The organism is Kribbella sp. NPDC051770 (assembly GCF_040681455.1).
In the GTDB taxonomy this organism is placed as follows: Bacteria; Actinomycetota; Actinomycetes; order Propionibacteriales; family Kribbellaceae; genus Kribbella.
Window position 1 is genome coordinate 1141316 of the sequence record NZ_JBFAYT010000001.1, and the last position, 224921, is coordinate 1366236.

Genomic DNA, 224921 nt, shown 5'->3' on the forward strand with positions numbered 1-224921 from the left:
CCGCGAACCGCACGGTCCCCGCGTCCGGCTTGTGCAACCGCGCCATCGCCCGCAGCAGCGTCGACTTCCCACTCCCGTTCGGCCCCACCAACGCAGTCACCGCCGCCGGCACGATCCCGAGCCCGGCCTCGTCCACCACCAACCGCCCGTGGTACCCCAGCCGCAACCCGGCGCCCGTCAGCCCCACCGACTCTCGCATGGCCGCAGGATAGCCTTACCTAACCACCCATGTCAGCTTCGCGGACGGTGACTGTTCCCTCACAAGCTCACAGTCTGGCAGCCAGCCGAGTGCCTTGTTCTATTGCGCGTTTTGCGTCCAGCTCGGCGGCCACGTCGGCGCCGCCGATGGTGTGGATCGACGGGTGGGCGAGTGCTGCGAGGTCGTTCACGGACTCCTGGCCGGCGCAGAGGACGATGGTGTCGACGGACAGCGTGCGGGGGTTCTCGTGGTTCTTGCCGAAGGTGATGTGCAGCCCGGCGTCGTCGATGCGCTCGTAGTTGACGGCGCGCAGTTGGGTGATCTGCTTGTTCTTCAGCGCGGCTCGGTGGACCCAGCCGGTGGTCTTGCCGAGGCCGGTGCCGATCTTGCTGGGCTTGCGCTGGAGCAGGTAGACCTCACGCTCGGAGGCCTCGGGTGTGGGGGTGATCAGGCCGGCGCGGTCCTCGACCGGGTCGCCGACGCCCCACTCGGCGCGCCAGGCGGCGAGGTCGAGGGTGGGTGAGTGCGGGGTGGTCAAGTACTCCGTGACGTCGACGCCGATGCCGCCGGCGCCGATGACGGCTACCGACTGGCCGGCGGGACGCTTGCCGCGGATCAGGTCGGCGTACGTGATGACCTTGGGGTGGTCGATGCCGGGGATCGTGGGGATACGCGGGGTGACACCGGTGGCCAGGACGATCTCGTCGAAGCCCGCGAGGTCGTCCGCGGTGGCTCGGTGGTTGAGGTGGAGTTTGACGCCGGTGAGGTCCAAGCGGCGGCGGTAGTAGCGGATCGTTTCGGCGAACTCCTCCTTGCCCGGGATCTGCCGGGCGATGCCGAACTGGCCGCCGATCTCGGCGTCGGCCTCGAAGAGCTCGACGCTGTGGCCGCGCTCAGCCGCGGTGACGGCCGCCGACAGGCCCGCGGGGCCGGCGCCGACCACCGCGACCTTCTTCGTACGCCGGGTCGGCAGCAGCACCAGTTCGGTCTCGCGGGCGGCGCGCGGGTTGACCATGCAGCTGGCCGGCTTCTTCGCGAAGACGTGGTCGAGGCAGGCCTGGTTGCAGGCGATGCAGACGTTGATCTCGTCGGCGCGCGATTCCGTTGCCTTGAGCACCCAGTCGGGGTCGGCCAGGAACGGACGGGCCAGGCTGACCAGGTCGGCGTCGCCGCGGGCCAGGACCTCCTCGGCGACCTGCGGCAGGTTGATCCGGTTCGACGTGACGACCGGGATCGTGACGTGCGGCCGGAAGGCGGCGGTGACGGAGGTGAACGCGGCACGCGGCACCGACGTGACGATGGTCGGGACGCGCGCCTCGTGCCAACCGATGCCGGTGTTGATGATCGACGCGCCGGCCGCTTCGATCTCCTTGCCCAGGGCCACCACCTCGTCCCAGGTCTGCCCGCCCTCGACGAGATCGGCCATCGACAGCCGGAAGACGATCAGGAACGCAGGGCCGACCCGCTCGCGGGTCCGGCGGACGATCTCGACGGCGAGCCGGCGGCGGTTCTCCGGCGTACCGCCCCACCGGTCCGTACGCCGGTTGGTGCGCTCGGCGAGGAACTGGTTGATGAAGTACCCCTCGGAGCCCATGATCTCGACGCCGTCGTACCCGGCCTCCTGCGCGAGCGCCGCGCAGCGCACGTACGCGCTGATCTGTCGCTCGACGCCGCGATCGCTCAGCGCGCGCGGTTTGAACGGGTTGATCGGCGCCTTCAAACCCGACGCCGAGACGCTGAACGGGTGGTACGCGTACCGCCCGGCGTGCAGGATCTGGAGCGCGATCCGCCCGCCCTCGGCGTGCACGGCGTCGGTCACCACGCGATGCTTGCGCGCCTGGCGGCGGGACGTCAGCCGCGAGCCGAACGGGGTCAGCCAACCGGTCCGGTTCGGCGCGTAGCCGCCGGTGACGATCAGGCCGGCGCCGCCGCGGGCGCGCTCGGCGAAGTACGCGGCGAGCTTCGGCAGGTCGCGGGCCCGGTCCTCGAGCCCGGTGTGCATCGAGCCCATGATCACCCGGTTCGGCAGCGTGACCTGACCGACCTCGAGAGGTTCCAGAAGGTGTGGGTAGCTCATCGGGGGCCTTCCTCTCGCAGGGCTTCCAGGACCTCGTCGCACCAGTCGGTGAACGACTGCTCGGCGCGCACCCCACCGCGCAGCACGAGGTACTGGTGCAGTTCCCGCCCCGCCAGCTTCGACGGCTTCGGGAAGTCGCGGCGTTCGATCGCCTGGTACGCCGCCAGCCGCGCGGCGTGCTCGTCGCGGTGCCGCGCGACCTCACGCCGTACGGCGGTCACGTCGCCCAGCGACGCGCCGCGCAGTTTCACGCCGAGCTCGTCGCGCAGCATCGTCGGCTCGACCGGCTCGGCCAGCCAGCGGGCCAGCTCGTCGCTGCCCGGGGCAGCGACCCGGTAGACCTTCTTGTCCGGCCGCCCGTCCTGGGCGACGTCGGTGTGGGTGACCCAGCCGGCCTCTTCCATCCGCTTCAGCACCCGGTAGATCTGCTGGTGCGTGGCCGCCCAGAAGAACCCGATCGACTTGTCGAACCGGCGGGCCAGCTCGTACCCCGATCCCTCCCGCTCGCTGAGCGAGACCAGCAACGCGTGCTCCAGCGCCACCACGACCACCTCCAGGACGAGCAGCGTACCTATGCAACCAGTTGCACTGCACCTGATTGCAGCACAGATCACAGCGACGGAACACCGGATGCGAAAGAATGGTTGTTGCAACTGATTGCTGTTTTCGAGCCGAAGGACTAGCTGATGGACCACGCCCACCCGACCCGGACCACACTGCCCGGGATCGGCACCCGCTACGACCTCGTCACCGGGGGCGGCAAGCACGTGTCGATCGTCGTCCACGAGGACGGCCGGCGGTTCCTGGGCTTCCACGACCCCGACGACGACGACAACTGCACGAACTCGGTCCCGCTGGACCCGGCCGAGGCCGGCGCGCTGGCCCAGCTGCTGGTCCCGACGCCGATCGACCCGCTGCGCAACGACCTCGAGATCGACCTGGTCACCGAGCAGATCCCGATCACCGGGCGGTCGCCGTACTCGGGCCGGACGCTCGGTGACACCCAGGCCCGGACCCGGACCGGTGCCTCGATCGTCGCGGTGCTGCGGCGCACCGGCGCGACGCCGTCGCCGACGCCGGACTTCCGGTTCACCGTCGGCGACACGCTGGTCGTGGTCGGCACCCGTGAAGGTGTGGACGCCGTCGCCGACCTGATCTCGGGAGGCTGACGTGCACGACATGACGATGCTGCTGATCGAGCTGGGCGCGGTGATCCTCGCCCTCGGCATCCTCGGCCGGATCGCCGGCCGGTTCGGCTTCTCGCCGATCCCGCTCTACCTGCTGGCCGGGCTGGCCTTCGGTCACGGCGGGCTGCTGCCGCTCGACGCCAGCGAGGAGTTCGTTGCCACCGGCGCCGAGATCGGCGTGATCCTGCTGCTCTTGCTGCTCGGCCTGGAGTACACGGCGGCCGATCTGGTCAGCACGCTGAAGACGCAGTACTTGTCCGGCGTCGTCGACTTCGTCCTGAACGCGCTGCCCGGTGCGGCGGTCGCGCTGATGCTCGGCTGGGGTCCGGTCGCGGCGGTCGCGCTGGCCGGGGTCACCTGGATCTCGTCGTCGGGGGTGATCGCGAAGGTCGTCGGGGATCTCGGTCGGTTGGGTAACCGCGAGACGCCCGTGATCCTCGGGATCCTCGTCCTCGAGGACCTGTCGATGGCGGTCTACCTGCCGATCCTGACCGCGCTGCTGGCCGGCGTCGGCCTGGCCGGCGGCAGCATCACGCTGCTGATCTCGCTCGGCACGGTGAGCATCGTGCTGTTCGTCGCGCTGCGGTACGGGCGGATGATCAGCCGCGCGGTCTCCTCGGACAACCCGGAGATGCTGCTGCTCGTCGTACTGGGTCTGACGCTGCTCGTCGCGGGGATCGCGGCGAAGCTGCAGGTCTCGGCGGCGGTCGGCGCGTTCCTGGTCGGCATCGCGCTGTCGGGCGAGGTCGCGCACGGCGCGCGGAACCTGCTGAGCCCGCTGCGGGATCTGTTCGCGGCCGTGTTCTTCGTGTTCTTCGGGCTGAGCACGGACCCGCGCGACATCCCGCCGGTGATCGGCGTCGCGCTGGCGCTGGCGGTGTTCACCGGGCTGACGAAGATCCTCACCGGCTGGTACGCCGCGCGGCGCGCGGGGATCAAGCCCGCGGGACGATGGCGGGCCGGTGGGACGTTGGTCGCGCGGGGTGAGTTCTCGATCGTGATCGCGGGGCTGGCGGTTGGTGTCGAGCCGCGGTTGGGGCCGCTGGCGACGGCGTACGTGCTGATTTTGGTGATCCTCGGGCCGATCGCGGCGCGGTACACGGAGCCGGTGGCGAAGAAGCTGTCAGGGCTGCGGAAGCCGCCCGCGGCGGCGCTCCCCGCGGGTGGGCCCGCGGAGGAGCGCCTGGACGACCCGGCGAACACGGGAAGCTGAACACCCACCACCCACTAACCCTCCGCCGCGACCGTCGCCCACGCTCAGCACCGGCCGATCGGGGCGCTCGCGAGGAGGTTAGTGGGTGGTGGGCGTCCGGTGATTCGCCCGCCGCCCGATCTCAGCCAGCTCGACGGTCTCCCGAATCCGCCGCGCCCGCGTCTCCGGCCGCTTCGCGAGCGCGACCCACTCCAGGATCAACCGCCGCGACGACGGCGGAAACGCCCGGAAATGCTTGTCTGCCTCAGCGTTCCCGTCGAGCTCCCGCCGCAGATCCCCCGGCACGATCAACTCCTGCGCCTCCGCCAGCACATCCCAAACCCCGCTCGCCTTGGCCCGCTCCACCACCGCCATCCCCGCCGGCGCCATCAACCCCTCCGCCGCCAGCCGCGCGACCCGCTCCCGGTTCACCTTGCTCCACGTACTCCGCACGCTCCGCGGCGTGAAGCACTGGTACGTCGTCACCGCGTCCCGCCGCACGGTCTTGCTGTCCACCCACCCGAAACACAACGCCTGCTCAACCGCCGCGAGGTAATCCACCACACCGCCGCCCCCACGCCCCACCACCAGCCAGACCGCCCGCTCAACCTCCCCGTGCGCTTCCAGCCAAGCCCGCCACTCCCCGACCCCAGCAAGCCGCACAGCAACCTCGTCCGAAACCTCCGCCGCGTTCTCCATGCCCTCACTCTCACCCAGATAAGTGCTCACCCACTGAGCACTTTCTTCAGAAGAGGGCGTCGCCGCGTTCGAGGTCGAGGAGTTGTTGTTTGCGGGGGAGGCCGCCGCCGTAGCCGGTGAGGCTGCCGGAGGAGCCGATGACTCGGTGGCAGGGGACGATGATGCTGATCGGGTTCTTGCCGTTGGCCAGGCCTACGGCTCGGGAGGCGGCCAAGGGTTTGCCCAGGGTCAGGGCCAGTTCGCCGTACGTTGTGGTTTGGCCGTAGGGGATGTCGAGGAGGGCGGTCCAGACCTCTTGCTGGAAAGGGGTTCCGGCCGGGGCGAGGGGGACGTCGAAGGTGGTGCGGGTGCCGGTGAAGTACTCGGTGAGCTGCTCAGCCACGGACGGGAGGATCGTGTCGTCGCGGGTGCCGAAGGTTTCCACCGGTGGCTGGTGGCGGTGCTGTTCCATGTAGAGGCCGACCAGCTCGCCGGCGGCGGAGCCGACGAGGGTGAGGTGGCCGATCGGGCTGTCGAGTACGGCGTACGGCATCAGGGGCGGCCGATGCGGTAGAGGACGTGGCGCTGGAGGCGGTGGCCGTCCGGGAGGCGGGGGTGGTCGAAGTCGCCGGGTTCGTCGTGGGTCATGCCGATGCGTTGCATGACGCGCTGGGACGGGAGGTTGGTGGTGGCGGTGAAGGAGACGATCTCGTCCAGGCCCGCGGAGCCGAAGCCGTGGGCGAGGGCGGCGCGGGCGCCCTCGGTGGCGTAGCCGTTGCCCCAGGCATCTTTCGAGAGGCGCCAGCCGATCTCGACGGCGGGCATGAAGTGGGCGTCGAAGCTCGGCCGGGACAGGCCGATGAAGCCGATGAACCGGCCGGTCTCGCGGACCTCCGCGGCCCACAGGCCGAAGCCCCACTCGTCCATCTGCCGGGTCATCCGGTCGACCATCGCGTAGCTGTCCTCGGGCGCCATCGTGGCCGGGAAGTGCTCCATCACCGCCGGGTCCGCGTTCAGCGCCGCGAACGGTTCCTTGTCGGCGTCGGTCCAGCCCCGCAGCAGCAGGCGTTCGGTCGAAAGCTCGGTCATCTCACTCCGTCGGGATCGTGTTGATGGCGTGGTCGCCGGTCGCCCACAGGTACTGCACGGCGTACGCGCGCCACGGCCGCCAGGCCCGGGCGTGCTCGGTCAGCGGTTTGGGGGCCTCGGGCAACCCGAGGTCGCGGGCGGCGTACCGGATGCCGAGATCGCTGGCCACGAACGCGTCCGGGTCGCCGAGCGCGCGCATCGCGATCGACTCCACCGTCCACGGGCCGATCCCGGGCAGCTCGGCGAGCTGCGCGCGGGCCCGGTCCCAGTCGCTGCCCGCGCCGAGGTCGATCTCGCCGGCCGCCAGGGTCGCGACCAGCGTCGTCAGCGTCGTACGCCGGGACTTCGGGAACGCCAGCTGCTCCGGGTCGAGCCCGGCCAGCGCGTCCATCGTCGGGAACAGATGCGTCAGCCCACCAGCCGGATCCTCGACCGGTACGCCGTACGCCTGCACGAGGCGCCCCGCGTGCGTCCGCGCGGCGGCCGTCGACACCTGCTGCCCGAGCACAGCCCGAACCGCGAACTCGTTCCCGTCGACCGTCCGCGGCACCCGCCGCCCCGGCGCCTTCGCGATCAGCGGCGCCAGCACCGGGTCCTCGGCGAGCAGCTCGTCGACGGCGACCGGGTCGGCGTCCAGGTCGAGCATCCGGCGGCAGCGGCTGATCGCGATCGCGAGGTCGCGCTGGTCGGTCAGCGACAGCTGGCAGGCGATGTGGTCGGGCATCGGGCGCAGCGCGACGACGCCGTGCCCGTGCGGGAGCCGGAGCGTGCGGCGGTAGGCGCCGTCGTACCACTCCTCCACCCCCGGTACGCCGGTGGCGATCAGGTGGCCGAACAGGTTGTCCGGCGTGAGCGGCGCGCGGAACGGCAGCCGCAGCGAGATCGTGCCCGGAGCGGCCGGGTGCGCGCCGCGCTTGGCCCGGCCGCGCAGCTCGCTCGGCGACAGCGCGAAGACCTCCTGGACGGTCTCGTTGAACGTGCGCACGCTGGAGAAGCCGGACGCGAACGCGACGTCGGCCATCTGCAGGTCGCTGGTCTCGATCAGCATCCGCGCGGTCTGCGCGCGCTGCGCCCTGGCCAGCGCCAGCGGGCCGGCGCCGAGCTCGGCCTGGAGCTGGCGCTGCACCTGGCGGACGCTGTACCCGAGCTGGGTCGCGAGACCCGGTACGCCGTCGCGGTCGACGACTCCGTCGCTGATCAGCCGCATCGCGCGAGCGACCAGGTCGGCGCGGTCGTTCCACTCCGGGGAGCCCGGGCTCGCGTCCGGGCGGCAGCGCTTGCAGGCGCGGAAGCCGGCCTGCTGGGCCGCGGCGGCGCTCGGGTAGAAGCGCATGTTCTCCACCTTCGGCGGGACCACCGGGCAGCTCGGACGGCAGTAGATCTTGGTGGTCAGCACCGCGGTGAAGAACCAGCCGTCGAACCGCGCGTCCTTGGACTGGACCGCTCGCACGCACCGCTCGACACACTCGTACACGCAGACCAGCATCGCGGCCGGCGCCGACAGTTTCTAGCGGTTTTGCGCCATCGAGGTTCGGCGGTTTTGCGACGTCAGGTCCTGGTGCCGTTTCCTCGCCAGCCCTGGACCGGGGCCGGACGGTGAAGTGGAGGTCGTAACCGAACCACGATGGAAGGACTTTCGCATGAACGACCTGACCGGCAAGCGGGCCCTGGTGACCGGCGGCAGCCGCGGGATCGGCGCCGCCACCGCGGTCGCCCTGGCCGAGGCCGGCGCCGATGTGGCGATCACCTACCGGGAGGCGGGCGACGAGGCCGCGACCGTGGTGAAGCAGATCGAGGCGACCGGGCGGCGGGGCTTCGCGTTCCAGGCCGATCTGGCCGACGCGGCGGCGGTCGAGGAGACGGTGGCACGCGCGGCCGACGCGCTCGGCGGGCTCGACGTGTTCGTCAACAACGCGGGAGTCGGTACGAGCGGGATGATCGGGGAGGTCGCACTGGAGGAGATCGACCGGGTGATCGCGGTCAACGTGCGCGGGGCGTACGTCGCGGCGCAGGCGGCTGCTCGGCGGGTTGCCGACGGGGGTCGGTTGATCCACATCGGGAGCTGCGTCGGGGAGCGGAACGCCGGGCCGGGGATGTCGCTGTACGCGCTGAGCAAGTCGGCGCTGGTCGGGATGAACAAGGGGCTGGCGCGCGATCTCGGGGCTCGCGGGGTCACGTCGAACGTCGTACAGCCTGGTCCGACGGACACCGAGATGAACCCGGCCGACGGTCCGTACGCCGACGCGCAGCGCGGGTTCCTCGCGCTGGGGCGCTACGGGGCTCCGGAGGAGGTCGCGGCGGCGGTGACGTACTTGGCGAGCCCAGCCGCGGCGTTCGTCACCGGCACCGAGGTGACGGTGGACGGCGGGCACTCCGCCTGAGCCGCGCGGCCCAGGGACTCCGCCCGACCCGCGCGGCGGAGCCGGCGGTCCGCTGCCAGCTCCGCCGCGGCGCTCCTGACACCCAGTGGTCAGTACCTTGGCCGGATGAAGTTCTCGGTGACGTTCGGGGCAGCCGGCGCCGGGCGGGATCCGCGAGGTTTGGCGGATCTCGCCCGGCTTGCCGAGGAGTCCGGGTGGGACGGGGTGTTCCTGGAGGACTACCTCGTGTACCAGGGCGACGCGTCGCTGCCGGCGTACGATCCGTGGGTTTGTCTGGCGGCGATGGCCTGCGCGACCTCGCGGGTGAAGCTCGGGACGACAGTGACTCCGCTTCCCCGGCGACACCCGTGGAAGGTTGCTGCGGAGGCTGTTGCGCTCGATCAACTCTCGGACGGGCGGATGATTCTCGGGGCGGGGATCGGCGATCCGCAGGATCCGTTCATGCCGTCGGTGAGTTCTCGGGTGCTGGCCGAGATGCTCGACGAAAGCCTGCAGGTGATCGACGCGCTGTGGAGCGGCGAAGTCGTGCACCACGACGGCGTGCATTACCAGCTGGACGGCGTACGGCTGGCCGCTCGGCCGGTGCAGCGGCCGCGGATTCCGGTGTGGGTCGGGGGGAATCTGCTCGTACCGGCCGTACGGCGAAGGATCCTGCGCTGGGACGGGTCGTGCGCGTACAAAGGGCCTACCACGGCGTCGTTGCCGATCCTGCCGTCGGATGTCGCGGCGCTGCGGGCCGAGCGTGGGGACGGTTTCGACATCAAGGTGAGCGGGGGCGACCCGGAGGCGTTCGCCGCGGCGGGCGCGACGTGGTGGGGGCGGTGGATCGGGCCGGGCTCAGCCGAGGAGGCCGAGCGGATCGTGCGCGCGGGACCGCCACGATGGTGAGCGGAGCGCAGGCGGGCGTCCTCCACGTCCACCGTGGCTAGATCAGATCCGCGCGAGCGTGCTGGATCTGCCGGCCGCTGAAGGTGAGATCGAAGATCCCGTTGGTCTGCCCGCCCGGGAAGCTGCCGGTGAACGCGACCTCGACGTGCAGCACATCGCCGCGCTGCTCGGTGCCGACCAGCTCGGTCCGGGTGTCGTACCCGATGAAGTACGACTGGTAGTACTCGCCGATCCGGTCGCGGCCCTCGTACACCTCGCCGACCGACGGGTCGTCGAGTACGGCGTCCTCGGTGAAGTAGGCCAGGAACTCGCTCGCATCATGGGCGTTGGCCGCGGCGATCCACTCGGCCAGGATCTCGCTCGACATCTCGTACTTCCCTCCGGCTGCTTGCTCTCGGCATCGACTCTGCCGGGGCCCGGGCGGGCGTTCCAGGGTGCGGTACTCCCTGGTTGGCGGAGAGTGACGAGCCGGCCAGCCGTTGACAAGGCCGCTGGGGCGGGTGAGACTGCGGGGAGATTTTAACGTTCAAACCCGTGGCTGGTGAGGGGGCGGCGATGGCTACGCTCAAGCAGGTGGCGGCACACGCCGACGTGTCGGTGCAGACCGTGTCGAACGCGCTGAACGCTCCGCACCGGCTGCGGCCGGACACGCTCGAGCGGGTGACGCGGTCGATCGAGCTGCTCAACTACCGGCCCAATCGTAACGCGCGCAGCCTCCGAACGAGCGCGGTCGAGCTGATCGGGTACTGCGTCCCGAGCTGGCAGGGCGGGCAGGCGCACCTGGTGATGGACCAGTTCCTGCACGCGTTGTGCGCGGCGGCGGAGACGACCGGGCGGCACATCCTGTTGTTCACGGCACCGGCCGGGGCGGACGGGATGTCGGTGTACGAGGACCTGCACGCGCGGCGGCTGGTCGACGGGTTCGTGCTGTCGCAGACCGAGACGCACGACCCGCGGCACGGCTGGCTCAAGGAGCAGCGGATCCCGTTCGTGTCGTTCGGGCGGGTCTGGAAGGAGTCGACGCAGCCCGGCCCGTACGTCGACGTCGACGGCGCCGGCGGGTGCGCGATGGCGACCCGGCACCTGTACGACGGTGGGCGGCGCCGGATCGGCTTCCTCGGCTGGCCGCGGACGTCGGGGCTCGCGGAGGACCGGCTCGGTGGGTGGCGGGAGACCTGCGTCGAGCTCGGGCTGCCGGTGGACGGGCTCGCCGTGCACTGCGTCGAGGACACCTTCGACGAGGGCGCGCGGGGAGCCGCTTCGTTGCTCGACGCATCGGAACCGGTCGACGCGATCGTTGCCCTGAGCGACGTACTGGCGCTGGGCGCGCTGCGGGAGCTGAACCGGCGTGGGCTCGCCGCCGGGACCGATGTCGCGCTGACCGGTTTCGACGACTCGCCGCTGGCGTCGGTGGTGTCGCCCGCGCTGACGTCGGTCCGGCAGCCGATCGACCTGATCGCCAGCGAACTCATCACGATCCTGACCGGTCCGGCCGACTCCGAGGTCCCGGCCGAACGCCTGCTGCAACCCGAACTGATCGTCAGGGGCAGCTCAGCCCCCGGCTGATACGCGGCACCCGCCGCGCGAGAAGGAGGAACCCGTCATGACACCCCGCCCGACCACCTCCCGACCACCAGGCCGCCGCCGCCCCCGCACGGCAGCCGCCGGACTGATCGCCGCAGCCCTGCTCACAGGGGTGGCGACGCAAGCATCCGGCGCCCCACCCGGCTCCGCGCCCTCCGCGGTGCGCGCGGAGAGCGTACTGATGGGAGGGGGCGCAGAACTTTCTGAAAGCACGAGGCTTTCTGATCGGCGGTCGCTGGTCGTCGGGGACCGGGCCTACACCATGGGCGACGAGAGCGGGCTCTACCCCGCCACCGGCTGGCACACGCGCGGAGAGATGGGCGGCTTCTGGTCGCAGCCCATCAAGCTGCTCGACGGCGTCTGGTTCGGGGTGGACGGGAGCTGGCTCGGGAAGCAGGTACCGGCGACCAAGTACACCAGCGGCTACGGCTACCAGCGGATCGACTACGGGAACGGGATCCAGCGGACGGACTTCGTGCCGGACGGAGTCCGGGCGACACTGGTCGGACTGAGTTTCAGCAGCACGACGAACAAAACGGTCAAGCTGGATCTGGATGCTCATTCCGAGCTGATGCCGGCCTATCCCTGGGGTGGGACCACACCCAACGCCGGCCAGGCCAACCTCCAGGACACCGGCTCGTACGCCGGCGGCGCGCTCCGCTTCCGTGATCAGGGCACCTCACCGATCCCGAACGCGACGAAGCACGACTACAACGCACTCGTCGGATCGCAGCTCCGCCCGACCAACCACGCACTCGGCGCCAACCACCGCGGCCCGCAGGACCCCGCCGTCGTCTGCCCGATGGACGGCACTCCCCCGGCGCGCTGTGACGACTCCGCGATCGGCAAGGGCACCGGCGGGCGACTCTCGTACGACGTGAAGCTGAAGGCGGGCCAGAAGACCACCGTCTGGTTCGCCGTCGCGGGCTCCGACGCGGGCAAGGCGAGCGCAGAGCGCGAGTACCGGAAGGCGATCAGCAACCCGGAGAAGTTGCTCAAGGCAAAGATCGACGACCGGGCCGGGATCGCCGGCCGGTCCAAGGTCAGTCTCCCCGGCGACCAGCTCCTGCAGCAGAGCGTCGAGTGGAGCAAGCAGAACCTCGCCGACTCGGTCCAGGAAGCGCACAACCTGCAGATCCGCGACGTCAACGAAGGCAAGGACTACCCGGTCCCGGCCGGGACCGTCGACAGCGCGCGCTGGTTCGGCGCCGGCTTCCCGGACTACCCGTGGATCTTCGCCACCGACGGCGAGTACACGTCGTACGCCGCGGTCGCCGCGGGCCAGTTCGACACCGTGAAGGCGCACCTGAAGGCCCTGCAGGAGATCAGCGACCTGCTGAACGACGGCAGCGGCAAGGTGGCGCACGAGATCGTGCCGACCGGTGACGTGTACTTCGGCTCGAACCAGAGCGCGGGCAACACCGACGAGACGGTCAAGTTCCCGAGCATCGTCGCGCTGCTGTGGCGCTGGACCGGCGACGACCGGTTCCGTGACCAGCTGTACGACTTCAGCGTGCGCAACCTGAAGTACGCGTACCGCGAGCTCGACCAGGACAACGACGGCTGGCTCGAAGGCCTGGCCAACGTCGAGCGCAGCGGTATGGGCGCCGAGAAGCTGGACAGCACGGTCTACCTGGCGCGCGGCCTGCGCGACCTCGCCGACCTGGCCGCCTCCAAGCGCGACAAGCCGACGCAGCAGTGGGCGACGGCCAAGGCCGACGACCTGGAGAAGCGCTTCGAGTCCCAGTGGTGGGTCCAGCAGGCGTTCGGGTACGCCGATTCGGTCGACGACCCGGCGGACCCGGCGAACGACAACAAGCCGATCTTCCAGCGGCACTGGACCGGCGTCACGCCGATGGAAGCGATGCTCACCCGCCCGGGTCAGCTGGATGCGCCGCTCGCCTCCATCAACCATGCCAAGATCGCCCTCGACCAGCGCGAGAAGCCTTGCTACACAGGCGAGTTCGGCCTGTTCCACACCGGCACCGGCCCGACCGCCGACCCCGGCGGCAACCCGGGCGCGACCTGCGACAACATCGTGTCGGCGGTGAAGAGCGAGCGCGCGATCTTCTCGCTGAACACCTCGATCATGGCCGTTGCGGAAGGCAACTTCGGGCGGCTCGGCCAGAACCAGCAGCAGGTCTACACCACCGGCAACGCGCGCATCCAGCTCGACCCGAAGGTCTGGGAGACGCCGGGAGCGATGCCGGAGATCGCGCCGTCACCGGACGCCCCGGCGAACATCGACCGGCCGTTCACCGACCGCTCGATGGCGCTCCAGGCGTGGGGGGCGTACGGCGTCCTGTGGCCGGTCGTGCACCAGCAGCTCGGGGTCGATCCGGACCTCGGTCACGGCAAGCTGGCCGTCGTACCGCAGATCCCCGGCGGCCAGCAGAAGGTGGCCGGCAGCAACATCAAGGTCGGTCGCGGTGCGGTCGACGTGTCGGCAACCCTTGAAAACAAGGAGCTCCGGACCACGGTCAGGACCAGCGGCGTGCGCGCGGACGTCACGGTCGGTGCGGTCCTGCCCGCCGGCGCGAAGGTCGCCAGGGTGTCCGTCGACGGGAAGAGCACGAAGTACCAGCTGGTGACGACGAGTCGCGGGACCGAGGTGCGGGTCGCCGCGCACGGCTCGTCCACCAACCTGCGGATCACCCTGCACTGACAAAAAGCTGGGCCCCTCGGAGTATGAGTCAGAGGGGCCCAGCACAGCTGAAGGGACAGTGACGTCTCCAGCTTCCCGAAGCAGGCCGTTGCGCCCGGCAGACCCCGTCACCGGTCTACCTCGGTGGGGATCCCCACCGCAAGGGGGCTCGGTTTCCGTTCGACCCGCCGTCCCGAATGGAACAGCGTGTCGTCTGTTCTACCGCCGGGGACCGGTGGCACACAACCCTTTCCGGAAAGGTCATGCGTGTCGTCCACAGTGTGTGCCCGGCCGTCCACAGAAACCGTTGCGGTTATGCACACCCCCTGTGCATAAGTCACTCCCAGCGGAAGAAGCGGGCGGCCGCTGCGACACTCGCGACCACGGCGACGATCAGTGCGACCAGGCTGACCGTTCCCGGCCACTGGCCGGACCACGCGTCCTGCATGCTGGTCATCCCAGCACCCATCGGCGTCACGTCACGCAGCCAGCGGATCGACTCCGGCATCAGGTCGCCCGGCGTCCAGACGCCGGCGAAGAACATGCTCGGGAAGAGCAGCAGGTTGCCGACGATGCTGGCCGCCTTCGCGGTCGGAACCAGTCCGGCGATCAACAGTCCGATGCTCAACTGAGCGGCCGAGTAGAGCAGCGCGGCGACCACGAAGGGCAGCGGCGCGCTGGGCAGCGCGGCGTCGAAGAAGATCGCGCCGGCTCCGAGGATCAGCACGATCACCAGCAGCGCGGCGACCAGGTGCAGCAGCAGCTGCGCGACCAACATCTTGGCCGGCTTGACCGGCGTCGTCGACATCCGCCGCAGCACGCCCTTCTCGCGGTAGCCGGCCAGGACCATCGGCAGCGTTGCGAAACCGAGCAGTCCGATTCCGATCCCGATCGCCATCGTGGGCAGGAAGCTGACCGGGATGCCGTCGCTCGGTGCCGAGTCGTCGCCGACCAGCGAGAAGATCGTCAGCAGCGCCAGCGGCAGCAGGAAGACGAAGAACAGGGTGGCCGGTTCGCGGACGAACAGCTTGGTCTCGATCTTGGTCAGGGTCAGGGTCTGGCTCATCGGTTCGCTCCTTCGAAGTTCCGGCCGGCCAGCAGCAGGAAGGCGTCGTCCAGGGTGGTCTGCTCGGTGTGCAGGTCGAGCGGGGCGAGGCCGCGGGCGGCCAGCTCGGTGACCACCGCGACCAGCACGTCGTCGTTGCCGGTGACAACGATCCGGTCGTGCTCGGTGGTCACCGTCCGGACCGCGGGCAGCTCGGCCAGTACGGCGTGGTCGGTGAGCGGCGCGGCCAGCCGGAAGCTGATCCGCTGCTCGGACCGGGCCGCGTCGACCAGCCCGGCCGGGGTGTCCAGCGCGACCACGCGGCCGCCGTCGATGATGGCGATCCGGTCGCAGAGGTGCTCGGCCTCCTCCATGAAGTGGGTGACCAGGATGATCGTCACGCCGCTGTCGCGGATCTTGCGGACCAGCCCCCAGGTGTCGCGCCGCGCCTGCGGGTCGAGCCCGGTGGTGAGCTCGTCGAGGATCGCGACCTTCGGGTTGCCGATCAGCGCCAGCGCGATCGACAACCGCTGCTTCTGGCCACCGGACAGCTTGCCGAACGCGGTGTTCTGCACCTTGGTCAGCCCGAGCTCGTCCAGCAGCTCGGCGGGCTTGCGCGGCGCCGGGTAGAACGACGCGTACAGCTCGAGCGCCTCCCGAGCCTTGATCTTGTCGGGCAGCTCGCTCGACTGCAGCTGTACGCCGACCAGCGACGTGATCTGGCCGCGATGTGTGCGCGGGTCCAGACCGGCCACCGTCACGGTGCCGCCGTCGGGGGTGCGCAGCCCGGCGATCGACTCGACCGTCGTGGTCTTGCCGGCGCCGTTCGGGCCGAGGATGCCGAAGATCTCACCGGTACGGACGCTCAGCGAGACGTCGTCGACGGCGACGGTCGCGCCGTAGGTCTTGCGCAGGTTGCGGACGACCACCAGGTCGTCGCCGGAGTTTTCGGGCATGGCGAAGCCTTCTCTCGTGCAGGAGTGGGAAAAGAACGAAGGGGTGGAGGGATCAGCCCTTGGTCGGCCGGACGCCGAGCGGGCGGATCATCAGGTAGCCGAAGTACAGCCCGAGGGCGCTGACCACCAGCACGCCCGGGACCGCGAGGGCCAGCGGTGGACGGTGGTACCCGGTGGTGGCGATCGCCTCGGCGAGCCACTGCGCGACCAGCAGGAACTCCGCCGCGGCGGCCGGCAGCAACGTCACCGGCAGCATCAGCAGGCCCTTCCAGGCACCGAAGCGCAGGAAGCTGATGCCGACCAGCCAGCCGGCCACTTCGTGCGAGAGGACGAGCAGGAAGAACTCGGTGAAGATCAGTCCGGCCTGCGACGTCTTGGTGAACAGGTGCGGGTTGGCCAGGGCCTGCGTCCAGCCCTGGGAGGCGTAGATGACGTGCTCGACCTGGTAGACCAGCACCCACAGCAGCGCGGTGCTCGCCGCCGCTCCGACCAGGAAGGTGCTCGCCGCCAGCGAGAACATCCGCCGGGTGATGCCGAGCGAGATCATCAGCGTGAAGAACGCCGGCCCGACGGTGATGCCGATCGCGAGCGAGAAGTACTTCGGCGACTGGGTGCCGTAGTCCCAGATCGAGTGGTCGTTGCCGTTGCTGAACATCTGGATCACGATGCCGACGAGCAGGAACCCGACGATCATCACGACCCAGTAGCCGCCGAGCATCTGGCTCATCCCGACGACGATCGCGCGCAGTACGCGCTGGAACCGCCGGCTGGACGTCACATTGTTCGGAAGGGTGGCGGTGCTCATCGTGCGGCCTCCTTCGACAGCGACGGCGCGGTCAGGTGGACGAACAGGTCCTGCAGCCCGACCGGCCCGACCTCGAGCCCGGCCGACCGCGCCTTGGCCAGCAGGGCGTCGTCGAGATCACCGAGCACGGTGACCGACTTCGTCCCGCCGAGCCGCTGCTCGGCCACTACGGCGAGACCCGCGGTCAGCTCGTCGACCGCGGCCGCCGGTCCGACCAGCGAGGCACCGCGGCCGCGGAGCGTGTCGACCGGAGCCTGGGTGACGAGCCGGCCGTTGTCCAGGATGACGACCTCCTCGAGCAGCGCGCTCACCTCGCTGACCAGGTGCGTGGACAGCAGGATCGTGCGCGGCACCTCGGCGTAGTCGGCGAGCAGGACGTCGTAGAACAGCTCCCGGGACGGAACGTCCATGCCCAGGTAGGTCTCGTCGAAGATCGTCAGCGGCGCGCGGCTGGCCAGCCCGAGCACGACGCCGAGCGCCGAGCGCTTGCCCCGGGACAGCTTCTGCGCCTTCTTGTTGGTCGGCACCTCGAACTTGTCGAGCAGCTCGCCGGCCAGCTCGGCGTCCCAGTACGGGCGCAGCGTCGCGGCGAAGTCCAGGACCCGCTTGACCGGCACCTGGTCGGACACGTCGCCGGACTCGCGGATCAGGCAGACCCGGCTCGTCACAACGGCGTCCTCGTACGGCGTACGCGCGTCGCCGAGGTCGCCGCCACTGAGCAGCACCCGGCCCTCGTCGGGCCGGCGGAACCCGGCCAGCAGCGCGGCGAGCGTGCTCTTGCCGGACCCGTTCCGGCCGAGCAGGCCGTGGATCTTGCCCGGCGCGAGCCGGAGGTCGAGGCCGTCGACGGCGGGGACGCCGCCGAACCGGACGGTGAGGTTCTCGGTCCGCACTTCCAGGGCGTTCACTGCTCCTCCTTCTGGATGTGCTGGACGATCTCGGTCAGCGGGACGCCGATCGCCTTCGCCTCGGCGATCATCGGGTCGACGACGTCGGAGAAGAACGCCTCCCGGCGGCCACCGCGGAGCAGGTCGCGGGCGTTCGGGCTGACGAACATCCCGATCCCGCGCCGCTTGTAGAGCACGCCCTCGTCGACCAGCTGGGCGAAGCCCTTGGCCGCGGTGGCGGGGTTGATCCGGTAGAAGGCGGCGTACTGGTTGGTCGACATGACCTGCTCGTCCTCGGCGAGGGCACCCGTGACGATGTCGTTCTTGATCTGGTCCGCGATCTGGAGGTAGATCGGGCTGCGGTCGTCGAACATGCTCGGTTCCCCTCCGTTTCGTGGGTCGTCAGGGTATCGCGGTTCGTAGGTTCATTACTTGACTAATGAACCGTAGCACCGACGAACCCCCTTCCGTCAACCCCGGACCCGCCACCTACCCCGCGGAGTTGGCCGCCGCGTTCTGCTGCTGGACCGCCTTGCGCAGCGCCGGCCCGACCGGACCGACCCGGATCGTCAGCTGCGCGATCCGGTCCTTGTACTGCTTGCGCTGCTCCTTCGACAGCACCGGCTTCAGCTCTCCCGCCGAGGCCAGTACGACGAGCGCCGCGTCCCGCAGATCGACCCGAGTGACCAGCCGGGCCGGCCGGAGCGTGTCGGTCGCGGCCTGCAGCAGCTGGCGGCGTACCAGCGGTTGGCGCAGAGTGATCCGCTCGGCCGGGAAGACCAGCAGGCGGCGGTAGTGCTCGACCCTGATCAGGCGGGTCCGCTCGAGCTCGTCCCGGACCGCCGGTACGGCGGTGCGGGCGTGCCGCTCGACCCAGTACTTCCAGCGCTTGCGGCCGCCGGCCTCGACCTCGGCGAAGACCTGCTCGCCGAGCGGGGACCGGGCCGGGATCTGGGTGCCGACGGCAACGACCCGGTCGTCCTGGTCGGACAGCTTCCCGTCCAGCTGGAGCTCGGTCAGCGCGGCCGCGCGGAGCATCAGACCGAGCCGGGACCGGTTGGAGAGTTTGCCGGTCATGGGATCGAGGGCGAGCAGGTAGAGCCGCTCGGGCAGACCGTCCGGCAACTTGTAGCCAGAGGCAACCTTCTTGGGCTGGCGTTCGAGACGGGCGTTCATGACTCCTCCTTGCGAGGGCGGCCCGGGCCGCGCATCTTGCCGACCTCCCCGGGCAGCCGGCCGGCGTCGGCCAGGGCACGCCGGAGCAGGAACTCGATCTGGGCGTTGGTGCTGCGCAGCTCGTCGGAGGCCCAGCGAGCCAGCGCGTCGTGCACCACAGGATCCAGCCGGAGCAGGATCTTCTTGCGTTCGGTCGGCATCGGGCTACTGGTACAGGGTGCCGGTGTTCACCACGGGCTGGGCGTCCCGGTCACCGCAGAGCACCACCAGCAGGTTGCTGACCATGGTCGCCTTGCGCTCCTCGTCCAGGTCCACCACGTTGTGCTCGGACAGCCGGTCCAGCGCCAGCTCGACCATGCCGACCGCGCCCTCGACGATCCGCTGCCGGGCCGCCACCACCGCGCCGGCCTGCTGGCGGCGCAGCATCGCCTGGGCGATCTCCGGCGCGTAGGCCAGGTGGGTGATCCGGGACTCGATCACGTGCACGCCGGCCGCCTGCACCCGGGCCGCGATCTCGGCCGACAGCGTCTCGGTGATCTCGTCGGTGCTGTCCCGCAGCGACATCCCGCCCTCGTCGGTGTGCACGTCGTACGGGTAGGAGTTGGCGATGTGCCGGACCGCGGTCTCGGTCTGGATCGCGACGAACTCGACGAAGTCGTCCACCTCGAACATCGCCTGCGCGGTGTCCTCGACCTGCCAGACCACCACCGCGGCGATCTCGATCGGGTTGCCGTCGGCGTCGTTGACCTTGGCCACCGCCGTGTCGTGGTTCCGGATCCGGGTCGAGACCGGCGCCCGGACCGAGATCGGGTTCACCCAGCGCAGCCCGTCGGTGCGGATCGTCCCGGCGTACCGGCCGAGGATCTGCAGCACCCGGGCCCGGCCCGGCGACACCGGCGTCAGACCCACCGCCAGGATCGCCCCGGCCAGGAACAGCACCGCCGCGAGCACCGCCAGCGCGACCTGCTCCTGCGCGACTCCCACGATCAGCAGCACCACCGCCGCGATCACCAGCGCCAGCGAGCCACCCAGGAACGGCCACCCGTTCAGGTCCCCCGCCGACCGCTCGGTCACCTTCGGCTTCGGCATCTCCACCATCACGTCGACATCAGCCATCGTCGTACTCCCTCCGAGATCAGATGTCCCGAAGGTAGCATAGTGATATCACTTTTTGGAAGCGGTCAGATCGGGCAGGCCAGGGCGGTGAGGGCTCGCTGCCAGTCGTCGGCAGCCGAGGCGGGGAGCGGGTCGATCGGGCCGTCGTGCCAGGCGTGCACCGGGCGGATGCCGTGCAGCGCGTTCAGGAGCCAGAGCTCGTCGACCTCGGCGAGCTCCTCCGGGCGGCGGGCGGACTCGACGACCTCGACCCCGCGGGTCTCGGCCAGCTCGCGCAGCAGGGCAGCGGTCACCGAGGGAAGGAAAGCGCGGCCCGACTGCGGGAAGTGCAGCACGTCGCCCTCCCACCAGGCCAGCGCCGAGTACGCCGCCTCGACGGCGATGCCTTCGTGGTCCATCAGCAGGATCTCGTCCGCGCCGCAGTCGGCGGCCGCCTCGGCTTTCAGGGCGCCCAGGGCCTCCAGGTCGGGTCCCTTCACGCGGGGCTGCGTGCGCGGGTCGGGCCCGCTGTGGACGGCGACCCGGATCCGGCCGCCCTGCGGAGGAGCCGGGCGCAACTGGACGGACAGGCCCGACTGGTTCAGCTCGAAGCGCGGGAACCACCGGCCGAAGCCGGGGAAGCGGCCGACCTGGTCGGAGAAGTACGTCGCGGCCTCCGGCTCCCCCGCGACGGCGCACGACCCGGCGAACCGCTCGCGGTGCCGATCCAGCCCGCGGACCTTCCCGGTGTCGACGAGAAACGAATCGGCGACCAGTACGGCGTTCATCCCGACCTTCCCAGCGTTGCGGCGGCTTTCAGCACCATCTCGTCGTACTCGGCGACCGGGTCCGAGTCGAGCACGATCGCTCCCCCGGCGCCGATCACCGTCTCGTGCGGGGTCAGGACGGCGGTCCGGATCACCACGCTCAGGTCGGCCCGGCCGTCCACGGTCAGGTAGCCGAGCGCACCGGAGTACACGCCCCGCGCGCTCGACTCGAGCCCGTCGAGGATCTCCATCGTGCGGATCTTCGGCGCCCCGGTCATCGATCCCGGCGGGAAGCAGGCCTTCGCCGCGGCGACCGCGTCGACCCCGGCGCGCAGCTTGCCGCGGACCGTGGTGACCAGCTGGTGCACGGTTTGGTAGCTCTCGACAACCATCAGCTGCGGGACCTGGACGCTGCCGGGTTCGCTGACCCGGCCGAGGTCGTTGCGGATCAGGTCGACGATCATCAGGTTCTCGGCGCGGGTCTTCTCGTCCTCGGCCAGTTCCTTCGCGACCAGCTTGTCCTGCGCCGGGTCGGCCGACCGCGGCGCGGTGCCCTTGATCGGCCGGCACTCGGCCCAGCCGTCGCGGTCGACGGCCAGGAAGCGTTCCGGTGACGAGCTGGCGATCGCGAGGTCGCCGTACCGGAGGAAGGCCGAGTAGGGCGCCGGGTTGCTCGCGCGCTGCCAGAGGTAGAAGTCGAGCGGTTCCGGGACCGGTGGCAGGCGAACGCGGTTGGTCAGGCAGACCTCGTAGGTGTCACCGGCCTCGAGCGCGCGCATGCAGGCGTCGATCCCGGCCAGGTACGTCGTACGGTCCTGCTCGAGGTGCTGCTCGACGTCGAGCAGCGAGACGGCGGGTGGGTCGACCCAGCCCATCCACCAGGAGGCGGTCGTCTCCGCGGCCGTGTCGAGCCAGCGGGCGGCGTCGGGGTCGCCGGGGGCGTGCACGGCGACCAGGTACGAGCGGTCGCGGTCGTGGTCGATGACGACGAAGCGGTTGGCCCAGATCCACAGCGCGTCCGGAGTCGCGGCTTCGTGGACGGCGGCGCCGCCGGTCAGGGCCTTGAGCTCGTAGCCGAAGTAGCCGACGTACCCGCCGTTGAAGAGGTCGGCGAGCTCAGGCGGTCCGTCCGTACGCCGGGCCGCGAGGCGCTCCTGGAGCTCGGCGAAGGCGTCGCCGTCGGCCGCGTCGCCGACGATCACCTCGGCGTCCGGGCCGGTACTCGTCCCGAGCACGGAGATCCGCCGCTGCGACCGGTCGGTGAGGCTGCCGTCGAGCCAGAACGCCACCGGCTCGGCAGCGAACAGCTCCCGGTAGACCGACTCGCCACCGAGCGCGCGGTCGACCGAGCGAACGGACCAGATCAGAGCAGGCACAGCAGAACGGTACCTACTGCGCCGGTCGCCGCGACCCCGGTCTCGCCACCGAGGCTGCGAGAGTGCCGGCCGTCGTCAGTTCAGTGCGAGCTTCGTGCGCATCGCGGTGATCCGGCGGATCGGGATCGCCACCTCGAGACCGTCGCGGTCATGGGCGCGCTGGGCGAGCCAGGCGGCGGCGTGCTCGCGCCGTTTGGCCGACGTACCGGGCAGGTAGAGCGCGCCGACCATCCGCCGCGCGTCGTCGATGCTGCGGACCGTGTACGCGTACCGCTCGCGCTGGCTCTCCATCACGATGAAGCCGGCCTCGCGCAGCTGCTCCTTCAGCCCGGTGATCTCCCCACCGGCCGGGAACTGCGGCCGCGAGCGCAGCCGCGTGGTGAGTCCCGTCAGCGTCCGCAGATCACCGCGCCGCAGCGGCCGGACGGCCGGGATCGTTGCCGCGAGCACTCCTCCGCGCCGCAGCACCCGCGCCGCCTCAGCCAGTACGTCGGGCAGCGGCTGCAGCACCATCAGGCCCATCGAGCACGTGACGACGTCGAACGCCTCGTTCGCGAAAGGCAGGTGCAGCGCATCGGCCTGCACCTTCGGCCCGGGAGCGCCGTCGAGCTGGACAGCGTTGCTGTCGACACCGACCACCCAGCGCCCGTACAGCTCTCGCGCGACCGGACCGTTGCCACACGCGAGGTCGAGCACCCGCTTGGCCTCGCCGGAGACGGCACGGACGAGCCAGCGGTACGGCGTGTGGTCGCCCGCTACCGCCCGGGACAGCAGGGCTTCGGTACTGCCCGGGGTCGCGGAGTGGAACTCCCGCAGGTACCCGGGCCAGTCGATCTGGTTCTCTGACATCGCGGACAGACGTTACCCCGTGGCCACTGCCCGTACATCATCGAGCGCAGGCAGTGGCCACTTTCTTGACGCGGAACTGATTCAGACCAGGGACACGAAGATGTGGCCGGCCGTCTCGTCGCTGATCACGCCGCCGGCGTCGCGGCTGCCGACCAGGACGCCCTCGGCGTCGAGCATCGAGTCGACCTCGCGGCCGGGCAGCGCGCCGGCCTTGCGGAGCACCGACATCGCGAAGTCGTCGGTCTGCACCGGCTCGGCGATCCGCCGGACCAGCACCCGGACGGTGCTCCCGGTGGCCTGGTCGAGCACCTTGTCGAGCGGCTCGACCCCGTCGCGGAACTCGCCGATCGGCGTCGCCTGGCTCTCCTTCTGCAGCTCCTCCAGGCCCGGGATCGGGTTGCCGTACGGCGACTCGGTCGGGTTGTCGAGGATCTGCATCAGCCGGAGCTCGACGGCATCGCTCATCACGTGCTCCCAGCGGCAGGCCTCGGCGTGCACGTCCTCCCACTCCAGGCCGATCACGTCGACCAGCAGCCGCTCGGCCAGCCGGTGCTTGCGCATCACCCGGGTGGCCTGCATCCGGCCGACGTCGGTGAGCTCCAGGTGCCGGTCGCCCTCGACCGTGACCAGCCCGTCGCGCTCCATCCGGGCCACCGTCTGGCTGACCGTCGGGCCGGACTGGTGCAGCCGCTCGGCAATCCGCGCGCGCAGGGGCAGGATGCCCTCTTCTTCCAGTTCGTAGATGGTCCGCAGGTACATCTCGGTGGTATCGATCAGCTCGCTCACGACAACCATTCTCGCCCATGCAGGCAAGCCGCACCGAATCGGCGGACCGATCCGGTCGTTGATCGTTCAAGCGCACTTGAAAAGTTGTTCATCCGCAAGACTGGCAGCGATGAGCGCTCTGATGTGGTTCCGACGTGATCTCCGGCTGGCGGACAACCCGGCCCTGCTCGACGCTGTGGCCGCGGGGGACGGCCAGGTCTGCGGCCTGTTCGTGCTCGACCCCGCGCTGTGGGACGCCGCCGGCGACCCACGCCGCGACCATCTGATCAGCTCGCTGAAGCGGCTGCGGGACGCGATGGACGGCAAGCTCGTCGTCCGTCGCGGCGACCCGGCGACAGTCGTTCCGGAGCTGGCCACCGAGCTCGGGGTCGAGAGCGTCCACGTCGCCGCCGACTTCGGCCCGTACGGCGGCCGCCGCGACGAAGCGGTCGAGAAGGCGCTCGACTGCCCGCTGGTCGCCACCGGTTCGCCGTACGCCGTGGCGCCGGGTCGGGTGCTGAACGGGTCGGGCCGGTCGTACCAGGTGTTCACGCCGTACTTCCGGGCCTGGCTCGACCACGGCTGGCGGCAGCCGGCCGACGCGCCCGGCAAGGTGGAGTGGATCGGCAAGCGCAGCGACGCGCTGCCCGAGGCCGCGGACGTCGAGGACGCCGGCGAGGCCGCGGCCCGCGAGCACTGGCAGGACTGGCTGGAGACCGTCGCGGCGTACGACGACGAGCGCGACCGCCCCGACCTGGACAGCACGTCGCGGATGTCGGTGCCGCTGAAGTACGGCGAGATCCACCCGCGGACCATGCTCGCCGACCTGGCCCGCCTGCGCAGCAAGGGCGCCGAGGCGTACCGGCGCGAGCTGGCCTGGCGCGAGTTCTGCGCCGACCTGCTCGCGCGCAACCCGGAAGCGGCCTGGAAGCCGCTGCGTCCGGAGTTCGAGAAGATGGCCTACGACGAACCCGGCGACGACTTCACCGCCTGGTGCGAGGGCCGGACCGGCTACCCGATCGTCGACGCCGGGATGCGCCAGCTCGCCGAGAGCGGCTTCATGCACAACCGGGTCCGGATGGTCGTCGCGTCGTTCCTGGTCAAGGACCTGCACATCCACTGGAAGTACGGCGCGCGCTGGTTCATGCGCCGGCTGCGCGACGGCGACCTGGCGTCGAACAGCCTGAACTGGCAGTGGGTCGCGGGCTGCGGCGCGGACGCGTCGCCGTACTTCCGGATCTTCAACCCGACCACCCAGGGCAAGAAGTTCGACCCCGACGGCAGCTACGTGCGGCGCTGGATCCCCGAGCTGGCCGAGGTCCAGGGCAAGGCCGTGCACGAGCCGTGGCTGCTGGACGACGACCTCGGCTACCCGGAGCCGATCGTCGACCACGCCGAGGCCCGGCAGGAGTCGCTGCGCCGCTACGACGCGATCAAGTAACCCGCCGGGGCCTTGACCGCGGGCTCCCGTCTGACCCTATAGTGCTAGGTAACTAGATAAATGGGGTGACAGATGATCGAGTTCCATCTGGACGGGCGGTCGGGGGTCTCGCCGTACCAGCAGGTCGTGCAGCAGGTCCGGAACGCGCTGCGGCTCGGGCTGCTCCGCGAGGGTGACCAGCTGCCGACCGTGAAGGACGTCGTCGCGACGCTCGCGATCAACCCGAACACGGTGCTGAAGGCCTACCGCGAGCTGGAGCACGAAGGACTGGTGGCGGCCCGGCCGGGCCGCGGCACCTTCGTGACCCGGACGCTGACCGACCACAGCCTGGCCGCGCACGGGCCGCTGCGCCACGAGCTGCAGCGATGGTTGTCGAAGGCCCGCAAGGCGGGGCTGGACGACGAGAGCATCGAGGCGTTGTTCAAGGCCACGTTTCGGTCCGCCGCTCAGGAGGACATAGCGTGAGCGCCGTCCTGAGCGCCCAGGGACTGGGCAAACGCTACGGGCGCCGCTGGGCGCTCACCGACTGCGACCTGGAGGTCCCGGCCGGCCACGTCGTCGGCCTGGTCGGACCGAACGGCGCGGGCAAGAGCACGCTGCTGAACATGACGGTCGGGATGCTCACCCCGACCACCGGCACGGTCGAGGTCCTCGGCGCACCCGCCGGGACCCAGCAGGCCGAGGTCGGGTACGTCGCGCAGGACACCCCGACGTACGCCCGGCTGTCGGTCGCCGACCACCTCAAGCTCGGCGCGCACCTCAACCCGCGCTGGGACGACTCGATCGCCCAGGCGCGGATCCAGGCCCTCGGGCTCGACCCGCAGCAGCGGGCCGGCCGGCTCTCGGGCGGTCAGCGCGCGCAGCTCGCGCTCACCCTCGGGATCGCGAAACGGCCCGAGCTGCTGATCCTCGACGAGCCCGTCGCCGCGCTCGACCCGCTGGCCCGGCGCGAGTTCCTGCAGGACCTGATGGAGGCCGTCGCCGAGCAGGAGCTGAGCGTCGTCCTGTCCTCGCACCTGGTCTCCGACGTCGAACGCTCCTGCGACTACCTGGTCGTCCTGGTCGACTCCCGGGTGCAGATCAGCGGCGAGATCGACACCCTGCTGGCCACGCACTACCGGCTCACCGGCCCGCGCCGCGACGAGAAGTCGATGCCGCGGCACCAGCACGTGCTGTCGGTCAGCCACACCGACCGGCAGTCGACGTACCTGATCCGGACCGACGAGCCGATTCTCGACCCGGCCTGGACGGTCTCGCAGCTCACGCTCGAGGACATCGTGCTGGCCTACATGGGCCGGTCGACCAGCCGGCCGTCCGCGCGACCCGTTCTGGAGGTGCAGCGATGATCTGGCTGACCTGGCGGCAGTTCCGCCTGCAGGCGCTGGTGGTCGCCGGCGCTGTCGTTGCCCTCGGCATCTTCTTGGCCGTGACCGGGCCGGGATTGCTCGACAAGTACCAGCTGCAGCCCGACGACTTCCTGAAGCAGATCCAGTTCGAGCGGATCAACCAGTACCTGTACGTCGCCGGGCAGGCGCTCGTGTACGCCACTCCCGCGGTGATCGGCGCGTTCTGGGGCGCGCCACTGATCGCCCGCGAGCTCGAGGCCGGCACGCACCGGCTGGTCTGGAACCAGAGCATCACCCGGACCCGCTGGCTGGTCACCAAACTGGCCGTCACCGGGCTCGGCGCGATGGTCGTCACCGGGCTGCTCAGCCTCGCGGTGACCTGGTGGTCCGATCCGATCGACGACGCGATCGGCTCCGGCCAGGCGGCCGGCGTCTACAACGTCCCCCGGCTGCTGCCCGCGGTCTTCGGCGCGCGAGGGGTCGTGCCGATCGGCTACGCGGCGTTCGCCTTCGCGCTCGGCGTCGCCGTCGGGCTCGTCGTACGGCGCAGTGTGGTCGCGATCGCGATCACACTGGCCGCGGTGATCGCGCTCCAGATCGTGTCGCCGCTGCTGATCCGGCCGCACCTGATGGCGCCGGTCGAGACGACCCTCGTCGTCACCACCGAGAACATGCGCGGGCTGCAGCTGTCCGGGCCGGAGGTGAACCCGACCGTGATGCGGGTCGAGGCGAAGATCCCGGGCGAGGGCAACTGGAAGCTGTCCGAGCACACGGTGAACTCCGCCGGGCAGGAGCAGAAGACGCTGCCGCCGTACCTCGCCGAGTGCGGGCCGCCCGGTCCGAACGCGACGCAGGAGGAACTGAAGAACCGGCAGCCGATGAGCGCGTGCTTCGCACGCCTCGCCGACGACGGGTACCGGCAGCAGATCAGCTACCACCCGGCGAGTCACTTCTGGGGACTGCAGTGGCGGGAGGCCGGGCTGTTCCTGGTGCTGGCGCTCGGGCTGGTGGGGTTCAGCTTCTGGCGGATCCGGCGCGACCTGACCTGAGCGCTGCCCTCAGGATCAGAGCCGTCACCAGTACGGCGGCCGCCGCGATCGCTGAGCTGAGCGGGAGGGTGAAGGCGAGGGCGATGCAACCCAGCAGGCCGAGCACACTGACGGCCCGGGGCCAGCGGCGCTGGTCCCGGGGCTGGGTGAACGCGGCGGCGTTCGCCACGGCGTAGTACAGGAGGACGCCGAAGGACGAGAAGCCGATCGCGGTGCGGAGGTCGGTGGTGAGGACGAGGGCGCTGACGATCACCGCGAGGGTGACCTCGGCGCGGTGCGGGACGTGGAAGCGGGGGTGGACGGCCGCGAGAGTCTTCGGCAGGTCGCCCTCGCGGGCCATCGCGAGGGTGGTGCGGCCGATGCCGGCGATCAGCGCGAGCAGGGCACCGAGGCTGGCCAGCGCCGCGCCGATGCGGACGACGGGGACGGCCCAGGCAGCGTCCACCGCGGTGACCGCCGTCGCCAGCGGGGCGGCCGACGCAGCGAGGCCGGGCGCACCGACGGCCCGGAGCAGAGCCAGACCGATCACCAAGTAGATGCCCATGGCAATCACCAGGGCGATCGAGACCGCCCGGGGGATGGTCCGGGCCGGATCGCGGACTTCTTCACCCATCGTCGCGATCCGCGCGTACCCGGCGAAGGCGAAGAAGAGCAGCCCGGCTGCTTGCAGGACGCCGTAGACGCTGGTGCCTGCCGGGTACAAGCTCGGGAGGTCGTGGCCGCTGGATGATCGCAGGAGCAGGACGAGGACGAGCGCCAGAACGATCAGCGAACAGGTCACGAGGATGCGGGTGAGGCGCGCGGTGCGGGTGATGCCGCGGTAGTTGACCGCCGCGAGGGCGACCACCGCGAGGAGCGCGACACCGCGGCGGAGCCAGCCGGGGTCGGGGATCACGTAGGTGGCGAAGGTGAGCGCCATCGCGGCGCAGGAGGCGGTCTTGCCGATCACGAAGGCCGAGCCGGCGAGGAATCCTGCGGTTGGGGAAAGCCGCTCGCGGCCGTAGACGTAAGCGCCGCCGGAGACCGGGTAGACGGCTGCGAGCTGAGCCGATGACGCGGCGTTGCAGTAGGCAACAACCGCGGCGATCACGAGGCCCGCGAGGAGCGCGTCCCCAGCCGCTCGGGCGGCCGGGGCCCAGACAGCGAAGACACCGGCGCCGACCATCGACCCGAGGCCGATCACGACAGCATCGGTGACCCCCAGCCCACGGACCAGCCCCGGCTGTGTCATCGCTGCCTGCTCACACCGCTTTCAGAATCGTCAGCAGGCGGGCGACCTCGGCGCCTACCGCCGTACGGGCGGGCCCCAGGTACTTCCTGGTGTCCACCAGCTTGGGCTGGTCGGCGAGGATCTCGCGGACCACGCCGGTGAAAACGTTGTTCAGGTGGGTCGCGATGTTGACCTTCGTCATCCCGGCCTCGACCGCGCGGGTCAGGTCCTCGTCGGCGACGCCTGACGATCCGTGCAGCACCAGCGGTACCGGTACGGCGTCGCGCAGCTCGCCGATCAGCGTGAAGTCCAGCTCGGCGGTGCGCTCGGTCATCGCGTGCGACGAGCCGACGGCGACGGCCAGAGCGTCGACGCCGGTCGCCTGAGCGAACGCGAGCGCCTCGTCCGGCCGGGTCCGGGCGCCCGGCGCGTGCACGCCGTCCTTGCCGCCGACCTCACCGATCTCCGCCTCGACGAACACTCCGTGCTCGTGGCAGAACGCGGTCACCTCGCTGGTCGCCGCGACGTTGTCGGCGTACTCGAGCTTGGAGGCGTCGAACATCACCGACGTGAACCCGAGCGACACCGCCTCGGTGACCAGGTCGCGGTCCATCGCGTGGTCGAGGTGCACGACCACCGGCACGCTCGACGCCGACGCGGCCGCCAGCGTCGCGACACCGATCGGCTTCAGCGCGCCGTGGTACTTCACGGCGTTCTCGCTGATCTGCAGGATCACCGGCGCGCCGACCTGCTCGGCGCCGGCGATCAGCGCGGTCGCGTGCTCCAGCTGGATCACGTTGAACGCGCCGACTCCCCGGCCGGCCTGCGCTGCGGCCAGGACGACCTCGGCTCCGGACACCAACGGCATGAGCTTCTCCTATCGGACGACGACCCGCGGCTGCCACCGCCGGTACGCCGCGAGATCGATGTCACCGGCAACAGGGGTGAGAACGGCGGCGGCCGACGCGGCCACCGCGGACTTGAGCACCAGCGGCCAGTCGGGCTGGGCCGACTCGGCGATCGCGGCGGCGACGACGGCGGTGCACGCATCCCCGGCACCAGTGGGGTTTCCGGCCACCCGCTCGACCGGGTCCGCGCGCCAGACCCCACCGCGGCTCGCGGCGACCATGCCGCGCGGGCCGTCGGTGATCACGGCCGCGGTCGCGCCGAAGTCGACCAGGCGCCGGGCGCCGTCCTCGACGGTCATCTCGTCACCGAGCGCCTCGCGCAGCTCAGCCGCGTTCGACCGTACGACGGCACCCGCCTCGGCCGCGGCGAGCAGCGCCTGCCCGCCGGTGTCGATGACGGTCCGTACGTCGCGCTGCCAGGCGAGCGTCGCCAGTTCGGAGTACGCGTTCGGCGGCAAACCGGGCGGCAGGCTGCCGGAGCACGCGAGCACGCCGAGCCGCTGCCACGGCATCCGCTCGGTCAGCGCCCGCCACTCGTCGGCGGCGACCGCCGGCCCGGTCTCGTTGAAGATCGTCGCGTCGCCGTCGACACCGTTGACAATGGCAACGGTCCGCCGGGTCTCACCCTTGATCGGCGTGAGCAGCGAGGTGAGTCCGGCGTCGAACAGCTCCTCGGCGACCTGCTCACCGGTGACCCCGCCGACGAACCCGAGCACGAGCACCTGGTGCCCGAGCGTCGCGGCGACCCGGGCGACGTTGACTCCCTTGCCCCCGGCCCGCACCCGGACCTCGCCGACCCGGTGGCTGCCGCCGACCACGAGCTCGTCGACGGCGTACGTGACGTCGAGGGCCAGGTTGAGGGTGACGGTCCCGATCATCCGCGGTCGAGCCACTCGCCGGCCCGCATCACCTTCTGCACGGTGTAGTCGTCGTCGAGCACCACCAGGTCGGCGCGCTTGCCGGTCTCGATGCCGCCGACGTTGTACCAGCCGAACGCCTCGGCGGGCGTCGTCGAGGCCATCCGGGACGCGTCGACCAGCGAGACGCCCGCGTTGACAGCGTTGCGGTAGGCAACATCCATCGTCAGCGTGCTGCCGGCGATCGAGTGCGTGCCGTGGGCCAGCGTCGCGAGCCCGTCCTTCACGTCGACCTCGAGGCTGCCCAGCTTGTACCGCCCGTTCGGCATCCCGGTGGCGACCATCGCGTCGGTGATCAGCGCGATCCGGTTCACCCCGGCGGCCGCCAGCGCGACGCGGACCACCTGCGGGTCCAGGTGCATGCCGTCGTTGATCACCTCGAGCAGCAGCCGCGGGTCGTTCAGCGCGGCACCGACCGGACCGGGGTCGCGGTGGTGGAACGGCCGCATCCCGTTGAACAGGTGGGTGGCGACCGTCGCCCCGGCGTCCGCCCCGGCGATCATCTGCTCGTACGTCGCGTCGGTGTGCCCGAGCGCGGCCACCACGCCGGCGTCGACGACCTGCCGGATCGCGTCCAGCCCGTGCTCCAGCTCCGGCGCGATCGTCACCATCTTGACCGCGTCGCTGAGCACCTTGGCGACGTCACCCTCGACCGGGTCACGCAGCAGCGTCGGCTCGTGCGCGCCGCAGCGCGCCGCGGACAGGAACGGGCCCTCCAGGTGGACACCCGCGATCACGCCGTCGGTGACCAGGTCGGCCAGGCACGCGGTCTGCGACACCAGCTCGTCGAGCGGTCCCGTGACCAGGCTCGCCATCGTCGTCGTGGTCCCGTGCTTGGCGTGGAAGGCCGCGACCTTCCGCGCCTCCTCCGGGTCCGTGGTCGAGTACGTCGCCCCGCCGCCGCCGTGGGTGTGGATGTCGACGAACCCCGGGATCACCGTGGTGTCGCCGAGGTCCTGCGGCCGCTGTCCGTCGGCCGGCATCCCCTCGGAGCGCCGGCCGAAGGCGAGAATGTCGCCGTCCTCGACCTGGAGCCACGCGCTCTCCAGCACGTCGTCCGGCGTCACCAGCCGACCCACCCGGTACGTCGTCATGCGCTCCGCTCTCCGCTCTCGTCGACAGTGCTCGCTTCCGTGCTCGCCCCTTCGGCGCCGAGCACCCGGTCCCAGGCCAGCAGCGCGGCGCCGAGGCAGCCGGCTTCCTCGCCGAGCTCGGCGGCGACGATCTCCGGCTCGCGCTGGAACGTCAGCCGCTCGTGCAGCCCCGCCCGCAGCGGCGCCAGCAGCGTGTCCCCCGCGCCGACCAGCCCGCCGCCGATCGCGATCCGCGTCGGCGCGATCAGCGTCGTGTAGAGCACCAGCGCGTCGACCAGAGCCGCCAGCGCCTCCTGCCACACGATCGCGGCGTCGGCGTCGCCTTCGGCCAGCAGCTCCAGCACCTCACGGGCTCCGTCGACCTCACGACCCGTCCGTACGCCGTACCGGCGCGCGAGGGCGGCCGCCGAGGCGACCGTCTCCAGACAGCCGTACTGGCCGCAGGCGCAGAGCTCGGCGGCCTCGCCGTGCACGAACCGGGTGTGGCCGAGCTCACCGGCGTACCCGTCGCCGCTGACCAGGGAGCCGTCGACGATCATCGCGGCGGCGATCCCCGTACCGAGCGGCAGGAAGAGTGAGTTCGTGGTGCCCCGCAGAGCGCCTCCGCGCAGCTCGGCGTAGCCGCCGGCGCGGACGTCGTGGGCCAGGACCACCTGTCGGTCGGTACCGACCGCGGCCTGGATCGCGGCCCGGACCGGCGTGTTCACCCAGAGCAGGTTCTCGGCGCTGACCGTGCCCTGCTCGGCGTTGATGATGCCCGGCACCACCACCCCGACCGCACGGACCCGGTGACCGTCGGCCGCGGCCTTCTGGCCCAGCTCGACGACGGTCTCCAGCAGCGCGTCGAGCACCGCCCGGCCACCGCCTTCGGCGTCTCCCAGCGCACGAGGCGTCGGCCTGGTCTCGCGGTGCAGCACGGCACCGTCGGCCGCGACCAGGCCGCACTTCATCCGGGTTCCACCGAGATCGACGGCAACCACGACTTCACAGGGCTCCACGGAGCGCCATTATGCAGCGTTACCCAGGGGTTCGAACATCCGTGAGCAGTTGATGGACAGTTCTCACCAGACCAGTGGACCAGCTGGCCCGCCGCTGCGCGGACGACGACGGGCCCCTCGGTTGCGCTGCGTGGTCTCAGGCGCGCAGCCCGCGATCGAAAGCGGCCACCAGGAAGGCGATCAGGTTCTCGGCCAGTCTGCTGGCGTCGTCGACGTCCTCGGTGCCCGGGGCCCGCGACAGCGCCTGCGACTGGTGCAGCGCGAGCAGACCGAGCATGTTGACGTAGCCGAACGCAACGGACTCCGGCGCCGCTCTCGGCAGCGCCTGCTGCAGCGCGGCCAGGTAACGGGCCTCGACCGGGTCCGCCTCGGCGGCGTACAGCTCCCGGATCCGGCGGCTCGGGTCGAACGCGACCCGGCCGATGAACCGGGCAACGATCGCGCCCCGCTCCCCCCGGCGCAGCACGAGATCCAGACCCGGTTCGATGAACGCCCTGATCAGCTCCTCGGCGGTCGGTTGCCCGGACGCCTCCAACTGGTCGAGCCGGCGCCGCCGCTCGGTGTTGACCGGTGCCATCGCGCGCGCGACCGCGGCGCGCAGCAGTGCTTCCTTCGAGCCGAAGTGGTAGTTGACCGCCGCAATGTTCGCCGCTGCCGCGACCGTGATCGCGCGCAGCGAGGTCCCTTCGTAGCCGCCCTCGCCGAACCGCTGCTCGGCGATGTTGAGCAGCCGCTCCCGGGTCGATTCCACGGGTGGTGTTTCCACAGAGTTCTCCTTCCCCCCGGCCACCGCTCGCGCAGGCACCCCACCTGCTCACGCGCCGTAGCCTGCAGTCAGCATAGTTCAAACGGACGTTTGAATGAGAGTGGTCGGAGCAGTAAATCTGTGGGAACGCGGGAAAACCCTTCACTTTGCAGATTCCGAGCCTGGTTTCGGGCAGTTCCGGGACCTGTCGTCCCACCCGGTGGACAGTTGGTTAGGGTCGGTGGGCATGACGACGCGCGAGGTGCTGCGGATCAGGCGACGCTTCCGGGGGCCGGAACGATCGGCCAACGGCGGCTACACCGCGGGCCTGGTCGGCACCCGGCTCGGCGCGACCGGCGACGCCGTCCCACAGGTCACGCTCCGGATGCCGCCGCCGCTGCGGACCGACCTCGAGCTGACCACCAGCGACGGCAACGCCGTACTGCGCGCACCCGGCGAGACCGTGGTCGCTCTGGCCGAGCCGGTGTCCACTGACGTGCTCGGCGACGCGGTGATCGACCCGGTCCAGTACGACGAAGCGCGCGCCGCCGAGTCGGCGTACCGAGGTCTGCGGAATCACCCCTTCCCCGGCTGCTACGCCTGCGGCCCGGAGAACGACCACGGCCTGCACCTGCGTCCCGGGCTGCTCGGAGACGGCCGGACCGCCTGCACCTGGACACCTGCTCCCGCGCTGGCCGAGTCGGGCGACCTGGTCGACCCGGTACACCTCTGGGCCGCGCTGGACTGCCCCGGCGGCTGGAGCATCGACCTGGACGGCCGGCCGTCGGTGCTCGGCCGGATGACCGCCTGCATCGACGCCCGCCCGCAGCTCGGCGAGCCCTGCGTGATCATGGGCCGCAAACTCGGCGAGGACGGCCGCAAGACCTTCACCGCCACCACCCTGTACGACTCCGACGGCCGGATCGTCGCCCGCGCGAAGCACACCTGGATCCTGGTCGACCCGGCGCTGTTCAACTAGTCGTCAGCACGAAGGTCGGCGAGACCTGCCAGCTCAGCGGGCGGCCGCCGTACGTGAAGGACGGGACCAGGAACCGGTACGCATACGAGCCGCGCTGTGTCGCGGCGAACGTGTAGTCGGCCCAGCCGCTCTTCAGGTCGACCCACTTCAGGTCCCGCCAGGCTGCGCCGTCCCAGCGCTGCAGCGTGGTCCGCAGGTTCACGGCCGGGCTGACGGAGATCCGTGCCCGCGCGGGCTGCCCGTAGGTGACCGTCGGGTCGGCGAACGAGGCGAGCACCTTCGGCCGGGTCAGCGTCGTCGCCGCCGGACCGATCGCTCCCAGGGAGAAGTTGTTGCCGGCGAACCGGTCGGGCACCGCGACGCGGTACTGCCTGGTCCCCCACGCCACCGGCGCGAACCGGAACGACCCGCTGTCGTAGGTCAGGGTCGAGCCCACGGCGTACCAGGATGAGGCCGCGTTCGCCCGCGCCTGCAGGACGACCGTCCGCGGGATGTCGCCGATCGGCGTCGTCCCGCAGCTCTCCGGGACGCAGGAGCGGCCCATCCGGTCGAAGCGGCCGGCGATCACGGTCGGTTGTCCGTACGTCGTAGCCGCCGGTATCGCGGCCGGACCGAGTCGCCCGCTGTAGAACTCGGTCCACAGCGTTTCGGGCTGGCGCGGCCACTCGTTGGTGTCCCGGGTGGCGACGGTGAACGGGGGCGGCCCCGGCGCCCGGAACGTGGCCGTGGCCGCGGCTCCGGTCGGGGCCACCAGGGCCCAGGCGGTGATCGGCGTCGGGCGCACCAGCACCTGGTAGTTGTGCGGAGCGTTCGGCAGGTCGAGCGGATCACCCGGGTTCTGGTCCGCCGGCTTCGGCGCGGAGTGCCAGCGCATCGTGTACGTGCCGTTGACGGCGACGACGTCGTCGATCACCGGGACCGGCTTCGGCATCGCGTCGAAGGGATCCGACGACACCAGGGCAGCGGTGTTGACGCCCGCGTCGGTAATGCCGAAGACGTTCATCCGGACCACCGGGGATGCGTAGAACTCCGACACCGGGATGTCCACCTGGTTCGGGTCGGCCGTCCTGAGTTCCCGGCCGTCACCGGCGGTCCACGGATACTCCGGGAAGATCCGGTTGCCGGTCGGTTCGCTCTCCTCCCAGGTCACCCGGACGTGGGTGTGCGCGGCGCTGGACCACGCGACCTTCACGTCGCTGATCACGATCCCGGCCGCGTGGGCCGGGCTCACCAGTCCCAGTGCCGCGACCAGTCCGGCCGCCACTGTCAGCGCGACTCCTCGCACAGGACCCACCTCCCACGGATTACCGGTTACGAACTAGATGCAGGTGGGCACGCAGAAGTTACCGATCGGCGGTGCGGGCGGGTGATATGCAGGGACGCATGAAGACGACGGATTACGACCTGATCGTGCTGGGTGCCGGAGCGGTCGGCGAGAACGTGGCGGACCGGGCGGTGCAGGGTGGGCTGACGGTCGCGGTGGTCGAGAGCGAGCTGGTCGGCGGCGAGTGCTCGTACTGGGCCTGCATGCCGTCGAAGGCGTTGCTGCGGCCGGGGCAGGTGCTGCGGGCCGCGCAGCACGTCGGCGGTGCGGCCGCGGCGGTGACCGGGAAGCTCGACGTCCAGGCGGTGCTCGACCGGCGGAACTCCTTCGCGAGCAACTGGGACGACGCCGGACAGGTCAAGTGGGTCGAGGGCGCCGGCATCACGCTGGTCCGCGGTCACGCCCGGCTCAGCGGCGTCAAGGAGGTCACGGTGACCGGCCCGGACGGCGGGACGACGGTGCTGACGGCCCGGCACGCGGTGCTGATCTCGACCGGGTCCGACCCGGTGGTGCCGGACATCGACGGCCTGCACGAGTCCGATCCGTGGGCCAGCCGCGAGGTGACCAGCGCGAAGTCCGTCCCGGACCGGATGGTGATCATCGGCGGCGGCACGGTCGCGGTCGAGATGGCGACGGCGTACGCCGGGTTCGGTACCGAGGTGACGGTGATCGCGCGCGGTCAGCTGCTGTCGTCGCTGGAGCCGTTCGCGGGCGAGATGGTCGGCGACGCGCTGCGCGAGCTGGGGGCGACGGTACTGACGCAGACCGGGACCACTCGGGTACGGCGTACGGACGGAACCGTGTACGTCGAGACCGCGGACGGCAAGACCATCGAGGCCGACGAGATCGTCGTCGCGACCGGGCGGCAGCCGCGGACCGGCGACATCGGGCTGGAGGCCGTCGGGCTGACGCCGGGCGAGTGGCTGCCGACCGACGACACGATGCTGGTCGACGGGTTCGACTGGCTGTACGCCGCGGGCGACGTGACGAACCGCGCGCTGTTCACCCACCAGGGCAAGTACCAGGCCCGCGCGGCCGGCGACGTGATCGCGGCCCGGGCCAACGGCAAGCCGGTGTCGGACAAGCCGTGGGGCACGCACGTCGCGACCGCCGACCACGAGGCCGTGCCGCAGGTGACGTTCACCGACCCGGAGGTCGCGTCGGTCGGGCACACCGAGAAGTCCGCGCGCGAGGCGGGCTACACCACCCGCACCGTCGACTACGAGATCGGCAACGTGTCGGGCGCGGCCGTGCGGCAGGACGGGTACCAGGGCAAGGCTCGGATGATCGTCGACGAGGACCGCAAGGTGGTGCTCGGGGTCACGTTCGTCGGGCCGGAGGTCAGCGACCTGCTGCAGGCCGCGACGTTCGCGGTGGTCGGCGAGATCCCGCTCGACCGGCTGTGGCACGCGGTCCCGGCGTACCCGACGGTGAACGAGATCTGGCTGCGGCTGCTGGAGACCTACGGGCGGCCGTAGCTAGCGGGTCCGGGCCGCGTGGGCGCGGACCTTGGCGCGGTTGCCGCAGGTCGCCATCGAGCACCAGCGGCGGCGGCCGCGCGCGTCGAGGAACAGCCAGCCGCACGCGTCACCCGGGCAACGGCGTACGTGGGCGCGGTGCTGGCCGGTGAGCAGGTCGGCGCTCAGCAGGGCCAGGTGATCGAGCGGGAGGTTGAGGTCCTCCGGGAGGTCCCAGTTCGCGCTGAGGCCGTGCAGCGTCGGCATCGGGAGCAGCCGGCGGTGCGCGCTGGCGCGCGCGATCACCCGCTCCACCGCGGCGAACGAGGACGTCGCGGTGGAGTCGGTCAGTACGTCGTACAGGTCGGCCCGGAACTCCAGCGCCGCCTCGAACCGCCGGGCCGCGTCGGTCGGGCGGCCGGCGGCCTGCTCGATCAGCCGGAACACCCCGGCGTCGGAGAGCAGGCCGACGTACCCCGTCCAGATCACCAGCGTCTCGAAACTGGTCAGCCAGTCCGTCCGGGCCGGACCGCGGTCGGTCCAGTCCGAACGGGTGTTGAGGAAGTCCAGGACGGGGTCCGCGCCGACCGGTTTGGGCAGCACGACGCCCTGGACGAGCTCGAGGTGGGACGGCAGCGCGGACATCGGGTCAGCGCGGCGTCTGCGTCGGGGTCGGCACCGGGATGCTGACGTTGCCGTTCTGCGGGATCACCATGAACTGGATCTTGCCCGACTCGATCGCCGACTTCAGCAGGTAGCCGTTCGAGCCGAGCAGCTGGACCTGCTGCTTGACCGACTGCAGCTCGACGTTGACCTGCTGGTTCTTCTGCTCCTGGGCCTGCTTGGCCAGCTCGGCGCGCTGCTTGGCCTCAAGACCGTCGATGATGCCCTTGTCCAGCGGCGTCGGCTTCTGGATCGTGAACGACAGCTCGCCGCAGGCGTTGTTCCCGGTGTACGACGGCCCGCAGAAGTAGTCGCCGCCGACAGCGGCCGGCAGCAGCCGGGTGAACTCCTTGGCCGCCGCGGTCTGGAAGGCGGACTTCTTCGCCTCGTTGTTGTACAGCTCGGCCCAGTTGTAGTTGGTGCCGACGGCGGCCAGCGCGCGGTCGATCTGCGGCCGGAAGTAGGACTGGAGCATGTCGTTCCAGCCACGGTCCTCGTAGGCCTCGGTCTTCAGCCCGATCCGCTCGTGGAACGACTGCAGCACCGCCTCCTGGCGGTTCAGCGTGAAGTAGACCTGGACCCGAACCCCGAGCCGGACGTTGTCCTTGCTGACGACGGTGACCTCGTCGGCGTTGTCGGTGTCCGCGCCGGCACCGCCGATGATGTACGAGCGCTGGTCGATCGGGTAGCTGTAGACCGTGTCACCGGGCCCGATCAGCTGGTTGGTCGCGCCCGGCGGGATCACCGACTTGAACTTCTTGTCCTCGACCACTCCGCCGCCGTAGTGCAGGCCGATCTTGTTCGCGTCGGTGTCGGCGAAGTTGAACAGGTTGGCCAGCACGATGATCAGCAGCACCAGGACGATCCCGCCGCCGACCAGCTTGCCGGCGACACCGCCCTTCTTCGTGACCGTGGTGGTCCCCAGCTTGGCCATCAACTGTCGAGCTCCTTGCGTTCGGTCAGCCGCCGGATGTCGGCGAGCGTCAGGTCTGCGGTCACCGCGACGTCACGCGGGACCGACGGGTGGGAGCTGAGCGTACGCAGGCCCTGCTCCGCGGCCGCGACCGCCTTCTCCAGCGCCCGGACCTCCTGCACCAGCGCCTTGGTCTCGCCGGTCAGCTCGATCACGGAACGCTCCGCGAGGGCGGCCCGGCGGTACGACGCCCACGCGAACCACGCCGTTGCGACGAGCAGGATCAGTACGGGGAGTCCGAGCCGGAAGACCATGGGCTCATGGGATCACGAAAACTGGTTGAACGGCGCTCTTTCGCGACGTAGGTTCTGAGTACACGCGAAGGGAGGTGGTCCTTGCATGATGTGCAACCGGACTCGTGAGGTGGCGGCGGTCTGACCGTCAACCACTAGCAGCACGTGGGCTATGTGGTCAGGCAATTCAACGCCTGCCACCGGACCCGCAGACAGCCAGGAAAGTCCGCCTGGCCCAGTGTTCGGCCACCCGGTCGTGTCTCTGGAAGCGTCTGCGGGTCTTTTTTCATTGCGCTGCAGGCGGGCAGTCCAGACCCAGCGCTTCGCCGATCTCGCGCAGCTGCGCGTCGAAGTACGCGGCCGCGTCCTCCAGCGCCCAGTGCAGCTGGCCGAAGACCTCCATGCAGATCAGGCCGTACAGCCGGGTCCAGTAGGTCAGCGACAGGTAGACCGCGCCCGGCGGCATCCCCTCGAAGAACTCCGACTTCTGGGTCAGCTGCGCGACCAGCTCCGGGCCGAGGAACTCCTCCGGCGGGCTCGGGAACGGCTGCTGCCGGTACACCTTCGCGACCAGGTCCTTGAACACCGCCCCGAAGCGCATCGCCGCCTGATGGCTCGGGGTCAGCTCGTGATCGACCGCCTCGGGGTTCGGCACCGGCGCCCCGAACAGCAGGCCGAACTCGGCCGGGTGCTTCAGCGCCCAGGTCCGCAGGCCCCCGGCCACCAGGAACAGCTGCTCGCCGAGATCCGTGCTGGCGTCGCGCTCGGCGATCAGGTACGCCGTCAGCTCGTCGTACAGGTCGGCGATGACGGCGGCGATCAGGTCCTCGTGGCTCGCGAAGTACCGGTAGAGGGCCGGCGCGCTGAGGCCCAGCTCGCGGGCGACCGCGCGCAGCCCGACCGCGCTCGCGCCACCCGCGACCAGCAGCTTGCGCGCGGCCGCCTTGATCTCGGCGACCGTCTCCGCGCGCTGGCGGTCCCGTCTCGTTTCCACGCTCAGCTCCCTTGACAACTGAGTGAACACCGTTAACAGTTAACGGTGTTCACGTCGGTGATCACTGTTCAATGTACGCCCTCGGGAGGGGTTCTGTGTTCGAGACGCTCGGTAGGTTCACGTATCGGCGCCGCCGCCTGGTCCTCGCGCTGACCGGGGTGTTCGTGGTCGCCGCGCTGGTCTGGGGCACCGGGGTCTTCGGGTCGCTGGCCAACGGCGGGTTCGAGGCGCCGAACACGGAGGCGGCGCGGGCGGTCCGGACGATCGAGCAGACGGTCGGGCGGACCGGGACCGATGTGATCGTGCTGTACCGCGGGTCGACTTCTGTTGCCGATCCGGCCTACCGAGCAGCCGTAGAGGGTCATCTCGACGGGCTGCCTCGTTCCGAGGTGGTCAGCAGTGCGACGTACTGGTCCACCCGATCACCGGCTTTCGTTGCCGAGGACAAGCGGACGTCGTACGCCGTACTGACGCTGGCCGGAGCCGACCCCGAGGAACGGCTTGCGTCGTTCCACAAGATCGCTGACGCGGTGCGAGCGGCGCCGGCCGGGCTGGACGTCCAGGTCGGCGGCGAGGTCGCGGTCTTCGACGAGGTGAACACCCAGACCGAGCACGACATCGTCCAGGCCGAGACCATCTCGCTGCCGATCGTGCTGGTGCTGCTCGTCGTGGTCTTCGGCGGACTCGTCGCGGCGAGCCTGCCGCTGTTCGTCGGCGGGCTGTCGATCCTCGGCGCGTTCGTGGTGCTGCGGGCGCTCAGCCTGATCACCGACGTGTCGGTGTTCTCGATCAACATCGTGACGATGATCGGCTTCGGGCTGGCGATCGACTACGCGCTGTTCGTGGTGACCCGGTTCCGCGAGCAGCTCGCGGCCGGTGACGACGTCGAGGCCGCGCTGGTCCGCACGATGGCCACGGCCGGGCGGACGGTCGCGTTCTCCGGCGTGACCGTGGGCGTGGCGATCTCGAGCCTGGTGCTGTTCCCGGTGATGTTCCTGCGCTCGATGGCGTACGGCGGCGCGGCCGCTGTGGCGGTGGCGATGGTTGCCGCGCTCACCGCGTTGCCGGCGCTGCTCGGCGTGCTCGGGCATCGGGTGAACAAGCTGCGGCTGCCGGTCTTCCGCCGTTACGGCCGGGAGTCGGATCACGGCGCCTGGTACCGGCTCGCGCAGAGCGTGATGCGGCGGCCGGTCCGGTACGTCGTGGTGCTGGTGCCGTTGATGCTGGTGCTCGGGATCCCTTTCCTGCAAGCGCAACTGGGCGGTGTGGATCATCGGGCGCTGCCGGACGGAGCGTCGAGTCGTGAGGTGACGGAGACCTTGCAGCGAGACTTCGCGGGGGCTGGTGGGTCCGACGTGCTGGTGGCGGTGCGGTTCGCTTCGCCGCCGGCTGATGCAGCTGCGTCACTTGCTGGGTACGTGTCCTCGTTGCAGCAGGTCGGTGCGGTGGAGAGCGTTCGGGTCGGCGGGTACGCGGACGGGGTCGCGTCGGTGGTCGTGCACACGCACTACACCGCGCAGGAACTGCCGGCGCGCGACGTCGTCCACGGGGTTCGTGCTGTCACCGCGCCGCCGGGGACGACGGTCGAGGTGGGCGGCGAGACCGCCTCGCTGATCGACCTGCTCGACGTACTGGCCGAACGGGCGCCGTGGATGGCCGGGTTCATCGTGCTGATCACGTTCGTGCTGCTGTTCGTTGCCTTCGGCTCCTTGGTGCTGCCGGCCAAGGCGTTGCTGATGAACGTGCTGTCGCTGTCCGCGTCGTTCGGGGCGATGGTCTGGATCTTCCAGGACGGCAACCTGTCCGGGCTGCTCGACTTCACCCCCGCGGGCTTCCTGGACGCGACGAACCCGGTGCTGCTGTTCGCCGTCCTGTTCGGGCTGTCGATGGACTACGAGGTGTTCCTGCTCAGCCGGATCCGCGAGGAGTACGACCGCACCGGCGAGAACACGCAGGCCGTCGCGCTCGGGCTGCAGCGGACCGGCGGGATCATCACGAGCGCCGCGCTGCTGCTGATCATCGTGGTCGCGGCGTTCGCGACGTCGGGGATCGTGTTCGTGAAGATGATCGGCGTGGGGCTGGTGATCGCGATCCTGCTCGACGCGACCGTCGTACGGGCGTTGCTGGTGCCCGCGACGATGCGGCTGCTGGGACGCGCGAACTGGTGGGCGCCCGCGCCGCTGGCGCGGTGGTGGAGACGGCACGGGTTCCGTGAAGAAGCCTCTGATCCGAAGGTCATGGCTGGAGCCGGAGCAGCTCCCAAGTAGTTCCCTTCCGCTGGTAGGCCAGGCGGTCGTGCAGGCGACCGGTTCGGCCCTGCCAGAACTCGAACCGGGTCGGCTCGATCCGGTACCCACCCCAGAAGTACGGCGTCGCGATCTCCGTCCCCTCCGGCCACTGCCGCTCGTACGACGCGTACTGCAGGTCCAGCTCCTCCCGCGACTCCACCGGCTGCGACTGCTGCGACGCCCACGCCCCCAGCTGCGAGCCCCGCGGCCGGCTGGCGAAGTACGCGTCGACCTCCTCCTCGGGCAGCTTGCCGGCAGTCCCCTCCACGCGCACCTGCCGCTCCATCGCGTGCCACGGGAAGACCAGCGCGCAGGCCGGGTTCGCCGCGAGATCACCGCCCTTGCGCGACTGCTGGTTGGTGTAGAACACGAAACCGCGCTCGTCCAGCCCCTTCAGCAGCACGGTCCGCGCCGACGGCCGGTGGTCGGCGTCGACCGTGGCGAGCACCATCGCGTTCGGCTCGGCCAGCCCGGCCTCGGTGGCCTGGGCCAGCCAGAGCCCGAACTGCTGGAACGGGTCGGGGTCCACCTGGTCCTCGAGCAGTTCACCGAGGCCGTAGGTCTGCCGCATCTGTGCTAGGTCCACACCGCTGAGACTAGTGCGGGCGGTCCTGGGAGCCGGGGAAGGTCTGGCCGGGGTGCTGCTGGCCTGGGTGCTGTCCCGGGTGGTACTGGCCGGGCTGGTACTGGCCGGGCTGGTACTGGCTGGGCGGCTGCTGACCGGGGTGGTACTGGCCTGGTTGGAGCCCGGGCCGCGCCTGGGGGTCCCGGTAGGCGAGCGGCATTGGCGGCTTGGCATCCACCACCATCCGCCGCACTCCGGTGATCAGCAGCAGGATCCCGACGATCACCAGCATGCCGTCGATCAGCAACAAGCCGCCGCCACCGCGGGACTCCCGACCCGGCAGCTCGAACAGCTTGATCAGGTCCACCGCCGTCCTGAGCGGCAGTACCTGCACGGCGATCCCGGCGACCGTCATCAGCAGCCCCGTCCCGGCCATCACTCCGGACCCGAACGAGCGGATCGACATCAGGCCGCCCATCACCAGGCCGATGGCGACCAGCGCCAGCAGCCAGGGCAGCGTCTCGGACTGAGCGTCCTCGAACCGCTGCAGCCGCCGGATGTACAGCTCGTTCCCGGCGTACGAACCGAGAGTCACCGTCAGCCAGCCGAGCAGGACCCCGGCCACGACACCGATCACTGCCTTCCCAGTCATCTTTCGAGCCTAAGCGCCGAACCGGTCACAGATCTGTCCGTGCGGCGAGGCGGCGAACTATGCTGCCGGAGCGCCTACCAAGACAAGGGAGTCACAGGCTGATGTCAGATCCGAAGACCGAAGTCCAGCACGGCCTCGAGGGCGTCGTCGCGTTCGACACTCAGATCGCCGAGCCGGACAAGGAAGGTTCGGCGCTGCGCTACCGCGGCGTCGACATCGAGGATCTGGTCGGCCGGGTGCCGTTCGAGAACGTCTGGGGCCTGCTGGTCGACGGCGCGTTCACGCCCGGCCTGCCGCCGGCCGAGCCGTTCCCGCTGCCGGTGCACACCGGCGACGTGCGGGTCGACGTACAGTCGGCGCTGGCGATGCTCGCTCCCGCCTGGGGCCTGCGGCCGCTGTACGACATCGACGACGTCCAGGCCCGCGACGACCTGTCCCGCGCCGCGGTGATGGCGCTGTCGTACGTCGCCCAGGCGGCCCGCGGCATCGGCCAGCCGATGGTCCCGCAGCGCGAGGTCGACAAGGCCACCACGATCACCGAACGCTTCATGATCCGCTGGCGCGGCGAACCCGACCCCAAGCACGTCAAGGCCGTCGACGCCTACTGGACGTCCGCCGCCGAGCACGGCATGAACGCCTCGACCTTCACCGCCCGCGTGATCGCCTCCACCGGCGCCGACGTGGCCGCCGCCCTGTCGGGCGCCGTCGGCGCGATGTCCGGCCCCCTCCACGGCGGCGCCCCCGCGCGCGTCCTGACGATGATCGAAGGCGTCGAGAAGAGCGGCGACGCCCGCGCCTACGTCAAGGGCCTGCTGGACGAAGGCGAACGCCTGATGGGCTTCGGCCACCGCGTCTACCGCGCCGAGGACCCGCGCGCCCGCGTCCTCCGCCGCACCGCGCGGGAGCTCGACGCCCCGCGCTACGAGGTCGCCGAGGCGCTGGAGCAGGCCGCACTGACCGAACTCCGCGAACGCCGCCCGGACCGCGTCCTGGAAACCAACGTCGAGTTCTGGGCCGCGATCGTGCTGGACTTCGCGGAGGTGCCTCCGCACATGTTCACGTCGATGTTCACGTGCGCTCGCACGGCGGGTTGGAGCGCGCATGTGCTGGAGCAGAAGCGCACTGGGCGGTTGATTCGCCCTTCGGCGATCTACTCCGGCCCTGCTACTCGCCCGGCAACATCCATCGAGGGCTGGAACGACAGCTGGTCCTGATGTGGATAACTTCCACCGGCTCGAACGTCCGCTTGTAAACTCAACAAGGAAAGAACAGGCGGCGGGCACTGACGAGGTTCCAGCTCTCAAGTCTTAAGTTCATCGCACCGGTCGGTCGTCGCTCGGCGATCGGCCGGTGCGTTGTTTGTACTGGCGGCTGAAGTACGGCACGTCCGTGTAGCCCAGCGCCGCGGCTGTCTGCGTCACCGTCATCCCGCTCTCGGTCAGCAGCTGGTGCGCCCGGTCGATCCGCGCCTGGATCAGGAACTGCGCCGGCGTGCTCCCCTGGTGCGCCAGGAACCTGCGCGTGAACTGCGCCCGCGACAGCGCCGCGTGCTGCGCCATCTCCCCCACCGACCAGTCGCGCCCGGGATCCTGCCGGATCGCCTGCGCGACCTCGTCGACGACCTGGTCCCCCGCCGTGCGGCCTTTGTCGTGGGCGGCTTCCCACACCATCGCGAGTAGTTGCTCCAGGCAAAGTTCCGCCTGCCTGAGGCCGAGCGCGTCCTGCCGTCGGTACGCCGAGTCCGCGGCCTTCGCGAGCGCACCGAGCAGCACGCGGTCCTGCACCTCGCCCCACCGAGATGCTGGTACGACGTCCGCCGTACGCCAAGCGGGCGATTCCTCGCGTGCTCGCCCATTCCCCGTCCGGTCCTCGCGGGTCTCCGGCTCGAAGTGCATCCCGAAGACCAGCAACCGCCGCTTCGGATCGTGCCCCGCCGTCGGCGCGTCGCCCGGCGCGAACACCGCGCACGTCCCCGGCGTCAGCTCCTTCACCCGCCCGTCGAGCTCCAACCGGCCGATCCCCTCCAGGACGCACCACAGCAGGTGGTCGCCGAGCGCGGGCGACACCCACGTCCAGCTCGGTTCGCAGCGCCAGAAGGTCGGCGGCGAGAGCAGCCGTACGCGATTCACCAGCCCGATCGGATGCGTCAAAGGTTCAACCTCTTGCGTCGTTCGTGCATCGCCGTTCGCGTTGCCAGCTTTCAGACTAGACGTACCAGAGGAGGCAGGGATGAGCGTTTCGTTCAAGGACGAGTTCGACCGCGACGGGTACACGCTGGCGCGCGGGCTCTTCGGCACCGCCGAGGTCGAGCAGCTGCGCGAGCACTACATGGTGCTCCGCAAGCGCGACCGCTACGCCAACGACCTCGTCGGCGTCGAGGCCGGCAGCCGCGACCCGCTGAAGCGGTACCCGCGGATGGCGCAGATGCACCGCTGGGACGAGCTGTCGCTGCAGTGGATGATCGACGACCGCCTCGACCAGGTGATGACCGCGATCCTCGGGCGGTCGCCGTACGCCGTACAGACGATGCTCTACTTCAAGCCCCCGGGCTCCCGCGGCCAGGCGCTGCACCAGGACAACTTCTACCTGAAGGCCGAGCCGGGCACCTGCGTCGCCGCCTGGATGGCGCTCGACCGCGTCGACGTCGCGAACGGCTGCCTGCAGGTCGTCCCCGGCAGCCACCGCTGGCCGATCCTGTGCACCGAGAAGGCCGACACCAAGGTCAGCTTCACCGACATCACCGTCCCGCTGCCCGCGCCGGACGCCGCCGTACCGGTGGAGATGGAGCCGGGCGACGTGCTGTTCTTCCACGGCGCGCTGGTCCACGGCAGCGCGCCGAACGTCACCGAGGACCGTTTCCGGCGCGCGCTGATCGGCCACTACATCCAGGGCGAGGCCGAGCAGGTCGCCGAGTACTACCACCCGGTACTCCGGATGGACGGTACGACGCTCGACCTCGGCGTCTCGGTCGGCGGCGGCGCGTGCGGCGAGTGGGTGGACACGGAGAACGGCCCGGTCGCCGTGCTCACGGGGACGGAGTCGACCACCCGCAAGCACGAGTAGCCCACGCGGGCGCCGCGCAGGCGGCAGCTGCCTGCGGCGACCGGCTCAGGGCCGGAGGCGCTTCTCCTGGTCGCGCTCGTGCCGCAGGTACAGCCCGGCGGCCGTCGACACGCTGGTGAACAGCCACGCGGCAACACCGGCGTCGTCGGCCACCCCGATGATCGGCAGCAGCTCAGGCAGTACGTCGATCGGCGACACCAGGTACAGCACCGCGAACCCCCACAGCGCCATCCGGCTCGTCGGCAGCCCCGGGTACTCCCCGCGGCGCGCAGCCCGGATCAACCGCGGCAGCGCCTTCGCCCGCTCGAACACGTCCCCCACCGGCTCCGGCTCACCACGCTCACGCCTGCGGCGGCGTACGACCTGCTTCCGCCACAGCCCCAGCCCGACAGCTGCCGCGCCCAGCACCAGCAGCACAACCCCGAGCCCCACCGCCGGCACCCCGGCAACATCCCCGTCCCTGAAGACGAGCGTCACCAGCCCGATCAACGCCAGCAGCCCACCGAAGAACACCATCCACCAACTCTAGGGCGCAACCCGCGCACACACCGCCGCCGCGCGCGGGCCGCGCCGCCGCTCCTCGCGCGCGCCGCGCCGCGGGGGCGAGCCGTGGTCGCTGGACGCCGCCGCAGTCGGGTCCGTGCGCTGGACGCGCACTGTGCGGGTGTCGTGCGCTGGATGCGCCCTGCGCGGGTCGTCAGGCGGCGCCGGGCGAACTTTCCGCCGCTCGCGCCAAGCGCTGCCGGACCGCGGTGATGTGCGTGTCCCGCGACACCGGCCCACCGAACCGCAGCCGGTCGTACCCCGTGAACTCAGGCTCCAGCGCGTCCAGCTCGTCCACGTACGCCGCCAGCTCCACTGGGTCGCTCGTCCGGTCGATGGCCTGAAGCAGCTCGGTCTTGCGCTGGATGGTCACCGGCGTCACCGAGTGCAGGCAGACGTACTGCCCGCTCAGGTACGCCTCCCACTCCTCGTCAGCCGTCGCAGGATCTGCCCACTGGCCCACGAACCACTCGCGCACGTTGTCGAGCCCGACCTCGGCGACCGGTGCGAACAGGTCCGCCGGCACCATCTCGGCGCCGTCCGAGCGCAGGTAGCTCGGGATCGGCAGGCGCCCGGCCAGCATCCAGTCGCGCACCTCCTCCACCTCGTACCCGGTCTCCGAGCACAGCTCGCCCAGCTCCCGGTACTGACGGTTGACGTAGGCGTCGTCCGCCGCCGTCATCGGGTGCTCGCCGTTGATCTCCAGGTACCGCCGCCGTACCGCCTCTTGTCCCATACCGGCACGCTAAGGCCGGGTCGTTTCGGCGTACGCCGAACTGTCGGTGTCCGCGATCTGGGGCCGGTGGAGAGGTGTGTCGGGCGTGTGGAAGACTGGAGAGTGCTGACAGCGTCGTCGGCGAGGAAACAGCCAGACGACGAAGGGACACCGCTGGTGACCAGCGACATTGTCATTCCCGCAGAGCTCAAGCCCGCTGACGGCCGGTTCGGCGCCGGGCCGTCGAAGGTCCGCCCCGAGGCTGTCGCCGCGCTGGCGACCGAGGGCGCGAAGCTGCTCGGCACCTCGCACCGGCAGGCGCCGGTGAAGAACCTGGTCAAGCGCGTGCAGGACGGCGTCGCGGACCTGTTCAACCTGCCCGACGGGTACCAGGTGGTGCTCGGCAACGGCGGGTCGACCGCGTTCTGGGACATCGCGACGTTCGCGCTGATCCGGGAGAAGAGCCAGCACCTGAGCTTCGGTGAGTTCTCCTCGAAGTTCGCGAAGGCCGCGCAGCAGGCGCCGCACCTGGGTGAGCCGACGGTGGTCAAGGCCGACCCGGGCACCCGTCCGGTCGCGGTCGCCGAGGCCGGCGTCGACCTGTACGCCTGGCCGCACAACGAGACCTCCACCGGCGTGATGGCGCCGGTCAAGCGTGTCGCCGGCGCCGACGAGGGCGCGCTGGTCGCCATCGACGCGACCTCCGGCGCGGGCGGTCTGCCGGTCGACCTGAACGAGGTCGACGCCTACTACTTCGCGCCGCAGAAGTGCTTCGCCTCCGACGGCGGCCTGTGGATCGCGATCCTGTCCCCGGCCGCGCTGGCCCGGGTCGAGGAGATCACCGCGAGCGGCCGCTGGATCCCGGCGTTCCTGGATCTGGCGACCGCGATCGACAACTCCAGCAAGAACCAGACCTACAACACGCCGTCGCTGTCCACGCTGTTCCTGATGGCCGAGCAGACCGACTGGATCAACAGCCAGGGCGGCCTGGAGTGGAGCGTCGCGCGCACCACCGACTCCAGCAACCGGCTGTACACCTGGGCCGAGAAGTCCGACTACGCGACGCCGTACGTCGAGGACGCCGAGGCCCGCTCGCTGGTGATCGGCACCATCGACCTGGACGACTCGATCGACGCCGCCGCGGTCGCCAAGACGCTGCGCGCCAACGGCATCGTCGACACCGAGCCGTACCGCAAGCTCGGCCGCAACCAGCTCCGGGTCGCGATGTTCCCGGCCGTCGACCCCGACGACGTCGAGAAGCTCACCCAGGCGATCGACTTCACCGTCGACGCGCTGCGCTGAGCCTGGTACTGCGGGAGCCCCGGCCGGTCCGGCCGGGGCCTCTCAGGCGCCCGCGAGGTACGAGGTGACGATCGTGATCGCCACGGCCAGGATCAAGGTGTTGAAGAAGAACGCCAGTACGCCGTGGAACAGCACCTGCCGCCGCATCCGGCGGCCGGTCACGGTGACGTCGGTGGTCCCGAAGGTCGTCCCCACCGCGACCGCGAAGTACGCGAAGTCGACCACCGCCGGGTCGCCCTCCGCGCCTGGGAACTCCAGACCGCCCTCCTCGGCGTACAGGCTCGAGCAGGCGATCGCGAACCCGATCTGCAGCGTCAGCCAGCAGCTCAGCACCGCGAACACGCAGATCGCGACGACCAGGTTCGGCGGCGCCCCGAGCTCCCGGGCGTTCGGCATCGCGATCACGGTCGCCACCAGCGCCACCACCGCGGCCCCCTGCGAGACCTGCTCCGGCGGCGACACCAGCAGCCGGTCGGTCAACCGCCGCCGCCGCGACCCCAGCGCCATCGCGCGCACCTCGGCCGGGCCGAGCTTGCGGTAGGCCAGCCAGGTCAACGTCAGGTACCCGACGGCGTAGAAGTCCCAGGCCGCCAGCATCTTCACCACCAGCTCGCCCGGTACGAGCGCGCACAGCACGCCCAACGGCATCGCCAGCAACTGTCGCGCCGCCTCCCGGCTCCACCACCTCATGACGCGCCATCGTAGAGACCCCGCGGTCCGGCCTGTCCCCGGATCGCGACGAAACCGCAGGGTTCGAGGGCCCTGCAGCATCGGAGCACGTGCTTAGACTGATCGGGTTGGGACCGTCCGGAGCTGACCTGGAAGGACCACGCCGTGACGAACCCGGGCTTTCGCGACGAGCTGGACACCGAGCACCACGAGCGGGTCGGTGACCGGTGGGCCGGCGGACTGCCCGCGCAGTACGGCGTCGCGCCGCGGGTGCGGATCGGGCGGAGCAGGTGGTTCAACCTGCTCTGGCTGCTGCCGATCGGCGGCGTGCTGCTGATCGCGGGAGTCGCGATCGCGCAGGGGCTGCGCGGCACCACCGGCGTACAGGCGTTCATCGAGCGGCATCCCGGTGCGGCGCCTCAGGCAGCCGGTACGCCGGTGGGCATCCCGGCGTGGCTCGGCTGGCAGCACTTCCTGAACCTGTTCCTGATGATCTTCATCATCCGGTCCGGCCTGTCGATCCTCGCCGACCACCCGCGGCTGTACTGGTCGAAGCACTCCACCCCCGGCTCGGAGTGGTACCGGATGAACCGGCCGGTGCCCGACGACCCGGCGTACACGGCGAAGGCGGACTCGCTCACGTTGCCCGACCACGTCGGGCTGCCCGGGCGGCGGCACTCGATCGGCCTCGCGCGGTGGTGGCACCTCGGGATCGACGTGTTGTGGCTGCTGAACGGGGTCGTGTTATTCGTGCTGCTGTTCGCGACCGGGCAGTGGCGGCGGATCGTGCCGACCGGCTGGGAGATCTTCCCCGGCGCGGTGTCGGTGGGCATCCAGTACCTGTCGCTCGACTGGCCGCTGGAGAACGGATGGAACGGCTACAACAGCCTCCAGCTGCTCTCGTACTTCCTGACCGTCTTCGTCGCGGCGCCGCTCGCGCTGCTGACCGGGCTCGGGATGTCGCCGGCGCTGTCGACGCGCTTCCACCGGCTCAGCTCGGTGCTCAGCATCCAGCTGGCGCGGTCGCTGCACTTCCTGGTGATGGTCTGGTTCGTGTTCTTCGTGGTCGTGCACGTGACACTGGTCTTCACGACCGGTGCCCTGCGCAACCTCAACCACATGTACGCCGCCCAAGACAGCGGCTCCTGGCTCGGCTTCGGGATCTTCGCGGCGTCGATGGTCGTGGTGATCGTCGCGTGGGTCGCCGCGACGCCGGCCACCTACCGCCATCCGCGGCTCGTACGCCGGATCGGCTTCGCGCTGATCGGGCCGGCGCAGCGGCTGTTCGAGCACATCGACTCCGAGCCCGGCCGGTACACCGACGCCGACATCTCGCCGTACTTCTGGGCCAACGGGCGGCTGCCGGACACTCCGGAGTACTCGGCGTTGCAGGCCGGGGATTTCCGCGACTATCGCCTGCAGGTGTACGGGATGGTCGAGAACCCGGTCGCGCTCAGCCTCGACGACCTGCGCGCGATGGCCGGGCACGAGCAGATCACCCAGCACTTCTGCATCCAGGGCTGGTCGGGCGTCGCGAAGTGGGGCGGGGTCTCGATGCAGACGGTGCTGGACGTGGTGAAGCCCGTCCCGGAGGCGCGGTGGGTCGTCTTCTACTCGTTCGCCCAGGGGTCGGAGGAGGGGATCTACTACGACGTCCAGCCGATCGAGCAGATGAGCTACCACCTGACGATGCTCGCCCTGGACATGAACGGCGCCCCGCTGCCCTTCCACCACGGCGCACCCGTGCGGCTGCGCAACGAGACCCAGCACGGTTTCAAGATGGTCAAGTGGATCAAGGGCATCGAGTTCGTCGCGGATCTGGAGGAGGTCGGCGGCGGTCTGGGCGGCTACAACAACGACCACGAGTTCTTCGGTTACCGGCAGAGCATCTGAGCGCGGGGGTGGTGAGGTGGCTGGTGGGAGCGTTGTGCGGTCGCTGAGTGAATCCGTGCGGGCGCTGGGTGGGTCCGTGCGGATCGGCGTACGGGAATGGCCGCCGGCTGCGTTCTCGGTGGTGATGGGGTCGGGGATCACGTCGACCGCGCTCGAGCGGGCCGGGGCCGGCGGGTGGTCCATTCCGCCGCTGGTGGTGGCGCTGGCCAGTTTCGTACTGCTGCTGGGGGTCGCGGTCGCGCGGCTGGTGGTGATGCCGGGTGCGGTGGTGAGCAGCTTCAAGAAGCCGCCGCAGGCGTTCGGGTACTTCACGGTCGTGGCCGCCGCGAGCGTTCTCGCCGTACGGCTGAAGTCGGCCGGGCTCGACACCGTCGCGGTCGTCTTCGCCGGCTTCGCGGTGGTGGTCGGCGTCGTCGCGCTGTACGTCGTACCGGCTGCGCTCGTCGTACGGTCTGGCACGCGGGCAGACGAGCCGGGCCCGGACGGGAGCTGGCTGCTCTGGGTGGTGGCGCTGGAGTCACTCTGCCTGGTCGTCTGCACGGTCGACCTCAACCTCCCAGCCGTCGCCGCCGTCGCCTTCGGCCTGTGGAGCAGCGGAGTGCTCCTCTACCTCATCCTCGCAGCGCTGGTCCTGAGCCGGCTCCTCACGAGACCGATGACCAGCGACTCGCTGCTCCCGAGCTACTGGATCCTCAGCGGGGCAACGGCAATCTCCTCCCTGGCCGCGATCCGCCTGCTCGACGTACGCCCCGAGTCCACCTTCGTCGAAGACCTCCGCCCCACCATCACCGGCGCCGCCTTCGCCCTCTGGGCCTTCGGCACCTGGTGGATCCCACTGCTCGTGGCGCTCGGAGCATGGCGGTACGCCGCCGGGCACTACCGCGCGCGGTACGAGCTCGGTCTGTGGAACATCGTGTTCCCGCTGGGCATGTTCAGCACCGCGTCGATCGCTCTGGGGGACCTGGTCGCTCTCCCATCTGTCACCTACCTGGGCAAGCTGGTCGCCGAGCTGGCGGGCGTGTGCTGGGCGCTCACGCTCGGCGCGCTGCTGGTGAGGTCGGGTCGCGGGGACCGCTCCACAAGATCGCGGTGAGGCAGCCGGAGCTGACTGCCGACCGACAGCAACCGCCTCCCCCGCCCGCCGGTGTCGACCGCGGCTGCAGCTACGCGGGCGGCCGGAGCCGATCGTCCACCAGCAGCAAGTGGCCCCTTCCCCGCCCGGCCGGAGTTGACTGCGGCGACGGAAGGGCGGGTCCGTCCGTCGAGCTGACGGACGGTCTCCGGGGCGAGCGCCGGGGCTGACCGCGGCGGTGAGAACGGCGTCTGTGCTGGTCACGGTGGCGGATGGCGCGAGCCGACGTACCGGCGGCGAGAGTCCGGGGTGGGATGCCGCGGGTGCGGTAGGCGCGGGTGCGGTAGGCGCGGGTGTGTCAGTCGAGCTGGCGGATTGTGCGGGCCGGGGTGCCGGCGGCGAGGGTTCGGGGTGGGACGTCGCGGGTGACGACGGCGCCGGCGGCTACTACGGCGTCGGCGCCGATGGTGACTCCTTGGAGGATGATCGCGGAGGCGCCGATCCAGGCGTTCGGGCCGACCCGGATCGGGGCCGCGGTGATGCCGGAGCGGCGTTGGTCGGGGGCGACCGGGTGGCCGGAGGTGATCAGGCTGACGTTCGGGCCGAGCATCACGTGGTCGCCGAGCTCGATCCCGCCGACGTCGTTGAAACGGCAGCCCTGGTTGACGAACACGTGCCGGCCGACCCGCACGTTGACGCCGTGATCGGAGTAGACCGGCGGGATCAGCCGGAACGTGTCGTCGACGGCGCGCCCTGTCAGCTCGCTCCAGGCGGCGCGGATCGCCGGCTGGTCGTCGTACGGGACGGTGTTGAGCTGCTCGGTGAGCCGGATCGCGCGCGCGACACGCTCCCCGAAGCCGGGTGGGATCGGGAGGATTTCCATACCGAGCAGCCAATCAACCGGTCGATCGGGCCGCAAACAACCAGACACGCAGGCCGGTACAACGCGCGGTTGTCCACGCCCAGCCTCGGCGGCGGCTCGCGCCTGCACTTGCCCGAGGCTCGGGCCTGGCCTCGGCGACCGCCTTGCGGGGTTGGTCCCGGCGGGCACCTTGCACCCGCGCTTGCCCGGGCGGCCTCGGCGCCGCCTCACGTGGCCAGCCTCGGCGCCGCCTTGCGAGGCCGATCTCGGCGGCCGCCTTGCGCCTGCACGATTGCCGAATGGACACCGGAGGCGGCGGCCGCTGCTCCAGCGGTGCGTTCCTGTCCGGCTGGTATGGGCTGGTCTTCGGCGAGGTCGCCCTGGAACTCCCGCCGAGGTGATCCGGCGGATCGCCGGTGAGTTCGCGTCGGCTGGCCGGCTCGGCGTTCGTCGGCCGGTTGATCTCCCGGCTTGCTGGTTGCGCGGCGGATGCTCGGGATGGACTCCTTCGGTGGTTGGCGTACGCCGGTGTGGCTGCGCTCCAACGCCGTCGGGATTCACATCGGCCCCGTCGTACAGTGCCGGGGTGGATCTCGGGGCGGTGCGGACGTTCGTGGTGGCGACCGAGGCGGGGCAGTTTCAGGCGGCGGCTGACGAGCTCGGGGTGACTCAGCAGGCCGTGTCCAAGCGGATCGCCGCGCTGGAGCGGCAGCTCGGGGTGTTGTTGTTCGACCGGTCTCCGCGAGGTGCGCGGCTCAGTGCTGACGGGAAGGCGTTTCTGCCGTATGCGCAGGAGTTGCTTCGGGCGGCGGAGAGGGCGGAGGCGGCTGTTCTTGGCGGTCGTCGGCCGTTGCGGATCGATGTTCTGAATCGGAGGACCGCGCCCGCTACGGCGCTGCTCGCCTTCCATCAGGAGCATCCGGCGATCGAGCTGGACGTCGTGACGCTGCCGGATGCATCCGCGGAGGCTGCTGTCGCCGCGGTGGCTGACGGGAGCGTCGACGCGACCTTCCGGTCCTTGCGGGAACCGGCTGCGGCGGTCGGTTCGCCGTTGCGGGCGGAGCGGGTGATCGACGACCTGCACCAGTTGCTGGTCGGCCCACGGCATCCGCTGGCGTCAGTTGGGCGGCTCACGCTCGCGGAGCTCGCGTCGTACCCGATCTGGATGCCGGGACTGCAGGGCGGCACCGAGTGGGGTGCGTACTACGCGCAGCTCGCGGCGGAGTTCGGCCTGCGGATCGACACCGCGGGACCCAGCTTCGGCGTCGAGGTGATGCTCGAACGACTCGCGGGGTCCGCTGGGCTCGCGACGTTCGTCGGTACAGGGTCGCGGTACCTGTGGCCGGAGGCGTACGACCTGCGGCGGATCGACATCGTCGACCCGACACCGGTCTACCCGCACTCGATCGTCTGGCGCGAGGACAACCGGCACCCCGGGCTGATCGCGTTCGTGGAGCATCTGCGTGCGATTCGCGCGATCCCTGCTGGACGCGAGACCTGGCTGCCCCGGTCGACCTGACGGGCGCTCCACGTGCGGCGTCGGCGTCGGTACGCCCGGCCGGACGGTGCGGGTGGGAGCAGGTGCGGTCTGGTTGCGCGGGGTGTGGGCAGGCGCGTGTCGGTGTGGGTGCGAGCCGGGTGCCGGCGCGAGGTGGTGGCGCGGCGCGGGCGCTGGGTGTTGGTGCGCGGCGGGCGCTGGGTGTTGGTGCGCGCGGGCGCTGGGTGTTGGTGCGCGGGCGACGGTCCGGGCCCGAGGTGCGCGCCGCCGCAGGTCGGCGCGAGGTGGGCCGGATGTTGGCGAGAGGTGCTCGCGCGGGTGCGAGGGCTCGGAGTACAGGCCGGGTGCCGGCGAGGTGTGCACGCGGGTACGCGGGGTGCGGATGCACGGGTGCGCGGGGTGCGGATGCACGGGGCGCGGGGTGCGGACGCACGGGGCGCCGGCGCGAGGTGCGCTCCGGCGTGGGTGCGCCGAGTGCAAGTGGGCGCAGGCACGAGCGGGTGGATTGCGGGTGCGCGCGGTGCGCGTTGGCGCGGGCGCGGTGCAGAGCGCGGGCGATGTACAGGGTGCTGGCGCGGGAGCGCGGTGTTTGAGGTGCAGGCGCGGGAGCGCGGTGTTTGAAGGTGCAAGCGCGGGAGCGCGGTGCGGGCGGGCTCGGCGAGGACGCGGGCGGCTGCGGGTGCCGGTGCTGGCGGGCGGGCGAGGCAGTGGCCGGTGCGATGTGGTCCGGGCGCGGCGCGGACGTGGACTCGGGAGGGTGCGATGCGGCCCGGACGCGGGCACGGGGCGGCGGGGGATGTGGTCACCGCTCGGGTGCGTGAGCAGCGCGCGGGGCACGGTGCGAGTGCGGGCGCGGTGCTGCGCGGGTGCAGGCGGCGTCGGCGTGGGCGCGAGGTGCGATGCGGCGGTGAGCGCGGGTAGGCGGGCGCAGTGCGGTGAGACCGGCTGCGTGCGTGGTTGTGGCGTAGGCACGTGGGTGCGGCGTAGGTGCGTGGGTGCGGCACGGTGAGGCCGCTGGGTGCGCGGGTGCGGTGCGCGAACGTGGGGCGGCGCGGGTGCGCAGGGGGCGGCACGTGGGTGCGGCATGGTGCGGGTACGCGGGGCGGCGCGGATGCGGGGTACGCAGTGCTGCGCGGACGTGGGGTGCGCGGGGTGGCACGGGTCTGCGGTGCGGGTACGCAGTGCTGCACGGACGCGGGTACGCAGTGCTGCACGGACGCGGGTGCGCGGTGCGGCGCGGGTTTGCGGTGCGGGTGCGCAGTGCGATGTGGGGTGCGAGCTTGAGCGCGCCGGTCAGATGGCTCGGCGGCGGCCGTGGGGGTCTGGTGGGGGTTGGCCGGTGAGGCGGGCGTTTTCGGCCATGCGGTCTAGGCGTTCTCGGCGGCCTGGGGGGAACGTCAAGAAAGTGATGAGGATGGCGAAGAGGGCTGCGCCGATGAGGATCCAGCGGAGGTTGTGGGACTTCTTGGGGGTGCTGGAGTCGGTGGGGTCGGCGGCTTGGGGTTGGGTGGGTTTGGGGGTGGTGGGGGTTGCGGCTGGTTTGCGGGTGGGGACGGCGATCTCGTAGATCGCGGAGGACTTGTTGCCGATCAGGAGGGCGTTGCCGGAGTCGCTGAGGGCGATGGAGTCGCCTTGGGCGGTGGGGGTGGCGGTGCGGGCGATGACGTTGGGCTCGTCAGACCACTCGACGGTGGCGATGTCCGTCTGGCTGCGGAGGACTGCTTGGCTGCCGTCGGGGAGGAAGATGCCGTCGGTGACGCCGGCGGGGGCGTCGGCGATCTTGGTGAGCTCGTTGGTGCCTTCGATCGACGGTTCCTCGGGGGCGGCGTAGATGCCGGCCTTGCCGGAGGTGACCTTGGTGACGATGAACAGGCGGCGCGACTCGGGGTCGATCAGCAGGGTCTCGGCGTCGTGCGGGCCGTCGGGGTACTCGAAGTCGTAGCGGTGGAACTTGACCGCCTCGACGTCCTCGAGGTTGCTCGGCTCGGGGAAGGTGAAGATCTCGACCATGTCGCGGCTCTTCTTGTTGTCGCCGATGTCGGCGACGTAGATCGTGCCGCCCTTGTCGACCGCGATCGCCTCGACGTCCTTCACCGGAGGCTTCAGGCCGAGCACCGCCTGGACCTTGCCGGCGTTGTCGATGCCGACCACCTCGGCGGAGCCGCCGGAGTCGTTGACGGTCCACCAGACGCCTTCGTAGTTCTGGCTGCGGGCCAGGCCTGAAGACTGGTCGACCCGGTCGTCGCGGATGGTGAAGCGCTTCTTCGGAGCCGGCGGCGGATCAGCCTGCCGGGCGGAGGGGACGAAGCCCGAGGCACCGGCGGGAAGCGCCGAGGCGGATCCCGTGGGGAGAGCGGTGCCGGTCAGGGTGAGGACGGTGGCTGCCGTTGCGGTCAGAAACGTGCGGAGCGCGCTCACGACACCGCCTTGCGGTCGGGGTGCTGGATCAGGGTGGCGAGTCGCGGCGTGACCTGCCAGGCCGTGACCAGCTCCTCGTACTCGGCGCGGATCTCGGGGCCCGCGGTCGCTCCGGTTCGAGCGGCGCGCAGGAGGAGGTTGCGGGGCGTGTGCTCACTGTCCACGAACTGCACCACCTCCACCCGGTAGCCGACCTGTCGGAGCAGCGCCGCACGCAACGAGTCCGTCAGCATGTCGGCGAGCCGCTCCCGAACGATGCCATATCTCGTCAACGCACCGTACGGCGCCGGTGGTACGACGCTCTTGAGCTGCTTTTGGATGTCGTGGTGGCAGCAAGGTGCCGCGAGCACCAGCGGCGCCTCCCAGCCGACCGCCCGCGCGAGCGCGTCGTCGGTCGCCGTGTCGCAGGCGTGCAGCGCCAGGACGACGTCCGGCCGGACCTCCAGCTGCGCCTCCGCGATGGTCGCGTCGACGAACCGCAGGTGGTCCTGCCAGCCGAGCGCCGCGACCCGCTGGGTGTTGCGGGCCCGGGCCGCCGGGTTGTGGTCGATCCCGGTCATCCGCACGTCGTGCCCGGCGGCCGTGAGCAGGTGGTACGCCGCGAGCGTCAGGTACGCGTTGCCGCAGCCGAGGTCGACCACCTGCAACGGCCGGCCGGTCGCGATCCGGCCTGCCGCGACCGCCTCGTCGAGGGCCGGCGCGAGCAGCTTGCAGAACTCCTCGATCTGCTTGTACTTCGACTGCCGCGACGGCTTCACCCGGCCGTGGTGGTCGCTGATCCCGAGCTCGACCAGGAACGGCGCGGCCGGGTCGAGCAGCCGCTGCTTGGTCCGGTCGTGGTCGGTCCACTGCTCGCGCGACTCCTGCTCGCGGTGCAGCAGCAGCTTGCCCTTCTTGGTGCAGCGCATCCGCAGCGTCTCGGCGGTCGTCTCGACGTGCCAGTTCCCGTACGGCGCGCGCAGCAGCTCGTCGATCACCGCCTCGGCCTCCGCACTCCCGGCCGGGGCGTTGCGGGTGTGCGACTGGCGCTCGTCGAACTCCATGACCTGCAGGTGCCGGCCCGCCTTGAGGTCGACGTACCGCAGCTCGACGCGGTGGTACGCCGGGGCGTCGGCACCGCGACGGCGCCCCGATCCGATCGCCCGGACCAGGGTCTCCCGGCCGAGCAGGGCACCCCGGATCGCGCCCAGCGGACCGGACGCGCCGTCCGTGCCGCCCGGGTCCATGTCCGGGGTCGAGACCGGCTCCAGCTCGGTACGCATCGGGCCATTGTCTCCGACCTCCTCCTCGAGTCACAAAAGGGTCTCGTTCAGCCGCTGTCCGGGGTGTCGCCGGTCAGCTGATCTTCTCGTCCTCGCCGATCAGCCCGAGCGCTCTCAGCCGGGTGATGATCCCGCCCTGCTGGCGGCCGAGGGCGCTGCACAGCTCGTCCAGGGACGCCTTCTCGTTCCACATCGTCCGGAGCAGTTCCTCCTGCTCCCCGGTCCAGACGGTGAAGGCGTTCGGGTGCGCCTTGCGGGCCGCCTCGATCCGGCGCGTCATCGACCGGGTCGCGATCGGCTCCAGCGACCGGATCCGGGCCTGCCGGTGCCGCCCGACCTCCTCACCGTCGCGCCAGAACACGACGACGCCGTCGTCGAAGGTCATCAGGTCGGCCGGGACGTCGCAGTAGTCGGAGTCCTCGAGCATCACTCGCAGCATGGGTCTTACCTCCAGGTGTTGGGTGCTGTCGTGAACAAGGTGCCGCGATCCCGGCCGCAACCAGGAGACGACTTCAGAACCTGTGGACAACCAAACCGCAAAGAAGTTTTGCAAAACCTCTTTGCAAACTGTCTTTGCAGTCCTACGCTCAGACCATGAGTGAGAACCACATTCAGCTCGAAGGCCGGATCCTGCGCGCACTGTCGCACCCGATGCGCAACCGGATCGTCGGCCTGCTGCGCATCCACGGTCCGCAGACCGCCACCACGCTGGCCGGGCGCCTCGGCGTCAACACCGGCGCCACCAGCTACCACCTGCGCCAGCTCGCCGAGGCCGGTCTGGTCGAGGACGACGACAGCCGCGGCAACGCACGCGACCGGTGGTGGAAGGCCTCGCACATGGGGACCGAGTTCGACGCCGCCGCGCTGCTGCAGACCGAGCCCGAGCTGACCATGGGCTTCCTGCACGGCATCGGCCAGACGTACGCCGAGAACATGTTCCGCGCGATCAACAGCTGGCAGACCCTCGACCCGGAGTGGCGCGAGGCGACGATGCTGTCCGACTGGGCGTTCCACCTCACGCCGGAGCAGGCCAAGGCGCTGAACGAGGACCTGATGGCCGTGTTCGAGAAGTACCGGACCGACCTGACCCAGCCCGCCCCCGAGGGCACGGAGAAGGTCAGCGTCCAGATCCAGACCTTCCCGTGGGAGCAGGAATGAGCACCCAGCAGAAGGCGCCGCTGATCGCGTTCCTGGCCGCGAACGTGATCTCGATCTGCGGCACCCGGCTGAGCGCGATCGCGATCCCCTGGTTCGTGCTGATGACGACCGGCTCGCCGTTCAAGACCGGCCTGGTCGCCCTCGCCGAGATGCTGCCGCTCGTACTCTGCAAGGCCGCCGGCGGACCGCTGATCGACCGGCTCGGCGCGAAGCGGATCAGCGTGACCGCCGACGCGGCCAGCATGTTCGTGGTCGCACTGATCCCGCTGCTGCACTCCCTCGACCTGCTGAGCTTCCCCGGCCTCCTCGTCGTCGTAGCCATCGCCGGAGCGCTCCGCGGTCCAGGCGACGCAGCCAAGGGCACGCTCGTCCCCGACATCGCCACCGCGGCGAAGGTCCCGCTGGAGCGGGTCACCGGGCTGGAGAGCACCACCGAACGCCTGGCCGGCCTGATTGCATTCGGCCTCGCAGGTGCACTCATCGCGCTCGTCGGCGAGGTGAACGCCCTGTGGATCGACGCCGCCTCGTTCGGCCTCTGCGCGCTGCTGATCAAGCGCTGGATCCCCACGCTACACAACCACAAACAAGACGACGCCGAGGAAGGCACCTACCGTCAGCAGCTCCACGAAGGCTGGACCTTCCTCCGCAGCGACCGCCTCCTGCTCTCCCTCGTGATCATGATCGCCATCACCAACCTGTTCGACATGGCCTGGAGCGCGGTCATGCTGCCGGTCTGGATCAGGGACAACGGCTTCGGCCCGCCGGAGATCAGCCTCGTCCTGGTCTCGTTCAGCGTGATGGCCACGCTGTTCGCGGCCCTGGCCTCGGCAATCGGCGACAAGCTCCCGCGGATGCTCGTCTTCACCGCCGCGTTCCTGATCTGCGGCGCACCACGCTTCGTCGTGATGGCGTTCGACTCACCACTGTGGACGCTCGTCGTCGTCGCGGCGACCGCCGGAGTCGGCGCGGGCTTCATCAACCCCGTGCTCGGCGCGCTGTTCATCGAGCGGATCCCCCGCCCGCTGCTCGGCCGGGTCAACTCGCTCGGCGACGCGATGGCCTGGATCGGCGTACCGCTGGGCGGTGTCGTGGCCGGCGCGATGATCGCCACGATCGGAATGACACCCGCGCTCCTGGCCTCCGGAGCGATCTACTTCCTGGCCACGATGTCCCCGCTCGCCTTCGGACGCAACGAGAACTGGGGCGGCAGACAACCTAGGCGGCGTCGTTCGGATCCTCAGGAAACAACGGACCATCAGGTGGCAGCTGCTTCGCCGCAATGACCGCAGCGGTCGGCTCGGCCTCGCGCCGCAGCCGATCGCGCTCCGCCCCCAGCAGACCGAGCAGCACCAGGTCGAGCAGCATCCCGCCCACCGCCGCGAACTGCGTCCCGGCGAACTGAAAGACCTGCGTCACCAGCAACGACACCAGTACGGCGAGCTCGAACAACCGCACCGCCCGCGCCCGATCACCGGCCCGCAACCGCAGCGCCCCTCGCACCGTGAAGGTCGCCGACAGCACGCTCCCCGCGGCAACGCCCAGCACCGGGAAGTCGGTCAGCAACTGCCCACGGTCGAAGCGGATCCCAGCAGCGATCGCCGGCGCTCCCAGCGCCTGCACCACCAGTACGCCGACAGCAACGGTCGGCGCGAGCGGATGCGTGGCCAGCCGGTCGAACCCTCGCCGCACCGCACGCCAGGCCGCGTCGACCGGCGCCGCCAGCTCCACCTCGTCCGGCTCCACAGCGCCAAGCAGCGCACGCGTTTCGCGCCGCCCGCGCACCTCCGGCCCGACCTGCCGCAGCTGCTCCGACGCCTGCGCCAGCCGACGCCGTGACAGCCCACCGGCGACTCCCTCGACCGCGAAGTCGACCACGTTCGCCAGTTGCTCGCGCGGATCGATCGGCCGCCGCGTCGTCACGAACCGGCTGCCGAGCACGATCAGCACGAACACGACATACACGATCGCGGCCGTCGGTTGGTAGAAGTAGTTGTTGTCCGAGGTGACGAACTTGCCGACCTCGTCGATGAACAGGCCGAAGCCGACGCCGCCGATCAGCGCCGCGGCCGGGCGCACCACCGGGCCGACGTACGCGAGCAGGAGCACGATGCTGACCAGCATCAGCAGGCCGCCGGGCAGGACGTGCGCGATGTGCAGCCCTTTGCCGCCGATCTGCGGGTAGCCGCTCAGCTGCAGGATCAGCCGGGTGATCAGCACCGTCGCCACCCCGGACACCACGAAGGTGGTCAGGTGCTCGCCGCTGCGGACGTTGCGGACGAGTCCCGCTCTCATCAGGTACGGCGACCGCGGTGTGCTCGTCATCTGCCGGAGGTTACCGCGCACCGGCCGCCGGCCCTGATCCACGCTTGTGAATACGAATGCACTGACCTCTTGCGCATCCCCGCGAGCCGTCTTAGCCTCTCGCCTAGTGGAAGTCTGATTTCACTTGGTGAGAACCCCCGGAGTTTTGTCCTGCCTTCTTCCGGCCGGTTTCTACACCGATGAAGAAGGAGGCCCGATGAGCACGAGTACCGAGATCTCCGCTCCGGCCGGCCGCGACCCGACGGTCGAGATCCCCACGCCACCCGCCCCGGCGAAGCCGCGCCGACGGACCGACCGGGTCGCGTACCTGTTCCTGCTGCCGTGGTTCGTCGGGCTGCTGCTGCTCACCGCCGGGCCGCTGCTCGGCTCGCTGTACCTGTCGTTCACCAAGTTCAACCTGCTCCAGCCGCCCGAGTGGAACGGCTTCGGCAACTACCTGAAGATGTTCACCGACGACCCGCGCTACCTGCAGTCGTTGAAGGTCACCTTCATCTACGTCGCGCTGACCGTCCCGCTGCAGCTCGGGTTCGCGCTGGCGGTCGCTGTCCTGCTGAACCGCCCGCTGCGCGGCATGGCCTGGTACCGGTCCATCTACTACATCCCCTCCCTGCTCGGCGGCAGCGTCGCGATCGCGGTGATCTGGGGCCAGCTCTTCGACGACGACGGTGTGCTGAACGCCTTCCTGGCGTTCTTCGGGGTCGCCGGACGGAGCTGGATCTCCAACCCCGACACCGCGCTCTACACCCTGGTGCTGCTGAACATCTGGCAGTTCGGCTCGCCGATGGTGATCTTCCTGGCCGGCCTGAAACAGATCCCCCAGGAGCTGTACGACGCGGCGTCGGTCGACGGCGCGAGCGCCTGGCGCCGCTTCCGGTCGGTCACCGTGCCGCTGCTGACGCCGATCATCTTCTTCAACGTCGTGCTGCAGATCATCCAGGCCTTCCAGGCCTTCACCCCCGCGTACGTCGTCAGCGGCGGCAGCGGCGGCCCGTCGGACTCCACCCTCTTCTACACGCTTTACCTGTACCAGCAGGGATTCACGAACCTCAACATGGGCTACGCCTGCGCGATGGCCTGGGTGCTGCTGCTGATCATCGCCACCTTCACGCTGATCAACTTCGGCCTCGCCCGCCGCTGGGTCTACTACGAGGACCGCTGATGAGCACACTCCAGCAAGCTCCCGTACGCCGCCGCTGGCTGGTCCACCTCGGACTGGTCGCCGGTGCGCTGGTGATGATCTACCCGCTGCTGTGGATGGTCGGCGGCTCGTTCAAGGACGAGACCGACATCTTCTCCCAGCTGAACCCGTTCCCGTCCTCGCTCGACCCGCGCAACTACGTCAGCGGCTGGACGGCCACCGATCCGACCTTCACCCGCTTCTACCTGAACTCGATGCTCATCGCGGCGCTGGCCGTGGCCGGCAACGTGATCGCCTGCACGCTGACGGCGTACGCGTTCGCCCGGCTGGAGTTCCGCGGCAAGAAGGTGTTCTTCGCGGTGATGCTCGGCTCGATCATGCTGCCGGCGCACGCGCTGCTGATCCCGCAGTACGTGCTGTTCTTCAACCTGGGCTGGGTCAACACCTACCTCCCGCTGGTGGTGCCGAAGTTCCTGGCCACCGACGCGTTCTTCATCTTCCTGATGGTCCAGTTCATCCGGACCATCCCGCGCACCCTGGACGAGGCCGCGATGATCGACGGCTGCGGCAAGGTCCGGATCTTCAGCCGCATCATCCTGCCGCTGACCGGTCCGGTGCTGATCACCACGATGATCTTCACCTTCATCTGGACCTACAACGACTTCTTCGCCCAGCTGATCTACCTGTCCTACCCCAGCAGCGAGACCGTGCCCGTCGCCCTGCGCCGGTTCGTCGACGCGACCGGCGACTCGTCGTACGGGCAGCTGCTGGCCATGTCGGTGCTGTCGCTGGTGCCGACCTTCGTCGTCTTCCTTCTCGCCCAGCGCCGCATCGTCGAGGGCATCGCCACGACCGGCCTGAAGGGCTAGCCCGAAAGGAACCCCGCCATGACCACAGACTTCAGCCGAAGGCGTTTCCTGCAGGCCGGACTCGCGGCCGGCCTGCTCGGACCGGTGCTGTCGGCCTGCAACCTCGACCCCGCGGCCAAGGAGGCCAAGGAGTCGGTCCGGTTCAGCAGCTACGGCGACCCGACCAAGCTCGGCCTGCGCGGCAAGCTCGCCGACCAGTACACCTCCAGCCACCCGAACGTGAAGATGGTCTTCGAGGGCACCGCCACCGCGGAGTACTGGGACAAGCTGGCCACCCAGATGGCCGGCGGCAACGCGCCCGACGTGATCAACATCGACATCGCCCGGATCGGCCAGTACGGCGCGGCCGGTGCCCTGCAGTCGCTGCAGAAGTACATCCCGGACACCATCGACGCGACTCCGTTCGACAAGAACCTGCTCAGCCAGGGCCAGCTCAAGGGCGAGCAGTTCGGTATCCCGGTCGCGATGGGCGCCTACAGCATGGGGTACGACGTGACCGTGCTCGACCAGCTCGGTCTGGCGCACCCGCAGGAGACCTGGACCTGGGACGACTACGCCAAGCTGGCCAACGAGGTCCGGCAGAAGTCGGGCAAGAAGATCTACGGCTCGGAGGACCCGAGCGGTGACGCCACGTCGCTGCAGATCTTCCTGCGGAGCAAGGGCGAGGAGCTGTACAAGGACGGCACGCTCGCGTTCACCGAGGACACACTGACCGAGTGGTTCGAGTACTGGGCCGCGCTGCGTTCCAGCGGCGGAACCATCCCGGCCGACATCGCCGCCCAGGCCGTGTACGGCGACTGGCCGACGCTGCCGCTGGTCAAGAAGCAGGCGGCGCTCGGCCACATCCACACGCCGAACCTCAAGGGCGGCTTCCAGGACCTGACCGACCACACCATCGACATCACCCTGCCGCCGCGCTACACCAAGGACGGCAAGTGCGGAACGTTCCCGGCGCCCAGCAGCTACCTGTCGCTGAACGCCAAGAGCCAGCGCGCGGACGACGCCGCCGCATTCATCAACTGGTTCACCAACGGCGAGGAGGCCGCGAAGACGCTGCGGCTGATCAGCGGGCCGCCGGCCTCGGCCACCGGTCGTGACGTCCTGCTGAAGGGCAGCGACCTGTCGGCCAGCGAGAAGCAGGTGCTCGCGTACACCGACCTGGCGCTGAAGAACGCCTTCGCTCCCCCGCAGGCCAGTCCGGCCGCGTCCACCGCGGTCGGCGACCTGCTGCTGAAGACCAGTCAGGACATCGCGTTCAACAAGATCTCGATCAAGCAGGGCGTGCCGAAGTTCGTGGCCGACGCCCGCAAGACCCTCGACGGCAAGTAGGAGCCGCATGCCTGTCACCAGGAACGAAACCAACCCTGTCACCTCCGGCCCGGTCGTCAGCTGGGCCACCGAGCAACTCGACCAGACCCAGACCGCCGCCACGATCAGGCTCGCGACACCCGACGAGTTCCCCGGCGCGGACCTCGCGGCCGTGCCCGAGGCGTACGCCGTACTGCGCGACGGTGCCGAGATCGTTGTCGTGAGCAACGACGAGATCGGCTTCCGGTGCGCGCTGCTGGAGCTGGCCGACCGCGCCGCCGCCGGCGACGACCTGGCCGGTACGACGCCGTTCGCGGAGCAGCCCGCGGTCCCGGTCCGCGGTGTGGTCCGGTCGTTCTCCAGCGTGGACGAGGACCTGTCCTGGTTCCACGACCGGCAGTTCTGGACCGAGTACCTGACCTGGCTGGCCGCCTGCCGGTTCAACCGGTTCCACCTCGCACTCGGCATGCAGTACAACTACGGCGCCGACCGGCACGGCGCGACCGACAACTACCTGTGCTTCGTCTACCCGTTCCTCTTCGACGTCGACGGGTACGACGTCAGCGTGGGCGGGATCAGCGAGCCCGAGCGGCAGCGCAACCTGGCGACGCTGCGGTTCGTCGCGGCCGAGAGCAAGCGCCGCGGGCTGAAGTTCCAGCTCGGCCTGTGGAACCACGCCTACGACTACGGCCGCGACTCCGTGCACCGGTTCCCGGTCCACGGCGTCGGGCCGGACAACCACGCGGCGTACAGCAAGGCCGGGATCGCGAAGCTGCTGGCCGAGGTGCCGGACATCGACGGGCTGACCTTCCGGGTGCACTACGAGGGCGGGATCCCGGACGCGCAGCACGAGATCTTCTGGCGGGCCGTCTTCGAGGGCGCGAACTCGGCCGGGCGGCCGCTGGAGATCGACATGCACGCCAAGGGTGTCGACCAGGCACTGCTGGACGCGGTCGACCTGCCGAACCTGTCCCCGGTGCTGTCCGCGAAGTACTGGGCCGAGCACGTCGGGCTGCCGTACCACCAGGCGTCGATCCGGGCCCGGGAGACGGCCAAGCCGATCCCGGCCGGGCACGAGATGAAGGGGATCACCGAGTTCTCCCGCCGGTTCACCCGGTACGGGTACGGCGACTTCCTGCGCGAGGACCGGACGGTCGACCTGATGTTCCGAATCTGGCCGGGGACGCAGAAGCTGTTGCTGTGGGGCGATCCCGCGATCGCTGCCGGGTACGGGCGGCTGGCCACGTTCGGTGGCTCGCGGGGTGTCGACCTGTGCGAGCCGCTGTTCTTCAAGGGTCGCCACGGAAGTGGCCACCAGGGCGGACGCGATCCGTACGTCCGCGACGACCTGCGGCTGCCCGGCAACCGGGAGTGGACCAAGTACCGCTACAGCTACCTGCTGTGGGGTCGGCTGCAGTACAACCCCGACGCGGCGCCCGAGACCTGGCAGCGCCACCTGCGGGCGACGTACGGCGAGGCGGCGGCGGAGGTGGAGAGCGCGTTGAGCTCGCTGAGCCGCATCCTGCCGCTGGTGACCGTGGTGCACGGGGTCGGCGGGTCGAACAACGGCTACTGGCCGGAGGTCTACCTGAACCTGCCGATCTCCTCCCGGCTGCACTCGCAGCACTACGCCGGGGACACCGACGCCCCGGCCAACTGGGGTGGCGTCAGCCCGTTCGACCCGACGACGTTCTACGGCATCGATGAGTACGTCGCGGCTCGGGCCGCCGGCACCGTCTCCGCGAAGTACACGCCGCTGGAGGTCGCCGCCTGGATCGAGCAGCTCACTGCTGATGGTGAGAAGGCGCTGGAGCGAGCTGAGCAGGTAGCGGACCGGACGGACGCGCAGGTACGGCGTACGGTCATCGACGCGGAGGTGCTGGTCCGGCTGGGCCGGTTCTTCGCCGGGAAGTTCCAGGCGGCGGTCGACTACTCCAGCTACCGGGCGACTGGTGAGGTGGAGTCGCTGAAGGCAGCGCTGAACCGCTACCGAGTGGCACGGGACGCGTACGCCGAGATCCCGGCACTGGTCGAGGGGGTCTACCAGCGGGATCTGCGGTTCGGTATCGAGGCGTCGGAGCACGGGCACTGGGCGGACCGGGTGCCGGACATCGACGCGGACCTGGCTGCGCTCACTGCGGAACTGGACGAAGCAGCAGGCACTGAGGCGCGCTCCTCGCTACCGCCTGTCGTGGCTCGGCCGGAGACGACCGGCGTCGAGCACGTCGTACCCGAGGCGTTCGAGCGGGGGCAGGCGCTGGTGCTGACGCTGGAGGCTCCCGGAGTGACCGGTGCGACGCTGCACTACCGGCACGTGGACCAGTCGGAGGCGTGGCAGGAGACGCCGATGGAGGCGGCCGGGGAGACGTTCACCGGTACGGTCCCGGCTGAGTACACCGCGTCGACGTACCCGCTGATGTACTTCTTCAGCCTCCGGTACGAGGACGGCGGACAGGCGCTGCACCCGGGCCTGGCCGAGGACCTGTCGAGCCAGCCGTACCACGTGCTGCGCTCCGGCAAGGTCAGCGAATGAGCGCGGCCACCACCACGATGGCGACAAGGGCCAGCAGTACGACAGAGGTGACGAGCCGTCGGGTCCGGGGGTCCACCGGCTCAGGCTAGTAGATGACCCCCGGGCGGCGTGACCAGCGGGTCGGGCCGGTGCACCCCACGCGGCCGGTAGCCGAGGGGCTCCGCGGTACCGAGGTAGTCGGCGAGCAGCCAGATGATGGCCAGCCACATCTCGGTGCCCTGGAGCCCCGGCACCGACCGGTCGTCGCTGCCGTCCGGCGCGAAGGCGAAGCCCTCGCCGTCGACCCAGCGGGTCAGGATGCCGTTGAGCATCTCCGCCGCCCAGCGCTCACCCTCGGCACGGCCGTACGCCGTCTGCTGGCCGGCCAGCCAGAGCGGGTGGATGACGTCGAGCACGTTGCAGGCGTTGTAGCCGTCGCCGGAGAAGACCGCGCGGTCCTGAGCATGGGTGAGCACGGTCCGGATCGCCTGCTCGGGGTACGGCAGCGGGAGGCCGAACTGGGCGTAGGTGCCGCGGGTGAGGCGGTAGAAGCCGTTGACGACCTGGAGCCAGCCGTCGTCGGGGTGGTGGTTGCCCCAGGCGCCGGTCGCCGGGTCGGCGCGGGTGGTCAGCCAGCCGAAGGTGGTGAAGAAGGCGTCGCCGGGGTTTTCGCCGTGGTCGTGGAGGTTGCGGGCCATCGCGGTGCCGAGGGCGTCCAGGCCGTTGCCGGCGCTCCAGGCGTTTCTTGCCCAGGGCAACGCGTCGAGGCGTTGGGTGAGATCGGAAGGGAGGGCGATCTGGTGCTCGAAGCTGCTGCCGAGGAGCTGGAGGGCGTAGCCGACGCAGAGGATGTGGTAGCTGGCCGGGCCTTCGAGGACGTCGAGGCCGGTGAAATCGGGCTTGTCGTCGGCGGCGAGGTCGCCGGGGGCGACCAGGCCGGTCGCCGGGTCCTGGCGGGAGCGGAGGCGGCGGATCAGGTCGTCGGCGGTGTGGCCCTCCGGCGTACGGCGGAGGAGCAGGTCGGAGATCTCGATCGCGTCACACCAGGGGCGGATCGCGGGGTCGGCGGGGACGCCGGGGCGGTCGATGAAGCGGGTGCCGTCGGAGCAGCGCGAGAGAACGTCGCCGACCTGGTCGCGAGCGCGAGAGGCAAAAGCAGAGAGTTTCTCAGAGGAGATGGCAGGAGTTCTTGCCGGGTGACGGCGGTCTCGGATGACTTTTGCTGGGTTGCCTGCGGCTACCGACCACGCCGGCACGTCCTTGGTGACGACCGCACCGGCTCCGATGATCGAGTGCGGGCCGATCGTGACGCCGTCCAGGACGATCGCGTTCGAGCCGATCCAGACGTCGTCGCCGACGGTGATACCGCGGGCGGTGTGCGGCTGGCGGAAGATCGGCTGGTCGGTGCGCTCGCTGCCGTGGTTGAACGCCAGCAGCGACGCGTGGGCGCCGATCCGGACGCCGTCGCCGATCGCGATCTTGCCGCGGACCACGGCGTACGGGTTGACGGTGGAGTCGGCGCCGATGCTGATCTCGCCGGTGATGTAGCTGCTCGCGGCCAGGTACGACCGCTCCCCCATGCGGAGTTCGTCACAGTAGACGGCGGCCGTCGGAGCGACGTACACGTCGGCCGCCAGCTCGACCCGGCCGGTCAGCTGCTGCTGGTGTTCGGCCTGCTCGGCCCGCTGCTGCGCGGACGCGCGACCGGCGTACTCCCAGGGCAGGAAGTCCATGCGCTCAACCATGGGATAACGCTATCCACAACGCGCGGCCGCCGCCGTACGACGGCCTGTCGGTGAGACGCGCTGCTACTCTCCCCGACATGCGGGGCGGGAGACTCAGATGACCTTGGACAGCGATCAGACCGCCGGTGACAGCCCGGCGGGCGGTGCCGTTCGCCCGGGCCGCCGCGTCACGATCAGCGATCTGGCCCGGCGCCTGGACATCTCCAAGGCGTCGGTCTCGTACGCGCTGAACGGCCGGTCCGGGGTCAGCGAGGAGACCCGGCGCCGGGTGCTCGAGCTGGCCGAGGAGCTCGGCTTCCACCCGAACTCGGCCGCCGTCGCGCTGTCCGCGAGCCGGACCCGGACGATCGGCATCGTGATCGCCCGCGACCCCGAGCTGATCTCCACCGAAGCGTTCTACATGCGCACACTGGTCGGCATCGAGCAGTACCTGAACGAGGTCGACTCCTCGTTGCTGCTGCGGCTCACCGGTGAGCACGGCGAGGACCTGGACGTGCTGCGGCGCTGGAGCCGGCAGGGCCGGGTGGACGGGTTCATCCTGTTCGACGAGCACCACGACGACCCGCGGATCACGCTGCTCAAGGAGCTGGGCGTGCCGGGTGTCGTGGTCAGCTCCAACGCGCCCGACGACGGCGTCGGCCGGCTGATCAGCTCACCGGAGGAGACCGTGGTGCTGCTGCTCGACCACCTGGTCGAGCTGGGTCACCGCGACATTGCCCACGTCAGCGGGCCGTTCCACTTCGTGCACGAGCAGCTCCGCGTGCAGCTGCTCCAGGAGCACGCCGTACGCCGTGGCATCCGCGTGCGGCACTACGAGGGCAGCTACCGGTACGAGGACGGCGCCGACATCACCCGGCAGGTGCTGACCGACAGCGACCGGCCGACCGCGCTGGTGCTCGGCAACGACCTGATGGCCGTGGCGGCGCTGCGGGTGGCCACCGAGCTCGGCACCGTCGTACCGGACGAGCTGTCGATCGTGGCCTGGGACGACTCGCCGCTGTGCGAGCTGGCCCGGCCGGGGATCACCGCGGTCGACCAACAGACGATGGAGCGTGGCCGCGCGGCCGCCGACCTGCTGTTCAGGATCGCCGCCGGCGACTCCGAGCTGCATGTGGAGGCTCCCGGCGGGGTACTGCGGACCCGCGAGTCGAGCGCGCGGGCGCCGCGCTAGTCCGGAATTGCAACACCGCTGCAACCACAACCTGCGCACTCGTGCGCGAAGCTGCGGATAACCCGCAGCCGGTTCCGTTCTGGTCACGGAGCAGTAACGAACGCGACCCGACTGAACCGGTTAGGGTTTACCAACTTAACCGGTTAGGCCACTATGGCCGGACCAGCCTCCGCTCTCCTGCCGGAGGCTCGATGGGACGAGGGAGTCCGACGTGAGACTGCGTTCGCTTGTAGCCGCAGTAGCGGTGTCCGCCCTGGGAATCAGCCTGGCCGCCTGTGGTGGCAGCGACTCCGGTGATTCCTCCGGCGGTGGTGGCGGCGACGCCACGCTGACCTACTGGGCCAGCAACCAGGGCACCAGCCTGGACAACGACAAGCAGGTCCTGACCCCGGTGCTGGAGAAGTTCACCCAGGAGACCGGTGTGAAGGTCAACCTGGAGGTGATCGGCTGGAACGACCTGCAGACCCGGATCCAGACCGCGATCACCTCCGGCCAGGCGCCCGACGTGGTCAACATCGGCAACACCTGGGCCGCCTCGCTGCAGGCGACCGACGCGTTCCTGCCGTTCGACGGCGACGCGATGACCGCGATCGGTGGCAAGGACAAGTTCGTGCCGACGGCTCTGGCGACCGGCGGCAAGGAAGGCACCGACCCGACGTCGGTCCCGCTCTACGGTCTGGCCTACGGCCTGTACTACAACAAGGCGATGTTCGCCGCGGCCGGCCTGCAGCCGCCGAAGACCTGGGAGGAGATGGTCAGCGCCGCGCAGAAGCTGACCGTCCCGGCCAAGAAGCAGTGGGGCATGGCGCTGGCCGCCGGCAGCTACACCGAGAACGTGCACTTCGCGTTCATCAACGCCGCGCAGAACAAGGCCGACTGGTTCGACGCCGACGGCAAGCCGACCTTCACCGGTGACGGCAACGTCCAGGGCGTGCTGCGCTACCTCGACCTGATGCAGAAGGACAAGGTCGCCAACCCGGCCAACGCGCAGTACGACAACGGCACCAAGTCGGTCAACGACTTCGCGACCAAGAAGGTCGCGATGGTGATCAACCAGAACAACGCCGACTCCTCGATCGTCGCCAACGGCATGAAGGCCGGCGAGTACGGCGTCGTGCCGTTCCCGTCGCCGAGCGGTGGCGAGCAGGTCGCCAGCCACGTGGCCGGGATCAACCTGTCGATCTTCAAGAACACCAAGAACAAGGACGCGGCGCTGAAGTTCGTCAAGTACATGACGGACGCGCAGACCCAGACGACGCTGGGCAAGCCGTTCAGCTCGCTGCCGGTGCTGAAGGACGCCAAGCCGGTGTTCACCACGGACGCGGCCGAGGCGGCCACGTTCCAGGACGTCTACAACACCAAGTCCAAGCCGCTGCCGCTGGTGCCGGCCGAGGACCAGTTCGAGTCGACCGTGGGCAAGGCGATGAACGCCATGTTCGCCAAGATCGCGACCGGTGGGACGGTGTCGGCCGACGACGTGAAGGCCGCTCTGCAGACCGCCCAGGACCAGGTGGCCGCGAGCAGCTGACGTAGCGACCAGTGGCCCGGGCGATCTCGTCCGGGCCACTGCCCACGTCAGCCGACCCCTTCCAGAACAGGAGACGAGACCCAGGATGTCCGTCGCCACACAACCACGCGGACTCGAGCGCCGGCCCGGCCTCAACCGGTGGCTTCCGTACCTGCTGCTGGCGCCCGCGGTGCTGGCCGAACTGCTGATCCACATCATCCCGATGATCGTCGGGATCTGGATGAGCTTCGTGAAACTGACCAAGTTCTTCATCGCGAACTGGTCCGCCGCCCCGAGCGCCGGGCTCGGCAACTACAAGGTCGCCCTCGACTTCAACAACGCCGTCGGTGAGGGCCTGCTGAAGTCGTTCGGCGTCACGGTCGTCTTCTCGCTCGTCACCGTCGCGCTGTCCTGGCTGCTCGGGATGGCCGCCGCGGTCGCGCTGCAGCCGCCGTTCCGCGGCCGCGGGCTGCTCCGGACGATGTTCCTGGTGCCGTACGCGCTGCCGGCGTACGCCGGGATCCTGACCTGGAACTTCATGCTCCAGCGCGACACCGGCGCCGTGAACCACGTGCTCGAGCAGCTGCACCTCAGCGACGGCACGACGTTCTGGCTGATCGGCGGCAACGCGCTGGTCTCGCTGATCGTGGTCGCGACCTGGAAGCTGTGGACGTTCGCGTTCCTCACGCTGATGGCCGGGCTGCAGAGCATCCCCGGCGACCTGTACGAGGCCGCGTCGGTCGACGGCGCCGGCAACATCCGGCAGTGGCGCAACATCACCCTGCCGTCGCTGCGGCCGGTGAACCTGGTGCTCGTGCTGGTGCTGTTCCTGTGGACGTTCAGCGACTTCAACACGCCGTACGTGCTGTTCGGTACGGCGCAGCCGCCTGCCGGTGACCTGATCACGTTCCACATCTACAACGCGTCGTTCCTGACCTGGAACTTCGGGACCGGGGCCGCGATGTCGGTGCTGCTGCTGATCTTCCTGATGATCGTCACCGGCATCTACCTGTTCGTCACCGGAAGGAGGTCGCGCCGTGCGTGAGACCCAGGGCTTCAAGATCTACCGCGGTGTCGTGCTGGTCGTGCTCGGCCTGTTCGTGCTGGTGCCGCTGTACGTGATGATCACGTCGTCGCTGAAACCGCTGAAGGACGTCCAGGGCGCGTTCACCTGGTGGCCGTCGAACCTGACCTTCGCACCGTTCATCGACATGTGGAAGACGGTGCCGCTGGCCCGGTACTTCGTGAACTCGACGATCGTGTCGGTGGCCGCGACGGCGTTCTCGGTGGTGCTGGCGATCCTGGCCGCGTTCGCGGTGTCGCGGTTCAAGTTCCGCGGCCGGACGGTGTTCACCACCACGGTGCTGTCGACGCAGATGTTCCCGGGCGTGCTGTTCCTGCTGCCGCTGTTCCTGATCTTCGTGAACATCAACAACGGGCTCGGCGTCCAGCTGGTCGGGACGCGGCTCGGGCTGATCATCACCTACCTGACGTTCAGCCTGCCGTTCTCGATCTGGATGCTGGCCGGGTACTTCGACAGCATCCCGCGCGAGCTCGACGAGGCGGCGATGGTCGACGGGTGCGGGCCGATGGGCGCGCTCTGGCGCGTCGTGCTGCCGGCGGCCCGGCCGGGCGTGATCGCGGTGGCGATCTACTCGTTCATGACCGCCTGGGGAGAAGTGCTGTTCGCGTCGGTGATGACCACCGAGGCGAACCGGACGTTGTCGGTCGGTCTGCGGCAGTACTCGACGCAGACCAACATCTACTGGAACCAGATCATGGCTGCCGCTCTCGTGGTCAGCATCCCCGTCGTGATCGGCTTCCTGCTCGCCCAGCGGCACTTCGTCGCCGGCGTCACCGCGGGTGCGGTGAAGTAGTCCGTACGTCGTTGCGCCCGGCCCCTTTAACGGGTGCCGGGCGCAACGTTTTTACTCGAACGCCGACGCGGCGTAGATCGTGACCGACGTCGAGAAGCTGGAGCTGGCGCGCGCTCCGCGGCCGACCGTCGCTCCGCTGTAGCCGTGGATCGAGAGCCGGAAGACGCCGTACCGGGCCTCCTTGACCGCGCTCGGGCCGCCGTTGGGCTGGCCGGCGTGCTGGTTGGTGAAGGCCGTGATCTGCTGCCGGACCCCGGCGTCGTGAACGGCCAGGCCGAGGACGCCGGGCAGACCGGCCTTCAGCGTCGCGAACGCCTGTCCCGGTCCCTGCGGGAACTCCCCCTTGCCGGTGGCGCGGCCGCCGACGTCGACGCTCTCGACGAAACCCTTGTTGGAGTACGCGCGGTCGATCCCGATCTCGAGGTTGCCCTTGTCGCACTCGATGCCGAGGACGCGGTCCTCCTTGCAGGTGTAGCCCTTGGACTTGAGCGTGTTCACGAGTCCGGTGACCGTCACACCGGGGAAGCAGCCCTTGCAGGCCGGCGGCCCGCTCGGGCTCGGCTTGGCGCTGGGGCTGTCGGCGGCCGTCGGGCTGCCGCTCGGCACCGACGGCGACTCGTCGACCGGCCGGGTCGTGGCCGGTCCGGGGACCGCGTCCGCGGGGTCGTCGTCACGGCCGCCGATCAGGACGAACGCGGTGCCGATCACGGCGAGCACGCCGACGATGCCGACCACGATCAGCCCGGCGCGGGACTTCCGGGCCGGCGGGGGCGGCGGCGCGGGGTAGCCGCCGTACTGGGGTCCGTAGTTGTTGGCCACGGCACGGACTCTAGGGTCGGGCCGGTTCATTTGCGTCCTGCTGCAAAGGTCGGCGCGTCGAGTTCCTGCCACGGCAGGTTGGTTGCTGCAGGCATCGGCGTACGGTGGACGGTGGGAGCGACCACGGGAGGACGACGCGATGAGCGTGCTGGACGGGATTCTGGACGGTGTCCGCGAGGACCTGGCCGAGCGGCAGCGGCAGGTGCCGCTGACCGAGCTGAAGGCGCGGGTCGCCGACCTGCCGCCGGCGCTCGACCCGCTGCCGGGGTTCCGGGCCGACGGGGTCTCGATCATCGCGGAGGTCAAGCGCAAGAGCCCGAGCAAGGGCGAGCTGGCCGGCATCCCCGACCCGGCGGGCCTCGCGGCCCGGTACGCCGACGGCGGTGCCGCGGCGATCAGCGTGCTGACCGAGCAGCGCCGGTTCGGCGGGTCGCTGGCCGACCTGACCGCGGGTCCGCGCGCGGGTCGACGTACCGGTGCTGCGCAAGGACTTCATCGTCGAGGAGTACCAGCTGTGGGAGGCGCGCGCGTTCGGCGCCGACCTCGCGCTGCTGATGGTGGTCTCGCTGGACGACACCCTGCTCGGCGACCTGATCGGGCTGGCCGGCGAGCTCGGGCTGACGCCGCTGGTCGAGTCGCACTCCCTGGATGAGCTGGAACGCGCCACTGCCACCGGCGCTCAGGTGCTCGGCGTCAACGCCCGCGACCTGACCACACTGCAGGTCGACCGCGCCGTGTTCCAGAAGCTCGCGCCGCACATCCCCGCCGACCGGGTGAAGGTCGCCGAGTCCGGCGTCGCCGGGCCGGAGGACGTCGCGGAGTACCGGGAGTGGGGCGCGGACGTCGTACTGGTCGGTGAGGCCCTGGTGAAGTCCGGCGACCCCGCCGACGCCGTACGGAAGTTCCGCTCTAGCTGAAGAGCTTCTCGCCCCAGAACGACCCGGCCGGTACGCCGCCGGGGCAGGCGAAGATGCCGGAGCCGACGTGGCGGATGTACTCGTTCATCACGTCGGAGCGGGCCAGCTGGTTCTGGATCGGGATGAACTGCTTGCGCGGATCACGCTGGTAGGCCAGGAAGAACAGCCCGGCGTCCAGGCGGCCGAGACCGTCCGAGCCGTCGACGAAGTTGTAGCCGCGGCGGAGCAGCTCGGCGCCGTTGTTGAACTGCGGGTGCGCGAGCCGGATGTGCGCGTCGGTGGCGACCTTCGGCTCGCCGTCGGCGGTCTTCGCGGTGAAGTCGATCGCGTCGAACTCGTCGGACTTGCCGAGCGGGGCGCCGGTGCCCTTGCCGCGGCCGACGATCGTCTCCTGCTCGCTGAGCGGCGTCCGGTCCCAGGTCTCGATCGTCATCCGGATCCGGCGCGAGACCAGGTACGAGCCGCCGACCATCCACTCCGGGCCGTCCCCGGGCTGCACCCAGAGCTGCTCCTCGAGCTTCGCGGTGTCCTCGAGCTTGAGGTTGTTGGTGCCGTCCTTGAAGCCGAACAGGTTGCGCGGCGTGGTCTGCGCGCGCGACGTCGACGACGTGCGGCCGAACCCGAGCTGGGAGTAGCGGACGGCCGTCGTACCGAAGCCGATCCGGGCCAGGTTGCGGATCGCGTGCACTGCGACCTGCGGGTCGTCCGAGCAGGCCTGTACGGCGATGTCGCCGCCGCTGCGGGCCGGGTCGAGGTTGTCGCCGATGAAGTGCGGGAGATCGACCAGGGCCTGCGGGCGCTTGGCCTTGAGGCCGAACCGGTCGTTGCCCTTGGCATCTTGGAAGAAGCTCGGGCCGAAACCGATGGTCAGCGTGAGCCGCGCCGGCGGCAGGCCGACCGCCTCACCGGTGTCCTCCGGCGGCGCCTCGGCCGGGCCGTTCACCGCGCCGTACTGGCCGATGTCGCGGCCCGCGGTGATCAGCGCGGCCGCGGCCGTCCACTCCTTGAGGAGCGCGATGACGGCGTCGCGCTTGTCGGTGGTGACGTCGAAGGTCGCGAAGTGCAGCCGGTCCTGGGCGGGGGTGACGATGCCGGCCTGGTGCTTGCCGTAGAACTCCACCGGGCCGGTGGTGTCGGCGGCGTGCGACTCCTCGTTGCTCACCACTGAATGAGCCGCGTACCCGGCGACTCCGGTGGCGACGGCGGCTCCCGCCGCGCCGAACAGGCCGCGGCGGGAGATGCCCTTCTTCGGCTCACTCATTTCTTGGCGATGACCCCGGCGACCTTGCTGACCGGCTCGGCCAGCGCGTCGACCACGGTGGCCAGGGCCTTCCGCTCGTCGGCGGTCGGCTGGTACGGCTTGAAGCCGTCGCCCACGCGGTACTTGTCGACGGCCGCGAAGACCGCCTTGAAGTTCGTGTCCAGCGTGGTCACCAGCGCGGCGTCGCGCTGCTGCAGGGCCGGGCGGAGCGCCTGGATCGCGGCCTGCGAACCCTCGACGTTGGCCTGGAAGTCCCACAGGTCGGTGTGCGAGTAGCGGTCCTCCTCACCGGTGATCTTGCCGGTGGCGACCTCGTCCAGCAGCTCCTTGGCGCCGTTGGCCAGCTGCAGCGGGTTCAGCTGCACGGTCTTGGCCTTGGCGACGACCGTCTTCACGTCGACGAGCAGCTGGTCGGCGTACTTGGCCATGCCGGCGGTGGAGTTCTTCTCCCACAGCGCCTGCTCGATCCGGTGGTACCCGGTCCACTCGGTGCCCGGCTCGACGTCGTTGACGCGGGCGTCGATCTTCGGGTCCAGGTCGCCGAACGACTCCGCGACCGGCTCGATCCGCTCCCAGTAGGTGCGCGAGACCGGGAACAGCGCCTTGGCCTTGGCGACGTCGCCGGCCTTGACCGCGGTGACGAAGTCGGTGGTCTTCTCCTCCAGCGCGACGGCCTGGGAGTTGACGTAGCGCTGGTAGCTGACGGTGGCGTCCTTGAGCGCGGTGTCGGTGTCGACCTGCGCGGCCGCGTCACCGGTGACGGTCAGGTCGCCGCGGATGCCGTCGCCGATCATGCCCGGCTTGCAGACCGCCTGGTACTTGCCGGTGGGCAGCTCGACGATCAGGTCGCGCTTCAGGCCCGGGCCGATGTTCTCGACCTCGCCCATCACCCGGTCGCCCTCGGCGTACACGTAGAACTCGGTGACCTTGCTGCCGCCGTTGGAGACCGAGAACGTGCTGGTCCCGGACTTCACGTCGCGGCGGCTCAGCTCGCAGCCGTCGTCGGAAGCCTTCACCGCGACCGGCCCGGTGGCGTCGCCGGGCGCGGCGGCCGGGGTGTCCTCGGCACAACCGGTGAGGGCGGCCAGCAGCAGTACGGCGCCGGCTGCGAGGCCTCGGCGGGTGGTCGTGTTCATGCGCGTTCCTTGTCGACGGACGGGTGGTGAGGTTCAGGCTTGGGCGGGGACCGCGGGCGGCGCCGGCGTCTGCTTGACCGGGCGGAGGTACAGCACCAGCACCGGGACCAGGTAGACCAGCCAGGCGGTCAGCTCGATCACGGTCGGGGACGGGTTGAAGTTGAAGATCCCCTTCAGCACCACGCCGTACCAGCTGTCCGGCGGGATCACGTGGGAGATGTCGAAGGCGAGCGTCTGCAGGCCGGGCAGGATGCCGGCCTCCTGCAGGTCGTGGAAGCCGTACGCGAAGATGCCGGCCGCGACCAGGATCAGCAGCGCGCCGGTCCAGTTGAAGAAGACGCCGAGGTTGATCTTGATCGCGCCGCGGTAGATCGCGAAGCCGAGGCCGACCGCGGTGGCCAGACCGAGCAGGACGCCGACGAACGGCGTCGCGGTGGTCGCGGTGGCGGCCGAGGCGTAGACGATGAACGCGGTCTCGATGCCCTCGCGGAAGACCGCCAGGAAGGCGAGCACGACGACCGCCGCCGGGCCGACCTCGAGGGCCGCGCCCATCCGCTCGCGCAGCTCGCGGGCGATGCTGCGCGACGCCTTGCGCATCCAGAAGATCATCCAGGTGACGAAGCCGACCGCGACGATCGACATCACGCCGCCGATGGTCTCCTGGGTGGTGAAGGACTTGGCGGTCAGCGAGGTGATGAACTGCAGCAGCGCCCAGCCGGCGACCGCGACGGCGACCGCCGCGGCCACACCGGCCCAGACCAGCTTGAGCCGGTCCTTGTGCCCCGACTTGACCAGGAAGGTGGCCAGGATGCTGACTACCAGGGATGCCTCCAGTCCCTCACGCAGTCCGATGAGGTAGTTGGCGAGCATGGCGGTACTCCTGGAGCTTAGGTATGTCTAACCTTCGGAAGGCTAACCTAAGAAATCCCATTCGCCTACTGTGTCGTACGCCGCACCGTGGCTCGGCCCCTCACCGAGACGCGACGAGATCAGCCGCAGACTCTCCGCGGTCCAGGCGGGCCCCTGGTACTCGTCGAAGATCCGCACCCACCGCACCACGTCCACGGGCTGGCGCGTTCTCGCCAGCGTCAGGTGCGGCGTGAACTTCCGCCCGTCCACGGTCACACCGGCCTTGTTCGCCGCCGACCGCGTCGTCATCGCCAGGTGCTTGAGCGAATCGCTCCCGTCCTCGACCCCCGTCCACAGCACCCGCGCGTTCGGTACGCCGGGAAACGCCCCCGACCCCCGCAACCGCAGGTCGAACGGCTTCTGCCGCTTCGCGGCCCGCTCGAGCCCCTCCCCCAGATCATCGGTCTTCCACTCCGGCACTTCACCCAGGAACGCGAGGGTGATGTGCCAGGTCTCGTCACTCGCCCACCGAACATCCTCGTCAGGATGCGCCCGACGAGGCTCCACGAACTCACTCAGATGCTCAACAACCTCCACCGGCGGCACAACAGCCACGAACAATCGCATAGGTGGAAGCCTACGGGCAGCGCACTGCTGTGGTTGTGCAATTCGCCGGGCAAGTAGGCAGCCCGGGCAGCGATGACACCGTATCCGCTGCGCCGAATCTGTCGGGCCGGCAGACCGCGGCTTTCTTGGAATGCAGACGTTTGCATGACCCGGAGGAGCGGTTGAACCGCTGTCATGAGGTCTGGTCAACCGAGCCCCTGTCCGCCATTCTGCCTACGGGGAGGGGGAAGAAATGGTCACGCTGGAAGGTGGCATCGAAGGTGTGCTGGGCCTGTTCGCCGTGCTCGCACTGATCGCGATCGTTGGAGTCGGTCTCTTCTGGGGCCTGAGTTTTCTGGCACCGGTATTCGGCGCAATCTTTGGATACGTCATGGGCGCGGGGGTGCTGGTGACTTTGATCGGGGCCGGCGGGCACTGGCTCGCGGTTGGCCTGACAGGGCTCGGTCTCATCGTTGGAGGCCTGCTGATGTGGATGGTCGCAGAGATGTTCGGCGAGACGTAGGCCACTGCGCGGATCACCTCCGCTGAGGGTGGCGGACGATCCGTAGAACCGACTGAGCGACGTCCTGCCACCTCACGTGCGGCGTACTGCCAGAAGTCATGGAGTCGGGCCGGTGGGAGCTGACTGTCGGCGGCCACCTGGGTGAGCAGGATCGCGGTGGTGTCGGTGGCGGGGTAGATGTGGGCGGAGTATGAGTTCCTCGGCGGCAATGCAGGCGTTTGCATCAACTGAAGTGCGGCTGGACCACAGTAATGAGTTCTGGCCAACCGAAGGCCTGTCGGCGATTCTGCCTTTGGGGAGGGAAAATGGTTGCACTGGAAGGTGGTACCGAGGGTGTCCTAGGTCTGTTAGCCGTGCTAACGATTGGCGCAGTTGTCGGACTCGGCTTCTTCGTGGGCCTGAGCTATCTCGCGCCCGTATTCGGCGCAATCTTCGGATTCGTGATGGGCGGGGGCGTGCTCGTGACGCTGGTCGGGGCTGCTGCGCACTGGTCAGCCGTGACCATCACAGGCTTCGGCATGATCGCTGGAGGTCTGCTGATGTGGATCGTTGGTGAGGTCTTCGGCGAGATGTAGGCAGCTACGCGAACGCCTCGGGCCCCGAGAACGGACGGGCGATCCGTGAGAGCCGGGCCGACCGACAGTCCTCACATCTCCCGCGCGACGTGATGCCAGAACGAATTCAGGTAGGTGGCGGGGACTGGGCTGTCCATGGCGACCTGGGTGAGGAGGATTGTTGTGGTGTTGGTTGTGGGGATGACGTGGGCGGCGGTGCCGGTGCCGCCGACCCAGCCGTAGCGGCCGGTGGGGTCGACTGAGCCGCCGTAGCCCCAGCCCTGGTCCTGGTCGAGGAAGAGATCGGCGGTACGGCGGGTGGCCGGGGTGGTGTGGTCGGTGAGCATTTGGTGGATGGCGTGTTCGGAGAGCAGGCGGTGGCCGGATGGGGTGGTGCCGTTGGCCAGGAGCATGTGGGTGAAGTTGAGGTAGTCGGCGGCTGTGCCGGTGAGGCCGCCGGAGGGTAGGGGGAATGGCGATGGGGTGGACCACTGGCCGGTGGGTGGGTCGGCTAGTTCCAGGCCTGACTCGGTGTTGCGGTAGTACGACGTGAAGCGGGTGAGCTTTTCGGGTGCGACTACGAAGGCTGTGTCGACCATCTGAAGCGGGTCCAGGAGGCGGGTGGCCAGGAAGTCGGCGTACGGGTGGCCGGAGGCTCGGGTGACGAGGATGCCTTGCAGGGTGGAGCAGGTGTCGTAGAGCCAGGCTTCGCCGGGGTGGTGGAGAAGGGGGATGCGAGACAGGGCCGCGATCCAGTCGTCTTCGGGGAGGAAGGACTGGATCTCCCGGCCGTCCTTCTGGACTTCGAAGAGGGCTTGGACGGCGGGGAGCGAGAAGTCCGAGGGGAAGCCGTAGCCGGCTTGCGAGGTGAGCAGGTCCTCGACGGTGATCGGGCGGTTGGCCGGTACGACGTCGTCGACGGGGCTGGACGGCGTACGGACGACCATCGGGTCGGCCAGCTCGGGGAGCCACTCGGCGACGGGAGCGTCGAGGGTGAGGGTGCCGTCGTCGACGAGCAGCATCACGGCGGTGGCGGTGAGCGGCTTGGTGAGCGAGGCGATGCGGAAGATCGCGTCCTCGGTCATCGGGGCTCCGGACGCGAGGTCCATCGCGCCGACGGCGGCCCGGTCGAGGATCTGGTCACCGCGGGCGATCAGGGCGACAGCGCCGGGGATCGCGCCGGAGTCGACGTGCTGGGAGAGCAGCTGCTGCAGATCACTCATCGCACCACTCAAGCACCAGGGCGGGGCACACTGAAGTATGGACGAGCGGAAGTTGCCTTCGCCGTGTGTGGTGGTGCTGGTGGGGCCGGGGGCTTCGGGGAAGTCGACGTGGGCCGCGGAGCGGTTCGCGGCCGAGCTCGTGGTGTCCAGCGACCGGTTGCGGGCATTGGTGGGCGCCGGGGAGGACGATCTCGCGGCCAGTGCTGACGCGTTCGCGCTGCTGGAGCAGGTCGTGCGGCAGCGGATCGGGCGGCGGTTGACGACCGTGATCGACACGCTCGGGATGGATCGGGAGCGGCGGCTCGGGTGGCTGGCGCTGGCTCGGGAGTACGGCGTGCCGTGCGTGGCGGTGGCGTTCGACACGCCGGCGGCCGAGTGCCGGCGGCGGAACCGGGAGCGGGTGAAGCGGATTCCGGCCGATGCGCTGACGGCGCAGTTGAAGAGCTGGAGCGTGGCCAAGAAGGAGCTTCCCGAGGATGGGTTCGACGAGGTCCTGCAAGCGGAGGTAGGGGTTCGGGTAGTGCCTGAGGTGTTTGCTCAGGCGCAAAGTCAGCAGATCGAAGCGCCGCGTGGACTGCGGTTCGGGCTGCAGATCTCCAGCTACACGCACAAGGGCGGGCGCAAGACCACCGGCGAATGGATCCGGCAGCTCGGCGTACGGGCCGAGGCCGCCGGGTTCGACGCGATCTACGTGATGGACCACTTCCGCCAGATCCCGCAGGTCGGGCGCGCCTGGGAGGACTTCCTGGAGAGCTGGACGACGCTCGCCTACCTCGCGGCCTGCACCGAGCGGGTCCGGCTCGGGACGCTGGTCAGCGGGATCACCTACCGCAACGTCGCGCACCTCGGGAAGATCGTCGCGACGCTCGACGTGCTGAGCGGCGGGCGGGCGGTCTGCGGTGTCGGGCTCGGGTGGTTCGAGGCGGAGCACAAGGCGTACGGGTGGGAGTTCCCGCCGGTCAGCGAGCGGTACGCGTTGCTGGAGGATGCGGTGCAGCTGCTCCCGGCGATGTGGGGAGCGGGCAACAAACCCTTCAGGGGCAAGGTTCTCGATGTCCCCGACACGACGTGCTACCCGCGGCCGTTGCAGGAGCACGTCCCGGTGCTGGTCGGTGGGAGCGGGTTGCGGACGCTGCGGCTGGCCGCCCGGTACGCCGACGCGGCGAACGTGTTCGGCACCGCGGAGCAGGTGCGCGCGAAGGCGGCGTACTTGAAGGAGCGGCGGCGGCAGATCGAGCTGACGCACCTGTCGACGACGCTGATCGGGCGGGACCAGCGCGAGGTCGATGCCCTGGTCAACCAACTGCGGTCGCGGAACCAGGATCCGGCGAAGTACGCCGCGGCGGTGAACGCGGGGACGGTCGCCGATCAGGTGAGCCGCTTCCGCGCGCTGGCCGAGGCCGGAGCCGCCGAGGTGATGTTCAGCCTGCCCGACCTGGACGACGACCTGAGCCCGCTCGACACCGCCGGCGAGGTGATCGCAGCCTTCAGCTCTTCTGCTCCAGTGGCAGGTTGAGCAGCGCGTTCTCGATCAGCTCCGGCAGCGCCGGATGGATCCAGTACTGCCCGCGCGCCATGCTGGCAGCGTCCAGACCGAAGCTCATCGCCTGGATCAGCGGCTGCAGGATCGAGCTCGCCTGCGGGCCGATGATGTGTGCCCCGAGCAACAACCCGGTCTTCGGGTCGGCGAGCAGCTTGGCGAAGCCCGTCGTGTTCTCCATCGCCCACCCGTACGCGATCCCCGCGTAGTCGGCGCGGCCCACGACGTACGAGACGCCCTGCTCGACGGCCTCCTCCTCGGTCAGCCCGACCGACGCGACCTGCGGCGACCCGAAGACCGCCGACGGGACGTAGCGGTGGTCGGACTCGATCCGCGCGTCAGGGTTCAGCAGGTTGTGCTGGACGACGCGGGCCTCGTGGTTGGCGACGTGCTTGAGCTGGTACTTCGAGGACAGGTCGCCGAGCGCGTAGATCCCGTCGACGACGGTCTGCTGGTACGCGTCGACGACGACCCGCTCGTCCTCGTCGACGGTGACGCCGGTCGCGGGCAGGTCGAGCAGGTCGGAGTTCGGCCGACGGCCGATCGCGATCAGCACCTCGTCGACCACGATCTCGTCGCGGCCGCCCGGGCTGAGCGTCTCCAGCCCGATCGCGCCGTCGTCGAGCCGGCGGGCGCTGACCGTGTCGTGGTTCAGCCGGACGTCGTACGCCGCGGAGGCGAGCTCGGTGTACCGGGTCGCGATCTCGGTGTCCTCGTGGCGCAGCAGCAGCCCGGAGCGCGCGACCAGCGTCACCTCGACGCCGAGCGAGCTGAACACGTGCGCGAACTCGGCCGCGACGAACCCGCTGCCGATGATCCCGAGCCGGGCCGGCAGCTCGCCGAGCCGCATCACCGTGTCGGACGTGTGGTACCCGACCTCGGCCAGGCCGGGCACGAAGGGGATGTTCGGCCGGCTCCCGGCGGCCAGCACGAACCGGTCGGCGGTGATCACCCGGACCGAGCCGTCCGGCGCGGTCACCGACAGCTCCTTGACGCCGGTGTAGCGCCCGGTGCCGTGGTACACGGTGACGTTCGCGTTGTCGGCGTGGTGCTCGCGGTACTCCTGACCGCCGGCCGCGATCGGGTCGATCCGGCCGAAGACCCGGTCCCGGATCTCCGGCCAGCGGACGCCGGTCAGCTCCTCGTCGACGCCGAAGCGCGAGCTGTACGACGGGGTCTTGGCCAGGTCGGCGGTGTGCACGAACATCTTGGTCGGGATGCAGCCGACGTTCAGGCAGGTGCCGCCGAAGACACCGCGCTCGACGATCGCCGTCTTCAGGTCCGCGAACCGCGGGTCGAGGATCGAGTTCCCGGAGCCGGTGCCGACGATCACCAAGTCGTAATGAGTCACAGCCTCATTGTGGCTGAAGGCTCAAGCGACCCTGGGGTTGGTCTCCACTGTCGCCTTGTCGGCGAGCAGCTCGGTCTGCGGCAGCACCTCGAGCCGCGGCCTGGGCAGCAGCCGGGGCCGGATCGCCAGACCGCGGCGCCGGGAGAAGTAGATCACCGAGGCGGTGGTCCCGATCACGGTCAGCGCGCCGCCGACGATCAGCGACCAGCGGGCGCCGAACTCCTGCCCGACCCAGCCGATGAACGGCGAACCGATCGGCGTCCCGCCCATCAGGACGGTCATGTACAGCGCCATCACCCGGCCGCGCATGGTCGGCTCGATGCTCAGCTGCATGGTCGCGTTGGCCGCGGTCAGCATCGTCAGCGAGGCGAACCCGACCAGCGGCAGCACCGCCGCGTACGTGAAGTAGTTCGGCATCAGGCCGCTGACCACGACGGCGATGCCGAAGACCAGCGCGGAGCCGATCACCAGCCGGGCCCGGACCCGGACCCGCCGGGCGGCCAGCAGCGCGCCGGCCAGCGAACCGATCGCCAGCACCGAACCGAGGATGCCGAACTCCCCCGCGCCCTTGCCGAACGCCTGGGTGGCCATCAGCGCCGAGGTGAGCTGGAAGTTCAGCCCGAAGGTCCCGGCGAAGAACACCGCGACCAGCACCATCATCAGGTCCGGCCGCCGCCACAGGTAGCGCATGCCGTCGCGGATCATGCCCTTCTCGCGGGCGGCCGGCTTCGGCGAGTGCAGCTCGCCGACCCGCATCATCCGCAGCGAGATGATCACCGCCGCGTAGGTGAAGCCGTTGATCATGATCACCGGGCCGGTACCGATCCAGTGGATCAGCAGACCGGCCAGCGCCGGGCCGAGCAGCCGGGCGGCGTTGAAGGAGGCCGAGTTCAGCCCGACGGCGTTGGCCAGCTCGTCGCGGCCGACCATCTCGACCACGAAGGCCTGCCGGGTCGGCGCGTCGAACGCCGTCCCGACGCCGAACAGCAGGGCGAGCAGGTAGACGTGCCACGCCTCGACCACGCCGGTCACGGTGAGCGTGCCGAGCACCAGCGCCACGGCGCCCATGAAGAACTGGGTGACGGTCAGGACGAGGCGCTTGGGGAAGCGGTCGGCCACCAGCCCGGCGTACGGGCCGAAGAGCAGGGCGGGCAGGAACTGCAGGCCGGTGACGATGCCGAGCGCCGTCCCGGAGTGGGTCAGCTCCAGGACCAGCCAGTCCTGGGCCACGCGCTGCATCCAGGTGCCGACGTTGGAGACGATGGCACCGGTGGCGTACAGGCGGAAGTTACGGACCCGGAAGGCCCGGAAGGTGGGGCTCACGAGCCCGCCAGTCGTTCGAGTACAGGGGCTGCCTTACGCAGGATGTCGCGCTCCTCGGGGGTCAGTTTCTTCAGCTTGGTCTGCAGCCACTCGTCGCGGCGCCGGCGGTTGGCGCGCAGCAGGTCGTGCGCGGCGGCGGTCAGCTCGACGACGATCTGGCGCTTGTCGGTGGGGTGCGGGCGGCGGACCACCAGGCCCGCCTCCTCCATGTTGGACACGATCCGCGTCATCGACGGCGGCTTGACCTGCTCGTGCGCCGCCAGCTCACCGACGGTCATCGCGTCGTGCTTGCCGAGCGCACCGAGGACGCCGAGCTGGTTCGCGGTCAGGTCGTGCCCGTCCTCGCGCTGCCGCCGGATCTGCCGGGACAGCCGCAGGGTGGACGACCGCAACGCGCTGGCCAGCCCCACGTCGCTCTTCACCTGCTGGGCGACGATCTCGGGCATGTCGTTAGCATAACTCATTACCTTTGCTAACGAAAAAGAGTTGCTGGGCATTCCACGGAGTGGTCCGGGGGTGCCGGTAGGGTGAGCCGCCATGGGGACACCGGTCGAGCTGGCGAGGTACGAGCAACGGTTCCGGCGGGCCGGGCTGCCGCTGTTCATCGAGGACTTCTCGCCGACCCACGACATCTTCGCCCGGGCCACCCCGGTGCTGGCCCTGGTCTTCCTGGCCGAGGTGCTCGGTGCGATCGAGCTGACCTGGCACTGGTGGGAGAACGCGCTGGCCGTGCTCGGCGGCCTGGCCGTCCTGGTGGGCGGCTTCGGCCTGCTGAACCGGCTGCGCGACCGCCCGTTCTGGTCGTTCCCGACCCGCTTCGGCACCCCCGAGCTGGCCGTGTTCGTGCTGCTGCCGGCGCTGCTCCCGGTGATGTCGCACTTCCAGTGGAAGCAGTTCTTCGGCGTAGCGGCGAGCAACCTGGTGCTGATCGGTCTCGTGTACGTCGTGGTCGGCTACGGCCTGATCGGGACCACGGTCTGGGGCGTACGCCGGCTCGCCGGCGAGCTGGCGAACTCGCTGGCCAGCCTGATCCGGGCGCTGCCGCTGCTGCTCGTGTTCTCGCTGGTGCTGTTCGTGAACACCGAGATGTGGCAGGTCTTCGCGGGGATGCCGATCGCGTTCATCGTGCTCTCGGCGATCGCGTTCGCGCTGCTCAGCGACCTGTTCCTGGTGCTGCGGCTGCCCCAGGAGCTGGACCGGATCGAGCGCGACGCCGGCTCCGGCCCACCGCTGCGCCGGATCCAGCGGCTGAACCTGAGCATCAGCCTGGTGGTCCGCCAGTGGATGCAGGTCCTGGTGGTCAGCGCCGGCGTCGGCGCCTTCTTCGTTGCTTTCGGCATGCTCGCGATCAGCGCGAAGATCTACGGCGAGTGGGGTGTCGGCACCGGCTCCTGGTCCTACACCTTCGACTTGCTCGGCCACCCGGTCCTGATCAGCGCCGCCCTGGTGAAGGTCGCGATCGGCATCGCGAACTTCACCGGGCTCTACTACTCCATCTCACTGATGACGGACGCCACCTACCGCGCCGAGTTCCTCGACAACGTCACCGACGAGCTCCGCGAGCTGTTCACGGCCCGGACGGAGTACCTGAAGCTGCGCTCCCGAGTGCTTCCCGAAGGAAGTTGAGCTGGTGGCGCATCAGGCCCTCGGCGGTGGCTTCGTCGGTGGGCATGTGGGTGGCGCCGGACAGTGGGAGGACCTGGTGCGGGCGGCCGGCGGCCAGCAGGGCTGCTGAGAGGCGGAGGGTGTGGGCGGCGACCACGTTGTCGTCGGCCAGGCCGTGGACGAGCAGCAGCGGGCGGGTGAGGTTGGCGGCCTCGGGGATGGTGGAGCTGCGGCGGTAGGCCTCGGGGTTCTCGTCCGGGTGGCCGAGGAAGCGCTCGCGCCAGTGGGTGTCGTAGAGGGTGGCGTCGCTGGGCCCGGCCCCGGCTACCGCGGCGTGGAAGACATCCGGGCGGCGGAGTACGGCAATGGTCGCCAGGACTCCCCCGTAGCTCCAGCCGGTGATGCCGACGCGGGTCAGGTCGAGGTCGGGGCAGTGCTCGGCGGCCGCGTGCAGGGCGGTGACCTGGTCCTCCAGCGGGAGCGACAGGGTGTCGCCGTACACGGTCTTGTCCCAGGCCGGGCCGCGGCCTGGTGTGCCTCGGCCGTCGGCGATGATCACGGCGAAGCCGTGCTCGGCGTACCACTGGGCGGTCGGGAAGAGCGGAGTGCTGGCCCGTACGGCGACCTGCAGCGCCGGACCGGCGTACGGGGACATCAGGACGGGCAGTGTCGTGCCGGGCTCGTACCAGGTCGGCAGGACGAGTGCTGTGCGCAGTTGGAGCTCTCCTGCGTGCAGCCAGGTAATGCGGGGGGCCAGCGACGGCTCAGCGGCCAGGGACTGGATCTGCTGCCCAGTACGGCGTACGGCGTACGTCTGGCCGCTCTCGGTGTTGGAGGTCACCACTCCACCAGCCGCTGCGTGCACACCAGGAGTGCTGGTGAGCTGCTGGAGCCCTGTCGAGTCGTGCAACCACAGGTGGCGCTCTGTCGGCTCCTCGTTGGCCTGGAAGAGCACCGCCTCGCCGGTGACGTCCAGTACGGCGCGGAGCTGGAGGCCCTCCGGTGTCACCGGCTGCCCGTCGATCAGCAGGCGGCGGGTGGAGGGGGTGTCGTCAGCGACCACCAGCTTGCCGGAGGCTGTTCTGGCCGGCGTACCGGGGACCAGCTCGACCCAGGCGGGGTCGTGCTGCTCGTGCAGCAGCTTGGTGCTGCCGGTGTCCGGGTCGGCGGCCAGCACCCGCACGGTCTTCTGGTCGCGGGACTGCACGCTGACCAGTACGCCGTGCGCATCCCAGTCGGCCGTCGGCAGGTACTCGTAGTCGCCGCAGCTGATCTCCGTCGAGCCGCCGTGCAGGTCGAGCACGTGCAGGGTGACCAGTGCGTTCGCCGTACCGGCTGCTGGGTACGCGATCTCGCGCGGGCGGCTGCCGGGGTTGGCGGGGTCGGCGATCCACCAGCGCTGAACCGGCGACTGGTCGACGCGGGTGGCGAGCAGCCGGGTGCCGTCGGGCGACCACCAGTGGCCGCGGTAGCGCTGCATCGACTCCGAGGCGACGTGCTCGGCCAGGCCCCAGAACACGTCGGGCCCGGCCGCGGCGAGCTGGAGATTGTTGCCATTGGCAAGCTCCAGGACGTGCAGCGCACCGTCGGACGCGTACGCGACCCGGCGGCCGGTCGGGTCGAGCCGCGGGTCGACGACCGGGCCGGCGGTCTCCAACAGCTGCAGCGCGCCGGTCTGGAGGTCGAGATGCCAGAGCTGCCCGTTGACCGGGAAGACGACGGCCGACAGCTCGGCGTCGGTGGAGAAGGCGACGATGCCGCTGCTGCGCTCGCGGGCGCGTTCGCGGCGGATCTTCTCGGCCTCGGGGACCGGGCCGTCGGCGCCGAGCTGCTCGGGCGCGACCAGCAGGCGCTCGCCGTCGCCGTCCAGCAGCCACAGGCAGCTGGTCCGGTCCTCGGGGCCGCGGGTGCGCAGGAAGAGCACGCGCGCGCCGTCCGGCGTACTGGTGAAGGCTTTCGGCTGCCCCAGCGAGAAGCGCTGGGTGCGGGCCGCTTGGGCGGGGTAGGTCTCGCGGTAGTTGTCCATAACCGGGAGTCTTGGCGTCCTAGCAGCAATCGCGGTGGGGGATTTTTACGCTCGGAGAGCCCGAAGACACGGACAGTCTAGCAAGGCCCAGGAGATGGGTAGGCAGCGCCCCAAAGATGAGCAGGCGCTGCCGATGTGGGCGGGTCCGGCGTACACTGCAATGGAGAGCATGACCACCGATCTGATCGCCCACCTGCGTACGACCGTCCACGGCTCCGTGGTGACTCCAGACGATCCCAGCTGGGATCAAGAACGACTCGCGTGGCACCTCCTGGTCCCGCAGCAGCCGGCCGCGATCGTGCACGTCGACGGGGTCGAGGACATCCAGGCGGCCGTCCGGGCGGCCGGCGCGTTCGGCGTGAAGGTCGCGGCACAGCCGCGCGGGCACGGCGCCACCGCCGACACCGCGACCGGCACCATCCTGCTCCGGTTCGACCGGCTGCGCGGGATCGAGCGCCGTGACGACGTGGTCCGGGTCGAGCCGGGCGTGCAGTGGCGCGAGCTGAACGCGGTACTCGAGGGCACCGGCTACACCGCGCTGCCAGGCAGCAACGGTGACACCAGCGTGATCGGCTACTCGGTCGGCGGCGGGCTGAGCTGGTTCAGCCGCAAGTACGGCCAGGCCGCGCACCAGATCCGCGCCATCGACCTGGTCGATGCCGAGGGCAACCACCGGACGGTGACCGCGGACAGCGACCCGGACCTGTTCTGGGCGGTCCGCGGCGGCGGTGGCGAGTTCGGCATCGTCACCGCGCTGGAGCTGCAGCTGCAGGCCGAGGAGCAGGTGTACGGCGGCCGGCTGATCTGGCCCGCCGAGCACGGTCGCGAGCTGCTGCGCGCGTTCGCGGCGGTCTCCGACGACGCGCCGGAGGAGCTGAGCGTCTGGGCCTGGCTGATGAACCTGCCCGACGTCGACCTCGTTCCGGAGCCGATGCGCGGCCGCTGGTGGATCGCGATCGACGTCGCCTTCCTCGGCGACGGCGACGACGCGGAGAAGCTGCTGGCACCGCTGTACGACGTCGCGGCGCCGGCCTTCGGCGAGCTCGCCGTCGTACCGCTCGGCCAGGTCGGGTCGATCGCGCAGGAGCCGGAGGACCCGATGCCGGCGATGGGCCGGATCCGGCTGCTGAACGAGTTCGGTGGCGAGGCGATCGACACGCTGCTCGACCTGATGCTGGACGGACCGACACCGATCGCGATGATCGAGGTACGCCGGCTCGGCGGTGCCTTCGCGCGGCCGCGGCCGGGCGACGGCGCGGCCGGGGTGATCGAGGAGCCGTACCTGCTGCTCGCCGGCGCGCTCGCGATGGCACCTGGCGACGCCGACGAGATCGAGAACGCCTTCCACAACCTGCACACGGGGATGGGCCGCTTCCTCAGCGACCGGGTACCACCGAACCTGGCCACCGTCGAGCCGATCGAGCAGCTCTACCCGGTTGAGACTTTGGAGCGGTTGCGGGCGATCAAGCGCCAGGTCGACCCGCAGGACGTCATCCGCGGCAACCACCCGGTGCTCTGAAGAAACTCAACCCATCAACAGCTTTCAAGTACCGGCCACCGATCGAGGGCCGGTACTTGCAACGAGAGATCCACAGCTCTCAAGTACCGGCCACCGATCGGGGGCCGGTACCTGCCAACGAGAAAGGCGATGGGTCTTGAGCCCATGGGTCCACGGCGCACCGCTCTGCCGCCGTGGGCCCATGGTTCGCCGGAGCGGGCTCGGGGTTGCTCAGGCGGACTGCTGCTCCCGCGAGAGGCCGAGCGAGCGGGCAGCGGCAGCGGCCTCTCGCCGGGAGCCGGCGCCGAGCCGGTCGAGGATGGCCGAGACGTGCCGGTCGACCGTCCGTACCGACAGCACCAGCTCGGCCGCGATCTGCGGGTTGGTCAGGCCGTCGGTCAGCAGCACCAGTACGTCGAGCTGCCGGTCGGTGAGCCCGCCCGGGTTCTTCCTGGTCCGCGCCTGCGCTCCCCGCGGGATGCGCAGCGCCCCCAACTCCTTCAGCCGCCGCCGGACCAGCGCCGCAGCAGGCGCGGCGCCCATCCGGTCCAGGATCTCCAGCGCCCGCAGCATCGACTCGGTCTCCCCCGAGTCGGCCAGCCGCAGCGCTTCCTCGTACGGGTCGGCGTCGCGCTGCCAGCCCGGCATGCCCGGCAGCAGGTGCATCATCTGGTTCACCACCGGGATGTCGCTCAGCTGCTCGACGTGGTCGCGGATCGACTCCCACACGTCGGTCTGGTCGTTCAGCCAGGCCCACTCGGCCAGCGCGAACGCGGCGTACCCCTGGCCGGTGTGCGACCCCTGCTCCAGCCCGCGCTCCCACGCGCACACCAGGAGCCTCTCGGCGTCCGGGTCGCCCCGGCGGGCCAGCAGCCGGCCCAGCGCCGAGTGGCTCATCACCGACATCATGCCGTCGTCGTCCACGGTGTCCAGCAGCTGCCGCAGCCGCTGCTCGGCCTCGTCCCAGCGGCCCAGGCGCAGGTCCAGCAACGCCTGGTGCACCTCCAGGTTGTACGCGTGCGAGCCGAAGCCGTGCTCACGCACGTAGGCGAGCCCGTCCCGCAGGCACTCAGCCAGCTCGGTCCAGCGGTAGCCGCGGTACAGCATCTCGGCCAGGTTCGTGTAGCCGCGGGCAACGGCCTCGTAGTCGCCGGTCGACCTGGCCAGCTCGATGCTCGTCCGCAGCTGGGTGAACCCGAACGGCGAGCCCAGGTCGCACCAGGCGACGCCCAGGTAGTTGTGGCAGAGCGCGTCGATGTCCGTCCGGCCCGCCTCGACCGCACGGTCGTGGGCCAGCTCCAGCGCCGGGATGGCCTCGCGGGCAGCACCGGTGAGCACCATCAGCATTGCCCGGCTCGCAGCAGCCGACGCCTGCACGGCCGGCGAACCTGTGTACTCCGCAACCTCGACAGCGCGCTCCCCCGCCTGTACGGCGGCCGGCGTATCGCCGGCCATGTACAGGAACCGGGACTGGCGCAGCAGGGTCTCGGCCAGCGCGGTCGACTCCCCCAGCTGCTCGAACAGCCGCACCGCCTGGTCGCCGGCTTCGACAGCTTCGCCGAACCGGTGGGCGATGTGCAGCTCCCAGGCGTAGGCGTCCAGCAGACCAGCGCGCTCGGCGAGGACCAGGCGGTCGGCGTACGGGAGGACTGCTTGCAGGTTGGTCAGCGCCTGCCGGTGTGACCCGGCGCGGCTCGCCTCCCGGGCAGCCAACGGCGCCTGCGCCAGCACGGTTTCGATGTCGCCCGCCTCGACGGCGTGGTGGACCAGGCGAAAGCGGTGCACGTCCGGGCAGGCCAGCATCACCTTGAGCACCCTGCCGTTCAGGTGACGACGCCGCAGCGGCGGCAGCGCCTGCTCGATCGCCCGCCGGGCCAGGTCGTGGCGGAAGGCGATCCGGTCACCACTGGTCTCCAGCAGGCCGATCTCCTCGGCCTCGGTGAGTCCAGCGAGCCCGGAGTCGAGTACGGCGTCCAGGTAGCGCAGGTCGACGGCGGAGGGGAACACCGAGAGCTGCTCCAGCGCGGCACGGCTCTCCTGCGACAGCCGGCGGATGCGTGACAGTACGGCGTCCACCACCGTCGCGGGGATGGTCTCTTCCGTCCCGGCGAGCACCTCGGTCAGGTAGAACGGGTTGCCACCGGTCAGCTCGTACAGCTCGTCGGCGTCGCGGCCGCTGCCTGCTGCGATCGCCCCGACCGCCGCACGCGACAGGGGGCTCAGCGCGATCCGCCGCATCGGCACGTCGGCCAGCGCACCGAGCCACGCGCGCAGCGGGTGCCGGGTGTCGATGCTGTCCTCGCGGTAGGTCAGTACGACGACGGAGCCGGGGAGCTGGTCGAGCCGGCGTACGACGTACCGGAGGAGGTCGAGGGTGGCGTCGTCGGCCCAGTGCACGTCCTCGACGATCAGCACCGTCGGCTGCTCGAACTCGCGCAGGACCGCGTCGAAGACCAGGTCGGACGGGACCGGCCGGTCCATCGGCCCGCCGGAACCGCGGAACGCGTCCCGGATCGGCTGCAGCAACGGCGGCACCAGGAAGTCGTCGCAGGACCCGATCAGGACCCGGCGCTCGGACCCGATCCGCGCGACCAGCTCGCGGACGAGCGTGGTCTTGCCGACCCCGGCCTCACCGGTGACCAGCACCGTCGACCCGGTGCCGTCGCGGAGCAGCTCGAGCAGTTCCCCGACCTGATGCTCCCGTTCCCAGACGTGCGTCATTGTTCCCTGGCTCATTCCGAACCCCCGGCGGTAGCCGGCGACACGCCCCCGAGTCGCCGTGACCACGACAGCCTAGTCACCCTCGAGGGGGTGACCAGGCACGCTGGTTGAGACCTTGACGAGAATCAGACATCTTGTCACCTGGTCTGCCCGAAAGGGTCAGGTCAGCCAGTCGCCGAGCGGCCCGATCGCGAAGTACACGACGAACAGCGCCGACACCACCCACATCAGCGGGTGCACCTGGCGGGCCTTGCCGCGGACCACCTTGAGCAGCACGTAGGAGACGAACCCGGCACCGATACCAGCCGAGATCGAGTACGTGAACGGCATCAGGATGATGGTCAGGAAGGCCGGGATCGCGACCTCGAGGTCGTCGAAGTCGATCCCCTTCACCTGCGTCATCATCAGGAACCCGACCAGCACCAGCGCCGGCGTCGCGGCCTCGTACGGGACCAGCGTGACCAGCGGCGCGACCACCATCGAGATCAGGAAGCAGATCCCGGTCACCACGCTGGCCAGACCGGTCCGCGCGCCCTCACCGACGCCCGAGGCCGATTCGATGTACGACGTGTTGCTGGACACCGACGCGGCCCCACCGGCGGCCGCGGCGACGCTGTCCACGATCAGGATCCGCTGCGCGTTCGGCGGGTTGCCGTCGGCGTCGAGCAGGTTCGCCTCGGCGCCGATCGCGGTCATCGTGCCCATCGTGTCGAAGAAGTCGGCCAGCATCAGCGTGAAGATCAGCAGGATCGCCGACACCGCGCCGATCTGCTCGAACGAGCCGAACAGGTTGAACTCACCGAGCAGGTCCAGGTTCGGCTTGCTGAACCAGCTGTCCGGCAGCGACGGCACGCTCAGGCCCCAGCCGCCGGGGTTGTCCGCGGTGCGGGCGCCGACCTTCGCGATCGCCTCGACCACGATCGCCAGCACGGTCGCGACCAGGATGCCGATCAGGATCGCGCCCTTCACCTTGCGCGCGTACAGCGTGACGATCAGGACCAGGCCGACGACGAAGATCAGCACCGGCCAGCCGCGCAGGCTGCCGCCGACACCGAGCTCGACCGGCGGGCCGGTCGGCGCCGCCGGGCGGCGTACGAAACCGGCGTCGATGACACCGATGAACGCGATGAACAGGCCGATGCCGACACTGATCGCCACCTTCAGCTGCCGTGGCACGGCTTCGAAGACGGCTCGGCGGAACCCGGTGAGCACCAGGATCAGGATGATGATGCCCTCCAGCACCACCAGGCCCATCGCGTCGGCCCAGGTCATCTTGGAGGCGATCGAGTAGGCCAGGAAGGCGTTCAGGCCGAGGCCGGTGGCCAGCGCGAGCGGGAAGTTCGCGACCAGGCCCATCAGGATCGTGATCACGCCCGCGATCAGCGCGGTCGCGACGGCGACCTTCGCGATCGAGGCGGTCGGGTCGGTGCCGCCGCCGACGTACTGGCCGGTGCTGTCCTTGACCGTGCCGATGATCAACGGGTTGAGGACGACGATGTAGGCCATCGTGAAGAAGGTGACCAGACCACCCCGGATCTCGCGGGGGACGGTCGAGCCGCGGTCGGTGATCTTGAAGAAGGAGTCCAGGAAACCGGGGCGGGAGGCAACAGCCGGGCGCTCGCTCATGACCGCATCGTGCCAGTCGGTCGTCGCCGGGGCGAGCACCGGTCGGGGTTAAGGTGATCAGGTGGCAGACGAGAAGCCGGCACCGGCGTCGAAGAAGCGCAACGACCCGACCAGTCAGCTGGCCCGCGGCGAGCTGGTGCACGCCGAGGTGAAGCCGCTCGACCTGTCCGGCATCCCGACCGTGATCGCCGGGATCGTCGCCTGGGCGCTGGCCTTCGTGGTGGTGCTGATCTTCCACGACGACCTGAAGCGCTCCGGCGACGAGTGGTGGCTGTGGGTCACGGTCGCCGGCTTCGGCCTGGGCTGGATCGGGCTCGCGTACTGCAAGCGCCGCTGGACGAGCATTCAGGCCGGGCACGGCGCCCCGGCCCACGAGGACTGACCCGCACCACCGCGCGCACGTCCTTCGACTCCGCGCCGGCCGCGCGCACGCCTTTCAACTCCGCGCGGCTGCTGACGAGCCGCGCGAACGCCCTTCGACCCCGCGCCGCTGCAGCGCCTGCCACGCGCGCACCCTTCAAGTCCGCGCCGCACCCGCCGCGCGCACGCCTTTCAACTCCGCGCCGGCCGCCGCACGCCTTTCAAGTCCGCGCGGCTGCCGACGAGCCGCGCGACCATCAGTCCTTCTCGACGACCTCTTCGACGCTCGCGGCGACTTCCTCGACCTCGTCGTCCGACGTCGGCTCGGCCGCCGCCTCGACCTCGGCCTGGACGGCGTCCGCCTCGGCAACCTCGTCCCCGGCCTCGGCCGGCTCCGACGACATCGCCAGCTCGTCGTACCCGGTGGTGTCGAAGGCGTGCTCGGTCGACGGGTGGTCCGGGGCCTCGATCACGACGTCGGAGTGCGCCCCGCAGCCGTAGTCGTAGGCGACAACTCGCCCCTCACCAGGCGCCATCTCGTTCGCGCACGCGCCGAAGGCCTGGCCGAGGCTGTCGGCCAGGCGGATCCAGTACCCGCAGGAGTTGCACTTGAACGGCACGGCCTGCGCGATCGGCGACGCCGGGCCGAAGTCCCCGGCGTACCAGCGCTCGGCGGCGTCCTCACGACCGGCCGGCGACAGCACCCGCTCGCGCCCGAGCCCGAGCTCCTCGACGACCGCAAGCACCTCCTCGGGCGCGCCGGTGGTGTCGGTGTAGCCCGGCTCGAGCCGCGGGTCGTCGGGCAGCGTCGGGAACAGGTCGCCCGGCCGCAGGTCGCCCGGCTGGACCCGCTCCGACCACGGCACCCACTCCGGCGCGACGATCGCGGCGTCGCCCGGCAGCATCACGACCTCGTTGACCGTGACCGTCTTCGCGCGCGAGGCGCGGGTGACGGTGACCGCCCAGCGCCACCCGTGGTACCCGGGGTGGGTGGAGGCGAAGTAGTGCGTGACCAGCCGCTCGCCCTCGACCGAGTGGCCGAGGTGCTCCCCGACCTGGGCGGCGCCGGCTTCCTCGATCGCGGCGTCGCGGGCAGGTTCCACCGCCGCGACGCAGACGGCGTCGGGCTTGGCGCGGACCGGTTCCGGAGCTTTGACGGGAGTCACAGTCGGTCATTCTCGCACGCCCCACCAAAGGAAACCGAACCGTGCCGCGCCTGCGCTCTGTCCCCCGCACAAGGCAGGATGGGTGCATGGAGAGTCCCGACCCGACGGACCGGCCGCACAACGAGCAGCCACGGCGTCCCGGCGCGGATTCCTCCGGCGGCAAGAGCGCCGGTACGGCGGGCTCACGCGATCGCGGGCCGGGCTCCGGAACCGCGGGCCCCGGGACGGGTGGGGCCAACTCCCGCACCGGCTCCGGCTCCGGCTCCGGCAAGAAGTCTGCCGGGGAGCGACTCGGCGCTGCTGGGCAGCGACTCGGGAGCGCCAGCAAGAAGGTCGGGCATGCCTCCAAGGTCGGAGCGACCGGTTTCGCCTCCGTCTCCAAGAAGACTGCCGGGGTCACCGGTCGGGTCGGCAAGGCGACCGGGCGGCGGATCCAAGGGCTGACCGGCGCCCAGGGCGCCCGGGAGTCCGGGCTCTCGCGGCTGATCGAGCTCGGAGCGGTGAACGCCGCCGGCGACACCGCCTTCGCGGTCTCGCTCGCGGGCACGGTGTTCTTCGCCGTACCGAGTGAGCAGGCCCGCGACCGGGTCGCCCTGTTCCTGTTGCTGACGATGGCGCCGTTCGCGCTGATGGCGCCGCTGATCGGCCCGGTCCTCGACCGGTTCCGGCACGGCCGCCGCTGGGCGATCGGCGCAACGCTCGGGCTGCGCGGCTTCCTGGTCTGGAGCCTCGCCGCGTCGATCCACGACAGCTCCACCTGGCTCTACCCCGCGGCGCTCGGCTGCCTGGTCGCTTCCAAGGCGTACGGCGTGACGCGCGCGTCCGCCGTACCGAGGTTGCTCCCGAAGGAGATCACCCTCGTCACCGCCAACTCCCGGATCTCGCTCGCCGGCGTCGCGGGGGCGACGATCGGCGCGGGCATCGCAGGCGCGTTCGCGGCGATCGGGCCGGAGTGGTCGCTGCGCTGGGCCGCGGTGGTCTACACCGTCGGCCTGATCCTGGCGATCCGGCTGCCGAGCCGCGTCGACTCACCGGCCGGCGAGGAGATGACCGGCTCCGCCGGGCGCGAGGCCCGCCGCCGGGCGATCACCGCGGCGGTCGCGCGCGGCATCCGCTGCAACCTCGGGTTGCGGTTCGTGTCGGGCTTCCTGACCATGTACCTGGCGTTCCTGCTCCGCGACAAACCGATCAGCGGGCTGGACGGCGTGGTCGCCGCGGGGGCGGTGATCGCCGCGGCCGGGATCGGCAACAGCCTGGGGACCCTCGCCGGATCGTTGCTCAAGGCAAGGAAGCCGGAGGCGGTGGTGCTCGTCGTCCTGCTCGCCGACGCCGCCATCGCGCTCACCGTCGCGATCTTCTACGGCTTCCCGACGCTGATCGTGCTCGGCCTGGTCGCCGGCCTGTGCAGCTCACTGGGCAAGCTGTCGCTGGACGCGATGATCCAGCGCGACGTCCCGGAGACGGTTCGCACGTCGGTCTTCGCCCGCTCGGAGACCGTCCTGCAGCTGTCCTGGGTGATCGGCGGCGGCTGCGGCATCGTCCTGCCGCTCATCCCCCGCCTCGGCTTCGGCTTCCTGGCGGCGGTGCTGCTGGTGGTCATCTTCCTGGTGGTGCGCCACAAGCCCGCACCGCACCCCACTCCGACGTCCGGCCCACGCACTCCGGCACCCCACCAGGAAACCCGCCCGGTCCGCCGCCCCGACGCCGACGAGCCCCGCCCCGAAGGCACCACCCGCACGGTGATGACCAGCGAGCCGCCCACCACCCGCATCAGCGAACGCCGAGCCCAAGCACCTCGTACGGACAACCCGAACCGGGTCAACGAACCGACCGTGGAGCTGAGGATCAAACCACAGGACGCGACCGGCTCCGGCGCTCCCGCCCCGAGCAACACCGCGGCCGCAGGCCGCTGGTGGAGCGGCCAGCCCGACGACGACGAAACCGTCACCGAACCGACCGCCTGGTCGGAGGAACCGACCGTCGAACGCACCGCCGAGCAACCGACCAGCCCCTCGCGCGACACCCCGCCACCCCGCCGCTCAAACGACACCCCGCCGTCCCGCGCGAACGACGAAACCCGCGTCGAGCGCCGCCCCAGCCTGTTCCGCCGCCGCCCCCGCTGACCCGCCCGAACGACGAAACCCGCGCCAAGCGCCACCCCGGTCTGTTCCGCCGCCCCGCTGACGCGCCCGACTGTCTTGGCGGCCGAACCTCCACCACTCACCAACCCTCCACAGCTCACCCTGCCTGAGCCCAGCACGCCCACGACCGCACCACCCAGCGGCGGTTACTGAGTGGTGGAGGTCCGCAGCCCACCACCCGCCGCGCCTCCACAGCTCGCTGCCTGAGCCCAGCTCGGCCGCCACCGCACCACCCAGCGCTGAGCCCTTCGCTGCTCCTGGACGGCTTCGCCTTCGGGCTGGGCTACCGAGTGGCGGACGTCCGCAGCCCACCACCCTCCACAACTCCCTCGTCTCAGCCCACCGCGCCCCGCGACCGCACCACCCGGCGCCGGTCACTGAGTGGTGCACGTCCGCAGCCCACCACCCCTCCACAGCTCCCCCGCCTGAGCCCAGCAGGCCCGCGACCGCATCCCCCAGCGCTGAGCCCATCGCTGCTCCTGGACCGCTTCGCCTTCGAGCTGGGCTACTGAGTGACGGACGTCCGACGCCCACCACCCACCAACCCTCCGCCCGGAGCGCCAGCCCCGCGGGGCGGAGGCTGAGGTCGGGCCGTTGAGCGGGGTTGGACGGTGGTGGGCGTCGACGAAAGAGTCCGAAGGCGGCGTCGTCGAGCACGCATCAGGCGAAGCGCCGGACGAAGGAGCACGTGCATTGGGTCGAAGGTCGAGCGCGACGGCAGCTACCCGTGGTCTGCGAGCACAGCAGCGTTCACCTTCTCCGCGGTCCCCCGCAGGACGAGCGTGATGGTGATCGCGGTGGCAACGAGCAGCACAGCGCCGACGATCGCGGCGACGTTGAGGCTGTGGTTGAAGGCCTGGCGGGCCGCGGCGAGGACAGCGTCATGGAGGTTCACAGGGAGCTGGGCAGCTACGGCAGTGGCAGCAGGCAGACCCTCGCGGGCGCCGGCGGCGACCTCGCCGGGGAGGCCGAGCGGGAGCTTCAGGTCGGAGCGGTAGGCCGCCGTACCGATGCTCCCCAGCACCGCGATCCCCAGCGCCCCGCCGAACTCGCTGCAGGTCTCCATCAGCGCCGACGCCGAGCCAGCACGCTCCGGAGCGACAGCGCCGACCACAGCCTCCGTGATCAGCGCCATCACCATTACCAGCCCTGCAGCCAGCAGCCCAGACCCACCAAGCAGCACCCACAGCCCCGACCCGATCTCGATCTGAGTCAGCAGCACAAACCCGCTAGCGGCCAGCAGGAACGCCCCGCCCAGCACATAAGCCCGATCGAACCGCCCCGCCAGCGCCGTCGAGAGCGGCGCCGCTCCGCCGACAGCAACCGACGGCACAAGCGCCCACAGCGCGGCCTTCAGCGGGCTCATCCCCAGCACCAGCTGCAGGTACTGCGTCATGAAGATCGCGTTCCCCACCAGCGCCAGCATCCCGATGGTGTTCGCCGCCAGCGCACCACTGAACGCCCGGTTCCGGAACATCCCCAGCTCCACCATCGGGTACGCCGCCGTCCGCTGCCGCTGCACGAACGCCACACCGACCAGCAGCCCGGCCACGACCGCCACCACGGCGACACCAGACACCCCGTGCGCCGCGATCTCCTTGATCCCCCAGATCACCGGCAGCACTGCCCCCAGCGACAGCACCGACCCGAGCAGGTCGAACCGCCCCTGAGCCGGCGCCTTGAACTCGGGCAGCAGCACCGGCGCGATCACCAGCAGCAGCACCATCGCGGGAGTGTTGATCAGGAACACCGAGCCCCACCAGAAGTGCTCGAGCAGCACCCCGCCGAGCACCGGCCCGAGCGAGATCCCGCCGAGCATCACCGCGCTCCAGAACGCGATCGCCTTCTGCCGCTGCCCGGCGTCGTGGAACAGGTTGCGGATCAGCGCGAGCGTCGACGGCATCAGCGTCGCGCCGCCGATCCCGAGCACCGCGCGGGCCGCGATCAGCTGCTCCGGGTTCTGCGCGTACGCCGCCGCGACCGAGGCCAGGCCGAACGCGACCGCGCCGATCAGCAGCAGCCGGCGGCGGCCGATCCGGTCGCCGAGGGCGCCCATCGTGATCAGCATCCCGGCCAGCACGAAGCCGTAGACGTCGAAGATCCACAGCTGCTCGGTGGCGCTGACGCCGAGGTCGGCGGAGATGAACGGGACGGCGAAGTACAGCACCGAGACGTCCATCGAGACCAGCAGCAGCGGCAGTGCGAGCACGCCGAGCGCGATCCATTCCCTGCGGCCTGCTCGTTCGGTCATGACCCCTCCGGGTGATCTGTGTACGACGCACACTGTGTGCGCCGTACGCAGACCATAGCCGCTATCCGTCTATGTTGTAAACAGATAGACTGCGGGCATGGAGAAGCACGAGGTCGAGCTGCCCAGAGTGCTGCAGCAGCTGTGGGGCTGGGAGCAGCCGGCCCGGCCGGGGCCGAAGCCGACGTTCCACATCAGCGAGATCGGCGCGGCCGCGGTCCGGCTGGCCGACGCCGGCGGGCTCGGCGCGGTCTCGATGAGCAAGGTGGCCGCCGAGCTCGGCTTCACCACGATGTCGCTCTACCGCTACGTCGAGGCCAAGGACGACCTGTACGTCGTGATGCTGGACGAGGCGTTCGGCAAGCCGGCGCCGGTCGACGAGTCGCTCGGCTGGCGGGAGCAACTCACCGCCTGGGCCGTGCACTTCCGCGACGCCCTGGTCCGGCACCCGTGGGTGCTGCAGGTGCCGGTGTTCGAGCCGCCGCTGTCACCGCAGCAGCTGGACTGGATGGAGGCGGCGCTGCGCGCGTTCGCCGGCACGCAGCTGACCGCGAACGACAAGCTGTCGTCGATGATGCTGGTCAACATCTACGTCCGGGGTACGGCGCAGCTGACCGCCCACCTGGATCTGGACGACGGCGCCGACCAGCTCTACGGGCAGCGGCTGGCGATGCTGGCGACCCCGGACCGCTATCCCACGATCGCGGCCGGGCTCGCCAATCTGGAGATCGACTACACCGACGACTTCACCGACGGGCTGGACGTCGTACTGGACGGCATCGAGCAGCTGATCGAACGGCGCAACAAGTAGCGGGACTCAGATGTCGAGGCGGTCGGCCACTCCACGCAGTACGGTCGCGACCTGCCGGGCGGCCTTGCCGTCGGGGTGCCGGCCGCGGCGGTAGCCCTCGCCGAGGTTGTCGAGCAGCTTGATCAGGTCCTCGACGACCAGCGCCATCTCCTCCGGCTTCGGCCGCATCGCCTTGGCCACCGACGGCGGCGGGTCGATCAGCCGGACCTGCAGCGCCTGCTCACCCTTGCGGCCCTCGACGACGCCGAACTCGACCTTCTGGCCCGGCTTCAGGCTGGTCACTCCGGCCGGTAAGGCCTCGGCGCGCACGTAGACGTCCCCGCCCTCCTCCTTGCTGAGGAAGCCGAACCCCTTCTCGGAGTCATACCACTTGACCTTGCCAACAGGCACGGGAACCTCTTCGATGTCGATCGTCGGAACAGGACGGAAAAGGTGACCGGACAGGCTGCCCGGGCCGGTCACCCAGCGTACGTGACCAGGGCCCGCCGCGCCTGTGGAAAACTACCTGATCAGACACCGATTCCACACTCCCCGGTCTCGTAATTCCGGGTCACCCGGCGCTGCGACCGGGTCGCCGATGGAACGATCCCCCGAACCGGCGCCGCCGACCAGCCCGGCAACCGTCCCCAGGACCGAATCTGCCCGATCGGGCAACCGGCCGCCTGGCACCCCGCGGCGTCACAGCACGCGGCTTCGGCCGGCGGGCGACCCAGCGGTCGGCTCCCGCGTCAGCGGTACTTCTCGGGCTCCTTCAGCCGCTCGTTCATCGACCCCGACCGGAACCCGCGCGGGTCCACCGCGGCCGCCGTGAAGCCCTCGGCCCGGACCAGCTCGACCAGCGCCGCGCTGTCCACGGTGCCGAGCAGTGCCGCGTCGATCTCGATGCTCGCGGACTCACCCAGGTCGCGGACGCGCACGTTCTGCACGCCGTACGGCGTGAGGTGCGCGCGGACGGCCGCCTCGGCCCGGTCGACCCGGGCCAGCAGGTTCGGCGTGATCCGGATCCCGTACGCGATCCGGCTGGACAGGCAGGCCGCGGCCGGCTTGTCCGACGTCTCCAGCCCCCAGCTGCGCGACGCCTCGCGGATCTGCGCCTTGGTCAGCCGGGCGTCCTTCAGCGGCGTGATCGCACCGCGCTCGAAGGCGGCCCGGATCCCCGGCCGGAACCCGGCGATCGCGTCGTCGGCGTTCGTCCCGGTCGCGATCGCGGCGATACCGAACTCGTCGGCGATCGGCTGCAGCGTCTCGACCAGCTCGGCCTTGCAGAAGTAGCAGCGGTCGCCGGCGTTGGCCTGGTACCCCTCGCGGTCCATCTCGTGCGTGTGCGGCGTGACGTGCCGAACGCCGATGCTGTCGGCGAAGCGGGCCGCCGGCTCCAGCTCCGCGACCGGCAGGCTCGGGCTGACCGCGGTCGCGGCGACCACGTTGGCCGGGCCGATCGCGCGGGCCGCGGCGGCCAGCAGGAACGCCGAGTCGGCGCCGCCGCTGAACGCGACGACCAGGCTCGGGTACGACGCCAGCCGCGCCATCAGCGCCTCGAGCCGCTGCTCCAGCACGTACGCGTCCAGCCAGGCCGGGAACTCGGTCAGGTCGTTCAGGACCACGTCCGCGCCGTACGCACGCAGCTCGTCGGCGGTGAACGGCCCGGTCGCGACGCTCACCGCGACCGCACCGGCGGCGCGGGCGCCGTCGATGTCGGCGGTGTGATCGCCGACGTAGATGCTCGCCTGGTGCTCGCGCAGCGCGATCCCCTTCTCGGCGCCGTGCAGGTCACCGACCGGCTCGTCGACGTCGAGGCCGAGGTGGTCCAGGTGCAGCTTGACGCTCGGGGTGTACTTCGCCGAGACGACGACGCTGCGGCCGCGCAGCGCGCGGACGGCGGCCAGCGACTCCGCGACGCCGGGCAGCGGCAGGCTGCCGGTGATCGCGTGCGCCGGGTAGTGCTCGCGGTAGCGGTCGATCATCGGCTGGATCTGGTCCTCGGGGAACCAGTGCTTCATCTCCCAGGTCAGCGGCGGCCCGAGCCGGCTGACCACCAGGTCGGTGTCGATCTCGGCGCCGGTCTCCGCGGCCAGCAGGTCCCAGACGGCCTGGATCCCCGGCCGGGAGTCGATCAGCGTCATGTCGAGGTCGAACCCGACCACGAGCTCCGGAACGTCGGTGGCAGTGGCAGCGGACGGCATCTCGGCGGTTGACACGTCCCCAACTCTACGTCTTCACTCTCTTTACATTTTCCCTCCAGATGTAAAGAATGATCACATGACGAAGCGCCGCCTGCACGACGAGTTACTCGACGCGGCGTACGACTTCCTGGTGTCCGGCGGGTACGCCGGGCTGAAGATGGCCGAGGTCGGGCGCCGCGCCGGGGTGTCTCGCCAGTCGGTCTACAACGAGTTCAAGGACCGGTGGGGTCTGCTGCAGGCCGTGGCGGCGCGGGAGACCGAGCGCTTCCTGGTCGAGGTCAACGCGGCGCTGGCTGAGCACAGCGATCCCATCGATGGGCTGCGCGCTGCTGTCGAGCGGGCGCTGTCGCTGGCCGCCGACAACCCGCTGGTGAAGGCCGCGCTCGGGCAGCCCGGCTCGGACCAGGCCAGTCAGCTGCTGACCACACGGGGGCAGCAGGTGCTGGAGCTGAGCCACCAGCGGCTGGACGCGCACGTGCGGGAGCACTGGCCCGCCGTACCGGCGCAGGACGCGACCACGTGCGTGGACATCGCGCTGCGCGTCGTACTGAGTCACATCGTCAACCCCGGCGCCGCACCCGCGGTCGTCGCGTCGCAGGTGGCCCAGATGCTGGGCCCGTTTCTCAGGAGGCAGTGATGACGACCACCGCTAATCCCCTGCACCGCAAGGGTTTCAACTCCCTGCGCGAGGGCGGCTTCAACTGGGACGCGCTGCCGCTGCGGCTGTTCGACAAGGGCAACCGGAAGTTCTGGAACCCGCGCGACATCGACTTCAGCCAGGATGCCGAGGACTGGCAGCGGCTGACGCCGAACGAGAAGGACAACGCGATGATGCTGTGCGCGCAGTTCATCGCGGGCGAGGAGGCGGTCACCGAGGACCTGCAGCCGTTCCTGCAGGCGATGGCGGCCGAGGGGCGGTTCGGGGACGAGATGTACCTGACCCAGTTCTGCTTCGAGGAGGCCAAGCACACCGCGGTCTTCCGGCTCTGGCTCGACGCGGTCGGCGTCACCGAGGACCTGCACCGGTACGTCGAGGAGAACCCCGGCTACCGCGCGATCTTCTACGAGGCGTTGCCGGTGGCACTCAAGTCGCTGGCCGACGACCCGTCGCCCGCCAATCAGGTCCGCGCGTCGGTCACCTACAACCACGTAGTAGAAGGCACTCTGGCGCTCACCGGCTACCACGCGTGGAACCTGCTCTGCACGGCTCGCGGCATCCTGCCCGGCATGCAGGAACTGATCCGCCGGATCGGCGACGACGAGCGCCGCCACATGGCCTGGGGCACCTTCACCTGCCGCCGTCATGTCGCCGCCGACGAAACCAACTGGAAGGTCGTCACCGACACGATGGAGGAGCTCCTCCCGCACGCCCTGGTCCAGATCCAGTGGGCGCTGGAGAACTCCCCCGAGCTCCCGCCGGAGATCAACCCCACCGCCCTGATGACCTACGCCGGCGACCGCGCCACCCGCCGCCTCGGCGCCATCGAGTCCGCCGTCGGCGCCGACGTCGCCGGCATCGACCTCGACTACTCGCCGGAGAAACTCGAGGACGACTTCGGCGCCGAGGACTCGGCCGCACTGGCCGCCGTCCGCTGACCCGTGGGTTCCAAGGATCGGTAGAAGGCCAGGTGGGCTTCGGCCGCGGCCTGCCAGGTGTAGGAGGCGGCCAGAGCTTGCCCGGCCGCTCGGCGATCCGCGTCGACCGGAATGGTCAGCGCGGTCGCGAGCTCCTCGGAGGTCGAGGCGTAGGTGGCGGCCGGTCCGAAGATCTCGTGGAAGACCGGCAGGTCGGAGACCACCAACGGGACTCCGGCGGCGAGCGCCTCCATCGGAGCGAGGCCGAAACCTTCTTTGACCGAAGGGAAAGCGAACGTCTCGGCGGCGGCGACCAAGGTGGGCAACCGGTCGTCGTCGACCGGGCCGAGGACGACCGGGGTCACGCCGAGCTCCGCGGCCCGGCGGTCCCAGGCCTCGCGGTACGGGCGGTAGTCGAAGAGCGTCTCGCCACCCGCGATCACCAGCTTCAGCTCAGGATCATCGACCAGTGCGAAGGCTTCCAGTAGTTCCAGCGACCCCTTCCGCGGCTCGATTCCTCCCACGGTGACGACGTACCGCCCGAGCTCCTCCCGCCAGGCCTGTCGCCCCGCCTCGCCTGGCGGTCCGGCCGCTGCCGCGAACCGCTCCGCGTCCACCCCGTTCGGGATGACCGTTGCCTTCAGCCCCCATCCGTCCGCCAGCTCTGCGGCCACGGCCGCCGACACGCACAGATGCGCGGACGGCGTGACGATCGCCCGCTCGTGGCACGCGGCCAGCTCCGGCGTCGTGAACTGGTCGAGATGGTGCACGGTCCGGATACACCGCCCGGCAGCGTTCGCGCTGATGCAGTCCTGCGCGTGCACCACGTCGTACGCCGTACCGTCGAACGCCGCCCGCAGGACGGCGATCGACCGTAGGATCCGCGGGCCCATCTCCTCCCCGGCGACCTCGGGGAACGGAACGACGCGCAGCTTCACCCGGGCGTCGATCGGCCGGAAGAACGCCGTGTCGCCGCCGCGGCCGAGCGAAAAGACCGTCACGTCCTCGCCGCGCGCGGCCAGTGCCTCCGCGAGGGCGAGCGTGTGCACGACGCCGCCGCGCGGCTTGGTCGAGTAGCTGAGCAGGGCGATCCGCATCAGTAGACCTCCGGGCGGCGTTCGTCGAGGTGGTGCAGGACCCGGCGCGCGGTCTCGATGTCGGCCCGGACGTCGACGTCCGCGATCGCGATGCCCGCCTTCGACCAGGTCCGGGCCACGATGTCGCCGCCCGGACCGACGATCTTCGACTGGCCGAGGAACCGCATCCCGCCGATCGACCCGGTCAGGTTGGACGAGACCAGGACGACCTGGTTCTCGGCCGCGCGGGACCGGTCGTACAGGTCGAACAGCCGCGACTGGCGGTCCTCGTTCATCCGGGCGGCGCGGTTCGTGATGCTGGTCGGCCAGGCGTTCAGGCAGGCGATCACCTCGGCGCCACCGACGGCCAGCGCCCGGGCCGACTCGGGGAAGGTCTTGTCGTAGTCGATCATCAGGCCGATCCGCCCGACCGGGGTGTCGAACGGCGCGAAACTGTTGCCCGCGGCGTAGACCCCGCGCTCGGCCGGGGGCTGGTGGACCTTGCGGTGCCGGCCGAGGACGCCGTCGCCGGTGACGCAGAGCGCGGTGTTGTACCGGTCGCCGCCGTCGGCCTCGCAGAAGCCGAAGCAGACGACCATCTCGCCGGCCATGGCGATGATCTTGGAGATCAACGGGTCGTCGAGCTCCAGCGCGGGTGGAAGATCGGTCGCCGGCTGGTCGGGACGAAGGTCGAGCAGGTACCCGCCGAGGGCCGCGTCCGGGAGGACGAGCAGCTGGACCTCCTCACGCCGCCCGTGCCGGATGAGGGCCTCGATCCGGGAGAGATCGAAGTCGAGGTCCCGGGTGAAGCCCGCCGCGACAGCGCCGATCTTCAGGCCCATCACCCCACCGTCCTCTCCCGGGCGGCCTGCTCGGTCATCGGTTCAGCTCCGGGCGAGCTCTGGTGCGCCGTACGTCTCCGGGCGGCGGTCCCTGAGGTGGCCCATCGAGCGGCGGGCCAGGTCGAGGGCCTCGGCGACGTCGAGCTCGGCGATCGCCATGCCCTCGGTGACGCCGGTGTCGGCGAGGATGTCGCCGCCGGGGTCGACGACCTTCGCGCTCGCGACGAACCGCAGCGAGCCGAACATCCCCGACTGGTTGGCCGACAGCCAGACCACCTGGTTCTCCAAGGCCCGGGCCCGATCGAACAGGTCGAAGCGCCGCTTCCAGCGGTCCTTCGCGAGATCCGGGTCCGGGTTCGTCCGCGCGCCCGGCCAGGCCGACAGACAGACGATCACCTCGGCGCCGTCCAGCGCGAGCGAGCGCGCGGCCTCGGGGAACGCCTTGTCGTAGCAGATCATCATCCCGAGCCGTCCGACCGGCGTGTCGAACGCCTCGAACCGGTCACCCGCCGCGTAGTGCGCGTCTTCGTGCAGCGGTTGATGCACCTTGCGGTGGTGCCCGAGCACGCCGTCGCCGCTGACGCAGACCGCGCTGTTGTAGATGAACCCACCGGCCGCCTCGGCGTACCCGGCGGTGACGACCAGGTCTCCCGCCAGCGCGACCAGCCGCGCGATCTCCGGCCCGTCGAGGTCGAAGGCCGGCGGCGGGTCGGCGCTGCCGTCGAGGCTCAGCAGGTAGCCGCCGAGTGCTCCCTCGGGCAGCGCCAGCAGTTGTACGCCGTCGGCCCTGGCCTGCTCGATCAGCCCCGCGATGCGGGCGAAGTCGGCCTCCAGGTCCCGGTCGAAGTTCGCGGCCACGGCCGCCATCCGCAGCATCATGCCGCTCCCATTCCGGTCACCCCGGCCGGCACGGCCACCGTGAGCTCCCCGTCGGGCCAGCGCAGCGAAACGCCCTGGCCACTCGTCAGTTCACCGCAGACAGCACTGTCCGCCGGTCCGGCCGGTAGTTCCTGCTCGCCCGCCGTCAGCATCGCGAACCCGGGGAAGCAGGTCAGCCAGTCCTCCATCGACGCCTGCTTCGGTTTCGGTACGTCGGCGACGTCCAGCACCGCCGCGCACCCGCTCGCCTCGGCCAACATGCCCAACGTCCCCACGACACCGGCCATCGAGACGTCCTTCGCCGCGGACGGTTGGGCCTTGCCGACCGCGGCGATCATCGTCCGCAGTTCGTCCGTACGCCGTCCGCTGGTCGAGTCCCACTGCCGCCCGGCGTACCCCGCGCGCCAGCCTCCGCTCAAGTCAGCCGTCATCCTGACCGCCTGCCCCGGCCGTCCGCCGCCTCCCGGCACCGGACTCGCCGTCCGCCCCAACGCCGTCACACTCAACGCCGCCGGCACACCGAACTGCGTGTGGCCGCCCAGCACCGGTACGCCGTACGCCGCCGCGGCCTTCCGCAACCCGCTGAGCACCCGAGCGGCGAACGCCGCGTCCCTGGCCCCCAACGCATCCAGCAACCCGACGGGTTCGGCCCCCATCGCTGCCAGATCGTTCACGTTGACGAGCACCGAGCACCAGCCGGCCCACTCCGGATCCCGCTCGACCATCGCCGGCACGATCGCGTCGCAGGCGGCGACCAGGTCACTACCTGGCACCGGCGCTCCGTCGTCGCCCACGAACCCGGGCGGACCGGTGCCGTCGAGCAGGCTCCCCAGCTCCGCCTTCGTCGCCGCCACCAGTTGAGCGATCCGCCCGATCGGCCACCGCATCAACACATGCGGCTGCCCGGCCACCTCGACCGGCCGAACGGTCTCCCAGCCGAGCCGCTGGAAGAACCGGTAGGTCCCGGTCTGCACCGTCGCATCAAACCGAAGCGCACCAGCAGCCTCAGCAAAAGCACACGCCGCCCGCACCAACGCCGCACCAACGCCCGTTGGCGCCGCCCGGCTGACGCCGGGCGGCGCCAACGGGGAGAGGAGGGGGGAGGCGGAGCCGCCGCCCCGGCCGCTGCCTTCGGCGCGGGTGGCGCGGGTGGGGGCGACGACCAGGCGACCGCCTTGCCACCAGCCGATGTCTTCGCCGTCGTCTGCCGGGCCGAGCCGGACCCCGCCGACGACTTGGCCGCTGTGATCGCGGGCGACCAGGACGATCGTGCGGGGATCCTCGTCGCGCTCGTCCAGGTCCGTTCTCTCGAACAAGCCCTGCGCCTCGACGAAGGCTGCGTGGCGGAGGTGGTGGTAGGCCTTCACCGCCTGGCGGTCTGCCACCTCGGTCAGGAAAGCTGGTGGAGTCGGGCCCAGGAGGGCTTCCACATCGGCGGCCCGGCGGACGCCGGTCAGCTGCTCGACGACCTTCATGCGCCGGCCGCCGACAAGAGGCTGCAAGCGCCGCAGGCCGCGCATCCGGCCCCCTGATCGGCACCTCGCATCTCGGCGGCGGCGAGGAGGGCAGCCACCCGGGTGGTGACCTCCTCGACCAGCGTCGGTGACGGAGGCAGTACGCCGTCGGCCCGGGCCAGCGTCCCGAGCATCGGCCGAAGCGGGACGACGAACGGATAGACCCCGCGGTCGATCAGCCGCTCCGCGCCGGCCACCAACTCGTCCGGGTCCTCGCCCATCCCGATCAGCAGGTACGTCGACACCCGGTTCCGCCCGAACACCCGCACCGCCTCGTCCCACGCGGCCTCGTACTCGGCCAGCGGCACCGTCGACTTGCCCGGCATCCACCGTCGCCGGACCTCGTCGTCCAGCGACTCGACGTGGATCCCGATCGACGTCGCGCCGGCCGCCCGCAGGTCGGCGATCACCGACAGGTCCCCCGGCGGCTCGATCTGCACCTGGATCGGCAGCCCCGGAACGGCTTGCAGGACGGCCTTCACGCACCGCACCAGGTTCCGCGCACCACGATCACGGCCGGTCGTCGTACCGGTCGTCATCACCATCTGCCGGACGCCGTCCAGCCGTACGGCGGCCTCGGCGACCTCCGCGAGCTGGGCCGGCGTCTTGGCCGCGACCGTCGCCCCGGCGCGCAGCGACTCCTCGATCGAGCAGAAGCGGCAGCGCGTCGACTCGTCGTACCGGATGCAGGTCTGCACCACGGTCGTGGCCAGCACGTCCTTGCCGTGCAGCAACGCGATCTGCTGGTACGGCACGCCGTCCACGGTCTTGAGGTCGTAGAAGCGCGGCCGGCTCACCGGTTCGACCGACAGCCCGAGCGACCGCCCGGCCCGGAACACCTGTCCGTCCCGGACCTGGTAGGGGCTGTCGGCAACGATCGGCAGGGTGGCGTTGGCGCCGTCGACGACCAGGTGCCCGTCGTCGCTCGGCCCGGCCCCCTTGCTGCGGCGGACCGGCGCGTCCACCTGGACGCCGTACACGGCCATCTCGGACCGTACGGTCAGCTCTGCCTCGGTGCCCACGGTCAACGTCTCCGTCCCACCACCCCGCTCTGGCATCGCGATCCCCTCAGAACATGTACGTCGAGTTGATGATCGAGCCCTTGCGCGCGTAGTGGATCAGCGCGTCCTGCACGTCGAGCGGGTGGGTCGGAATGACCCCCTCGATCAGGTCCTCCTCGCGGGCGCCGTGCAGCGACAGCCCGAACCGGCAGCAGTAGACCTTGCCGCCCTCGGCGATGAACGTCTTCAACGACTCGTTGATGTTGTGCTCGCCGGGGAACGCCGAGTTGCCCGTCGTCGGGAAGCCGCGGGTGGCCAGGCAGTTCAGCGAGCCGGGACCGTAGAAGTAGATCGCCGACTCGAAGCCCTTGCGCTGCGCGCGGGTCGCCTGCAGGATCGCGACGAAGCTCACCGACGACTCGTGCGCGATGCCGTGCACGAGCGTGAAGTAGGTCTCGCCGTCCTCGGCCTGGTAGTCGGGGAACACCTTCGTGCCGCCGTAGATGCTGGAGCCCTGCGGCAGCGACGGGTGCGGGATCTCTTCGAGGCTCTTGGTCTCGAGGTCGGTCAGTTCAGGCATGGCTGTGCTCCTTGCTGGGTTGGGGACAATCAGTCGTAGAGGTGGCTGAAGGTGCGGTGGAAGACGTGGTCGGCCAGCTCGCCGTCGCCCATCGCGGCGCGCATCCGGGCGAGCTCGCCGGCGTGGTCGCCCCAGGGCTGGTCGCTGGCGAACAGCACCCGGTCGTGACCGGTGCCGCGGCGTTCGATCTCGGCGGCCAGCCAGCCCGGGGCGAAGCCGATCGCCCAGGACAGGTCGGTGTAGACCTGCTTGCCGGACTCGATCCAGTCGAAGAACCGGGAGCCGATCAGCTTGATGTGCCCGCTCATCCCGCCGCCGAAGTGCACCAGGTGCAGCGCGACCTCGTCGGCGTAGGTGTCGACCAGGTGGCCGACGTGATCGATGTCGGACGCGGCGCCCGGCGAGGTGTGCACGTGGACGACCAGCCCGTGCTGCCGCGCGGTCGCGAAGATCTCGTCGAGCTGCGGCCGGACGTCGTCGCCGGTCGGGTGCCCGCCGAGCAGGAAGCTGATCTTCAGCGCCTTCACGCCGGGCTCGCCGGCGAGTGCCAGCGCCTTGGTCGTGTACGCCGAGTCCTGTGGCCGCGGCGAGACCCACAGCCCGGCACGGATCCGGTCGTCCCGGGCCGCGGCCTCGACGACCAGGTCGTTCAGCGCGAACGACACCGCGACGTCCGGGACGCCGTAGTTCGGGATCACCAGCGCGCGTTCGGTGCCTTCGGCATCGAGATCGGCGAGCAGCTCGTCGATCGTCGCGCGGGCGGTGACGTCGGGGTTGACCGGTGGGCCGCCGTAGAACGGGTACGCCGGCAGCTTGCCGAGGTGCCGGTGCGCGTCGGAGATCTTTGTCGACATGTCGCCCACCTCAGGCCACGGTCCGCTGGGGCGGTGCACCGGCGATCCAGCGGAGGCCGTACTGCATCCGGTGGGCGAGGATCCGTTCGGTCAGGTACGCCGCGTCGTCGGCGACGCCGCCGAACCGGCCGGAGCCCCAGGTGTGCTGCCAGGGCAGGCCGACGAAGTACAGGCCGGGCACGCTGGAGACGCCGCGACGGTGGGTCGGGTAGCCGCGGCCGTCGAAGACCGGGACCCGGATCCAGAAGTCGTCACGGCGGAAGCCGGTGCTCCAGACGACGGCCGAGATCCCTTGCAGGTCGAGCGAGTCCGGAGCGTGGTCAGGTTGCCAGACCGGCTGGTAGCGCGGCTCCTCCGGAGCTTCCAGACCTTGCGCGGTGATGAAGGCGTCGATCGAGTCCTTGATGCCTTCGGAGACCGCGTCGGCGTGATCCAGGTTGGCCCGCAGGTCGTCGGCGAAGCGCAGCCGGCCGTCGATGTCGACCAGGCGGCCGTACAACCGCATGCCTTCCAGGGCGAACTTCCGCAGGTCGATGTCGCGTCCGCCGTCGCGGCCGGTGACGTAGTGGTTGACCCTGAACCGCACCGAGTCCACGTCGTCGAACTCGTCGATTCCCTTGGCGTAGTAGCCCATCCGGTCGAGCCAGGCGACGACGTCGAGGCCGCGGTAGAACCGCGCGACCCGCGGGGCGCTGCCGGTCGCCAGGTGGACCGTTCGGCCGGCCAGGTGCAGGTCCTCGGCGATCTGGCAGCCGGACTGACCGGTGCCGACGACAACGACCTCGCCCGGCGGAAGCCGCGAGGGGTTCTTGTACTGCGAGGAGTGCAGCTGGTGGATCGACGACGGGAGGCGCTCGGCGATGCGGGGGATCCTCGGCCGCTGGTAGGGGCCTGTCGCCACGACGACCTGGTCTGCGGTGAGGGTGCCGGCGGAGGTCTCGATGCGGAAACCCGGATCCGGTGTCTCGATCCGGAACCCCTGACTCCCCGGCCGCCCGGGGCCCGCTTCCAGCGACGTCGCCCGGACGCCTTGCACCAGCGGTACGTCGTACGAGCGGACGTAGTCCTCCAGGTAGGCGACGATCTCGTCGCGGACCATGAAGCCGTCCGGCGCGGGACCGGCGTACGGGAAGCCCGGCATGCGGCACTGCCAGTTCGGTGTGACCAGGCAGAAGGAGTCCCAGCGCCGTTCGCGCCACTCGCTGCCGACCCGGTCGGCCTCCAGCACCAGGTGGTCGACGCCCTGCCGGCTCAGGTGCCAACTGGTCGCCAGCCCGGCCTGCCCGCCACCGACCACGACGACCGACCGGTGCGTTCCGTCGACGATCTGCGCCATCCGAGCTCCCGAGGTGGTTCCGACTGGATGACATCCAGTGAAGAACTCCCCGATTGCCGCACGATTGCCCCCGGAACAAACTCAGGTTTCCGAACCACCCACCGGTGTTTCGGGTGGGTAACCACGTACTGCCCGGCGACCGGCAGTTCCACGCCACTCAGGTCCGATCACGGCCATCGTTCGCCGCCGCTCTGGCCCGCGCCGAACTGTTGTTCGTCGAGGCCGAGCAGAGGATGCTCCTCTGCGAATCGCGCATAGAGTTCACGCTCGTATTCCTGGGTAAGCTCTACGACAGCGTCGCAAGTCTCGAGCTTTGCTCGAAGCGCCCGATCTTCAGCGTCAAGCGCGCCCGAATCCACGTGATGATATCGCCACTTATAATGCACGAAGGCGTTTCGCGCCTCACTGATCGCTTTGACAGTCAGCGCAATTTCAGGCTTCAACTGCTCGTCAAATACCAGTTGCCATAGGTAACTAGTTTTCGCATCAAGGCTGCTCCCTCGCAACATCTTCGAGACATCATGCTCACCTAGGCCGACGCGAGATCCGCCCCAGGCAAGCAGGTAGTTCAACCAGTGTTCGAAGTACATCGCGTACATTACCGAGGCGAGCTGCAGATAATCGTCCGAGAAGTACCGCCTTGCCTCTCTGACGATGTTGTTCTTGTGATCGATGACCCAGTGGAGGTTCTCGATCGCCGCCTCGCCGCGATCGATGTACCATCGCGCGAACTCTTGGCGGATTTCCTCGTCAGTCTTCCCTGTGGGATTGATCACGCCGTCACGGATCAAGCTCTCCGTCAGCATCGCAGTCACCCCGCGAGCCAACTCTGCGGGAAATGCGTCCGAATCCAGTTCCATGGTGCACACGATGCCATCGACCGCCGACAACTTCAGCTGCATTTCGATGCAACGCGAGTCGCGAGCGCAGCCCTCGACACGTACGACCCCACCATCCCACCGAACCGATCAGTTGGTGAGTCCCAACAGTTCCACGGACTTCTCGCGCATCTCGACCTTGCGGATCTTGCCGGTGACCGTCATCGGGAAGTCGTCGACGAGCAGGACGTAGCGGGGGATCTTGTAGTGGGCGAGTTTGCCGGTGGCGAACTCCTTGATCGCGGCGGCGTCGAGGGGGTCGGTGCCTGGTTTGAGTTTGATCCAGGCGCAGAGCTCCTCGCCGTACTTGGGGTCGGGGACGCCGATCACCTGGACGTCGGCGATCGACGGGTGGGTGTAGAGGAACTCCTCGATCTCGCGCGGGTAGACGTTCTCGCCGCCGCGGATGACCATGTCCTTGATCCGGCCGACGATGTTCACGTAGCCGTCGTCGCGCATGGTCGCGAGGTCGCCGGTGTGCATCCAGCGGGCGCGGTCGATCGCTTCGGCGGTCTTCTCGTCGTCGTTCCAGTAGCCGAGCATCACCGAGTACCCCCGGGTGCACAGCTCACCGGGCTCACCGCGCGGTACGACCAGGCCGGTGGCCGGGTCGACGAGCTTCACCTCGACGTGCGGCATCACCTGGCCGACCGTCGATGTGCGCCGGTCGAGGTCGTCGTCGCGGCGGGTCTGGGTCGACACCGGTGAGGTCTCGGTCATCCCGTAGCAGATCGCGACCTCGGCCATGTGCATGTCGGCGACGCAGCGCTTCATCACCTCGATCGGGCATGGCGACCCGGCCATCACACCGGTCCGCAACGAGGTCAGGTCGTAGTCGGCGAAGTCGGGCAGCCCGAGCTCGGCGATGAACATCGTCGGTACGCCGTACAGCCCGGTGCAGCGCTCGTCCTGCACCGCGCGCAGCGTCGCGGCCGGGTCGAAGGCCGGCGCCGGGATCACCATGCAGGCACCGTGCGTGGTGCAGCCGAGGTTGGCCATCACCATGCCGAAGCAGTGGTAGAAGGGCACCGGGATGCAGAGCCGGTCCTCGGCGGTGAAGCCGATCAGCTCGGTGACGAAGTAGCCGTTGTTCAGGATGTTGTGGTGCGACAGCGTCGCTCCCTTGGGGAAACCGGTCGTCCCCGAGGTGTACTGGATGTTGATCGGGTCGTCGAACGCCAGCGCCGCCTCGCGTTCGGCCAGCTCCGCATCGGTCGTCCGGCTCGCCGCCTCCACCACGGCGTCCCAGTCCGGCGTACCGATGTAGACGATCTCCTCCAGCGCGGCGCAGTCACCGCGCACCTCCTCGACCATCGCGCGGTAGTCGCTGGTCTTGAACTCCGTGGCCGAGATCAGCAACCGCACGCCCGACTGGTTCAGCGCGTACGACAGCTCGTGCGTCCGGTACGCCGGGTTGATGTTCACCAGGATCGCGCCGATCGTCGCCGTCGCGTACTGCGTGATCGTCCACTCGGCGCAGTTCGGCGCCCAGATCCCGACCCGGTCGCCCTGGCCGATCCCCCGCGCCAGCAGGCCTTTCGCGAAGGTGTCGACGGCAACACCGAACTCGGCGTACGTCCAGCGCCGACCCGACGCGACCTCGACGAGCGCCTCCTGCCCGCCGTACGCCGCGACCGTCCGGCGCAGGTTCGCGCCGATCGTCTCACCCAGCAACGGAACCTCGGACACCCCGGACGCGTACGAAGACAGACCCATGGCGCCATGGTGACTCTCCAGTAGCACTGCGACAACCTCCTTCGGCCTGTCGCGGATACACTAGCAGAGCAGTCGAACATTTGTTCGAGTGAAGGCGAACAGGGTGTGGACGGCAAGCAATGTCATGACTAACTCTGCGTCATGTCCGGTCGCGGAGCGTGGTGATCCGCTTACGCTGGACTGGAGAGGTGTGAGGCCATGGGCTGGTCGGTGGATCGACATGCCCGCAGCGACCGTCCGCCCGGGCGTACCGCCGAGGCGGCTCAGCGGACCGCTGCGGTCCGTGAGCATGTCCGCGCACTGGAAGGCGTGCTGGCCACGGCGCTGGCCGAGGAGGTTTGTGGCACCGACCTGCAGACGCTGAAGCGTGCACCGCGCCGGGCGCCACCGCGGCTGGCGGAGGCGGACCGGCAGCCGCACCCGGGTCCGGTGTGGGCTGCCTTCTTGCCGAGTCCGCCCGGCCCGTTCGCGAGCTGGGTCGGTGGCAACCGGCGCTACGCCCGGCGATTGCGCGACGCCGAGGACAGGTTCGCCGAGGCGATCGAGCGGCACCGGCTGGCCGAGGAGGCCCGGCAGCAGCGGGCGGTCCGGGCTGTCCGGGAGCAGGCCGAGCAGCAGCGCCGGCTCGACGAGGCGACTGCGGCGCAGCATGCCCGCGTCGACGAGTACGAGCGGTGCGTGCGCGCCAAGGACCGGCGTGCGGTCAGCCGCTACTTCCAGAAGGCGCTGGACCGGACGCCGGAGCCGCTGGACTTCCCGACCCGCCGCAAGGCCGGCTACGTGCCCGAGTCGACGCTGCTGGCGCTGGAGTGGGATCTGCCGGACATCAGCGTGATCCCGAAGGCTTCGTCGTACCGGTACGACGAAGCGCAGGACGCCGTCGTCGCCGTACCGCGGGAGGACAAGGAGATCCGGCTGCTCTACCAGCAACTGGTCGCCCAGTGCGCGCTGCGGGCGCTGCACCTGGTCTTTGCCCACGACCGGTACGCCGTGGTCGACACTGTCGTGTTCAACGGGATGGTCGAGGCAGTGGATGCTGCAACGGGCCGGACGGTCCGGCCGTGCCTCATCACGTTGCGGGCGACCAGGGAGCAGTTCACCGCGCTGGTGCTCGACCAGCTCGACCCGGTCGCCTGCGTGCGGCACTACTTCGGCGCGGAGGTCTCCCGGCACCCGGAGGAGCTGCAGCCGGTGGAGCCGGTGCTGGAGTTCGACCTGACCGACCCGCGCACGGTGGAGCCGATGGACGTGGTCAGCGAGCTCGACACCCGGCCGAACCTGCTGGACCTGAGCCCGGAGGAGTTCGAGCACCTGGTGCACAACCTGCTGACCCGAATGGGCCTGGAGACCCGACTGTTCCGCAGCAGCAACGACGGCGGCATCGACTGTGTCGCGTACGACCCGCGGCCGATCACCGGCGGCAAGTTCGTCGTCCAGGCCAAGCTCTACACGCGGACAGTGCCGCCCAGCGCCGTACGGGACCTGTTCGGGACGGTGGTCGACGCCGGGGCGACCAAGGGGATCCTGATCACCACCAGCGGCCTCGGCCCGTCCAGCTACCAGTTCGCGAACGGCAAGCCGCTGCAGCTGATCGACGGGACCGGGCTGCTCGCGCTGTGCCACCAGCACGACATCCCGGCCCGCATCGTCCCCAGGGCTAGCTGATCGGCGACTCGTACACGTACAGCTCGGTGCCGTTGGCGTCCTCACCGTCGTCAGGAGCGGTGAACAGCCGCAGCGTCTTGCCGGAGACCTCCAGCGCCACCGGGTTGCGCGTGGCGCTGTGGCCGGTCGACGAGAACGCCGGGAACGGGATCTCGTGCAGAATCCGGTTGTCGTCCTTCAGGTCGATCAGAGCCAGTCCACCGAGCTCGTAGCCGCCACCGGTCGCGGTCGGCAGCCCGGTGACGCCGCCGCACAGCTGCTTGCTCCGGCTGACGTAGTCACAGTCCTGGTAGTCCAGCAGGTGGCTCTGGTTGGGCTGAGCGTCCAGTTGCTTGCCGGACGCGGTCCACTCGTACAGGGTCCGCGAGCCCCAGCTGACGCCGTGCACCAGACCAGTACGCCGGTCGCGGACGACACCGCCGACGTGGTCACGCACCCGGAACTGCTCAGTGACGCGGTAGGTCTTCGGGTTCACCTTGTAGACGATCGCCTTGCTGTCCGGCCGGTACTCCGCCGCCGGCACCCAGACGTTCTCGCCGTCGAAGTCGATACCGCCCGGGTGGTACACCGTGCCCTCACCGAGCCGGATGTCCTTCAGCAGCTTGCCCTGCCGGGTCAGCACGAACAGGTGGCCGATCCCCTTGCCCGGGCTCCGGTCGTACCCGTCCACCGGCACCGGGTACTTCACCGGCGCCTCCAGCACCTCCACGCTGGACAGGTAGATCAGGTCACCGACCAGCGCGAAGCCCTGCGGGTGGTACGTCGGGAACTTCAGCGGGATCTTGGCGACCTGTGTCCACGGCGTACTGCGGGTGGTCGCCTCGAACGCGCGGGCGACCTGGTCGTCGCGTCCGCCCGCCTCCGCCCCGGCAGTGGTCAGTCCGACGAGCAGTGCGCCCGCCAGGACGGTGGCGAGCATGGTCTTGCGGCGCATGTGGTCTCCCTGGGCGGTGTGGTGGTTGCGGGCAGCGTGTGCCGGGCTGAAGAAGGCCCGGCCGACACCAGCTGACCAGAGGCTGTGCGCCGGGTGAAGTGTCAGACTGCACGCATGGACACTGGGATCACCGTCACCGGGACCGGCCAGGCCACCGCGCCGGCCGATCTGCTGCGCCTCACCCTCAGCGTCGGGCAGGACGCACCCGACGTCGCCGACGCGGTCGCGCAGGTCGCCGAGCGCACCGATGCGGTGAAGGCCGCGCTGCTGGCCGAGGGCGTCGCCTCCGACGACGTCGCCACCAGCTCCGTGTCCGTGCACCCGCAGTACGGCGACCAGATGACCGTCACCGGCTACCGGGCGTCGCACTCGATGATCGTGACCACCACCGACCTGACCGGCTTCGGCCGGTTGCTGAACGCGGCGGTCGCTGCCGTGGGCAACAGCCTGGGCCTGGACTTCCTGCAGTTCGACGTGAAGGACAAGGCGGCGCTGGTGGACCAGGCCCGTCAGCTGGCGTTCCAGCAGGCGCGGCAGAAGGCGGAGCAGCTGGCCGCGCTGACCGGTCAGTCGATCGGCGGGATCGCGGGAGTCAGCGAGACGCAGGGGTACGTCCCGCTGCGCCGGGACATGGCCGCGAAGGCGGTCGGCCTCAGCGCGGGCGGGTTCTCGCCGGAAATGGGCGTCACCCCCGGCGAGCAGTCCATCGATGTCACGCTCGAGGTCCGCTGGAACTGGGCCTGAGTCGTTCGTCTCAAAACAAGACAACCCGCCCACAGGTCTGTTCCGTCGGCCATAGTTCTCCCATGTACGCACCGGCACCGCTTCGACGTCAGCTGAACCGATCAGGTCTGTTGCTGCTCGGCCCTGCCTTCGTGGCGGCCGTGGCGTACGTGGACCCGGGCAACTTCGCGACCAACATCGCGGCGGGGGCGACGTACGGGTACCTGCTGTGCTGGGTGGTCGTCGGGGCGAACCTGATGGCCGTGCTGGTGCAGTACCTGGCGGCCAAGGCCAGCATCGCGACCGGGAAGACGCTGCCGCAGCTGTGCCGGGAGCACTTCCGGGCGACCACCTCCCGCGGGCTGTGGGCGCAGGCGGAGCTGGTGGCGATTGCCACCGACCTGGCCGAGGTGGTTGGTGGAGCGATCGCGCTGAACCTGTTGTTCGGGATCCCGTTGCTGCTGGGCGGTGTGATCACCGGCGCGGTGTCGTTCGGGCTGCTGATCTACCAGTCCAAGCGGGGGCAGCGGCCGTTCGAGGCGGCGATCATCGGGCTGCTGGCCGTCGTACTGGTCGGATTCGTGGTGTCGACGATCCAGTCGGAGCCGTCGGCGTCCGGTGTGGTCGGCGGGCTGGTGCCGCGGCTGGACGGGACGGAGTCGCTGGTGCTGGCGGCCGGCATGCTCGGTGCGACCGTGATGCCGCACGCCATCTGGCTGCACGGCGCTCTGGTCACCGACCGGCACTGGAAGTCGATCCGCTCGACCGCTGGTAAGCAGCGCGTACTCCGGGCCACCAGGATCGACGTGGCCGTGGCGATGGCGCTGGCCGGCGCGGTGAACCTGGCGATGGTCGTCCTGGCCGCTGCCGCGCTGAGCGGAACCGGCGCCGACTCGCTCGACGCCGCGCACAGCGCGATCGGCGACCGCCTCGGTCAGCTCCCGGCGCTGCTGTTCGCGCTGGCCCTGCTGGCCAGTGGTTTCGCGTCCTCCTCGGTCGGCACGTACGCCGGATCGGTCATCCTGGAAGGGTTCTGGCAGAGGCACGTGCCGCTCGCCGTACGCCGGTTGATCACGCTGCTGCCGGCGCTGATCATCCTGGCGATCGGGATCGACCCGAGCCGGGCGCTGGTGGTTTCGCAGGTGGTGCTGAGCTTCGGTATCCCGTGTGCACTGTGGCCGCTGGTGAAGTTGACGGCAACACGGCGCATCATGGGCAGCCTGGTCAACCGGTTGCCGACTACTCTCACCGCATGTCTGGTCGCCACCGCCGTCTCGGTCCTCAACGTCGTACTGATCGTGCTGACGCTGCGAGGCTGACATGACCGCGTCGTTCGTGGTGAGCGACGTGCACGGGCACCCGGACAAGCTGGCCGCCTCGCTGCTGGAGGCCGAGCTGGTCGACGCTGAGGGCAACTGGTCCGGCCGGGACGCGCGGCTGTGGCTGCTCGGCGACTTCTTCGACCGCGGGCCGGACGGGATCGGTGTGCTGCGGCTGGTGCAGCGGCTGAGTGCTCAGGCGTCGCAGGGCAGCGGCGAGGTCCGGATGCTGCTCGGCAACCACGAGATCCTGGCGCTCGGCATGCACAAGTTCGGCGACGAGGCGGTGCCGCACGACGGGATCACGCTGCGCAGTTTCGAGCGCAGCTGGGCGCTGAACGGCGGCATCGACCGCGACCAGGAGCTGCTCACCGACGAGGACGTGGAGTGGTTGCTGGAGCAGCCGATGCTCGGGCTGGACGCCGGGCACCTGCTGATGCACTCCGACACCGCGGAGTACGTCGAGTGGGGCAGCACGATCGACGAGATCAACGCGGGCGCGCGGGCGGACCTGCGCAGTGACGACATCACCGTCTGGTGGGAGATCTGGCGCCGGATGACCGCCCGCTACGCGTTCCGCGGGCCGGAAGGACCGGAGCTGGCCCGGACGCTCCTGCAGCACCTCGGCGGCGAGCGGATCGTGCACGGGCACAGCATCGTCGCCGACCAGATGGGGATCGACCCGGCCTGGGTCACCGGACCGCTGCTGTACTGCGAGGACCTGGTGCTCGGCATCGACGCCGGCACCTTCGACGGCGGGCCGTCGCTCGTCGTGGAGCTCGAGCCGCTCGGGGAATGAATCGGTCCCGCGCCGGGGTTGCTGGTGTTTGGACCAACACCTCGCGGAGCGGAGACGAAGATGGCGGACAAGCCGGTCAGGACCCCTGGCCCGGACCACCCGATCACGGTGGAGAAGAACCCGGACCGGGTGGTGGTGAAGGCCGCCGGCCAGGTGCTCGCCGACACCCGCGCCGCGCTGTCGCTGCAGGAGTCGACGTACCCGGCCGTGCAGTACGTGCCGCTGGCCGACGTGGACGTGAGCCTGCTCGAGCGGACCGCCCACACGACGTACTGCCCGTACAAGGGTGACGCCGGGTACTACAGCATCCTGGCGCTCGGCGAGGCCGGTGTGAACGCGGTGTGGACCTACGAGCAGCCGTACGACGCGGTGGCCGAGATCAAGGACCACGTGGCGTTCTACACCGACCGGATCGAGCTGGAGATCATCGCCGACTGAAGAAGTCCTTCAGGACAGGTGCCAGCAGCTCGGGCGGTACGGCGTGCTGCTGGCCCTCCAGCTCGGCGTACTGGCCGTTCGGCAGCGCCTCGGGTCGTCCGGGCTGTACGGCGGCTCGTGCAGCACGACCCGGGTGATCGGCAGGCCGCCTGCCGCGGCATCGACGAGCAGGCCGGCGCCTGACGAGTGGCCATGACAGCGGCTGACCCGCCGAGCGCGGTGATCACCGCGGCCAGGTCCTCGACCTCGCGGGCGACGGCGTACGGGGTGGTGTCGCCGCTGTCGCCGCGGCCGCGGCGGTCGTACGAGACCACGGTGAAGTCGTCCTCCAGCGCGCGGGCGAGCGGGCGGGTGATGCTGCGGTCGCAGAGCGCGCCGCCGATCAGGACGAGTGGGGTGCCGCGGCCGGAGCGCTCGTAGGCGATCTGGGTGCCGTCGGCGGAGGCAACGTTCTCCATCGGTTCCTCCCTGGGTTCGGCAGGGACGTCGGAGCCGCCGCAATTGGCTCGACATGACCCTCGCGATGCGCTTCACTGCGGGCGATGTCTCATCTCACGCGCGTTGACGAGTACCTGCACGCCGTACCGCTGTCCGGTGCGACGCCGGAGCAGGTCGGGCCGTTCACCCTCTTCCGGTCGACCACGATTTGGCCGTACTACGCCCGCCCGGTGCCCGGCAGCGGCGCCGTGGTCGAGCAGGCCGACGTGGAGCTGGTGCGGGAGCGGTGTGCCGAGCTGGACCTGCCGCTGAGCTTCGAGTGGGTCGTGGAGACCTGCCCGTCGCTGGGGCCTGCTGCTGCGGCTGCTGGGCTGACTGTCGTGGAGTACCCGCTGCTGGTGCTGGAGCGGGCCGACTTCAAGCCGGTGGAGACAGCAGCGCGCTGCGAGATCCTGCCGGCCGACCAGGAGCTGCTGGCGCAGGCCAGGGCTGTGGCGAACGTCGGGTTCAGCAACCCGGGGACAGGTGTCGGCGAGGCCGGTGTGGCCGAGCGGAACGCGCACGAGGTGCCGGAGGAGACCAGCCGGGCTCTGCTCGAGCGGGCTCGCACTGGGGTCTCGGTGACGGCAGCTGTGTTTGGCGACGACGGGATGCTGGCGTCCGGCGTACACCAGCCTGTTGGTACGACGTCGGAGGTCGTGGGAGTGGCGACGCTTCCTGCCGCTCGCCGCCAGGGTCTGGGCGCTGCGGTGACCAGCTGCCTGGTGGAGCACGCGTTCGCGAACGGCGTCGACCTGGTGCTGCTGTCGGCGCAGGACGACGCGGTGGCGGCGGTGTACGAGCGGGTCGGCTTCCACCGGATCGGGCACGCCGGCGGCGCCGAGTGATCGGCAGCACCACCTCGCGGCTGATCGTGCTGCGCGGCAACTCCGGGTCGGGCAAGTCGACGACGGCCCGGCACCTGCGGTCCCGGCTCGGCCGCGGCACCGCGATCGTCGAGCAGGACCAGATCCGGCGCGTGCTGCTCTGGGAGAAGGACCACCCGGGCAACGCCGCGATCGACCTGATCGGGCTGAATGCCCGGTACTGCCTCGACCGCGGCTTCGACGTGATCGTCGAGGGGATCATGCACGCTGATCGGTACGGCGACATGCTGCGGGCGCTGACCGCCGAGCATCGCGGGACGACTCGGCACTACTACTTCGACATCCCGTTCGAGGAGACGCTGGTGCGGCATGCGACCAGGTCCTGGGCCGCGAACGTTGCGCCGGAGTCGATGCGTGAGTGGTACGAGGCGCGCGACCTGCTGGCGGGTGTGGAGCAGCACGTGTTCGACGAGCACCAGGACAGGGATGCGGTGCTGGTGAGGATTCTGGGCGACCTGGGGTTGCCCGCGGACACGCCGGTGGACCCCGGAGCGCTGTCGTACGGGCGGTAGGCGGCGAGATCTCGCCGGAGCGTGCGGCGGGCGGCTGACCGGTTCGACCGGGCCGCGGGTCGTGCGGGGTGTGCCGGGGGCCGTACGGTTGGAGGGATGAGCAACACCGAGCGGACCCGCCCCCGTACCCTCGCCGAGGCGCTGCGGAGCTGGGACGACGGCGCACTCGGGCACCTGCTGCGGCACCGGCCCGATCTGGCGACGCCGATCCCGGCCGACACCGGCCAGCTGGCGGCGAGGGCGACCACGAACGCCTCGGCGGCCCGGGCGATCAACCGGCTCGACGAGTTCGGTGTCGACCTGCTGGAGACGCTGTCCGCTCTCCCTGAGCCGGTGGACCTCGCTGGACTCGCCGCTGGTGTCGGACAGCCGGTGGAGATCGTCCAGCCGCGGGTGACCGAGCTGCTGGCGCTGGCGCTGGTCTGGGGCACCGAGGACGACCTGCGGCCGATCAGATCCGTGCACGAGCTGCTCGGCCCGACACCTGCCGGGCTGGGCCCGGTCACCACTCGCCACTTCGGCGACCTGGACAAGCTGATCGAGGAGGCCGGGCCGGAGGCGCGGGAGGTGCTGGCCAAGCTAACCTGGGGTCCGCCGACCGGCACGGTCGAGAAGGCCGAGCGGCCGGTGACCATCGCGTCGGCCAAGACGCCGGTCGAGCAGTTGCTCGCACGCGGGCTCGTCGTACCGAAGGACGCGACGACCGTCGTGCTGCCTCGGCAGATCGGGCTGCACCTGCGGGGTGGGCGGGTGATGGCGTCGACCCGGCCCACTCCCCCGCCGCTCGACGGCAAGCAGGTGTCGGCCTCGATCGCCGACCGGGCGGCTGCTGGGGCTGCGCTCGACCTGGTTCGGCTGGTCGACCGTGCGCTGGAGCAGCTGGGGACCGAGCCGCCGCCTGTACTGCGGACCGGTGGCATCGGGGTCCGTGAGCTGCGGTCGCTGGCTGGGCGGATCGGTGTCGACGAGCAGGTCGCTGCCGCGGTGCTGGAGATTGCGTACGCCGCTGGGCTGCTCGCCTCAGTTGAGGTGGGCTCCAGCGACCTGTGGCTGCCGACTGGTTCGTACGACGACTGGCTGGAACTCGACACCGCTCATCGGTGGGCTCAGCTGGTCATCGCTTGGTACACAGGGCTGCGGGCGATCGGCCTGATCGGCCGGCGCGACAGCGGCGGTGCGACTGCTGCTGCGCGCGAGCGGTTGGTCAACGCGCTGGCGCCAGATCTGGAGCGGCTGCTGGCGCCGGAGGTCCGGCAGCTGACGCTGCAGGCGCTGGCCGAGGCGGGGGCGGCTTCAGCGCCGGCAGCTGAGTCGGTGGTGACCTGGGTGGCGTGGCACCGACCGCGGCGCGGTGGGCAGTTCCGGGACGACCTGGTCGAGTGGACTCTGACTGAGGCGGCGCTGCTCGGGCTGACCGGGCTGGGTTCGCTGGGCGTCCATGCGAAGCCGTTGCTGGGTGAGGAGCCGACAGCTGACGACCTGGCCGCGGCGATCGCGCCGATGGTGCCTGCGCCGGTGTCGGAGTTCCTGTTGCAGGCCGACCTGACCGCTGTCGCGCCGGGGCCGCTGGTGCGCGCCGTACAGGATGAGCTGACGGCGATGGCGGATGCCGAGTCGCATGGTGGTGGCGGGGTGTTCCGGTTCAGCGAGAGCTCGGTACGCCGGGCGTTCGATCTGGGGCGGACCAGCGACCAGCTGCACAAGTGGCTGGCCGAGCACTCGCGCACGCCGGTGCCGCAGCCGCTGACGTACCTGATCGACGACGTCGCGCGACGGCACGGCGTCCTGCGGATCGGCACGGCCACGACGTACCTGCGCTGCGACGACGAGGACGTGCTGACCCAACTCCTCGGCTCGAACCTGCCGGGTGTGCGCTTCCGGCGACTCGCGCCGACGGTCGTGGTGTCGCCTTCGCCGCCCGACATGGTGCTGGCGCGGCTGCGCGAAGCGGGCCTCGCGCCGCTCGCCGAAACCTTCGACGGCGTCGTCCAGATCAGTACGGCGACCGCCCGCCGCGGCGACGCACCACGCCGCCGTACCAGCCGGGACTTCGTCGACACCCCCAGCGAACTCACCGAGGACCAGGTCAAAGCCGTCATCGAAAAGGTCCGCACCGGCGACCGCCTGGCTGCCGAACGCCCCGAGTCCGCCGGCCAGGAACCCACCGCCCCCGCCGAAACCATCAGCATCCTCACCAACGCCGCCGAGTCCAGCTCCCGCACCTGGATCTCCTACGTGGACCACAACGGCAACGCCTCGGAACGCATCGTCGAACCAGTCCGAGTAGCCGACGGCTGGCTGACCGCCTACGACGACGGCGCCGACCAGCCCCGCACGTACGCGCTCCACCGCATCGCTACCGCGCGACCTGTTTAGAAGAGGGCGTCCTGCTCGATCTCGAGTGGGGCGACCGGCTCCAACGGGACGTTCAGCTGGCTGTCGGCGGGGCTGAGCGACCAGCCTGCAAGGAGGTGGGTGTCCACCAGGACCAGGCCGGCAGACGTCCGTAGGTAGGTGTCGGCGGCGATGGTGCAGGCGACTTCGCCGGTGAGTGTGCTGCCGGGACTGGGTGATTTGAGGGCGGCGTCGGGGTGGAGGCCTGTGGTCGGGAGGCCGTAGGTCTGGGTGTGGTCTTGGATCGCGGCATCACAGCGGGTCTGGCCTTCCGGCCAGGACAGGTCGGCTGCGCGGGCTACCAGGTCTTTCAGGGCGGCCGTGCGGTCAGCGGACGGGACAGGGCGGCTGCGGGCGGCTCGTTTGCGGGTAGTGGAGACGCGGTCGGGGAGGTCGAGTGTCGTCATCAGGAGGTTCTCGATGCGGCGGGCGCCCAGGAGGCTGCCGGAGGAGATGAAGGTCGACGAGAGGGCGCCCTGCTCGAGGAGGCGGGCGTGGCCGCGTTCGGTGGCGGTGATGCCGACCTTCACGACGCTGCCGTGGTGGGCCAGGTAGACCGAGAACGAGCGGGGGTCGTCCAGGCGCGTGTCGGCGGCGATGGAGTTGGAGCGTTCCATGGCCTGGCAGTCGGGGCACTGCGGGGAGCGGCTGGTGGGAGGGAGTTCGGTGGCCGTCGTACAGGCCAGGCGGCGGCCGGCTCGCCAGATGCCGATGCAGCGGCGGTCCGGGCCGAGGGCGAACGACAGCGAGGTCCCAGGAGCGAGCGACGTGGTGACACCGTCGACTCGTTCCAGCTGCGCTTCCGCGCCTTTCCACAGCACGCCGCTTACCCGCATGCGCGCAAGTACAGCAGGGCGCCGACAGTCACGCGCGGGTGACCGGTGCCAGCAGGAGGCCGGTGATCGCGTCCGACAGACCTGTCGCGAGGTGGTGCCAGCTACGAGTCGCCGTGCCCTCAGCGACAGCCCGCTCGTGCTCGGCGCAGCTGTGGACGATCACGTGCCGGGCCATCTCCCCGCGCTCCGCACGCACAGCAGCGGGCAGCCTCGGCAGGCACGGGTTGAGCCCCTCACGCACCTCCCGGAGCTGCGGCGACGTCAGCGCCTCGTCGATCATGATCTGCCGCAGCAGCGGGTCGGTCATCGCCTGCGCCGTGAACCGCCCGTACCAGGTCGGCGCGGCCAGCGTCCCCAGGTACTCCGGCACCGGCCGCACCATGCACGCCACCCAGTCGCCCAGCTCGGGATCAGCGGGCAGCCCGCCGATCATCTCGCCGCGGATGCGCTCGATCGGCTCGCTGTGCCGGCGTACGACGGCCCGCACGAGGTCGGCCTTGGTGCCGAAGTGGTAGCCGACCGCGGTGTTGTTGCCCTGCCCGGCGGCCTCGCTGATCTGCCGGTTGGAGACCACGCCGACGCCGTGCTCGGCGAACAGCTTCTCGGCCGCGGCCAGGATCAGTTCCCGGGTCTGCTGTGCCCGCACCGCCATCGTCAACACCCATCTGTCCACCGGTTGTCGGCTTCAGATTGCCGAGTCGCTTGCTTTAAGTCAACTGACTGACTTACCGTTAGTTGTATTCCGCAACCAACAGTTTCCGCCCGGAGGCCCCTGCATGTCCGCTGTCCCCGCCGCACCGCGCCCCAACGCGGTGGTCGCCGCGCTGGCCTGCGCCGGTATCACGGTCTCGCTGATGCAGACCCTGATCATCCCGCTGGTCCCGCAGCTGCCGGCCCTGCTGCACGCCACCCCCAGCGACGCGACCTGGGCGATCACCGCCACCCTGCTGGCCGGTGCGATCGCCACCCCGATGATCGGCCGGCTCGGTGACATGTACGGCAAGCGCCGGATGCTGCTGCTCAGCCTGAGCATGCTGGTGATCGGCTCGATCATCGGCGCGCTGAGCGACTCGCTGACGCCGATGATCGTGGCCCGCACCCTGCAGGGTCTGTCGGCCGGCGTCATCCCGCTCGGCATCAGCATCATGCGCGACGAGCTCCCGTCCGACCGGCTCGGCACCTCCATCGCGCTGATGAGCGCCTCCCTCGGCATCGGCAGTGCGCTGGGTCTACCGGCCGCAGCGCTCCTGGCGGAGTACACGAACTGGCACGTGCTCTTCTGGACAGCAGCCGCAGCGGGCGCAGTAGTGCTCGTGGTGGTCGTCGCACTCGTCCCCGAGTCCTCCGTACGCAGCGGAGGCCGCTTCGACGCGCTGGGCGCCATTGGACTGTCCGTCGGGCTCTTCTGCCTGTTGCTGGCGATCTCCAAGGGCGCCGACTGGGGCTGGGGCAGTGGCGTCACCGACGGCCTGTTCGCAGCCGCCGTACTCGTGCTGGTGCTCTGGGGCTGGTACGAGCTGCGCGCCAAGCAGCCGCTGGTCGACCTGCGGACCACTGCTCGCCGCCAGGTGCTGCTGACCAACATCGCCTCGGCCGTGTTCGGCTTCGCGATGTTCGCCATGTCGCTGGTCCTCCCGCAGCTGCTGCAGCTCCCGAAGGCCACCGGGTACGGCCTGGGCCGCTCGATGCTCGCCGTCGGCCTGGTGCTGGCGCCGTCCGGTCTGGTGATGATGGCGACGGCTCCGCTGTCGGCCAAGATCTCCCGGACCCGCGGCCCGAAGGTGACGCTGATGCTCGGCGCGGTCGTGGTCGCGCTCGGTTATGGCCTGGGCATCGTGATGATGTCGGCGGTCTGGCAGCTGGTCGTGATCGCAGCCGTGATCGGCGCCGGCATCGGTCTGGCGTACGGCGCGATGCCGGGCCTGATCATGGCCGCCGTCCCGGTCTCGGAGACCGCGGCGGCGAACAGCCTGAACACGCTGATGCGCTCGATCGGTACGTCGGTGTCGAGCGCGGTCGCCGGGCTGGTGCTGGCCCAGGTGACGATCTCGTTCGGCGGCTTCCAGGTCCCGTCGCAGAACGGGTTCCGGCTGATCCTGGCGATCGGCTGCGGGGCGTCGCTGCTCGCGCTGGCGATCGCCGCGTTCCTGCCGCGGCACAGCCCGGCGGTGCCGCAGGCGGCCGTCGTACCGGGGACGCTGGAGGCCGACCCGGTCGGGTGACTTGCGGGACGAGGCACAATGGAGGGTCGGGCAGGGTGTCCTGCCCGGCCTCATCCGTCTGACGGGAGATGTTGCGTGACCGACGGACCGTTGATCGTGCAGTCCGACAAGACCCTGCTGCTGGAGACCGCGCACCCGGACTCGAACGACTGCCGCAAGGCGATCGCCCCCTTCGCCGAGCTGGAGCGGGCGCCCGAGCACGTGCACACGTACCGGTTGACCCCGCTCGGCCTGTGGAACGCCCGGGCCGCCGGGCACGACGCGGAGCAGGTGATCGACGTCCTGCTGCGCTACAGCCGGTACCCGGTCCCGCACTCGCTCCTGGTCGACATCGCCGAGACGCTGGACCGGTACGGCCGGCTCCGCCTCGAGAAGCACCCGCAGCACGGACTGGTCCTGGTGACGACGGACCGGCCGGTGCTGGAGGAGGTGCTGCGCTCGGCCAAGGTGAAGCCGCTGCTGGGCGACCGCATCGACGACGACACCGTGCTGGTGCACCCGTCCGAGCGCGGGCACCTGAAGCAGACGCTGCTGAAGCTGGGCTGGCCCGCTGAGGACCTGGCCGGGTACGTCGACGGCGAGAAGCACAAGATCGACCTGGACACCGACGGCTGGGAGATGCGGCCGTACCAGCAGCAGGCGGTCGACTCGTTCTGGCACGGCGGCTCCGGCGTCGTCGTCCTGCCCTGTGGCGCCGGCAAGACGATCGTCGGCGCGGCCGCGATGGCGCAGGCCTCCGCGACCACGCTGATCCTGGTCACCAACACGGTGTCGGCGCGGCAGTGGAAGGAGGAGCTGCTCAAGCGGACCAGCCTCACCGAGGATGAGATCGGCGAGTACTCCGGTGCCCGCAAGGAGATCCGCCCGGTCACGATCGCGACGTACCAGGTGATGACGACCCGGCGGAAGGGCGTCTACACGCACCTGGAGGTGTTCGACGCCCGCGACTGGGGCCTGATCGTGTACGACGAGGTGCACCTGCTGCCGGCGCCGATCTTCCGGATGACCGCGGACCTGCAGACCCGGCGCCGGATCGGCCTGACCGCGACGCTGGTCCGCGAGGACGGCCGCGAGGGCGACGTGTTCTCGCTGATCGGCCCGAAGCGCTACGACGCGCCCTGGAAGGACATCGAGGCGCAGGGCTGGATCGCGCCGGCCGACTGCATCGAGGTCCGGGTCGACCTGGAGCAGACCGAGCGGTTCGTCTACGCGACCGCCGAGCCCGAGGACCGGTACCGGCTGGCCGCGTCGACCCCGGCCAAGTCGCGGCTGGTCCGGCAGATCGCCGACCACCACAAGGGCGAGCCGATGCTGGTGATCGGCCAGTACATCGACCAGCTGGACGAGCTCGGCGAGCGGCTGGAGTGCCCGGTGATCAAGGGCGAGACGACGGTCAAGGAGCGCCAGCGGCTGTTCCAGGCGTTCCGGACCGGCGAGATCGACCGGCTGGTGGTCAGCAAGGTCGCGAACTTCTCGATCGACCTCCCGGAGGCGTCGATCGCCGTCCAGGTGTCCGGGACGTTCGGCTCGCGGCAGGAGGAGGCCCAGCGGCTGGGTCGCGTACTGCGGCCGAAGGGTGACGGGCGGACCGCGCGGTTCTACTCGATCGTCGCCCGGGACACCGTCGACGCCGAGTTCGCCGCCCACCGCCAGCGCTTCCTGGCCGAGCAGGGTTACGCGTACACGATCGTGGACGCCGAGAACTTGTTCGCTAGCTGATCAAGTCGTCGCAAGGGATCAAGGGGCACGGAACGCGTTTGAGGTAAGGGCCCATGGAGCGGTCGCCGGTGGCGGCGGCCGCTGCTCCTGCCCAGTGGTCGCGGCCGATGACCACCGGGTAGCCGGCGAAGCCGTTGAAGCCGGCCCGGGCCAAGGCGGCCGGTTCAGGGGTCGTCACTGACAGGACTCGTTCGAGGACTGCAGGTCCGACCTCTGGGCGGTCGACCATGTGGAAGAGCGCGGTGGGCGCATCCGTTTGCTCCGCCCAGGCGAACGCGGCCTTCACCGAGTGGGACAGCCCGTCCGACCAGTCCGGTGACGGTACGACGGTGACGTCCTCTCCCGCCAGCAGCGCGACCACGTCCGGCGCCGCCGCGCCGACCACCACACCGATCGGCCCGCAGCCCGCCGTACGGAGGACGCCGACCGAGCTGACCACCCACGGGGTCCCGTCGGCCGCGCGCATCAGACCGCCCGGCATCCCGAGCCTGGTCCCGGCGCCGGCCGCGAGCAGGACGCCGACCAGTTCTCCCATCCGGACAGTGTGACCTGTCGTCTCCACGTCATCCAGGAATTGACCCGGCACCGGCGTGGGTTGCACCGTGGGAGAGGGGGTGACGGTCCGGTAGCGGGTCGTGACCCGGGGGTTGCCCAGGGCAACTTCAGGGTCGCGCCTGGGGTATTCCGGAGGCTTCGACCGGTACCGTCGAAAAGTATGGGGACACAGGCACTGGAGCCCGTCGGGCTGGGTGAACGGCACCGGTCGGCAGGCCCAGTGGTCTGGCGAGTGGTCCGGGAAGCAGTCCTGCTGGCCACGCTCTTCCTGGTCTACAGCGCGGGCCGGCAGATCGCCGCGAAGCACACCGGGTCGGCCTTCGACCACGCCGGTCAGGTGCTGTCGTTCCAGCGCTGGCTGCACCTGCCGAACGAGGCAGCGCTGCAGCAGCACGCTCTCCAGGTCCCGCACCTGGTCGAGGGCGCCAACCTGTACTACGCCTCCGTGCACGCGCCGCTGACCGCCGTCGTCCTGCTCTGGTTGAGCATCTGGCGCCCGGCGGCGTACCCGCGAGTGCGCTGGACGATGGTGTCGGTCACCGCACTCGCCCTGATCGGCCACATCGTGTACCCGCTCGCGCCGCCGCGGATGATGCCCGGCTTCGTCGACACCGGACTGCTCTACGGCCAGTCGGTCTACGGACCGGACCACTCCGACGGCGTCGCGAACCAGTTCGCCGCGATGCCGAGCCTGCACGTCGGCTGGGCGGCGCTGATCGCGCTGTCGATGATCCTGATCACCCGCACGAAGTGGCGCTGGCTGTGGCTGCTGCACCCGGTGATCACGTTCGGCGTGGTGGTAGTGACAGCGAACCACTACTGGATGGACGGGCTCGTCGTGCTGGTGCTCCTCGCGGTCAGTCTGCCGCTGCTGCTCAGGCCCGGTCTGCGCGTCGCGGCTAATTCGGTTTCCCCGGCGGCCGCGGTCAAGTAACGTGACCGGGCTCCCCTGACCGTCGGCCCGCTTTGCGGAGGTCCTGTCATGCCCCCGGACGATCCCACCCTCGACGACGAACGCTCCTACCTGGCGACGTCGCGCGCCGCGCTCGCGGTGATGCGCGCGAAGACCGGCTCGCTGGAGATCGCCAGCGCCGACCCGGTGAACACCGAGTTCCTCAAGCAGGCGATCTGGCGCCGGATGAAGGAGCTCGAGGACGACCCGGACGTGCCGCTGTTCTTCGGCCGTCTGGACTACCTGCAGCCCGCGCCGGAGTCCTTCCACATCGGCCGCCGGCACGTCAACGACGAGGCCGGCGAGCCGCTGGTGGTGGACTGGCGGGCCGAGATCTCGGTGCCGTTCTACCGGGCCAGCAAGACCGAGCCGATGGGTGTTGGGACGCGGCGCCGGTTCGGTTTCACGCACGGCGAGATGACCGCGTTCGAGGACGAGGACCTGACCTCCGCGGACGCCGCCGAGGAGCACAGCGACATCCTGGACGCCGAGATCGAGCGTCCCCGGTCCGGCCCGATGCGTGACATCGTGGCGACGATCCAGCCCGAGCAGGACGTGATCGTCCGGGCCGGCGTCGAGCAGACCATCTGCGTCCAGGGCGCGCCCGGGACCGGGAAGACTGCCGTCGGGCTGCACCGGGCGGCGTACCTGCTGTACGCGTACCGCGACCAGCTGTCGCGCGCCGGGGTTCTGGTGGTCGGGCCGAACGCCAGCTTCCTGCGGTACATCGGCGACGTGCTCCCCGCGCTGGGTGAGATCGAGGCGAAGCAGACGACCGTCGAGGAGATGGTCGCGCGGGTGAAGATCGCCGGGCCGGGTCCGGCGCCGGTTGACGTGCTCAAGGGCGACGCCCGGATGGCCGAGGTGCTGCACCGGGCGGTCTGGTCGGGCATCCAGCCGCCGAAGGAGTCGCTGGTCGTACCGCGCGGCTCGCACCGGTGGCGCGTCCCGGCGTACGAGGCGGAGGAGCTGGTCACCGAGCTGCGGACCAGAGGCATCCGGTACGGCGCTGGGCGGGGCATGCTGCCGCAGCGGCTCGCGCACGCCGTGCTGCTGCGGATGGAGGCCGCTGGAGACTCACCTGACGACCGGGTGCAGGACGCGGTCGCCAGGAGCCGACCGGTGAAGCAGTACGCCGAGCAGCTGTGGCCGGCGGTGGATCCGGTGAAGCTGCTGTTCCGGCTGTTCACCGACGCGGAGCTGCTGGCTGAGCATGCTGCTGGGGTGCTGACCGAGGAGGAGCAGCAGCTGCTGCTGTGGGAGAAGGCGCCGCGGTCAGCGGGGGCGGCCAAGTGGTCGGTGGCCGATGCGACGCTGATCGACGAGCTGGCCGACCTGGTGGACCGGACGCCGAGCCTCGGGCACGTCGTACTGGACGAGGCGCAGGACCTGTCGGCGATGCAGCTGCGGGCGGTGGGGCGGCGGTGCTCGACCGGGTCGATGACGGTGCTCGGTGACATCGCGCAGGGGACGACGCCGTGGGCCACGCCGTCGTGGGACGAGGCGCTGACGCACCTGGGCAAGACCGGGGCGCACACGGAGGAGCTGACGGCCGGCTTCCGGGTGCCTGGTCAGGTGATCGAGTACGCCGCTCGCCTGCTCCCGCAGATCGCTCCGCACCTGACGCCGCCGACTGCTGTCCGGCGGGCGCGTGGTGAGCTGGCGATCACGCGGGTGGCCGACAGCCTGGCTGCTGCTGTCTCTACCGTCAGCGAGGTGTCCGAGCGTCTCGGCTCGATCGGACTGATCGTGCCGGACGCGCTGGTCGTGGAGACTCGCAAAGCACTGCAGGACAAGGGCCTCACGTTCGCGGTGCTGGGCGACGAGGACGATGTCGAGACGCACCTGGACGTTGTGCCCGCCAGCCTGGCCAAGGGTCTCGAGTTCGACCACGTGGTGCTGGTGGAGCCGGCGGGGATCATCGCCGGCGAGGCGGACGAACGCACCGGGCTCCGCAGGTTGTACGTATGCCTAACCCGTGCGGTGACGTCGTTGGCGGTGCTCCACTCGGAGGACCTACCAGAAGTACTTCGTTAGAAGCCTCTGGAGCCACCTGAGCGGCGCGAAGACCGGCGGCTGGAGCCTCCTCCGCTGGAGCGGGTTCTGGAGGAGAAGGAGCGGCGGCGGCTCGAGCCGGAGCTCCAGCTGCTGTCGGAGTCGCCGGAGCCCGAGCTGGCTGACCAGTTGCCGATGGACGTGCCGATGTTCGAGGCGGCTCGGCCCAGGCGGGCGCCGGCTCGGCGGGAGGCCCAGCGGGCTCGCATCTCGTTGCCCGCCCGGCGGGCGTCCTCGTCGGGGAACCACCAGCGGCGGCCGTCGCCTCGCGACCAGTAGCCGTCGATGTACGACGCCAGCTCCTCGCCGAGCGTCCAGTACGGGCGGGCGCGGTCCCGCACGGTGACCATGCGGATGTCCGGCTGCTCGTTGGCCGCCAGCCGCGCGGCACACGCGTCGCAGACGTCGACGGCCCGCTGGGCGCCGTGCTCGGGCGTCCAGTTCGCCGAGCCGGTGCTGGGACCGTGGCGCGGGTCGAAGAAGCACGGGGCCGTCGGCTCCGGCATCGGCTTGCCCGCTCGTACGGCGTCCAAGCAGAGCAGCCCGTAGCGAGCAGAGCCGAGCAGTGTCGCCACCGCCTCCGTGTCGCTGTCGCCCTCGGCAGCGTCGAGCCGGTGCCGCGCCTTCTCCACCGCGTCGAGCACGTCCTTCGACAGCTTCGCCTGCTGCGCGTCACCGGTTGTCGGCAGCGCTGACACCTGCTGCGACAGTGCGATGATCTCCTCGTTCAGGAGCGGCTTGGAGACCTCCAGGTGCTCCTGCTCCTCCTTGCGGCGAGCCCGGCGAGCGCCCAGCGCGGTCACACCCCACCAGAGCCCACCGAGCCCAGCAGCTCCGCCAGCCCAGGGCGCAGCGTCGACGTAGAACGGCTTGTCGATCACCTGTCCGCGCTGGATGAACCGCTCGAGCATCTCCTCGTAGTCCGGCGCGCAGCAGTCGACCGCCTGGTCGACGGCGTCTCCCACGTAGTACGTCGGCCCCTTGTCCGCCCGCTGCACCGCGTGGAAGCCGCGCCCGGCCGACTCGGACCGCGCATCCACCAGTACGGCGTACACGCCCTCGACGCCGACCCGGTCGTACAGCTGGTCGGCGATCTCCTCGCCGTCCCAGGCGAGCCGCGTGTACGACGAGATGCTGCTCGGCGCCGTGTCGATGGCCTCGGCCGGGATCACCGCGATCCGCATCGGCGCGGCAGCGGCCTTCGCGGCCCGGTCCAGCTCGCCGGTCTCGGTGGCGGTCAGCTTCTTCACCGCCGGGTCGACCCAGACCCCGGTGTCGCCGAGTGCGGCCGCCACCTTGTCCATGTAGCGCCCTGCTTCCGCCTCCGCGCGCTTTCGGTCGCCCACGATGTCCGGCGGGGTGTAGCGGAAGGTAGGTCTCGGCTTGGTGGGAGTAGGCGTAGGAGCAGCCTCAGCAGCAGCTACCGGGAAGGCGGAGAGCAGCACTGCACCCAGCAGCACTCTGGCGATCGTCATCGGGTTCCTCCCGAGAGGCGGGCTTGGCAGGCGGCGCAGACAGGGACCTCGCGGCTCTTGCCACCGGGCGGCGTGTACATCCAGTCGGTCACGGACGTCCCGTGGGCTGTGTCGAAGAAGCACAGCGCACGCCGAGCGGGCTTCGGCGTACCGGCGACGAGCGCCTGGGCGCAGGCCAGCCTCCAGCGCCCGTACTCGACCGTGGCCCGGACCTCGCGCAGTTGCTCGTCGCTGGGCGCTGCGTCGACCACACGCCCGGCGTCGGCGTACGCGTCCATCGCCGCCTGCACGTCTGCACCTGTGTCCACGCCGTCCAGACGCACGTCCGCCGCATCCAGTTCCTCGCCGAAGCGCGTCACGTCCTCCCGTGCCAGCGCCTGCCGCTCCTCCAGGCTGTCCGCCTCGTCCGGCAGTACGTCGTACGACGGCCGGTAGAGCGCAGGCCCCTCCTCCTGGCGCGGCCGGCGCCTCCACCACCACAGCCCCGCACCACCAGCGACGACCACCGCAAGCAGCACGACCAGCCAGACCGGGAAGCCACCGCTGTCCGCCTTCGGCACGTCGAGCTGATCCAGTACGCCGTTGAGCGTGCCGACCGGGTCAGACCGGCTGTGCTTACCCAGCTCGTCGGTGAGGATCCGGTCGATCGGGGTGTCCACCCCGACCGCGCTCCCCCACACGATCGCTCCGCCGAACACGACCAGGTAGATCCCGTCCTGTCGCTGCAGGTCGACCACCTGGTCGACGTACGAGCGTGCTGCCTGCTCCCGCGACCCGGTGGTCGCCAGCGACGCCGCTGGGACCACAGCGATCTGGATGGCCGGGTCCTGTCCCTCCACCCGCTCAGCGAGCTGCTCGGCCTGCTTGTCGGTGACCAGGGCTCGCTGCGTCGGGTCGACGTACACCGGACTGCTCTGCCACCCCTCCACGACGGTGCTGGGACCAGTCAGTGGAGCGGCGAGCAGGAGCAGTCCGGCCAGAAGACGCATGCGGGCTAGCTTGCCCCACGCGGGGTCCTAGTAGATCGACAGGGACAGCAGGTGGACCTTGCCGCGGGCCTGAGTGACCCGCACGCGCACCTGGTCGGTCGTCAACGGGTTGTCGAGCGTGAGGATCCGCTTGTGGCCGACGGCACCGAACGTGGCGACCTGCTTCCAGGTGCCCTGCGACCGGACCTCGACCACACCGGCCTCCACCTGCTGGCCGTGGCGGATGTCCTCACCGAGCGACACCCGCCGCACTGTCGACGGGTGAGCCAGCCGAACGGTCATGCCGTCGTCGCTGAACCGCCCACCAGCAGCGAGATCGGTCGGCATGTCAGCAGCGAGCCTGGCTCGCCACTCCGCCAGCCGGGTCACGTCCTGGTCGTCCAGCCGCCCCTGGCGGTCCGGTGGGATGTTGAGCAGCAGCACGGAGTTCCGGCCGACCGACTTGTAGTAGATATCGGCCAGCTCGTCCACGGACCGCGGCGACTGCTCCGGGTGGTGGAACCAGCCCTCCCGGATCGACACGTCCGACTCGGCCGGCCACCAGGCCAGCTCGGTCGCACCGGCGTCCCGCCCGGCCAGCAGCGCCTTCCGGCTGCCCTGGTCGGCAGCGGCGTACCCGAGGGCGTAGTCCGGTGCGCCGTTCGGCTTGGTGATCGTCGGTACGACGTTGAACTCGTCCGGCCGGGCCAGACCGGACTCGTTGCCGACCCAGCGCACGTCCGGTCCGCTGACCGCGATCGTCGCCTGCGGCGCGAGCGCCCGGATCAGCTGGTACCAGCTGGGGAAGTCGTAGGTCTCCACCTTGTCCGGTGGGATCCGCCCCTGGGCTCCGTCGAACCAGACCTCGTCCACCGGCCCGTACTCGGTCAGCAGCTCGTACAGCTGGTTCAGCATGTAGGCGCCGTAGTCGGACGCGGTCAGCGTGTACTGCGGCAGGTCCTGCCCGGCCCGGTCGTCGCCGGGCACCAGCGTCGGGATGGTGCGCGCCGTGTGCGCGCTGCCGTTGGCGTAGACGCCGTCGAGGAACTGGTTCTCGTCGGCCGGGGACAGGTAGAGGCCGACCTTCAACCCGTACTTGCGCATCGACTTCACGAACGCCTCGACCACGTCGCCCTGGCCGCCCTGCCAGGAGCTGGAGGCAACGCTGTGGTCGCTGTAGCGGGAGGGGTAGAGCAGGAAGCCGTCGTGGTGCTTGACGGTCAGGATGGCCAGCTTGAAGCCCGAGTCGCGCAGCGTGCGGGCCCACTGGTCGGTGTCCAGCCCGGTCGGCTGGAACAGGTCGGGGTCCTCGTCGCCGTGTCCCCACTCCAGCCCGGTGAACGTGTTGACGCCGAAGTGCAGGAACGCCGTCTGCTCCATCCGCTGCCACTCCACCTGCCGCGGCTCCGGCCGGATCGCGGAAGCCTTGGCGACCAGCGAGGTCACGCACTCGCCCTCCGCCACCGGCATGGTCTGCGCGGGCCTCAGCTTGCCCACCACACACGGCAGCGCCTTCAGCCCGGCCGGCGGCTTCCCCAGGAAGCTGCTGAGCCCGACCCCGTACGCCGTACCGCGTGCGCCGGTCAGCCAGCGCACTTCCTCGACCTGGTCGGTGGCAACGCTCGTACTGAGCGCCGTCACGCCCGGCGCGGTCAGCACGCTGACCTTGCCCTCATCGACCACCACCCCCAAGTAGTGGTAGGCGACACCTTCCTTCACCGCGGCGGCCGGCAGCCGAACCTCCGTCGACTTCCCACCCGCGCGCAACACCACGGAGTGCTTGCCCTGGGCAACCAGCTCCACGTCGCCGAGGTCGATCAACGAGGTCCCGCGGTCGAGCAGGTCGGGCGAGACCACCGTCTCCGCCAGCACCCCACCGTCGAGCTCCCCACGCCAGCTGACGCCACCACCGGCCAGCTTCAGCCGGCCAGGCTCAGTGATCTTCCCACCGGCCACCGCAAGCTGCGACGCCTTCTCCCCCAGGCCTGGCGCGTACTGCCCCTGGCTGATCGTCCCCTCGAACCCGACGCTCACCTTCGGCGTCGACGCGATCGGCTTGGCCAGCCGCAGGTCGGCCGGGTTGAACGCACCAGTGAACGTTGCCAGCCGCACCTGGCGGACCGACCCCGCCAGACCGCGCTGCAGCGCTGACGGGTGCACCTCGTTGCCCACACCGATCTCCGCACCCGCGTCGGGATGCCAGGTCGCCGTACCGGCTGTGCTGGTTGCAGCAGGGAGTTGCTGGCCATCCAGGAAGGCGTGCAGCGTCGCACCGGCGCCGTCGACCTCGTAGGCCAGTGCCAGCACGTGCTGCTCACCAGCACTCGGCACCGGGACCGACTGGACGACATCGGTCCACTGGCCGTTGACCTCCGAGCTGAAGCCGTACTGGAGGTTGCTGCCGCTGTAGCGGCCGAACACCGCGCCACCGATGGCAGTGACCGTCGCCAGGTTGGACTGGGTCGCCGCCGGGGTGAACGCCGTCTCGACCAGGAACGAGCGCTGGACCGAGCCGCCGGTGATCGGCGTACCGGGCTGGAACCGTACGCCGTCGGCAGCACCCGCGAGCACCAGCCCGCGGACCGGGTCCAGGGACTCCGCACCGGTCCGACGGGTGAGCGTGCCGCCCATCACCTCCCCGGTCGCGGCTGTGTAGGTGTTGCCGCTGGAGAACGAGCCACCGAACGACACGTCGAGCACATCAGGATCAGCTGCCACAGCGGGCACGGTACCCATCACTCCGATCAACAGGGCCGAGGCCAGCAGGAGGCGGGCCTTCACTTCGCGTCCACGGTGATCTCGGCGGCGGTCCCGAACGGGTTGCCGCTCGCCTCGCTCAGCTGGACCAGCCGCACGTACCGGGCGGTCGTCGCCGCGACCGGCACCCACTTGGCCTCCGGGCTGTTGCCGAACGTGCCCTTGGAGACCGGCTGTCCCCAGCTGACGCCGTCGCTGCTCAGGTAGAGCTCGTAGTCGGCAATGCGACCGTTGGTGGCGTTCTGCCGGGTCAGGTAGGTCACCGCACAGACCGACTTGTCAGCGCCCAGGTCCAGCTGGATCTCGTGCGGCGGCTGCGGCTGACGCGCCGACCACTCGGTGTGCCAGAACGTCGCCGGGTTCCCGTCGATCGCGTTGACCGCCCGGCCGTCCTCACCGGCGGTCTCCTCGCTGTCCACGAACTTCACCGCGACCGGGCTGGTCGCTGCGGTCGCACAGCTCAGCCGTACGCCGGCTGTCGCGCTCAGCCGATGCGTTGCGCCGTTCTGCTTGTACGACGTGGTTGCGCCGAGCGCCGCCGTACCTGCTGGCGCGTCGGCCGGAGGGGTCGCGGTGAACGTCGCCCCGAAGCTCCCACCGGCAGCGATCGCCGCCGTGGACCTGCTCGCCGGAGTGACGCTCCAGCCGGCCGGAACCGACGGCTGAACGGTGACAGAAGTAGCGCGGTCCTTCGCCGTGACGGTGACCGTCAGCTGCGCAGTGGAGCCCGCGACGACCGTCTGGCGGTCGACCGACGCCACAGCCCGCAGTACGGGCTTCAGGGTCAGCGGAATCGCCCGGTGGCCGTCGGGGATCTGCTGGACCAGTCCGCCGGAGCTGTCGAGTGTGGCGACCATGCGGGTGATCGCGTTGACCAGCGTGATCCTGCCGCCCGACTTGGTGAGCTGCCAGCGTTGCAGGCGGTTGGTGGAGTCGCACGCCTCGGCGGTGATCGGTGTGCCGGGCTGCAGCGGGGTGTTGAGGTAGCGAACGCCGACCCGGGACTCGGCGCAGCGGCCGGTCGCCAGGTCGGTCAGCGTGTAGTAGCCGTCGGTGGTGGGCGTGACGTCCCAGGCGGACTCGGTGCGGGACAGCTTCAGCTGCGCCGCCGAGGCGCCGAGGTAGTTGCGGCCGACGGAGAGCGAGTAGGTGCCGGCGGCCACCGGCGTACGGTCGACGTTGACGAAGCCCGGCGCGCGGCCGACGGCGTCGGCGCGGGCGGAGAAGGCGGCGTACGTCGGGTCGGGCTTCACCGTGCTCCAGGTCGCCTGCGCGACCAGCCGCAGCGGCATCCGGACCTCGGCCTCGATCTCGTTCTCGGTGTTGCCGGAGCCGTTGTCCGGCCAGAGGGTGATCTTCGCACCGGTGACACCGTTGCTACTGGCAAGCGTTTCGCCCTCGAAGCGGAGCGGGGTCCAGTTCGAGTCGTAGAGCTGCTGGGCATTGGTCTTGAAACCGCCGCGGACGTTGTAGAGCGCGTAGGCGGAGTTCATCACCTTGCGGCCCTCGGCGATCAGCCGGCTCGGCTTCACACCGCCGCTGAGCCAGTGCTCGACGACGATGTCGCGGTCGAGCGGAACGGTCGCGGCGTCGGTGATGCCGTCGTTCCAGATCCGAAGGGTCTTGCCCTTGGCCTTCACGTGCGCGTTGACCCGGTTGATGAAGTCGACGAAGGCGTCCTGCGGGACGGCGTCCGGACCGAACTTCGCGCGGGCGTAGGCGAGCAGCTGCGGGTACTTCGCGTAGTCGGAGCCGAGCATGTACTCGTCGGCCCCCATGTGCCAGTACGGCGTCCGGAAGGTGCGCAGGTTCTCGTCGATGATCGCGGTCAGGAAGTCGAACGCCTCGGGCTTGGTGATGTCGAGCCGGGAGACCTGCTTGGCGCCGGTGTTGTCGGTCAGCTGGAGATCGGGGCGGTTGCGGATCCACGGCTCGATGTGCCCGGGCGAGTTGACCTCGGGGACGATCGTGACGTGGTACTTGTCCGCGAGCCTTTGCAGAGCGGCGATCTGGGGCTTGGTGTAGTAGCCCCACTCGACGGACTCGGGGTGGGTGTCGCTCTTGATCTTCAGCTCGACCCAGAGCTGGTTGAGCTTGAGGTAGGCGGCGTCTTTGATGAGACGTTCGAACCATTGGGTGGAGATGTTGATGAGGCAGGCGCAGACGCCGACGCCGCGTTCGGCGTACGCCGGGATGTCGGTCACGCGGCCGGCGGGGACCTTGCCGTTCTTCAGCATCTGGAGGATGGTCCGGGTGCCGTAGAAGACGCCGGCGTTGGTTTTGGCGGTGACGCTGATGGTTTTCCCGACCGAGAGTTCGTATCCCTCGGCACCAAGCTCTGTGCGCTTGGAGTCGACGGCGAGGACGATGTCGCCGGTCTTCGCACGACCACCGACGACAGGCAGCCGAACATCCTCGGCGAAGGTCTCAGCTTCTCCACGCGCAGAGTTGGCAACCACCCTGCTGCGTTTGCTCAGTTCGAACTGCCCAGCAGCAGACTGCCAACCAGACAAAGCAGGCAGCACCTGCGGAACACTCTTTGTTTCAACAGCTTGTGCTGGAGCAGCCAGACCTACAGCTGCCAGCAGTGCGACCAGTAGAAGACGGATGGTGTGCTGCGGGCGGTGCAGCTTCACGGTGGGGCTCCTCAGCGGCGGCGGCGGGTGTGGTGGGGGCTGATGGATTTGGTGAGGTCTATGGAGTTGGCGGCTCTGTAGGAGGTGAGTTGGGCGACTCGGATGTAGAGGCAGTCGGTGACGACCAGTTGGGAGTGGCGGGCGGCCAGGCCTCCGCTGCGGAAGGTGGTTTCCAGGACGGCGGTGGCGAGTACCTCGTCTGCGGCTGCGGCGAGCGGGGAGCGCGGGTCGCTGGTGATGGCTATGACCTGGGCGCCTCGGTCTTGGGCGAGCTCTACCGGCTCCATGACCTCAGTGGTGGCGCCGGAGTGGGAGATGGCTACTACGGCGTCAGATGCAGTGAGGAGGGCAGCGGACGTGGCAGCGCCGTGGATCTCCGGCCACGCCCGCACCTGGCAGCCGATGCGGAACAGGCGCATCTCCAGCTCGGCGGCGATCGTCGAGCTGCCGCCGACGCCGTACACGTCGATCCGGCGAGCAGCAGCCAGTACGTGGGCGGCCCGGTCGAGCGCCTCCAGGTCGAGCTGGTCGACGGTCTGGGTGATCGCGCGGATGTCGGCGTTCGCCACCACTGTCGCGACCCGGGCGACGGTGTCGTCGTCATTGATCAGCGGACCGAGGTCTGTGCTCCAGCCGGGCACCTCCGCGCGGCCCAGCTGCGCAGCCAGCGCGATCCGCAGCTGCTGATGGCTGGACAACCCCACAGCCTGCGCGAACCGCGTGACGCTCGCCTGCGAAACCCCCGCCCGCTCAGCCAGCGCAGCAGTCGACAGCTCCGCAGCAACCGCGGGCTCAGCCAGTACGAAGTCCGCCACCAACCGCAGCGCCCCCGTCAACCGCGGCAGCGTCGCGCGGACGCGGTCTGCGATGTCCGGGCCGGCACCAACCGCGGAAGGATCGGACATGAAACAACCATTCATCGAAGGGCGGGTTCGATGAATGTTTGCGTCAGAGACGAGCAGGTGTCAAGGGATCAGTCCGCGAGAACCCCAACCACCTCGTCGGAAGACTCCAAGTCCTCGACTTCCTGCAGCTCCGGGTTCCGCCGCAGCTGCAGGATCAGCCCGAGCACGATCAGGCCGAGGACGGCAGCGATCGGCGGCAGCAGCTCGACGCCGACCAGGTTGATCACCACGCCGCCGACGATCGCGGCCAGCCCGGCACCCAGGTAGATCGCCGAAGCGTTCAGCGCGAGCAACAGCCCGCTGCCCGCCGCCATCTCCAGCAGCAGGTTCTGGATCGGCGGGTTGAACGCCCAGGTGAAGACACTCCAGACGAACAGCGCGACCGCGGCCCCACCGACATTGACGGCGGTCAGCGACAGCGTCCCGATCACCACGACGAAGCCGGACATCGTCACCGTCAGCGTCCGCAGGCTGCCGAACCGGTCCGTCGCCCGCCCGCCGAGCCAGTTCCCAATCACTGCGCCCAGCCCGTAGACCAGCAGCAGAATCCCCACCACTCCCCCGTGCAGGTGAGCGGTCTTGTCCAGCAGCGGCACCACGTAGATGTAGACGCTCATCGTCCCCAGTACGCCGAGCACAGTCATCACCAGCACGGTCTGCACCCGCCGGTCAGTCACGCCCGCGAACCGCTCCCGCAGACTCACCGGAGCCGGCGCCTCCACCCGTGGCAGCGCCAGCCGCACAGCAAGAGCGAACAGCCCAGCAACCACAGCAATCAGCGCGAACACCCCGCGGTACCCCAGCGGCCCACCCAGCAGACTCCCCGCCGGTACGCCGAGCACCAGCGCGAACGTCAGCCCACCGAACACCACCGCGACCGCCCTGCCGCGCTCCTTCGGCGGCAGGAACCCAGTGGCGAACAGCGTCGCCGCCGGCGTGTACGCCGCCGCGCCGAACGCCGCCACCACGCGCCCGACGATCAGCAGCGGGTACGACGTCGCCACCGCCGCGATGGCGTTCCCCAGCGCCGCCAGGGCCAGTGCCGCGATCAGCAGCGTCCTGCGCTCCCAGCGGCCGGTCAGCGTGGACAGCAGCGGCGCGCCGACGGCGTACGAGAGCGCGAAGGCAGTCGCCAGCTGGCCCGCGGCGGTCAGGGAGACGTGCAGCTCGGAACTGACCGACGGCAGCACCCCGGACACGACGTACGCGCTGGTCCCGACGGCGAACGCTCCGCCGGCCAGCAGGTAGATCCGTGCGGACATCAGCAAACCCCTCCAAGTCGAATGATTCGATGTTGATCGTACTACGATATTCATCGAACTTCGACAGGCGTCGTACTATGGACTGCGTGAGCACCTCGAAGCAGTTACCGCAGCCCGACCGGGACGAGATCCGGGTCGACGCCGTGCTGCAGGCCCTCGGCGAGCCGGTCCGGCTGATGATCGTGCGGATGCTGGCCGACACCTCCGAGGGGATCGCCTGCGGAGAGCTGGAGCTGCCGGTGACCGCATCGACGCGCGCCCACCACCTGAAGATGCTCCGCGAGTCCGGCGTCGTCAGCACCCGCACCGAAGGCACCCGGCGGATCAGTGCGCTGCGCCGCGAAGACCTGGACGCCCTCTACCCCGGTCTGCTCGACGGAGTCCTCGCCGCCAAGCAGTAGCTCACCAGTTGGTGACCGAGCCGTCCGGCCGGTGCAGCCGCGGGATGGTCGCGGTCTCCGGCGCACTGGCCTGGGACAGGTCGGCCCGGATGCCGATCCCCGGGTCGGTGTCGGAGGCAATCAGCCGGCCAGGCTCCAGTACGACGCTGCTGGTGAACGCGCCCACCTCCGACGCGAAGTGGTGCGCCTGCTCCTGCACGCTGACGTTCGGCAGCGCCGTGGTGAGCTGCGTCGACGCCGCCGTACAGACCGGGCCGATCGAGTTGTGCAGCGCCAGCTGGACGTGGTGCGTCTCGCACAGCGCGGCGATCTTGCGGCCCTCGGTGATACCGGTGTGGCCGATGTCGATCCGCGCGTGGTCGATCAGCTCGTCCTCCACCAGCTGCCGGAACTCCCACTTGGTGACGAACTGCTCCCCCGCCGCCAGCGGTACGCCGACCCGCCCGCGCAGCGACTTGTACGCCGACAGGTGCTCGCTGCGCAGCGGGTCCTCGACGAAGAACGGCCGGACCGGCTCCAGCTCGCGGCACAGCTGCACCGCCTCGGCCAGGTCGAGCCGCGTGTGCGCGTCGACCAGCAGCTCGACGTCGTCGCCCAGCCCGGCCCGCAGCTCCTGCATCAGCTCCACGGTCCACCGCACCGCCCGGCGGGCGTCGTACTCCGGCTCCTGCGGGTCCCAGGCCGTGAACCGCAGATGCTTCCACCCTGCCTCGGCAAGCTCCGCCGCGTGGTTCAGCACGTCATCCATTCCGCCACCACGCACATGCGCGTACGCCGGTACGTAGTCCCGCGACCGACCGCCCAGCAACGAGTACACCGGTACGCCGAGCGCCTGCCCTCGCAGGTCCCACAGCGCCTGGTCGATGCCGGCCAGCACCGACCCGTGGTGCCGGTCCGACGGGAAGAACACCGACCGGAAGCCCAGCTGCCAGATGTGCTCGATCCGGGTCGCGTCGACACCGACCAGCAACGGCCTCAGGTCCTTCACGACCCCGGCCGCGGCCCGCTCCCGGCCACGCATCCCGACCTCGCCGATCCCGGTCAGCCCGTCGTCGGTGCGCACCACGACGACCAGCACCGGCCAGTCGTCCGCACCGGGCAACGCGACCAGGTCGAGCTGAGCAATCTTCACCAGGACACTCCAACCGTCTCGGGAACGACTCGATCCGATGTCGAACCTCGCCGTGCAATCTCTCTCTTCCCCCAAGAATTGCACCCGCCGTTCCGCCTTCTCCTTCTCTGGCACACTGTGGCGGTGGTGGCCCTGCGCGAGCGATGGAACGAGTCGATCCCCGGCTCCGAGGCGTTGGCCGACGATCTGATCGCCAGGTACGTCGGACGCAACCGCCGCGCCTACCGCGACCACTACCTCGACACCGTGCTCTCGGCGCTGGACTCGTTGCTGCAGCTCAGCACCGACCCGACGTCGGTCCGGCTGGCCGCCTGGTTCCACCGCGCGGTCCACGAACCAGGTGGCGACCCCAGCGAGGACGCCGAAGCCTCAGCCCGGTTGGCCGAGCAGCTGCTGCCGCAGTACGGCGTAGCTCCGATCCGGATCGCTGAGGTCGCCCGGCTGGTCCGGCTGACCGGCGAGCTGGCCACTCCGCCGACCGACTCCTACGCACCACCCCGTCGCGACGCGAACGGCGACGTCCTGCTCGACGCCGTGAACTCCGTCCTCGCCACCGACCCGAGTCGCTACACCGCCCACGCCGCCGAAGTACGCCGGGACGCCGGCGAGCGCACGATCGCCATGGCCCGCCGGTACGACGAGGTTCGCGCGCTGCTCGACGGCCACCTCTACCGGACCCAGCTGGCCCGCCAGCGGATGGGAGCCGTTGCCCGGGTCAACCTGGAGACCGAGCTGGCCGGGCTCGACAGCGAGCTCCCCGCACCTTGGCGCGGCTGGCAGCAGGCGGCGCTGGCAGCTGCTGCGACGTTCGCCGCGATCGCTGCTGTTGTCGTGGCGATCGCCGCAGCCGGCGCCCCTTGGCAGGTCCCAGTCGTCGACGTGGAGTCCGGCTGGCCTCCGGTCGGCCTGGCGGTCTTCTCCTTCTTCTCTGCGCCACTGCTCTTCCGCAGCTCCCGCAGCAACACCCAGCGGGCCAAGCTGATCTCCGGCACGGTCATCGCTGTCGCCACGACCGGGCTGCTCGTTGCCTGGGCCAAGGTCCCGACCACCAACCCTGCTGTGGGTGTTGGGCTCCGGGTGCCGCTGCTGATCTCCGCACTGCTCTTGCTGCTCGTTGCAGGCGTTGCGGCGCTGGTCGCCTCGTTGCTGCGAACCAGAGCCGCCCGCTACACCCCGACGCGGAACGTCGGTCAGCAGCTGGCCTGGCTGGCCGTTCCGGCCGTGATCGCCCTGGTCCTGCTGCTGATCGTGCAGCCGCTGTCCAGGAACTACGTGCTCGAGTCCAACGAACGCGTCGAAGGCGCAGCGCCGGCCGCCGGTGCTGCACCACGCTCACTGGTCGACGGCCGGGTCGCCTGGGTCAGCCGGGCGCTGACCGGCGCCGGAGCCGAGGAGGCCGTCAGTACGCCGTACGGGATCGCTGTGCCGCGGCAGACCGGCTCGGTGGAGATGCTCGACGCTGCGACGGGCGAGCTGCGCTGGCGCTACAGCCGGTCGGACTCGGACGAGAAGCCGAACATCGCCGCGACCGGCGACGGGCGCTACGTGCTGGCCGAGTTCACCGACATCGGGTACCTGCTGCTCGACGCCGAGACCGGCCACCGGCAAGCAGCCTGGCCCGGTCGGACCAGAGACCACGCCATCGTCCAGGCCGACCCGCTGCTCACCCGGCAGGAGGTCAGCCGCGGTGCTGACCGGCTGCGCGGAGTGGACGCCGACGGCAACGAGCGCTGGTCCTTCGAGCCCGGCCGCTGTACGTCGGTCGACGCAGCTGCCACCACCGACACCGTCGTCGCGTTCCTCGGGCACAGCTGCGACGACAAGCCGGACGACATGGTCGGTCTGGACCTGAAGAGCGGCAAGGAGCTGTGGCGGAAGTCGCCGAGCAACCTGTTCCGCCGGTCGGTGGTCGTCGGGGGTCTGGTCGTCGTCGCCGAGCAGAGCGAGGAGGCGAACACGCCAGGCGCGCTGGTCGCCGTACAGCCGCGGACCGGAGAGATCCAGTGGCGCTGGCCGGTGCCGCGAGACTGGTCGTGCCGGACGTTCCTCAGCCCGGCCGGGCGGCTGCTGGTCGTCGTCGACTGCCCCGGACCGGACACGCGACAGAACAACAAGACAGTCGTCACCGCCATCGACTCGGCCACCGGCCGGACCGCCTGGCAGACCACCGCACCCGTCAACCCGCGGGCGAGAGTGGCAGTCACCGAGGACGCCCGGGTTGTCTCGCTGTCCCGTGGCTTCGACGGCTGCTACGCCAACAGCATCGGCCGGACCGGGTTGCGCCGGGCGCGCTTGCCCGAGGGCATCTCCTGCAGCCGGGACATCCGGGCAGTGGGCAACCTGCTGCTGACCTCTGGCAACAGCAGCATCATCGCCCTCCGCTAGGAGAGCTGCGACTCGGCGGAAGAGAGCAGCTCAACCACGCGCGTTCCGAAGGCCGCGTCGATCTGGTGCGACTCCCCGGACTCCGCGGCAGCGACCAGCTCCGCCGCTGCGATCGCCAGCGCGTCCACCGAGGAGGTCTCCGTCGGCGGGAGCAGCGCGGTCCCGGTCTCGCCCCAGATGCCGGTCTCGAAGTTGCTGCCGGCCGGTGGCGCGGACAGCGACAGGCTCGCCGTACTGGTTGCACCGGACTCGTGGGTGAGCACCAGGTGGACCAGACCGCTTTCACCGCCGACAGCTCGCAGCGACGCGATCGGGCCGAGCATGGCGCTCAGGTTGGACAGGGCGTGCGGCCCGACGTCCCAGAGCGCTCCGCGCTGCTCGCGACGCCACTGCGACTCGCTGTACGGGTTACCGGGAGCGTCCAGCGACGCCAGCATCCGGGCCCAGCCGCCCTTCCAGCCGCCGCGCTCGCGGACCTCGGCGAAGAACGACCGCAGCTCCGGCTGGAACCGGCCGGTGAAGAAGACCACCGACGCGATCCCCTCGGCCGCCACCTCGTCGGCCACCGCCCGCGCGTCGTCCAGCGAGTCGGCGACCGGCTTGTCCAGCAGCAGGTGCTTGCCGACCGCCGCCGCCTCCAGCGCCATCGTGGCCTGGACCCGCGGCGGAACCGCGAACGCCACCGCATCCACGACCTCGAGTAACTCCGCGTAGTCGTCGTACCCGGTGGTCCCGAGCTCGGTAGCCAGCGCGTTCGCGCGCCCCGCATCGCGTCCCCAGACCCCCACCAGCTCGACGCCCTCGGCGGCCCGCAGACCGGGTCCGTGGGTACGCCGGGCCCAGGGACCGGTGCCGACCAGACCGAACCGCATGCTGTTCTCCGTTCCCGACGACCCGCCCGGGCCGGGCAGCGGTCTGGTGACGAGCCGATATCGCTTTGGCCACGACCCTAACCGTGGACCCCGGATCGGTCGGTCCGGGGTGCTCCCGGGTGTCAGACTCCATAACCATGGACCTGCGCGACCAGTGGAATCGCCTGCTGCCGCACGCGCAGCCGCTGGGCGAGGACCTGCTGGCTCGTTACGCAGAGTTGCATCGCCACTATCACGACCAGCAGCACCTGTCGGAGATGCTGACCACGATCGACGAGCTGGCCGCGGTGGCCGACGACGCCGACACGGTCCGCCTGGCGGCCTGGTTCCACGACGCGATCTACGACCCGAAGGCCGACCCCGGCGAGAACGAAGAGGTCTCGGCGCAGCTGGCCGAGCTCGAGCTGGCGGCGTACGGCGTGGAGGCGGAGCGGGTGGCCGAGGTCGGCCGGCTGATCCGGCTGACCGCCCGGCACGACTGCGAGCCCGACGACGCCAACGGCGCCGTGCTCTGCGACGCCGACCTGCGCGTGCTCAGCATGGACGCCGACCGGTACGACGAGTACGCGGTCGGTGTCCGGGCCGAGTACGAGCACATCGCCGAGCGCGACTTCGCCCGCGGCCGGATGACCTTCCTGCAGAACCTGGCCGAGACCCCGCTCTACGCGACCGCGCACGGCCGCGAGCACTGGGAGAAGCCCGCGCACGCCAACCTCGAGCGCGAGCTGACCCGCTGGGCCCCGAAGGCGGCCCGGCCGATCTCCGGCCTGATCCCGATGATCTACCTGGGCGCCGCGCTCGGAGTGGTGATCGCCGCCTCGGTCCTGCTGGGCCGAGGCCTCGGCGCCGCCGCCCGCTGGCCGGTCGCCCCGGACGAGTCCACCGGCTTCCCGGTCTGGGCCCCGATCGCCGGTACGGCGGTCGCGGCCGGGCTGGCCTGCGCGTGGTTCCGGCGCGCGCAGCCGAAGCTGATCACGATCCCCGCGATCGTCTTCTGCGCCGTCGGCGTGGTCGCGACCGGTGTCTGCTGGTGGCGCTGGCCGGCGACAGCTCCCGGCGCCGCGATGAGCGAGCGCTGGCCGTACCTGATGCTCGCCTCGGTCGCGCTGCTGATCGCCGGAGCCCTGCTGGCGCTGGCCAGGCGCCTGCGGCTGGCTCCGCCGTACGCCGTCGCTCCGCCGCGAGCGCTGGGCCTCGGCGTGACCGTCGTCTGCGCCGGTGTGCTCGCCTGGATCATGGTGTCCGCCGGCGAGCCCTTCGTACAGGCCCGGCTCGAGACGGCGAACACGGTCAGCACCACGGCGACCATGCCTGCGGGTGTGCTGCCGGTGCAGCTGGACGGCGAGCTGGCCTGGAGCCGGGAGGTGCCGGCCACCGGCGCCATCGCCGGGACCGTCGGTGGAGTCGCCGAGCTGCGTCCGGACGGTGTGGTGATGTCCGACGCGACCACTGGTCAGATCCGCTGGCGCTACTCCCGCGCCGACGTCGTCGACGCCGCCTCCAACGGCTCCCGCGGCCTGCTGGTCTCCAGCGACGGCCGGACGATCGCCGCCCACCTCCCGTACGGCAGCAACCGCGCACCGAGCGGCATCGACCTCCCGACGTACGCCGTACTGGATGCTGACACCGGTGACGTGCTCACCGAGGTCCACACCGACGGCACCGCGCTGGCCGTCGACCGGAACCAGCTGCTCGTCGCCGAGGGCAAGGAGGTCGTGGCGCACGGAGTCAGCAACCCGACCCACTGGCGGACGCGGCTGCAGTGCGCTGTGACCCAGGGCGTGCTGCTGGCTGACCAGGCGGTCGTGGTCGACGCCTGTGGCGGCAACGGCGCCGAGGTCCGTGGCCTCGACCTGAACAACGGCGACCAGAAGTGGGACGTCGACCTCGGCATCCAGTTCGAGCTGAGCGCCGAGCTCGACCCGTCCACCTGGATCGGCGACCTGGTCGCCGTACCGGACACCCGGGAGGTCTCCGGCCTGGTCTGGACCAGCGACGCCGGCGGCACGCTGCACCAGTGGTCGGTCGACGTCGGCGAGGGCCGGATGCTCTGGACCACCCCAGTGCCCGGTACGCCGCGGCCGCGGCTCGGCACGTCCTCCTGCGACGCCCAGCTCGCCGCTACCCACAGCACGATCGTCCTGGTGACCTGCAGGACCAGCACCGAGCCCGGCGAGCCGCAGACGTACGACGTCTCGGCGGCGAGCCCGGCCGACGGTACGCCGCAGTGGCACCACCTGCTGGAGGTCCCGCCGAAGCTGCAGCACGCGTCCTTCCCCCGGGACGGCTTCGGCCTGCTGCCGGACGGCCGCGTGGTCACGCTGATGCCGCAGCAGAACGGCGTCTGCTCCCCCGTCATGATCGGCACCACCGGCGTCCAGCCCCGCCCGATCATCGCCAGCCCGGACGCCGCCAAGGCCTCCGAACGCGACAAGGTCACCTGCGACAAGCCCACCGTCGCGGTCGCGGGCGGCCGCCCGATCTTCAGCGACGGCGTCCGCCTCTTCGCCATGAACTGATGGACGCGGCCACCGTCGTCGAGGCCCTCCGCCCGGCCGTTGCCAAGGGCTACCTCGGGTAGGGAATTCCTTTGCCCGGCGGTTGGTTGATCCCTATCGTGATGACCATGTTCCGCGCGGATTCTGCTGCGTACCTGTCGGCCCTGGGCCTGACGGGCGCTGCCGCGTGGACTCACACGTCAGCGGATTCAGATCTGTTCACCGGCGCGCGACGCCGACCCTCCTCCTGCTGAAGCAGGACCCGCGGAGGAGGGTGGCACGGCAACTGGCCCCCTCCCTCGCAGCACCTCCTGCTGTGCGGTAAAGGCGTGGCCGGGGGTCCTGGCTCTCGTCGAATCTTCTGACCAGCAAGGGGAAACAGCATCATGGCCAAGAGCCAGTTCGTGCGGACCAAGCCGCACCTCAACATCGGAACGATGGGTCACGTCGACCACGGCAAGACCACGCTGACCGCCGCGATCACCAAGGTGCTCGCCGAGCGCGACCCGAGCCTGAACTCGTTCGTCGCCTTCGACGGGATCGACCGGGCGCCGGAGGAGGTCCAGCGCGGGATCACCATCAACATCTCGCACGTCGAGTACGAGACCGCCACCCGGCACTACGCGCACGTGGACATGCCGGGCCACGCCGACTACGTGAAGAACATGATCACCGGTGCCGCCCAGGTGGACGCCGCGATCCTGGTCGTGTCGGCGCAGGACGGCGCCATGCCGCAGACCCGTGAGCACGTGCTGCTCGCGCAACGCGTCGGGGTGCCGTACCTGGTGGTCGCGCTGAACAAGGCGGACGCCGTCGAGGACCCGGAGCTGCTCGACCTGGTCGAGCTCGAGGTCCGGGAGCTGCTGTCGGAGTACGGCTTCCCGGGTGACGAGGTGCCGGTGATCCGGGTCTCCGGCCTGCGAGCCCTGGAAGGCGACCCGCGGTGGTCCGCTTCGGTGGGCGAGCTGCTGGACGCCGTCGACAGCTACGTGCCGACGCCGGACCGTGAGCTGGGCGAGCCGTTCCTGATGCCGATCGAGAACGTGCTCACCATCAGCGGCCGTGGCACCGTCGTCACCGGTGCGGTCGAGCGCGGCGCGCTGAAGGTCGGCGAGGCGGTCGAGGTGGTCGGGCTCGGTGACACCCTGACCACCACGGCGATCGGGATGGAGACGTTCGGCAAGTCGCTGGAGACCGCGGAGGCGGGCGACAACGCGGCGATCCTGCTGCGCGGCGTGAAGCGCGACGAGGTCCGTCGCGGTCAGGTCGTGGCGCTGCCGGGCAGCGTGACGCCGCACCGGAAGTTCCGGGCGACGCTGCACGCGCTGTCGACGGCCGAGGGCGGCCGGCACAGCCCGTTCGGCGCGGAGTACCGGCCGCAGTTCTACATCCGGACCACGGACGTGGACGGTGGCATCGACCTCGGCGAGATCGCCCTGGTGATGCCCGGTGACACGATCGAGCTGGGCGTCGAGCTGGCCAAGCCGGTCGCGCTGAACGTCGGCCTCGGCTTCGCCGTCCGCGAGGGCGGGCACACCGTCGCCGCCGGGACAGTGACCGAGCTGCTCGATTGAAGAGCGAGGGGTGGTGACCCGTTCACCACCCCTCGACCTCTACGCGGCAACTACTTCAAGTAGTTGCGGCGAAGCAGTCACCGCTCCCGACCCGTCTGTTCCGACTTCCGGTGTCTCAGTCCCGATTCGATCAGCCTGCGGACCAGGACCCGGCTCTCCACCGGGGTCGCGCCGGCGGCCACCATGTCGTCGTACCGGTCGGAGGGTACGTCGTAGTGGTCGCGGTCGAATCCCCGCGCGGGGATGCCGACCTTGCGGGCGAAGGCGTGCAGCTCGTCGTACGACTCGTCGCTGACCAGGTGCGACCAGACCCGGTCCCAGCCCGGCCAGACCGGGGGATCGATCAGGATCACGCGGTCGTCTCCTTGGCGTCCTGGGCGTCGAGCAGGTTGCGCCACGCCTGGACGAAGCGCGAGTTCACGTACGCCTTGGTCCAGGAGCCGTCCTGGCGGACCGACGAGCCGACGTGGAACTTCCGGACGCCGGCCTGGTAGAGCCACGGCACGTGCTCGGGCTGCAGCGAGCCGCCGGCCATCATCACCGACGCGACCGACGGATCGGCCTTCGCCAGCGCGGTCAGGTCGTCCAGCCCGTGCCGTACGCCGAGCGACGACCCGGCGGTCAGCACCGTGTCGAGCCCCGGCAGCGTGCGCAGCGCGCGCCACGCGGGCCGCTGCTCCAGCACGTGGTCGACCGCGCGGTGGAACGTCCACGGCGTACCGGCGAACGTGGAGACCAGCGCGGCCGTCGACTCGGTGTCGACCTCGTTGTCCCCGGTCAGGAAGCCGAGCACGAACCCGTCGGCCCCCGCGCCCAGGTACGACTGCGCCGTCGCGGTCAGCTTGTTCAGCTCCGCGCCGTTCACCGCGAACGAGTCGCTCAGCCGCAGCATCACCCGCAACGGCAGGTCGGTCACCCGCCGGATCGCACTCACCGTCGACACCGACGGACTCAACCCGTCCGCCTCCATCGACGCACACAGCTCCAGCCGGTCCGCCCCACCCTCCTGAGCCGCCTCGGCGTCCGCCGGGTGCAACGCGATGACCTCGAGCAACGACCCCATGCGGACCATCATCGCGTACCGAAGGACAGGACGTGTGCCCCCGGCCGCCGCCGCGCCCCGCGTGCCGCGCCCGCACGGGAGGCACACATCCTGTCCTTCGGTTCGCCCGCGAAAGGTGTTGCACTCCCCGAGAGGCTTCTGTATCGTTTTTCTAGAACGATCTAGTAGAACGATGCAGAGAGGTGGGCGAGATGGCACCCGGAGTCACACTGAAGACGGTCGCGCAGGCGGTCGGGGTGTCGCCGTCGACCGTCTCGAACGCCTACAACAAGCCGGACCAGCTGTCGGCCGCGCTGCGCGAGCGGATCCTCAGCACCGCGCAGGAGCTCGGGTACGCCGGGCCGGACGCCTCGGCGCGCGCGCTGCGCAGCGGGAAGGCGGGCGCGGTCGGGGTGCTGTTCACCGACAAGCTCGCCTACGCCTTCTCCGACCCGTACGCCGTCGGCTTCCTCGCCGGGCTCGCGGAGGTCGCCGAGGAGTTCGCGACCAGTCTGCTGCTGATGCCGCTCAGCTCGACCGACATCCAGGGTGGGACGAACGCCGTCCAGCAAGCGGCGATCGACGCCGCGGCGATCTTCTGCGTCGCCGGTGCGCATCCTGGGCTCGACATCCTGCGGGCCCGGAACATCCCGATGGTCTCCACCGACCGCGGCGACCACCCCGACCTGTCGTGGGTCGCCATCGACGAGGTCGAGGCGGCCGCCAAGCTCGGCAAGCACCTGGCGCGACTGGGGCACCGCGACATCGTCGTACTGGTCGACAACGCCAAGGCGGCCGGGACGCAGCCGGTCGAGATGACGCTCGACGAGGTCGGCTACACCGACTGCGAGCTGCGGATCCGCGGCCTGCAGAAGGAGATGCCGGACGCGCGGATCCGGCTGGTCTCCGGCGGGCACAACGCGTTCAGCTCCGGACTGATCGGGGCCGAGTGGGTGCTCGACTCCCAGGACCGGCCGACGGCGATCGTCGGGCTGAGCGACGTACTGGCGCTGGGCGCGATGGAGGCGATGAAGGCACGCGGCCTGGTCCCCGGGCGGGACCTGACCGTGGCCGGCTTCGACGACATCCCGCAGGCGGAGACGGCCGGGCTGACCACCGTCCGCCAGCCGATCAAGGACAAGGGCCGGGCGGTCGGGCGCGTGCTGCTCGATCCCTCCGTCGAGGACCGCCAGATCCTGCTGCCGACCGAGCTGGTCGTGCGCGCGAGCAGCGGTCCCGCTCCCCGCAACTGAACAACCCGTTCCGAACCACCGACGGCCGCCTGGTCGCCGGGTACTCAACCACGCTCTTCTCGAAGGGAGCACCCTCATGTTCATCGCCGGAAACACCGCCGTGGAAAACGCGCGGTCGCTGTCGCAGTCCGCACTTCCCGACGCTCCCCAGCAGCCGGACGAGCCGCGCCGCGGCTCCACTCTGCGCACCCGTCTCGGCGCCGCGCTCCGCACCGCGGCGACCCACGAGCTGCGCCTGGCCAACCGCCTGGACCCGCGCTGCGAGCCAGCCACGCACTAGCCGCCGGTCGCGCCCGCCGCAGGCCGCTCGCCGGTCGCCGGTCGGTCGCAAGTCGGTCGCCGATCGCAGGTCGGTCGCAGGTCGCCGATCCGCCCGCTCACCTCTCCGGTGAGCAGGCGGACGTGCACCACCCACTAACCCACGATCTGCCCCCGCCGGCGCCGCGTCTCAGGCGTGAGCACCTGGGCACGAAGGAGGTTAGTGGGTGGTGCACGTCCGCCACTTCGGTTTGTCGATGCCGTCTGGCACTCTGATGGGCGATGAGTGAGCCGGGGATCTTGCTGACCGCTCGTGCGCTGGTGCTCCACGACCTGGCCGCACGGGGATTCGACGACGCCGCGATGGTGTCCGCGCTCGAGGACGCGGTCGCCGAGCGGCAGTGGTGGCTCGACCAGTGGCCGGACGGCGCCGAGCACATCGCGGGCCTGGTCGCGCAGGACGTGCAGGACCGGCTGACCGACTCGGGAGTCCGGTGGCCGCGGTGCACGGCGTGCGACGACCTCAACGACCACGAGCTGCGGATCGAGCCCGAGCTCGGCCCGGATCCGCACTGGGTCTGCGAGCGGGCGGGGATCTCGGTGTCGCGGTTGGGGCAGCTCACCTAGGGTCGCCCCAGGGTTTTACCTGGTGCCGCTACATGTAGGCACGCTACTACTCTGAACGGCATGAAGCTTCTTCGTGCCGTCGCGGTGCTGCATGCGGGCGCCGTCTGCCTGCAGCCGCTGCTCGCCGGCCTCTACCTGAACGGCGAAGGCGGCGCGATCTCGATCCACGAACTGGTCGGGCTCACCGCCGCTGGGCTCTGCCTGCTCCAGCTGGTCCAGACCTGGCTGGTCACCCGGTTGCTGTGGCCGTCGGTGCTGACCGGTGCAGTGCTCGCAGGCGAGGCACTGATGATCCACGCGGGCTACGGGCGGGAGCTGGCGCTCCACATCCCACTGGGGATGGCAGTTGTCGCCGGCGGCATAGCGCTCGCCGTCTGGACAGTACGGCGCACGGCGGTGGCAGCGTGAGCCGGCATCCATCGGTCACCGGCGAGCCGGCGACGACCCGGCGGCCGCGCATCACCCTCTGGTTGCTGCGCATCATCCTTCTCCTGCACACCGGGCTCGTCATCGCGCAGCCGATCCTCGCCGGGTACTTCCTCTCCGGTGAAGCCGACGCGATGGACATCCACGGCCCGATCGGCTCCACGCTCTGGATGGTCGCCATGCTCCAGTTCGTCGTCGCCGTCCTCTACTGGCGACCCGGCGGCGGCCGCCTCTGGCCGGCGCTCGTCACGCTCGCGCTGTTCTTCGCCGACTTCGTCCAACTCACCTACGGCTACCTGCAGAACTTCGCCGTCCACGTCCCGCTCGGTACGGCGATCGTCGGCACCGTCGTCGCGATGACGGTCTGGTCCTTCCGCCACGACCCGGAGGTCACCCGATGAAGCTGTCCCGCCGCGGATTCCTCGGCGTCGCCGGTGCCGCCACCCTGGCCGGGTGCGGCCTCGACCCGTCACCCGGTCAGACCGCCGAGCTGCTCACGAGCGCCGTACCGCTCCCGGAGCCCTTCCAGGTGCCGCTGCCGATCCCGCCGACCAAGCGGCCGGTCCGCAGCGACGCCAGCACCGACTACTACCGCGTCGTACAGCGCAAGGCGTCGCTGGAGATCCTCCCCGGTCTCCGCACCGAGGTCCTCGGGTACGACGGGTTGCTGCCCGGCCCGACATTCGACGTGCGGAGTGGGCGGACCAGTGTGGTCGAGCAGGTCAACCAGCTCGACGTACCGACCGTCGTACACCTGCATGGTGGGCATACCCCGGCCAGCAGCGACGGCTGGCCGCTGGACCTGCTGATGCCGAACGGCAACCACCAGGACCACGCCGGGCACCACGGCATGACCGGTGGCGACGTGAAGACCGGCAGCCGTAGCTACACGTTCCCGAACACCCAGCGGGCCGCCACGCTCTGGTACCACGACCACCGGATGGACTACACCGCTCCGCAGGTCTACCGGGGGCTGTTCGGGCTACACCTGATCCGCGACGCCGAAGAGGACGCACTTCCCTTGCCTGCAGGCGATCGGGAGGTGCCGCTGGTGCTGGCGGACAGGTCGTTCAACGAGGACGGGTCGTTCCGCTACCCGTCGCTGCCGGACGGGCCCGGGGTGGAGTCGCGCTACATGGAGGGGGTGATCGGCGACGTCCAGCTGGTCAACGGCGCGCCCTGGCCGGTGCTGGAGGTCGAGGCAGTCAGGTATCGCTTCCGGATCCTCAACGCAGCCAACGCGCGGCGGTACGAGCTGGAGCTGGATGGGCCAGGGCGGTTCGTGCAGATCGGTAGCGACGGCGGCCTGCTGGATGCGCCGGTCGAGCACGAGACGCTGGTGATCGCGCCGGCGGAGCGGTTCGACGTGGTGGTGGACTTCTCGCAGTACGGGGTCGGGACAGCCGTGACGTTGCGGAACAAGCTGGGGACCGGGCGGGCGGCGGAGGTGATGCGGTTTGTCGTTGCGCGCAAGGCGGTTGACGGGAGCGCGGTGCCGGCGAAGCTGTCGTCGTACGCGAAGACGGTGGAGCCGAGCGGGATCGTACGCCGGAAGTGGCGCTTCCGGCGCGGGACGGCCGGGGAGCATCGGGGGTGGACGATCAACGGGAAGGCGTTCGACCCGGCGGTGATGCAGGCGACGGTGCAGCTCGACCAGTACGAGGTGTGGTCGTTCGTGACCGATGTGCATCATCCGGTGCACGTTCATCTGGCACCGTTTCAGGTGCTGCGGCGTGGGGGCGGCGCGCCCGGGCCGTACGACGTGGGGTGGAAGGACACGGTGGATGTGCGGCCGGCGGAGGTGGTGGAGGTGTTGGTGCGATTCACTGCCCACAAGGGCAAGTATCTGATCCACTGCCACAACCTCGAGCACGAGGACATGGCGATGATGGCGGGGTTCGCGACGGTGTGAACTTCGGTCGGGAGGTCGACGACGGAAGTCGGATTTCCCGCAGGACTTCAGGAGCTAGCGTCGGTGGGCATGAATCCTTCGCGGCGTCATGTCCTGGGCTTTCTTCCCGCGGCTGCGGTTGCGGTCGCGCTGTCGGCACCGGCGGCGGCCCACCCACGGAGTTCCACGCTCATCCGGGGAGCCCGCGTGTTCGACGGCCGGCGCGTGCTCCCGGGCCGTCCGTCGGTCCTGGTCACCGACGGACGCATCGTTGCCATTGGCAACCTTGAGCCGGAGGGCGTACCTGTCCACGACGGGCGCGGCCGCACGCTCCTCCCCGGGCTGATCGACAGCCACGTCCACACCTTCGAAGGCAGCCGCGCCGACGCGCTGCGGTTCGGCGTGACCACCGAGCTGGAGATGTTCGGCGATCCCGCCAAGCTCGCGGACGCCCGGCGCCGCCGCAAGTCACTGCAGCAGACCCGCGAGAGCGACCTCTGGTCCGCCGGCAACGGCGTGACCGTGCCGGGCGGGCATCCGCTCGGCACCGACTGGGAGTTCCCGCGCGTGCAGCCCGATACCGATCTCGACGCGTACGTGCGCGACCGCATCGCCGAGGGCTCCGACTTCATCAAGCTGGTCTACGAACCGGGCAACCCGCCCGACCGCCCGCTGCCGAGCCTGACCGCCGAGCAGGTCCGCGCGACCATCGCCGCGACGCACCGGCGCCGGCGGCTCGCCGTCGCGCACGTCGAGAAGCTGCGGCTCTGGGTCGACACCGTGCGATTCGGTGCCGACGGCATCGTTCACGCGCCGTACGACGCGGTCGCGGGCGACGCCGATGTCGTGGTGCTCAAGCGCAGCGGCGCGCTCGTCGTACCGACATTGTCGGTGGTCGACTGGGGCGCCGGGGCCAAGTCGCTGCTCGCCGACCCGCGGGTGACCGACTGGTTGAGCGGGACGCAGACCTACCTGCTCGACCAGGAACCGCCCGATCGGCCGGATCGCCCGGACTTCCTGGGGATCGCGTCGGCCAACGTACGCCGCTTCCACGCGGCCGGCGTACCGATCCTGGCCGGGACGGATGCGCCGGTCCGGGCCAACGTGAGCGGGGCCAGCCTGTTCACCGAGCTCGAGCACCTGGTCCGCGCCGGCCTCTCCCCCAGCGAGGCGCTGACCGCCGCAACGGCCGCACCTGCCGAAGCTTTCCGGTTGCTCGACCGCGGCCGCGTCGCCGTCGGCCGTCGCGCCGATCTGGTGCTCGTCGACGGGGACCCGACCCACGACATCACCGCCGTGCGCGCGATCAGGACGATCTGGAAGAACGGCCACGCGGTCGACCGAACGCCCACGGACTGACCACCGCGCGACAACCGAAGTTGCTGGAAGCGCCCTCTTGACCCTCTCGCCAACCTCTGCCTATATTCAACACATCAGTTGATCAAGGAATTGGTTGATAAAGATGACGTTCGACGAAGCAGCACTCGACCGGGCCTTCCTGGCTCTGGCCGACCCGGTCCGGCGGTCGCTGATCGCCCGGCTGTCCCGTGGTCCGGCGACGGTGAACGAGCTCGCCGAGCCGTTCCCGATCACGCTGCAGGCGATCTCCCGGCACATCTCCGTGCTGGAGGCCGCCGGGCTGATCACCCGGACCCGCGACGGCCAGCGCCGGCCGTGCCACCTCGCGCCGAGCGCCCTCGAGCAGCTGACCAGCTGGATCGACCAGTACCGGCTGACCACCGAGCGCCGGTTCCGCCGGATCGACGCCGTTCTCGAAACCGTGAAGGAGCAGGACCATGAGTGAGACCACCATCAACGCGCCCGCGAACACCCCGTTCATCGAGGTGCTGCGCGAGTTCGCCGCCACCCCGGCCCAGCTGTTCAAGGTCTCCACCGACCCGGACCTGGTCGCGCAGTGGCTCGGCCCGAACGAGCTGGAGATGGAGGTCGTCGAGTACGACGTCCGCCCGGGCGGCCGGTACCGCTACATCCACCGCGACGCCGACGGCGGCGAGTACGCCTTCCGCGGTGTCTTCCACGCCATCGTGCCCGGCGAGATGGTCATCCAGACCTTCGAGTACGAAGGGTTCCCGGGCGAGGTCAGCCTGGAGAAGGCGACGTACACCGCGACCGAGAACGGCGTCCAGCTGCGGGTCTGGTCGGTGTTCCCGTCGATCGAGGCCCGCGACGGCATGGTCGCCAGCGGGATGGAGCGCGGCCTGAACGACGGGCTGGACAAGCTGACCGCGCTGCTCGCCAAGGAGACCGGCCGATGAGCCCGGTCGTGGTCGACATCACCGTCTCGCTGGACGGGTACGTCACCGGGCCGAACGCCGGCCCGGGCAACGGCCTCGGCGACAACGGCGAGGCGCTGCACAACTGGGTCTTCGACGGCACCGACGAGGACCGCGCGGTGCTCGACCGGAGCTTCACCGAGACCGGCTCGGTCGTCCAGGGCCGCAACCTGTTCGACGTGATCGACGCCCCGGACGGCTGGACCGACGAGCTCGGGTACGGCGCGCAGCCGAACGGCGAGCAGAACCCGCCGATCTTCGTGGTCACCCACGAGGCCCCGGCCAAGACCCGCCTCGGCGACCGCTTCACGTTCGTCACCGACCTCGCCGACGCGATCCGCCAGGCCCGCGAGGCCGCCGGGGACAAGGACACGGTCGTCATGGGCGGCGGCGAGGTCTGCTACGCGGTGCTCGCCGCCGGCCTGGCCGACGTCCTGCGGCTGCACGTGGCGCCCGTCGTACTGGGTGGTGGAACGCGGCTCTACCCGGCCGGCGACGGCCCGCGGGTGGACCTGGAGCTGACCTCCGCGATCTCCACGCCGAACGCCCAGCACCTCACGTACGCCGTACGGAAAGACTCCTGATGAGCAAGGTGATCGCAGCACAGCGGCGACCGGGTGACCCACCTGCACTACCGGATGAGCGCTGGGTGATCCGCGATGACCGTATGGCTGCCGGGCTCGACCTCGGTGAAGCCTGCGTCCTGTACGACGGGAAGGCGGGTGCGCAGCAGCTGCTTCCACTGGTCCGCGGAGGCCGTCCGCACGGCCAGCTGGAACCCGTCGTCGGCCCACGCCTTCCGGGCGGTGTCCGGCAAGCGCCACCACGCCAGATGAGCCGCATGTCCGACCTGGGCCATCGTCTTGCCGGTGGACATCTCCAGGCCGGGGTTGACCCAGAGCACGGGCAGGCCGGGCGCGACCGGCGGTAGGTCCTCGTCCTCCAGGTCGGTGCCGGTGACCTGCAGCTTCGCCAAGTCCTTCGGGACCTCGTCCAGCGGGACCGGAGGAAAGATTCGGACCTCCGCGGGAGGCGGCCCCTCGGAAGCGCCCGAAGCGACCGTGATCCCCGGCAACGCCGCCGCCCGGCGCCACTCGGCGCCTCGCGCACGGCGTACGACCTTCCGGATCCGCGCGTCCTGCCAGGCGTACATCGCCTCGGCCCACTCGCCCTCGCCGGTCGAGCGCTCATCGGCGAGGATCGCCAGGACGGCGCGCGCCGCGGTCTCCAGTGCGTCGGTCTGCGCCGGGCGCTCGGTCTTCTCCACGTGCAGCACCAGCGTCAGCACGTACTCCACGTCACCCACGGGCGCGAGTCTGCCAGTACGCCGTACAGCGCCGGTTGTAAGGTCGGCACCATGCGGCAGTACTTGGACCTCCTCGACCACGTCCTCACCCACGGCGTCGAGAAGGGCGACCGCACCGGGACCGGCACGCTGAGTGTCTTCGGGCACCAGGCGCGGTACGACCTGAGCGCCGGGTTACCCGCGGTGACCACCAAGAAGCTGCACCTGAAGTCGGTGGTCGGCGAGCTGATCTGGTTCCTCAGCGGCTCGACGAACGTGAAGTGGATGCAGGAGAACGGCATCTCGATCTGGGACGAGTGGGCCGACGAGAACGGCGAACTCGGCCCGGTCTACGGCTACCAGTGGCGCTCCTGGCCGACCCCGGACGGCCGGCACGTCGACCAGATCAGCGGTGTCATCGAGGCGATCAGGAAGAACCCGGACTCCCGCCGGCACCTGGTCAGCGCCTGGAACGTCGCCGAACTGGACGACATGGCGCTGCCGCCGTGCCACACGATGTTCCAGTTCTACGTCGCCGAGGGGAAGCTGTCCTGCCAGCTGTACCAGCGCTCGGCCGACATCTTCCTCGGCGTCCCGTTCAACATCGCGTCGTACGCGCTGCTCACGCACATGGTCGCCCAGCAGACCGGGCTCGAGGTCGGTGACTTCGTGCACACCCTCGGCGACGCGCACCTGTACCTGAACCACCTCGACCAGGCCAAGCTGCAGCTCACCCGCGAGCCCCGGCCGCTGCCGACGCTGGAGCTGGCCAAGCGCGACTCGATCGACAGCTACGAGATCGCCGACGTCGTCCTGACCGGCTACGACCCGCACCCGGGGATCAAGGCGCCGATCGCGGTATGAGCATCGTCCTGATCGCGGCCGTCGGCCGCAACGGTGTGATCGGCCGCGACAACGACCTGCCCTGGCGGATCCGCGAGGACCTGCAGCACTTCAAGCAGTTGACGCTCGGCCACACGCTGGTGATGGGCCGCAGGACCTACGACTCGATCGGCCGCCCGCTGCCGGGCCGCCGTACGGTCGTCGTCACCCGGCAGGCCGACTGGTCGGCCGAGGGTGTCGACGTCGTCCACAGCCTGGACGACGCCCTCAAGCTTGCCGACGGCAACGACATCTACGTGGCCGGCGGCGGCGAGATCTACCGGCTCGCCCTCCCGTACGCCGACCGCCTGGAGCTCACCGAGGTCGACCAGTCCCCCGAGGGCGACGTCACCTTCCCGGAGATCGACCCCGCCGCGTGGACCGAGACGGCCCGCGACCCCCGCGAGGGCTTCACCTTCGTCAGCTACGCCCGCTCCTTGTCCTGACAACGACTACGTTACGTCTGGTCCCAACGGACCGGGAACCGCGTAGATTGTGTGCGCGTCACGGAGTGTGTGACAGGGGACGCGGGCGCGGGCCCGTGGCAGGCCACCGGAGGGGAACGACGATGACCGAAGCCGACAACACCGCGGGGACACCCGGAGCGGGGGCCGCGCAGGCGCAGCCGGCGGTGTCGCCGCTGCAGCCGCCGACCGCGACCGCGCCGGGACTGATACTCACCGCACCCGCGCCGACACAGCCGGTCGCCGCGACGGCCGCGCCGAGCATGGCGCCCGCGGTCGACCCGGCCGCGCTGCCGGGGCTGGACTCGAAGGTCGACACCTACCTGACCTCGCTGATGACCGCCGCGCCGCGCTCGCCGGAGTTCGCGGCCAAGGCCAGCGACGTGCGCAGCATGGGTGACGTCGACATCCGGCACGCCGCCGAGAGCTCGAACCGGCTGCTGCAGTCGCCGGTCAAGGCGCTGACGGCCGGCGGGCTGTCGGAGGGCTCGACGGTCGGCAAGACGCTGCTCGAGCTGCGCCGTACGGTCGAGAACCTGGACCCCAAGGAAGCCACCGGGACCAAGAAGCTGCTCGGGATGATCCCGTTCGGCGACAAGATCGAGGACTACTTCCGCAAGTACCAGAGCGCGCAGAGCCACCTCGAGGGGATCCTGCACTCGCTGCGCAACGGCCAGGACGAGCTCGGCAAGGACAACGCCGCGCTGAACCTGGAGAAGCAGCAGCTCTGGGACGCGATGGGCCGGCTGAACCAGTACGTGTACGTCGCCGAGCGGCTGGACGCGCGGCTGTCGGCGACCATCGCCGAGCTGGAGGCGACCGACCCGGACAAGGCCAAGGCGCTGCGCGAGGACGTGCTGTTCTACGTCCGGCAGAAGCACCAGGACCTGCTCGTCCAGCTGGCCGTGTCGATCCAGAACTACCTGGCCATCGACATCGTGATCAAGAACAACATCGAGCTGATCAAGGGCGTCGACCGCGCCTCGACCACGACCGTCTCCGCGCTCCGGACGGCGGTCATCGTGGCCCAGGCGCTGGGCAACCAGAAGCTGGTGCTCGACCAGATCACCGCGCTGAACACCACCACCAGCGGGATGATCGAGCGCACCTCGCAGATGCTGCGCGACAACTCGGTCGCGATCCAGCAGCAGGCCGCCTCGGCGACCATCGGGCTGCCGCAGCTGCAGGCGGCGTTCGCGAACATCTACGCCACGATGGACGCGATCGACACCTTCAAGGTGGAGGCGCTGGACAACATGGCCGCCACCATCGGCACGCTGGAGAACGAGGTGACCAAGTCCCGCAGCTACCTGGACCGGGTGGCCCAGCAGGACCAGCGGGTGGTTCAGGGCAGCCTGGACCTCGGCCGCTGAGCCGAGACACGAGCGGGGGGACTAGGACTGCATGGCGCTGGGTGACTTCTTCGCGCGGCTGACCGGTCGCAAGGCGGAGCCGGAGCCCGACCCTGGTCCCCGCGCGCCCACGACCGACGACCTGCTCGCGGCGCTGGTCCGGGTCGAGCAGCTGGTCGCGGACGGCGCCGTACCGGCGGTGGTGGCGTCGCGGGTCAACCGGGTGGTCCGGATCGTCCGGGAGACCATCCCGCGGCTCGGCAACCTCGGCGGCAGCCTGCAGGCGTACTCCGTGATGGCGACCGCGACGGACTACCTGCCGGAGGCCATCGGCGGGTACCTGCGGCTCCCGCGGCAGTGGGCCGACAGCCGGCCGGTGGACCGCGGCAAGACGTCGCTGATGCTGCTGATCGACCAGCTGGACCTGCTGGGGTCCACGATGGACAAGGTCTTCGACGCGGTGAACCGGGCCGACGCGGCCGCGCTGGTCGCGCACGGCAGGTTCCTGCAGGAGAAGTTCGGCACCGGGTCGACCGGTGGTGCACTGGCTCTCGGCGAGACACCGCCCGCGGAACCGCCACCAGGGCCACGACCGCTACAACCACCGCCAGGACGAGGAGGGGCATGAGCAGCGTGGGGGGTACTTCGCTGAAGGACGCACTGGCGGCGCTGCTGACCGTCGCCGGGCGTGCGGGGGTGTCCGAGGACACTGCCCGGGCGGAGGCGCTGTCGCTCGCCGCTGCGCTGGCCGAGTCGGCTCCGGGCGCTCCGGCGGACTGGGCGGCGGTGACGCCGGGTGCTACTACTCAGGACTTCTTCGACGCCGCCGTACGGGGGCGGAGGTGGCGGGGGTCGCCCACTGCGGTACTGATCGAGCTGGTCGCGCAGGGGTCGCCGGAGAAGGTCGCGTACGCCGAGGCGCTGGCTGAGGTCGCGTCGGCGAGTTGTTCGCTGGGTGAGCCGACGATGCGGGTGATCGGAAATGCTTCGGTCGCTGCAGCAGCTCAGCTGCAGGCAGCCGGAGCCCGTCCCCTTCAAGTCGGTAGCACTCCCCCAGCGCCGACAACTACTGAGAAGAAGACGGAAGAAGTAGTCGCACCTGAAGCGGCTGAGCCTGAGCGGTCGGTGGAGGAGCTGCTGGCTGAGCTGGACGAGCTGACCGGGTTGGAGAAGGTCAAGCGGGAGGTGCACCGGCAGGTCGCCGTACTGCGGGTGGAGAAGCTACGGACCGACGCCGGGCTGAAGAGCCCGACCATCACCCGGCACCTGGTGTTCGTGGGCAACCCGGGGACCGGGAAGACCACGGTCGCCCGGCTGGTCAGTGGCATCTACAAGGCGCTCGGGCTGCTCAGCAAAGGCCAGCTGGTCGAGGTGGACCGCTCCGAGCTCGTCGCCGGGTACCTGGGCCAGACCGCGACCAAGACCGCCGAGGTGGTCGCGTCGGCGGCCGGCGGCGTGCTGTTCATCGACGAGGCGTACAGCCTGACCTCCGGTGACCAGGGCACCGACCAGTACGGGCGGGAGGCGGTCGACACCCTGGTCAAGGAGATGGAGGACCGCCGCGACGACCTGGTCGTGATCGTTGCCGGGTACCCCGAGCCGATGGAGACGTTCATCGCCGCCAACCCCGGCCTGGCCAGCAGGTTCCGGACGACGATCGGGTTCGAGGACTACACCGACGCCGAGCTGACCGACATCCTCACCGGGCTGGCCGAGGCAGCCGACTACGAGCTGACCGAGAGCGCGCTGACGCACTTCCAGGTCGTGCTGGAGTCGACGCCGCGCGGGCGGTCGTTCGGTAACGGCCGGTTCGCGCGCAACACGCTGGAGGCCGCGATCGGCCGGCACGCCTGGCGGCTGCGCGACGTCACGGCACCCACCACCGAGCAGCTGCGTCAGATCCTCCCTGAGGACCTCACCGACGAGGACCTGCACCCACCTGCTGCTCCCAGTACTGCCGAGGTCGGAACAGAGCTGGTCAGTGAAGAGCTGCCCGAGCAAGGAGAACAGGCGTGACCCAGACAGTCAGTGCGCCCCCGGCGACCTGGTCGCCGCCGGCCGCGCCCGCCGCGTCCAGCGGCGCGCCGCAGCAGCAGCCACCGGCTCGTAAGCCGCACGGCGTCGTCAACATCTTCTTCTACGGTACGCCGGGCCGGATGCGCGCACTGCTCATCCTGACCGCCGTCGTCGCCGTGCTGTTCGGCCTGGCCGCAGCGCAGGGCTTCCGCCAGTCCGACGGCGCTCTGAAGCGAGCGGAGGCGAACACCGCGCAGCTGGTCCGGGTACAGGCGATCCACACCAACCTGGTCGCGGCCAACGCGGACGCCACCAACGCGTTCCTCGTCGGTGGCCTGGAGCCGCCGGCCCAGCGCCAGCACTTCGTTGACTCGCTGGCGACGGCCTCCCGGCTGATCGCCGAGGCGGCCACGGCCCAGCCGGCCGACCAGACCGTGCTCGGCGCACTCAACCAGACCCTGCTCACCTACAACGGCCAGATCGAGCAGGCGCGGACCAACAACCGCCAGGGCCTGCCGATCGGTTCGCAGTACCTGAAGGACGCCAACGCCACGCTGCAGAACGAGTCGCTGCCGTTGCTGAACGCGCTGGTCACCGCTAACGAGGACCGGGTCAGAGTCGAGTTCAACGGCGTCGGCCGCGGCAACATCTGGCTGATCGTCGGCGGGCTGATCAGCCTCGCCGTACTGGTGCTGACGATGGTCTGGCTGGCCAAGCGCACTCACCGGTACCTGAACGTGCCGCTGGTCGTGGGAGCCGTCCTGGTGCTGCTGACGATGGTGGTCGGCGGTGCCGGGCTCGCCGGAGCCAGCAGTTCGGCCCGCGACACCCGTGCCGACGAGTACACCGACGCGCTGGCGCTGGCCCAGGCCCGGATCGCGGCGTACGACGCCAAGTCGAACGAGAGCCTGACCCTGATCGCCCGCGGCTCCGGCTCGGACTTCGAGACGGCGTGGAAGTCCGCCGCCGCGCGGGTCGACAAGCAGCTCGCCGCGATCGGCTCCGGCGCCGGCTCGGCGGCGAGCGCGTGGCAGCAGTACAAGGCGGCGCACGTCGCGATCCGCTCGGCCGACGACAGCGGCAAGTGGGACGACGCCGTGGATCGCGCGATCGGCACCGGCGCGGGCTCCGCGACCACGCCGTTCACCACCTTCGACAAGGCCTCCGCCTCGACCCTCGGGGTCAGCAGCGACGCGGCCCAGCAGAACCTCGCCGACGCGCGCGGCTCGCTGCCGCCGATCGGCTGGCTCGGCCTGCCGATCGGGATCGCAGCCGCGCTGCTCGCCGCGTGGGGCCTGTCCCAGCGACTGGGGGAATACCGATGAGGAAGCAGCTGATCGCCGCCGGCAGCGCCGTGGCGCTGCTCGCCCTGGCCGCCTGCGGCTCGGGCGACTACGCGGCCACCGAGGTCCCGCCGAAGCCGGCCGCCCCGACCAGTACGGCGCCGCCGCCGGCCGGGCCGACCTGCAAGAACAACCTGACCGACGAGCTGCGCTCGTACGCACCCGAGGGCGCGCTCCCGGCCCCCGGGCAGGCGAGGCTCGGCTCGACGGTGGACAGGATCTACCGCAACGGCCGACTCCGGGCCGGGATCTCCGCGGACAGCCTGAACCTGGGCTCGCGCAACCCGATCACCGGCGCCATCGAGGGTTTCGACATCGACATGGTCCGCGAGGTCGCCCGGGCCATCTTCGGCGACCCGAACAAGGTCGAGCTGGTGGTGATCTCCAGCCCGCAACGCATCCCGGTGCTGCAGAACAAGGCGTCCAAGATCGACATCGTGGCCCGGAACATGACGATCAACTGCGCCCGCTGGCAGCAGATCGCGTTCTCCGCCGAGTACTACCGGTCCGGCCAGAAGACGCTGATCCAGCGCGACTCGACCGCGACCAGGCTGGAGGACCTCGGCGGCAAGACGATCTGCGCGCCGGCCGGTTCGACCAGTCTGGACAACCTGAAGAAGTACAAGGACATCACGCCGATCACCGCCGACACCGACACCGGTTGCCTGGTGCTGTTCCAGCAGGGCAAGGCGTACGGCATCAGCGGCGACGACACCGTGCTGGCCGGTGAGGCCGCGCAGGACCCGTACGCCAAGATCATCAGCCAGCGGATCAGCGACGAGCCGTACGGCCTCGGGATTCCCGCGGGCGATGTGGACTTCGTCCGGTTCGTCAACGGGGTGCTGGAGCAGATGAAGGCCGAGGGGCGCTGGAAGGCCTCCTACGACAAGTGGCTCGCGCCGACCCTCGGGCCGGCGCCGGCGCCGCCGAAGCCCCTCTACGGCAGGGGCTGATGACCGTTCGTACGCCGACCGCCGTCGCGCCGGCGCCTCCGGGCCGGATCGGCAGCAGCGTTCCCGCCGCGGAGCTGCTGGCGTTCCTGGACGCGCTCGGGACCTGGCGGGACCGGCGCCGCGCGGAGCTGGACGAGCTCGACCAGGCCGCCCTGCACGCCGCCGACGCGGACGCGCTGAGCGCCGACGTGGTGCTCAGCATGGCGGTCTGGAAGGCGGTCTCGGACCGGTACGAGCTGATCCTGCTGACCTGGGACTCCGGGCGGGTCGGCGCGGCCGAGACCGAGCGGATCTCGACGCTGATCTGGGGCGGCCTGGACACCACCTCCGGGGCCGGCGCGGCCGGCGGGTCGCTCGCGGTTTCGTTGCCCGAGGCATGCACTTTGTCGGATGCGCTGGCCGCGACGCTGCGGGCCAAGCTGGCGCTGGAGCCCGGGGACGCCGACCTGGCGGCCCGGCTCCGGCAGCTGCGCGCACAGGTCGAGCGGATCAGCGACCTGGTCACGCGGGAGCCCGCGGTGAGCCGGAACGACGCGATCGCCAAGCACCACGACCTGGACCGCCGCGTCACCGACGTGACCGAGCGGTCCAAGCGGGGCGCCGATGTCGGCGGGCTGATCGGGCCGCTGGAGATCGACGCGGCGCTGGTCGAGCGGGACCTGATCGTCGGGTCGGCCACGCGGCGGGAGCGCGCTGCCGACGTGGCGCGGGCGCGGACGCTGCGGACCGAGCTGGAGGCGCAGGGGACGGCTGTGCGGGCGCTGGCTGACCAGTGCGTCGCGGCGGTGGCGCCTGCGCCGCGGCTCGGCGTACCGGATGTGACTGCGCTGGGGGCGGTGCCGAACACGCCTGCTGAGTTGGAGAAGTACCTGACCCGGCTGGACGCCGTACGGCGTGCGCTGGGGCAGGCGCAGTCGGCGTACGGTGCTGCGCTCGCGCGGCGGGACGAACTGGCGGCGCGGCTGGACGCGTACCAGGTGAAGGCGGGCAGCGTGGCTCGTACTGGTGGAGCTACTGAGGACCTGGCTGAGCTGTACCGGCGAGGGCGGGAAGTACTGAAGGCGGAGCCGGTGGATCTGGTCCGGCTGGCCGCGCTGGTCGCGGCGTACCAGACCTATCTGGACAACAGTGTCGGAGGAACAACATGACCTGCACCCAGCCGGGATGCACCGGCACCATTGCTGATGGGTACTGCGACGTCTGCGGATCGCCTGCTGCCACTACAGGCAGTGGGACTGCTGGTCTGGGAGCACCTGCTGCCGCTGGGGGCTGCCAGCAACCAGGTTGCTCAGGGACGGTTGTCGACGGGTACTGCGATGTCTGCGGCACACCTGGCGGTGCCGAGGGTGCTAGTTCAGCAGCTCCGGAGCCGATCAGCTCACCCTCAACAGTTTCTCGGGCTTCCAACCGGCTGGCTTCCACTCCCCTGGGCTCTGCTCGAGCTCAGGCTGCCGGCTCCAAGCTGACCCGGCGGCTGGGAACCTCCTCCACTCGCCTCCGCGGCGCACGGCTCGGTGCTGGGCTGACCAGCGTCCCCACCATCCCGCCGATCGACGCCAGCAAGGCGATCCTGCAGAACCCGATGGTCCCCGAGGATCGTCGGAACTGCCCGAACTGCGGGAACGCGGTCGGCCGTGCCCGTGGCGACCAGCCGGGGCGCACCGAAGGCTTCTGCCCGAAGTGCCGCAGCCCGTTCTCGTTCTCGCCGAAGCTGAAGGCCGGGGACCTCGTCGGTGGCCAGTACCGGGTGGCCGGCTGTCTGGCACACGGCGGGTTCGGCTGGATCTACATGGCCCAGGACCAGAACGTCTCCGACCGCTGGGTGGTGCTCAAGGGCCTGCTCAACTCCGAGGACCCCGACGCCGTCGCCGCGGCGATCGCCGAGCAGCAGTTCCTGGCCCGCGTCGAGCACCCGCTGATCGTCGAGATCTACAACTTCGTCACCCACGACGGCGCCGGCTACATCGTGATGGAGTACGTCGGCGGCACCAGCCTGAAGACCCTGCTCAAGCAGCGCATGCAGGCCAACCGCGGCCAGTACAACGCCCTGCCGGTGGACCAGGCGATCGCCTACCTGCTGGAGATCCTCCCGGCGTTCTCGTACCTGCACGACCTCGGCCTGGTCTACTGCGACTTCAAGCCGGACAACATCATCCAGGTCGGCGACGCGGTGAAGCTGATCGACATGGGTGGTGTCCGGCGGATCGACGACATGGACTCGGCGATCTACGGCACCGTCGGCTACCAGGCGCCGGAGGTCCCGGAGGTCGGGACGTCGATCGCGTCCGACATCTACACGCTCGGCCGCACGCTGACCGTGCTGGCGATGGAGTTCCGCGGCTACCAGTCGACGTACATCGCGTCGCTGCCGCCGGTGAGCGACGTGCCGCTGTTCCAGGAGTACGACTCGTTCTACCGCCTGCTGCTCAAGGCGTGCGCGAAGGACCCGGCCGACCGCTTCGTCTCCGCCGACGAGCTGCGCGTGCAGCTGCTCGGCGTACTGCGGGAGGTGGTCGCGGCCAAGCAGCCGTACGGCGCCGCGCAGCACTCTACGTCGTCGCTGCTGTTCGGCAGCCCGGGCGACCGGGCAGCAGCGCTCGGCGAGGCCGCACTGCCCTGGCAGCGCCTCCCCTCGCTGCTGCCGGACGACGGCGACAAGATGGCCGGCTGGCTGAAGACGGTCAGCGTGCAGGACCCCGAGCAGCGGCTGGAGGCCATCTCCAACGCGCCGGAGCAGACTCCGCAGACGCTGCTGGAGTTCGCCCAGGCCGCTCTGGACTCCGGCCAGTACGACATGGTCGACACCGCGGTCAGCGACCTGCTCAAGCAGGACCCGTGGGAGTGGCGCGCGGTCTGGATGGCCGGACTGGTCGCCCTGGCCCGCAACGACATCCCCGCCGCGCAGTCGGCGTTCAACGCGGTCTACGGCCAGGTGCCGGGTGAGCTGGCGCCGAAACTGGGCCTGGCGGAGTCCTGCCGGCTCAGCGGCGAGTACGACGTCGCCGAGGGTCTCTACCTGACCTGTGCCCGGACCGACGCCAACTACATCGCCCCGTCGGCCTTCGGGCTGTCGACGATCCGGTCGGAGCGCGGTGACCTCGACGGCGCGGTCGCGGCGCTCGACCTGGTGCCGCCGACCAGCGGCGCCTACATCCGGGCCCGCCGGCTGCGGGCCGGGCTGCTGGCCGGATCGGGGCGTGGCCTGGGCGCACTGGCCGAGGCCATGGGCAGTATCGACGACCTGACCATCGACCCGGTGGACCGGGCGAACCTGTCGGCGAGCGTGTTCGCGACCGCCCTGGACGTGGTGCTGGCCAACGGCCCGGACCCGCAGGTGGTGATCTCGAAGCACGCCGCGACCGAGTCGGACCTGCGCGCCGGCCTGGAGTCGGCCTACCGTGAGCTGGCCGGCCACGCGCGCAGCCGGGAGGAAAGGATCGCCCTGGTCGACCTGGCCAACGAGGTTCGAGGATGGACGCTGCGATGACGAGTACGACCCGGACGGCCTGCCCCCAGTGTGGCGAGCCGGTCTCCGACGCCGACCTGTACTGCGAGAGCTGCGGCGCCGAGCTGCAGCCCGGCGCCGCACCGAGCACGCCCGCGCTGGATACCGACACGGAACCGACCATCGAGCTGCACACCGGTGCCCCGGCGCCGGCGTTCACGCCCGGTCCCTGCCGCTCCTGCGGCGGCACGGTCGGTGCCGACGGCTACTGCGAGACCTGCGGCACGAAGGCCAGCAAGCCGCGTGACCACTTCAGCGAGCAGCCTGCTCCCTGGGTCGCCGCGGTCTGTGACCGGGGCATCCGGCACAGCCGCAACGAGGACGCCGTGGCGATCGCTGCCGACGCAGAGCCGGGCAGCCGCGCGTTGCTGGTGGTCTGCGACGGGGTGAGCTCGTCGCTGGACTCCGACGTGGCCAGCCTGGCCGCCGCTCGCGCGGCGCGCGACGTACTGGCTGCTGGGCACGCGCAGGGCATGGGTACCGAGTCGTCGCGAGAGGCGGCGGTGATCGCCCGGCTCAACGCGGCAGCTGACGCCGCGAGCGACGCCGTACTGGCGAACACGAGTCCGGACAGCCCGAACCCGGCGTCCTGCACGTTCGTCGCCACCGTGCTCGAGGCAGGTCTGCTGGTCGCCGGCGTGGTCGGCGACAGCCGGGCGTACTGGTTCCCGGACAACGGCGAGGCCGTCGGGCTGACCGTGGACGACTCCTGGGCGGCCGAGCTGATCGCCACCGGCGTACCGCGGCACGAGGCCGAGACCGGTCCGCAGGCACACGCGATCACCCGCTGGCTGGGCAAGGACGCCCCGGACCACACCCCGCGGACCACCACGCTCCGAGTGGACGGTCCCGGCTGGCTGCTGGTCTGCTCGGACGGGCTGTGGAACTACTGCTCCGAAGCGGCACCGCTGGCCGACCTGGTCCGTCAGACCGCTGCGGCCAACAGTGGCGAACCGCTGGCCACCTCGTCCGCGCTGGTCGACTGGGCGAACGCCCAGGGCGGCCAGGACAACATCACCGTCGCGCTCGCGCGCCTCCCCTGATCCCGCCGGACCGAAAGGAACCCCACGAGATGGCCGAGTTCTCCGCCACCGTCTACCAGAACGAGTTCCTGCCCGACGGCGGTACCGACGTGCACGCGATCGTCACCGTCGACTGCGCCGGCGCGGGCGTCGCGGGCCAGACCGGGTCCGGCGACGCCGGCGAGATCATCATCGTCGACACGTCCGGCTCGATGGGCGCCGAGGGCGTCCGGGCCGCCGCGTACGCCGCGCAGACCGCGATCGACCAGATCCTCGACGGGGTCTGGTTCGCGGTGATCTCCGGCAACGACCGGGCTCAGCTGGCCTTCCCGCCGTCGGCCGAGCCGGTGATGGTCCGGATGGACGCCTACACCCGGCAGGCCGCCAAGGAGGCCGTGTCGCGCTTCTACGCCGACGGCGGGACCGCGATGGGAACCTGGCTGCGGCTGGCCTCGCGGGTCTTCGCGACCGTCCCGTCGCTGTCGCAGAAGCACGCGATCCTGCTCACCGACGGCGAGAACCAGCACGAGTCGCCGGAGGTGCTGACCGCGACGATCGAGGCGGTCACCGGCCAGTTCCAGTGCGACTGCCGCGGTGTCGGTGTGGCCTGGCAGGTCGACGAGGTGCGCCGGATCGCCACCGCGCTGCTCGGCACGGTCGACATCATCCCGGCGCCGGAGCAGCTGGCGGCCGAGTTCCAGAAGCTGATCCAGCAGGCGATGAGCAAGGGCGTCGCCGCGGCGGACCTGCGGGTCTGGGCGCCGCAGGGCGCGCAGGTGCTGTTCGTCCGCCAGGTCGCCCCGACCGTGGACGACCTGACCGCACGGCGTACCGAGGTGAACGCGCTGACCGGGTCCTACCCGACCGGCTCCTGGGGCGACGAGTCCCGCGACTACCACGTCGCCGTACGGCTTGCTGCGAAGGGAATCGGGCAGGAGCAGCTCGCTGCCCGGGTCCAGCTGGCTGTCGGCGACCAGGTGCTCGCGCAGGGCCTGGTGAAGGCGCTGTGGTCGGCCGACGAGGCCCTGACCACCCGGATCAGCCCGGAGGTCGCCCACTACACCGGGCAGACCGAGCTGGCCGACGCGATCCAGGAGGGCCTGGCGGCCAAGGCCGCCGGTGACACCGCGACCGCGACCACCAAGCTCGGCCGGGCCGTGCAGCTGGCTGCCCAGACCGGCAACGAGGAGGCCACCTCGCGGCTGCGCAAGGTGGTCGACATCGACGACCAGGACACCGGCACCGTGCGGCTCAAGCGCACGGTCGAGAAGGTCGACGAGATGGCTCTCGACACGGCCTCCACCAAGACGACCCGGGTGAAGAAGTGAGCGGGACCACGTGCCCGAGCGGGCACCCGTCGACCTCCACCGACTACTGCGACGTCTGCGGGCTGCCGATCGGAGCTGCTGCCACACCGGCGGCTGCCGCCGTACCGGCTCCTGCAGTGGCGGCGCCTGCTCCGGCAGCGCCGACTACGCAGGCCTGCCCGAACTGCAACGAGTCCGCTGCTGTGGACGCGCTGTTCTGCGAGTCCTGCGGGTACGACTTCACCACCGGCACGATGCCCCGGGCCGCCTCACCACTGGACCTCGGACCGAGTACGGCGCCGCCGCCGGTGCCGCCTGCTCCGCAGGAGGTCGCCGAGTGGGTCGTGGAGCGCTGGGTCGACCCCGACTGGTACGCCGTGCAGCAGAGCGACGACCCGTGCCCCTCGCCGGGCCTACCGGTCATTGTACCGCTGACCGAGAAGAGCGTGCTGGTCGGGCGCCCGTCGCGCAGCCGTGGGATCAGCCCGGAGGTGGACTGCGGCGACGACACCGGTGTGAGCCGCCGGCAGGCGCAGCTGACCACCGACGGGCAGCGCTGGTGGGTGGAGGACCTGCAGTCGTCCAACGGCACGTTCGTCGGCCCGGCGTCGGGGCCGCTGCCCGAGGACCCGGTTCCGCCGGGGCAGCGGCGTGAGCTGAACGCTGACGACCGGATCTATGTGGGTGCGTGGACGCGGCTGGTCGTGCGCAAGGCGACCCCGGAGGAGCAGGCCGGGCAGGCGTAGCAGCTCGCCGGCCTTCGCGTTCGGGCCAGGCGGAGCGTTTGCGCCTGGCGTCAAGGGTTTGCCGACGTCGTCCGCGGTGGGATGGGATCCGAGCACCACCCACCACGGAAGGACGTTGCCGATGACGACCAGCAGCGCGGTCCAGGCCTTCGCCATCGACATCCCGCAGGCTGACCTCGACGACCTCCGGGCGCGGCTGCGGAACACCCGCTGGCCGGCCACGGCCCCCGACGGCTGGAGCCGGGGCGTGCCGAGCGGCTACCTGCGCGACCTGGCGGCGTACTGGGCGGACGGGTACGACTGGCGCGCCGCAGAGGCGCGGCTGAACGAGGTCCCGCAGTACGTGACCGAGATCGACGGGCAGCGGGTGCACTTCCTGCACCAGCCGTCGCCGGAGCCGGACGCACTGCCGTTGCTGCTGACGCACGGCTGGCCGGGGTCGCCGGTGGAGTTCGCGCGGGTGGTCGGTCCGCTCAGCAACCCACGGGCGCACGGCGGTGACCCGGCGGACGCGTTCCACGTCGTCGTACCGTCGCTGCCGGGGTACGGGTTCTCCAACCCGCTCGGGCCGGCTGGGTTCAACCTGTTCGCGGTGGCTGGGATGTGGTCGCAGCTGATGAGCCGGCTCGGGTACGAGCGGTTTGCTGCGCATGGTGGGGACGCAGGTGCTGGGGTGAGCGGGATGCTGCCGTTCACTGCGCCGGGGCGGGTGGCTGGGGTGCACCTGGCGGCGGTGAGTGCGTCAGAGCCGTTCGGTGGGCCGTTGGATGTCGAGGCGTTCAGCGGAGTGGATCGGGAGCGGGCCGAGCGGTTCAACAACTACCTGCGAGACGGGCTGGGGTATCTGACGTTGCAGTCGACGCGGCCGCAGACGATCGGGTACGCGCTGAACGACTCACCGGCCGGGCAGCTGGCGTGGATCGTGGAGAAGTTCGCCGAGTGGACGGATCCTTCGGCGGCGCTGCCCGAGGACGCTGTGGACAAGGACCAGCTGCTGACGAACGTGAGCCTGTACTGGTTCACCGGCTCGGGTGCTACCTCTGCCCACGCGTTGTACGACGGGATGGCCGCCTGGCGTGCGTTCGCGGAGCAGCCGGCGCCCGCGGAGGACAGCTGGAGCGGTGGCGCGGACGACGGTGGCTGGGCAGGCGCTTCTGTCGCTCCCCCGACCGGAGTCGCCGTGTTCGGCGCGGAGACGGCGATCCGCAGCCTGGTCGACCCGGACGGCAAGATCGAGCACTGGAACGAGTACGAGCGCGGCGGTCACTTCGCCGCGATGGAGGTCCCCGAGCTGCTCACCGACGACCTGCGCGCGTTCTTCCGCCCGCTGCGCTGAGCGTCAGACCCGAGTCCACGCGACGGCCGGGCGGAAGCAGAGCCACTCGATCAGGGCGGTGCCGAGCACGATCGGTACCGCCCAGGTCCACGGGTGGTCCGCCGCGCTGACGACCAGGATCGCTGTCCACAAAGCGATCCAGCCGCCGCCGTACCCGCGCAGGACGCCGCGGTACCAGAGCCCGCCCGGCGCCTCCGCCGAGCGCTGACCGAGGTACACGAACAGGTACGACGCGAGCGAGATGGGCCAGAACACCCACAGCCCGGCCCAGTCGTACGGCACCATCACCAGCGCGGACAGGCAGACCAGGGCGACCGCCCAGTGGTAGATCTCCCCGACCCAGTTCAGCCCCTTGCGCCGCAGCGTCAGCGCGATCGCGAACGGCCCCAGCAGGACCGCGAGCGCCCCCGACGCGACGTGCAGGATCAGCGCGATGTCGCGCATCGTCCACCCTCACCCCGCCCGACGAAGACCCGAAGGTCTCTGACATGTCAGGGAGCATAGGGCGCACCCGGCCGGCCGTCTGCCCCTCGGAACAACTTTTCCGAGGGGCAGTCGATGGCTAGGCGATCGGGTGGCTGGCGACCATCCGGACCGCGTGGTTGCGGTAGCCCTGCCGCTCGAAGCTCGCGGCCATCGGGCGGTTGGTCAGATCCGTGTCGGCGCGGATCCGCTCAGCGCCCGTCTCGGCGAGGATGTGCGTCCCCTCCGCGAGCAGGTCGTCGCTGTAGCCGTGCCCGCGCTGCTCGGGCACCACCCCGACGTACCCGATCACCGGCCCGCCGTTGTTGGCCGACGGCAGGATGAAGCCGACCAGCGCGCCGGCCTCGTCGTACGCGAGCCTCCACCAGTCCCGCTCGCCCGGCATCTCCTGGTAGATCTCCAGATCCTCCTTCGCCGACGCCTCGGCCCCGCCACGCGCAACCGCCCGCGCAGTGGAGGCATCCAGGCTCCCCTCGATGACCCGAACGAACGCGTCCAGGAACGCGTCGTCGTCAGCCGGCTCGAACCGCAGCCGCGTCGACCGGCTCGGCAGCCCGTACGACGACAGCCACTCGTAGCGGAGCCGCTCAGTCACCGCTGACAGCCCAGCAAGCGCAGCAGCCGCCAGCCGCGGCTCCAACGCGGCAACAACCTCAGGCTGTTCGCACCACCCGTTCGGCACGAACAGGTGGTACTCCGGCTCTTCAGCCCCCGCCGGGATCGAGTCGAGCCCGGCGCGGATCAGCTCGGCCCACACGGCCACCGGGTCGCCGTCGCCGGCGTAGTACAGGCCGTCGATGCTGAACGGGTGCTCGAACTGCGGCATCCCCCACCAGACGGCCAGCGCGATGATCCGGCCGTCCTGCTCGACGACCCAGGTCCAGGCGTCGCGGTAGTAGCCGACGCCGACGTACTCGTCGTAGCGCTCACGGGTGACGGTGTTGATCGACTGGTCGGCGATCAGGGTGTGGATGGTGTCGAGATCGGACTCGACGATGGTGCGGATGGTCACGGTACCTCCGGAAAGAGGCGCGGGCTCCGCTCAGTGCGAGCTGGACGAGCGGACCGGGCGCGCCGTGGAACACGGTTGAGTGGTCATCGGTCGCTCCTTTCGCTCGAGTCGTTCTCGCAGCCAGAACAGTAGGGCCCGGCCGGGGTCATAGTCCACCGGTTAACCACAGCTGGGATGTCCCGCGCGGGGTTGGAGCGGGAAGCCTCCAGCCCATGCGAACTCCCGTCGTCACGAAGACCGTCAGCGCCGTCGTCGCCGTGCTCGCCTCAGTCCTGCTGGGCTTCAGCACCGCCACCGCGGCACCCGCCCCGACCACCCTGTACGCCGTACCGCAGCTCGCCGCGATCCCGGACTGCGAGCTGAGCTCGTTGCCGGCCGAGGCGTCGGAGACGCTCGACCTGATCCACTCCGGCGGGCCGTTCCCGTACGACCAGGACGGCACCGTCTTCCAGAACCGGGAGGGCATCCTGCCCGACGAGTCGACCGGCTACTACCACGAGTACACCGTCGAGACGCCCGGCTCCCCCGACCGCGGCGCGCGCCGGCTGATCGGCGGCGGCGAGACCACCGACCCGGCGTTCGTCTACTACACCGCCGACCATTACGCGTCCTTCTGCCTGGTCAGCTCCTGAGGCCTGTCGGGGCCTCCTGAGAGAATCACCCGGTGACGATCACGGGTGTGTTGCGCGGGCAGTTCGAGCTGACCTGGTCGCTGTTCGAGTACCACCTGGACCGGCTGGTCCCGGAGGACCTGCTCTGGGAGCCGGCCGGGCTGAACTGGACCGTCCGGCCGGACGCGACCGGCGTCTGGCGGCCGGACTGGGCCGACCAGGAGCTCGACCCGATCCCGGTGCCGACGATCGGCTGGCTGACCTGGCACATCGGCTGGTGGTGGACGACCGCGCTGGCGCACGCCCGGCAGACCGTCCCGCCGCACCGCACCGACGTACCGTGGCCGGGCACGCTGCTCGGGACCAGGGACTGGATGCACCACCTGCGCGACGAGTGGTCCGCCGTACTGGAGGACTCCTCGCGGCTCGAGCTTCCGGTGGCCTTTCCCTGGCCACCGGAAGCGGGCCGGTCGGTGGCCGACCTGTACGGGTGGGTGAACGCCGAGCTGATGAAGAACGCCGCGGAGATCGGGCAGCTGCGGCTGCTGCGGGCCGTTGAGTTGCCTACTGGGACAACGGCTTCCTGATCGATCTACTGTCGCCGTGACCGCCCCTCACGGAAGGACTCCGATGTCCCGCCTGCGTACTGTCGTCCCCACGCTACTCCTCGGCGCTGTCCTGGCCACCTCCGGATCGGTTGCCTTAGGCAACCCATTGCCGGACCGGGCCGCGGGAGGTGACCCGGTGGGGATGACGAGTGGTTTCTACGTCGACCCGGGGTCCAACCCGGCGGCCTGGGTGCGGGCCAACCCGTCGCACCCCGACGCCGCCGCGATCCGGACCCGGATCGCCGAGCAGGCCGGCGGGCGGTGGTTCGGGAACTGGTCGGGTGACATCCGGGCCGCGGTGTCGTCGTACACGACGGCCGCCGACGCGGTCGACAAACTGCCGATCCTGGTCGCGTACAACATCCCGGGCCGCGACTGCGGCAGTCACTCCGGCGGCGGCGCGGGGTCGCCGGCCGCGTATCGGACCTGGATCAGCGCGTTCGCCGCGGGGATCGGCAACCGCCCGGCGGTCGTGGTGATCGAGCCGGACGCGCTGGCGCAGCTCGACTGTGTCCCGGCGGCCGAGAAGAAGACCCGGACCGACCTGCTCAAGTACGCCGTGAACGAGCTGGCCGCGAAGGCCCCGAACACCTGGGCCTACATGGACGGCGGCAACGCGACCTGGATCGACGCCGCCGAGATGGCGCGCCGGCTGAAGCTGGTCGAGGTCGGCAAGATCCGCGGCTTCGCGCTGAACACGTCGAACTACTACACCAACGACCAGTCGGTGGCGAAGGGCAACGCGATCCGTGGCGCGCTCGGCGGTACCGCCCAGTTCGTCATCGACTCCAGCCGCAACGGCAACGGCTCGAACGGCGAGTGGTGCAACCCGGCCGGCCGGCGCCTCGGCGAGACCTCGCGCAACGGCAACCACCTGTCCGCGACGCTCGACCTGCTGGTCTGGCTCAAGGTCCCCGGCGACTCCGACGGCGACTGCGGCACCGGCCGCGGAATCCCGGCCGGCACCTTCTCCCCGGTCCTGGCCAAGAACCTGATCACCGGCTGAGCACAGCAAAGCGGTCCCGGGCTGGGACCCGGGACCGCTTCGTCGTGCTGAGTACTACTGGGAACCTCTGGGGATCAGAAGTCCATGCCGCCCATGTCGGGCGCGCCACCCGGAGCGGCCGCGGCCTTCTCCGGCTTGTCGGCGATGACCGCCTCGGTGGTGAGGAACAGGGCCGCGATCGAGGCCGCGTTCTGCAGCGCCGACCGGGTGACCTTGGCCGGGTCGATGATCCCGGTCTTGATCAGGTCGACGTACTCACCGGTCGCGGCGTTCAGGCCGTGACCCGGCTCGAGGTTGCGGACCTTCTCCGCCACGACGCCGCCCTCGAGGCCGGCGTTCAGCGCGATCTGCTTCAGCGGAGCCTCGACGGCCGAGCGCACGATCGCCGCTCCGGTCGCCTCGTCGCCCTCGAGCTCCAGCTTCTCGAACGCGATCACCGACGCCTGCAGCAGCGCGACGCCACCTCCGGCGACGATGCCCTCCTCGACGGCCGCCTTCGCGTTGCGCACGGCGTCCTCGATGCGGTGCTTGCGCTCCTTCAGCTCGACCTCGGTGGCCGCGCCGACCTTGATCACCGCGACGCCGCCGGCCAGCTTGGCCAGCCGCTCCTGCAGCTTCTCGCGGTCGTAGTCGGAGTCCGACTTCTCGATCTCGGCGCGGATCTGGTTGACCCGGCCCTGGATCGAGTCGGCGTCGCCGACGCCCTCGACGATGGTGGTCTCGTCCTTGGTGACGACGACCTTGCGGGCCTGGCCGAGCAGCTCCAGGTCCACGGTGTCGAGCTTGAGGCCGACCTCCTCGGAGATGACCTGACCACCGGTGAGGATGGCGATGTCACCGAGCATGGCCTTGCGGCGGTCACCGAAGCCCGGCGCCTTGACGGCGACGGTCTTGAAGGTGCCCTTGATCTTGTTCACGACCAGGGTCGCCAGCGCCTCACCCTCGAGGTCCTCGGCGATGATCGCCAGCGGCTTGCCGGTCTGCATGACCTTCTCGAGCACCGGGACGAGGTCCTTGATGCTGGAGATCTTGCTGTTCACCACGAGGATGTACGGGTCGTCGAGGACCGCTTCCATCCGCTCGGTGTCGGTCACGAAGTACGGCGAGATGTAGCCCTTGTCGAAGCGCATGCCCTCGGTGAGCTCGAGCTCGAGGCCGAAGGTGTTGCTCTCCTCGACGGTGATGACACCTTCCTTGCCGACCTTGTCCATCGCCTCGGCGATGATCTGGCCGACCTGGGTGTCCGCGGCGGAGATCGAGGCGGTGGCCGCGATCTGCTCGCGGGTCTCGACCGGCTTGGCCAGCGCGAGCAGCTGCTCGCTGACGGCCTCGGTCGCCTTCTCGATGCCCTTCTTCAGGCCCATCGGGTTGGCGCCGGCGGCGACGTTGCGCAGACCCTCGCGCACGAGCGCCTGGGCCAGCACGGTCGCGGTGGTGGTGCCGTCACCCGCGACGTCGTCGGTCTTCTTGGCAACTTCCTTGACGAGCTCGGCCCCGATCTTCTCGTACGGGTCCTCGAGCTCGATCTCCTTGGCGATGGAGACACCGTCGTTGGTGATCGTGGGGGCGCCCCACTTCTTCTCCAGGACGACGTTGCGGCCCTTCGGGCCAAGCGTCACCTTGACGGCGTCGGCGAGGGTGTTCATTCCCCGCTCGAGGCCGCGGCGCGCCTCTTCGTTGAAAGAAATCAGCTTGGGCATTCTCCGCGAGTCCTCCCGCGTCGAGTTTCTGGTGGTTCAGCCGGCCCGATGCCCGCGACGGACGGTACCGGTGTCGTCGCGGTCACGTCCCGCCTGACTCCGGCACCTCATCGAGGCCGTCTTCTAACAGCTCCCCGCGGGCACGAGCGTTATCACTCTCGCCCACTGAGTGCTAACCAAGTATTAGCACTCGCCCCAAGCGAGTGCAAGCCAGCCCTCGACGCGGTGGACCCCGCGGGCTAGACCCTGGCGACGAACTTGACCTCGATCAGCTGTTGCGGGAGGGCCAGCCGGGTGACGCCGAGGATGGTGCTGGCGACCTGCGGGTCGCCCCGCCGGTACGCCGCCTTGCGGACCTCCCCGGCGACGCTCATCGCGGTGTCGACGTCGAGCACGTAGACGACCTCCTCCACCACGTCGTCCAGGGTCGCGCCGAAGCGCTTCAGCAGCTCCTCGGCGTTCACGTAGGTACGGCGCCACTGGTCGGCGGTCGCCGAGAAGTCGGTCACCACCCCGTCCGCACCGACCGGCGCGGGCGCGACGAACTCGGCGCCGTCGTGCGACAGCTGGCCGGACAGGTAGATCGTGTCCCCGCGCCGGACCGCCTGGACGTAGCCGTAGTCGTGCTCCCACGGGACCCCGAAACTCTCCGTCTGTACCGCCATCAGCACTCCCTGTTAGGTTGAACAAGATTCAACCAACTTAGGAAGTCGCGCCGCGGGCCACCAGCGGCGGCGGTGCCAAAGACGGCATCGTTCGTGCCACCGTTCGCGCGTCCGTTGTGCCACCCGGTCGAGGAGGTCCCGTGCTGAGCGTCGCGATCCTGGTCGTGCCCCGCGTGATCGACCTCGACGTCACCATCCCGGGGTACCTGCTCGGCAAGCAGGGCGGGTACGACGTGCTGCTCTGCGGCGAGACCGACGTCCCCGGCTCCGCACTCCGCCCGGCGCACCCGCTGGCCGCCGCCGCGACCGCGGACATCGTCGTCGTCCCCGGGTACGACGACCCGGAGGTCCCGCTCCCGGCGGAGTACCTCGACCTGATCCGCTCCACCGCCGACCGCGACGCCCGCCTGGTCGGCATCTGCACCGGCACCTTCGCGCTGGCCGCGAGCGGCGTGCTCGACCGGCGCGACGCGACCACCCACTGGCAGTACGTCGACGCGCTGCGCGCGCTGCACCCGACGGTGAACGTCCAGGGCGACCAACTGTTCGTCGAGGACGGCCGCGTGCTGACCTCCGCAGGCGGTGGCGCGGCGATCGACGCCTGCCTGCACCTGATCCGGTCCGACTTCGGCGCCGCGGCGGCACACGCGGCCGGGCAGGGCGTGGTCGCGGCGCCGGTCCGCACCGGCGACCAGCGCCAGCAAGTCGACGGTCAGATGCCGCCGCGGTCCGACCTCGCGCCGACGCGCGCCTGGATGCTGGAGAACCTCGGCGAACCGATGACCGTCCAGCAACTGGCCGACCGCAGCCACCTGCCCCGGCGTACGTTCCTCCGGCACTTCGCGGCCGAGACCGGGCAGTCGCCGATGCGGTGGGTCACGGTGCAGCGCGTGCTCAGCGCAAGGCGGTTGCTGGAGGCAACGGACCTGCCGGTCGAGCGGATCGCCGCGGTCGCTGGTTTCGGTAGCGCCGCGAACTTCCGGACGGTGTTCCGGCGAGAGGTCGGCACGACGCCGAGCGGCTACCGGCGGTCGGCGCTCACTCCTCCCACTGGGCGATCAGGTACTTCGGAGCGTTCAGCCGCCACGCCTCGGTGACCAGCTCCTCGATCTCCTCGGGGTCGGCGTGCTCCAGGTCGATCTCCAGCCAGCCGAAGCGGCCGGACTCCCACCAGGAGGAGTAGACCTCGGGGTTCTCCGCGATCATCGCTTGCTGCTCCTCGCGGAGCGCTTTCACGAACAGCTTCGCGTCGTCCTCGGACAGGTACGCGAAACCCTTCTTGCGCACCTTGAAGGCCGGCTGGCCCGCCCAGCCCTCGTGTTCCTCCGCGCCGGGCAACCGCAGCACCAGCTTCTGCACCGCTTCCGCGTCCATCTGTTCAAGCTAGCCGCGACCACCGACAAAGTCCGGAAGTCGTCAGGGGTGCGCGACCAGGGATGCCGGGGTCGGGTCAGGGGTGGGTCGGTACCGATCCCGATGTGCGGGCAGGCTCCTGAGCGGCACAGTTGTGGACATGACGAACAACACCGCACCCTTCCAGAACCTGTCCGGCAAGACCCTCCGCCGCTCGCGCGACCAGCGGATGCTGTCCGGTGTCTCCGGCGGTATCGCGGAGTACCTGAACATCGACGCGACGCTGGTCCGGCTGGGCATCGTCGGGCTGACCCTGCTCACCGGTGGTACCGCGCTGATCGGCTACGTGATCGCCTGGGTCGTGATGCCCGAGGCCGACGGCAAGGCCGTCTGGCAGAGCGCCCACCAGAGCATGCAGAACAACCACCAGCCGCAGACCACGCCGGAGGGCGACATCGCCGCCCGCATCTACGACGACAAGCCGCCGGCCGCGTGACCTCGCTGCCACGGCAGCAGTGACCACGCCCCGAGTGGGCAACGGCCCCGTCCAGGGACCACACTGCTGCCGTGCAGACCGAGTCGGGACTGTCGCACTGCCCGCGGTGCGACCACGAGCTACCGGCCGACCCGCGCTACGTGACGTGGTGCGACCGGTGCGACTGGAACGTCGACCCGCACCCGGAGCACCACAAGGTCGCCGCCTGGCAGCAGCGACAACAACTCTCCGTCTACCGCGAGTGGGAACGCGGTGCCGTCAACCGCCCGGGCTCACCACTGGCCCGGGCTTCGGCGTACCTGGTGACGCTCCCGGTACTGCTGATCCCCTGCGCCGGTCTGCTCGGCGCCGTCGCTCTACTGCTCTTCTACCGGCCGCTCTGGTTCAGCGCACTGCTGGCGGTGGTCGCGCTGGTCATCGGCGCAGCATTCCGCCCACGCCCCCAGGAGCTCCCCTCGGACGCCCGGCCCGTCTCCCGCGCTGAGGCCCCCGGCCTGTACGCCGTACTCGACGCAGTCGGCCCGGTCTCCGGCGTCTACGTGCACAGCGGGCCGACCGTGAACGCCGCACGGATCACCTGGCGCTTCCGCCGGGTGCTGGTCATCGGTACGTCGTACTGGAGTGCGCTGGAGCCGCAGGAGCGGGTCGCAGTGATCGCGCTCAGCCTGGCCAGGTCGGGCCGGCTGGCCTCGGCCATCGCTGCTGCTCGCCGCGTACTCACTGGTCTCATCGACTCGTTCCGGCCCGGTCCCCTCGACGAGGCCCGGCACGACGAGGCCCAGCGGGTCCTGCCGAGTCCTGCAGATGGTGTGGTCTCGGCGCAGGACGACGTGATCGTCAACTACTACCTCACCAAGTTGGCCAACCTCCTCTTCGGCCCGCTCCTCCGCCTCTACCTGGCGGCCTTCCAGCGCGTCACCCTCCGCTTCACCCAGTACGACGCGTACGCCGCCGACAGCCACGCCGCCCAGCTCGCCGGGACCACGGCGACGGCCGCCGCGCTCGAGAAGGCTCTCCTGTCCGACACAGCCTTCCGGGCTCTCGAACGGGCGCTCCGCTACAACCGCGACGTGGACCCGACCACCGCGGCCTGTCGGGCCGTCGCCGAGGTCCCCCGCCGTGAGCTGGAACGCCGGGTCCGCCTCACCCGCCTGTGCTGCTCGCCGGACCACCCGCCGACGTACCTGCGACTGCGGCTCCTGCAGCACTCCCCCGCTCAGCCGCAGGTCACCCACAGCACCGACCTGAACCAGGAGCTGGCGCACGCCACCACCGAGGCCCTGGCAGCCTTCCGCCGCGAACTCTGACTGCACTGTCACACTGCTGCCGTGCAGACCGAAGCCGGCGTGACCCGGTGCCCCCAGTGCGCCCAGCAGATCCGCCTCGACCCCGGCTACGTCACCTGGTGCGACCAGTGCGACTGGAACGTCGACCCGACCGGCTCCGACCACCAGCAGCCCGCGTGGCGCGTCAAGCTCGAGCACCAGCTCGCTGACACCCTCTACCGCGAGCTGGAGAACGGTCGCATCCAGCGCCCGGGCGTCGACGCAGCACGCATCGCGGCGTACCTGCTGTCGGCTGTGCTGCTGGTGCTGCCTCTGGTCGCGCTGGTCGGCGGTGTGGCGTTGCTGGTCTTCTACCGGCCGCTCTGGCTGAGCATCCCGCTGGCAGCGATCGCCATCGCCATTGGGCTGATGCTGCGTCCCCGTGCCACCCGGCTGGATCCTGACGTCCAGCTGGTCTTCCGCGAGGACGCACCGGTGCTGTTCGGGCTGCTGGACCAGATCGCTGCAGCTGTTGGTACTACGCAGGTCGCTGCGGTTGCGCTGGATGCCGAGCCGAACGTCTGCTTCGTCAGGGTTGGGTGGCGGTTCCGGCCAGTGATCGGGATCGGGCTGCCGCTCTGGACGGGACTGCGGCCGCAGGAGCGGGTGGCTGTGCTGGCGCACGAGCTGGGGCACGGGAGGAACGGGGACGCCCGGCACGGCTGGGTGGTCGATGCCGCCGAGTCGGTACTGGAGCAGCTCGAAGCGGCGTTCACCGAGCAGCCGTACGACGAGTACAAGCTCGACGCGGCGCACGCGCTGGGCACCGACACCTCGACCAGCCACCTCACCCGGGTGATCAACAGCATCGTCGGGCCGATCATCCGCGGCTACGCCTGGCTGCTGGACCGGGTGAGCCTGCGCGGCAACCAGCGGGCCGAGTACCTGGCCGACCGCACAGCTGCCGAGGTGGCCGGCTCCGAGGCCGCCGCCTGGGCGCTGGAGCGGACGCTGCTCGGCGACACGTCGTACAGGGCGTTGGAGCGAGCGCTGCGCTTCGAGAAGGACCTGCCACCGCTGGAGGCCGTACGGCGTGCTGTAGCCGAGACACCGAAGCGCGAGATCGAGCGGCGGCTCCGGGTCAGCAGGCTGCGGGAGACCCGGACCGACTCCAGTCACCCGCCGACCTACCTGCGGGCCAAGCTGATCCGTGCCCGCCCGGCGACCAGCGCCCGCGTCGTACTGGGCCTCAACGAGAACCAGGCGATCGACCAGGAGCTGGCAGCCGCTGCGGAGCAGGTACTGAAGGACCTGCGGGGCTCGCTCTAGACCTTCAGCGTGGCCCGGCGAGTCATGGTGGCCACGGCGATGTCGGGGTGGTCGGCGAAGACGCCGTCGATACCTGTGGCCGCGAAGGCCTTCAGCTCGGCGGCCAGGTCCATGCCGGTCGGCAGGAAGCGGCGCTCGGCCCGGAAGGTCCAGACCTGCACCTTGAGCCCGGCGCGGTGCGCCTGGTCGACCAGCCGGGTCGGAGCGTCCAGTGTGCCGTCGGAGCGGCGCGGGATGACCAGGTCCTTGTGCGGCGCCAGCACCTCGGCGTACGTCGAGATCTCGCGCAGCCCGGCCGGTGCGGTCAGGTCGGTGAAGGTCCGGTCGTCGCCGAAGCGCTGGAAGTCGTTGGGGGTGCCCTCGGAGTCGACCAACTGCACCAGCGGCACGTCGGTCATCACCGCGAGCCGCCGCAGGCTGGTCGGCTCGAACGACTGCACCATCGCCTCGCCGCGGCGGACGCCGAGCGCGGTCAGCCGCTCGGCGAGCAGCTCCTCCAGCGGCAGCCCGAGCCGCCGGAAGTACGCCGGGTGCTTGATCTCGGGGATCACGCCGATCGGCCGCCCGAGCCGCGCGGACTCCTGCCGGGCCAGCGCCACCACGTCGTCGAAGGTCGGGATCGCCTCCCGGCCGTCGTACGACGTGTTGGCGGCGCGCAGGGCGGGCATCCGCTCCCGCGCGCGCAGCGTGCGCAGCTCGGCGTACGTGAAGTCCTCGACGAACCACCCGGTGACGGCCTCACCGTCGACGATCTTGGTGATCCTGCGGTCCGCGAACACCGCGTGGTCGGCCACGTCGGTGGTTCCGGAGATCTCGTTCTCGTGCCGGGCCACCAGCACGCCGTCCAGCGTGGCGACCAGGTCCGGCTCCAGGTAGTCGGCGCCGAGCGCCGCAGCCAGGCGGTAGGCCGCCGGCGTGTGTTCCGGACGGTAGCCGCTAGCTCCACGGTGCGCGATGACCAGCATGCGATCCAGGACAGGCGCCCGAGGTGACCCCGGGGGAACTAGTTGCCCAACGCAAGATGAAGCTCTACCGAGCCGCCGGCACCGCCTCCGCCACCCGTTCCCGAGCTGGAACCAGACCGACAACCAGCAGGTATTGCGCCAGACAGTACGTCGCCATCACCAGGTAGTCCCGGCCGGCGAAGTCGTGCCCGGCCAGCTCGACGCCGATCAGCCCGTCGGACACCATGAACACCAGTCCGCCGATACCGGTCCGCCAGTCGAACCACATGCTCGTCAGCGCCGTACCGGTGACCAGCAACGAGTAGACCGCGACCGGCAGCCGCTGGTCGTCCAGGCCGGGCCAGAGGAACACCATGCCGGCCAGCCAGAGCACGCCGTACGTCGCTGCCGCCTTCCAGGAGCGGTGGGTGGTCCGCTGGGAGAACAGGACGATGTAGCAGACGTGGGCGACGCCGAAGGCGGCCATGCCGAGCAGCAGCTCGTCACCTTCGAGCAGGGCGTCGCCGAGCAGCGAGGCGGCCAGTGCGCCGGCCAGGAGCCAGGCGGCGCCCTGGAGGCGAGCCCAGACGGCCAGGGTCGGCATCAGCGCCAGCTTGGTGAGCAGGCGCGGCAGCTTCTCGTCGATGGCGATCGCGACCAGGTGCGCGACGGACAGTACGGCGTACAGGACCAGCCCCCAGCGGTTCCGCATCGTTCGATCGTAGGCCCTTAAACCACATGCGTTCTGTCGGTGCCGGGACCTAGCCTGGACAGGTTATGAAACAGCTTCCTCTCGCCGATCCCGGCACTCCGGACCATCGTTCTGCCGCGCGCTACCTGCTCTGGGTGGCGCGCGGGCAGAAAGCCACGCTCCTGGGCGGGATGACCTTCGGGATGCTCTGGATGGGGGCGCAGGCGTTCGTGCCGGCGATCCTCGGGAAGGCGATCGACGAGGGGATCGCGGGCGGGGACGTCGAGCGGCTGCTGGGCTGGACGGCGCTGCTGTTCGCGGTCGGGGTGGTGCAGGCGCTGGCCGGCATCATGCGGCACCGGTTCGCGGTGTCGAACTGGCTGAGCGGCGCCTACCGGACCGTCCAGGTGGTCACCCGCAAGTCCGCCGACCTGGGCGCGACCCTGCCGAAGAACCTGGCCACCGGTGAGGTGGTCAGCGTCGGTGCCGGCGATCTGGCCTACATCGGGAACCTGCTGGAGATCTCGGCCCGGTTCAGCGGCGCGATCGTCGCGTTCGTGGTGGTCGCGGTGATCCTGCTCAGTACGTCGACGGTGCTCGGCCTGGTGGTGCTGATCGGCGTCCCGCTGATGCTGTTCGCGCTCGGCCCGATGCTGCGCCCGCTGCACCACCGGCAGTCCGCGCAGCGTGAGGCGGTCGGCGAGCTGAACTCGCTCGGCTCCGACATCGTCTCCGGCCTGCGCGTACTGCGCGGAATCGGCGGCGAGGAGTCGTTCTCCAAGCGCTACCGCGCCGAGTCGCAGCGGGTCCGCGGCGCCGGTGTGAAGGTCGCCGGGATCCAGTCCGTGCTCGACGCGGCGCAGGTCTTCCTGCCCGGCATCTTCGTGGTCAGCGTGGTCGGCCTCGGCGCGCACTTCGCAGTCCGCGGCGACCTGAGCGCGGGCAGCCTGGTCGCGTTCTACGGGTACGCGACGTTCCTGGTCCTCCCGCTCCGGACGGCGACCGAGATGGCGAACGCCCTGATGCGCGCGCTGGTGGCCGGGCGCCGGATCGTCCGCGTGCTCGCGCTGACGCCCGACGTGACCGACTCGGCCCAGCCGGTCCGGCTGCCGGAGCGCGGCGACCTGGTCGACCCGGTGTCCGGCATCCGCGTCCGCGACGGCCGGCTGACCGCGATCGTCTCCGCCGAGTCCGACCAGGCCGCGCTCGTCGCCGACGTCCTGGGCCGGTACGACGACGCCAGCGAGGTCCGGTACGGCGGGGTCACGCTGGCCAGCGCCACCCGGGCCGACGTCCGGCAGCGGATCCTGGTCAGCGACACCGGCTCCCAGCTGTTCACCGGCGTACTGCGCGACGAGCTGGACCCCAGCGGCCGGCGTACGGACGAGGAGCTGATGGCAGCGATCCGGACGGCCTCCGCCGAGGACGTGCTGGTCGCGCTGGCCGACGGGCTCGACGCCGAGGTCGAGGAGAAGGGCCGCTCGTTCTCGGGCGGCCAGCGGCAGCGACTGGTGCTGGTCCGGGCGCTGCTCGCCGACCCGTCGGTGCTGGTGCTGGTCGAGCCGACGTCCGCGGTGGACGCGCACACCGAGGCCCGGATCGCCGACCGGCTCCGCGAGTACCGGGAGGGCCGGAGCACCGTCGTCCTGACGTCCAGCCCGCTCCTGCTCGACCGCGTCGACGAGGTGATCTTCGTCGCCGACGGCCGGGTGGTGGCGACCGGTCAGCACCGGCAGTTGCTGGAGACCGAGCCGCACTACCGCCGTACTGTCACCCGCCAGACCGAGGACGAGGAGGTGCTCGCATGAAGCAGATCCTGCCGGTCGCCGACTCAGCGCAGGTCCGCAGGCACGCCCGCCTGCTGGCTCGGCGGCACCCGCGCGCTCTGCTGATCGCGCTCGGCCTGCACGCCCTGGCGGCAGTCACAGGTCTGGCCACGCCACGGCTGATCGGTGAGCTGGTCGAGAACGTCCAGCGCGGTACGACGGCGTCCGCGGTGAACCAGGTGATCGTGGTGATCGCCGTGTTCGTCGTGGTGCAGTCGCTGCTCACCCGCTGGGCCCGGTACCGGTCGTTCGCGCTCGGCGAGCAGGTGCTGGCCGAGCTGCGCGAGGACTTCGTCGACGACGCCCTGGCGCTGCCGATCGGAACGGTCGAGCGGGCCGGTACCGGCGACCTGCTGTCGCGCACCTCGCGGGACGTGGACACGCTGTCGCGGACCGTGCGGTTCGCCGTACCGGAGACGATCATCGCGTTCGTCACCGTGCTGTTCACGGTCGGTGCCGCGGTGCTGGTCGGCGTCTGGGTGCTGGTCCCGCTGCTGGCGATGGTGCCGGTGCTCTGGCTGAGCACCAAGTGGTACCTGCGCCGCGCCAAGGACGGGTACCTGCGGGAGAACGCGGCGTACGCGCAGATGACCAGCTCGCTGGCCGAGACGGTCGAGGGTGCGCGCACGGTCGAGGCGCTGCGCCGGTACGAGTCGCGGGTTCGCCAGGGCGACAAGGACATCCGCGGCTCGTACGACGCCGAGCGGTACACGCTGTTCCTGCGCACGGTCTACTTCCCGGTGGTCGAGGTCGGGTACCTGGTGCCCGTCGTCGGCACGCTGCTGTTCGGCGGCTGGCTGCACATCAACGGCCACGTGTCGCTCGGCGCGGTGACGGCCGCGGTGCTCTACGCCAGCCAGCTGATCGACCCGGTCGACCGGCTGATCTCCTGGCTGGACGAGCTGCAGTCCGGTGGCGCCGCGCTGGCCCGCCTGCTCGGCATCACCGACGTACCGGACGACCGGACGCCGACCGGTGAGCAGCCGTCCGGCGAACTGGTCGAGGCGCGCGACGTGCGGTTCTCGTACGTCGACGGCCGCGACGTGCTGCACGGCGTGGACCTGACCGTCCAGCCGGGCGAGCGGATCGCGATGGTCGGCCCGTCCGGCGCGGGCAAGTCGACGCTGGGGCGGCTGATCGCGGGCATCCACCCGCCGCGGACCGGGTCGGTCAGCGTCGGTGGGGTCGGGATGACCGACCTGCCGCTCGACGAGCTGCGCCGGCAGGTCGCGCTGGTCACCCAGGAGCACCACGTGTTCGTCGGCACGCTGCGCGACAACCTGTCGATGGCGTCGCCGGAGGCGTCGGACGAGACGCTGCTGGAGGCGCTCGACGCGGTGGACGCGCGGGAGTGGGCCGAGGCGTTGCCGGAGGGGCTGGACACGCGGGTCGGCTCGGGGCAGTTCGCGCTGACGCCGGCGCAGGCTCAGCAACTGGCGCTGGCGCGTCTGGTGCTGGCTGATCCGCACACGTTGGTGCTGGACGAGGCGACGTCGCTGATCGACCCGCGGGCTGCGCGGCACATGGAGCAGTCGTTGGCCGCTGTGCTGGAAGGGCGGACGGTGATTGCGATCGCGCACCGGCTGTACACGGCGCACGATGCGGACCGGGTCGCGGTGGTCGAGGACGGGACGATCAGCGAGCTGGGCAGTCATGACGAGCTGGTCGCTCGGGACGGTTCGTACGCGGCGTTGTGGAAGTCCTGGCACGGATGAGCTGCGAAAGGCCCGCTCCTGGTGGAGCGGGCCTTTCTATCTCTTGGTGATTCTCAGGACAGCGGAATCGACATGGGGTGGTGGGGTGAACGCCTTGCGGGGAAGGCGGATACCGATCGAGGTGTCGTAGTGGCGGGTCCAGCGAGCTGCTCCCGGGGCACGGCCTTCGACCCAGCGGTTGACCACCTGGCGCTGGAGTACGAGGTCTGCCGACAGCAGGCGTGAGCCTGGTGCGAGCAGCCTCTTCAGCAATGCGGTGGAGACGCCGTACGGCGGGCTCGAGATCACTCGGAACGGGCGAGTCGGCAACCGCAGGTCGGTTGCGTCGACCTGGATCACCCTCACCGACCCGGAGCGGTTGCCTGTCGGCGCCGCTTCGGACCGGCCTGCGGTGCTCGGCGCCCCGAAGCGTTCGCGGAGCTTCGCGGCACGAACTGGGTGCAGCTCGACGGCGATGACTTCGGCGCCGGCTCGCACCAGCGGCCCGGTCAGCGCGCCGAGACCGGCTCCGACGTCGAGGACGAGGTCACCGGAGCGCACTCCGGCGGCGTCGACGACGCGCTGGGCCCAACGACTATCGAGCGGATGCCATCCCCAGGCACCCCTCGCCTGCCCGGAGGCGGGCACGACGGACCATCACGAAGTACGTAATCATGCTCGGGAGCCTAGAGCGCTTCGTGCCTTGTTCTCAAAGGGTTTTCGGCGCTTTGCTGAGACTCTCGACGGTCTCCGTCGTCCGGCGCTCGGCCAGCTCGAGCCGCTCGCGCTTGGCCGGCGGCAAGTCCGGCTTCGCGAGCTCACGCCGTACGTCGAGCACCCGCACCGGCAGCGCATCGGTGACCAGCAGCGGTGCGTACTCCGGAGCCGCGGCCTTCCACCGGTCGCCGTCGCGCTGGAACGTGAACTTGACCAGCAGCCCCTCGGACTTCGGCGCCTTCGGCATCCGGTGCGCGGCGACCAGGTTGCCGAGGCCGTAGGCGACCCACTTTCCGTTCAGCTGCTCGATCGGCTGCACCACGTGCGCGTGGTGCCCGAGGAGCAGGTCGATGTTGCTGTCAGCAAGCAAGTCGGCGGCCAGCGCGCGCTGCTCGGGGCTCGCGCTGGCCGAGTACTCGGTACCCCAGTGAGCGCTGACCACGACGATCTGCGCGCCGAGGTCGCGAGCCTTGGCCGCCATCGCCTTGATCTTGACCGGGTCGAGCTTCCCGGCCCGCCAGGTCTCGCCGTTCGGGTACGGCATGCCGTTGAAGCCGTAGGTATAGCTGAGCAGCGCGACCTTCACGCCCTGCACGTCGACGATCGTCGGCGTCGCCGCCTCCTGCGGGGTGCGCGCCGTCCCGGTGTGCTTCAGGCCGGCCTGGTCGAGGGTGCGCAGCGTCCGGTCGATGCCGGCGGCCCCTTTGTCGAAGCTGTGGTTGCTGGCGGTCGAGCAGGCGTCGTACCCGGTTGCCTTCAGCGCGGGCACGATCTGCGGCGGGCCCTGGAAGAGCGGGTAACCGGAGTACGGCGCGCCGAGCGGGGTCTCGAGGTGGCAGACGGCGAGATCCGCGCCCTGGACAAGGGGTTTGACGCCGCTGAGCAGCGGCGCGAAGTCCCACTGCCCGTTGCTGCCGTCCTGGCGGGCGGTCGTCCAGAGGCGTTCGTGGAGCAGGACGTCGCCGGTGGCGACGAGGCTGATCTCCTGCCGCGCGCCTGCCTGCGGCTGAGCTCCCGTGCCCACGCTGGAGCCTGTCCCCGCGCCGGATCCAGAGCCGGAACCCTTGCCCGCGCCGTCGCTCGGACCGCCGCCGAGTGGCACGTCAGCGCAGCCGCTCAACCCGGCCAGCAGAACGCCGACCGCCAACACCTTCCACCGCATGCGCATCGCCAAGCCCCCAGGTCTCCGCCCCGGCAGGACGGACACCTACAAGACGTCGTGAGCAGGCAAAAGGTTGAGCGTGATTATGATACCGGGATAACTATCCCGTGACCCGAGGACGCAGCCGATGGTGGACCTGAAGACCCCCGCCGAGGTCGAGGCGATGCACGCGGCCGGACAGATCGTCGCGGCCGCACTCACCGCCGTGAAGGCCGCGGCGGCCGTCGGCGTCTCGCTGCGCGAGCTGGACGAGATCGCCCGCGACGTCCTGCGCGCCGCCGGCGCGGTGTCGCTGTTCGACGGATACCAGCCAGGCTTCGCATCCACGCCGTTCAAAGGCGTCATCTGTACGTCGGTCAATGACGCGGTGCTGCACGGCCTGCCGAGCGACCTGCGCCTGCAGGACGGCGACCTCCTGAACGTCGACTGCGGCGCGTCGGTCGACGGCTGGTGTGCCGACTCCGCCACCAGCTTCGTCGTCGGTACGCCGCGCCCGGAGGACCTGGCGCTGATCGCCACCACCGAGCGCGCCCTCGCGGCGGGCATCGCGACCGCCGTACCGGGCGCACGCCTGGGCGACGTCGGCGCCGCAATCGGTGCCGTCGGCACCGAAGCCGGCGTCGGCACCAACCTCGACTTCGGCGGCCACGGCATAGGCCGCCGAATGCACGAGGAACCCCACATCCCCAACGGCGGCCGCCCCGGCCGAGGCCTGAAACTCCGCGCCGGCCACGTCCTCGCCATCGAACCCTGGTTCTGGCACGGCCCCGGCTCGACGTACCTGATCGACGACGACGCCTGGACCCTCCGCTCCACCGACGGCACCCGAGGCGCCCACGCCGAACACACCGTCGCCATCACAGCCGAGGGCCCAAAGATCCTCACCCTCCGCCAGTAACCACCCCTCGTCTCCCCCTTACAGACAAGAACTTTGAGCACCGCTCAGCCACGGAACGCCCCAGATTCTGGCTGGCGGGTGCTCAAAGATGCCGCACGCAGCGAGGGCAGTGCGGAACAGTTCGCCCGCGAGGGGCTCGCGATCCGGTCGAGGACAAGCGGGCAGCGCTCCACCGACGCTCTCAGCACCTCCGCCCCGGGCAGGGGCATCTTTGAGCACCGCTCAGCCAACAATCGGGCCGGAACCTGACTGGTGGGTGCCCAAAGATGGTGGGAGCGTGAGGTGAGCGAGGGCAGGGGGCTCGTGGGCCGGCCGGGAGGTGGGCGGTCCGGCGGACGGGCTCGCCCGCGGCCGGCCAACCGGTACGGCGGCTGGTCGGGCGCGGGAGTGCGGGTAGGCCCCTGGCTAGGCGTGCAGGTCGGCGGGCCCGAGCGGTGGCCCGCGCGGCACGGCGGTGAGCCGGTTGGAACAGCGGCTGGTGGGTCGTACTCGGGGAGTGCGGCTTAGAACAGTGGGTCCTGCTCGGGGAGTGTGAGCTAGAACAGTGGCTGCTGGTCTGGCTCGGGGGTTGCGGCGGGTACGGGGGCCGGGTGGCGGCGGGTGGTGGAGGTGTTGAAGGGGGCTGGGCTGGATCGGCCGCGGAAGCGTGCGGTGGGTTCGCCCCAGCCGGAGAAGGAGCCTTGGTCGGAGGCTTCTACGACTCCTCGGTGGGAGGACGTGCCGAAACCGTGTTTTTCCAGCAGGGGGCGAACTTTGGACTCGAAGGCGTTGCGGTAGCTGGGGGCGGCGTTGGGGCCGTGGGCGTACAACGACTCGTAGCGGCCGACCAGGTCGGGATGATCCTCGGACAGCCACTTCATGAACCAGGGTTTGACGCCGGGACGCAGATGCAGGACGAGGGTTGTCACGCCGGTCGCGCCGGCGGCGGCCAGGCGGGCGAAGAGGTCGTCGAGCTGCTCCGCGGAGTCCGTGAGCCACGGGAGCACCGGGGCGACCATCACCCCGCACGGTAGACCGGCCTCGCGGACCGCTCGGATCAGCTCCAGGCGGCCGCGGACCGACGGTACGCCGGGCTCGAGGCGTCGGCGCAGCTCCTCGTCGGCGAGCGCCAGGGATACTCCGATGCCGACCGGGACCTGCTCGGCCGCGGACTGCAGCAGTGGCAGGTCGCGGCGGAGCAGCGTTCCCTTGGTCAGGATCGACAGCGGCGTCCCGGAGTCGGCCAGCGCGGAGATGATGCCCGGCAGCAACTGATAGCGACCCTCGGCGCGCTGGTAAGGATCGGTATTGGTGCCGAGGGCAACTTGTTCACCACGCCAGGACGGCCGGGCCAGCTCCCGGCGCAGGACGTCGGCGACGTTGGTCTTCACCACGATCTGCCGGTCGAAGTCGAGCCCGGTGTCCAGCTCCAGGTACTTGTGCGTCGGGCGGGCGAAGCAGTACCGGCAGGCGTGAGTGCAGCCCCGGTACGGATTCACCGTCCAGTTGAACGGCAGGCCCGACCCCGGCACCGAGTTCAGCGCCGACCGCGCGACCACCTCGTGGAACGTGACGCCCTGGAACTCCGGGGTTGTCACCGACCGGACCAGGCCCGCGATCGAGCCCAGCCCCGGCAACGCGCCAGGCGCCTCCACGTCGAGCTGCTGTCCCGCCCATCTCATGGAGTACAGTCGAACACATGTTCGGCCAGCTTTCAAATCACGTCCGGAACGCGGCCACGTTGTCCTGGGCCCACGCGCGGTACGGCTTGGCCGGCCGGCCGGTCACCTCCTGCACTACCGGCGACGGCTCGGCGGCGTACTCGGCCATCATCCGGAAGCCGTCGACGAGCCACTCGGCCGACTCGGCGCCCATGAACGGCGTCCACGCGGCGACGGCCTCCGCGTGCGTCAGCTCCTCGAAGCGCAGTTCCCGCCCGAGAGCCTCGCCGATCAGCGCGACCTCCTGCGGCTGCGTCAGCTGCTCCGGCCCGCTCATCAGCAGCTTCTGCCCGGTGTAGCTCTCGTCGCGCAGCACGACGCTCGCCACCGCCGCGATGTCACCGAGGTCGATCGGCAGCTGCATCGCGCCGGCGTACGGGCCGCGGACGACGCCCTCGGTCTTGATCGACTCGGCCCAGTCGAGGGTGTTGTTCATGAACTGCCCGGGCCGCAGGTGCACCCACTCGAAGCCGCCGTCCTCGATCGCGCGCTCGACCTTGTAGTAGTGCCAGGACTCCGGATCGCCCATCGCCTCGTACTCGGCCGGCTCCCCCGACAGCACCACCACCCGCCGTACGCCGGCCTTCTGCGCCGCCGCCACGAACTCGTCGACGAACGCCGGCAGCGGCGCCAGGTACACCGTGTCGATCCCCTCCAAAGCCGCCGGCAGCGTCGCGGGCTTGCCCAGATACCCGCGCGCCACCTCCACGCCGGGCGGCAGCGCCGCCTTCGCCGGGTTGTTCGTCAACGCCCGTACGCCGGTCACGCCCGCCGCCACCAACTCGTCCACCAGCAGCCGCCCGACGCTGCCGGTCGCACCCGTCACCAGGATCGCCATCCCCAACTCCATCCACTCCGAGAGCAATTCTCGTAGGGTATACGAGAATTGGCTCTCATAGGATGCGGCGACGAGAAGAGGTGCGGAATGACGGTGCAGCACAGCGGTGGCGGCCCGGCCGCGCGCACGCTCGCGCTGCTGTGGCGCAAGCAGACCCAGCGGGCCGCCACCAAGGCCCGCGGCCGGAAGCCGACGCTGCAGCTGGACACCGTGGTCGACACCGCGGTCGCGCTCGCCGACGAGCGCGGGATCGCGGCCGCCTCGATGGGCAACGTCGCCAAGGCGCTCGGCGTCGGCACGATGACGCTCTACACCTACGTGCCCTCCAAGGAGGAGTTGCTCGACCTGATGGTCGACCAGGTCCTGCTCGAGCGCGGTCTGCCCGGCCCCGGCGAGGACCGCCCGGCCAACTGGCGCGCGCAGGTCGGGCTGTACTCCGACGAGACCCGCGCCATGTACTCCCGGCACCCCTGGCTGGCCCGGGTCTCCACGATCCGCCCGCCGATCGGGCCGGGCATGCTGGCCGCCCGCGAGTACCTGCTGTCCACGATGTTCGCGCTCGGCCTGCCGCCCGCCCGCGCGAACCTGGCCGCCCTCGCGATCGCCACGTACGTCGACTCCGCCGCCGGCGGCGAGGCCGAGAGCGACCTGATCGAACGCTCCACCGGCCAGACCCACGACGCCTGGTGGCACGAGCGCGGCGACCTGTGGGAGCACTACTTCGACGTCGACCGCTACCCGACGATGACCGCGGTCTGGAACGACGGCGCCGGCGACGGTTCGGCGTACGGCGACGGCACCCGCGAGGTCACCGCCGAGGCCTACCGCTACGGCCTCGACCGCCTGCTCGACGGGATCGCCGCGACAGCGTAGCTCCCTTCGTGGGAACCCGGCGGAGATGAGAGGTCGGTGCCGGGTGCGTCGACGACACTCACCGACGGTGTAGCTGCCACCGATATCGGCAGCGACGTATTCCACTCTGCCTACGTGCAGTGCAACATCTGTGGCAACCGGCCAAGGGGCAAATGAGAAGTACTCGTCGCCCTCACGGCCTTTTTCACCGAGATCTCGGGGTTCGGTATCTCGCTGAAGCGGGACGTCCAGCAGGCCAAGGAAGAGGCGACTGAGCGCCGATCCGCGCTGAGATCGACCAACTAGCCAACGAGTTCTGAACAAGGCTCCGTCGGACGCCCTGGGCATGCGCAACGCCTGGTCAAGGCGATCGTCAACGAGGAGGCACCCCTCGGGCAGTACTGCGCGCTCCGCGCTTTACGTCGTCTGGTCTCCGTCGACTCATCTCTCGGTGCTACCTCAAGACAACAGCTACACGGGCTGCAGAGTCGACTGGCTGTCGGATCTGACCGTGCCTACGAGCTGTCCGCCGTGCTGGCTGCCGTTGACGGGTAGGCCTCGCTCGTCCGCAACGCGGAGGTTGCCTCTCGAATGCCGTAGCGTTCAGGCAGTTGTGGGCTGGAGGGGCTGGGGAATGGGTAGCGAGAACTTTCGGGTGGACCTGCAGGGGGTCGTCGATCTCCTGAGTCATCACCTGTACAGCAGTCCGCGGGTGTACCTGCGGGAGCTGCTGCAGAACGCCGTCGACGCGGTGACCGCGCGGCGGTCCGGGGACGCGGCGGCGCCTGGCGTGATCGGGATCGTCGTGGACGGGCAGCGGCTCAGTGTCAGCGACACCGGGATCGGGCTGCGGCCGGAGCAGGTGCGGGAGCTGCTGGCGACGATCGGGCGGAGCTCGAAGCGCGACGAGATCGGGTTCGCGCGGTCGGAGTTCCTCGGGCAGTTCGGGATCGGGCTGCTGTCGGCGTTCATGGTGGCCGACGAGATCGAGGTCGTGACGCGTCCGGCCGACGGGCCGACCACGCGCTGGAACGGTACGGCGGACGGCCGCTACACGATCAGCGAGTCCGCGGCCCGCGACGAAGTCGGTACGACGGTGACCGTGCAGGCCCGGCGCGGTGCCGAGCAGTGGTTCAAGACCGCGACGGTGATCGAGCTGGTGAAGCTCTTCGGGGCCCTGCTCCCGTTGGAGATCACGGTCAACGGCGAGCGGGTCACCGACGGCGTCGCGCCCTGGGAGGGCAACGGCCGGGCCGACCTGGTCGGCTACGCGCAGGACCAGCTCGGCTTCACGCCGTTCGACGTGATCCCGCTGAACAACCCGGCGGCCGGCCTGACCGGTGTCGCGTTCGTGCTGCCGTTCGCCGCCAACCCGGCCGAGCGCGCCACGCACCGCGTCTACCTGAAGCGGATGCTGCTGGCCGAGGGCGTCGAGGGGCTGCTGCCGGACTGGGCGTTCTTCGTCCGCGCGGTGATCGACACCTCCGAGCTGCGCCCGACGGCCAGCCGCGAGGCCCTGTTCGACGACGGGCACCTGGAGACCACCAGGGAGGCGCTGGGCGAGCAGCTGCGTGGCTGGATGGTCCGGCTCGGCAGCACCGACCCGCAGAAGCTGGACCGGTTCCTGGGGATCCACCAGCTCGGCGTGAAGGCCCTGGCGCTCCACGACGACCAGATGCTCCGGCTGGTGCACCGCTGGCTGCGGTTCGAGACCAACCACGGCCGGATGACCGCCGCCGAGCTGCAGGAGCTCAAGGGCGAGATCCGGTACGTCGGAACGATCGAGGAGTTCCGACAGCTCGCAGCGGTCGCCTCCGCACAGAACCTGACCATCGTCAACGCCGGCTACACCTACGACGCGGAGCTGCTGGCCCGCCTGCCGGACGTCGTACCGGGGCTGGTCACCAGCAGGTTCGACCCGACCGAGCTGAGCACCAGCTTCGACAGCCTGGACCCGCAGACCGAGCTGGAGCTGCGCCCGTTCGTCCAGCTCGCCCAGGAGGCGCTGGACTCGGTCGGCTGCGAGGTGGTCGTCCGTGCCTTCGACCCGGCGTCGCTGTCGGCCATCTACCTCGTCGACCGGTCAGCACAGTTCGCCAGTGAGCTGCGCGCGACCAGGGAGCGCACCGACGCGCTCTGGTCGGACGTGCTCGGCGCACTCGACACCAACGACGACAGCCGCCCCCAGCTCGTGCTGAACCACCGCAGCCCGCTCGTACGCCGGATGGCCGCGCTGACCGACCCGGAGCTCGCCAGGCTCGCGGTGGAAGGCCTGTACGGGCACGCGCTGATGCTCGGCTACCACCCGATCGGCCCGGCGGACTCCGCCTTGGTGAACCGCTCCTTCCTCGGCCTGCTCGACCAGGCTGTTCCTACTTCGGAGGACCCGACGCGATGACAGAAGACCTGGTCGACCGCCTGCACCAGGCCCAGTCGGCGCCGTACGGTAAGGCCCGTACGGCGATGCTGGAGGACGTGGTCCGGCGCGCCGACGCCGCCGGGGCCGAGGACCTCGCGTTCTTCAGCCGGCTCAACCTGGTCACGTCGTACGTGATGGGTGGGGAGCCGCGCCGGTCGCTGGTGCCGTTCGCGCGCTGCGTCGCCGACTGGGACGCGGACCCGGCCAAGTACCAGGAGCACTCGCACTCGTTCCTGTGGTGCTTCAAGTACGCGCCGAACACGCTGACCAAGTTCCCCGAGGTACCGCTCGACCGGACGTACGCCGTACTGGACGACATGGAGCGGCGCTGGCAGGTCGGTGGCCACAGCCCGCACGCCGTGCACCAGCACCGCTGGCAGGTGGCCGCGCACATCGGTGACGACGCGGCCGCTGCCGAGCAGTTCCGGCTCTGGTCGACGTCGCCGCGCGACGACCTGTCCGACTGCATCGGCTGCGACCCGACGCACAAGGTGCTGCACCTGACGACCACCGGGCAGACGGCCGAGGCAGTGGCGCTGTCGGTCGGCGTACTGGACGGGCAGCTGACCTGCAACGAGCAGCCGCAGCAGATGCTGACCACGCTGCTGCCGGCGTACGTGGCCGAGGGCATGTACGCCGAAGCTGTCGACGCGCACCGGCGGGCGTACCGGATCCTCCGCAACCAGCCGGGTGAGCTGAGCGCGTACGCCGACCATGTCCGCTTCTGCGCGCGGACCGGGAACCTCCCGCGCGCTGTCGAGCTGATCGAGCGGCACCTGCCCGACCTGGCCGAGCCGCCGAGCCCGCTGGCCGCGATGGACTTCGCCGCGGCCGCGTCGCTCGCGCTGAGCCGCGTCGACCTCCGGATCCGGCGAGCCGGCGATGAGGTCGAGTCGGCGCAGCTGGCGGACGAGCTGGCCCAGCAGGCGCTGGAGCTCGCGGCGCAGTTCGACGAGCGGAACGGCACGACGCGGCAGAGCGACAACGTGAAGGCCGTGCTGGCCGCGGAGCCGTGGGTGGACTACCTGCCGCTGTCGGAGACCGCTCGGCGTGCGCACGAGCGCGTGCTGCCGGCGCCGGTGCCGAGTGAGCCCCTGCCGGAGGGTGGCGGGCAGGCCTGGCTCGATCGGGCCGAGGAGGCATGGCAGACCGACCGCCGGACGGAGGCGGGTGCGGCGTGGGCCGCGTTCGAGCAGGAGGTACCGGAGAGCGAGCGGTCGCCGCTGGACCGCGCCCGAGTGCTCGACGGTCGTGGATTGGTTGCCTCGGACAACGATGATGCCGAGGTCGCGCTGGAGGCGTGGCGCGAGGCCCTGACCCTGTACGCCGAGCTGGGCGAGGAGATCCGGGTCCTGCGCGACCGTGGGCGGATCGGCCGCGTCCTGTGCGACACCGGACAGCTGGACGAGGGCCTGGCCACCGGCGAGGCCCCGCTGCGCCGGCTGATCGAGGAGGACGAGCCGCGACGGCGCGCCGGGTGGCAGTACTCGCTGGCGACCATGCTGGCTCAGGTCGGCCGTACCGAGGAGGCGCTGGCCGAGCTGGCGGTGCTCCGGAGCAGCCCGGACACCGAGCCGGATCTCCAGTCGGGCGCCGGAATCCTGCAGTGCAACCTGCTGCTGCAGCTGGAGCGGCTGGAGGAGGCGGAAGAGGCAGCGACCGCTGGCACGGGCACCCGGCAGCAGATGCCGCGCTCGTTCGCCTACCGCCAGCGCGGCTGGATCCGGCTCGCGCTGCAGCGCCCGGAAGAGGCTGTGGCCGACCTGGAGGAGGCGATCGCCCTGGCCACCGGTACGCCGGACAGCGAGGTGCACCTGGCGATCTGCCGGATGGAGCTCGCCAAGGCCTACCTGTTCAGCGGCCGCGCGCTGGAGTCGGCGGAGACCGCTGAAGAGGCGCTGCCCGCGCTGCGTGACCCGGAGCTGGCCGGTCTGCTTGGCGACGTCCGCGGCGTACTGGCTGATGCGTACAAGGCGCTGGGCGAGATGGAGCCGGCACTGGTGCAGGTGCGGGCGCTGCTGGCGGAGGCGCCGGCCGACGTGCACCCGTACTGGCTCGGGCAGACCAAGCAGGACGAGGGCAACCTGCTCGAACGCCTCGACCGCGACAAGGAAGCGGTGGAGGTCTTCGTGGCTGCGGCGGCGTACTTCGAGGCGGCTGAGCAGCCGCTGGAGACAGTGCAGGCGCTGCGGCTTGCCGGCCAGTCCGCGCGGTACGCCGGTGAGTTCGACCGGGTGCGGGAGCTGCTGGAGCAGGCCCAGTCGGTGCTGGAGGTGCTGCCGTCTGCTGAGGAGCACGTGCTGTTCCAGCAGGCAGGCATCTACTGGGACCGCGGCATCCTCGCGCTGCAGCAGGGCGACCTGGCGACGCTCGTTGCTGATGCGACGCGTGCTGCGGAGGCGTACGAGCGCGGTGGTTACGAGGACCAGCACCTCAACGCGCAGCTGCTGCTGGCGGAGCACGCCAGTACTGACGCGGCAGCGCTGGAGGGGATCTTCAACAGCCTGACGACGAGCCACCCGCACTACCACCGGGCCGGCTACCTGCTGGCCGACCGCCTGCGCCAGCTGGACCGGCACCAGGAGGCCGACGCACTGGAGGACCAGCTCAACCGAGCCTGAGCTGCAGCAACCTGCACTCTCCGACTACAGCTCCACCACGCGGGTACACGGATGGGGTGAACCAACGCCGGTGGGTCGCCCTGCTGATCGTCGCGATCGTGCTGAGCCTTGCCGGCGGCGTCCTCCAACTGCTCGACGGCCGCTGGCTGTCCAGCCTGCCCACTCTGCTCAGTGCCTCGATCGGCCTAGTCCTCCTGCAGCGCATCCGCCGGCCCGACTGGACTCCACCGCGGAGGATTCCCCGTTGGCGACTGGTCGTCTTCTGGGCCCTGATCCTGGCCACCAGCGCAGCTTTCGCCGTGGCTGCCGCCGTCAGCTCGCACACCAGTCGCCGCTGGATCGCCGCCGTCCTCGTCCTGGTACTGCTCGCCATCGGCGTTGCCTTCACCGCCTTGGTACGGAGCGCCAACTCAACGGCCGGACGAACAGAGTGAGCTCCGGGCGACAGCCGTGGCCGGTGACGCTGCAGCGTGCTCTGACCAGAAACCCACGGCAGCCGTGGTGGGTGTCGGTGCTCTTGGCTGTCACCTGCGTGCCTTCTAGTGTTTCGCCACGTACTGGGTGCTTGCTACCTGTCTGACACTCGGCGAGGTCTGTCGACGGCGGGAGCGGGAGTGAGCTTCGGGGGCATGCAACCTTCGGCGACGGTTCTGCCTCTTGGTCGGTATGCAGGGTGACGTGAAGACCCCACAGGTGAGCACGCGGGCCGACTTCGAGGCCTACGTGTCCGCCCGGTACGGCGCGCTGCTGGGCCTGGCCTACCTGCTGACGCAGGACCGCGCGCTGGCCGAGGACCTGGTCCAGAGCACGCTGACCAGGTGCTGGCTGAGCTGGCACAAGGTGCGGGCCGAGGACCCGACGGCGTACGTGCGCCGGGTGATGGTCAACACGCATACCGAGTGGTGGCGGCGCCGGCGTGGTGGCCGGGAGGTGCCGACCGACGACCTGGCCGCGGTGGCGCCTCCGGCGTACGGGGCTGTGCAGCTGGTCGAGCACTCCGACCTGATGCAGGCGCTGCGGCGGCTGCCTAAGCGGATGTGCGCCGCGGTCGTCCTGCGGTACTTCGAAGACCTGTCCGAGGCCGAGACGGCCGACGTGCTGGGCTGCTCGATCGGGACGGTGAAGAGCCAGACCCACCGGGCGCTGACCAAGCTGCGCGTCGATCTCACCTCCCAAGTGACTGTGGAGAGCCGATGAACACCGACGAGCTACGTACGCTGCTCAAGGAGGCCGGGCGACCGGTCGACTCGCCTGGTGACCCGGTCCCCGTCATCCGGCACAGGGCGAAGCGCTACCGGAGGCGGCAGGCTGTCGCTGCCATTGCCTGTACGGCGGTGGTTGCCGCCGGTGTGGTGAGTGCGGTGGACCTGTGGCCACGCGGCCAGGCTGAGCCTGCTGGGCCGGTCGCTACCGAGTTCCCGCTGCACGAGCTGGACGACACCCCGCTGCAGGTCGGCAACCGGCAGCTGTTGGGAGACCCGGCGCCGCACCGCGAGCTGGAGGCGAACGGAGGCCTGTACCTGGCGGTCGACGGGCTCGTACCCGGCGACCTGGTGCGGGTGCGGACGGCCTGTCCGAACGCGACCGCCGCCGATCCGGTGATGCTGTCGGTGTCGCTGAAGGCGTACCGGGAGCAGCAGCTCGACCCGCGAGCGACGCCACCGAGCACGCCGGTGCCGGGCGCGCGCCGGGTCCCGTGCACAAACTCGATCAGCAGTACCGACTTCGTCGTACCGGCCAGGTGGGACTGGTACGCGCTGGCGCAGGTGGGGATGAAGGCGAACGAGATCCGCAGCGTGAAGCTCGAGGTCGCGGCGTACCGCTAGCGTGGCCTGGTGACTCAGGTGATTGTGCTGAACGGCGGGTCGAGCTCGGGCAAGAGCAGGCTGGCTCGGGAGCTGCAGGGAGTGTTGCCGGGGGCCTGGTTGAGCCTCAGCGTCGACGACCTGGTGGACGCGATGCCCCCGGCGCTGGTGAGTGGCGGGGACGGGATCGGGTTCGGGGACGCCGGTGAGGTGTCGGTGGGTGAGCAGTTCCGGACGCTGGAGACGGCCTGGCTGGCGGGGATCGCGGCGATGGCCAGGGCGGGAGCGCGGGTTGTGCTGGACGACGTGTTTCTCGGCGGTGCGGAGTCACAGAGCAGGGTCCGCCAGCAACTGGAGGGCCTCGACGTGCTGTGGGTCGGCGTTCGCTGCGCGCCGGAGGTCGCCGCGGAGCGGGAGAAGGCCCGCGGCGACCGTACGACCGGGATGGCGGAGCTCCAGGCGGAGGTCGTGCACGAAGGCGTGCACTACGACTTGGAGGTCGACACCAGGGTGAGCGCTTCGCTGGAGTGTGCCCGCGCGGTTGCCGCGCGGGTCGACTCCTAGCGGGCTACTCCCACTCGATGGTGCCCGGCGGCTTGCTGGTGATGTCGAGGGTGACGCGGTTGATCTCGTCGACCTCGTTGGTGATCCGGGTGGAGATCTTCTCCAGCAGTTCGTACGGCAGGCGCGACCAGTCGGCGGTCATCGCGTCCTCGCTGGAGACCGGGCGCAGGACCACCGGGTGGCCGTAGGTGCGGCCGTCGCCCTGGACGCCGACCGAGCGGACGTCGGCCAGCAGCACCACCGGGAACTGCCAGATCTCGCGGTCCAGGCCGGCCGCGGTCAGCTCGGTGCGGGCGATCAGGTCGGCGGCGCGGAGGATCTCCAGCCGGTCCTTGGTCACCTCGCCGACGATCCGGATGCCCAGGCCCGGGCCCGGGAACGGGTGCCGGTAGACCATCGTCTCGGGCAGCCCGAGCGCGACGCCGAGCTCGCGGACCTCGTCCTTGAACAGCGTCCGCAGCGGCTCGATCAGCGAGAACTGCAGGTCGTCGGGCAGGCCGCCGACGTTGTGGTGCGACTTGATGTTGGCCGCGCCGGTGCCGCCGCCGGACTCGACCACGTCCGGGTAGAGCGTGCCCTGGACCAGGAACTCGATGTGCCGCTCGGCGTCCAGCTTGCGCGCGGTCGCCTCGAAGGTCCGGATGAACTCGCGGCCGATGATCTTGCGCTTCTGCTCCGGGTCGGTCACCCCGGCCAGCGCGGTCAGGAACTGCTCCTCGGCGTCGACGACCTCGAGCCGCGTCCCGGTGACCGCGACGAAGTCCTTCTCGATCTGGTCGGACTCACCGGCGCGCTGCAGCCCGTGGTCGACGTACACGCAGGTGAGCTGGTCACCGATCGCCCTGCTGACCAGAGCAGCGGCGACCGCGGAGTCCACACCGCCGGACAGCGCGCACAGGACCTGCTTGTCGCCGACCTGCTGGCGGATCAGCTCGACCTGCTCGTCCACGACGTTGCTGGTCGTCCAGTCGCCGGTGCAGCCGGCGATGTCGTACAGGAAATGCTCCAGCACGGCCTGCCCGGCCTGCGAGTGCAGGACCTCCGGGTGCCACTGCACACCGGCCAGCCGGCGGTCCAGGTCCTCGAAGGCGGCGACCGGTGCACCACCGGACGCGGCCAGTACGGCGAAGCCCGCCGGCGGCGCGTGCACGGCGTCACCGTGCGACATCCAGACGTTCAGGTCCTCGGGGATCCCGGCCAGCAGCGTGCCGGCCTCGCTCACCGTGACCGGCGTCCGGCCGAACTCGCGCAGCCCGGTCTTGCGGACGTCGCCGCCGAGTGTCTGCGCCATCGCCTGGAACCCGTAGCAGATCCCGAACGCCGCGACACCGGCGTCGAACAGCGCGGAGTCGACCCGCGGCGCGCCGTCGGCGTACACCGACTGCGGGCCGCCGGACAGGATGATCGCCTTCGGCTCGCGGGCCAGCATCTCCTCGACCGGCATCGAGTGCGGCACGATCTCGGAGTACACCTTCGCCTCGCGCACCCGGCGGGCGATCAGCTGCGCGTACTGCGCACCGAAGTCGACGACGAGAACCAGGTCATGTTCAGTCACGCCTAGAGGGTATCGGTGCTGGTCAGCCGGGCTGTAATCGCGCCGGTGAACCAGTTCGCCGCCTCGGACCTGAACACGTCGCGGTCCAGCTGCCCGGCACCGGCCGGGACCCGGCCCAGCACCGGTACGCCGGTGGTCGCGGGCAGGTCGTCGGCGTTGCACTGCTCGGCCAGGTCGGGCTCGTCCGGCCAGGAGCCGATGACCAGTCCGGCGATCGGGAGCCCGCGGGTCCGCAGCGCCTCGACGGTGAGCCCGGTGTGGTTCAGCGTGCCGAGCCCGGAGCGGCAGACCACGACGAACGCGAACGGCACGGTCAGCAGCGCGGCCAGGTCGGCCAGGTCGTGGCCGTCCTCGTCCAGCCCGACCAGCAGTCCCCCGGCGCCTTCCACCAGGACCAGGTCGCGCTCGGCGGCCAGGTCGTCGACCGCCTTGGCGTGGGTGTCGACCGGCGGCAGCGCGAGCCCCTGCCGCCGCCCGGCTGTCGTAGGAGCCAGCGGGTCGAGCAGGCGGATGCCCTCGTGCAGGTCGGTCAGGCCGGTGAGCCGCTGGACGTCCTGCAGGTCACCGGGCTCGTCAGCGGTCACACCTGTCTGTGCAGGCTTCATCACCGCGACGCTGCCGGAGGCTGCTGCAGCGAGTGCGGCGGTGACGACGGTCTTGCCGACCCCGGTATCGGTCCCGGTGACGATGAGGACGGTCACGAGACCTCCTGGATAGCGGCGGTGATGGTCTGGCAGGCGTGGTCCAGCTCGTTGGCCGACAGCCCGGCGCGGGCGGTCAGCCGCAGGCGGCTGATGCCGTCGGGCACAGACGGCGGCCGGAAGCTCCCAACCCGTACGCCGTTCGCCAGGCACAGCTCAGCGGCCCGGACCGCCTCGCGGGGACCAGCCATCGGCACGGAGACCACGGCACCGGCGGACGGGGTGACACCGCATTCGGCGGCCAGCCGACGGGCTGTGACATGGATGGAGTCCGGTCGCGTCGGCTCGGCGTTGAGGATCTGCAGCGCTGCCAGCGCCGCTGCACAGGCTGCTGGGTTGAGACCCGTGTCGAAGATGAACGGCCGAGCCCGGTTGACCAGGTGCTCGCGCAGAATCGCCGGACCGAGTACGACGCCGCCCTGGCTGGCCAGCGCCTTGGAGAGGGTCGCCGTGACGACTACGTGGTCCAGCCCGGCCAGCCCCGCTGCTGCGACTCCCCCGCGGCCCTGTCCGGTGACGCCGACACCGTGGGCCTCGTCGACGAGCAGCACCGCGCCGTGCTCCAGCGCGACGGCTGCCAGCGCGGCCAGCGGCGCGGCGTCGCCGAGCACGCTGTAAACCGATTCGACCAGCACCAGGGCGCGCGGCTCGTTGCGGTTGGCAAGGGCCTTGCCGACGGCTTCCACGTCGTTGTGCGGAACGATCTGCACGCGGGAGCGCGCGAGCCGGCAGGCGTCGACCAGTGAGGCGTGCACGTGGGCGTCGGAGACCAGGAGCGTGTCCGGCCCGCCCAGTGCGGTGACGACACCGAGGTTGGCCAGGTAGCCGGAGGAGAAGGCCAGGCCGGCTGCATGTCCTGTGTAGGAAGCCAGAGCGGTCTCCAGCTCGGCGTGCAATGAAGTCGTGCCGGTGACGAGTCGAGAGGCAGTAGCTCCAGCACCCCACTCGCGCACAGCAACTGCTGCAGCCTCCACCACTTGGGGATGACGAGCCAGCCCCAGATAGTCGTTGCCGGCCAGGTCAACCAACTGTTCGTCAGAAGGACGAGTACGCAGCCGACGAGTCAGCCCTTGAGCCTCCCGCTCAGCCGCCAGCGGCTCCAGCCACTCGACCAACATCAGTTGCCCTCGGCAATGGCTTCGGTGATCGCCGTCGTGATCGTCGCGATCTCCTCATCCGTGCACACGTACGGCGGCATCGTGTACACGAGATCCCGGAACGGCCTGACCCAAACCCCACGCCGCAGCACAGCCTCCGTCATCCGCGGCAGGTCCACCGGCCCGCCGAGCTGCACAACGCCAACAGCGCCGAGCACCCGCACGTCCTTCACGCCGGGCAACTCGGCAGCAGGCGCCAGACCAGCAGACAGCCCGGCCGAGATGCGCGAAACCTCAGCAGACCAGTCGGACGCCAGCAACAAGTCGATGCTCGCCAGAGCGACAGCACAGGCCAGCGGGTTCGCCATGAACGTCGGACCGTGCATCAGCGCACCACCAGGCCCACCCGACACCGTCCGCGCCACGTCCGTCGTACAGAACGTGGCAGCCATCGACAGGTAGCCGCCGGTCAGCGCCTTGCCGACGCACAGGATGTCCGGCTCGACTCCAGCGTGCTCCGACGCGAAGAGCGTTCCGGTACGCCCGAAACCGGTAGCGATCTCGTCCAGGATCAGCAGGAACCCGTACTCGTCAGCCAGCTCCCGCAACAGCCGCAGGCACGCTGGGCTGTACGGGTACATCCCACCGGCCCCCTGCAGGATCGGCTCGACCACGATCGCCGCCACCTCGTCGCGATGCGCAGCAGCCAGCTCACGCATCGCCTCGGCCCAGGCCAGGTACTCCGGGTCGTCGGCAGCCCGTGAGAATCCAGCCGGAGGCTGCGGCCCGAAGACCTGCTCCTTCAGCGCCCCGGTGAACAGCGAGTGCATCCCGTTGACCGGGTCGCACACGCTCATCGGCGCGAACGTGTCGCCGTGGTACCCGCCGCGCACGGTGAGCATCCGCGTCCGCCCGGAGAAGCCCCGCGCGACCTGGTACTGCAGCGCCAGCTTCAGCGCCACCTCGACCGACACCGACCCGCTGTCGCAGAAGAACACGTGCTGCAACGACTCCGGCGTGATCTCCACCAGCCGCTCCCCCAGCCGGACCGCCGGCTCGTGGGTGAGCCCGCCGAACATCACATGGCTGAACGAGTCGACCTGCTCCTTCAGCGCAGCGTCCAGGACCGGATGGCGGTAGCCGTGGATCATGCACCACCACGACGCCATCGCGTCGATCGCCTCGACCTCACCACCGCGCCCGTCCGCCAGCGTCAGCCGTACGCCGGAAGCGCCGGTGACCAGCCGCGTCGGCGACGGCTCGGTCAGCGAGGCGTACGGGTGCCAGAGCAGCGCCGCGTCCTGCGCGAGCAGGTCAGCCATGGATCTCACCGTGCACCGAGCAGCGGGCCGACCAGCCCATCGGGTGCACCTGGACGACCATCCGCCGCCGGCACTGGTCGCAGTAGCGCGGCGGTTCCATCGCGAGCGCCGTACGGCAGTTGTCGTGGCCGCTGCCGGTCAGCTCCTGGCCGCAGTGGCCGCAGTACCCAAGCGTCATAGCGTCTTCTGGAGCTCCTTCACCGGCATCTTCAGGTCGGCCAGCAGGTCCAGGTCCGCGGTCGCCGGGCGGCCGAGGGTGGTCAGGTAGTTGCCGACGATGACGGCGTTGATGCCGCCGAGCAGGCCCTCGCGGGTGCCCAGGTCGCCGAGGGTCAGCTCGCGGCCACCGGCGTACCGCAGGATCGTCTTCGGCATCGCCAGCCGGAACGCCGCGATGGTCCGCAGCGCGTCCTTGCCGGCCATCACCTCCATGTCGCCGAACGGCGTCCCAGGCCGCGGGTTCAGGAAGTTCAGCGGCACCTCGTGCGGCTCCAGCTCGGCCAGCTGCGCGGCCAGCTCGGCGCGCTGCTCCAGCGTCTCGCCCATCCCGACCAGGCCGCCGCAGCACAGCTCCATGCCGGACTCCTTGACCATCACGCAGGTCTCCCAGCGCTCCTCGAAGGAGTGCGTGGTGACCACGTCGCCGAAGTACGAGCGGGCCGACTCGAGGTTGTGGTTGTAGCGGTGCACGCCCATCGCGCGCAGCTCGTCGACCTGCTCCTGGGTGAGCATGCCGAGCGAGCAGGCGATGTTGATGTCGACCTCGGCGTTGATCGCCTCGATGCCGGCCTTGACCTGCGCCATCAGCCGGGCGTCGGGCCCGCGGACGGCGGCCACGATGCAGAACTCGGTCGCGCCGGTCTTCGCGGTCTCCTTGGCGGCCTCGACCAGCTCGGGGATGTTCAGCCAGACCGAGCGGACCGGAGAGGTGAACTGACCGGACTGGGAGCAGAAGTGGCAGTCCTCGGGGCAGCCGCCGGTCTTCAGGGAGATGATCCCCTCGACCTCGACCTCCTCGCCGCACCACTTCACCCGGACGTCGTGCGCCAGCGCCAGCAGGTCGGCCAACTGGTCGTCCGGCGACCGCAGCACCTCCTCCAGCTGCTCCTGGTTCAGACCGACACCACGGCCAAGGACCTGCTCACGGGCGACGTCGAGGATCATGCGGTCACAGTAGGCCAGCCTTGCCGGTCCGCACTGCGAGGGGCGTCACCCCGGCCGAAAAGAAAGTCCGGAAGTTTTTCCGAAACCTCGTAACCCCCTGTAGACGGGCTCGTTGATGTGTGCAGAGGCGGTCGCCGCAAGGAAGACCGCCACTCCGAATCCCAGAGTATTACGAACAGCACGCAGAGTGATCACATTCACTCGCTGCAGCTCGAAAGGCTGGGAAGAGGATGTAGAGTGAGGTTACGAGCTCGGGTCGCCAGCTGTGGTTGGTGACCCGATCCCAAAGCGCCGGGCGCCTCACCCCGGCTTGAGTGGGTCCCTCGGGAAACGATTTGGGCGGAAACGTTCCCGAGGGACCTGCTCCCTTTCTGGCACTAAACACAAACCCTCAAGCTCCGGAAAATCACCGGAACTGAGGGTTTTTCGCTATTTCCAGCCAGTTACGGTTTCGTCACAGGCTGATTGATCTCGACAATCGGCAGCCGCAACGCACCAGGCGCATCGGCCGGCACCACCGGGTGCTCCGGCACCACCGCGGTCACTCGCTGGTACGGCGTACCGGCCGCCGGCCGCGGATCCGGCTGACCCTTGTTCGGCCAGAAGGCCAGCGCCCGCTCCGCCTGGGCGGTGATCGTCAGCGACGGGTTGACGCCCAGGTTCGCCGAGATCGTCGACCCGTCCACGATGTGCAGCCCGTCGTAGCCGTAGACCCGGTGGTAGGCGTCGACCACCCCGGTCTCGGCCGAGTCGCCGATCGCGCAGCCGCCGATGAAGTGCGCCGTCATCGGCACGTTGAACGGCTCCCCGATCGTCCCGCCCGGCGTCCCGCGCATGATCGTCGCCATCCGCCGGACCACCTGGTTCGCGACCGGGATCCAGGACGGGTTCGGCGCGCCGTGGCCCTGCTTCGAGGTCAGCCGCCAGCGGCCGAACCGGTCCCGCTTGCCGAACGTCGTGATCGAGTTGTCCGCGGTCTGCATCACCAGCGCGATCACCGTCCGCTCCGACCAGTGCTTCAGGTCGTACAGCCGCCGGATGTTCTTCCGCTGGATCCCCAGCTCGCGCAGCCAGGTCCGCCAGCGCGGCCGGTCCCCGTCGCCGTCGGTCAGCACGGTCTGCAGCAGCGACATCGCGTTGCTGCCCTTGCCGTAGCGGACCGGCTCGATGTGGGTGATCTCGTCGGGGTGGAACGACGACGTGATCGCCACCCCGCGGCTGTAGTCGACGTCGCGGTCCTTCGCGATCGCGCCGAGCAGGGACTCGGAGTTCGTCCGGGTCAGTACGCCGAGCCGGCGCGACACCTTCGGCAGCTTGCCCTCGTCGCGCAGCCGGTGCAGCAGCTTCGCCGTCCCGAGCGCGGAGGCCGCGAAGACCACCTGCTCGGCGGTGAACCTGCGGGTGAGCTTGCGGTTCGACGTACGGCGGGTCTCGACCGCGTAGCCGCCGCCGGGCAGCGGCTCGACCGACGTCACCGTGGTCATCGGGAAGACCTCCGCGCCGGCCTTCTCGGCCAGGTAGAGGTAGTTCTTGGTCAGCGTGTTCTTCGCGTTGTGCCGGCACCCGGTCATGCACTCGCCACAGTCGATGCAGCCGGTCCGCCGCGGGCCCGCGCCGCCGAAGAACGGGTCGTCGACCTCGACCCCGGGCTCGCCGAAGAACACCCCGACCGGCGTCGGGTGGAAGGTGTCGCCCACGCCGAGGTCGTCGGCGACCTGCTTCATCACCTCGTCGGCCGGCGTGAAGTGCGGGTACGTCGTGACGCCGAGCATCCGCTTGGCCTGGTCGTAGTACGGCGCCAGCTCGGCCTTCCAGTCGGTGATGTGCGCCCACTGGCGGTCGGCGTAGAAGGCCGGCAACGGCTCGTACAGGGTGTTGGCGTAGACCAGGCTGCCGCCGCCGACGCCCGCGCCGGACAGGATGATCACGTCCCGCAGCGCGCTGATCCGCTGGATCCCGTACCAGCCGAGCTTGGGCGCGAACAGGAACCGGTTCTTGTCCCAGGAGTTCTTCGCGAACCCGGCGTCGTCGAACCGCGCGCCCGCCTCCAGGACCGCGACCTTGTAGCCCTTCTCGGTCAGCCGCAGCGCGCTCACGCTGCCGCCGAAGCCCGAGCCGATGATCAGCACGTCGTGGTCGAAGCTCATGCCGTCCTCCTTCGTGCAGCCTGGCCGGTGGGCACCCTACGCGCGTCCCAGTTTCTTCAGCACCCGCATGGCCGTGACCAGCACCTCGGCGTACGTCTCGTCGCTGATGCCGTGCGACGCCGCGATCGGCAGCACCCGCTGGGTGGCGATCGCCTGCGGGTCGACGTACCGGCGGATGCCCTCGACGCCCTGGCGGCGGCCGAGGCCGGAGGACCGCATCCCGCCCATCGGGGTGTCGATCGAGCCGAAGGTCGCGGCGTAGCCCTCGTTGACGTTGACCGTGCCGGCGACGAGCTGGGCCGCGATCGCGCGGCCGCGGCGGCCGTCGCGGGTCCAGACGCTGGCGTTCAGGCCGTACTCGCCCTCGTTGGCGCGCTCGATCGCCTCGGACTCGTCGGAGAACCGGTAGAGCGAGACGACCGGGCCGAAGGTCTCGTTGTCGAAGCACTCCATCTCCGGCGTCACGCCGGACAGCACGGTCGGCTCGTAGAACAGCGGGCCGAGATCCGGACGGGCCTTGCCACCGGCCAGGACGACGGCGCCCTTCTCGCGCGCGTCGTCGACGTGCCGGCTGACCGTCTCCAGCTGCGCCTTCGAGATCAGCGAACCCATGTCGACGTCCCAGCCGGTGCCGGCCGAGAGCCGCAGCTTCTTCACCCGGTCCAGGAACGCGGTCACGAACGCGTCGTAGATCTGGTCGGCGACGTACAGGCGTTCCATCGAGACGCAGAGCTGGCCGCCGCTGTTGAAGCAGGCCCGGATCGCGCCCTCGGCCGCGCGGTGCACGTCGGCGTCGCGCAGCACGAGCATCGGGTTCTTGCCGCCGAGCTCGAGGCTGGCGCCGATCAGTCGCTCCCCGGCCTGCTGCGCGACCAGACGGCCGGTCCTGGTCGAGCCGGTGAAGCAGATGTAGTCGACGTTCTGGATGATCGCGCCGCCGACGGTCGGGCCGTCACCGTTCACGACCTGCCAGGCGTCCCGCGGCAGACCGGCCTCGTGGAGCAGCTCGACGGCTCGCAGCGCGGTCAGCGGGGTCTGGCTGTCCGGCTTGAGCACGACGGCGTTCCCGGCCAGGATCGCGGGCAGACCGTCGGAGATCGCCATCGTCAGCGGGTAGTTCCAGGGCGAGATGATCCCGACGACGCCCTTCGGCACGAACCGCTGCTCGGCGCGGGTCAGCACCGGGAACATGCCGAGCTTGCGCTGCGGCCCGAGCAGCTCGGCCGCCTTGCGCGCGTAGTACCGGGCGGTCAGCGCGACGTGGCCGACCTCCTCGAAGGCCTGCTTGCGAGCCTTGCCGGACTCCAGGATGACCAGGTCGACCAGCTCGTGGCGGTGGTCGAGCACGAGGTCGTGGTACCGGAGCAGGATCGCGGCCCGGTCGGCCAGCGACGTGCCCTTCCAGCTGCGCTGCGTCCGGCGCGCGGCCCGGACCGCGGCGACCACGTCGTCGGCGCTGGACAGCGGCAGCTCGGCGACCGGCTGCCCGGTCGCCGGCGCGTACGACGTACGGGTGCCTGCCGTGGCCCGGAGCAGACCGCTCAGCCGCCGGACGGCCGACTGGTCGGTGGCCCAGGACGCGGTCGGGTCCAGCTCGGGGTCCGCGGGGATCGAGGTCTGCTCGCTCATTGACCCAGGCTACCTGTGGGTAATCAGATGTGTCAGTACCGCGCCATGGCACTGGACTCGCGAGGCCGAGGTGAGGTGGATCACTGCGGTTGGCACTAAGGTGATCCGTTGAGTCAGCGAAGGGGTGGAAGCACACGATGGTGGACAGCGGGGGGCTTTGGACGCCTCCTGAGGACGAGCTCGGTGAGGCGCTGCAGACCGCCCAGGTGCTGATCGAGGAGGGCCGCGCCGACGAGGCCGGGCCCTACCAGCAGCGGGTGATCGAGCTGGCCCGGGAGCGGGCCAGTGACCGGCCGGACCACTACGAGGCCAAGCACCTGATGGCGGCCACGCAGTACGAGCTGGCCGGCTCGCTGAACGCGTCGGGGCGGCACGAGGAGGCGCTGGCCGCGCTCCACGAGGCCCAGCTGGGCTACACCGAGCTGAGCGACGCCGGTGTGCTGGACGCGACCTCGTTCCTGGCCGACGTCCGGGCCCGGCGGGCGATGACGCAGGCGCACCGCGGGTGGGGCGCTACCGCCGTACTGGAGATGGACGGCGCGGTGATCGCGTACGGACAGCTCGTCGGCGGGCCCGACAGCCTGCACCACCAGCCCGACTTCGCCCGGGTGCTGGCGATGAACGCACTGATCCTGCGCCGGTACGGCGACCCGGACCTGGCGGTGGCCTCCGCCGACGCGGCCGTGCAGCTGTTCCTGCAGCTAGCCGGGCAGATCAACGAGAGCGCCCAATCGCTGTCCTACGCGCGGTATCTGTGCTCCGCAACGGCGGTGTCGGCCGACATCCACGCTGCCGAGAGCCGGCTCGACCTGGCCCTCGAGGCGGACGAGATCGGACTCAGTACGGCGGACACGCTCGCCGACTCGGAGTCCGCGACCGACCTGCGAACGCTGGTCGCGGCGCTGGCTCGCAAGGGCCGGCACCTCAACCAGGTCGGCCGGGTCCTGGAAGGCGAGAACTGCCTGCGGACCGCGTTCGCCACGGACGAGGAGGCGGCGCAGCGCGTCGTCGACGAGCTGGACCGCGGCATCCCGCCGTCGCTGCGGACCGCGCTGGAGACGGCCGAGATCAAGCTCGGGCCGTTCGAGCAGTACTACCGGCTGCTGGCTCTGGGCGAACCGGCGCCGGGGATGACGCTCGCGACCGTCAGCGGCCGGACCGATCCGGAGTCGGCCTGCGTCCGGGCGACCGAGCTGGCCGAGCTGGTCCGCCCGCTGCTCGCGCACGACGCGGAGACCGCGCTGACGCTCGGGCTCGAGGCGCACTACCTGTTCGCGATCTCGTCGGAGCGCGAGTCGCACCGGATGCGTTACGAGGTCAGCACCTACGCGCCGATCTGGGCGCGGCTGCTGCTCGACATCTCCGAGGCGTACCACGCGGCCGGCCAGACCGAGATGGCGCTCGACCTCGCGGGGTGGAGCGCCGAGGTCGCGACCGCGCTGATCCCGTTCACCACCAGCGACACCGAGGTCGCCGACCTGGCCGGTTCCTGCTACCGCCACCACGGCGATCTGCTGGCGGCCAAGGGCGACTTCCTGGCGTCGCAGCACGCGCACGAGGCCGCGGCTCAGCTGCAGACCTGACCCGAATCGATTGACCGGTCGGCGTAGCGGGCGCACTCTGGCGCTGAGGGGGCGAGCGCCATGGATGTTGTCGAGATGCATCAGCGGGCCGGGGCGGAGTTCGTTCGGCAGGTGGGAGCGGTTGGCGCCGAGCAGTGGGGTGCGCCGACGCCGTGCTCGGAGTGGGACGTGCGGGCGCTGGTGAACCACGTCGTCGGCGAGGAACGGTGGGCGGTGCCGTTGCTCGCGGGCCGGTCGATCGCGGACGTCGGGGACACGCTGGACGGGGATCTGCTCGGCGAGGATCCGGCGGCTGCTGCGGCGGAGGCCGCTTCGGCGGCGGTTGGAGCGACGGCGGACGCGGTTCCGGTCGTGCAGCTCTCGTACGGCGAGGAGGACACCGGCGAGTACCTGCGGCAGCTCTCGGCGGATCTGCTGGTGCACGGGTGGGATCTCGCGGTGGCGATCGGTGCGACGCCGCGGATGGATCCGGAGGTCGTCAGCGAGGTCGCCGGGTGGTTCGAGCAGCGGGAGGCGGCGTACCGGGACGGCGGGGCGATCGCGGAGCGGGTGCCGAGCGGGCCGGATCCGGTGGCTCGGCTGCTCGGGGCGTTCGGGCGGGACGCGACCTGGACGGCGAAGAACGCGCAGCCGTCCTGAGGTCAGGCCTGTAGGGCTCCGACGAACAACCCGGCTTCGGCTTCGGTCATGCCGGTCTCGCTGACCACCAGGGCGGTCGCCTGGTGGAGCTCACCGGACGCCTTCAGGGCCCGGGTCCGCTCGGCGAGGTTCGTGCCGGGGAGCCGGACGACCGGCGTACCGGTGACCGGGGGGACGTAGCGGCCGAGGCGGATGTCGTCGACCAGCTCCTTGGCGTGCTTGAGCTCCGACCCGGTCCGGTCCATCACGTACTTCACCGCGAAGACACTCTTCCGCGTGGTGAGCAGGAAACGGACCTGGTCGACGTCCTCGGAGGAGAGTTGCGCCCGCGCGGCGGCGAGGGCGACGTTGTCGGCTTCGGTGCGGCGGCTGAACCATCCCATAGGCCAATCCTTCCAGAACCGGCCAACCCGCGAGCAGCCGCCACAGGTGTCTCACCTCACGAACGGCGAGTCCACCCCTCGACCGCGGCGGTCCGTCAGAATGTCAGCCGACGACGACCTCGACGCGCTGGAACTCCTTGAGCTCGGTGTACCCGGTGGTGGCCATCGCGCGCTTCAGGGCGCCGACCAGGTTCATCGTGCCGTCCGGGACCCAGGACGGGCCGAACAGGATCTGCTCCATCGTGCCGGTGACGCCGACCTCCACCCGCTCACCGCGCGGGAGGTCCGCGTGCCACGCCTCGGCGCCCCAGTGGAAACCGCCACCGGGAGCGTCGCTCGCGCGGGCCAGCGGCGAGCCGACCATCACCGCGTCGGCGCCGCAGGCGATCGCCTTCGCCACGTCACCCGAGCGACCGACCGAACCGTCGGCGATGACGTGCACGTACCGACCGCCGGACTCATCCATGTAGTCGCGCCGGGCCGCGGCGACGTCGGCGACCGCCGACGCCATCGGCACCGCGACACCGAGCACCTTGCGCGTCGTGTGTGCGGCGCCGCCGCCGAAGCCGACCAGTACGCCGGCCGCGCCGGTCCGCATCAGGTGCAGCGCGGCCTGGTGCGTCGCGCAGCCGCCGACGATGACCGGGACGTCGAGGTCGTAGATGAACTGCTTCAGGTTCAGCGGCTCGGCCTGGCCGGAGACGTGCTCGGCCGAGACCGTCGTACCGCGGATGACGAACAGGTCGACGCCCGCGTCCACCACGTGCTTGGCGAACTGCTTGGTCCGCTGCGGCGACAGCGCACCGGCCACCGTGACCCCGGAGTCGCGGATCTCCTGCACCCGCTGCGAGATCAGCTCGGGCTTGATCGGCGCCGAGTAGATCTCCTGCAGCCGGGTCGTGGCCTGCTCGCGGCCGAGGGTGACGATCTCCTCGAGCAGCGAGCTCGGGTCCTCGAAGCGGGTCCACAGGCCCTCGAGGTTCAGCACACCGAGACCGCCGGCCTTGCCGATCGCGATCGCGGTGGCCGGCGACATCACCGAGTCCATCGGCGCGGCCAGGATCGGCAGCTCGAAGCGGTACGCGTCGATCTGCCAGGCGACCGAGACCTCCTCGGGGTCCCGGGTCCGCCGCGACGGCACGATCGCGATGTCGTCGAACGCGTACGCCTGCCGGCCGCGCTTGGCCCGGCCGATCTCGATCTCGGTCATCTGGTGGTTGTCCTAACGTTGGCGGGTCAGCGGCCGGAGTAGTTCGGCGCTTCGACCGTCATCTGGATGTCGTGCGGGTGCGACTCCTGCAGGCCGGCCGAGGTGATCCGGACGAACCGGCCCTTGTCCTGCAGCTCCGGGACCGTGCGGGCGCCGGTGTACCACATCGACTGGCGCAGGCCGCCGATCAGCTGGTGGGCGACCGCGGCCAGCGGGCCGCGGTACGGCACCTGGCCCTCGACGCCCTCGGCGATCAGCTTCTCGTCGCTGCCGACGTCGCTCTGGAAGTACCGGTCCTTGGAGTACGACTTGCGCAGGCCGCCGGACTGCATCGCGCCCAGCGAACCCATCCCGCGGTAGGCCTTGAACTGCTTGCCGTTGATGAAGACCAGGTCGCCCGGCGACTCCTCGCAGCCGGCCAGCAGCGAGCCCAGCATCACGGTGTCGGCCCCGGCGACCAGCGCCTTGGCGATGTCACCGGAGTACTGCAGGCCGCCGTCGCCGATCACCGGGACGCCGGCCGGCTTGCAGGCCAGCGACGCCTCGTAGATCGCGGTCACCTGCGGGACGCCGACGCCGGACACGACGCGCGTCGTACAGATCGAGCCCGGGCCGACGCCGACCTTGACGCCGTCGGCGCCCGCGTCGACCAGCGCCTGGGCGCCGCCCCTGGTCCCGACGTTGCCGCCGACGACGTCGACGCCGCGGGTCGCCGGGTCGGCCTTGAGCTTGCGGATGATCTCCAGCTGGGCCTGGGAGTGACCGTGCGCGGTGTCCACCACGAGCAGGTCGACACCGGCCTCGACCAGGGTCATCGCCCGCTTGTACGCCTCACCGAAGAAGCCGATCGCGCCGGCGACCCGCAGCCGGCCGGTCGCGTCCTTGGTGGACAGCGGGAACTGGTCACGCTTGACGAAGTCCTTCAGCGTGATCAGGCCGGTCAGCTTGCCGGCGTCGTCGACCAGCGGCAGCTTCTCCACCTTGTGCCGGCTGAGCAGCGCCATCGCGTCGTCGGCGGAGATGCCCTGCTTGCCGGTGATCAGCGGCTGCTTGGTCATCACCTCGCGGACCGGCCGGTCCTGGCTGGTCTCGAAGCGCATGTCGCGGTTCGTCACGATGCCGACCAGGACGCCGGCGTCGTCGACGACCGGGACACCGGAGATCCGGTACTGGCCGCAGAGCGCGTCCGCCTCGCCGATGGTGGCGTCCGGGCCGATGGTGATCGGCTGCGCGATCATCCCGGACTCCGAGCGCTTGACCAGGTCGACCTGCTGGGCCTGGTCCTCGATCGAGAGGTTGCGGTGCAGCACGCCCAGGCCGCCCTGGCGGGCCATCGCGATCGCCATCCGGGCCTCGGTGACGGTGTCCATCGCGCTGGACAGCAGCGGGATGTTCACCTCGATGTTGCGGCTGACCTTGGAGCGGGTGATCGCCTCGGACGGGATCACGTCGGACTCGTTGGGCTGCAGCAGCACGTCGTCGAAGGTCAGACCGAGGACGGCGAACTTGTCGGGAACTCCGGAGGGGGTGATGTCCATGAGGGTTGCAGGCACCTTTGCACGGCGAGAACGGGACACCATGGTATGCCGCCCGCGCCCGGTCCCCCGCATCGGTCCCCGCGGCTGTGGACAAGGGCGTGTCTCCCAATTGTCGCCGTAGCGAGCAGGTGCTCGCCGCGGTAGCTCGGAGTGCTGGAGTGAAGCCCTCGATGTTTTTCCATCGTGGGCTTTGCTCCAGTGCTCCGAGGTGCCGTGCCGAGTGCCGCGCAGTAGGCGAGAATTGGGAGACACGCCCTAGGCGGGTTCCGTCCGGGAACCCGCCTCGCGTCAGGTCAGCGGCCGGTCGGGTGGTTCAGCACCCAGAGGATCTGGCGCAGGGTGACCGGGTTCATCGAGCCGTGCGCCCGCTCGAAGGCGGCGTGCCGGCCCTCGACGTACTGGCCGTTGGAGTGCTTGCCCTTGGCGTACTGCTGCTTGGCCCAGCCCAGCGCGAACTGGCCGTTGGAGTGCTTCGCCGAAGCCTCCAGCCGCTTGTTCACGTACTGCTCGAGACGGGTCGGCTCGGCCGGCGTCTCGGGCGGCAGCGCCGGCTTGGCGTCGTCGGCGGGCGTGGAGTCGTCGGCCGGCTTGGAGTCGGTCGCGCCACCGGTCTGGTCAGCACCGCCGGTCTGGTCCGCGCCACCGGTCTGCTCGCCGTCGTTGCGGCCGCCACCGGTCTGGTCACCGGCCGGCTGGTCCTCCGGCTTGGTGTCGCCCGGCTTGGTGTCGCCCGAGCCGGTCTGGGTCTCCCCGTCGCCGGTACCGGTCTGGCCGCCGGGGACACCGGTCTCGCCACCCGGCGTACCGGTCTCGCCGCTGCCTTCGCTCGGCTGCGTCGACGGGTCCGAACCAGGCGTGTCGGTCTGGCCGTTGTTGTTGCCGCCGCCACCGTCGCTGGGCTGGTCGGTCGGCTCCTCGGTCGGAGTGGTCGGCGGCGGGTCCGTCGGCGTGGTCGGCGGGTCCGTCGGCTCGTCGACCGGCGTGCTCGGCGGGTCGCTCGGCTTGTCCGTCGGCTCGTCCACCGGAGTGGTCGGCTTGTCGACCGGCTTCTCCTCGACCGGCTCGGTCGGCGGCAGCAGCGGGTCGCGGGTGCCGGCCTTCTCCTCCACCTTCGGCGGTTCGGGCCGGGCCAGCGGCGGCTTCGGCATCACCGTCTCGAGCTCGGTCAGCCCGAGCGCGAGCGGATCGGTCAGCCGCTGCTCGGCCTTGCGCTCCTCGACCTCGCGCAGGTCGGCCTGCTTCTGCTGGTAGTCCTTGGCGACCTTGACGATCTTGGACTTGTCGACGACCGGCATGCCGTCGAGCTCTTCCTTCGGGAAGCTCGTCTCCGGCCGCAGCCCGTCCACGACGGTCTTGACGATCTTCTCGTACGGCGCCAGCGGGTCGCCGTTCACGGCCGCCGCGACCCCCGACACCGACAGCGCGGCCACGGCGGCGACGCCGACGGCCAGACCGCGGGCGGCGATCTTGCGGGTGAACGGGTCGGTGACCGGGTTCAGGGCCGCGCAGCGGGCCAGGAACGTCTCCGGGTCGTCGATGGTCTCCACCGGGAGCTCGTCCTCGACCTCGACCGCGAGCCGCAGATCGGCCAGCAGTTTCAGGGTCGGGTCGTGCTCGCCCGCCTCCCACGCGGACTCCCCACCGGCTGCGAGCAGGTCGAGCAGCGCGTCGTCGGCTTCGATCGCGTCTAAGTCAAAGCGCTCAGCCATTCCGCTCCTCCCCTGCTCCTCGCTCGAGCTTTGCCTCATGCCCCACAAACCCCCTGAGCGTGTTCAACGCCCGATGTTGTGCGACCCTCACCGCCCCCGGTGTCATCCCCAGTGCCCGGCCGGTCTCTTCGGCTGACATCCCCGCTACCACCCGGAGCCGCAGGATCTCCCGCAGCTTCTCCGGCAATCTTTCCAGCAGGCCCACGATGTGCTGGACCTCGGAGTGCCTGACCGCGTGCTCCTCCGGCGTCGGGGACTCGTCGGCCCCGTCCGGAAGGTCCGGTGTCGACACGTCGGCGACCGCGAACGCGCGCTGGGCGTCGGCGACCTTGCGGGCCGCGATCCCGTACACGAACGCCTCGAACGGCCGCCCCTCGTCGCGGTAGCGCCCGAGCGCCCCGAACACCGCGACACAGACCTCCTGCGCGACGTCGTCGACCATGTCGGCGCCACCGGGGTAGGTCCACAACCGGGACCGCACGTAGCGATGAGCGACCGCGCGCACCCTGGTCA

The 224921-nt window shown here is 70.3% G+C and carries 206 protein-coding genes and 1 pseudogene (2 of these 207 running past the window's edge); 98 read left to right on the top strand and 109 right to left on the bottom strand.

Annotated elements, in window-relative coordinates; translation table 11 throughout:
• The 3 genes from AB0M01_RS05500 to AB0M01_RS05510 form a co-directional block, all read right to left on the bottom strand.
• A protein-coding gene (locus AB0M01_RS05500; RefSeq protein WP_363665727.1) for an ABC transporter ATP-binding protein crosses the window boundary here: on the bottom strand, positions 1-199 show its start. Its footprint begins 623 nt before the window's first position; only the first 199 of its 822 coding nucleotides appear in the window; it begins with the start codon at positions 197-199; its stop codon lies beyond the left edge, outside the window.
• A 67-nt stretch (positions 200-266) separates the two neighbouring features.
• Complete coding sequence (locus AB0M01_RS05505) at positions 267-2276, bottom strand: NADPH-dependent 2,4-dienoyl-CoA reductase (protein ID WP_363665729.1); 2010 nt, start codon at positions 2274-2276, stop codon at positions 267-269.
• Complete coding sequence (locus AB0M01_RS05510) at positions 2273-2818, bottom strand: PadR family transcriptional regulator (protein ID WP_363665731.1); 546 nt, start codon at positions 2816-2818, stop codon at positions 2273-2275. The genes AB0M01_RS05505 and AB0M01_RS05510 overlap by 4 nt, the downstream gene beginning before the upstream one ends.
• 144 nt (positions 2819-2962) lie before the next feature.
• Between AB0M01_RS05510 and AB0M01_RS05515 the strand changes: the two genes are divergently transcribed.
• On the top strand, positions 2963-3445 hold the full coding sequence (locus AB0M01_RS05515; RefSeq protein WP_363665733.1) for a TrkA C-terminal domain-containing protein: 483 nt from the start codon (positions 2963-2965) through the stop codon (positions 3443-3445).
• 10 nt (positions 3446-3455) lie between these two features.
• On the top strand, positions 3456-4676 hold the full coding sequence (locus tag AB0M01_RS05520; RefSeq protein WP_363665735.1) for a cation:proton antiporter: 1221 nt from the start codon (positions 3456-3458) through the stop codon (positions 4674-4676).
• A 78-nt stretch (positions 4677-4754) separates the two neighbouring features.
• Here AB0M01_RS05520 and AB0M01_RS05525 read toward each other — a convergent pair whose 3' ends face one another.
• Genes AB0M01_RS05525 through AB0M01_RS05540 form a run of 4 tightly spaced genes read right to left on the bottom strand, consistent with a single transcriptional unit; the run spans position 4755 to position 7872 of the window.
• Positions 4755-5384 carry a YdeI/OmpD-associated family protein gene (locus tag AB0M01_RS05525; protein WP_363665737.1) on the bottom strand — a complete coding sequence of 210 codons (630 nt, stop codon included), beginning with the start codon at positions 5382-5384 and terminating at the stop codon, positions 4755-4757.
• A 16-nt stretch (positions 5385-5400) separates the two neighbouring features.
• Entirely contained in the window at positions 5401-5886 is a 486-nt protein-coding gene (locus tag AB0M01_RS05530) for a methylated-DNA--[protein]-cysteine S-methyltransferase (protein WP_363665739.1), read from the bottom strand.
• On the bottom strand, positions 5886-6422 hold the full coding sequence (locus AB0M01_RS05535) for a GNAT family N-acetyltransferase (RefSeq protein ID WP_363665741.1): 537 nt from the start codon (positions 6420-6422) through the stop codon (positions 5886-5888). Before AB0M01_RS05535 ends, AB0M01_RS05530 begins: the two co-directional genes overlap by 1 nt.
• Before the next feature lies 1 nt (position 6423).
• Complete coding sequence (locus AB0M01_RS05540; RefSeq protein WP_363665743.1) at positions 6424-7872, bottom strand: AlkA N-terminal domain-containing protein; 1449 nt, start codon at positions 7870-7872, stop codon at positions 6424-6426.
• Between the two features lie 190 nt (positions 7873-8062).
• On the opposite strand from AB0M01_RS05540, the gene AB0M01_RS05545 reads away from it, so the two are divergent.
• Both AB0M01_RS05545 and AB0M01_RS05550 read left to right on the top strand, forming a co-directional pair.
• On the top strand, positions 8063-8803 hold the full coding sequence (locus AB0M01_RS05545; protein ID WP_363665744.1) for an SDR family oxidoreductase: 741 nt from the start codon (positions 8063-8065) through the stop codon (positions 8801-8803).
• Positions 8804-8908: 105 nt separating this feature from the next.
• Positions 8909-9691 carry an LLM class flavin-dependent oxidoreductase gene (locus tag AB0M01_RS05550; protein WP_363665746.1) on the top strand — a complete coding sequence of 261 codons (783 nt, stop codon included), beginning with the start codon at positions 8909-8911 and terminating at the stop codon, positions 9689-9691.
• Positions 9692-9728: 37 nt separating this feature from the next.
• On the opposite strand, the gene AB0M01_RS05555 is transcribed toward AB0M01_RS05550, so the two are convergent.
• Positions 9729-10058, bottom strand: coding sequence for a nuclear transport factor 2 family protein (locus AB0M01_RS05555; RefSeq protein WP_363665748.1), 330 nt, complete (start codon positions 10056-10058; stop codon positions 9729-9731).
• A 188-nt stretch (positions 10059-10246) separates the two neighbouring features.
• Here AB0M01_RS05555 and AB0M01_RS05560 point away from each other — a divergent pair, with 188 nt between their 5' ends.
• Positions 10247-11257: a LacI family DNA-binding transcriptional regulator gene (locus AB0M01_RS05560; protein ID WP_363665749.1), complete on the top strand. Its 1011-nt coding sequence runs from the start codon at positions 10247-10249 to the stop codon at positions 11255-11257.
• A gap of 280 nt (positions 11258-11537) precedes the next feature.
• The gene (locus AB0M01_RS05565) at positions 11538-13940 is read left to right on the top strand and encodes a glycogen debranching protein (protein WP_363665750.1); all 2403 of its coding nucleotides are present in this window, start codon (positions 11538-11540) and stop codon (positions 13938-13940) included.
• Between the two features lie 316 nt (positions 13941-14256).
• Here AB0M01_RS05565 and AB0M01_RS05570 read toward each other — a convergent pair whose 3' ends face one another.
• The 12 genes from AB0M01_RS05570 to AB0M01_RS05625 all read right to left on the bottom strand — a co-directional run bounded on the left by AB0M01_RS05570 (position 14257) and on the right by AB0M01_RS05625 (position 23661).
• A complete protein-coding gene (locus AB0M01_RS05570; RefSeq protein ID WP_363665751.1) occupies positions 14257-14985 on the bottom strand; it encodes an ABC transporter permease in 729 nt (242 codons plus the stop codon).
• On the bottom strand, positions 14982-15920 hold the full coding sequence (locus AB0M01_RS05575) for an ABC transporter ATP-binding protein (RefSeq protein ID WP_363665752.1): 939 nt from the start codon (positions 15918-15920) through the stop codon (positions 14982-14984). The genes AB0M01_RS05570 and AB0M01_RS05575 overlap by 4 nt, the downstream gene beginning before the upstream one ends.
• A gap of 52 nt (positions 15921-15972) precedes the next feature.
• On the bottom strand, positions 15973-16725 hold the full coding sequence (locus AB0M01_RS05580) for a hypothetical protein (protein WP_363665753.1): 753 nt from the start codon (positions 16723-16725) through the stop codon (positions 15973-15975).
• Entirely contained in the window at positions 16722-17633 is a 912-nt protein-coding gene (locus AB0M01_RS05585; protein ID WP_363665754.1) for an ABC transporter ATP-binding protein, read from the bottom strand. Before AB0M01_RS05585 ends, AB0M01_RS05580 begins: the two co-directional genes overlap by 4 nt.
• Positions 17630-17986, bottom strand: a complete 357-nt coding sequence (locus AB0M01_RS05590; RefSeq protein ID WP_363665755.1) for a GntR family transcriptional regulator — start codon at positions 17984-17986, stop codon at positions 17630-17632. Before AB0M01_RS05590 ends, AB0M01_RS05585 begins: the two co-directional genes overlap by 4 nt.
• Before the next feature lie 115 nt (positions 17987-18101).
• A complete protein-coding gene (locus AB0M01_RS05595; protein WP_363665757.1) occupies positions 18102-18788 on the bottom strand; it encodes a GPP34 family phosphoprotein in 687 nt (228 codons plus the stop codon).
• Entirely contained in the window at positions 18785-18988 is a 204-nt protein-coding gene (locus AB0M01_RS05600) for a hypothetical protein (RefSeq protein WP_363665759.1), read from the bottom strand. The genes AB0M01_RS05595 and AB0M01_RS05600 overlap by 4 nt, the downstream gene beginning before the upstream one ends.
• 4 nt (positions 18989-18992) lie before the next feature.
• On the bottom strand, positions 18993-19904 hold the full coding sequence (locus AB0M01_RS05605; protein ID WP_363665761.1) for an SPFH domain-containing protein: 912 nt from the start codon (positions 19902-19904) through the stop codon (positions 18993-18995).
• 65 nt (positions 19905-19969) lie between these two features.
• A complete protein-coding gene (locus AB0M01_RS05610; RefSeq protein WP_363665763.1) occupies positions 19970-20671 on the bottom strand; it encodes an aminotransferase class IV in 702 nt (233 codons plus the stop codon).
• Positions 20668-22026, bottom strand: coding sequence for an aminodeoxychorismate synthase component I (gene pabB, locus AB0M01_RS05615; protein WP_363665764.1), 1359 nt, complete (start codon positions 22024-22026; stop codon positions 20668-20670). The genes AB0M01_RS05610 and pabB overlap by 4 nt, the downstream gene beginning before the upstream one ends.
• 75 nt (positions 22027-22101) lie before the next feature.
• Positions 22102-22875 carry a methyltransferase domain-containing protein gene (locus AB0M01_RS05620; protein ID WP_363665767.1) on the bottom strand — a complete coding sequence of 258 codons (774 nt, stop codon included), beginning with the start codon at positions 22873-22875 and terminating at the stop codon, positions 22102-22104.
• A gap of 81 nt (positions 22876-22956) precedes the next feature.
• Positions 22957-23661 (bottom strand): metal-dependent transcriptional regulator, encoded by a 705-nt coding sequence (locus AB0M01_RS05625; RefSeq protein WP_363665769.1) that lies wholly within the window; start codon positions 23659-23661, stop codon positions 22957-22959.
• A gap of 109 nt (positions 23662-23770) precedes the next feature.
• Here AB0M01_RS05625 and AB0M01_RS05630 point away from each other — a divergent pair, with 109 nt between their 5' ends.
• The 4 genes from AB0M01_RS05630 (at position 23771) to AB0M01_RS05645 (ending at position 27476) form a co-directional block, all read left to right on the top strand.
• Positions 23771-25081: a deoxyribodipyrimidine photo-lyase gene (locus tag AB0M01_RS05630; protein WP_363665771.1), complete on the top strand. Its 1311-nt coding sequence runs from the start codon at positions 23771-23773 to the stop codon at positions 25079-25081.
• Positions 25082-25153: 72 nt separating this feature from the next.
• Complete coding sequence (locus tag AB0M01_RS05635; RefSeq protein WP_363665773.1) at positions 25154-25546, top strand: GntR family transcriptional regulator; 393 nt, start codon at positions 25154-25156, stop codon at positions 25544-25546.
• Entirely contained in the window at positions 25543-26427 is an 885-nt protein-coding gene (locus AB0M01_RS05640; RefSeq protein ID WP_363665775.1) for an ABC transporter ATP-binding protein, read from the top strand. The genes AB0M01_RS05635 and AB0M01_RS05640 overlap by 4 nt, the downstream gene beginning before the upstream one ends.
• A complete protein-coding gene (locus AB0M01_RS05645; protein WP_363665777.1) occupies positions 26424-27476 on the top strand; it encodes an ABC transporter permease subunit in 1053 nt (350 codons plus the stop codon). The genes AB0M01_RS05640 and AB0M01_RS05645 overlap by 4 nt, the downstream gene beginning before the upstream one ends.
• Here AB0M01_RS05645 and AB0M01_RS05650 read toward each other — a convergent pair.
• The 6 genes from AB0M01_RS05650 to AB0M01_RS05675 form a co-directional block, all read right to left on the bottom strand.
• Positions 27442-28707, bottom strand: a complete 1266-nt coding sequence (locus AB0M01_RS05650) for an APC family permease (protein WP_363665779.1) — start codon at positions 28705-28707, stop codon at positions 27442-27444. The genes AB0M01_RS05645 and AB0M01_RS05650 overlap by 35 nt on opposite strands.
• 10 nt (positions 28708-28717) lie before the next feature.
• The gene (locus tag AB0M01_RS05655) at positions 28718-29554 is read right to left on the bottom strand and encodes a class II fructose-bisphosphate aldolase (RefSeq protein ID WP_363665781.1); all 837 of its coding nucleotides are present in this window, start codon (positions 29552-29554) and stop codon (positions 28718-28720) included.
• Positions 29555-29563: 9 nt separating this feature from the next.
• Positions 29564-30472 carry a hexose kinase gene (locus tag AB0M01_RS05660; protein WP_363665783.1) on the bottom strand — a complete coding sequence of 303 codons (909 nt, stop codon included), beginning with the start codon at positions 30470-30472 and terminating at the stop codon, positions 29564-29566.
• Positions 30469-31605, bottom strand: coding sequence for an N-acetylglucosamine-6-phosphate deacetylase (gene nagA, locus AB0M01_RS05665; RefSeq protein ID WP_363665785.1), 1137 nt, complete (start codon positions 31603-31605; stop codon positions 30469-30471). The genes AB0M01_RS05660 and nagA overlap by 4 nt, the downstream gene beginning before the upstream one ends.
• Complete coding sequence (locus AB0M01_RS05670; protein WP_363665787.1) at positions 31602-32603, bottom strand: ROK family protein; 1002 nt, start codon at positions 32601-32603, stop codon at positions 31602-31604. The genes nagA and AB0M01_RS05670 overlap by 4 nt, the downstream gene beginning before the upstream one ends.
• Before the next feature lie 136 nt (positions 32604-32739).
• Positions 32740-33369: a TetR family transcriptional regulator gene (locus AB0M01_RS05675; RefSeq protein WP_363665789.1), complete on the bottom strand. Its 630-nt coding sequence runs from the start codon at positions 33367-33369 to the stop codon at positions 32740-32742.
• Between the two features lie 226 nt (positions 33370-33595).
• Here AB0M01_RS05675 and AB0M01_RS05680 point away from each other — a divergent pair, with 226 nt between their 5' ends.
• Entirely contained in the window at positions 33596-34327 is a 732-nt protein-coding gene (locus tag AB0M01_RS05680; protein WP_363665791.1) for a hypothetical protein, read from the top strand.
• Here the strand turns inward: AB0M01_RS05680 and AB0M01_RS05685 are convergent.
• A complete protein-coding gene (locus tag AB0M01_RS05685) occupies positions 34320-35612 on the bottom strand; it encodes a hypothetical protein (protein WP_363665793.1) in 1293 nt (430 codons plus the stop codon). The genes AB0M01_RS05680 and AB0M01_RS05685 overlap by 8 nt on opposite strands.
• A gap of 98 nt (positions 35613-35710) precedes the next feature.
• Between AB0M01_RS05685 and AB0M01_RS05690 the strand changes: the two genes are divergently transcribed.
• Complete coding sequence (locus AB0M01_RS05690) at positions 35711-37129, top strand: NAD(P)/FAD-dependent oxidoreductase (protein ID WP_363665795.1); 1419 nt, start codon at positions 35711-35713, stop codon at positions 37127-37129.
• Here the strand turns inward: AB0M01_RS05690 and AB0M01_RS05695 are convergent, their stop codons facing one another.
• The 4 genes from AB0M01_RS05695 to AB0M01_RS05710 all read right to left on the bottom strand — a co-directional run bounded on the left by AB0M01_RS05695 (position 37130) and on the right by AB0M01_RS05710 (position 39971).
• The gene (locus tag AB0M01_RS05695; RefSeq protein WP_363665797.1) at positions 37130-37753 is read right to left on the bottom strand and encodes a CGNR zinc finger domain-containing protein; all 624 of its coding nucleotides are present in this window, start codon (positions 37751-37753) and stop codon (positions 37130-37132) included.
• Between the two features lie 4 nt (positions 37754-37757).
• A complete protein-coding gene (locus AB0M01_RS05700; protein WP_363665799.1) occupies positions 37758-38705 on the bottom strand; it encodes an SPFH domain-containing protein in 948 nt (315 codons plus the stop codon).
• Positions 38705-38998, bottom strand: a complete 294-nt coding sequence (locus AB0M01_RS05705; RefSeq protein WP_363665801.1) for a hypothetical protein — start codon at positions 38996-38998, stop codon at positions 38705-38707. Before AB0M01_RS05705 ends, AB0M01_RS05700 begins: the two co-directional genes overlap by 1 nt.
• Before the next feature lie 265 nt (positions 38999-39263).
• Positions 39264-39971, bottom strand: a complete 708-nt coding sequence (locus AB0M01_RS05710; RefSeq protein WP_363665803.1) for a TetR/AcrR family transcriptional regulator — start codon at positions 39969-39971, stop codon at positions 39264-39266.
• Between the two features lie 95 nt (positions 39972-40066).
• Here AB0M01_RS05710 and AB0M01_RS05715 point away from each other — a divergent pair, with 95 nt between their 5' ends.
• Complete coding sequence (locus tag AB0M01_RS05715; protein WP_363665805.1) at positions 40067-42238, top strand: MMPL family transporter; 2172 nt, start codon at positions 40067-40069, stop codon at positions 42236-42238.
• On the opposite strand, the gene pdxH is transcribed toward AB0M01_RS05715, so the two are convergent.
• Together pdxH and AB0M01_RS05725 are read right to left on the bottom strand one after the other, a co-directional pair.
• Positions 42207-42845, bottom strand: a complete 639-nt coding sequence (gene pdxH, locus AB0M01_RS05720) for a pyridoxamine 5'-phosphate oxidase (protein ID WP_363665807.1) — start codon at positions 42843-42845, stop codon at positions 42207-42209. The two genes, AB0M01_RS05715 and pdxH, sit on opposite strands and share 32 nt — an antisense overlap.
• Before the next feature lie 10 nt (positions 42846-42855).
• Entirely contained in the window at positions 42856-43476 is a 621-nt protein-coding gene (locus AB0M01_RS05725; protein ID WP_363665809.1) for a hypothetical protein, read from the bottom strand.
• Positions 43477-43577: 101 nt separating this feature from the next.
• Here AB0M01_RS05725 and AB0M01_RS05730 point away from each other — a divergent pair, with 101 nt between their 5' ends.
• Positions 43578-44690 carry a citrate synthase 2 gene (locus tag AB0M01_RS05730; RefSeq protein ID WP_363665811.1) on the top strand — a complete coding sequence of 371 codons (1113 nt, stop codon included), beginning with the start codon at positions 43578-43580 and terminating at the stop codon, positions 44688-44690.
• 99 nt (positions 44691-44789) lie between these two features.
• Here AB0M01_RS05730 and AB0M01_RS05735 read toward each other — a convergent pair whose 3' ends face one another.
• Complete coding sequence (locus AB0M01_RS05735) at positions 44790-45626, bottom strand: AraC family transcriptional regulator (protein ID WP_363665813.1); 837 nt, start codon at positions 45624-45626, stop codon at positions 44790-44792.
• A gap of 79 nt (positions 45627-45705) precedes the next feature.
• On the opposite strand from AB0M01_RS05735, the gene AB0M01_RS05740 reads away from it, so the two are divergent.
• On the top strand, positions 45706-46539 hold the full coding sequence (locus tag AB0M01_RS05740) for a phytanoyl-CoA dioxygenase family protein (protein WP_363665815.1): 834 nt from the start codon (positions 45706-45708) through the stop codon (positions 46537-46539).
• 45 nt (positions 46540-46584) lie between these two features.
• Here the strand turns inward: AB0M01_RS05740 and AB0M01_RS05745 are convergent, their stop codons facing one another.
• The gene (locus AB0M01_RS05745) at positions 46585-47055 is read right to left on the bottom strand and encodes a YkvA family protein (RefSeq protein ID WP_363665817.1); all 471 of its coding nucleotides are present in this window, start codon (positions 47053-47055) and stop codon (positions 46585-46587) included.
• Between the two features lie 181 nt (positions 47056-47236).
• Positions 47237-47818: a DUF6058 family natural product biosynthesis protein gene (locus AB0M01_RS05750; protein ID WP_363665819.1), complete on the bottom strand. Its 582-nt coding sequence runs from the start codon at positions 47816-47818 to the stop codon at positions 47237-47239.
• Between the two features lie 156 nt (positions 47819-47974).
• On the opposite strand from AB0M01_RS05750, the gene serC reads away from it, so the two are divergent.
• Positions 47975-49099 carry a phosphoserine transaminase gene (serC, locus tag AB0M01_RS05755; protein ID WP_363665821.1) on the top strand — a complete coding sequence of 375 codons (1125 nt, stop codon included), beginning with the start codon at positions 47975-47977 and terminating at the stop codon, positions 49097-49099.
• A gap of 42 nt (positions 49100-49141) precedes the next feature.
• On the opposite strand, the gene AB0M01_RS05760 is transcribed toward serC, so the two are convergent.
• Positions 49142-49789: a DUF1345 domain-containing protein gene (locus AB0M01_RS05760; RefSeq protein ID WP_363665823.1), complete on the bottom strand. Its 648-nt coding sequence runs from the start codon at positions 49787-49789 to the stop codon at positions 49142-49144.
• Between the two features lie 144 nt (positions 49790-49933).
• Between AB0M01_RS05760 and AB0M01_RS05765 the strand changes: the two genes are divergently transcribed.
• Together AB0M01_RS05765 and AB0M01_RS05770 are read left to right on the top strand one after the other, a co-directional pair.
• The gene (locus AB0M01_RS05765; RefSeq protein WP_363665825.1) at positions 49934-51661 is read left to right on the top strand and encodes a molybdopterin-dependent oxidoreductase; all 1728 of its coding nucleotides are present in this window, start codon (positions 49934-49936) and stop codon (positions 51659-51661) included.
• A 55-nt stretch (positions 51662-51716) separates the two neighbouring features.
• Positions 51717-52754 (top strand): tellurite resistance/C4-dicarboxylate transporter family protein, encoded by a 1038-nt coding sequence (locus AB0M01_RS05770; RefSeq protein WP_363665827.1) that lies wholly within the window; start codon positions 51717-51719, stop codon positions 52752-52754.
• A 337-nt stretch (positions 52755-53091) separates the two neighbouring features.
• Here AB0M01_RS05770 and AB0M01_RS05775 read toward each other — a convergent pair whose 3' ends face one another.
• Positions 53092-53616: a DapH/DapD/GlmU-related protein gene (locus AB0M01_RS05775; RefSeq protein WP_363665829.1), complete on the bottom strand. Its 525-nt coding sequence runs from the start codon at positions 53614-53616 to the stop codon at positions 53092-53094.
• A 565-nt stretch (positions 53617-54181) separates the two neighbouring features.
• On the opposite strand from AB0M01_RS05775, the gene AB0M01_RS05780 reads away from it, so the two are divergent.
• Positions 54182-55114 carry a LysR family transcriptional regulator gene (locus AB0M01_RS05780; RefSeq protein WP_363665831.1) on the top strand — a complete coding sequence of 311 codons (933 nt, stop codon included), beginning with the start codon at positions 54182-54184 and terminating at the stop codon, positions 55112-55114.
• A 1272-nt stretch (positions 55115-56386) separates the two neighbouring features.
• Here the strand turns inward: AB0M01_RS05780 and AB0M01_RS05785 are convergent.
• From AB0M01_RS05785 to AB0M01_RS05795, 3 genes are all read right to left on the bottom strand, one after another.
• Positions 56387-57511 (bottom strand): hypothetical protein, encoded by a 1125-nt coding sequence (locus AB0M01_RS05785; RefSeq protein WP_363665833.1) that lies wholly within the window; start codon positions 57509-57511, stop codon positions 56387-56389.
• The gene (locus tag AB0M01_RS05790) at positions 57508-58773 is read right to left on the bottom strand and encodes an SAM-dependent methyltransferase (protein WP_363665835.1); all 1266 of its coding nucleotides are present in this window, start codon (positions 58771-58773) and stop codon (positions 57508-57510) included. The genes AB0M01_RS05785 and AB0M01_RS05790 overlap by 4 nt, the downstream gene beginning before the upstream one ends.
• Before the next feature lie 73 nt (positions 58774-58846).
• Positions 58847-59212 carry a hypothetical protein gene (locus AB0M01_RS05795; RefSeq protein ID WP_363665837.1) on the bottom strand — a complete coding sequence of 122 codons (366 nt, stop codon included), beginning with the start codon at positions 59210-59212 and terminating at the stop codon, positions 58847-58849.
• 155 nt (positions 59213-59367) lie between these two features.
• Between AB0M01_RS05795 and AB0M01_RS05800 the strand changes: the two genes are divergently transcribed.
• Positions 59368-59931, top strand: a complete 564-nt coding sequence (locus AB0M01_RS05800) for a helix-turn-helix domain-containing protein (protein WP_363665839.1) — start codon at positions 59368-59370, stop codon at positions 59929-59931.
• Positions 59928-61214 (top strand): MFS transporter, encoded by a 1287-nt coding sequence (locus tag AB0M01_RS05805; RefSeq protein WP_363665841.1) that lies wholly within the window; start codon positions 59928-59930, stop codon positions 61212-61214. The genes AB0M01_RS05800 and AB0M01_RS05805 overlap by 4 nt, the downstream gene beginning before the upstream one ends.
• Here the strand turns inward: AB0M01_RS05805 and AB0M01_RS05810 are convergent.
• Positions 61147-62253, bottom strand: coding sequence for a hypothetical protein (locus tag AB0M01_RS05810; RefSeq protein WP_363665843.1), 1107 nt, complete (start codon positions 62251-62253; stop codon positions 61147-61149). The two genes, AB0M01_RS05805 and AB0M01_RS05810, sit on opposite strands and share 68 nt — an antisense overlap.
• 196 nt (positions 62254-62449) lie before the next feature.
• Between AB0M01_RS05810 and AB0M01_RS05815 the strand changes: the two genes are divergently transcribed.
• The 4 genes from AB0M01_RS05815 to AB0M01_RS05830 are packed head-to-tail and all read left to right on the top strand — an operon-like array spanning position 62450 to position 68101.
• Positions 62450-63412: a sugar ABC transporter permease gene (locus AB0M01_RS05815; RefSeq protein ID WP_363665845.1), complete on the top strand. Its 963-nt coding sequence runs from the start codon at positions 62450-62452 to the stop codon at positions 63410-63412.
• The gene (locus AB0M01_RS05820; protein ID WP_363665847.1) at positions 63412-64260 is read left to right on the top strand and encodes a carbohydrate ABC transporter permease; all 849 of its coding nucleotides are present in this window, start codon (positions 63412-63414) and stop codon (positions 64258-64260) included. The genes AB0M01_RS05815 and AB0M01_RS05820 overlap by 1 nt, the downstream gene beginning before the upstream one ends.
• Positions 64261-64278: 18 nt before the next feature.
• Positions 64279-65589: an extracellular solute-binding protein gene (locus AB0M01_RS05825; protein ID WP_363665849.1), complete on the top strand. Its 1311-nt coding sequence runs from the start codon at positions 64279-64281 to the stop codon at positions 65587-65589.
• A 7-nt stretch (positions 65590-65596) separates the two neighbouring features.
• A complete protein-coding gene (locus AB0M01_RS05830; protein WP_363665851.1) occupies positions 65597-68101 on the top strand; it encodes a hypothetical protein in 2505 nt (834 codons plus the stop codon).
• Positions 68102-68181: 80 nt separating this feature from the next.
• On the opposite strand, the gene AB0M01_RS05835 is transcribed toward AB0M01_RS05830, so the two are convergent.
• Complete coding sequence (locus AB0M01_RS05835; RefSeq protein WP_363665853.1) at positions 68182-69825, bottom strand: acyltransferase; 1644 nt, start codon at positions 69823-69825, stop codon at positions 68182-68184.
• A gap of 97 nt (positions 69826-69922) precedes the next feature.
• Here AB0M01_RS05835 and AB0M01_RS05840 point away from each other — a divergent pair, with 97 nt between their 5' ends.
• From AB0M01_RS05840 to AB0M01_RS05855, 4 genes are all read left to right on the top strand, one after another.
• Complete coding sequence (locus tag AB0M01_RS05840; protein WP_363665855.1) at positions 69923-70996, top strand: LacI family DNA-binding transcriptional regulator; 1074 nt, start codon at positions 69923-69925, stop codon at positions 70994-70996.
• 211 nt (positions 70997-71207) lie between these two features.
• Positions 71208-72524: a sugar ABC transporter substrate-binding protein gene (locus tag AB0M01_RS05845; RefSeq protein ID WP_363665857.1), complete on the top strand. Its 1317-nt coding sequence runs from the start codon at positions 71208-71210 to the stop codon at positions 72522-72524.
• 85 nt (positions 72525-72609) lie between these two features.
• Entirely contained in the window at positions 72610-73548 is a 939-nt protein-coding gene (locus tag AB0M01_RS05850; protein ID WP_363665859.1) for a sugar ABC transporter permease, read from the top strand.
• Positions 73541-74380, top strand: a complete 840-nt coding sequence (locus tag AB0M01_RS05855; protein WP_363665861.1) for a carbohydrate ABC transporter permease — start codon at positions 73541-73543, stop codon at positions 74378-74380. Before AB0M01_RS05850 ends, AB0M01_RS05855 begins: the two co-directional genes overlap by 8 nt.
• Before the next feature lie 51 nt (positions 74381-74431).
• Here the strand turns inward: AB0M01_RS05855 and AB0M01_RS05860 are convergent, their stop codons facing one another.
• Complete coding sequence (locus AB0M01_RS05860; RefSeq protein WP_363665863.1) at positions 74432-75199, bottom strand: hypothetical protein; 768 nt, start codon at positions 75197-75199, stop codon at positions 74432-74434.
• A gap of 139 nt (positions 75200-75338) precedes the next feature.
• On the opposite strand from AB0M01_RS05860, the pseudogene trpC reads away from it, so the two are divergent.
• Positions 75339-76116 (top strand): annotated as a pseudogene (gene trpC, locus AB0M01_RS05865) (indole-3-glycerol phosphate synthase TrpC).
• Here the strand turns inward: trpC and efeB are convergent.
• Genes efeB through thpR form a run of 4 tightly spaced genes read right to left on the bottom strand, consistent with a single transcriptional unit; the run spans position 76109 to position 79989 of the window.
• A complete protein-coding gene (gene efeB / locus AB0M01_RS05870) occupies positions 76109-77377 on the bottom strand; it encodes an iron uptake transporter deferrochelatase/peroxidase subunit (RefSeq protein WP_363665865.1) in 1269 nt (422 codons plus the stop codon). The pseudogene trpC and the gene efeB sit on opposite strands and share 8 nt — an antisense overlap.
• On the bottom strand, positions 77374-78513 hold the full coding sequence (efeO, locus tag AB0M01_RS05875; RefSeq protein WP_363665867.1) for an iron uptake system protein EfeO: 1140 nt from the start codon (positions 78511-78513) through the stop codon (positions 77374-77376). Before efeO ends, efeB begins: the two co-directional genes overlap by 4 nt.
• Positions 78514-78546: 33 nt before the next feature.
• On the bottom strand, positions 78547-79383 hold the full coding sequence (gene efeU, locus AB0M01_RS05880) for an iron uptake transporter permease EfeU (RefSeq protein WP_363665869.1): 837 nt from the start codon (positions 79381-79383) through the stop codon (positions 78547-78549).
• A 42-nt stretch (positions 79384-79425) separates the two neighbouring features.
• Positions 79426-79989, bottom strand: coding sequence for an RNA 2',3'-cyclic phosphodiesterase (gene thpR / locus AB0M01_RS05885; protein ID WP_363665871.1), 564 nt, complete (start codon positions 79987-79989; stop codon positions 79426-79428).
• 232 nt (positions 79990-80221) lie between these two features.
• Between thpR and AB0M01_RS05890 the strand changes: the two genes are divergently transcribed.
• Together AB0M01_RS05890 and AB0M01_RS05895 are read left to right on the top strand one after the other, a co-directional pair.
• The gene (locus AB0M01_RS05890; protein WP_363665873.1) at positions 80222-80491 is read left to right on the top strand and encodes a hypothetical protein; all 270 of its coding nucleotides are present in this window, start codon (positions 80222-80224) and stop codon (positions 80489-80491) included.
• 305 nt (positions 80492-80796) lie between these two features.
• Positions 80797-81066 (top strand): hypothetical protein, encoded by a 270-nt coding sequence (locus AB0M01_RS05895; protein ID WP_363665875.1) that lies wholly within the window; start codon positions 80797-80799, stop codon positions 81064-81066.
• A gap of 71 nt (positions 81067-81137) precedes the next feature.
• Here the strand turns inward: AB0M01_RS05895 and AB0M01_RS05900 are convergent, their stop codons facing one another.
• Positions 81138-82268, bottom strand: a complete 1131-nt coding sequence (locus tag AB0M01_RS05900; RefSeq protein ID WP_363665877.1) for a serine hydrolase domain-containing protein — start codon at positions 82266-82268, stop codon at positions 81138-81140.
• Between the two features lie 37 nt (positions 82269-82305).
• On the opposite strand from AB0M01_RS05900, the gene AB0M01_RS05905 reads away from it, so the two are divergent.
• On the top strand, positions 82306-83784 hold the full coding sequence (locus AB0M01_RS05905; protein WP_363665879.1) for an LLM class flavin-dependent oxidoreductase: 1479 nt from the start codon (positions 82306-82308) through the stop codon (positions 83782-83784).
• Here AB0M01_RS05905 and AB0M01_RS05910 read toward each other — a convergent pair.
• Genes AB0M01_RS05910 through AB0M01_RS05920 form a run of 3 tightly spaced genes read right to left on the bottom strand, consistent with a single transcriptional unit; the run spans position 83756 to position 86928 of the window.
• On the bottom strand, positions 83756-85159 hold the full coding sequence (locus AB0M01_RS05910) for a mycothione reductase (protein ID WP_363665880.1): 1404 nt from the start codon (positions 85157-85159) through the stop codon (positions 83756-83758). The genes AB0M01_RS05905 and AB0M01_RS05910 overlap by 29 nt on opposite strands.
• A 21-nt stretch (positions 85160-85180) precedes the next feature.
• The gene (locus AB0M01_RS05915) at positions 85181-86482 is read right to left on the bottom strand and encodes an MFS transporter (protein ID WP_363665882.1); all 1302 of its coding nucleotides are present in this window, start codon (positions 86480-86482) and stop codon (positions 85181-85183) included.
• Positions 86479-86928 (bottom strand): MarR family transcriptional regulator, encoded by a 450-nt coding sequence (locus AB0M01_RS05920; protein ID WP_363665884.1) that lies wholly within the window; start codon positions 86926-86928, stop codon positions 86479-86481. The genes AB0M01_RS05915 and AB0M01_RS05920 overlap by 4 nt, the downstream gene beginning before the upstream one ends.
• A gap of 91 nt (positions 86929-87019) precedes the next feature.
• Here AB0M01_RS05920 and AB0M01_RS05925 point away from each other — a divergent pair, with 91 nt between their 5' ends.
• Entirely contained in the window at positions 87020-88108 is a 1089-nt protein-coding gene (locus AB0M01_RS05925; protein ID WP_363665886.1) for a hypothetical protein, read from the top strand.
• On the opposite strand, the gene AB0M01_RS05930 is transcribed toward AB0M01_RS05925, so the two are convergent.
• Entirely contained in the window at positions 88050-90113 is a 2064-nt protein-coding gene (locus AB0M01_RS05930; RefSeq protein WP_363665888.1) for a prolyl oligopeptidase family serine peptidase, read from the bottom strand. The genes AB0M01_RS05925 and AB0M01_RS05930 overlap by 59 nt on opposite strands.
• A 169-nt stretch (positions 90114-90282) precedes the next feature.
• On the opposite strand from AB0M01_RS05930, the gene AB0M01_RS05935 reads away from it, so the two are divergent.
• The gene (locus tag AB0M01_RS05935; protein ID WP_363665890.1) at positions 90283-91632 is read left to right on the top strand and encodes an FAD-binding oxidoreductase; all 1350 of its coding nucleotides are present in this window, start codon (positions 90283-90285) and stop codon (positions 91630-91632) included.
• Positions 91633-91842: 210 nt separating this feature from the next.
• Here the strand turns inward: AB0M01_RS05935 and AB0M01_RS05940 are convergent, their stop codons facing one another.
• Together AB0M01_RS05940 and AB0M01_RS05945 are read right to left on the bottom strand one after the other, a co-directional pair.
• Entirely contained in the window at positions 91843-94347 is a 2505-nt protein-coding gene (locus AB0M01_RS05940; RefSeq protein WP_363665892.1) for an AAA family ATPase, read from the bottom strand.
• 144 nt (positions 94348-94491) lie between these two features.
• On the bottom strand, positions 94492-95958 hold the full coding sequence (locus AB0M01_RS05945) for an NCS2 family permease (RefSeq protein ID WP_363665894.1): 1467 nt from the start codon (positions 95956-95958) through the stop codon (positions 94492-94494).
• A 61-nt stretch (positions 95959-96019) separates the two neighbouring features.
• Here AB0M01_RS05945 and AB0M01_RS05950 point away from each other — a divergent pair, with 61 nt between their 5' ends.
• Positions 96020-96340, top strand: a complete 321-nt coding sequence (locus tag AB0M01_RS05950; RefSeq protein ID WP_363665896.1) for a DUF2530 domain-containing protein — start codon at positions 96020-96022, stop codon at positions 96338-96340.
• 235 nt (positions 96341-96575) lie between these two features.
• On the opposite strand, the gene AB0M01_RS05955 is transcribed toward AB0M01_RS05950, so the two are convergent.
• Entirely contained in the window at positions 96576-97484 is a 909-nt protein-coding gene (locus tag AB0M01_RS05955; protein ID WP_363665898.1) for a DUF3027 domain-containing protein, read from the bottom strand.
• Positions 97485-97570: 86 nt separating this feature from the next.
• Between AB0M01_RS05955 and AB0M01_RS05960 the strand changes: the two genes are divergently transcribed.
• The gene (locus AB0M01_RS05960; RefSeq protein WP_363665900.1) at positions 97571-99607 is read left to right on the top strand and encodes an MFS transporter; all 2037 of its coding nucleotides are present in this window, start codon (positions 97571-97573) and stop codon (positions 99605-99607) included.
• 739 nt (positions 99608-100346) lie between these two features.
• On the opposite strand, the gene AB0M01_RS05965 is transcribed toward AB0M01_RS05960, so the two are convergent.
• Positions 100347-101876, bottom strand: coding sequence for an MFS transporter (locus AB0M01_RS05965; protein WP_363665902.1), 1530 nt, complete (start codon positions 101874-101876; stop codon positions 100347-100349).
• 97 nt (positions 101877-101973) lie between these two features.
• Between AB0M01_RS05965 and AB0M01_RS05970 the strand changes: the two genes are divergently transcribed.
• Entirely contained in the window at positions 101974-102684 is a 711-nt protein-coding gene (locus AB0M01_RS05970; protein WP_363665904.1) for a TetR/AcrR family transcriptional regulator, read from the top strand.
• 6 nt (positions 102685-102690) lie between these two features.
• On the opposite strand, the gene AB0M01_RS05975 is transcribed toward AB0M01_RS05970, so the two are convergent.
• Positions 102691-103074, bottom strand: coding sequence for a cold shock domain-containing protein (locus tag AB0M01_RS05975; protein WP_184798346.1), 384 nt, complete (start codon positions 103072-103074; stop codon positions 102691-102693).
• 338 nt (positions 103075-103412) lie between these two features.
• Complete coding sequence (gene larE / locus AB0M01_RS05980) at positions 103413-104882, bottom strand: ATP-dependent sacrificial sulfur transferase LarE (protein ID WP_363665907.1); 1470 nt, start codon at positions 104880-104882, stop codon at positions 103413-103415.
• Between the two features lie 61 nt (positions 104883-104943).
• Between larE and AB0M01_RS05985 the strand changes: the two genes are divergently transcribed.
• Both AB0M01_RS05985 and AB0M01_RS05990 read left to right on the top strand, forming a co-directional pair.
• Entirely contained in the window at positions 104944-105504 is a 561-nt protein-coding gene (locus AB0M01_RS05985; protein WP_363665909.1) for a TetR family transcriptional regulator, read from the top strand.
• Entirely contained in the window at positions 105504-106463 is a 960-nt protein-coding gene (locus AB0M01_RS05990) for a R2-like ligand-binding oxidase (protein ID WP_363665911.1), read from the top strand. The genes AB0M01_RS05985 and AB0M01_RS05990 overlap by 1 nt, the downstream gene beginning before the upstream one ends.
• On the opposite strand, the gene AB0M01_RS05995 is transcribed toward AB0M01_RS05990, so the two are convergent.
• From AB0M01_RS05995 to AB0M01_RS06040, 10 genes are all read right to left on the bottom strand, one after another.
• Entirely contained in the window at positions 106394-107539 is a 1146-nt protein-coding gene (locus AB0M01_RS05995) for an MSMEG_0565 family glycosyltransferase (RefSeq protein WP_363665913.1), read from the bottom strand. The genes AB0M01_RS05990 and AB0M01_RS05995 overlap by 70 nt on opposite strands.
• Entirely contained in the window at positions 107539-108360 is an 822-nt protein-coding gene (locus AB0M01_RS06000) for a carbon-nitrogen hydrolase family protein (protein ID WP_363665915.1), read from the bottom strand. Before AB0M01_RS06000 ends, AB0M01_RS05995 begins: the two co-directional genes overlap by 1 nt.
• 42 nt (positions 108361-108402) lie before the next feature.
• Positions 108403-109239 carry a carbon-nitrogen hydrolase family protein gene (locus tag AB0M01_RS06005; protein ID WP_363665917.1) on the bottom strand — a complete coding sequence of 279 codons (837 nt, stop codon included), beginning with the start codon at positions 109237-109239 and terminating at the stop codon, positions 108403-108405.
• Positions 109236-110714, bottom strand: a complete 1479-nt coding sequence (locus AB0M01_RS06010; RefSeq protein ID WP_363665919.1) for an MSMEG_0567/sll0787 family protein — start codon at positions 110712-110714, stop codon at positions 109236-109238. The genes AB0M01_RS06005 and AB0M01_RS06010 overlap by 4 nt, the downstream gene beginning before the upstream one ends.
• Positions 110711-111811 (bottom strand): MSMEG_0568 family radical SAM protein, encoded by a 1101-nt coding sequence (locus AB0M01_RS06015; protein WP_363665921.1) that lies wholly within the window; start codon positions 111809-111811, stop codon positions 110711-110713. The genes AB0M01_RS06010 and AB0M01_RS06015 overlap by 4 nt, the downstream gene beginning before the upstream one ends.
• Positions 111812-111821: 10 nt before the next feature.
• Positions 111822-112334 carry an MSMEG_0572/Sll0783 family nitrogen starvation response protein gene (locus AB0M01_RS06020; RefSeq protein WP_363665923.1) on the bottom strand — a complete coding sequence of 171 codons (513 nt, stop codon included), beginning with the start codon at positions 112332-112334 and terminating at the stop codon, positions 111822-111824.
• A gap of 29 nt (positions 112335-112363) precedes the next feature.
• Entirely contained in the window at positions 112364-113188 is an 825-nt protein-coding gene (locus AB0M01_RS06025; protein ID WP_363665925.1) for an amidohydrolase family protein, read from the bottom strand.
• Positions 113189-113198: 10 nt separating this feature from the next.
• On the bottom strand, positions 113199-114524 hold the full coding sequence (locus tag AB0M01_RS06030; RefSeq protein WP_363665927.1) for an MSMEG_0569 family flavin-dependent oxidoreductase: 1326 nt from the start codon (positions 114522-114524) through the stop codon (positions 113199-113201).
• 167 nt (positions 114525-114691) lie between these two features.
• On the bottom strand, positions 114692-115426 hold the full coding sequence (locus AB0M01_RS06035) for a hypothetical protein (RefSeq protein ID WP_363665929.1): 735 nt from the start codon (positions 115424-115426) through the stop codon (positions 114692-114694).
• Positions 115427-115492: 66 nt separating this feature from the next.
• Positions 115493-117118 carry an AMP-binding protein gene (locus AB0M01_RS06040; RefSeq protein WP_363665931.1) on the bottom strand — a complete coding sequence of 542 codons (1626 nt, stop codon included), beginning with the start codon at positions 117116-117118 and terminating at the stop codon, positions 115493-115495.
• Positions 117119-117316: 198 nt separating this feature from the next.
• Between AB0M01_RS06040 and AB0M01_RS06045 the strand changes: the two genes are divergently transcribed.
• Complete coding sequence (locus AB0M01_RS06045) at positions 117317-118783, top strand: restriction endonuclease (RefSeq protein ID WP_363665933.1); 1467 nt, start codon at positions 117317-117319, stop codon at positions 118781-118783.
• Here the strand turns inward: AB0M01_RS06045 and AB0M01_RS06050 are convergent.
• Positions 118776-119717 carry a DUF6454 family protein gene (locus AB0M01_RS06050; RefSeq protein ID WP_363665935.1) on the bottom strand — a complete coding sequence of 314 codons (942 nt, stop codon included), beginning with the start codon at positions 119715-119717 and terminating at the stop codon, positions 118776-118778. The genes AB0M01_RS06045 and AB0M01_RS06050 overlap by 8 nt on opposite strands.
• A 114-nt stretch (positions 119718-119831) precedes the next feature.
• Here AB0M01_RS06050 and AB0M01_RS06055 point away from each other — a divergent pair, with 114 nt between their 5' ends.
• From AB0M01_RS06055 to AB0M01_RS06070, 4 genes are all read left to right on the top strand, one after another.
• Positions 119832-120461: an SIMPL domain-containing protein gene (locus AB0M01_RS06055; protein WP_363665937.1), complete on the top strand. Its 630-nt coding sequence runs from the start codon at positions 119832-119834 to the stop codon at positions 120459-120461.
• 62 nt (positions 120462-120523) lie between these two features.
• A complete protein-coding gene (locus AB0M01_RS06060; RefSeq protein ID WP_363665939.1) occupies positions 120524-121759 on the top strand; it encodes an Nramp family divalent metal transporter in 1236 nt (411 codons plus the stop codon).
• Position 121760: 1 nt separating this feature from the next.
• On the top strand, positions 121761-122558 hold the full coding sequence (locus tag AB0M01_RS06065; RefSeq protein WP_363665941.1) for a metallophosphoesterase: 798 nt from the start codon (positions 121761-121763) through the stop codon (positions 122556-122558).
• Positions 122559-122618: 60 nt separating this feature from the next.
• Positions 122619-122996, top strand: a complete 378-nt coding sequence (locus AB0M01_RS06070) for a DUF427 domain-containing protein (RefSeq protein WP_363665943.1) — start codon at positions 122619-122621, stop codon at positions 122994-122996.
• Here the strand turns inward: AB0M01_RS06070 and AB0M01_RS06075 are convergent.
• Complete coding sequence (locus tag AB0M01_RS06075; RefSeq protein WP_363665945.1) at positions 122957-123454, bottom strand: alpha/beta hydrolase; 498 nt, start codon at positions 123452-123454, stop codon at positions 122957-122959. The two genes, AB0M01_RS06070 and AB0M01_RS06075, sit on opposite strands and share 40 nt — an antisense overlap.
• Before the next feature lie 84 nt (positions 123455-123538).
• On the opposite strand from AB0M01_RS06075, the gene AB0M01_RS06080 reads away from it, so the two are divergent.
• The 3 genes from AB0M01_RS06080 (at position 123539) to AB0M01_RS06090 (ending at position 127248) form a co-directional block, all read left to right on the top strand.
• Positions 123539-124321 (top strand): GNAT family N-acetyltransferase, encoded by a 783-nt coding sequence (locus tag AB0M01_RS06080; RefSeq protein WP_363665947.1) that lies wholly within the window; start codon positions 123539-123541, stop codon positions 124319-124321.
• Positions 124318-124872 carry an AAA family ATPase gene (locus AB0M01_RS06085; RefSeq protein ID WP_363665949.1) on the top strand — a complete coding sequence of 185 codons (555 nt, stop codon included), beginning with the start codon at positions 124318-124320 and terminating at the stop codon, positions 124870-124872. Before AB0M01_RS06080 ends, AB0M01_RS06085 begins: the two co-directional genes overlap by 4 nt.
• Before the next feature lie 96 nt (positions 124873-124968).
• Entirely contained in the window at positions 124969-127248 is a 2280-nt protein-coding gene (locus tag AB0M01_RS06090) for a helicase-associated domain-containing protein (protein ID WP_363665951.1), read from the top strand.
• On the opposite strand, the gene AB0M01_RS06095 is transcribed toward AB0M01_RS06090, so the two are convergent.
• The gene (locus AB0M01_RS06095; RefSeq protein WP_363665952.1) at positions 127245-128102 is read right to left on the bottom strand and encodes a DUF2797 domain-containing protein; all 858 of its coding nucleotides are present in this window, start codon (positions 128100-128102) and stop codon (positions 127245-127247) included. The genes AB0M01_RS06090 and AB0M01_RS06095 overlap by 4 nt on opposite strands.
• 28 nt (positions 128103-128130) lie before the next feature.
• On the bottom strand, positions 128131-128754 hold the full coding sequence (locus tag AB0M01_RS06100; RefSeq protein ID WP_363665954.1) for a TetR family transcriptional regulator: 624 nt from the start codon (positions 128752-128754) through the stop codon (positions 128131-128133).
• A 124-nt stretch (positions 128755-128878) separates the two neighbouring features.
• Between AB0M01_RS06100 and AB0M01_RS06105 the strand changes: the two genes are divergently transcribed.
• Positions 128879-130324 carry an MFS transporter gene (locus tag AB0M01_RS06105; RefSeq protein WP_363665956.1) on the top strand — a complete coding sequence of 482 codons (1446 nt, stop codon included), beginning with the start codon at positions 128879-128881 and terminating at the stop codon, positions 130322-130324.
• A 75-nt stretch (positions 130325-130399) separates the two neighbouring features.
• Positions 130400-132043, top strand: coding sequence for a DNA repair helicase XPB (locus AB0M01_RS06110; RefSeq protein ID WP_363665958.1), 1644 nt, complete (start codon positions 130400-130402; stop codon positions 132041-132043).
• Here the strand turns inward: AB0M01_RS06110 and AB0M01_RS06115 are convergent.
• Entirely contained in the window at positions 132036-132578 is a 543-nt protein-coding gene (locus AB0M01_RS06115) for an NTP transferase domain-containing protein (protein WP_363665960.1), read from the bottom strand. The genes AB0M01_RS06110 and AB0M01_RS06115 overlap by 8 nt on opposite strands.
• Positions 132579-132758: 180 nt before the next feature.
• Between AB0M01_RS06115 and AB0M01_RS06120 the strand changes: the two genes are divergently transcribed.
• Positions 132759-133532, top strand: coding sequence for a phosphatase PAP2 family protein (locus AB0M01_RS06120; protein ID WP_363665962.1), 774 nt, complete (start codon positions 132759-132761; stop codon positions 133530-133532).
• Positions 133533-133580: 48 nt separating this feature from the next.
• Positions 133581-135587 carry an AAA family ATPase gene (locus AB0M01_RS06125; protein ID WP_363665964.1) on the top strand — a complete coding sequence of 669 codons (2007 nt, stop codon included), beginning with the start codon at positions 133581-133583 and terminating at the stop codon, positions 135585-135587.
• On the opposite strand, the gene AB0M01_RS06130 is transcribed toward AB0M01_RS06125, so the two are convergent.
• From AB0M01_RS06130 to AB0M01_RS06155, 6 genes are all read right to left on the bottom strand, one after another.
• Complete coding sequence (locus AB0M01_RS06130; RefSeq protein WP_363665966.1) at positions 135584-137080, bottom strand: hypothetical protein; 1497 nt, start codon at positions 137078-137080, stop codon at positions 135584-135586. The two genes, AB0M01_RS06125 and AB0M01_RS06130, sit on opposite strands and share 4 nt — an antisense overlap.
• The gene (locus tag AB0M01_RS06135) at positions 137077-138069 is read right to left on the bottom strand and encodes a hypothetical protein (protein ID WP_363665969.1); all 993 of its coding nucleotides are present in this window, start codon (positions 138067-138069) and stop codon (positions 137077-137079) included. Before AB0M01_RS06135 ends, AB0M01_RS06130 begins: the two co-directional genes overlap by 4 nt.
• Before the next feature lie 27 nt (positions 138070-138096).
• On the bottom strand, positions 138097-140766 hold the full coding sequence (locus AB0M01_RS06140) for an alpha-L-fucosidase (protein WP_363665971.1): 2670 nt from the start codon (positions 140764-140766) through the stop codon (positions 138097-138099).
• A gap of 59 nt (positions 140767-140825) precedes the next feature.
• Positions 140826-143441, bottom strand: coding sequence for a family 20 glycosylhydrolase (locus AB0M01_RS06145; RefSeq protein WP_363665973.1), 2616 nt, complete (start codon positions 143439-143441; stop codon positions 140826-140828).
• An 11-nt stretch (positions 143442-143452) separates the two neighbouring features.
• Positions 143453-144346 (bottom strand): MurR/RpiR family transcriptional regulator, encoded by an 894-nt coding sequence (locus AB0M01_RS06150; protein WP_363665975.1) that lies wholly within the window; start codon positions 144344-144346, stop codon positions 143453-143455.
• Between the two features lie 68 nt (positions 144347-144414).
• Positions 144415-145608: an MFS transporter gene (locus AB0M01_RS06155; RefSeq protein ID WP_363665977.1), complete on the bottom strand. Its 1194-nt coding sequence runs from the start codon at positions 145606-145608 to the stop codon at positions 144415-144417.
• A gap of 77 nt (positions 145609-145685) precedes the next feature.
• Here AB0M01_RS06155 and AB0M01_RS06160 point away from each other — a divergent pair, with 77 nt between their 5' ends.
• Entirely contained in the window at positions 145686-146009 is a 324-nt protein-coding gene (locus AB0M01_RS06160) for a transcriptional regulator (protein WP_363665979.1), read from the top strand.
• A 1-nt stretch (position 146010) separates the two neighbouring features.
• Here AB0M01_RS06160 and AB0M01_RS06165 read toward each other — a convergent pair whose 3' ends face one another.
• Positions 146011-147141, bottom strand: coding sequence for a mandelate racemase/muconate lactonizing enzyme family protein (locus AB0M01_RS06165; protein ID WP_363665981.1), 1131 nt, complete (start codon positions 147139-147141; stop codon positions 146011-146013).
• Between the two features lie 123 nt (positions 147142-147264).
• On the opposite strand from AB0M01_RS06165, the gene AB0M01_RS06170 reads away from it, so the two are divergent.
• Entirely contained in the window at positions 147265-149526 is a 2262-nt protein-coding gene (locus AB0M01_RS06170) for a PQQ-binding-like beta-propeller repeat protein (RefSeq protein WP_363665983.1), read from the top strand.
• Here AB0M01_RS06170 and AB0M01_RS06175 read toward each other — a convergent pair.
• Positions 149523-150398: a Gfo/Idh/MocA family oxidoreductase gene (locus tag AB0M01_RS06175; protein WP_363665985.1), complete on the bottom strand. Its 876-nt coding sequence runs from the start codon at positions 150396-150398 to the stop codon at positions 149523-149525. The two genes, AB0M01_RS06170 and AB0M01_RS06175, sit on opposite strands and share 4 nt — an antisense overlap.
• A gap of 137 nt (positions 150399-150535) precedes the next feature.
• Here AB0M01_RS06175 and AB0M01_RS06180 point away from each other — a divergent pair, with 137 nt between their 5' ends.
• Together AB0M01_RS06180 and tuf are read left to right on the top strand one after the other, a co-directional pair.
• Positions 150536-152917: a hypothetical protein gene (locus AB0M01_RS06180; protein ID WP_363665987.1), complete on the top strand. Its 2382-nt coding sequence runs from the start codon at positions 150536-150538 to the stop codon at positions 152915-152917.
• A gap of 365 nt (positions 152918-153282) precedes the next feature.
• The gene (gene tuf / locus AB0M01_RS06185) at positions 153283-154470 is read left to right on the top strand and encodes an elongation factor Tu (protein ID WP_363665989.1); all 1188 of its coding nucleotides are present in this window, start codon (positions 153283-153285) and stop codon (positions 154468-154470) included.
• A 77-nt stretch (positions 154471-154547) separates the two neighbouring features.
• Here tuf and AB0M01_RS06190 read toward each other — a convergent pair whose 3' ends face one another.
• Together AB0M01_RS06190 and AB0M01_RS06195 are read right to left on the bottom strand one after the other, a co-directional pair.
• A complete protein-coding gene (locus AB0M01_RS06190) occupies positions 154548-154823 on the bottom strand; it encodes a DUF4031 domain-containing protein (RefSeq protein ID WP_363665991.1) in 276 nt (91 codons plus the stop codon).
• Positions 154820-155533: a copper homeostasis protein CutC gene (locus AB0M01_RS06195; RefSeq protein WP_363665993.1), complete on the bottom strand. Its 714-nt coding sequence runs from the start codon at positions 155531-155533 to the stop codon at positions 154820-154822. The genes AB0M01_RS06190 and AB0M01_RS06195 overlap by 4 nt, the downstream gene beginning before the upstream one ends.
• 191 nt (positions 155534-155724) lie before the next feature.
• Here AB0M01_RS06195 and AB0M01_RS06200 point away from each other — a divergent pair, with 191 nt between their 5' ends.
• The 10 genes from AB0M01_RS06200 to AB0M01_RS06245 all read left to right on the top strand — a co-directional run bounded on the left by AB0M01_RS06200 (position 155725) and on the right by AB0M01_RS06245 (position 162845).
• The gene (locus AB0M01_RS06200) at positions 155725-156765 is read left to right on the top strand and encodes a LacI family DNA-binding transcriptional regulator (protein ID WP_363665995.1); all 1041 of its coding nucleotides are present in this window, start codon (positions 155725-155727) and stop codon (positions 156763-156765) included.
• Positions 156766-156841: 76 nt separating this feature from the next.
• Positions 156842-157045 carry a hypothetical protein gene (locus AB0M01_RS06205; protein ID WP_363665997.1) on the top strand — a complete coding sequence of 68 codons (204 nt, stop codon included), beginning with the start codon at positions 156842-156844 and terminating at the stop codon, positions 157043-157045.
• Positions 157046-157305: 260 nt separating this feature from the next.
• On the top strand, positions 157306-157650 hold the full coding sequence (locus tag AB0M01_RS06210) for a hypothetical protein (RefSeq protein WP_184798424.1): 345 nt from the start codon (positions 157306-157308) through the stop codon (positions 157648-157650).
• Positions 157651-157710: 60 nt separating this feature from the next.
• Entirely contained in the window at positions 157711-158058 is a 348-nt protein-coding gene (locus AB0M01_RS06215; protein WP_363665999.1) for a hypothetical protein, read from the top strand.
• The gene (locus AB0M01_RS06220; RefSeq protein WP_363666001.1) at positions 158055-158477 is read left to right on the top strand and encodes a hypothetical protein; all 423 of its coding nucleotides are present in this window, start codon (positions 158055-158057) and stop codon (positions 158475-158477) included. The genes AB0M01_RS06215 and AB0M01_RS06220 overlap by 4 nt, the downstream gene beginning before the upstream one ends.
• A complete protein-coding gene (locus AB0M01_RS06225; protein ID WP_363666003.1) occupies positions 158474-159988 on the top strand; it encodes a multicopper oxidase domain-containing protein in 1515 nt (504 codons plus the stop codon). The genes AB0M01_RS06220 and AB0M01_RS06225 overlap by 4 nt, the downstream gene beginning before the upstream one ends.
• Before the next feature lie 186 nt (positions 159989-160174).
• Positions 160175-161326: an amidohydrolase family protein gene (locus AB0M01_RS06230; RefSeq protein ID WP_363666005.1), complete on the top strand. Its 1152-nt coding sequence runs from the start codon at positions 160175-160177 to the stop codon at positions 161324-161326.
• A 103-nt stretch (positions 161327-161429) separates the two neighbouring features.
• Positions 161430-161771, top strand: a complete 342-nt coding sequence (locus AB0M01_RS06235) for a metalloregulator ArsR/SmtB family transcription factor (protein ID WP_363666007.1) — start codon at positions 161430-161432, stop codon at positions 161769-161771.
• A complete protein-coding gene (locus AB0M01_RS06240; RefSeq protein WP_363666009.1) occupies positions 161764-162243 on the top strand; it encodes an SRPBCC family protein in 480 nt (159 codons plus the stop codon). Before AB0M01_RS06235 ends, AB0M01_RS06240 begins: the two co-directional genes overlap by 8 nt.
• Positions 162240-162845, top strand: a complete 606-nt coding sequence (locus tag AB0M01_RS06245) for a dihydrofolate reductase family protein (RefSeq protein WP_363666011.1) — start codon at positions 162240-162242, stop codon at positions 162843-162845. The genes AB0M01_RS06240 and AB0M01_RS06245 overlap by 4 nt, the downstream gene beginning before the upstream one ends.
• A 47-nt stretch (positions 162846-162892) precedes the next feature.
• On the opposite strand, the gene AB0M01_RS06250 is transcribed toward AB0M01_RS06245, so the two are convergent.
• The gene (locus AB0M01_RS06250) at positions 162893-163567 is read right to left on the bottom strand and encodes an aminoacyl-tRNA hydrolase (protein ID WP_363666013.1); all 675 of its coding nucleotides are present in this window, start codon (positions 163565-163567) and stop codon (positions 162893-162895) included.
• Between the two features lie 51 nt (positions 163568-163618).
• Here AB0M01_RS06250 and AB0M01_RS06255 point away from each other — a divergent pair, with 51 nt between their 5' ends.
• The 13 genes from AB0M01_RS06255 to AB0M01_RS06315 all read left to right on the top strand — a co-directional run bounded on the left by AB0M01_RS06255 (position 163619) and on the right by AB0M01_RS06315 (position 178472).
• On the top strand, positions 163619-164410 hold the full coding sequence (locus AB0M01_RS06255; RefSeq protein WP_363666015.1) for a thymidylate synthase: 792 nt from the start codon (positions 163619-163621) through the stop codon (positions 164408-164410).
• Entirely contained in the window at positions 164407-164874 is a 468-nt protein-coding gene (locus AB0M01_RS06260; protein WP_363666017.1) for a dihydrofolate reductase, read from the top strand. The genes AB0M01_RS06255 and AB0M01_RS06260 overlap by 4 nt, the downstream gene beginning before the upstream one ends.
• A 122-nt stretch (positions 164875-164996) precedes the next feature.
• Positions 164997-166265: a toxic anion resistance protein gene (locus AB0M01_RS06265; RefSeq protein ID WP_363666019.1), complete on the top strand. Its 1269-nt coding sequence runs from the start codon at positions 164997-164999 to the stop codon at positions 166263-166265.
• Between the two features lie 31 nt (positions 166266-166296).
• Entirely contained in the window at positions 166297-166872 is a 576-nt protein-coding gene (locus AB0M01_RS06270; protein WP_363666021.1) for a hypothetical protein, read from the top strand.
• Positions 166869-168260 carry an AAA family ATPase gene (locus AB0M01_RS06275; protein WP_363666023.1) on the top strand — a complete coding sequence of 464 codons (1392 nt, stop codon included), beginning with the start codon at positions 166869-166871 and terminating at the stop codon, positions 168258-168260. The genes AB0M01_RS06270 and AB0M01_RS06275 overlap by 4 nt, the downstream gene beginning before the upstream one ends.
• The gene (locus AB0M01_RS06280; protein WP_363666025.1) at positions 168257-169585 is read left to right on the top strand and encodes a hypothetical protein; all 1329 of its coding nucleotides are present in this window, start codon (positions 168257-168259) and stop codon (positions 169583-169585) included. The genes AB0M01_RS06275 and AB0M01_RS06280 overlap by 4 nt, the downstream gene beginning before the upstream one ends.
• Positions 169582-170556 carry a glutamate ABC transporter substrate-binding protein gene (locus tag AB0M01_RS06285; protein ID WP_363666027.1) on the top strand — a complete coding sequence of 325 codons (975 nt, stop codon included), beginning with the start codon at positions 169582-169584 and terminating at the stop codon, positions 170554-170556. Before AB0M01_RS06280 ends, AB0M01_RS06285 begins: the two co-directional genes overlap by 4 nt.
• The gene (locus tag AB0M01_RS06290) at positions 170556-171704 is read left to right on the top strand and encodes a hypothetical protein (RefSeq protein WP_363666029.1); all 1149 of its coding nucleotides are present in this window, start codon (positions 170556-170558) and stop codon (positions 171702-171704) included. Before AB0M01_RS06285 ends, AB0M01_RS06290 begins: the two co-directional genes overlap by 1 nt.
• A complete protein-coding gene (locus AB0M01_RS06295) occupies positions 171701-174043 on the top strand; it encodes a tetratricopeptide repeat protein (RefSeq protein WP_363666031.1) in 2343 nt (780 codons plus the stop codon). The genes AB0M01_RS06290 and AB0M01_RS06295 overlap by 4 nt, the downstream gene beginning before the upstream one ends.
• The gene (locus AB0M01_RS06300) at positions 174040-175104 is read left to right on the top strand and encodes a PP2C family serine/threonine-protein phosphatase (RefSeq protein WP_363666033.1); all 1065 of its coding nucleotides are present in this window, start codon (positions 174040-174042) and stop codon (positions 175102-175104) included. Before AB0M01_RS06295 ends, AB0M01_RS06300 begins: the two co-directional genes overlap by 4 nt.
• Positions 175105-175133: 29 nt before the next feature.
• Positions 175134-176411: a VWA domain-containing protein gene (locus AB0M01_RS06305; protein ID WP_363666035.1), complete on the top strand. Its 1278-nt coding sequence runs from the start codon at positions 175134-175136 to the stop codon at positions 176409-176411.
• Positions 176408-177136 carry an FHA domain-containing protein gene (locus AB0M01_RS06310; RefSeq protein WP_363666037.1) on the top strand — a complete coding sequence of 243 codons (729 nt, stop codon included), beginning with the start codon at positions 176408-176410 and terminating at the stop codon, positions 177134-177136. Before AB0M01_RS06305 ends, AB0M01_RS06310 begins: the two co-directional genes overlap by 4 nt.
• A gap of 121 nt (positions 177137-177257) precedes the next feature.
• Entirely contained in the window at positions 177258-178472 is a 1215-nt protein-coding gene (locus AB0M01_RS06315; protein ID WP_363666039.1) for an epoxide hydrolase, read from the top strand.
• Positions 178473-178475: 3 nt separating this feature from the next.
• On the opposite strand, the gene AB0M01_RS06320 is transcribed toward AB0M01_RS06315, so the two are convergent.
• Both AB0M01_RS06320 and AB0M01_RS06325 read right to left on the bottom strand, forming a co-directional pair.
• Positions 178476-178916: a hypothetical protein gene (locus tag AB0M01_RS06320; RefSeq protein WP_363666040.1), complete on the bottom strand. Its 441-nt coding sequence runs from the start codon at positions 178914-178916 to the stop codon at positions 178476-178478.
• Between the two features lie 118 nt (positions 178917-179034).
• The gene (locus AB0M01_RS06325; protein WP_363666042.1) at positions 179035-179967 is read right to left on the bottom strand and encodes a GNAT family N-acetyltransferase; all 933 of its coding nucleotides are present in this window, start codon (positions 179965-179967) and stop codon (positions 179035-179037) included.
• 212 nt (positions 179968-180179) lie between these two features.
• Between AB0M01_RS06325 and AB0M01_RS06330 the strand changes: the two genes are divergently transcribed.
• From AB0M01_RS06330 to AB0M01_RS06340, 3 genes are all read left to right on the top strand, one after another.
• Positions 180180-180599 (top strand): ribonuclease domain-containing protein, encoded by a 420-nt coding sequence (locus tag AB0M01_RS06330; protein WP_363666044.1) that lies wholly within the window; start codon positions 180180-180182, stop codon positions 180597-180599.
• Positions 180600-180631: 32 nt separating this feature from the next.
• Positions 180632-181165 carry a DinB family protein gene (locus AB0M01_RS06335; protein WP_363666046.1) on the top strand — a complete coding sequence of 178 codons (534 nt, stop codon included), beginning with the start codon at positions 180632-180634 and terminating at the stop codon, positions 181163-181165.
• A gap of 163 nt (positions 181166-181328) precedes the next feature.
• Entirely contained in the window at positions 181329-182192 is an 864-nt protein-coding gene (locus AB0M01_RS06340) for a glycoside hydrolase family 6 protein (protein WP_363666048.1), read from the top strand.
• A 74-nt stretch (positions 182193-182266) separates the two neighbouring features.
• Here AB0M01_RS06340 and groL read toward each other — a convergent pair whose 3' ends face one another.
• Both groL and AB0M01_RS06350 read right to left on the bottom strand, forming a co-directional pair.
• Positions 182267-183892: a chaperonin GroEL gene (gene groL, locus AB0M01_RS06345; RefSeq protein WP_363666050.1), complete on the bottom strand. Its 1626-nt coding sequence runs from the start codon at positions 183890-183892 to the stop codon at positions 182267-182269.
• A 239-nt stretch (positions 183893-184131) separates the two neighbouring features.
• Complete coding sequence (locus tag AB0M01_RS06350) at positions 184132-184557, bottom strand: Rid family hydrolase (protein ID WP_363666052.1); 426 nt, start codon at positions 184555-184557, stop codon at positions 184132-184134.
• Between the two features lie 140 nt (positions 184558-184697).
• On the opposite strand from AB0M01_RS06350, the gene AB0M01_RS06355 reads away from it, so the two are divergent.
• Entirely contained in the window at positions 184698-185654 is a 957-nt protein-coding gene (locus AB0M01_RS06355) for a helix-turn-helix domain-containing protein (protein WP_363666054.1), read from the top strand.
• Here AB0M01_RS06355 and AB0M01_RS06360 read toward each other — a convergent pair.
• Positions 185596-185931 carry an MmcQ/YjbR family DNA-binding protein gene (locus AB0M01_RS06360; protein WP_363666056.1) on the bottom strand — a complete coding sequence of 112 codons (336 nt, stop codon included), beginning with the start codon at positions 185929-185931 and terminating at the stop codon, positions 185596-185598. The two genes, AB0M01_RS06355 and AB0M01_RS06360, sit on opposite strands and share 59 nt — an antisense overlap.
• Positions 185932-186070: 139 nt before the next feature.
• Between AB0M01_RS06360 and AB0M01_RS06365 the strand changes: the two genes are divergently transcribed.
• The 3 genes from AB0M01_RS06365 (at position 186071) to AB0M01_RS06375 (ending at position 189000) form a co-directional block, all read left to right on the top strand.
• Positions 186071-186406 carry a PspC domain-containing protein gene (locus AB0M01_RS06365; protein WP_363666058.1) on the top strand — a complete coding sequence of 112 codons (336 nt, stop codon included), beginning with the start codon at positions 186071-186073 and terminating at the stop codon, positions 186404-186406.
• 71 nt (positions 186407-186477) lie between these two features.
• A complete protein-coding gene (locus AB0M01_RS06370; RefSeq protein WP_363666060.1) occupies positions 186478-187713 on the top strand; it encodes a hypothetical protein in 1236 nt (411 codons plus the stop codon).
• 21 nt (positions 187714-187734) lie between these two features.
• Entirely contained in the window at positions 187735-189000 is a 1266-nt protein-coding gene (locus tag AB0M01_RS06375; protein ID WP_363666062.1) for a M48 family metalloprotease, read from the top strand.
• Here the strand turns inward: AB0M01_RS06375 and AB0M01_RS06380 are convergent.
• Together AB0M01_RS06380 and AB0M01_RS06385 are read right to left on the bottom strand one after the other, a co-directional pair.
• Positions 188997-189965, bottom strand: coding sequence for a glycerophosphodiester phosphodiesterase (locus tag AB0M01_RS06380; RefSeq protein ID WP_363666064.1), 969 nt, complete (start codon positions 189963-189965; stop codon positions 188997-188999). The two genes, AB0M01_RS06375 and AB0M01_RS06380, sit on opposite strands and share 4 nt — an antisense overlap.
• 64 nt (positions 189966-190029) lie before the next feature.
• A complete protein-coding gene (locus tag AB0M01_RS06385; RefSeq protein ID WP_363666066.1) occupies positions 190030-190656 on the bottom strand; it encodes a lysoplasmalogenase in 627 nt (208 codons plus the stop codon).
• Positions 190657-190721: 65 nt separating this feature from the next.
• Between AB0M01_RS06385 and AB0M01_RS06390 the strand changes: the two genes are divergently transcribed.
• Together AB0M01_RS06390 and AB0M01_RS06395 are read left to right on the top strand one after the other, a co-directional pair.
• Complete coding sequence (locus AB0M01_RS06390; protein WP_363666068.1) at positions 190722-192443, top strand: ABC transporter ATP-binding protein; 1722 nt, start codon at positions 190722-190724, stop codon at positions 192441-192443.
• Positions 192440-194176, top strand: a complete 1737-nt coding sequence (locus AB0M01_RS06395; RefSeq protein WP_363666070.1) for an ABC transporter ATP-binding protein — start codon at positions 192440-192442, stop codon at positions 194174-194176. Before AB0M01_RS06390 ends, AB0M01_RS06395 begins: the two co-directional genes overlap by 4 nt.
• A gap of 36 nt (positions 194177-194212) precedes the next feature.
• Here AB0M01_RS06395 and AB0M01_RS06400 read toward each other — a convergent pair whose 3' ends face one another.
• Positions 194213-194803, bottom strand: coding sequence for an rRNA adenine N(6)-methyltransferase family protein (locus AB0M01_RS06400; RefSeq protein WP_363666072.1), 591 nt, complete (start codon positions 194801-194803; stop codon positions 194213-194215).
• A 61-nt stretch (positions 194804-194864) separates the two neighbouring features.
• Complete coding sequence (locus AB0M01_RS06405) at positions 194865-195896, bottom strand: CapA family protein (RefSeq protein WP_363666074.1); 1032 nt, start codon at positions 195894-195896, stop codon at positions 194865-194867.
• Positions 195897-196161: 265 nt separating this feature from the next.
• Here AB0M01_RS06405 and map point away from each other — a divergent pair, with 265 nt between their 5' ends.
• The gene (gene map, locus AB0M01_RS06410) at positions 196162-196932 is read left to right on the top strand and encodes a type I methionyl aminopeptidase (protein ID WP_363666076.1); all 771 of its coding nucleotides are present in this window, start codon (positions 196162-196164) and stop codon (positions 196930-196932) included.
• Between the two features lie 536 nt (positions 196933-197468).
• Here the strand turns inward: map and AB0M01_RS06415 are convergent.
• Both AB0M01_RS06415 and AB0M01_RS06420 read right to left on the bottom strand, forming a co-directional pair.
• Positions 197469-198593 carry an Rv2578c family radical SAM protein gene (locus AB0M01_RS06415; RefSeq protein WP_363666078.1) on the bottom strand — a complete coding sequence of 375 codons (1125 nt, stop codon included), beginning with the start codon at positions 198591-198593 and terminating at the stop codon, positions 197469-197471.
• Positions 198594-198630: 37 nt separating this feature from the next.
• On the bottom strand, positions 198631-199497 hold the full coding sequence (locus AB0M01_RS06420; RefSeq protein WP_363666080.1) for an NAD(P)H-binding protein: 867 nt from the start codon (positions 199495-199497) through the stop codon (positions 198631-198633).
• 60 nt (positions 199498-199557) lie between these two features.
• On the opposite strand from AB0M01_RS06420, the gene AB0M01_RS06425 reads away from it, so the two are divergent.
• From AB0M01_RS06425 to cpt, 7 genes are all read left to right on the top strand, one after another.
• Positions 199558-200343, top strand: a complete 786-nt coding sequence (locus AB0M01_RS06425) for a TetR/AcrR family transcriptional regulator (protein ID WP_363666082.1) — start codon at positions 199558-199560, stop codon at positions 200341-200343.
• Positions 200344-200956: 613 nt separating this feature from the next.
• Positions 200957-202720 carry an HSP90 family protein gene (locus tag AB0M01_RS06430; RefSeq protein WP_363666084.1) on the top strand — a complete coding sequence of 588 codons (1764 nt, stop codon included), beginning with the start codon at positions 200957-200959 and terminating at the stop codon, positions 202718-202720.
• A complete protein-coding gene (locus AB0M01_RS06435) occupies positions 202717-205362 on the top strand; it encodes a hypothetical protein (RefSeq protein WP_363666086.1) in 2646 nt (881 codons plus the stop codon). The genes AB0M01_RS06430 and AB0M01_RS06435 overlap by 4 nt, the downstream gene beginning before the upstream one ends.
• 56 nt (positions 205363-205418) lie before the next feature.
• Positions 205419-205796, top strand: coding sequence for a hypothetical protein (locus tag AB0M01_RS06440; protein WP_363666088.1), 378 nt, complete (start codon positions 205419-205421; stop codon positions 205794-205796).
• 244 nt (positions 205797-206040) lie between these two features.
• Positions 206041-206559, top strand: a complete 519-nt coding sequence (locus tag AB0M01_RS06445; RefSeq protein WP_363666090.1) for a SigE family RNA polymerase sigma factor — start codon at positions 206041-206043, stop codon at positions 206557-206559.
• On the top strand, positions 206556-207188 hold the full coding sequence (locus tag AB0M01_RS06450) for a hypothetical protein (protein WP_363666092.1): 633 nt from the start codon (positions 206556-206558) through the stop codon (positions 207186-207188). The genes AB0M01_RS06445 and AB0M01_RS06450 overlap by 4 nt, the downstream gene beginning before the upstream one ends.
• 9 nt (positions 207189-207197) lie before the next feature.
• A complete protein-coding gene (gene cpt, locus AB0M01_RS06455; RefSeq protein ID WP_363666094.1) occupies positions 207198-207731 on the top strand; it encodes a chloramphenicol phosphotransferase CPT in 534 nt (177 codons plus the stop codon).
• A gap of 4 nt (positions 207732-207735) precedes the next feature.
• On the opposite strand, the gene guaA is transcribed toward cpt, so the two are convergent.
• From guaA to AB0M01_RS06495, 8 genes are all read right to left on the bottom strand, one after another.
• Entirely contained in the window at positions 207736-209286 is a 1551-nt protein-coding gene (gene guaA / locus AB0M01_RS06460) for a glutamine-hydrolyzing GMP synthase (protein WP_363666096.1), read from the bottom strand.
• Positions 209287-209288: 2 nt separating this feature from the next.
• The gene (bioD, locus tag AB0M01_RS06465) at positions 209289-209987 is read right to left on the bottom strand and encodes a dethiobiotin synthase (RefSeq protein ID WP_363666097.1); all 699 of its coding nucleotides are present in this window, start codon (positions 209985-209987) and stop codon (positions 209289-209291) included.
• Positions 209984-211105 (bottom strand): 8-amino-7-oxononanoate synthase, encoded by a 1122-nt coding sequence (locus AB0M01_RS06470; protein ID WP_363666099.1) that lies wholly within the window; start codon positions 211103-211105, stop codon positions 209984-209986. The genes bioD and AB0M01_RS06470 overlap by 4 nt, the downstream gene beginning before the upstream one ends.
• On the bottom strand, positions 211105-212406 hold the full coding sequence (bioA, locus tag AB0M01_RS06475) for an adenosylmethionine--8-amino-7-oxononanoate transaminase (RefSeq protein ID WP_363666101.1): 1302 nt from the start codon (positions 212404-212406) through the stop codon (positions 211105-211107). Before bioA ends, AB0M01_RS06470 begins: the two co-directional genes overlap by 1 nt.
• Positions 212399-212584, bottom strand: coding sequence for a hypothetical protein (locus AB0M01_RS06480; protein ID WP_363666103.1), 186 nt, complete (start codon positions 212582-212584; stop codon positions 212399-212401). The genes bioA and AB0M01_RS06480 overlap by 8 nt, the downstream gene beginning before the upstream one ends.
• Positions 212581-213570, bottom strand: a complete 990-nt coding sequence (bioB, locus tag AB0M01_RS06485; protein ID WP_363666105.1) for a biotin synthase BioB — start codon at positions 213568-213570, stop codon at positions 212581-212583. Before bioB ends, AB0M01_RS06480 begins: the two co-directional genes overlap by 4 nt.
• Before the next feature lie 443 nt (positions 213571-214013).
• Complete coding sequence (locus AB0M01_RS06490; RefSeq protein WP_363666107.1) at positions 214014-215717, bottom strand: GMC family oxidoreductase; 1704 nt, start codon at positions 215715-215717, stop codon at positions 214014-214016.
• Positions 215718-215753: 36 nt separating this feature from the next.
• On the bottom strand, positions 215754-217346 hold the full coding sequence (locus AB0M01_RS06495) for a succinic semialdehyde dehydrogenase (RefSeq protein ID WP_363666109.1): 1593 nt from the start codon (positions 217344-217346) through the stop codon (positions 215754-215756).
• A gap of 137 nt (positions 217347-217483) precedes the next feature.
• On the opposite strand from AB0M01_RS06495, the gene AB0M01_RS06500 reads away from it, so the two are divergent.
• Positions 217484-218929 carry a hypothetical protein gene (locus AB0M01_RS06500; RefSeq protein ID WP_363666111.1) on the top strand — a complete coding sequence of 482 codons (1446 nt, stop codon included), beginning with the start codon at positions 217484-217486 and terminating at the stop codon, positions 218927-218929.
• A gap of 60 nt (positions 218930-218989) precedes the next feature.
• On the top strand, positions 218990-219568 hold the full coding sequence (locus tag AB0M01_RS06505) for a TIGR03086 family metal-binding protein (protein ID WP_363666113.1): 579 nt from the start codon (positions 218990-218992) through the stop codon (positions 219566-219568).
• Between the two features lie 2 nt (positions 219569-219570).
• Here the strand turns inward: AB0M01_RS06505 and AB0M01_RS06510 are convergent, their stop codons facing one another.
• The 5 genes from AB0M01_RS06510 to shbA all read right to left on the bottom strand — a co-directional run.
• Positions 219571-219951, bottom strand: coding sequence for a hypothetical protein (locus tag AB0M01_RS06510; protein WP_363666114.1), 381 nt, complete (start codon positions 219949-219951; stop codon positions 219571-219573).
• A gap of 103 nt (positions 219952-220054) precedes the next feature.
• On the bottom strand, positions 220055-221161 hold the full coding sequence (locus tag AB0M01_RS06515) for a GuaB3 family IMP dehydrogenase-related protein (protein WP_363666116.1): 1107 nt from the start codon (positions 221159-221161) through the stop codon (positions 220055-220057).
• Between the two features lie 26 nt (positions 221162-221187).
• Positions 221188-222699: an IMP dehydrogenase gene (gene guaB / locus AB0M01_RS06520; protein WP_363666118.1), complete on the bottom strand. Its 1512-nt coding sequence runs from the start codon at positions 222697-222699 to the stop codon at positions 221188-221190.
• 293 nt (positions 222700-222992) lie between these two features.
• A complete protein-coding gene (locus AB0M01_RS06525; RefSeq protein WP_363666120.1) occupies positions 222993-224408 on the bottom strand; it encodes a hypothetical protein in 1416 nt (471 codons plus the stop codon).
• On the bottom strand, positions 224401-224921 hold the 3' portion of the coding sequence (gene shbA, locus AB0M01_RS06530) for an RNA polymerase sigma factor ShbA (RefSeq protein ID WP_363666122.1). 100 nt of this gene lie beyond the right edge of the window; only the last 521 of its 621 coding nucleotides appear in the window; its start codon lies off the right edge, out of view; the stop codon is at positions 224401-224403. Before shbA ends, AB0M01_RS06525 begins: the two co-directional genes overlap by 8 nt.

Bases quoted from the DNA above. Each gene is read 5' to 3' on its own strand.
- AB0M01_RS05620 (WP_363665767.1), bottom strand. From the start codon at position 22,875: ATGTCAGAGAACCAGATCGACTGGCCCGGGTACCTGCGGGAGTTCCAC.
- AB0M01_RS06030 (WP_363665927.1), bottom strand. From the start codon at position 114,524: ATGGCGCAGATCGTCGACGGAACGCACCGGTCGGTCGTCGTGGTCGGT.
- AB0M01_RS06395 (WP_363666070.1), top strand. From the start codon at position 192,440: ATGAAGCAGATCCTGCCGGTCGCCGACTCAGCGCAGGTCCGCAGGCAC.
- AB0M01_RS05545 (WP_363665744.1), top strand. From the start codon at position 8,063: ATGAACGACCTGACCGGCAAGCGGGCCCTGGTGACCGGCGGCAGCCGC.
- AB0M01_RS05575 (WP_363665752.1), bottom strand. From the start codon at position 15,920: ATGCCCGAAAACTCCGGCGACGACCTGGTGGTCGTCCGCAACCTGCGC.
- AB0M01_RS06380 (WP_363666064.1), bottom strand. From the start codon at position 189,965: ATGCTGGTCATCGCGCACCGTGGAGCTAGCGGCTACCGTCCGGAACAC.
- AB0M01_RS05930 (WP_363665888.1), bottom strand. From the start codon at position 90,113: ATGGACAACTACCGCGAGACCTACCCCGCCCAAGCGGCCCGCACCCAG.
- AB0M01_RS05800 (WP_363665839.1), top strand. From the start codon at position 59,368: ATGAGTGAGAACCACATTCAGCTCGAAGGCCGGATCCTGCGCGCACTG.
- AB0M01_RS05775 (WP_363665829.1), bottom strand. From the start codon at position 53,616: ATGGAAATCCTCCCGATCCCACCCGGCTTCGGGGAGCGTGTCGCGCGC.
- AB0M01_RS05960 (WP_363665900.1), top strand. From the start codon at position 97,571: ATGGAGAGTCCCGACCCGACGGACCGGCCGCACAACGAGCAGCCACGG.
- AB0M01_RS06285 (WP_363666027.1), top strand. From the start codon at position 169,582: ATGAGGAAGCAGCTGATCGCCGCCGGCAGCGCCGTGGCGCTGCTCGCC.
- AB0M01_RS05555 (WP_363665748.1), bottom strand. From the start codon at position 10,058: ATGTCGAGCGAGATCCTGGCCGAGTGGATCGCCGCGGCCAACGCCCAT.
- AB0M01_RS06350 (WP_363666052.1), bottom strand. From the start codon at position 184,557: ATGGCGGTACAGACGGAGAGTTTCGGGGTCCCGTGGGAGCACGACTAC.
- AB0M01_RS05825 (WP_363665849.1), top strand. From the start codon at position 64,279: ATGACCACAGACTTCAGCCGAAGGCGTTTCCTGCAGGCCGGACTCGCG.
- AB0M01_RS06495 (WP_363666109.1), bottom strand. From the start codon at position 217,346: ATGAGCGAGCAGACCTCGATCCCCGCGGACCCCGAGCTGGACCCGACC.
- AB0M01_RS06275 (WP_363666023.1), top strand. From the start codon at position 166,869: ATGAGCAGCGTGGGGGGTACTTCGCTGAAGGACGCACTGGCGGCGCTG.
- AB0M01_RS06100 (WP_363665954.1), bottom strand. From the start codon at position 128,754: ATGGCGGTGCGGGCACAGCAGACCCGGGAACTGATCCTGGCCGCGGCC.
- AB0M01_RS06055 (WP_363665937.1), top strand. From the start codon at position 119,832: ATGGACACTGGGATCACCGTCACCGGGACCGGCCAGGCCACCGCGCCG.
- AB0M01_RS06525 (WP_363666120.1), bottom strand. From the start codon at position 224,408: ATGGCTGAGCGCTTTGACTTAGACGCGATCGAAGCCGACGACGCGCTG.
- AB0M01_RS06320 (WP_363666040.1), bottom strand. From the start codon at position 178,916: ATGCGCGACATCGCGCTGATCCTGCACGTCGCGTCGGGGGCGCTCGCG.
- AB0M01_RS06340 (WP_363666048.1), top strand. From the start codon at position 181,329: ATGACGAGTGGTTTCTACGTCGACCCGGGGTCCAACCCGGCGGCCTGG.
- AB0M01_RS06120 (WP_363665962.1), top strand. From the start codon at position 132,759: ATGGGGACACAGGCACTGGAGCCCGTCGGGCTGGGTGAACGGCACCGG.
- AB0M01_RS05840 (WP_363665855.1), top strand. From the start codon at position 69,923: ATGACCTTGGACAGCGATCAGACCGCCGGTGACAGCCCGGCGGGCGGT.
- AB0M01_RS06265 (WP_363666019.1), top strand. From the start codon at position 164,997: ATGACCGAAGCCGACAACACCGCGGGGACACCCGGAGCGGGGGCCGCG.
- AB0M01_RS05505 (WP_363665729.1), bottom strand. From the start codon at position 2,276: ATGAGCTACCCACACCTTCTGGAACCTCTCGAGGTCGGTCAGGTCACG.
- tuf (WP_363665989.1), top strand. From the start codon at position 153,283: ATGGCCAAGAGCCAGTTCGTGCGGACCAAGCCGCACCTCAACATCGGA.
- AB0M01_RS05695 (WP_363665797.1), bottom strand. From the start codon at position 37,753: ATGTCCGCGCTGCCGTCCCACCTCGAGCTCGTCCAGGGCGTCGTGCTG.
- AB0M01_RS06235 (WP_363666007.1), top strand. From the start codon at position 161,430: ATGACGTTCGACGAAGCAGCACTCGACCGGGCCTTCCTGGCTCTGGCC.
- AB0M01_RS06130 (WP_363665966.1), bottom strand. From the start codon at position 137,080: ATGACGATCGCCAGAGTGCTGCTGGGTGCAGTGCTGCTCTCCGCCTTC.
- AB0M01_RS06415 (WP_363666078.1), bottom strand. From the start codon at position 198,593: ATGAGATGGGCGGGACAGCAGCTCGACGTGGAGGCGCCTGGCGCGTTG.
- AB0M01_RS05965 (WP_363665902.1), bottom strand. From the start codon at position 101,876: ATGACCGAACGAGCAGGCCGCAGGGAATGGATCGCGCTCGGCGTGCTC.
- AB0M01_RS05705 (WP_363665801.1), bottom strand. From the start codon at position 38,998: ATGGTCTTCCGGCTCGGACTCCCCGTACTGATCCTGCTCGTCGCAACG.
- AB0M01_RS06490 (WP_363666107.1), bottom strand. From the start codon at position 215,717: ATGAGCTTCGACCACGACGTGCTGATCATCGGCTCGGGCTTCGGCGGC.
- AB0M01_RS06200 (WP_363665995.1), top strand. From the start codon at position 155,725: ATGGCACCCGGAGTCACACTGAAGACGGTCGCGCAGGCGGTCGGGGTG.
- efeO (WP_363665867.1), bottom strand. From the start codon at position 78,513: ATGAACACGACCACCCGCCGAGGCCTCGCAGCCGGCGCCGTACTGCTG.
- AB0M01_RS06215 (WP_363665999.1), top strand. From the start codon at position 157,711: ATGAAGCTTCTTCGTGCCGTCGCGGTGCTGCATGCGGGCGCCGTCTGC.
- AB0M01_RS05815 (WP_363665845.1), top strand. From the start codon at position 62,450: ATGAGCACGAGTACCGAGATCTCCGCTCCGGCCGGCCGCGACCCGACG.
- AB0M01_RS05550 (WP_363665746.1), top strand. From the start codon at position 8,909: ATGAAGTTCTCGGTGACGTTCGGGGCAGCCGGCGCCGGGCGGGATCCG.
- AB0M01_RS05905 (WP_363665879.1), top strand. From the start codon at position 82,306: ATGGACGAGCGGAAGTTGCCTTCGCCGTGTGTGGTGGTGCTGGTGGGG.
- AB0M01_RS06005 (WP_363665917.1), bottom strand. From the start codon at position 109,239: ATGATGCTGCGGATGGCGGCCGTGGCCGCGAACTTCGACCGGGACCTG.
- AB0M01_RS05595 (WP_363665757.1), bottom strand. From the start codon at position 18,788: ATGAACGCCCGTCTCGAACGCCAGCCCAAGAAGGTTGCCTCTGGCTAC.
- AB0M01_RS06515 (WP_363666116.1), bottom strand. From the start codon at position 221,161: ATGACCGAGATCGAGATCGGCCGGGCCAAGCGCGGCCGGCAGGCGTAC.
- AB0M01_RS05660 (WP_363665783.1), bottom strand. From the start codon at position 30,472: ATGATCGGGACCGTCACCCTCAACCTGGCCCTCGACGTCACGTACGCC.
- AB0M01_RS06020 (WP_363665923.1), bottom strand. From the start codon at position 112,334: ATGCCTGAACTGACCGACCTCGAGACCAAGAGCCTCGAAGAGATCCCG.
- AB0M01_RS05940 (WP_363665892.1), bottom strand. From the start codon at position 94,347: ATGAGCCAGGGAACAATGACGCACGTCTGGGAACGGGAGCATCAGGTC.
- AB0M01_RS06450 (WP_363666092.1), top strand. From the start codon at position 206,556: ATGAACACCGACGAGCTACGTACGCTGCTCAAGGAGGCCGGGCGACCG.
- AB0M01_RS05890 (WP_363665873.1), top strand. From the start codon at position 80,222: ATGGTCACGCTGGAAGGTGGCATCGAAGGTGTGCTGGGCCTGTTCGCC.
- AB0M01_RS05515 (WP_363665733.1), top strand. From the start codon at position 2,963: ATGGACCACGCCCACCCGACCCGGACCACACTGCCCGGGATCGGCACC.
- AB0M01_RS06095 (WP_363665952.1), bottom strand. From the start codon at position 128,102: ATGCGGGTAAGCGGCGTGCTGTGGAAAGGCGCGGAAGCGCAGCTGGAA.
- AB0M01_RS06300 (WP_363666033.1), top strand. From the start codon at position 174,040: ATGACGAGTACGACCCGGACGGCCTGCCCCCAGTGTGGCGAGCCGGTC.
- AB0M01_RS06360 (WP_363666056.1), bottom strand. From the start codon at position 185,931: ATGGACGCGGAAGCGGTGCAGAAGCTGGTGCTGCGGTTGCCCGGCGCG.
- AB0M01_RS05560 (WP_363665749.1), top strand. From the start codon at position 10,247: ATGGCTACGCTCAAGCAGGTGGCGGCACACGCCGACGTGTCGGTGCAG.
- AB0M01_RS06000 (WP_363665915.1), bottom strand. From the start codon at position 108,360: ATGGGCCTGAAGATCGGCGCTGTCGCGGCGGGCTTCACCCGGGACCTC.
- AB0M01_RS05700 (WP_363665799.1), bottom strand. From the start codon at position 38,705: ATGGCCAAGCTGGGGACCACCACGGTCACGAAGAAGGGCGGTGTCGCC.
- AB0M01_RS06270 (WP_363666021.1), top strand. From the start codon at position 166,297: ATGGCGCTGGGTGACTTCTTCGCGCGGCTGACCGGTCGCAAGGCGGAG.
- AB0M01_RS05645 (WP_363665777.1), top strand. From the start codon at position 26,424: ATGATCTGGCTGACCTGGCGGCAGTTCCGCCTGCAGGCGCTGGTGGTC.
- AB0M01_RS06035 (WP_363665929.1), bottom strand. From the start codon at position 115,426: ATGCAGCTGAAGTTGTCGGCGGTCGATGGCATCGTGTGCACCATGGAA.
- AB0M01_RS05820 (WP_363665847.1), top strand. From the start codon at position 63,412: ATGAGCACACTCCAGCAAGCTCCCGTACGCCGCCGCTGGCTGGTCCAC.
- AB0M01_RS06015 (WP_363665921.1), bottom strand. From the start codon at position 111,811: ATGCCAGAGCGGGGTGGTGGGACGGAGACGTTGACCGTGGGCACCGAG.
- AB0M01_RS06060 (WP_363665939.1), top strand. From the start codon at position 120,524: ATGTACGCACCGGCACCGCTTCGACGTCAGCTGAACCGATCAGGTCTG.
- AB0M01_RS06105 (WP_363665956.1), top strand. From the start codon at position 128,879: ATGTCCGCTGTCCCCGCCGCACCGCGCCCCAACGCGGTGGTCGCCGCG.
- AB0M01_RS05805 (WP_363665841.1), top strand. From the start codon at position 59,928: ATGAGCACCCAGCAGAAGGCGCCGCTGATCGCGTTCCTGGCCGCGAAC.
- AB0M01_RS05760 (WP_363665823.1), bottom strand. From the start codon at position 49,789: ATGAGGTGGTGGAGCCGGGAGGCGGCGCGACAGTTGCTGGCGATGCCG.
- AB0M01_RS05945 (WP_363665894.1), bottom strand. From the start codon at position 95,958: ATGAGCGAGCGCCCGGCTGTTGCCTCCCGCCCCGGTTTCCTGGACTCC.
- AB0M01_RS06205 (WP_363665997.1), top strand. From the start codon at position 156,842: ATGTTCATCGCCGGAAACACCGCCGTGGAAAACGCGCGGTCGCTGTCG.
- AB0M01_RS06080 (WP_363665947.1), top strand. From the start codon at position 123,539: ATGTCTCATCTCACGCGCGTTGACGAGTACCTGCACGCCGTACCGCTG.
- AB0M01_RS05810 (WP_363665843.1), bottom strand. From the start codon at position 62,253: ATGACGAGCACACCGCGGTCGCCGTACCTGATGAGAGCGGGACTCGTC.
- efeB (WP_363665865.1), bottom strand. From the start codon at position 77,377: ATGAGTGAGCCGAAGAAGGGCATCTCCCGCCGCGGCCTGTTCGGCGCG.
- AB0M01_RS05970 (WP_363665904.1), top strand. From the start codon at position 101,974: ATGGAGAAGCACGAGGTCGAGCTGCCCAGAGTGCTGCAGCAGCTGTGG.
- AB0M01_RS05680 (WP_363665791.1), top strand. From the start codon at position 33,596: ATGACGACGCGCGAGGTGCTGCGGATCAGGCGACGCTTCCGGGGGCCG.
- AB0M01_RS06470 (WP_363666099.1), bottom strand. From the start codon at position 211,105: ATGTTGGTCGAGTGGCTGGAGCCGCTGGCGGCTGAGCGGGAGGCTCAA.
- AB0M01_RS05835 (WP_363665853.1), bottom strand. From the start codon at position 69,825: ATGGTTGAGCGCATGGACTTCCTGCCCTGGGAGTACGCCGGTCGCGCG.
- AB0M01_RS06010 (WP_363665919.1), bottom strand. From the start codon at position 110,714: ATGAAGGTCGTCGAGCAGCTGACCGGCGTCCGCCGGGCCGCCGATGTG.
- AB0M01_RS06050 (WP_363665935.1), bottom strand. From the start codon at position 119,717: ATGCGCCGCAAGACCATGCTCGCCACCGTCCTGGCGGGCGCACTGCTC.
- AB0M01_RS05520 (WP_363665735.1), top strand. From the start codon at position 3,456: ATGACGATGCTGCTGATCGAGCTGGGCGCGGTGATCCTCGCCCTCGGC.
- AB0M01_RS06260 (WP_363666017.1), top strand. From the start codon at position 164,407: ATGAGCATCGTCCTGATCGCGGCCGTCGGCCGCAACGGTGTGATCGGC.
- AB0M01_RS05610 (WP_363665763.1), bottom strand. From the start codon at position 20,671: ATGAACGCCGTACTGGTCGCCGATTCGTTTCTCGTCGACACCGGGAAG.
- AB0M01_RS05725 (WP_363665809.1), bottom strand. From the start codon at position 43,476: ATGACTGGGAAGGCAGTGATCGGTGTCGTGGCCGGGGTCCTGCTCGGC.
- AB0M01_RS06075 (WP_363665945.1), bottom strand. From the start codon at position 123,454: ATGGAGAACGTTGCCTCCGCCGACGGCACCCAGATCGCCTACGAGCGC.
- AB0M01_RS06175 (WP_363665985.1), bottom strand. From the start codon at position 150,398: ATGCGGTTCGGTCTGGTCGGCACCGGTCCCTGGGCCCGGCGTACCCAC.
- AB0M01_RS05895 (WP_363665875.1), top strand. From the start codon at position 80,797: ATGGTTGCACTGGAAGGTGGTACCGAGGGTGTCCTAGGTCTGTTAGCC.
- AB0M01_RS05995 (WP_363665913.1), bottom strand. From the start codon at position 107,539: ATGCGGATCGCCCTGCTCAGCTACTCGACCAAGCCGCGCGGCGGCGTC.
- AB0M01_RS05650 (WP_363665779.1), bottom strand. From the start codon at position 28,707: ATGACACAGCCGGGGCTGGTCCGTGGGCTGGGGGTCACCGATGCTGTC.
- AB0M01_RS06090 (WP_363665951.1), top strand. From the start codon at position 124,969: ATGAGCAACACCGAGCGGACCCGCCCCCGTACCCTCGCCGAGGCGCTG.
- AB0M01_RS05580 (WP_363665753.1), bottom strand. From the start codon at position 16,725: ATGAGCACCGCCACCCTTCCGAACAATGTGACGTCCAGCCGGCGGTTC.
- AB0M01_RS06180 (WP_363665987.1), top strand. From the start codon at position 150,536: ATGGACCTGCGCGACCAGTGGAATCGCCTGCTGCCGCACGCGCAGCCG.
- AB0M01_RS06315 (WP_363666039.1), top strand. From the start codon at position 177,258: ATGACGACCAGCAGCGCGGTCCAGGCCTTCGCCATCGACATCCCGCAG.
- bioA (WP_363666101.1), bottom strand. From the start codon at position 212,406: ATGGCTGACCTGCTCGCGCAGGACGCGGCGCTGCTCTGGCACCCGTAC.
- AB0M01_RS06125 (WP_363665964.1), top strand. From the start codon at position 133,581: ATGCCCCCGGACGATCCCACCCTCGACGACGAACGCTCCTACCTGGCG.
- guaB (WP_363666118.1), bottom strand. From the start codon at position 222,699: ATGGACATCACCCCCTCCGGAGTTCCCGACAAGTTCGCCGTCCTCGGT.
- AB0M01_RS06135 (WP_363665969.1), bottom strand. From the start codon at position 138,069: ATGCGTCTTCTGGCCGGACTGCTCCTGCTCGCCGCTCCACTGACTGGT.
- AB0M01_RS05900 (WP_363665877.1), bottom strand. From the start codon at position 82,268: ATGAGTGATCTGCAGCAGCTGCTCTCCCAGCACGTCGACTCCGGCGCG.
- AB0M01_RS06505 (WP_363666113.1), top strand. From the start codon at position 218,990: ATGGATGTTGTCGAGATGCATCAGCGGGCCGGGGCGGAGTTCGTTCGG.
- AB0M01_RS06155 (WP_363665977.1), bottom strand. From the start codon at position 145,608: ATGTCCGCACGGATCTACCTGCTGGCCGGCGGAGCGTTCGCCGTCGGG.
- AB0M01_RS05830 (WP_363665851.1), top strand. From the start codon at position 65,597: ATGCCTGTCACCAGGAACGAAACCAACCCTGTCACCTCCGGCCCGGTC.
- AB0M01_RS06290 (WP_363666029.1), top strand. From the start codon at position 170,556: ATGACCGTTCGTACGCCGACCGCCGTCGCGCCGGCGCCTCCGGGCCGG.
- AB0M01_RS05750 (WP_363665819.1), bottom strand. From the start codon at position 47,818: ATGGGACAAGAGGCGGTACGGCGGCGGTACCTGGAGATCAACGGCGAG.
- AB0M01_RS06435 (WP_363666086.1), top strand. From the start codon at position 202,717: ATGACAGAAGACCTGGTCGACCGCCTGCACCAGGCCCAGTCGGCGCCG.
- AB0M01_RS05600 (WP_363665759.1), bottom strand. From the start codon at position 18,988: ATGCCGACCGAACGCAAGAAGATCCTGCTCCGGCTGGATCCTGTGGTG.
- AB0M01_RS06480 (WP_363666103.1), bottom strand. From the start codon at position 212,584: ATGACGCTTGGGTACTGCGGCCACTGCGGCCAGGAGCTGACCGGCAGC.
- AB0M01_RS05985 (WP_363665909.1), top strand. From the start codon at position 104,944: ATGACGAAGCGCCGCCTGCACGACGAGTTACTCGACGCGGCGTACGAC.
- AB0M01_RS06240 (WP_363666009.1), top strand. From the start codon at position 161,764: ATGAGTGAGACCACCATCAACGCGCCCGCGAACACCCCGTTCATCGAG.
- nagA (WP_363665785.1), bottom strand. From the start codon at position 31,605: ATGACGACGTACCGGGTGGGTCGGCTGGTGACGCCGGACGACGTGCTG.
- AB0M01_RS05535 (WP_363665741.1), bottom strand. From the start codon at position 6,422: ATGACCGAGCTTTCGACCGAACGCCTGCTGCTGCGGGGCTGGACCGAC.
- AB0M01_RS05920 (WP_363665884.1), bottom strand. From the start codon at position 86,928: ATGCCCGAGATCGTCGCCCAGCAGGTGAAGAGCGACGTGGGGCTGGCC.
- AB0M01_RS05790 (WP_363665835.1), bottom strand. From the start codon at position 58,773: ATGCGTACCGAGCTGGAGCCGGTCTCGACCCCGGACATGGACCCGGGC.
- thpR (WP_363665871.1), bottom strand. From the start codon at position 79,989: ATGCGATTGTTCGTGGCTGTTGTGCCGCCGGTGGAGGTTGTTGAGCAT.
- AB0M01_RS05690 (WP_363665795.1), top strand. From the start codon at position 35,711: ATGAAGACGACGGATTACGACCTGATCGTGCTGGGTGCCGGAGCGGTC.
- AB0M01_RS06160 (WP_363665979.1), top strand. From the start codon at position 145,686: ATGGACTGCGTGAGCACCTCGAAGCAGTTACCGCAGCCCGACCGGGAC.
- AB0M01_RS06245 (WP_363666011.1), top strand. From the start codon at position 162,240: ATGAGCCCGGTCGTGGTCGACATCACCGTCTCGCTGGACGGGTACGTC.
- AB0M01_RS06255 (WP_363666015.1), top strand. From the start codon at position 163,619: ATGCGGCAGTACTTGGACCTCCTCGACCACGTCCTCACCCACGGCGTC.
- AB0M01_RS06045 (WP_363665933.1), top strand. From the start codon at position 117,317: ATGGGCTGGTCGGTGGATCGACATGCCCGCAGCGACCGTCCGCCCGGG.
- AB0M01_RS06065 (WP_363665941.1), top strand. From the start codon at position 121,761: ATGACCGCGTCGTTCGTGGTGAGCGACGTGCACGGGCACCCGGACAAG.
- AB0M01_RS06510 (WP_363666114.1), bottom strand. From the start codon at position 219,951: ATGGGATGGTTCAGCCGCCGCACCGAAGCCGACAACGTCGCCCTCGCC.
- AB0M01_RS05565 (WP_363665750.1), top strand. From the start codon at position 11,538: ATGGGCGACGAGAGCGGGCTCTACCCCGCCACCGGCTGGCACACGCGC.
- AB0M01_RS05635 (WP_363665773.1), top strand. From the start codon at position 25,154: ATGATCGAGTTCCATCTGGACGGGCGGTCGGGGGTCTCGCCGTACCAG.
- map (WP_363666076.1), top strand. From the start codon at position 196,162: ATGGTGGACCTGAAGACCCCCGCCGAGGTCGAGGCGATGCACGCGGCC.
- AB0M01_RS05530 (WP_363665739.1), bottom strand. From the start codon at position 5,886: ATGCCGTACGCCGTACTCGACAGCCCGATCGGCCACCTCACCCTCGTC.
- AB0M01_RS05570 (WP_363665751.1), bottom strand. From the start codon at position 14,985: ATGAGCCAGACCCTGACCCTGACCAAGATCGAGACCAAGCTGTTCGTC.
- AB0M01_RS05795 (WP_363665837.1), bottom strand. From the start codon at position 59,212: ATGCTGCGAGTGATGCTCGAGGACTCCGACTACTGCGACGTCCCGGCC.
- AB0M01_RS05745 (WP_363665817.1), bottom strand. From the start codon at position 47,055: ATGGTGTTCTTCGGTGGGCTGCTGGCGTTGATCGGGCTGGTGACGCTC.
- AB0M01_RS06365 (WP_363666058.1), top strand. From the start codon at position 186,071: ATGACGAACAACACCGCACCCTTCCAGAACCTGTCCGGCAAGACCCTC.
- AB0M01_RS05655 (WP_363665781.1), bottom strand. From the start codon at position 29,554: ATGCCGTTGGTGTCCGGAGCCGAGGTCGTCCTGGCCGCAGCGCAGGCC.
- AB0M01_RS05605 (WP_363665761.1), bottom strand. From the start codon at position 19,904: ATGGCTGATGTCGACGTGATGGTGGAGATGCCGAAGCCGAAGGTGACC.
- AB0M01_RS06150 (WP_363665975.1), bottom strand. From the start codon at position 144,346: ATGTCCGATCCTTCCGCGGTTGGTGCCGGCCCGGACATCGCAGACCGC.
- groL (WP_363666050.1), bottom strand. From the start codon at position 183,892: ATGCCCAAGCTGATTTCTTTCAACGAAGAGGCGCGCCGCGGCCTCGAG.
- AB0M01_RS06210 (WP_184798424.1), top strand. From the start codon at position 157,306: ATGAGTGAGCCGGGGATCTTGCTGACCGCTCGTGCGCTGGTGCTCCAC.
- AB0M01_RS06390 (WP_363666068.1), top strand. From the start codon at position 190,722: ATGAAACAGCTTCCTCTCGCCGATCCCGGCACTCCGGACCATCGTTCT.
- AB0M01_RS06330 (WP_363666044.1), top strand. From the start codon at position 180,180: ATGCGAACTCCCGTCGTCACGAAGACCGTCAGCGCCGTCGTCGCCGTG.
- AB0M01_RS06430 (WP_363666084.1), top strand. From the start codon at position 200,957: ATGGGTAGCGAGAACTTTCGGGTGGACCTGCAGGGGGTCGTCGATCTC.
- AB0M01_RS05740 (WP_363665815.1), top strand. From the start codon at position 45,706: ATGAGCGTTTCGTTCAAGGACGAGTTCGACCGCGACGGGTACACGCTG.
- AB0M01_RS06025 (WP_363665925.1), bottom strand. From the start codon at position 113,188: ATGTCGACAAAGATCTCCGACGCGCACCGGCACCTCGGCAAGCTGCCG.
- AB0M01_RS06070 (WP_363665943.1), top strand. From the start codon at position 122,619: ATGGCGGACAAGCCGGTCAGGACCCCTGGCCCGGACCACCCGATCACG.
- AB0M01_RS06115 (WP_363665960.1), bottom strand. From the start codon at position 132,578: ATGGGAGAACTGGTCGGCGTCCTGCTCGCGGCCGGCGCCGGGACCAGG.
- AB0M01_RS05630 (WP_363665771.1), top strand. From the start codon at position 23,771: ATGAGCGCTCTGATGTGGTTCCGACGTGATCTCCGGCTGGCGGACAAC.
- AB0M01_RS06295 (WP_363666031.1), top strand. From the start codon at position 171,701: ATGACCTGCACCCAGCCGGGATGCACCGGCACCATTGCTGATGGGTAC.
- AB0M01_RS06225 (WP_363666003.1), top strand. From the start codon at position 158,474: ATGAAGCTGTCCCGCCGCGGATTCCTCGGCGTCGCCGGTGCCGCCACC.
- AB0M01_RS05935 (WP_363665890.1), top strand. From the start codon at position 90,283: ATGACCACCGATCTGATCGCCCACCTGCGTACGACCGTCCACGGCTCC.
- AB0M01_RS06385 (WP_363666066.1), bottom strand. From the start codon at position 190,656: ATGCGGAACCGCTGGGGGCTGGTCCTGTACGCCGTACTGTCCGTCGCG.
- AB0M01_RS05925 (WP_363665886.1), top strand. From the start codon at position 87,020: ATGGGGACACCGGTCGAGCTGGCGAGGTACGAGCAACGGTTCCGGCGG.
- AB0M01_RS06040 (WP_363665931.1), bottom strand. From the start codon at position 117,118: ATGGGTCTGTCTTCGTACGCGTCCGGGGTGTCCGAGGTTCCGTTGCTG.
- AB0M01_RS06500 (WP_363666111.1), top strand. From the start codon at position 217,484: ATGGTGGACAGCGGGGGGCTTTGGACGCCTCCTGAGGACGAGCTCGGT.
- AB0M01_RS06425 (WP_363666082.1), top strand. From the start codon at position 199,558: ATGACGGTGCAGCACAGCGGTGGCGGCCCGGCCGCGCGCACGCTCGCG.
- AB0M01_RS05990 (WP_363665911.1), top strand. From the start codon at position 105,504: ATGACGACCACCGCTAATCCCCTGCACCGCAAGGGTTTCAACTCCCTG.
- AB0M01_RS06195 (WP_363665993.1), bottom strand. From the start codon at position 155,533: ATGGGGTCGTTGCTCGAGGTCATCGCGTTGCACCCGGCGGACGCCGAG.
- AB0M01_RS05590 (WP_363665755.1), bottom strand. From the start codon at position 17,986: ATGTTCGACGACCGCAGCCCGATCTACCTCCAGATCGCGGACCAGATC.
- bioB (WP_363666105.1), bottom strand. From the start codon at position 213,570: ATGATCCTCGACGTCGCCCGTGAGCAGGTCCTTGGCCGTGGTGTCGGT.
- AB0M01_RS05850 (WP_363665859.1), top strand. From the start codon at position 72,610: ATGTCCGTCGCCACACAACCACGCGGACTCGAGCGCCGGCCCGGCCTC.
- AB0M01_RS05730 (WP_363665811.1), top strand. From the start codon at position 43,578: ATGTCAGATCCGAAGACCGAAGTCCAGCACGGCCTCGAGGGCGTCGTC.
- efeU (WP_363665869.1), bottom strand. From the start codon at position 79,383: ATGCTCGCCAACTACCTCATCGGACTGCGTGAGGGACTGGAGGCATCC.
- AB0M01_RS06305 (WP_363666035.1), top strand. From the start codon at position 175,134: ATGGCCGAGTTCTCCGCCACCGTCTACCAGAACGAGTTCCTGCCCGAC.